Origin of the sequence: Rhizobium sp. IBUN (genome assembly GCF_000510625.1) — a bacterium.
Taxonomy (GTDB): Bacteria; Pseudomonadota; Alphaproteobacteria; order Rhizobiales; family Rhizobiaceae; genus Rhizobium; species Rhizobium altiplani.
In genome coordinates, this window is record NZ_AZNV01000001.1 from 230,687 (window position 1) to 441,042 (window position 210,356).

General features: G+C 60.7%; 202 protein-coding genes, 1 tRNA gene, 4 pseudogenes and 3 riboswitches. Of the genes and pseudogenes, 124 read left to right on the forward strand and 83 right to left on the reverse strand.

Annotated features, from left to right (window positions below):
- Positions 1-14 precede the first annotated feature (14 nt).
- The gene (locus RHIBUN_RS0101015) at positions 15-755 is read left to right on the forward strand and encodes a LuxR family transcriptional regulator (RefSeq protein ID WP_025658053.1); all 741 of its coding nucleotides are present in this window, start codon (positions 15-17) and stop codon (positions 753-755) included.
- A 115-nt stretch (positions 756-870) separates the two neighbouring features.
- The gene (gene pyc, locus RHIBUN_RS0101020; RefSeq protein ID WP_025658054.1) at positions 871-4,335 is read left to right on the forward strand and encodes a pyruvate carboxylase; all 3,465 of its coding nucleotides are present in this window, start codon (positions 871-873) and stop codon (positions 4,333-4,335) included.
- Between the two features lie 166 nt (positions 4,336-4,501).
- On the opposite strand, the gene RHIBUN_RS0101025 is transcribed toward pyc, so the two are convergent.
- The 3 genes from RHIBUN_RS0101025 to RHIBUN_RS0101035 form a co-directional block, all read right to left on the reverse strand.
- Positions 4,502-5,263, reverse strand: a complete 762-nt coding sequence (locus tag RHIBUN_RS0101025) for an amino acid ABC transporter ATP-binding protein (protein WP_025658055.1) — start codon at positions 5,261-5,263, stop codon at positions 4,502-4,504.
- Positions 5,260-5,940, reverse strand: a complete 681-nt coding sequence (locus tag RHIBUN_RS0101030; RefSeq protein WP_025658056.1) for an amino acid ABC transporter permease — start codon at positions 5,938-5,940, stop codon at positions 5,260-5,262. The genes RHIBUN_RS0101025 and RHIBUN_RS0101030 overlap by 4 nt, the downstream gene beginning before the upstream one ends.
- Before the next feature lie 103 nt (positions 5,941-6,043).
- Complete coding sequence (locus tag RHIBUN_RS0101035; protein WP_025658057.1) at positions 6,044-6,817, reverse strand: amino acid ABC transporter substrate-binding protein; 774 nt, start codon at positions 6,815-6,817, stop codon at positions 6,044-6,046.
- A gap of 239 nt (positions 6,818-7,056) precedes the next feature.
- Between RHIBUN_RS0101035 and RHIBUN_RS0101040 the strand changes: the two genes are divergently transcribed.
- From RHIBUN_RS0101040 to ispG, 3 genes are all read left to right on the forward strand, one after another.
- On the forward strand, positions 7,057-7,839 hold the full coding sequence (locus RHIBUN_RS0101040) for a DeoR/GlpR family DNA-binding transcription regulator (protein ID WP_025658058.1): 783 nt from the start codon (positions 7,057-7,059) through the stop codon (positions 7,837-7,839).
- 58 nt (positions 7,840-7,897) lie between these two features.
- Positions 7,898-9,091, forward strand: a complete 1,194-nt coding sequence (locus RHIBUN_RS0101045; RefSeq protein ID WP_025658059.1) for an MFS transporter — start codon at positions 7,898-7,900, stop codon at positions 9,089-9,091.
- Positions 9,092-9,187: 96 nt separating this feature from the next.
- Positions 9,188-10,438, forward strand: a complete 1,251-nt coding sequence (gene ispG, locus RHIBUN_RS0101050) for a flavodoxin-dependent (E)-4-hydroxy-3-methylbut-2-enyl-diphosphate synthase (protein ID WP_025658060.1) — start codon at positions 9,188-9,190, stop codon at positions 10,436-10,438.
- 18 nt (positions 10,439-10,456) lie between these two features.
- Here the strand turns inward: ispG and RHIBUN_RS0101055 are convergent, their stop codons facing one another.
- On the reverse strand, positions 10,457-11,095 hold the full coding sequence (locus RHIBUN_RS0101055) for a LysE family translocator (RefSeq protein ID WP_025658061.1): 639 nt from the start codon (positions 11,093-11,095) through the stop codon (positions 10,457-10,459).
- 118 nt (positions 11,096-11,213) lie between these two features.
- A complete protein-coding gene (locus RHIBUN_RS0101060; protein ID WP_025658062.1) occupies positions 11,214-12,128 on the reverse strand; it encodes a polyprenyl synthetase family protein in 915 nt (304 codons plus the stop codon).
- Between the two features lie 134 nt (positions 12,129-12,262).
- On the opposite strand from RHIBUN_RS0101060, the gene mtgA reads away from it, so the two are divergent.
- From mtgA to RHIBUN_RS0101085, 5 genes are all read left to right on the forward strand, one after another.
- Complete coding sequence (mtgA, locus tag RHIBUN_RS0101065) at positions 12,263-13,009, forward strand: monofunctional biosynthetic peptidoglycan transglycosylase (RefSeq protein ID WP_025658063.1); 747 nt, start codon at positions 12,263-12,265, stop codon at positions 13,007-13,009.
- 97 nt (positions 13,010-13,106) lie between these two features.
- On the forward strand, positions 13,107-13,826 hold the full coding sequence (locus RHIBUN_RS0101070) for a DUF1868 domain-containing protein (RefSeq protein WP_025658064.1): 720 nt from the start codon (positions 13,107-13,109) through the stop codon (positions 13,824-13,826).
- A gap of 11 nt (positions 13,827-13,837) precedes the next feature.
- Positions 13,838-14,485, forward strand: a complete 648-nt coding sequence (locus RHIBUN_RS0101075; RefSeq protein WP_025658065.1) for a glutathione S-transferase family protein — start codon at positions 13,838-13,840, stop codon at positions 14,483-14,485.
- A gap of 156 nt (positions 14,486-14,641) precedes the next feature.
- Positions 14,642-14,827: a 50S ribosomal protein L32 gene (gene rpmF, locus RHIBUN_RS0101080; protein WP_016556742.1), complete on the forward strand. Its 186-nt coding sequence runs from the start codon at positions 14,642-14,644 to the stop codon at positions 14,825-14,827.
- A 147-nt stretch (positions 14,828-14,974) separates the two neighbouring features.
- Positions 14,975-15,379 carry a hypothetical protein gene (locus tag RHIBUN_RS0101085; protein WP_025658066.1) on the forward strand — a complete coding sequence of 135 codons (405 nt, stop codon included), beginning with the start codon at positions 14,975-14,977 and terminating at the stop codon, positions 15,377-15,379.
- A 3-nt stretch (positions 15,380-15,382) separates the two neighbouring features.
- On the opposite strand, the gene phaR is transcribed toward RHIBUN_RS0101085, so the two are convergent.
- On the reverse strand, positions 15,383-15,955 hold the full coding sequence (phaR, locus tag RHIBUN_RS0101090; protein ID WP_018855907.1) for a polyhydroxyalkanoate synthesis repressor PhaR: 573 nt from the start codon (positions 15,953-15,955) through the stop codon (positions 15,383-15,385).
- A 235-nt stretch (positions 15,956-16,190) separates the two neighbouring features.
- Here phaR and RHIBUN_RS0101095 point away from each other — a divergent pair, with 235 nt between their 5' ends.
- A complete protein-coding gene (locus tag RHIBUN_RS0101095) occupies positions 16,191-17,372 on the forward strand; it encodes an acetyl-CoA C-acetyltransferase (RefSeq protein WP_025658067.1) in 1,182 nt (393 codons plus the stop codon).
- Positions 17,373-17,440: 68 nt separating this feature from the next.
- A complete protein-coding gene (locus RHIBUN_RS0101100; protein ID WP_025658068.1) occupies positions 17,441-18,166 on the forward strand; it encodes a beta-ketoacyl-ACP reductase in 726 nt (241 codons plus the stop codon).
- Here RHIBUN_RS0101100 and RHIBUN_RS36715 read toward each other — a convergent pair.
- From RHIBUN_RS36715 to metA, 8 genes are all read right to left on the reverse strand, one after another.
- Positions 18,163-18,315, reverse strand: a complete 153-nt coding sequence (locus RHIBUN_RS36715) for a hypothetical protein (protein ID WP_167354919.1) — start codon at positions 18,313-18,315, stop codon at positions 18,163-18,165. The two genes, RHIBUN_RS0101100 and RHIBUN_RS36715, sit on opposite strands and share 4 nt — an antisense overlap.
- Before the next feature lie 88 nt (positions 18,316-18,403).
- Entirely contained in the window at positions 18,404-18,550 is a 147-nt protein-coding gene (locus RHIBUN_RS36720; protein WP_018855903.1) for a hypothetical protein, read from the reverse strand.
- A gap of 141 nt (positions 18,551-18,691) precedes the next feature.
- A complete protein-coding gene (locus RHIBUN_RS0101115) occupies positions 18,692-19,420 on the reverse strand; it encodes an SIS domain-containing protein (protein ID WP_025658069.1) in 729 nt (242 codons plus the stop codon).
- A gap of 14 nt (positions 19,421-19,434) precedes the next feature.
- Positions 19,435-20,586 carry an N-acetylglucosamine-6-phosphate deacetylase gene (gene nagA / locus RHIBUN_RS0101120; RefSeq protein ID WP_025658070.1) on the reverse strand — a complete coding sequence of 384 codons (1,152 nt, stop codon included), beginning with the start codon at positions 20,584-20,586 and terminating at the stop codon, positions 19,435-19,437.
- Positions 20,586-21,617 carry an SIS domain-containing protein gene (locus tag RHIBUN_RS0101125; protein WP_025658071.1) on the reverse strand — a complete coding sequence of 344 codons (1,032 nt, stop codon included), beginning with the start codon at positions 21,615-21,617 and terminating at the stop codon, positions 20,586-20,588. The genes nagA and RHIBUN_RS0101125 overlap by 1 nt, the downstream gene beginning before the upstream one ends.
- Positions 21,614-22,387: a GntR family transcriptional regulator gene (locus RHIBUN_RS0101130; protein WP_025658072.1), complete on the reverse strand. Its 774-nt coding sequence runs from the start codon at positions 22,385-22,387 to the stop codon at positions 21,614-21,616. The genes RHIBUN_RS0101125 and RHIBUN_RS0101130 overlap by 4 nt, the downstream gene beginning before the upstream one ends.
- Positions 22,388-22,503: 116 nt before the next feature.
- Complete coding sequence (locus RHIBUN_RS0101135; RefSeq protein ID WP_025658073.1) at positions 22,504-23,526, reverse strand: aldose epimerase family protein; 1,023 nt, start codon at positions 23,524-23,526, stop codon at positions 22,504-22,506.
- Between the two features lie 125 nt (positions 23,527-23,651).
- Positions 23,652-24,575 carry a homoserine O-succinyltransferase gene (gene metA / locus RHIBUN_RS0101140; RefSeq protein WP_025658074.1) on the reverse strand — a complete coding sequence of 308 codons (924 nt, stop codon included), beginning with the start codon at positions 24,573-24,575 and terminating at the stop codon, positions 23,652-23,654.
- 35 nt (positions 24,576-24,610) lie between these two features.
- Positions 24,611-24,688: riboswitch (SAM riboswitch) on the reverse strand.
- Between the two features lie 150 nt (positions 24,689-24,838).
- Between metA and RHIBUN_RS0101145 the strand changes: the two genes are divergently transcribed.
- Positions 24,839-26,665 (forward strand): ABC transporter ATP-binding protein/permease, encoded by a 1,827-nt coding sequence (locus tag RHIBUN_RS0101145; protein WP_025658075.1) that lies wholly within the window; start codon positions 24,839-24,841, stop codon positions 26,663-26,665.
- 4 nt (positions 26,666-26,669) lie between these two features.
- On the opposite strand, the gene RHIBUN_RS0101150 is transcribed toward RHIBUN_RS0101145, so the two are convergent.
- From RHIBUN_RS0101150 to RHIBUN_RS0101165, 4 genes are all read right to left on the reverse strand, one after another.
- A complete protein-coding gene (locus tag RHIBUN_RS0101150; protein WP_025658076.1) occupies positions 26,670-27,287 on the reverse strand; it encodes a DUF5666 domain-containing protein in 618 nt (205 codons plus the stop codon).
- A 137-nt stretch (positions 27,288-27,424) separates the two neighbouring features.
- Positions 27,425-29,251, reverse strand: coding sequence for an ABC-F family ATP-binding cassette domain-containing protein (locus RHIBUN_RS0101155; protein WP_025658077.1), 1,827 nt, complete (start codon positions 29,249-29,251; stop codon positions 27,425-27,427).
- A 3-nt stretch (positions 29,252-29,254) separates the two neighbouring features.
- On the reverse strand, positions 29,255-29,905 hold the full coding sequence (locus RHIBUN_RS0101160) for a thiamine diphosphokinase (protein ID WP_025658078.1): 651 nt from the start codon (positions 29,903-29,905) through the stop codon (positions 29,255-29,257).
- Between the two features lie 48 nt (positions 29,906-29,953).
- Positions 29,954-30,484, reverse strand: a complete 531-nt coding sequence (locus RHIBUN_RS0101165; protein WP_025658079.1) for a MarR family transcriptional regulator — start codon at positions 30,482-30,484, stop codon at positions 29,954-29,956.
- Between the two features lie 118 nt (positions 30,485-30,602).
- Between RHIBUN_RS0101165 and RHIBUN_RS0101170 the strand changes: the two genes are divergently transcribed.
- The 5 genes from RHIBUN_RS0101170 (at position 30,603) to RHIBUN_RS0101190 (ending at position 37,514) form a co-directional block, all read left to right on the forward strand.
- Positions 30,603-32,135: an MDR family MFS transporter gene (locus tag RHIBUN_RS0101170; protein ID WP_025658080.1), complete on the forward strand. Its 1,533-nt coding sequence runs from the start codon at positions 30,603-30,605 to the stop codon at positions 32,133-32,135.
- A gap of 60 nt (positions 32,136-32,195) precedes the next feature.
- Positions 32,196-32,306: riboswitch (TPP riboswitch) on the forward strand.
- 44 nt (positions 32,307-32,350) lie between these two features.
- Positions 32,351-33,379, forward strand: a complete 1,029-nt coding sequence (gene thiB / locus RHIBUN_RS0101175) for a thiamine ABC transporter substrate binding subunit (protein WP_025658081.1) — start codon at positions 32,351-32,353, stop codon at positions 33,377-33,379.
- Positions 33,379-35,013 carry a thiamine/thiamine pyrophosphate ABC transporter permease ThiP gene (gene thiP / locus RHIBUN_RS0101180; protein ID WP_025658082.1) on the forward strand — a complete coding sequence of 545 codons (1,635 nt, stop codon included), beginning with the start codon at positions 33,379-33,381 and terminating at the stop codon, positions 35,011-35,013. Before thiB ends, thiP begins: the two co-directional genes overlap by 1 nt.
- Positions 35,006-35,722, forward strand: a complete 717-nt coding sequence (locus tag RHIBUN_RS0101185; RefSeq protein ID WP_025658083.1) for an ATP-binding cassette domain-containing protein — start codon at positions 35,006-35,008, stop codon at positions 35,720-35,722. The genes thiP and RHIBUN_RS0101185 overlap by 8 nt, the downstream gene beginning before the upstream one ends.
- 247 nt (positions 35,723-35,969) lie before the next feature.
- Positions 35,970-37,514: a M48 family metalloprotease gene (locus RHIBUN_RS0101190; RefSeq protein WP_025658084.1), complete on the forward strand. Its 1,545-nt coding sequence runs from the start codon at positions 35,970-35,972 to the stop codon at positions 37,512-37,514.
- Positions 37,515-37,567: 53 nt separating this feature from the next.
- Here RHIBUN_RS0101190 and RHIBUN_RS0101195 read toward each other — a convergent pair whose 3' ends face one another.
- The 5 genes from RHIBUN_RS0101195 to RHIBUN_RS0101215 form a co-directional block, all read right to left on the reverse strand.
- A complete protein-coding gene (locus tag RHIBUN_RS0101195) occupies positions 37,568-38,431 on the reverse strand; it encodes an RNA polymerase factor sigma-32 (protein ID WP_018855886.1) in 864 nt (287 codons plus the stop codon).
- A 377-nt stretch (positions 38,432-38,808) separates the two neighbouring features.
- Complete coding sequence (locus RHIBUN_RS0101200) at positions 38,809-39,381, reverse strand: CarD family transcriptional regulator (protein WP_007528356.1); 573 nt, start codon at positions 39,379-39,381, stop codon at positions 38,809-38,811.
- A gap of 394 nt (positions 39,382-39,775) precedes the next feature.
- Positions 39,776-40,114 (reverse strand): ferredoxin FdxA, encoded by a 339-nt coding sequence (gene fdxA / locus RHIBUN_RS0101205; protein ID WP_025658085.1) that lies wholly within the window; start codon positions 40,112-40,114, stop codon positions 39,776-39,778.
- Between the two features lie 194 nt (positions 40,115-40,308).
- Positions 40,309-40,713 (reverse strand): RNA-binding S4 domain-containing protein, encoded by a 405-nt coding sequence (locus RHIBUN_RS0101210; protein ID WP_025658086.1) that lies wholly within the window; start codon positions 40,711-40,713, stop codon positions 40,309-40,311.
- Between the two features lie 4 nt (positions 40,714-40,717).
- Positions 40,718-43,756, reverse strand: coding sequence for a helicase-related protein (locus RHIBUN_RS0101215; protein ID WP_025658087.1), 3,039 nt, complete (start codon positions 43,754-43,756; stop codon positions 40,718-40,720).
- A gap of 514 nt (positions 43,757-44,270) precedes the next feature.
- Between RHIBUN_RS0101215 and RHIBUN_RS35030 the strand changes: the two genes are divergently transcribed.
- A complete protein-coding gene (locus tag RHIBUN_RS35030; protein ID WP_018855882.1) occupies positions 44,271-44,426 on the forward strand; it encodes a DUF3309 family protein in 156 nt (51 codons plus the stop codon).
- 26 nt (positions 44,427-44,452) lie between these two features.
- The gene (locus tag RHIBUN_RS0101225) at positions 44,453-44,716 is read left to right on the forward strand and encodes a YMGG-like glycine zipper-containing protein (RefSeq protein WP_018855881.1); all 264 of its coding nucleotides are present in this window, start codon (positions 44,453-44,455) and stop codon (positions 44,714-44,716) included.
- Positions 44,717-44,864: 148 nt separating this feature from the next.
- Here RHIBUN_RS0101225 and efp read toward each other — a convergent pair whose 3' ends face one another.
- Complete coding sequence (gene efp, locus RHIBUN_RS0101230) at positions 44,865-45,434, reverse strand: elongation factor P (protein WP_018855880.1); 570 nt, start codon at positions 45,432-45,434, stop codon at positions 44,865-44,867.
- Positions 45,435-45,584: 150 nt separating this feature from the next.
- Here efp and epmA point away from each other — a divergent pair, with 150 nt between their 5' ends.
- From epmA to RHIBUN_RS0101265, 7 genes are all read left to right on the forward strand, one after another.
- Complete coding sequence (gene epmA / locus RHIBUN_RS0101235) at positions 45,585-46,652, forward strand: EF-P lysine aminoacylase EpmA (protein ID WP_025658088.1); 1,068 nt, start codon at positions 45,585-45,587, stop codon at positions 46,650-46,652.
- Positions 46,649-47,701 (forward strand): lysine-2,3-aminomutase-like protein, encoded by a 1,053-nt coding sequence (locus RHIBUN_RS0101240; protein ID WP_025658089.1) that lies wholly within the window; start codon positions 46,649-46,651, stop codon positions 47,699-47,701. Before epmA ends, RHIBUN_RS0101240 begins: the two co-directional genes overlap by 4 nt.
- 262 nt (positions 47,702-47,963) lie before the next feature.
- Positions 47,964-48,215 carry an acyl carrier protein gene (locus RHIBUN_RS0101245; RefSeq protein ID WP_018855877.1) on the forward strand — a complete coding sequence of 84 codons (252 nt, stop codon included), beginning with the start codon at positions 47,964-47,966 and terminating at the stop codon, positions 48,213-48,215.
- A complete protein-coding gene (locus tag RHIBUN_RS0101250; protein ID WP_025658090.1) occupies positions 48,216-49,397 on the forward strand; it encodes an acyl-CoA dehydrogenase family protein in 1,182 nt (393 codons plus the stop codon). It abuts the gene before it with no gap.
- 4 nt (positions 49,398-49,401) lie between these two features.
- On the forward strand, positions 49,402-50,310 hold the full coding sequence (locus RHIBUN_RS0101255; RefSeq protein WP_025658091.1) for an amino acid--[acyl-carrier-protein] ligase: 909 nt from the start codon (positions 49,402-49,404) through the stop codon (positions 50,308-50,310).
- 8 nt (positions 50,311-50,318) lie between these two features.
- Positions 50,319-51,281 (forward strand): DUF1839 family protein, encoded by a 963-nt coding sequence (locus RHIBUN_RS0101260; RefSeq protein WP_025658092.1) that lies wholly within the window; start codon positions 50,319-50,321, stop codon positions 51,279-51,281.
- A 16-nt stretch (positions 51,282-51,297) separates the two neighbouring features.
- On the forward strand, positions 51,298-53,772 hold the full coding sequence (locus RHIBUN_RS0101265; RefSeq protein WP_025658093.1) for a glycoside hydrolase family 2 protein: 2,475 nt from the start codon (positions 51,298-51,300) through the stop codon (positions 53,770-53,772).
- A gap of 42 nt (positions 53,773-53,814) precedes the next feature.
- Here the strand turns inward: RHIBUN_RS0101265 and RHIBUN_RS0101270 are convergent, their stop codons facing one another.
- Together RHIBUN_RS0101270 and RHIBUN_RS0101275 are read right to left on the reverse strand one after the other, a co-directional pair.
- A complete protein-coding gene (locus RHIBUN_RS0101270; protein WP_007794587.1) occupies positions 53,815-54,051 on the reverse strand; it encodes an Lrp/AsnC ligand binding domain-containing protein in 237 nt (78 codons plus the stop codon).
- Positions 54,052-54,118: 67 nt separating this feature from the next.
- On the reverse strand, positions 54,119-55,009 hold the full coding sequence (locus RHIBUN_RS0101275; protein ID WP_025658094.1) for a LysR family transcriptional regulator: 891 nt from the start codon (positions 55,007-55,009) through the stop codon (positions 54,119-54,121).
- A gap of 219 nt (positions 55,010-55,228) precedes the next feature.
- Here RHIBUN_RS0101275 and RHIBUN_RS0101280 point away from each other — a divergent pair, with 219 nt between their 5' ends.
- The 6 genes and pseudogenes from RHIBUN_RS0101280 (at position 55,229) to RHIBUN_RS0101305 (ending at position 63,060) form a co-directional block, all read left to right on the forward strand.
- Positions 55,229-56,512, forward strand: coding sequence for an FAD-binding oxidoreductase (locus RHIBUN_RS0101280; protein ID WP_025658095.1), 1,284 nt, complete (start codon positions 55,229-55,231; stop codon positions 56,510-56,512).
- 17 nt (positions 56,513-56,529) lie between these two features.
- Positions 56,530-58,068 carry an aldehyde dehydrogenase family protein gene (locus tag RHIBUN_RS0101285; RefSeq protein WP_025658096.1) on the forward strand — a complete coding sequence of 513 codons (1,539 nt, stop codon included), beginning with the start codon at positions 56,530-56,532 and terminating at the stop codon, positions 58,066-58,068.
- A gap of 71 nt (positions 58,069-58,139) precedes the next feature.
- A pseudogene (locus RHIBUN_RS33000) lies at positions 58,140-59,129 on the forward strand (Ldh family oxidoreductase).
- Between the two features lie 132 nt (positions 59,130-59,261).
- On the forward strand, positions 59,262-60,290 hold the full coding sequence (locus RHIBUN_RS0101295; protein ID WP_025658097.1) for an iron ABC transporter substrate-binding protein: 1,029 nt from the start codon (positions 59,262-59,264) through the stop codon (positions 60,288-60,290).
- Positions 60,291-60,405: 115 nt separating this feature from the next.
- Positions 60,406-62,023: pseudogene (locus RHIBUN_RS0101300) on the forward strand (iron ABC transporter permease).
- Positions 62,020-63,060 (forward strand): ABC transporter ATP-binding protein, encoded by a 1,041-nt coding sequence (locus RHIBUN_RS0101305; protein WP_025658098.1) that lies wholly within the window; start codon positions 62,020-62,022, stop codon positions 63,058-63,060. The pseudogene RHIBUN_RS0101300 and the gene RHIBUN_RS0101305 overlap by 4 nt, the downstream one beginning before the upstream one ends.
- Here RHIBUN_RS0101305 and RHIBUN_RS0101310 read toward each other — a convergent pair whose 3' ends face one another.
- From RHIBUN_RS0101310 to RHIBUN_RS0101370, 13 genes are all read right to left on the reverse strand, one after another.
- Positions 63,061-64,386, reverse strand: coding sequence for a glucoamylase family protein (locus RHIBUN_RS0101310; protein WP_025658099.1), 1,326 nt, complete (start codon positions 64,384-64,386; stop codon positions 63,061-63,063).
- A gap of 116 nt (positions 64,387-64,502) precedes the next feature.
- Positions 64,503-65,132 (reverse strand): thiamine phosphate synthase, encoded by a 630-nt coding sequence (locus RHIBUN_RS0101315; RefSeq protein WP_025658100.1) that lies wholly within the window; start codon positions 65,130-65,132, stop codon positions 64,503-64,505.
- A complete protein-coding gene (locus RHIBUN_RS0101320; RefSeq protein WP_025658101.1) occupies positions 65,129-65,902 on the reverse strand; it encodes a thiazole synthase in 774 nt (257 codons plus the stop codon). The genes RHIBUN_RS0101315 and RHIBUN_RS0101320 overlap by 4 nt, the downstream gene beginning before the upstream one ends.
- A gap of 2 nt (positions 65,903-65,904) precedes the next feature.
- The gene (gene thiS / locus RHIBUN_RS0101325; protein ID WP_025658102.1) at positions 65,905-66,102 is read right to left on the reverse strand and encodes a sulfur carrier protein ThiS; all 198 of its coding nucleotides are present in this window, start codon (positions 66,100-66,102) and stop codon (positions 65,905-65,907) included.
- A complete protein-coding gene (gene thiO / locus RHIBUN_RS0101330) occupies positions 66,102-67,073 on the reverse strand; it encodes a glycine oxidase ThiO (RefSeq protein WP_025658103.1) in 972 nt (323 codons plus the stop codon). Before thiO ends, thiS begins: the two co-directional genes overlap by 1 nt.
- Before the next feature lies 1 nt (position 67,074).
- On the reverse strand, positions 67,075-68,901 hold the full coding sequence (thiC, locus tag RHIBUN_RS0101335) for a phosphomethylpyrimidine synthase ThiC (RefSeq protein WP_025658104.1): 1,827 nt from the start codon (positions 68,899-68,901) through the stop codon (positions 67,075-67,077).
- A 93-nt stretch (positions 68,902-68,994) separates the two neighbouring features.
- Positions 68,995-69,106, reverse strand: a riboswitch (TPP riboswitch).
- A gap of 47 nt (positions 69,107-69,153) precedes the next feature.
- Positions 69,154-69,924 (reverse strand): FadR/GntR family transcriptional regulator, encoded by a 771-nt coding sequence (locus RHIBUN_RS0101340; protein ID WP_037214695.1) that lies wholly within the window; start codon positions 69,922-69,924, stop codon positions 69,154-69,156.
- 18 nt (positions 69,925-69,942) lie between these two features.
- Positions 69,943-71,004 (reverse strand): four-carbon acid sugar kinase family protein, encoded by a 1,062-nt coding sequence (locus RHIBUN_RS0101345; protein WP_025658106.1) that lies wholly within the window; start codon positions 71,002-71,004, stop codon positions 69,943-69,945.
- Positions 71,001-71,993 (reverse strand): oligopeptide/dipeptide ABC transporter ATP-binding protein, encoded by a 993-nt coding sequence (locus RHIBUN_RS0101350; protein WP_025658107.1) that lies wholly within the window; start codon positions 71,991-71,993, stop codon positions 71,001-71,003. The genes RHIBUN_RS0101345 and RHIBUN_RS0101350 overlap by 4 nt, the downstream gene beginning before the upstream one ends.
- Positions 71,993-73,000, reverse strand: coding sequence for an ABC transporter ATP-binding protein (locus RHIBUN_RS0101355; RefSeq protein WP_025658108.1), 1,008 nt, complete (start codon positions 72,998-73,000; stop codon positions 71,993-71,995). The genes RHIBUN_RS0101350 and RHIBUN_RS0101355 overlap by 1 nt, the downstream gene beginning before the upstream one ends.
- Positions 73,000-73,959, reverse strand: coding sequence for an ABC transporter permease (locus RHIBUN_RS0101360; RefSeq protein WP_025658109.1), 960 nt, complete (start codon positions 73,957-73,959; stop codon positions 73,000-73,002). The genes RHIBUN_RS0101355 and RHIBUN_RS0101360 overlap by 1 nt, the downstream gene beginning before the upstream one ends.
- Before the next feature lie 2 nt (positions 73,960-73,961).
- A complete protein-coding gene (locus RHIBUN_RS0101365; protein WP_025658110.1) occupies positions 73,962-74,918 on the reverse strand; it encodes an ABC transporter permease in 957 nt (318 codons plus the stop codon).
- Between the two features lie 142 nt (positions 74,919-75,060).
- Complete coding sequence (locus tag RHIBUN_RS0101370) at positions 75,061-76,710, reverse strand: ABC transporter substrate-binding protein (protein WP_025658111.1); 1,650 nt, start codon at positions 76,708-76,710, stop codon at positions 75,061-75,063.
- Positions 76,711-77,016: 306 nt separating this feature from the next.
- On the opposite strand from RHIBUN_RS0101370, the gene RHIBUN_RS0101375 reads away from it, so the two are divergent.
- From RHIBUN_RS0101375 to RHIBUN_RS36245, 7 genes are all read left to right on the forward strand, one after another.
- A complete protein-coding gene (locus tag RHIBUN_RS0101375) occupies positions 77,017-77,922 on the forward strand; it encodes a dihydrodipicolinate synthase family protein (RefSeq protein WP_025658112.1) in 906 nt (301 codons plus the stop codon).
- An 11-nt stretch (positions 77,923-77,933) separates the two neighbouring features.
- The gene (locus RHIBUN_RS0101380; protein ID WP_025658113.1) at positions 77,934-79,121 is read left to right on the forward strand and encodes an exo-alpha-sialidase; all 1,188 of its coding nucleotides are present in this window, start codon (positions 77,934-77,936) and stop codon (positions 79,119-79,121) included.
- A gap of 350 nt (positions 79,122-79,471) precedes the next feature.
- Positions 79,472-80,605, forward strand: coding sequence for an iron-containing alcohol dehydrogenase (locus RHIBUN_RS0101385; RefSeq protein ID WP_025658114.1), 1,134 nt, complete (start codon positions 79,472-79,474; stop codon positions 80,603-80,605).
- Positions 80,606-80,637: 32 nt separating this feature from the next.
- A complete protein-coding gene (gene pdxA / locus RHIBUN_RS0101390) occupies positions 80,638-81,627 on the forward strand; it encodes a 4-hydroxythreonine-4-phosphate dehydrogenase PdxA (RefSeq protein ID WP_025658115.1) in 990 nt (329 codons plus the stop codon).
- A 78-nt stretch (positions 81,628-81,705) separates the two neighbouring features.
- Positions 81,706-82,671, forward strand: coding sequence for a hydroxyacid dehydrogenase (locus RHIBUN_RS0101395; RefSeq protein ID WP_025658116.1), 966 nt, complete (start codon positions 81,706-81,708; stop codon positions 82,669-82,671).
- Between the two features lie 37 nt (positions 82,672-82,708).
- A complete protein-coding gene (locus RHIBUN_RS0101400; protein WP_025658117.1) occupies positions 82,709-83,758 on the forward strand; it encodes an Ldh family oxidoreductase in 1,050 nt (349 codons plus the stop codon).
- Positions 83,759-83,872: 114 nt separating this feature from the next.
- Positions 83,873-84,046, forward strand: a complete 174-nt coding sequence (locus RHIBUN_RS36245) for a hypothetical protein (protein WP_156932661.1) — start codon at positions 83,873-83,875, stop codon at positions 84,044-84,046.
- 172 nt (positions 84,047-84,218) lie between these two features.
- On the opposite strand, the gene RHIBUN_RS0101410 is transcribed toward RHIBUN_RS36245, so the two are convergent.
- Positions 84,219-84,293, reverse strand: a tRNA-Gly gene (locus tag RHIBUN_RS0101410).
- Between the two features lie 253 nt (positions 84,294-84,546).
- Here RHIBUN_RS0101410 and RHIBUN_RS0101415 point away from each other — a divergent pair.
- The 4 genes from RHIBUN_RS0101415 to RHIBUN_RS0101430 all read left to right on the forward strand — a co-directional run bounded on the left by RHIBUN_RS0101415 (position 84,547) and on the right by RHIBUN_RS0101430 (position 87,050).
- The gene (locus RHIBUN_RS0101415) at positions 84,547-85,056 is read left to right on the forward strand and encodes a prolyl-tRNA synthetase associated domain-containing protein (protein ID WP_025658118.1); all 510 of its coding nucleotides are present in this window, start codon (positions 84,547-84,549) and stop codon (positions 85,054-85,056) included.
- Between the two features lie 53 nt (positions 85,057-85,109).
- Entirely contained in the window at positions 85,110-86,075 is a 966-nt protein-coding gene (gene trxA / locus RHIBUN_RS0101420; RefSeq protein WP_025658119.1) for a thioredoxin, read from the forward strand.
- 112 nt (positions 86,076-86,187) lie between these two features.
- Positions 86,188-86,853 carry an LON peptidase substrate-binding domain-containing protein gene (locus RHIBUN_RS0101425; protein WP_018855843.1) on the forward strand — a complete coding sequence of 222 codons (666 nt, stop codon included), beginning with the start codon at positions 86,188-86,190 and terminating at the stop codon, positions 86,851-86,853.
- A gap of 8 nt (positions 86,854-86,861) precedes the next feature.
- Positions 86,862-87,050: a Trm112 family protein gene (locus tag RHIBUN_RS0101430; RefSeq protein WP_007794429.1), complete on the forward strand. Its 189-nt coding sequence runs from the start codon at positions 86,862-86,864 to the stop codon at positions 87,048-87,050.
- Here the strand turns inward: RHIBUN_RS0101430 and RHIBUN_RS0101435 are convergent, their stop codons facing one another.
- Complete coding sequence (locus tag RHIBUN_RS0101435) at positions 87,051-88,298, reverse strand: ubiquinone biosynthesis hydroxylase (protein WP_280949560.1); 1,248 nt, start codon at positions 88,296-88,298, stop codon at positions 87,051-87,053.
- A 53-nt stretch (positions 88,299-88,351) separates the two neighbouring features.
- Between RHIBUN_RS0101435 and tesB the strand changes: the two genes are divergently transcribed.
- The 6 genes from tesB (at position 88,352) to RHIBUN_RS0101465 (ending at position 95,900) form a co-directional block, all read left to right on the forward strand.
- Positions 88,352-89,236, forward strand: a complete 885-nt coding sequence (tesB, locus tag RHIBUN_RS0101440) for an acyl-CoA thioesterase II (RefSeq protein ID WP_018855841.1) — start codon at positions 88,352-88,354, stop codon at positions 89,234-89,236.
- Between the two features lie 211 nt (positions 89,237-89,447).
- Positions 89,448-89,798, forward strand: a complete 351-nt coding sequence (locus RHIBUN_RS0101445; protein WP_018855840.1) for a P-II family nitrogen regulator — start codon at positions 89,448-89,450, stop codon at positions 89,796-89,798.
- Between the two features lie 28 nt (positions 89,799-89,826).
- On the forward strand, positions 89,827-91,260 hold the full coding sequence (locus tag RHIBUN_RS0101450; protein WP_025658121.1) for an ammonium transporter: 1,434 nt from the start codon (positions 89,827-89,829) through the stop codon (positions 91,258-91,260).
- A gap of 241 nt (positions 91,261-91,501) precedes the next feature.
- Entirely contained in the window at positions 91,502-94,162 is a 2,661-nt protein-coding gene (locus RHIBUN_RS0101455; RefSeq protein WP_025658122.1) for a DNA translocase FtsK, read from the forward strand.
- A gap of 136 nt (positions 94,163-94,298) precedes the next feature.
- Positions 94,299-94,970 (forward strand): outer membrane lipoprotein carrier protein LolA, encoded by a 672-nt coding sequence (locus RHIBUN_RS0101460; protein ID WP_025658123.1) that lies wholly within the window; start codon positions 94,299-94,301, stop codon positions 94,968-94,970.
- Between the two features lie 126 nt (positions 94,971-95,096).
- Positions 95,097-95,900, forward strand: coding sequence for an exodeoxyribonuclease III (locus RHIBUN_RS0101465; RefSeq protein ID WP_025658124.1), 804 nt, complete (start codon positions 95,097-95,099; stop codon positions 95,898-95,900).
- Between the two features lie 4 nt (positions 95,901-95,904).
- Here the strand turns inward: RHIBUN_RS0101465 and RHIBUN_RS0101470 are convergent, their stop codons facing one another.
- Together RHIBUN_RS0101470 and RHIBUN_RS0101475 are read right to left on the reverse strand one after the other, a co-directional pair.
- On the reverse strand, positions 95,905-96,360 hold the full coding sequence (locus tag RHIBUN_RS0101470) for a cyclic nucleotide-binding domain-containing protein (RefSeq protein ID WP_018855835.1): 456 nt from the start codon (positions 96,358-96,360) through the stop codon (positions 95,905-95,907).
- Position 96,361: 1 nt separating this feature from the next.
- Positions 96,362-97,045: a response regulator transcription factor gene (locus RHIBUN_RS0101475; RefSeq protein ID WP_018855834.1), complete on the reverse strand. Its 684-nt coding sequence runs from the start codon at positions 97,043-97,045 to the stop codon at positions 96,362-96,364.
- A gap of 170 nt (positions 97,046-97,215) precedes the next feature.
- Here RHIBUN_RS0101475 and RHIBUN_RS33005 point away from each other — a divergent pair.
- Together RHIBUN_RS33005 and RHIBUN_RS0101485 are read left to right on the forward strand one after the other, a co-directional pair.
- A pseudogene (locus tag RHIBUN_RS33005) lies at positions 97,216-97,736 on the forward strand (L,D-transpeptidase family protein).
- A gap of 138 nt (positions 97,737-97,874) precedes the next feature.
- Positions 97,875-98,705 carry an aldo/keto reductase gene (locus tag RHIBUN_RS0101485; RefSeq protein ID WP_025658125.1) on the forward strand — a complete coding sequence of 277 codons (831 nt, stop codon included), beginning with the start codon at positions 97,875-97,877 and terminating at the stop codon, positions 98,703-98,705.
- A 56-nt stretch (positions 98,706-98,761) separates the two neighbouring features.
- Here RHIBUN_RS0101485 and RHIBUN_RS0101490 read toward each other — a convergent pair whose 3' ends face one another.
- The 6 genes from RHIBUN_RS0101490 to rplS all read right to left on the reverse strand — a co-directional run bounded on the left by RHIBUN_RS0101490 (position 98,762) and on the right by rplS (position 104,471).
- Complete coding sequence (locus tag RHIBUN_RS0101490) at positions 98,762-99,298, reverse strand: histidine phosphatase family protein (RefSeq protein ID WP_025658126.1); 537 nt, start codon at positions 99,296-99,298, stop codon at positions 98,762-98,764.
- Between the two features lie 112 nt (positions 99,299-99,410).
- The gene (gene leuC / locus RHIBUN_RS0101495) at positions 99,411-100,820 is read right to left on the reverse strand and encodes a 3-isopropylmalate dehydratase large subunit (RefSeq protein WP_025658127.1); all 1,410 of its coding nucleotides are present in this window, start codon (positions 100,818-100,820) and stop codon (positions 99,411-99,413) included.
- 245 nt (positions 100,821-101,065) lie between these two features.
- Positions 101,066-101,887: an amino acid ABC transporter permease gene (locus tag RHIBUN_RS0101505; protein WP_025658128.1), complete on the reverse strand. Its 822-nt coding sequence runs from the start codon at positions 101,885-101,887 to the stop codon at positions 101,066-101,068.
- 22 nt (positions 101,888-101,909) lie between these two features.
- The gene (locus RHIBUN_RS0101510; RefSeq protein ID WP_025658129.1) at positions 101,910-102,707 is read right to left on the reverse strand and encodes a transporter substrate-binding domain-containing protein; all 798 of its coding nucleotides are present in this window, start codon (positions 102,705-102,707) and stop codon (positions 101,910-101,912) included.
- A gap of 154 nt (positions 102,708-102,861) precedes the next feature.
- The gene (locus tag RHIBUN_RS0101515; protein WP_025658130.1) at positions 102,862-103,731 is read right to left on the reverse strand and encodes an aldo/keto reductase family oxidoreductase; all 870 of its coding nucleotides are present in this window, start codon (positions 103,729-103,731) and stop codon (positions 102,862-102,864) included.
- Between the two features lie 203 nt (positions 103,732-103,934).
- Positions 103,935-104,471, reverse strand: a complete 537-nt coding sequence (gene rplS / locus RHIBUN_RS0101520; protein ID WP_018855826.1) for a 50S ribosomal protein L19 — start codon at positions 104,469-104,471, stop codon at positions 103,935-103,937.
- A gap of 345 nt (positions 104,472-104,816) precedes the next feature.
- Here rplS and RHIBUN_RS0101525 point away from each other — a divergent pair, with 345 nt between their 5' ends.
- Positions 104,817-106,271 (forward strand): NCS1 family nucleobase:cation symporter-1, encoded by a 1,455-nt coding sequence (locus RHIBUN_RS0101525; RefSeq protein ID WP_025658131.1) that lies wholly within the window; start codon positions 104,817-104,819, stop codon positions 106,269-106,271.
- Positions 106,272-106,310: 39 nt separating this feature from the next.
- Here the strand turns inward: RHIBUN_RS0101525 and trmD are convergent, their stop codons facing one another.
- From trmD to ffh, 5 genes are all read right to left on the reverse strand, one after another.
- Positions 106,311-106,991, reverse strand: a complete 681-nt coding sequence (trmD, locus tag RHIBUN_RS0101530) for a tRNA (guanosine(37)-N1)-methyltransferase TrmD (RefSeq protein WP_025658132.1) — start codon at positions 106,989-106,991, stop codon at positions 106,311-106,313.
- Between the two features lie 8 nt (positions 106,992-106,999).
- On the reverse strand, positions 107,000-107,569 hold the full coding sequence (gene rimM, locus RHIBUN_RS0101535) for a ribosome maturation factor RimM (protein WP_025658133.1): 570 nt from the start codon (positions 107,567-107,569) through the stop codon (positions 107,000-107,002).
- A gap of 117 nt (positions 107,570-107,686) precedes the next feature.
- Entirely contained in the window at positions 107,687-108,055 is a 369-nt protein-coding gene (gene rpsP, locus RHIBUN_RS0101540) for a 30S ribosomal protein S16 (protein ID WP_016556657.1), read from the reverse strand.
- A 49-nt stretch (positions 108,056-108,104) separates the two neighbouring features.
- Positions 108,105-108,425, reverse strand: a complete 321-nt coding sequence (locus RHIBUN_RS0101545; protein ID WP_016556656.1) for a chorismate mutase — start codon at positions 108,423-108,425, stop codon at positions 108,105-108,107.
- A 16-nt stretch (positions 108,426-108,441) separates the two neighbouring features.
- On the reverse strand, positions 108,442-110,010 hold the full coding sequence (ffh, locus tag RHIBUN_RS0101550) for a signal recognition particle protein (RefSeq protein WP_025658134.1): 1,569 nt from the start codon (positions 110,008-110,010) through the stop codon (positions 108,442-108,444).
- 303 nt (positions 110,011-110,313) lie between these two features.
- Between ffh and RHIBUN_RS0101555 the strand changes: the two genes are divergently transcribed.
- Entirely contained in the window at positions 110,314-111,318 is a 1,005-nt protein-coding gene (locus RHIBUN_RS0101555) for an MBL fold metallo-hydrolase (RefSeq protein WP_025658135.1), read from the forward strand.
- On the opposite strand, the gene RHIBUN_RS0101560 is transcribed toward RHIBUN_RS0101555, so the two are convergent.
- Positions 111,319-113,271: an elongation factor G gene (locus RHIBUN_RS0101560; protein WP_025658136.1), complete on the reverse strand. Its 1,953-nt coding sequence runs from the start codon at positions 113,269-113,271 to the stop codon at positions 111,319-111,321.
- Positions 113,272-113,477: 206 nt separating this feature from the next.
- Between RHIBUN_RS0101560 and dapF the strand changes: the two genes are divergently transcribed.
- The 5 genes from dapF to RHIBUN_RS0101585 all read left to right on the forward strand — a co-directional run bounded on the left by dapF (position 113,478) and on the right by RHIBUN_RS0101585 (position 118,555).
- Positions 113,478-114,383, forward strand: a complete 906-nt coding sequence (gene dapF, locus RHIBUN_RS0101565; protein WP_025658137.1) for a diaminopimelate epimerase — start codon at positions 113,478-113,480, stop codon at positions 114,381-114,383.
- On the forward strand, positions 114,380-115,654 hold the full coding sequence (mtaB, locus tag RHIBUN_RS0101570; RefSeq protein ID WP_025658138.1) for a tRNA (N(6)-L-threonylcarbamoyladenosine(37)-C(2))-methylthiotransferase MtaB: 1,275 nt from the start codon (positions 114,380-114,382) through the stop codon (positions 115,652-115,654). Before dapF ends, mtaB begins: the two co-directional genes overlap by 4 nt.
- 15 nt (positions 115,655-115,669) lie before the next feature.
- Complete coding sequence (gene ftsY, locus RHIBUN_RS0101575) at positions 115,670-117,262, forward strand: signal recognition particle-docking protein FtsY (protein ID WP_025658139.1); 1,593 nt, start codon at positions 115,670-115,672, stop codon at positions 117,260-117,262.
- Between the two features lie 64 nt (positions 117,263-117,326).
- Entirely contained in the window at positions 117,327-117,971 is a 645-nt protein-coding gene (locus tag RHIBUN_RS0101580; RefSeq protein ID WP_018855815.1) for a septation protein A, read from the forward strand.
- The gene (locus RHIBUN_RS0101585) at positions 117,968-118,555 is read left to right on the forward strand and encodes a DUF2585 domain-containing protein (protein WP_025658140.1); all 588 of its coding nucleotides are present in this window, start codon (positions 117,968-117,970) and stop codon (positions 118,553-118,555) included. Before RHIBUN_RS0101580 ends, RHIBUN_RS0101585 begins: the two co-directional genes overlap by 4 nt.
- Here the strand turns inward: RHIBUN_RS0101585 and RHIBUN_RS0101590 are convergent, their stop codons facing one another.
- The 5 genes from RHIBUN_RS0101590 to ccmA are packed head-to-tail and all read right to left on the reverse strand — an operon-like array spanning position 118,556 to position 121,441.
- On the reverse strand, positions 118,556-119,161 hold the full coding sequence (locus tag RHIBUN_RS0101590; RefSeq protein WP_025658141.1) for a DsbE family thiol:disulfide interchange protein: 606 nt from the start codon (positions 119,159-119,161) through the stop codon (positions 118,556-118,558).
- Positions 119,158-119,325, reverse strand: a complete 168-nt coding sequence (gene ccmD / locus RHIBUN_RS0101595; RefSeq protein WP_025658142.1) for a heme exporter protein CcmD — start codon at positions 119,323-119,325, stop codon at positions 119,158-119,160. Before ccmD ends, RHIBUN_RS0101590 begins: the two co-directional genes overlap by 4 nt.
- A 2-nt stretch (positions 119,326-119,327) precedes the next feature.
- Entirely contained in the window at positions 119,328-120,089 is a 762-nt protein-coding gene (locus tag RHIBUN_RS0101600; RefSeq protein ID WP_018855811.1) for a heme ABC transporter permease, read from the reverse strand.
- 48 nt (positions 120,090-120,137) lie between these two features.
- A complete protein-coding gene (gene ccmB, locus RHIBUN_RS0101605; protein ID WP_025658143.1) occupies positions 120,138-120,797 on the reverse strand; it encodes a heme exporter protein CcmB in 660 nt (219 codons plus the stop codon).
- On the reverse strand, positions 120,794-121,441 hold the full coding sequence (ccmA, locus tag RHIBUN_RS0101610; protein WP_025658144.1) for a heme ABC exporter ATP-binding protein CcmA: 648 nt from the start codon (positions 121,439-121,441) through the stop codon (positions 120,794-120,796). The genes ccmB and ccmA overlap by 4 nt, the downstream gene beginning before the upstream one ends.
- 258 nt (positions 121,442-121,699) lie before the next feature.
- Between ccmA and acnA the strand changes: the two genes are divergently transcribed.
- From acnA to RHIBUN_RS0101625, 3 genes are all read left to right on the forward strand, one after another.
- Positions 121,700-124,390, forward strand: a complete 2,691-nt coding sequence (acnA, locus tag RHIBUN_RS0101615; protein WP_025658145.1) for an aconitate hydratase AcnA — start codon at positions 121,700-121,702, stop codon at positions 124,388-124,390.
- Positions 124,391-124,625: 235 nt separating this feature from the next.
- Positions 124,626-125,363 carry a thioredoxin family protein gene (locus RHIBUN_RS0101620; protein WP_018855807.1) on the forward strand — a complete coding sequence of 246 codons (738 nt, stop codon included), beginning with the start codon at positions 124,626-124,628 and terminating at the stop codon, positions 125,361-125,363.
- A gap of 365 nt (positions 125,364-125,728) precedes the next feature.
- Entirely contained in the window at positions 125,729-126,130 is a 402-nt protein-coding gene (locus tag RHIBUN_RS0101625) for a DUF2794 domain-containing protein (RefSeq protein WP_018855806.1), read from the forward strand.
- 7 nt (positions 126,131-126,137) lie between these two features.
- Here the strand turns inward: RHIBUN_RS0101625 and RHIBUN_RS0101630 are convergent, their stop codons facing one another.
- The 4 genes from RHIBUN_RS0101630 to RHIBUN_RS0101645 all read right to left on the reverse strand — a co-directional run bounded on the left by RHIBUN_RS0101630 (position 126,138) and on the right by RHIBUN_RS0101645 (position 130,959).
- Positions 126,138-126,695, reverse strand: coding sequence for a GNAT family N-acetyltransferase (locus tag RHIBUN_RS0101630; RefSeq protein WP_025658146.1), 558 nt, complete (start codon positions 126,693-126,695; stop codon positions 126,138-126,140).
- A gap of 109 nt (positions 126,696-126,804) precedes the next feature.
- The gene (locus RHIBUN_RS0101635; protein ID WP_025658147.1) at positions 126,805-127,533 is read right to left on the reverse strand and encodes a Bax inhibitor-1/YccA family protein; all 729 of its coding nucleotides are present in this window, start codon (positions 127,531-127,533) and stop codon (positions 126,805-126,807) included.
- Between the two features lie 178 nt (positions 127,534-127,711).
- Entirely contained in the window at positions 127,712-130,255 is a 2,544-nt protein-coding gene (locus RHIBUN_RS0101640; RefSeq protein WP_025658148.1) for an ABC transporter permease, read from the reverse strand.
- Positions 130,252-130,959 (reverse strand): ABC transporter ATP-binding protein, encoded by a 708-nt coding sequence (locus RHIBUN_RS0101645; protein WP_025658149.1) that lies wholly within the window; start codon positions 130,957-130,959, stop codon positions 130,252-130,254. The genes RHIBUN_RS0101640 and RHIBUN_RS0101645 overlap by 4 nt, the downstream gene beginning before the upstream one ends.
- A 53-nt stretch (positions 130,960-131,012) precedes the next feature.
- On the opposite strand from RHIBUN_RS0101645, the gene RHIBUN_RS0101650 reads away from it, so the two are divergent.
- Together RHIBUN_RS0101650 and thpR are read left to right on the forward strand one after the other, a co-directional pair.
- Entirely contained in the window at positions 131,013-131,657 is a 645-nt protein-coding gene (locus RHIBUN_RS0101650; protein ID WP_025658150.1) for an arylesterase, read from the forward strand.
- A 68-nt stretch (positions 131,658-131,725) separates the two neighbouring features.
- Positions 131,726-132,319, forward strand: coding sequence for an RNA 2',3'-cyclic phosphodiesterase (thpR, locus tag RHIBUN_RS0101655; protein WP_025658151.1), 594 nt, complete (start codon positions 131,726-131,728; stop codon positions 132,317-132,319).
- On the opposite strand, the gene RHIBUN_RS0101660 is transcribed toward thpR, so the two are convergent.
- The gene (locus RHIBUN_RS0101660) at positions 132,226-132,726 is read right to left on the reverse strand and encodes a low molecular weight protein-tyrosine-phosphatase (protein ID WP_025658152.1); all 501 of its coding nucleotides are present in this window, start codon (positions 132,724-132,726) and stop codon (positions 132,226-132,228) included. The genes thpR and RHIBUN_RS0101660 overlap by 94 nt on opposite strands.
- A gap of 34 nt (positions 132,727-132,760) precedes the next feature.
- On the opposite strand from RHIBUN_RS0101660, the gene RHIBUN_RS0101665 reads away from it, so the two are divergent.
- Positions 132,761-133,066, forward strand: coding sequence for a 4a-hydroxytetrahydrobiopterin dehydratase (locus tag RHIBUN_RS0101665; protein WP_018855798.1), 306 nt, complete (start codon positions 132,761-132,763; stop codon positions 133,064-133,066).
- Positions 133,067-133,117: 51 nt separating this feature from the next.
- A complete protein-coding gene (locus RHIBUN_RS0101670; protein WP_018855797.1) occupies positions 133,118-133,507 on the forward strand; it encodes a YkvA family protein in 390 nt (129 codons plus the stop codon).
- A gap of 7 nt (positions 133,508-133,514) precedes the next feature.
- Here RHIBUN_RS0101670 and RHIBUN_RS0101675 read toward each other — a convergent pair whose 3' ends face one another.
- Complete coding sequence (locus tag RHIBUN_RS0101675) at positions 133,515-134,075, reverse strand: sigma-70 family RNA polymerase sigma factor (protein ID WP_025658153.1); 561 nt, start codon at positions 134,073-134,075, stop codon at positions 133,515-133,517.
- Between the two features lie 333 nt (positions 134,076-134,408).
- Between RHIBUN_RS0101675 and RHIBUN_RS0101680 the strand changes: the two genes are divergently transcribed.
- The 5 genes from RHIBUN_RS0101680 (at position 134,409) to RHIBUN_RS0101700 (ending at position 139,281) form a co-directional block, all read left to right on the forward strand.
- Positions 134,409-134,978: an invasion associated locus B family protein gene (locus RHIBUN_RS0101680; RefSeq protein ID WP_025658154.1), complete on the forward strand. Its 570-nt coding sequence runs from the start codon at positions 134,409-134,411 to the stop codon at positions 134,976-134,978.
- A 227-nt stretch (positions 134,979-135,205) separates the two neighbouring features.
- Positions 135,206-136,438, forward strand: a complete 1,233-nt coding sequence (gene rlmN, locus RHIBUN_RS0101685; protein WP_025658155.1) for a 23S rRNA (adenine(2503)-C(2))-methyltransferase RlmN — start codon at positions 135,206-135,208, stop codon at positions 136,436-136,438.
- Between the two features lie 94 nt (positions 136,439-136,532).
- The gene (locus tag RHIBUN_RS0101690; RefSeq protein WP_025658156.1) at positions 136,533-137,486 is read left to right on the forward strand and encodes an ABC transporter substrate-binding protein; all 954 of its coding nucleotides are present in this window, start codon (positions 136,533-136,535) and stop codon (positions 137,484-137,486) included.
- Positions 137,487-137,608: 122 nt separating this feature from the next.
- Positions 137,609-138,490, forward strand: coding sequence for an ABC transporter permease (locus RHIBUN_RS0101695; protein ID WP_016556625.1), 882 nt, complete (start codon positions 137,609-137,611; stop codon positions 138,488-138,490).
- Entirely contained in the window at positions 138,487-139,281 is a 795-nt protein-coding gene (locus RHIBUN_RS0101700; protein ID WP_025658157.1) for an ABC transporter ATP-binding protein, read from the forward strand. Before RHIBUN_RS0101695 ends, RHIBUN_RS0101700 begins: the two co-directional genes overlap by 4 nt.
- Positions 139,282-139,323: 42 nt before the next feature.
- Here the strand turns inward: RHIBUN_RS0101700 and RHIBUN_RS0101705 are convergent, their stop codons facing one another.
- Positions 139,324-139,965: a LysE family translocator gene (locus tag RHIBUN_RS0101705; RefSeq protein WP_025658158.1), complete on the reverse strand. Its 642-nt coding sequence runs from the start codon at positions 139,963-139,965 to the stop codon at positions 139,324-139,326.
- Between the two features lie 81 nt (positions 139,966-140,046).
- On the reverse strand, positions 140,047-140,901 hold the full coding sequence (locus RHIBUN_RS0101710) for an SDR family NAD(P)-dependent oxidoreductase (protein WP_025658159.1): 855 nt from the start codon (positions 140,899-140,901) through the stop codon (positions 140,047-140,049).
- Positions 140,902-141,087: 186 nt separating this feature from the next.
- Here RHIBUN_RS0101710 and RHIBUN_RS0101715 point away from each other — a divergent pair, with 186 nt between their 5' ends.
- The gene (locus tag RHIBUN_RS0101715) at positions 141,088-142,311 is read left to right on the forward strand and encodes an argininosuccinate synthase (RefSeq protein WP_025658160.1); all 1,224 of its coding nucleotides are present in this window, start codon (positions 141,088-141,090) and stop codon (positions 142,309-142,311) included.
- Between the two features lie 261 nt (positions 142,312-142,572).
- On the opposite strand, the gene RHIBUN_RS0101720 is transcribed toward RHIBUN_RS0101715, so the two are convergent.
- Positions 142,573-143,757: a multidrug effflux MFS transporter gene (locus tag RHIBUN_RS0101720; RefSeq protein ID WP_025658161.1), complete on the reverse strand. Its 1,185-nt coding sequence runs from the start codon at positions 143,755-143,757 to the stop codon at positions 142,573-142,575.
- A 195-nt stretch (positions 143,758-143,952) separates the two neighbouring features.
- On the opposite strand from RHIBUN_RS0101720, the gene RHIBUN_RS0101725 reads away from it, so the two are divergent.
- From RHIBUN_RS0101725 to RHIBUN_RS33015, 10 genes and pseudogenes are all read left to right on the forward strand, one after another.
- The gene (locus tag RHIBUN_RS0101725) at positions 143,953-144,594 is read left to right on the forward strand and encodes a LysE family translocator (protein ID WP_025658162.1); all 642 of its coding nucleotides are present in this window, start codon (positions 143,953-143,955) and stop codon (positions 144,592-144,594) included.
- 158 nt (positions 144,595-144,752) lie between these two features.
- A complete protein-coding gene (locus tag RHIBUN_RS0101730) occupies positions 144,753-146,840 on the forward strand; it encodes a M3 family metallopeptidase (protein WP_025658163.1) in 2,088 nt (695 codons plus the stop codon).
- A 138-nt stretch (positions 146,841-146,978) separates the two neighbouring features.
- Entirely contained in the window at positions 146,979-148,094 is a 1,116-nt protein-coding gene (locus RHIBUN_RS0101735; RefSeq protein ID WP_025658164.1) for an ABC transporter ATP-binding protein, read from the forward strand.
- Positions 148,087-149,046 carry an ABC transporter substrate-binding protein gene (locus tag RHIBUN_RS0101740; RefSeq protein ID WP_025658165.1) on the forward strand — a complete coding sequence of 320 codons (960 nt, stop codon included), beginning with the start codon at positions 148,087-148,089 and terminating at the stop codon, positions 149,044-149,046. Before RHIBUN_RS0101735 ends, RHIBUN_RS0101740 begins: the two co-directional genes overlap by 8 nt.
- Before the next feature lie 10 nt (positions 149,047-149,056).
- Positions 149,057-150,736, forward strand: a complete 1,680-nt coding sequence (locus tag RHIBUN_RS0101745; RefSeq protein WP_025658166.1) for an iron ABC transporter permease — start codon at positions 149,057-149,059, stop codon at positions 150,734-150,736.
- A gap of 129 nt (positions 150,737-150,865) precedes the next feature.
- Positions 150,866-152,443, forward strand: a complete 1,578-nt coding sequence (locus RHIBUN_RS0101750) for an alkaline phosphatase D family protein (RefSeq protein WP_025658167.1) — start codon at positions 150,866-150,868, stop codon at positions 152,441-152,443.
- 125 nt (positions 152,444-152,568) lie between these two features.
- Positions 152,569-154,386 carry a translational GTPase TypA gene (gene typA / locus RHIBUN_RS0101755; protein WP_018855781.1) on the forward strand — a complete coding sequence of 606 codons (1,818 nt, stop codon included), beginning with the start codon at positions 152,569-152,571 and terminating at the stop codon, positions 154,384-154,386.
- 201 nt (positions 154,387-154,587) lie between these two features.
- Complete coding sequence (locus tag RHIBUN_RS0101760; protein ID WP_018855780.1) at positions 154,588-155,094, forward strand: GNAT family N-acetyltransferase; 507 nt, start codon at positions 154,588-154,590, stop codon at positions 155,092-155,094.
- Between the two features lie 69 nt (positions 155,095-155,163).
- Positions 155,164-155,307, forward strand: a complete 144-nt coding sequence (locus tag RHIBUN_RS33010) for a hypothetical protein (protein ID WP_198021122.1) — start codon at positions 155,164-155,166, stop codon at positions 155,305-155,307.
- Positions 155,304-155,719, forward strand: a pseudogene (locus tag RHIBUN_RS33015) (hypothetical protein). Before RHIBUN_RS33010 ends, RHIBUN_RS33015 begins: the two are co-directional and overlap by 4 nt.
- A 328-nt stretch (positions 155,720-156,047) precedes the next feature.
- Here RHIBUN_RS33015 and RHIBUN_RS0101775 read toward each other — a convergent pair.
- Complete coding sequence (locus RHIBUN_RS0101775) at positions 156,048-156,935, reverse strand: LysR family transcriptional regulator (RefSeq protein WP_025658168.1); 888 nt, start codon at positions 156,933-156,935, stop codon at positions 156,048-156,050.
- Between the two features lie 1,104 nt (positions 156,936-158,039).
- On the opposite strand from RHIBUN_RS0101775, the gene ppa reads away from it, so the two are divergent.
- Positions 158,040-158,576 carry an inorganic diphosphatase gene (gene ppa, locus RHIBUN_RS0101785; RefSeq protein WP_018855774.1) on the forward strand — a complete coding sequence of 179 codons (537 nt, stop codon included), beginning with the start codon at positions 158,040-158,042 and terminating at the stop codon, positions 158,574-158,576.
- Here the strand turns inward: ppa and RHIBUN_RS0101790 are convergent, their stop codons facing one another.
- Both RHIBUN_RS0101790 and RHIBUN_RS0101795 read right to left on the reverse strand, forming a co-directional pair.
- Positions 158,577-158,891 (reverse strand): DUF167 domain-containing protein, encoded by a 315-nt coding sequence (locus RHIBUN_RS0101790; protein WP_025658170.1) that lies wholly within the window; start codon positions 158,889-158,891, stop codon positions 158,577-158,579.
- Positions 158,888-159,178 carry a YggT family protein gene (locus RHIBUN_RS0101795; protein ID WP_025658171.1) on the reverse strand — a complete coding sequence of 97 codons (291 nt, stop codon included), beginning with the start codon at positions 159,176-159,178 and terminating at the stop codon, positions 158,888-158,890. The genes RHIBUN_RS0101790 and RHIBUN_RS0101795 overlap by 4 nt, the downstream gene beginning before the upstream one ends.
- Positions 159,179-159,316: 138 nt before the next feature.
- Between RHIBUN_RS0101795 and RHIBUN_RS0101800 the strand changes: the two genes are divergently transcribed.
- Positions 159,317-160,564: an MFS transporter gene (locus RHIBUN_RS0101800; RefSeq protein ID WP_025658172.1), complete on the forward strand. Its 1,248-nt coding sequence runs from the start codon at positions 159,317-159,319 to the stop codon at positions 160,562-160,564.
- A gap of 6 nt (positions 160,565-160,570) precedes the next feature.
- Here the strand turns inward: RHIBUN_RS0101800 and RHIBUN_RS0101805 are convergent, their stop codons facing one another.
- From RHIBUN_RS0101805 to hemC, 7 genes are all read right to left on the reverse strand, one after another.
- A complete protein-coding gene (locus tag RHIBUN_RS0101805; protein ID WP_018855770.1) occupies positions 160,571-161,056 on the reverse strand; it encodes a RidA family protein in 486 nt (161 codons plus the stop codon).
- Positions 161,057-161,208: 152 nt separating this feature from the next.
- Positions 161,209-161,970: a glutamine amidotransferase gene (locus RHIBUN_RS0101810; RefSeq protein WP_025658173.1), complete on the reverse strand. Its 762-nt coding sequence runs from the start codon at positions 161,968-161,970 to the stop codon at positions 161,209-161,211.
- Positions 161,960-162,445, reverse strand: a complete 486-nt coding sequence (locus RHIBUN_RS0101815) for a TerB family tellurite resistance protein (RefSeq protein ID WP_025658174.1) — start codon at positions 162,443-162,445, stop codon at positions 161,960-161,962. Before RHIBUN_RS0101815 ends, RHIBUN_RS0101810 begins: the two co-directional genes overlap by 11 nt.
- Positions 162,446-162,460: 15 nt before the next feature.
- Positions 162,461-164,053 (reverse strand): heme biosynthesis protein HemY, encoded by a 1,593-nt coding sequence (locus RHIBUN_RS0101820; RefSeq protein WP_025658175.1) that lies wholly within the window; start codon positions 164,051-164,053, stop codon positions 162,461-162,463.
- Between the two features lie 3 nt (positions 164,054-164,056).
- Positions 164,057-165,283 carry a COG4223 family protein gene (locus RHIBUN_RS0101825; RefSeq protein WP_025658176.1) on the reverse strand — a complete coding sequence of 409 codons (1,227 nt, stop codon included), beginning with the start codon at positions 165,281-165,283 and terminating at the stop codon, positions 164,057-164,059.
- An 89-nt stretch (positions 165,284-165,372) separates the two neighbouring features.
- Positions 165,373-166,080: a uroporphyrinogen-III synthase gene (locus RHIBUN_RS0101830; protein WP_025658177.1), complete on the reverse strand. Its 708-nt coding sequence runs from the start codon at positions 166,078-166,080 to the stop codon at positions 165,373-165,375.
- 7 nt (positions 166,081-166,087) lie between these two features.
- On the reverse strand, positions 166,088-167,017 hold the full coding sequence (hemC, locus tag RHIBUN_RS0101835) for a hydroxymethylbilane synthase (protein WP_025658178.1): 930 nt from the start codon (positions 167,015-167,017) through the stop codon (positions 166,088-166,090).
- Between the two features lie 73 nt (positions 167,018-167,090).
- Here hemC and tsaD point away from each other — a divergent pair, with 73 nt between their 5' ends.
- Genes tsaD through RHIBUN_RS0101860 form a run of 5 tightly spaced genes read left to right on the forward strand, consistent with a single transcriptional unit; the run spans position 167,091 to position 170,561 of the window.
- A complete protein-coding gene (tsaD, locus tag RHIBUN_RS0101840; RefSeq protein ID WP_025658179.1) occupies positions 167,091-168,188 on the forward strand; it encodes a tRNA (adenosine(37)-N6)-threonylcarbamoyltransferase complex transferase subunit TsaD in 1,098 nt (365 codons plus the stop codon).
- Positions 168,185-169,168, forward strand: a complete 984-nt coding sequence (locus RHIBUN_RS0101845) for an NAD(P)H-dependent glycerol-3-phosphate dehydrogenase (protein ID WP_025658180.1) — start codon at positions 168,185-168,187, stop codon at positions 169,166-169,168. Before tsaD ends, RHIBUN_RS0101845 begins: the two co-directional genes overlap by 4 nt.
- Positions 169,169-169,178: 10 nt before the next feature.
- Positions 169,179-169,472 (forward strand): YciI-like protein, encoded by a 294-nt coding sequence (locus RHIBUN_RS0101850; protein WP_018855761.1) that lies wholly within the window; start codon positions 169,179-169,181, stop codon positions 169,470-169,472.
- Between the two features lie 2 nt (positions 169,473-169,474).
- Entirely contained in the window at positions 169,475-169,906 is a 432-nt protein-coding gene (locus RHIBUN_RS0101855; RefSeq protein ID WP_025658181.1) for an EVE domain-containing protein, read from the forward strand.
- Positions 169,907-169,913: 7 nt separating this feature from the next.
- Positions 169,914-170,561, forward strand: coding sequence for a methyltransferase (locus RHIBUN_RS0101860; protein WP_025658182.1), 648 nt, complete (start codon positions 169,914-169,916; stop codon positions 170,559-170,561).
- Here the strand turns inward: RHIBUN_RS0101860 and RHIBUN_RS0101865 are convergent.
- Positions 170,551-171,075 (reverse strand): hypothetical protein, encoded by a 525-nt coding sequence (locus RHIBUN_RS0101865; RefSeq protein ID WP_025658183.1) that lies wholly within the window; start codon positions 171,073-171,075, stop codon positions 170,551-170,553. The two genes, RHIBUN_RS0101860 and RHIBUN_RS0101865, sit on opposite strands and share 11 nt — an antisense overlap.
- 312 nt (positions 171,076-171,387) lie before the next feature.
- Here RHIBUN_RS0101865 and sdhC point away from each other — a divergent pair, with 312 nt between their 5' ends.
- From sdhC to RHIBUN_RS0101950, 17 genes are all read left to right on the forward strand, one after another.
- Complete coding sequence (sdhC, locus tag RHIBUN_RS0101870; protein ID WP_025658184.1) at positions 171,388-171,783, forward strand: succinate dehydrogenase, cytochrome b556 subunit; 396 nt, start codon at positions 171,388-171,390, stop codon at positions 171,781-171,783.
- 11 nt (positions 171,784-171,794) lie between these two features.
- Positions 171,795-172,175 (forward strand): succinate dehydrogenase, hydrophobic membrane anchor protein, encoded by a 381-nt coding sequence (gene sdhD / locus RHIBUN_RS0101875; protein ID WP_025658185.1) that lies wholly within the window; start codon positions 171,795-171,797, stop codon positions 172,173-172,175.
- Between the two features lie 7 nt (positions 172,176-172,182).
- Positions 172,183-174,024 (forward strand): succinate dehydrogenase flavoprotein subunit, encoded by a 1,842-nt coding sequence (gene sdhA / locus RHIBUN_RS0101880; protein ID WP_025658186.1) that lies wholly within the window; start codon positions 172,183-172,185, stop codon positions 174,022-174,024.
- A 12-nt stretch (positions 174,025-174,036) separates the two neighbouring features.
- Positions 174,037-174,816 (forward strand): succinate dehydrogenase iron-sulfur subunit, encoded by a 780-nt coding sequence (locus RHIBUN_RS0101885; protein WP_025658187.1) that lies wholly within the window; start codon positions 174,037-174,039, stop codon positions 174,814-174,816.
- A 223-nt stretch (positions 174,817-175,039) separates the two neighbouring features.
- Positions 175,040-175,549 (forward strand): protease inhibitor Inh/omp19 family protein, encoded by a 510-nt coding sequence (locus RHIBUN_RS0101890; RefSeq protein WP_025658188.1) that lies wholly within the window; start codon positions 175,040-175,042, stop codon positions 175,547-175,549.
- 48 nt (positions 175,550-175,597) lie between these two features.
- Positions 175,598-176,761 (forward strand): cell division protein ZapE, encoded by a 1,164-nt coding sequence (gene zapE, locus RHIBUN_RS0101895; RefSeq protein WP_025658189.1) that lies wholly within the window; start codon positions 175,598-175,600, stop codon positions 176,759-176,761.
- Between the two features lie 179 nt (positions 176,762-176,940).
- Positions 176,941-177,903 (forward strand): malate dehydrogenase, encoded by a 963-nt coding sequence (gene mdh / locus RHIBUN_RS0101900; protein WP_025658190.1) that lies wholly within the window; start codon positions 176,941-176,943, stop codon positions 177,901-177,903.
- 40 nt (positions 177,904-177,943) lie between these two features.
- The gene (gene sucC / locus RHIBUN_RS0101905) at positions 177,944-179,137 is read left to right on the forward strand and encodes an ADP-forming succinate--CoA ligase subunit beta (RefSeq protein ID WP_025658191.1); all 1,194 of its coding nucleotides are present in this window, start codon (positions 177,944-177,946) and stop codon (positions 179,135-179,137) included.
- 18 nt (positions 179,138-179,155) lie between these two features.
- The gene (sucD, locus tag RHIBUN_RS0101910; protein ID WP_025658192.1) at positions 179,156-180,061 is read left to right on the forward strand and encodes a succinate--CoA ligase subunit alpha; all 906 of its coding nucleotides are present in this window, start codon (positions 179,156-179,158) and stop codon (positions 180,059-180,061) included.
- Positions 180,062-180,222: 161 nt separating this feature from the next.
- The gene (locus RHIBUN_RS0101915; RefSeq protein WP_025658193.1) at positions 180,223-183,207 is read left to right on the forward strand and encodes a 2-oxoglutarate dehydrogenase E1 component; all 2,985 of its coding nucleotides are present in this window, start codon (positions 180,223-180,225) and stop codon (positions 183,205-183,207) included.
- 12 nt (positions 183,208-183,219) lie between these two features.
- Positions 183,220-183,537, forward strand: a complete 318-nt coding sequence (locus RHIBUN_RS0101920) for a YciI family protein (protein ID WP_025658194.1) — start codon at positions 183,220-183,222, stop codon at positions 183,535-183,537.
- Positions 183,538-183,566: 29 nt separating this feature from the next.
- Positions 183,567-184,811, forward strand: coding sequence for a 2-oxoglutarate dehydrogenase complex dihydrolipoyllysine-residue succinyltransferase (gene odhB, locus RHIBUN_RS0101925; RefSeq protein WP_025658195.1), 1,245 nt, complete (start codon positions 183,567-183,569; stop codon positions 184,809-184,811).
- Between the two features lie 78 nt (positions 184,812-184,889).
- The gene (locus tag RHIBUN_RS0101930; protein ID WP_167354923.1) at positions 184,890-185,414 is read left to right on the forward strand and encodes a hypothetical protein; all 525 of its coding nucleotides are present in this window, start codon (positions 184,890-184,892) and stop codon (positions 185,412-185,414) included.
- The gene (locus tag RHIBUN_RS0101935; RefSeq protein WP_025658197.1) at positions 185,411-186,163 is read left to right on the forward strand and encodes an SDR family oxidoreductase; all 753 of its coding nucleotides are present in this window, start codon (positions 185,411-185,413) and stop codon (positions 186,161-186,163) included. Before RHIBUN_RS0101930 ends, RHIBUN_RS0101935 begins: the two co-directional genes overlap by 4 nt.
- A 20-nt stretch (positions 186,164-186,183) precedes the next feature.
- Positions 186,184-186,822 (forward strand): LysE family transporter, encoded by a 639-nt coding sequence (locus tag RHIBUN_RS0101940; RefSeq protein WP_025658198.1) that lies wholly within the window; start codon positions 186,184-186,186, stop codon positions 186,820-186,822.
- Between the two features lie 26 nt (positions 186,823-186,848).
- On the forward strand, positions 186,849-188,255 hold the full coding sequence (lpdA, locus tag RHIBUN_RS0101945) for a dihydrolipoyl dehydrogenase (RefSeq protein WP_025658199.1): 1,407 nt from the start codon (positions 186,849-186,851) through the stop codon (positions 188,253-188,255).
- A gap of 96 nt (positions 188,256-188,351) precedes the next feature.
- Positions 188,352-188,855: a cytochrome b/b6 domain-containing protein gene (locus RHIBUN_RS0101950; RefSeq protein ID WP_025658200.1), complete on the forward strand. Its 504-nt coding sequence runs from the start codon at positions 188,352-188,354 to the stop codon at positions 188,853-188,855.
- On the opposite strand, the gene RHIBUN_RS0101955 is transcribed toward RHIBUN_RS0101950, so the two are convergent.
- Both RHIBUN_RS0101955 and RHIBUN_RS0101960 read right to left on the reverse strand, forming a co-directional pair.
- Positions 188,852-189,931 (reverse strand): TraB/GumN family protein, encoded by a 1,080-nt coding sequence (locus RHIBUN_RS0101955; protein ID WP_025658201.1) that lies wholly within the window; start codon positions 189,929-189,931, stop codon positions 188,852-188,854. The genes RHIBUN_RS0101950 and RHIBUN_RS0101955 overlap by 4 nt on opposite strands.
- A gap of 80 nt (positions 189,932-190,011) precedes the next feature.
- A complete protein-coding gene (locus RHIBUN_RS0101960; protein WP_018855739.1) occupies positions 190,012-190,947 on the reverse strand; it encodes a tyrosine recombinase XerC in 936 nt (311 codons plus the stop codon).
- Between the two features lie 140 nt (positions 190,948-191,087).
- Between RHIBUN_RS0101960 and RHIBUN_RS0101965 the strand changes: the two genes are divergently transcribed.
- The 18 genes from RHIBUN_RS0101965 to RHIBUN_RS0102050 all read left to right on the forward strand — a co-directional run bounded on the left by RHIBUN_RS0101965 (position 191,088) and on the right by RHIBUN_RS0102050 (position 209,961).
- On the forward strand, positions 191,088-192,035 hold the full coding sequence (locus RHIBUN_RS0101965) for a GNAT family N-acetyltransferase (protein ID WP_025658202.1): 948 nt from the start codon (positions 191,088-191,090) through the stop codon (positions 192,033-192,035).
- 21 nt (positions 192,036-192,056) lie between these two features.
- Positions 192,057-193,193: an AAA family ATPase gene (locus RHIBUN_RS0101970; RefSeq protein WP_025658203.1), complete on the forward strand. Its 1,137-nt coding sequence runs from the start codon at positions 192,057-192,059 to the stop codon at positions 193,191-193,193.
- 60 nt (positions 193,194-193,253) lie between these two features.
- Complete coding sequence (locus tag RHIBUN_RS0101975; RefSeq protein ID WP_025658204.1) at positions 193,254-195,470, forward strand: primosomal protein N'; 2,217 nt, start codon at positions 193,254-193,256, stop codon at positions 195,468-195,470.
- A gap of 77 nt (positions 195,471-195,547) precedes the next feature.
- Complete coding sequence (locus tag RHIBUN_RS0101980; RefSeq protein WP_025658205.1) at positions 195,548-195,937, forward strand: hypothetical protein; 390 nt, start codon at positions 195,548-195,550, stop codon at positions 195,935-195,937.
- Positions 195,938-196,195: 258 nt separating this feature from the next.
- Positions 196,196-196,756, forward strand: a complete 561-nt coding sequence (locus RHIBUN_RS0101985) for a F0F1 ATP synthase subunit delta (protein WP_025658206.1) — start codon at positions 196,196-196,198, stop codon at positions 196,754-196,756.
- Complete coding sequence (atpA, locus tag RHIBUN_RS0101990; RefSeq protein WP_007796947.1) at positions 196,756-198,285, forward strand: F0F1 ATP synthase subunit alpha; 1,530 nt, start codon at positions 196,756-196,758, stop codon at positions 198,283-198,285. Before RHIBUN_RS0101985 ends, atpA begins: the two co-directional genes overlap by 1 nt.
- 24 nt (positions 198,286-198,309) lie before the next feature.
- Entirely contained in the window at positions 198,310-199,194 is an 885-nt protein-coding gene (locus RHIBUN_RS0101995) for a F0F1 ATP synthase subunit gamma (protein ID WP_018855733.1), read from the forward strand.
- 24 nt (positions 199,195-199,218) lie between these two features.
- Positions 199,219-200,664, forward strand: coding sequence for a F0F1 ATP synthase subunit beta (gene atpD, locus RHIBUN_RS0102000; RefSeq protein ID WP_018855732.1), 1,446 nt, complete (start codon positions 199,219-199,221; stop codon positions 200,662-200,664).
- Complete coding sequence (locus RHIBUN_RS0102005) at positions 200,664-200,900, forward strand: hypothetical protein (RefSeq protein ID WP_018855731.1); 237 nt, start codon at positions 200,664-200,666, stop codon at positions 200,898-200,900. Before atpD ends, RHIBUN_RS0102005 begins: the two co-directional genes overlap by 1 nt.
- Positions 200,900-201,307: a F0F1 ATP synthase subunit epsilon gene (locus RHIBUN_RS0102010; RefSeq protein WP_018855730.1), complete on the forward strand. Its 408-nt coding sequence runs from the start codon at positions 200,900-200,902 to the stop codon at positions 201,305-201,307. The genes RHIBUN_RS0102005 and RHIBUN_RS0102010 overlap by 1 nt, the downstream gene beginning before the upstream one ends.
- Before the next feature lie 137 nt (positions 201,308-201,444).
- Complete coding sequence (gene soxR / locus RHIBUN_RS0102015) at positions 201,445-201,909, forward strand: redox-sensitive transcriptional activator SoxR (RefSeq protein WP_025658207.1); 465 nt, start codon at positions 201,445-201,447, stop codon at positions 201,907-201,909.
- Positions 201,910-201,980: 71 nt separating this feature from the next.
- Positions 201,981-202,751 (forward strand): SDR family oxidoreductase, encoded by a 771-nt coding sequence (locus RHIBUN_RS0102020; RefSeq protein WP_025658208.1) that lies wholly within the window; start codon positions 201,981-201,983, stop codon positions 202,749-202,751.
- Between the two features lie 170 nt (positions 202,752-202,921).
- The gene (locus RHIBUN_RS0102025) at positions 202,922-203,815 is read left to right on the forward strand and encodes a LysR family transcriptional regulator (protein ID WP_025658209.1); all 894 of its coding nucleotides are present in this window, start codon (positions 202,922-202,924) and stop codon (positions 203,813-203,815) included.
- 170 nt (positions 203,816-203,985) lie between these two features.
- Positions 203,986-204,465: a formate dehydrogenase subunit gamma gene (locus tag RHIBUN_RS0102030; protein WP_025658210.1), complete on the forward strand. Its 480-nt coding sequence runs from the start codon at positions 203,986-203,988 to the stop codon at positions 204,463-204,465.
- The gene (locus RHIBUN_RS0102035) at positions 204,462-206,018 is read left to right on the forward strand and encodes an NADH-quinone oxidoreductase subunit NuoF (RefSeq protein ID WP_025658211.1); all 1,557 of its coding nucleotides are present in this window, start codon (positions 204,462-204,464) and stop codon (positions 206,016-206,018) included. Before RHIBUN_RS0102030 ends, RHIBUN_RS0102035 begins: the two co-directional genes overlap by 4 nt.
- A 4-nt stretch (positions 206,019-206,022) precedes the next feature.
- Positions 206,023-208,902, forward strand: a complete 2,880-nt coding sequence (gene fdhF / locus RHIBUN_RS0102040; protein ID WP_025658212.1) for a formate dehydrogenase subunit alpha — start codon at positions 206,023-206,025, stop codon at positions 208,900-208,902.
- On the forward strand, positions 208,902-209,729 hold the full coding sequence (fdhD, locus tag RHIBUN_RS0102045) for a formate dehydrogenase accessory sulfurtransferase FdhD (protein WP_025658213.1): 828 nt from the start codon (positions 208,902-208,904) through the stop codon (positions 209,727-209,729). Before fdhF ends, fdhD begins: the two co-directional genes overlap by 1 nt.
- Complete coding sequence (locus tag RHIBUN_RS0102050) at positions 209,719-209,961, forward strand: formate dehydrogenase subunit delta (RefSeq protein WP_025658214.1); 243 nt, start codon at positions 209,719-209,721, stop codon at positions 209,959-209,961. Before fdhD ends, RHIBUN_RS0102050 begins: the two co-directional genes overlap by 11 nt.
- 223 nt (positions 209,962-210,184) lie before the next feature.
- Here the strand turns inward: RHIBUN_RS0102050 and RHIBUN_RS0102055 are convergent.
- The coding region (locus RHIBUN_RS0102055; protein ID WP_025658215.1) for a transposase at positions 210,185-210,356 on the reverse strand (172 nt) is incomplete at its 5' end.

The window sequence follows — 210,356 nt, forward strand, 5'->3', positions numbered from 1 at the left end:
TAGGGGCATTTATTTTGAGTATTCATTCATTAATTCAATTGCTTGTCGTTCTGGAAGAGTGTCGAAGACCCGAAGGAGTTGTTGGCGAACTGGAGCATGTCATCCACGCCTACGGCTTCCAGTATTATGGCCTTTTGCGACACCTGAAGGCGACTGAAGATCCAATCAGTCTTATGTTTGCCGGTCATTGGCCAGAGAAATGGCCGCAGATCTATATTTCGAAGAAGTATGTTCTGAGCGACCCGACGGTACGTTATCTCGCATATGCGCAAAGGCCGTTTCGCTGGAGGGACAGCCTGGCGGCCTTCCGGAAGGATCCGCACCATCGCCGGATGGAGCAAATGATGGCCGACGCACATAGCCATGGCCTGAAGGACGGCTACATTTTCCCAATCCAGGGCAGAAACGGCATCCTCGGCAACATGAGCGTAGGCGGGACACCCGTAGACCTCTCTCCTGTCGAGATTTCGCTCTTTGATGCCATTGCCCGAAAGGCTTTCTGGCGTCTCCTTGAGCTGAAGGGGGAGGCGGATGCGCTCGAAGAAGTTTCCGGCATCGACACGCGTTTGACGCGCCGGGAGATGGAAATACTTCAATATCTCGCGGAAGGCATGACCTCGGTTGAGATTGGCAAACGCCTCAAGATTTCGAACCACACCGTCGACTGGTACATGAACGGCCTACAAGACAAGCTGAAGGCAAAGAATAGACAGCACGCGGTCGCTGTCGCCTTCCGGCATGGGCTGATCACCTAGTCTTAGAGAAATTCTATTTCGGACGGTTCCGGAAATTGAACTTTCCGTGACAGCGCGTTAAGACTTCTCTTCGCGGGTGCAGCATTGCCCGTTTCGATGCCGTGAGGAGACTGCATTGCCCATATCCAAGATACTTGTTGCCAACCGTTCGGAAATTGCCATCCGCGTGTTTCGCGCGGCCAACGAGCTCGGGATAAAAACGGTCGCGATATGGGCGGAAGAAGACAAACTCGCACTGCACAGGTTCAAGGCAGACGAAAGCTATCAGGTCGGCCGCGGCCCGCATCTTGCCCGCGACCTCGGTCCGATCGAGAGCTATCTGTCGATCGATGAGGTGATCCGCGTCGCCAAGCTTTCCGGCGCCGATGCGATCCATCCCGGCTACGGCCTGCTGTCGGAAAGCCCGGAATTCGTCGATGCCTGCAACAAGGCAGGCATCATCTTCATCGGTCCGACGGCCGATACAATGCGCCAGCTCGGCAACAAAGTCGCCGCGCGCAATCTGGCAATCTCCGTCGGCGTGCCTGTCGTGCCGGCAACGGAACCGTTGCCGGATGATATGGCTGAGGTCGCCAAGATGGCGGCGGCGATCGGCTACCCCGTGATGCTGAAGGCCTCCTGGGGTGGCGGCGGACGCGGCATGCGCGTCATCCGCTCGGAAGCCGACCTTGCACGCGAGGTGACGGAGGCCAAGCGCGAAGCGATGGCGGCCTTTGGTAAGGACGAGGTTTATCTCGAAAAGCTCGTCGAGCGTGCGCGCCATGTCGAAAGCCAGATCCTTGGCGACACGCATGGCAATGTCGTTCATCTCTTCGAGCGCGACTGCTCGATCCAGCGCCGCAACCAGAAGGTCGTCGAGCGTGCGCCGGCGCCTTACCTGTCGGAAGCCCAGCGCCAGGAACTGGCGGCATACTCGCTGAAGATCGCGGGTGCCACCAACTACATCGGTGCGGGCACCGTCGAATATCTGATGGATGCCGACACCGGCAAATTCTACTTCATCGAAGTCAATCCGCGCATCCAAGTCGAGCACACGGTCACCGAAGTCGTTACAGGCATCGATATCGTCAAGGCGCAGATCCACATCCTTGATGGCTTTGCGATCGGTACACCGGAATCGGGCGTTCCCGAGCAGAAGGACATTCGCCTCAACGGCCATGCCCTGCAGTGCCGCATCACGACAGAGGATCCGGAGCACAACTTCATTCCGGATTACGGCCGCATCACCGCCTATCGTTCAGCATCCGGCTTCGGCATCCGTCTCGATGGCGGCACCTCCTATTCCGGCGCGATCATCACCCGGTACTACGATCCGCTGCTGGTCAAGGTCACTGCCTGGGCCCCTAACCCGCTGGAAGCGATCTCCCGCATGGACCGTGCATTGCGTGAGTTCCGTATCCGCGGCGTTGCGACGAACCTCACCTTCCTGGAAGCGATCATCACGCATCCGAATTTCAAGGATAACAGCTACACCACGCGCTTCATCGACTCGACGCCGGAGCTCTTCCAGCAGGTCAAGCGACAGGATCGCGCGACGAAGCTTCTGACTTACCTCGCTGATGTGACGGTCAACGGCCATCCGGAAGCCAAGGATCGACCGAAGCCGTCCGCCGATATCGCCGAGCCGATCGTCCCTTATACCAACGGTAGCGGCATCGCCGACGGCACCAAGCAGCTTCTCGACAAGCTCGGTCCGAAGAAGTTCGGCGAGTGGATGCGCAACGAAAAGCGCATCCTGATGACCGATACGACGATGCGCGACGGCCACCAGTCGCTGCTTGCGACCCGCATGCGCACCTATGACATCGCGCGGATCGCCGGCACCTATGCGCACGCTTTGCCGAACCTCCTTTCGCTCGAATGCTGGGGCGGCGCGACGTTTGACGTTTCGATGCGCTTCCTGACGGAAGATCCGTGGGAGCGTCTGTCGCTCGTGCGCGAATCCGCGCCTAACCTGCTTTTGCAGATGCTGCTGCGCGGAGCAAACGGCGTCGGCTACAAGAATTACCCTGACAACGTCGTCAAATACTTCGTCCGGCAGGCTGCTGCCGGCGGCATCGATCTCTTCCGCGTCTTCGACTGCCTGAACTGGGTCGAGAACATGCGCGTATCGATGGATGCGGTGGCCGAGGAGAACAAGCTCTGCGAAGCGGCAATCTGCTACACCGGCGATATCCTGAATTCGGCGCGCCCGAAGTACGATCTCAGGTACTATACGGACCTTGCCGTTGAGCTCGAAAGAGCCGGCGCGCATATCATCGCGCTGAAGGATATGGCGGGCCTGCTGAAGCCGGCTGCCGCCAAGGTGCTGTTCAAGGCGCTGCGCGACGCCACCAGCCTGCCGATCCACTTCCACACGCACGACACCTCGGGCATTGCAGCGGCGACGGTTCTCGCGGCGGTCGATGCCGGCGTCGACGCGGTCGATGCGGCGATGGACGCGTTGTCCGGCAATACCTCGCAACCCTGCCTTGGCTCGATCGTTGAAGCGCTGCGCGGCTCCGAACGCGATCCCGGTCTCGATCCGGAATGGATCCGCCGTATCTCCTTCTATTGGGAAGCGGTGCGCCATCAGTACGCGGCCTTCGAAAGCGACCTCAAGGGACCGGCCTCCGAAGTCTATCTGCACGAAATGCCGGGCGGCCAGTTCACCAACCTCAAGGAACAGGCCCGTTCGCTCGGTCTCGAGACGCGCTGGCACGAAGTGGCGCAGGCCTATGCCGACGCCAACCAGATGTTCGGCGATATCGTCAAGGTGACGCCGTCCTCGAAGGTCGTCGGCGACATGGCGCTGATGATGGTCAGCCAAGACCTGACGGTTGCCGATGTCGTCAGCGCCGACAAGGAAGTCTCCTTCCCGGAATCTGTTGTCTCGATGCTGAAGGGCGATCTCGGTCAGCCTCCATCAGGCTGGCCGGAGGCGCTGCAGAAGAAGGCACTGAAGGGCGATGCGCCCTATACGGTGCGTCCGGGTTCGCTGCTTGCCGACGCTGACCTCGATGCCGAGCGCAAAGCGATCGAGACCAAGCTGGAGCGCGAGGTCAATGACTTCGAATTCGCCTCCTACCTGATGTATCCGAAAGTCTTCACCGACTTTGCGCTGGCCTCCGACACCTACGGCCCGGTCTCCGTCCTGCCGACGCCGGCCTATTTCTACGGCCTTGCCGACGGCGAGGAACTGTTTGCCGATATCGAAAAGGGCAAGACGCTCGTCGTCGTCAACCAGGCGATGAGCCAGACCGACGAGCAAGGCATGGTGACTGTCTTCTTCGAACTCAACGGCCAGCCGCGCCGCATCAAGGTGCCGGATCGCGCGCATGGTGCGACCGGTGCCGCCGCCCGCCGCAAGGCGGAACCGGGCAATGCCGCGCATGTCGGTGCGCCGATGCCAGGCGTCATCTCGCGCGTCTTTGTCTCGCCCGGCCAGGCGGTCAATGCCGGTGACGTGCTTGTTTCTATCGAGGCTATGAAGATGGAAACGGCGATCCACGCCGAAAAGGACGGTGCGATCGCGGAAGTGCTTGTCAAAGCCGGCGACCAGATCGACGCCAAGGATCTGTTGGTCAGCTACGCGGGCTGACGAAGATGCGAAGGACAAAAAGAGGGTGGCCTTCGGGCCGCCCTTCTGCTTTTTATGCGCGAATTGATATGAGCAAGCTCAAGATTGTCGTCGAAAGACGTGAGGAACCAGCTCGACCGGCTTGCTTGTGGGGGAACGCGCTGCGCGCTGTCGCTCCACGCGCCCCTTAAATATCGTAGGTATGGGCGGCGTTGATCGTCGAGATGAAGCGTTTGGTGCGCTCTCGCTCCGGCGCCGTGAAGATGTTCCTTGCGCTTCCCGTCTCGACCACACTGCCGGCCTCGAGGAAGACAACGTCGTTGGCGATCTTCGAGGCAAGGCGCAGGTCATGCGTCGCCATTACCATCGTCGTGCCCTCGCGGGCGAGACGGCCGAGAACATCGACGACTTCGGCGGAAAGCTCGGGGTCGAGCGCCGATGTCGGTTCATCGCAGAGAAGAACTCGCGGAGAGGGAGCGAGCGCGCGGGCGATTGCGACGCGCTGCTGCTGTCCACCCGAGAGCGTCGAAGGCCAGGCGTCGGCCTTGTGCGCCATGTTGACCTTTGTCAGCAATTCCATCGCCCGTTCACGCGCCTTTTCCTTCGGCCACTTGAGCACGGTGATGAGGCCCTCCATTACATTCTCGATGGCCGTCTGATGCGGAAAGAGCTGGAAGTTCTGGAATACCATTCCGGTCTGCCGGCGGATCTTCTGGATCGCCTGCCAGCCGGTCTTCTGGCCTGGCGTAAAGCTTATTTTCTCGTCGCCGAGGCGGATCGTACCTGCTGTCGGGATCTCCAGCAGGTTGATGCATCGCAGCAGCGTGCTCTTGCCTCCGCCCGAGGGGCCGACGAGTGCGGTGACGCTGCCTTCCGGAATCCGGATGCTGATGTCTTTCAGGATGACGGCGTCGCCGAAGCGCTTTTCGATATGGGAAAGCTCGATCATGCGTTTGCCTCCAGCATGCCGCCATAGCGCGCGAAGCGACGCTCGAGGCGAACCTGCAACGCTGATAGGACGGAGCTCAAAGCAAGGTATATCAATGCGGCCTGGATGTAGAGGATGAGCGGCTCGTAAGTGGTCGCGACGATGCGCTGCGCAGCCTGGAACAGCTCCGGGACCGTAATGGCGGCCGCCAGCGACGTGTCCTTCACCAGCGAGATGAACGTATTGGAGAGCGGCGGTACAGCAACGCGCCCGGCCTGGGGCAGGATCGTGCGGCTCATCGCCTGGCGCCAGCTCATGCCGATCGAATAGGCCGCTTCCCACTGCCCCTTCGGCACGGAGGAGATAACGGCGCGGATGATTTCGGAGCTATAGGCGCCGATGTTGAGGGTGAAGCCGATCAGTGCTGCCGGAAAGGCGTCGAGCAGGATGCCGATGCTCGGCAGGCCGTAAAAGATAACGAAGAGTTGCACCAGCAGCGGTGTGCCCCTGATGGCCCAGACATAGAAGCGCGCGATGGCGGCGATCGGCGCCGGCGCGAAAAGCCGTGCGATTGCCGTCAGCAGTCCAAGGATGAGACCGAGTGTGAATGACAGGAGCGTCAGCGGGATCGTGAAGATCAGGCCGGCCCAGAGGAGCGGACCAAGCGACTCCGCCATCAGTTGAAGCCAGTGCGGCAAGGTTCAATCCTCAAAGAAGATGCGTCCAGCGAGGTTTCGCTGAACGCTTTCTCGGGAACATATAAAGGATGTGGCGGCGGCAGCAAGCCGCCTGCGTTACGAGTTACTTCGAAACGTCCTGACCGAAGTACTTGTCGGAGATCTTCTTGTAGGTGCCGTCGGCCTTGATGTCGGCCAGTGCCTTGTTGATGGCTTCCAGTAGCTCCGGCTCACCCTTGCGGATGATGATGCCGGAAAAATCGGCATTTTCCTGCTGGGCGACGATCCTCACCGGAGCGTCAGGCTTGTGCTTCTTGAAGTCGAGGAAGGAGAGGCTGTCGTTGATCGTCGCGTCTGCACGCTTGGTCAATACGAGCTGGATCGACTGGTCGAAACCATCGGTACCGACGAGTTCTGCGCCGGACTGTTCGGCAAGCTTGCCGAAGTTACTGGTCAGCGACTGAGCCGACTTCTTGCCCTTCAGGTCCGCAAAGCCCTTGATGCTGTCGTCGCCGTCGCGAATGATGAGAACGGCCTTGGATGCGATGTAGGGCTCGGAGAAATCGTACTTCTGCTTGCGGGCTTCGGTGATACCGACCTGGTTGATGACCGTGTCGTAGCGCTTGGCATCAAGACCGGCGATCAGGCCGTCCCATTTGCCTTCGACGAATTCGGCCTTGACGCCGAGCTTGGCAGCAACCGCCTCGCCGATCTCCACGTCGAAGCCGACCAGCTTGCCGCTATCGTCATGATAGGTGAACGGGGCGTAAGTACCCTCCGTGCCGATCTTGAAGACACCCGCAGACTTGATGGCAGCGAGGTTTTCGCCGGCAACGGCGGGAAGAAGGGCGGCGGCCTGGATCAGTGCTGCAGCGGCGATAGTCTTCAGGAGGTTCATCTTTTTATCCAATTCACAGGGTGTTTGATGCACGAAAAATCGCAGAAAAGCTGATCGCTGCGAAGCGTAGAAAACTGCGAAGAAAATCGGCATCTGCGAATATTTTTCTCATTTATCACAGATTTGGCGCGCCCCGTTTCAGTTTGTGAAGATCGAGATAGCGCACCACACTTGCGTGCACGTTTGTATCCGTTTATGCATGTTTTTATCAGTTTTTGATCAACCAGGCTGAAGTCGGCATGAATGCGAACGAACTTCTCCTGCAGGAGCGCCAAAGCGTCATCCTGCGGAAGCTGCACAGTGATGGTCGGGTGCTAGCAGCAGACCTTGCAGTTGAATTCCGTGTATCCGAAGACACGGTCCGCAGGGACCTGCGCGAGATGGCAGCTGCCGGCCTGTGCGAGCGCGTCTATGGTGGCGCGTTGCCGGTTGCGCCCGCCGGCGGGAGCCTTGGCCACCGGGCAGGGATCGCGCGGGATCGCAAGCAGGCGCTCGCCGTCGCCGCTGTGTCGCAGATCGTTCCCGGCTCGACCGTGTTTTTCGATGCGGGCAGCACCAACCTCGCAATTGCGACGGCCCTGCCAATGGATTTGACCCTGACGGCAGCGACCAACGCGCCAGCGATCGCCGCCGCCCTGATCGAGAAGCCGGCGGTTAACGTGATCCTGATCGGCGGGCTTATCGACCGGCAGGTCAGCGGTGCGCTCGGCGCAAAGGCCATGCGCGACATGGAATCCCTGTCACCCGATCTTTGCATCCTCGGTGCTTGCGGGATAGATCTGACTGCTGGCGTGACGGCCTTCGGCTTCGAAGATGCTGAATTCAAGCGTTTTGCAGCATCGCGAAGCAAGAAGGTTCTGGTCGCCGCGACGTCCGACAAGTTCGGCACTGCCGCGCCACATAGCGTGCTTCCTGTGGCGCAGTGCGAGTGCCTGGTGGTCGAGCAGGACGCCGACCCAGCCATGCTGGCGCGCTATCGCGACAGCGGCTGCAGGACGATCGTGGCTGGCGGAACGACGTAACTATCATTCAAGAAACGCGTCGGGCGAGTGCCGACGTCGAGACACTGTGGGAAGAGACATGGATAACCACGTTAACACAGCGCCGATGGTCAGAAGCGGCTACGTAACGAAGAACAGGATAGCGGTTTCGCTGCTGTTTCTCGTCAATGGCTTCATCGTTGGCTGCTGGGCGCCGAAAATTCCCGAATTCGCAGAGCGCCTGCAGCTGAGCAAGTTTCAGTTGGGTCTGATGATCCTGGTTCTTGGTGTCGGTTCGCTTACCCTGATGCCAATCGCGGGGGCGCAAATCGCGCGCTATGGCTCGAAACTTGTCGCGCAGATCGCTGCGGTGTGCCTTCTGCCTGCGCTGCTTGCACTGACGCTTGCGCCGAACGTTGCGACCGGGGCGATCTCGATCTTTCTGTTTGGCGGCTTCATGGGAGCCATGGACGTTGCCATGAATGCGAATGCGGTTGCGGTCGAGCAATCGATGCGGCGGTCGATCATGTCCTCGTGCCACGCCTTCTGGAGTTTGGGCGGTTTGATCGGCGCCGGCCTCGGTGGCCTGCTGATCGCCAAGGTCGGTGTGCTCTGGCATGCGCAGATTGCGACTGCGCTTGCGGCGATCGTTCTGGGCGTCGCCTGGAGGATGATCCTCGCGGACCCTCCGCATCCCGACGAGAAGAAGGAAAAGCTTCGGCTGCCACTGGTGCCGCTGCCGTGGCTGATCGGCTTGATGGCGCTGTTCTCCATGGTTCCCGAGGGCGCGGTGCTGGATTGGGGCGCGCTCTACCTGCGTGAGGAACTGGGAGCATCGGTGGCGCTTTCCGGCTTCGGCTTTGCGGCGTTTTCGCTGACGATGTCGGTCATGCGGTTTGGCGGCGATCTTGTTCGCGACCGGCTTGGCGGCGTGTTGACGCTTCGGATCTGCACGCTGTTTGCGATATCAGGCATGCTGCTCGCCGCCTTTGCGCCCAATGCGGAAATTGCGATCCTGGGCTTTGCGCTTTGCGGCATCGGGATCTCGAACATGGTTCCGATTGCGTTTTCGGCTGCCGGCAATATTCCGGGCCTGCGAGCCGGCATTGGCCTCTCTGTGGTAACCACCATGGGCTATTCCGGAATGTTGGTGGCTCCCTCCGCGATCGGCTTTGTGGCGGAGCATATCGGATTCAGTGTCGTCTTCATGGCGTTGCCGGTGTTGCTGGTCGTCGTACTGCTGTTCTCGAACCTTGCACGCTATGCCGACGGCATCTCGGGTGGCGGTCACTGAGACGGCTCCAAGCAAAAGTGATGTGCGGGGCGGTTGACAACAAAGCGGGCATGATCCACCTGAAAGACACGAATTTCAGGGGTTCAAGAACTCTATATGTCTTCTGCTGCAGATTTTGATCCGAAGCCGCGCCGCGCATCCGTTGCGGTCGATGTTGGTGGCGTCATCGTGGGTGGGGGCGCGCCTGTTGTCGTCCAGTCGATGACGAATACCGACACTGCGGATATCGACTCCACCGTTGCGCAGGTGGCGGCTCTTTTCAAAGCGGGGTCCGAGATTGTCCGCATCACCGTCGACCGCGACGAGAGCGCGGCCGCGGTTCCGAAAATTCACGAACGGCTGCTGCGCCTTGGCATGGACGTCCCGCTCGTCGGTGATTTCCACTACATCGGCCACAAGCTTCTTGCCGACCATCCGGCTTGCGCCGAGGCGCTGGCGAAATACCGTATCAATCCGGGCAACGTCGGCTTCAAGGACAAGAAGGACAAGCAGTTCGGCGACATCATCGAGATGGCGATCCGCTACGACAAGCCGGTGCGCATCGGTGTGAATTGGGGCTCGCTGGATCAGGAATTGCTGACGGCGCTGATGGACCAGAACGCCGAGGCTGGGTCACCGCTCTCGGCGCGCCAAGTGACGCGTGAGGCGATCGTGCAGTCCGCCTTGATCTCGGCCAATCTGGCCGAAGAGATCGGTCTGCCGCGCAACCGGATCATTCTGTCGGCCAAGGTCAGCCAGGTCCAGGATCTGATCGCCGTCTATTCGATGCTCTCCGAACGCTCCGACCATGCCTTGCATCTCGGCCTTACCGAAGCCGGCATGGGCAGCAAGGGGATCGTCGCTTCATCGGCTGCCATGGGCTATGTGCTGCAGCAGGGGATCGGCGATACGATCCGCGTGTCGCTGACGCCGGAGCCGAATGGCGACCGGACGCGCGAAGTGCAGGTTGCCCAGGAGCTGCTGCAGGTGATGGGCTTCCGCCAGTTCGTGCCTGTCGTTGCGGCTTGTCCCGGCTGCGGGCGCACGACCTCGACCGTATTCCAGGAACTGGCGCAGAACATCCAGAACGACCTTCGCAAGAACATGCCGGTCTGGCGCGAGAAATATCCGGGTGTCGAAGCGCTGAACGTTGCGGTCATGGGCTGCATCGTCAACGGACCAGGTGAAAGCAAGCACGCCGACATCGGCATCTCCCTGCCCGGCACCGGCGAAACGCCGGCGGCGCCCGTGTTCATCGACGGCAAGAAGGCGTTGACCCTGCGCGGACCGAACATCGCTTCTGACTTTGAGGCGCTCGTTGTCGACTACATCGAAAAGCGCTTCGGGCAGAAGACGGCCGCCGAATAAAGCGGCAATCGAAAACGCTCAGATTCGGCTGGTCAGCAGCTTCAGCCCCGCAACACAGTAGAAGGCGGCCATAGCGCCTTCGATCCAGCGGCGTATGTTGCGGTAAATCTTCAACGCATGTGGTGTCGAGAACAACACTGCGTATCCCATGAAGACGGTAAAGCCTGTCACCATGCACACTCCGATGATCAGGCCGGCGACGGGTGCCGGCGCGCCCTGCGGCATGCCGAGCGCGATGATCGCCAGCCATGCGAAGATGGCCTTCGGATTGGTGATGTGGATACCATAGCCGCGCAGCAACAGGGCCCGCGTCGAAAGGTTCTTCTGCACGACAGCTGTCGGCAGGTCATTGTTGGCGCGTACGGCCTTGAAGGCCTTGTAGGCGAGATAAAGCAGATAGAGGCCGCCGAAGACCTTCAGGATCTCAAGCGCGATGGCGTAGGTCTGGAGGATGGTCGCAAGACCGAGAGCGGCGGCGCATGCCCAGGTGAACGAACCCGCGAAGATGCCAAGCGCGATGGTCATGCCTGCCTTCCGGCCATGCGTCATCGACGTCGACACGATGGCCATGATTGCCGGGCCAGGGCTGATGACGGCGATCAGATAGGCGACGTAGGCCGGCAGGATCTGCGGCAGGTAGGTCAGGATCTCATGCATCTTGCGTCTCTTGTTCGGCCACTCGGCTATTGCCGGTTTTTTTTTGGCCCGGCTCCAAGCGAACGACAAGGGACTGCATCTCGTCAGGTGGCGGAAATATTGTCTCGGTGACGCTTTTTCAGCTCTTGCGTCCGGCAATGAAGCGAGCTGCGTCAGTCAGAACTGTGCCGCGCCCGGCATAGGGAGACAGCAGTGCTTCGGCCTCGCGCACATGCTCGGCAAGCTTGGCTTCCGCCCATGCCATGCCGTGCAGTGCCACCAATGTGCCCTTGCTGCGACCGGCGTCCTTACCCGTCGCCTTGCCCATTGTGGCTGCATCGGAGGTGAGATCGAGAATGTCGTCCGCGAGCTGGAAGGCGAGGCCGATCCTCTCGCCGAACTGACGCAGTCGTTTACGATCCTCTGGCGAAGCGCCGGCAATGATGGCGCCGGCTTCGCAGGCAAAGCGGATGAGCGCGCCTGTTTTCATGGCCTGCAGCGTCACGATGCCTTGTTCGTCCGGCGCTTGCTTCTCGGCGGCAAGGTCGAGTGCCTGACCGCCTGCCATGCCTCCGATGCCTGCGGCTCGCGCCAGCGCGAGCGTCAACACCACTTTGGCGGCATCAGGCAATTTCGTTTCGGGCGCAGCGATGATGTCAAAGGCATAGGTGAGCAGACTATCGCCAGTGAGGATGGCGGTCGCCTCATCGTAGGCGATGTGCACGGTCGGTTTGCCTCGACGCAGGTCGTCGTCGTCCATTGCCGGCAGATCGTCGTGAACCAGCGAATAACAGTGCACGCATTCGAGTGCCGCGCCCACACGCAGCGCCGCGTCTCTGTCCCCGCCGAGCAGCGATGCCGCCTCGATGACCAGGAAAGGGCGGAGCCGCTTGCCGCCGTTCAGGCTGGCATAGTGCATGGCTGAACGCAGCCGTTCCGGACGGACGATCTCGCCGTTCAATACGGATGATGACAGCAGAGTGTCGAGCACAGCTTCGACCTCGCGCGCGGTGGCCGTCAATCTGGCTTCGAATGTTTCAGAGCTTGCGTCCATGGCGCGCTGTTTGGCATGAGCTGCCTTCCCTCTGCAACGGAATTGTCGATCATCCGGCGAAGATTTCCTTTGTCTCTGGCAATGCCAGTTCGCAAACGGTATGGAGGAAAAGGGCAAGAGACTGGGTCGGGGAATTGGACATCACGCCGGAGAGAGAGGAAAGCATGACCGTGCCGTTTCACAGGCACGCGTTGTTTTGGCTCAAGGGCCGGCCCGTGATCATGCGCATCGCTCTCGCACTGGCGGCGCTCGTCATTCTTCCCTATGTCCTGATTGTCCTCTATCTGCTGCCTTTCGTTCACCCCGTTTCCACGCTCATGCTTCGCGATCTGGTGCTGCTGCGCGGCTACGACCGGCAATGGGTATCGCTCGACGATATCTCGCCGGTTCTCGTCCAGTCGGTGATGATGTCCGAGGATGGACAATATTGCTTCCACGGCGGTGTCGATTGGGGCGAGATGCGGATGTTGTTGGAGGATACGCTGAGCGGCCAGGCGACCCGTGGCGGCAGTACGATCCCGATGCAGACGGTGAAGAACCTGTTCCTGTGGAATAGCCGGTCCTTCGTTCGCAAGGCGATGGAGCTGCCGTTGGCTGTGACCGCAGATTTCGTCTGGTCGAAGCGGCGCCTGATGGAGATCTATCTCAACATTGCCGAATGGGGGCCGGGGATATACGGCATCGAGGCCGCGGCACGTCACCATTTCAACGTGCCGGCATCGAAATTGACCAGTCGGCAGGCCGCTCTTCTTGCCGTGTCGCTTCCCAACCCCTTCGATCGCAACGCCGGCAAGCCCGGGCGTGGCTTGCGACGGCTCGCCGGCCTGATCGAGCGGCGCGCGCGAGGGTCGGGCGATTACATCAGATGCATTTATGATTGATATCGCAATAAGTCGTTGGTGCTCATGAGTGTCATCTGGCATTCGTGCTTTAAAATTATGGACGGAAATCCCGCCATCAACGACCGGATTACCAGCGATGATTTCTGCCCTTTCGCCCAGCCTTCTGACCTATTCCGCCATTCATAATCCTGTCCCGCCGAGGCATCTCGGGACCCGCTACGACGCAACTGGGACGTTTCTGCGCGAGCCCGGCAATACGGTCGTCTGTCATCTGGTCGAGGGATCGCGCTCGCAGCAGGCGATCGTTGAAGCGCGTGAGACGTTTCTGGCGATGCCGGAAGCTTCGCAGTTCGCCTTCACGCCGATCTCCAGCCTGCACATGACCCTGTTTCAGGGTATTATCGAGTATCGCCGCACGCCGCCTTATTGGCCGGCGGATGTGGCGTTTGACACTGGGATCGAGCGCATGAATGAGATCTTTCTGGATCGGTTGCAATTCTTCGAGCCACTGGGCCCGTTTGAGGTTGAGGTCACGGAGGTCACGCCGGTCGGACTTGCGGTGGACGGCATTACCGCAGCGGACCGGCGGATCATGAAGGAATGGCGTGATGCGTTCGCCCCTGTGTTCGGTTACCGGCACCCGGATCATGACACCTATGCATTCCACGTCACATTCTGCTATCCGATCGTGAGGCTGCCGGAAGCGGCGCTCCCGGCATGGCAGCCTATGCTCGATAGCGTGCTTGCCACACTGCGCGAAACCGCTCCGGTGATAGAATTGAAGCCTCCGGCCTTCTGCTCTTTCGACGATATGAACCATTTCGAGGAGCGGCTTGTGTTCGCGCCTGCAGCGTAAAGGGAGATTTCATGGACAAGCTCACGCTCTACATCGGCAACAAGAACTATTCGTCCTGGTCGCTTCGGCCATGGATCGCCATGACGGCCGCCGGCATTCCCTTCGAGGAGGTGCTGGTTCCCTTCGATTTTCCCGCCGGCAATCCGCGCTTCAGGGAGTTCTCGCCAACGGGGCAGGTCCCTGTGCTTCAGCACGGCGATGTTCGTGTCTGGCAGTCACTGGCGATCATCGAATATGTTGCCGAACTCTTCCCGGAAGCCGGGATATGGCCAAAGGAGCGTGGGAAGCGAGCGGTCGCGCGCGCTGTTTCCATGGAAATGCTTGCGGGTTTCAGAGCCCTGCGGAGCGCTTGCCCGATGAATATCCGGCGGCCGAAGGGTAAGATCGCGCTTGCTGACGGGGTCATGGCCGATGTCGCCCGCATCGAGACGATCTGGCGCGACCTGCGCGCCCACTCCGGCGGGCCGTTCCTTTCAGGCGGTTTTTCAGGCGCCGACGCGATGTTCGCGCCGGTTGTCAGTCGTTTCGAGGTATACGACCTGGTATCTGCCGGCGACACGCTCAGTTATATTGCAGCCGTCAAGGCGCATCCCGCCTGGAAAAAGTGGGAAGAGGCGGCGCGAGCCGAGCCCTGGATTGTCGAGGAAGACGAGGTCTGACCCTTAAATCGCAGGAATCTCAAAAAATAAGCTTGGGGACTGGTCAAGCCCCCTCAAGGCATGTATAAGCGCGCAAAATTTCCGAAATCGCGACACGTCGTTTCGGCCGCCGGTCTGGCCGTAGGATGTGTTTGCCCGTGAAGTGGAGTAAGAGAAATGGCTGTACCGAAGAGAAAAACGAGCCCGTCCAAGCGCGGTATGCGGCGCTCTGCCGACGCGCTGAAGGCTGCGACCTACGTTGAAGACAAGAACTCCGGCGAACTGCGCCGTCCGCACCATATCGATCTGAAGACCGGTATGTATCGCGGCCGTCAGGTTCTGACGCCGAAGGAAAGCGCATAATACACTTGCGCTCCGTCTGGGTAAGACTTGCGAGGTCGGCCATGTGCCGGCCTTTTGCTTTTTCCGACGACAGATACATTCTTTGGATGGCTTGAAGTCACGCGGCGATTTACGGCACTATTCTCTCGGTGGGGGAGATATTGCCACATGTTCAATGCTATACCGCTGATGATTATTCCGTTCATTCTCTACAATATGTCGATGCTGGGCTTGATGGGCGGCGGCGGGCTTCCATCGCTCGAAAACGATGTCATCGTTTTGTCGATGATTTCGGGGGCCATGTGGAGCATGTCGCTCGGCGACCTCTTCATCGTCATCGCGCTTGCAGTCCTGTTCTTCGAAATACTGAAGGCGACCCGCTATTACGGCAGCCTTACCAATCACATGTTGTCGATGCTCGTCTTTATTGCCTTCCTGGTCGAGTTTCTCCTCGTCCAGGATGCGGCCACCCAGGTTTTCTTCATCCTGATGACGATTGTGTTGATCGATGTGATTGGCGGCTTTGCCGTATCTATTCGCACCGCCAGGCGCGATGTTTCGATCGGGCTCTGACGCTTAGAGACTATCGAGCTTGTTCTGAAGGGCGCGCAGTTGTTCCTTCAGCTCGTCGATGTCCTTTGCTTCCGCTTTGCGGCTCTCCTTGGCCGGTGGCGTCATGAACGGCGAGAACATCTGCATGGCCTGCTGGAACATTTCGGTATTGCGACGGACCTGGTCTTCGACCAATTGCATCGGCAGTTGCAGGTTCTTGCCGATCGGCGTTTCGCCGAAAGCGCGCGTGACCTGCTCGCGCATCTGCGCCTGCTGTTCTGTAAAGGCGCGCATGGAGTGTTCCAGGAAGCTCGGTACGACCATCTGCATCTGGTCGCCGTAATAGGTAATCAGCTGGCGGAGGAACGAGATCGGCAGGAGCGTGTTGCCCGTCTTGGATTCCTGTTCGAAAATGATTTGTGTCAGTACCGAGTGGGTAATGTCGTCCCCGCTCTTTGCATCCTGGACCGTAAAATCCTCCCCCTTCTTTACCATCTCCGCCAGGTCTTCCAACGTTACGTAAGTGCTGGTACCTGTATTGTAGAGGCGGCGATTGGCGTATTTCTTGATTACGATCTGCCCGTCATTCTTCGCCATATCAGTCTCCCGAAGCCCGTCTGATTGTTATGGAAATTCCTCCACGGAGGAATGTAGACGCAAACGAAGCCCAGTGACAATCTCTTTGTGCGATGCGGCAACCCCTTTTGCAGCAGAGATAATTTGCCCTAGCCTAAGCAGTGCCTAAAATTGAATGTTAGCGTCTTGTCGTTTGACTTGGCGCTGAAGCTTTGTCAGTTTCCTCTGTATCTGATGGAGCTAACAGGAGATCGTCATGTCGAGTTCATCCATCGTCATCGCTAGTGCAGGCCGCACAGCCGTTGGCTCATTTAATGGCGCGTTCGCCACCGTTCCGGCCCATGAACTGGGTGCGGCCGCGGTCAAAGGTGCGCTGGAGCGCGCAGGCGTCGATGCCAGCGAAGTCGATGAAGTCATTCTCGGCCAAGTTCTTCCAGCTGGCGAAGGCCAGAACCCGGCCCGCCAGGCGGCGATGAAGGCGGGTGTTCCCAAGGAGGCGACGGCATGGGGAGTCAACCAGCTCTGTGGCTCCGGCCTTCGGGCCGTCGCGCTCGGCATGCAGCAGATCGCGCTCGGTGACGCAAAGATCATCGTCGCCGGCGGTCAGGAGTCGATGTCGATGGCGCCGCATGCTGCGCATCTGCGCGCCGGCGTCAAAATGGGCGACATGAAGATGGTCGACACCATGATCAAGGATGGCCTGACAGACGCCTTCTACGGCTATCACATGGGCATCACCGCCGAGAACATTGCCCGCCAGTGGCAGCTCTCGCGCGAGGAGCAGGACCGCTTTGCCGTCGCGTCACAAAACAAGGCGGAAGCTGCACAAAAGGCCGGTCGCTTCGCCGATGAAATTATTCCGTTCGTCATTCAGACACGAAAAGGCGACGTGACTGTCGACGCCGACGAGTACATCCGTCATGGCGCCACGTTCGATTCGATGGCCAAACTGCGGCCTGCCTTCGACAAGGAAGGCACGGTGACCGCGGCGAATGCCTCCGGCCTGAATGATGGCGCTGCTGCAGCCGTGCTTATGACTGAAGCTGAGGCCTCCCGTCGTGGTATCCAGCCGCTGGTCCGCATTGTTTCCTGGGCTACGGCAGGCGTTGATCCGCAGGTCATGGGAACCGGACCGATCCCAGCGTCGCGCAAGGCGCTGGAAAAAGCGGGTTGGTCTGTCGGCGATCTCGATCTGGTCGAAGCAAACGAAGCCTTTGCCGCGCAAGCATGCGCGGTCAACAAGGACCTTGGCTGGGATCCTTCGATCGTCAACGTCAACGGTGGCGCGATCGCGATCGGTCACCCAATCGGCGCGTCCGGCGCGCGGGTGCTCAACACGCTCCTCTTCGAGATGAAGCGCCGTGGCGCCAAGAAGGGATTGGCGACGTTGTGCATCGGTGGCGGCATGGGCGTCGCGATGTGCTTTGAAGCTCTTTGAACAGCAGGCAATCCAACCATAACCTGAGCCCCGCAGGATAGCGGGGCCTTCAAATGAGGGAGCGGAACATGAGCAGGGTGGCTGTTGTCACTGGTGGTACCCGCGGCATTGGCGCCGCGATTTCCGTCGCACTGAAGAATGCAGGCTATGCAGTTGCCGCCAACTACGCGGGCAACGACGAGAAGGCGAACGCCTTTCACAGCACGACAGGCATTCCCGTCTTCAAATGGGATGTTTCCGACTATGCATCATGCGGTGAGGGCATCGCGAAGGTAGAGGCTGAACTGGGTCCGGTCGACGTCCTTGTCAACAACGCCGGCATCACCCGGGACGCAATGTTCCACAAGATGACGCCGCAACAGTGGCACGAGGTCGTCAACACCAACCTCACCGGACTCTTCAACATGACGCACCAGGTCTGGGGCGGCATGCGCGACCGAAGCTACGGGCGCATTGTCAACATCTCTTCGATCAACGGCCAGAAGGGGCAGATGGGGCAGGCGAACTATTCGGCTGCCAAGGCTGGTGACCTCGGCTTCACCAAGGCACTCGCGCAGGAGGGTGCTGCCAAGAACATCACCGTGAATGCGATCTGCCCAGGTTATATCGGGACGGAAATGGTTCTCGCAGTCCCGGAGAAAGTCCTCAATGAACGGATTATTCCGCAGATTCCGGTAGGCCGCTTGGGCGAGCCTGAAGAGGTTGCCCGCTGCGTCGTCTTCCTGGTTTCCGATGATGCGGGTTTCATTACCGGATCGACGCTTAGCGTCAATGGCGGCCAGTTGTTCGTTTAGCGGATGGAGGCTGTAAGGCCGTTATCGTGGCTCTCGATCTGCTGCGAATAGCGGCCTTGTTGGCTACGCGTATCGTACGGATTCAAGTATGCCGCATAGGTCGCCATGGCGATCGTCAATATTGCGGCTGCGCCGATAATTCTGGTCATGCCCTGCACTCCGAATTCCCCACGGCCCATTGGTCGTTCAAACCGGTGTCGATATTGGGGCGGATTTGAGGAATTATTAGGCTGTCTTTCAGCCCTTTGGGTGACGCCTTGCCTTAGCCCTGACCGGCACCTTTTGCATTGCGCGATCTTCGCCGCGAAGGGCGGCAGCGGCCGTTGTCACGAATGCAGCCGCAATCAGGATGGCGACCGCGGAATTCAAGATAATCTGGGTCATGGGACCGTTCCTTTCCAAGTCGGCGGGACGTGGCTCGCCGCTGTTCTTGAAAGAAATATGCGCCTCACTCGCACGGTCCGGTAGATTGAACTTTGGCGACCGACTGTCGGCGTGGCGTTGACAATCGGGCGCCGAGCTCTCCTAAAGGTGCGGATTGCGGGGTCGGTATTTTGATACCAGCCGCTGGTTCACCGCTGCAGCGCCCGGCATGTTGGCGCTCAGATAGATCGGTGCGTCGCCGCTCTTCGCAAGCTCCAAAGCAACCTCTGCGAAGATCGCGTTGAGGACCGTTGCACCGATCGCCGTGGAAACCGGGCCGACCTTTAGCTCCGTGCCCGGGAGCGCAATCACCGCATCGCCAGGGGGAAGACCGTTGTCCAGCACGATATCGGCGATGTCGGCCAGCCGCCGTCGGCCGTTTGCAATCGCACTCGAATAGGAGACCGACGTGATCGCGATCACCTTGGCGCCGATTTCGTGGCCATAATCGGCAGCTTCGATCGGCGCTGCATTCACGCCGGAGTTCGATGCGATGATGATGACGTCGCCGGGCTGCATGCCATAGCGTTCGAGTACCGGTCGCACCAATCCTTGCGTGCGCTCGTAAACTGAACTGATTACGGCACCCTCGTGCAGCATTGCGGAACCGACGAGGACCGGGATCGTCAAAGCGAGGCCGCCTGCTCGATAGTGGACCTCTTCCGCCAGCATATGCGAGTGCCCGGTGCCGAACACATAGACCCGCTTGTCGTTGCGGGCGGCTTCCAGGATCGCTTTGGCCGCCAAAGCCATGGGCTCGGCGAGTTCCGTCTTCAAAGCCTCGAGCCGGCTAATCAGATTGGAAAAATAAGCATCGGTGATCGCGGTCATCACATCCTCGCTTTCTAGGCGGCTTCACCGCTGATGAAGGTCCGTGTGACCTCGAGGGCGTCGGTGAGATGCACCAGATCGGCCCGGGCGCCCGGTGACAGGTGTCCGCGGTCGTCAAGGCGCAGGAAGCGCGCCGGGTAGGACGTCGCCATGCGGAGGGTCTCCGCGAGGGTCAGTTCGAGATAGTTAACCCCGTAGCGGATGGTGGACGCCATATCGACATCGGAGCCGGCAAGCGTGCCATCCGAAAGAACCAGCTTCGAGCAGAATCCGCCCCTTTCGCGCCGAACCGTACGACCGTTCAGCGTGAAAGTGTCTTGCTCCGACCCAACCAGCGACATCGCATCAGTGACGAAAAAGAGCTTGGCCTCACCCCGCTTGGCACGAAGCGCGGTTCGAAGCGCCTTCGGATCGACATGATGGCCGTCGGCGATGATGCCGCACCAGACCGAGGGGTGATCGATGGCCGCACCGACCAGACCGGGGGCCCGGTGGCCAAGCTGGCTCATGGCGTTGAAAAGATGGGTGACGCCACGTGCGCCGGCATCGAACCGTGCCTCTGCCGTCTCGCTGGAGCAATCGGAATGGCCGATGCTGACGGTGACACCGGCTTCGCTGAGTTCGCGCACCTGTTTCGCCGTGACCTGTTCGGCCGCCATCGTTACCAGCAGGGTGCCGATCGCCTCCTTGGCCGCGATGAACGCCTTCACGTCCTTGTCCTCGACCGGGCGCATGAGCTCGGCAAGATGTGCTCCCTTGCGGGCAGGCGCCAGATGCGGGCCCTCGAGGTGCAGACCCGCCACGCCGCGGTTCGACTTGACGGCTTCCTTGGCTGCCTCGATTGCCGCTACTGTCGCGTCCGCGGTATCGGTGATCAGCGTCGGTAGCAGCGCAGTCGTTCCGTAAGGGCGATGACCTTCGGCAATCATGTACATGGAGGCCGGCGACGGCTCGTCGTTGAGCATCCGGCCGCCACCGCCGTTCACTTGCGCATCGATGAAACCCGCGGAAAGCACGCCGCCTTCAAAGCGCGTGTGCTCACCGTCAGGCAGTTCGCCTGCCGCCGCAATTGCCTCGACGCGGCCGTTCGAGACAATGAGCGCCTTGTCGTCATGGAAGCGCTGACCATCGAAGATCCGCGCGCCGGAGAAGATCTTGCGAACCATCACATCGTCTCCGTGACCTTGAGCAGGTTGGCCGGCTTGTCGGGGTCGAATCCTTTCCGACGGGTGACCGACTCGATCAGGCGGTAGTAGACGAGCAGCGAAACGAGTGGGTCGAGCAACCCGCTGCCGGTCGTCGGCACCTGGACATTGATCCCGGAAACCGGCTTGGCCGAGAACGGCACGGTGGTGGCGCCCAGCTTTTGCAGTCGCTCCAGCGCCTGGACGTTGTTGCTGAAGGCCGGATCATCGGGCGTGAAAGCGACGATCGGAAAGCCAGGCTGAACAAGGCGCATCGGACCATGCATCAGCTCGGCAAGGGAGAAGGCTTCTGCATGCAGGCCTGCCGTCTCCTTGGCTTTCAAGGCTGCCTCAAGGGCAATGGCGAAGGCAGGGCCGCGACCGGCGGTGTAGAGCGAGCTGGCGTTGAATAGGACATCCTCTGCCGCCTTCGTATCGATGCCGCTGGTTGCCTGGAGGGCATCGGGCAGCTTTTCCAGGGAGGCGTGCAGATCGCGCTTGCCGCTGATGGCGGCCGTCACACCGGAAAGCGCGGCGACTGAGGCGATGAAGGACTTGGTCGCAGCTACGCTCTTTTCGGCGCCCGCGTTGAGCCCGAGAACGATGTCGGCCTGCTTGGCAAGCGGACTATCGGTGACGTTGACGACAGCGATCGTCGTTGCGCCGCCGCGTTTTGCCGCATCCTGCAAGGCAACGATGTCGGGGCTCGCGCCGGATTGCGACACCGTGAAGTGGATGCCACCCTTCAGATGCAGCGATGCGCCGTAGACCGAGGCGATCGAAGGGCCAACCGATGCGACGGGCACGCCACAGGTGATCTCGAACAGGTATTTGAAGAAGGTCGCGGCGTGGTCCGAAGAGCCGCGCGCCGCGGTCGTCACGACGCTCGGAGCCCCCGATGCAAACAGCTTTGCAATTTCGTCGAGGACGGGTCTTTCTTTCTGCAGCAGCGTTGCGACGACTTCCGGTGACTGGCCGGCTTCCTGCAACATTAGCGATGGGCTTTCACTCATAGGTCATCTCCGATTCTCAATTCCGCAACAAAATCATATGCATCACCACGATAGTGGGAGCGGGTGTATTCAACGACACGCTGGTCTTCCAGACGCGACACACGTTCGATCAGCAGTGCGGGCGCGCCGGCATTCACGTTCAGCGCAGCGGCCGACGACGGATCAAGCGTGACGGCCGTCAATCTCTGCAGCGCTCGGACCGGACGGTGGCCGTTCGCCGCGAGCGCTTCATAAAGAGATCCCTCGCCGCCACCACCTTCTCCCAGAAACTTTATCGGCACGACAGCACGTTCGATGGCAAGCGGGAGCCCGTCGGCAAGGCGCAGACGATCGAGGCGAAGAACAGGTTCATCAAGCCCAAGGCCAAGCAGGAACGCCTCTTCCGGAGATGGCGTATTGACCGTCCGAGACAAGATCCTTGCGGCTGGAGCGCGACCGCGCGAGCGCATGTCGGCAGAAAACGACGAGAGCCGCCACAGCGACTGTTCCATGCGCTCGACCTTGCTGGAAACGAAGGTGCCGCTTCCATGCCGCGACTCGAGCGTGCCGGAATTCATCAGGTCGCGATAGGCGGTCCGAACGGTGACACGCCCGACCTTCAAGGCTTCGGCCAGATCGCGCTCGCCGGGGAGCGCCGTTCCGGGCTTCAGCAACCCTTCCTGGATCAAACCGGTCAGCGCCTGTGCCAGCCGCTTGTAAAGCGGCCCGGTCAACGCCTCGTCGCGCAGGCCACGGCTGTTCAGCTCCGCTATCAGAGTGGTTCTATCCATATCGCAATAATAGAACCTATTTAGAACCAATCGCAAGCAGGAAATGAATCACAAAAGAAAAACCCCCGCAGGGAAAGCCTGCGAGGGTTGGCTCATTCGAGAACAAGGCGAGAGCATTAGCTCTTCGAGAAAATGTAATCCGTTTCCTGGCGCAGAACTTCACCCGGGCGCAAAACCGCATCGGGGAAGTCCTCGTGGTTGATCGCATCCGGCCAGATCTGTGTTTCGAGGCAGAAGCCGGCGAAGGGGCCATACTTGCGTCCATCGAGGCCTGGCACAGGCACGTCGAGCTTGAAGCCGGCGTAGAACTGCACGCCGGGCTCCGTCGTGCGAACTTCCAGCGAAACGCCTGAGTTCAGGCTGCGGGCAAGCGCGACGGAGCGCTTTGCGGTGCGTTCCGTGGAGAGGCAGAAATTGTGATCGTAGAGTGCCTGTTCGCTGCCGTCGAACCGCTTCATGGGCGACATCTCGCGGAAGTCAAACACCGTTCCGGCGACGGGCCGTACCTCTCCGGTCGGGATCTGCAACTCGTTCGTCACGAGGTAGCCGTCGGCTGCAATCATGATGTCGTGGCCGAGCGCATCGTCGCGGCCGTCGAGGTTGAAATAGGCATGCTGGCAGACGTTTGCGATCGTCGGCTGATCACTGGTCGATTCGTAGGTCACAGAAAATTCGCCGTTGCCGTGTACCCAGTAGGTTGCCTGGATGGTGCAGTTGCCCGGATAGCCGCCCCGACCGTCGGGATCGACGATCTTCAACACGACGCGGTCGACATCGTGCTCGACGATTGTCCAATTCCGCTTGGCGATGTTGTCCTTGCCACCGTGAAGATGGGTCACGCCCTTCTCGTTGAGATCGAGTTGATAGTTCTTGCCATCCAATGTGAACTTGCCGCCGCCGATGCGGTTTGCGCAGCGCCCAGGCGTAGCGCCAAAGTAAGAAGAGTGGGCGGGGTAGCTGTCAAAATCGTCGAAGCCAAGCAGCAGCGGCGCATCGTGACCGTCAAGGCGGAGATCCTGAATGACGGCGCCCCAGGTGATGATCTTGGCGGTCAGCCCGCCACCCTTGATCTCGACACGATAGACGGTCTCGCCCGACTGGGTTTGCCCAAAAACTTCCCGTTTCAACATTTCCGCCATAGCGACCATCCAGATATATCTTTAATTGAGGCAGGGAACCTGCCCCCATTTGCCGCAAACCGCAACGGGTGTCGTAAAAAAGAAGCACCGTCAGACTAGGCGCGGCCGCTTAGCATCGGCTTCTGTCAGTTGCCCTTGCCGATGTCGTTGAGATCGTAAGGTGTCGTCTGGTAGATCTCGTTGATCCAGTTGCCGAACAACAGGTGCGCGTGGCTGCGCCAGCGATTTTGCGGCGCCAGCGACGGATCGTTGTGCGGGAAATAGTTGTGCGGCATCTTGATCGGCACGCCGGCATTCACGTCGCGGAAGTACTCGTCCGAGAGCGACGTTGAATCGTACTCCACATGATTGAACATATAGAGCCGCTTGCCCTTGCGTTCATGCACCAGGCAGACGCCCATTTCGCTGGATTCCATCAGGATCTCCAGGTCTGGTGACTTTTCGATGTCGCTGCGGCGAACCTCGGTCCAGCGCGACACGGGCACTTCGAAATTGTCGGAGAAACCGTTCAGGTAGACCGACGACGGCTTCAGATTCCGGTGTCGGTAGACACCGAAGGCCTTCTCCTTGAGTTCGTACTTCGGAACGCCGTGGAAATGATAGATCGCGGCCATCGCGCCCCAGCAGACGTTCATCGACGAATGGACGTTGGTTTCCGTCCAGTCGAAAATCTGCTGCATTTCACCCCAATAGTTCACGTCCTCATAGGGTAGCGTCTCGATCGGCGCGCCTGTTGTGATGAAGCCGTCGAACTTGCGGTCCTTCACTTCCTCCCACGTCTGGTAGAAGGAGAGAAGATGGTCTTCCGAGGTGTTCTTTGCTTTATGGTTGCCCACGCGGATGAGCGAAAGCTCCACCTGCAGCGGCGAAGCGCCGACCAGGCGGGCCATCTGCAATTCCGTCTTGATCTTGTTGGGCATGAGGTTGAGAAGCCCGATCTGCAGCGGCCGGATGTCCTGACGGATTGCCGCCGTCTCGGTCATCACGCGTACGCCTTCCTGAACCAGGGTTTCAAACGCAGGCAAGGTATCGGGGATCTTGATGGGCATTGCGGTCACTCGATCAAAGAAACGAATATATCGCTATCGGTCCGCACGCGGCCCTTTAGCAACTTCTTTAACGTGGCTGCAAGCCGGCCGGCCAAATCACCACGGAGTGCCTTAAATAGCGCCAGTCGGGCTGCGAATCAATTGCTCATACGAAGAGTGAGGTCGATGCGAAGTCACTCACACGTTAAAGGTTGCTAGAATCTGTTGGTGGACACAGCGAATCACCACGTTTATTGAAGTAGAATGACGACTAGGGACGCGTAATGGCAGATGACCTCAAAGGCAGGCCAAGCATTCAAGGGCAGGACAGAGTAGGATACGACCTGAGCCTGGGCTATCGCTTGAGGGTCATGTTCTCGGCTTTCTGGCATTCGCCCGTGCGGGGAAGGGTCTTGGTGATCGCTACTGCGCTGATCGCCATCATTCTTGCGACCGCCTATGCCACCGTCATTCTCAACCAGTGGAACGCGCCATTTTACGACAGCATCGCGCGGCGTGATCTGCCCGGCTTCTTCCATCAGTTGAAGGTCTTCGCGTTGATCGCCGGCATGCTGCTGCTGCTCAACGTCGTGCAGGCCTGGCTCAATCAGATGACCGCGGTCTACATGCGCGAAGGCCTGACGCGTGATCTTGTCAACCAGTGGCTTCAGCGCAAGCGTGCGCTTCGGCTTTCGGCCAGCGGCCTCATCGGCGTCAATCCCGATCAGCGCTTGCACGAAGACGCCCGCAACCTCGCGGAAAGCACCACGAGCCTGATGATCGGGCTGGTGCAGGCGACGATCCTGCTGATCAGTTTCATCGGCGTTCTGTGGGATCTCTCAAGCGGCTTTATCTTCCGTTTCGGCACGCATTCCTTTTCCATTCCGGGCTATATGGTTTGGGCTGCGATCTTTTATGCGGCGTCCGCATCGATTCTCAGCCAACTGGTGGGCCGCAAGCTTGTAAAGCTCAATGCGGATCGTTTCTCGAAGGAAGCAGAGCTTCGCTTCGCGCTGATGCATGCCAACGAGAACATGCCGGCGATTACCGTGGCACGCGGCGAGGAGAATGAGCAGAAACGTATCGACACCGACATCAGTGCGGTGCTTGCCGTCATCAAGCGGGTGGCGATGGCCAACGTCAACCTCACCTGGGTATCGGCCGGCTACGGTTGGCTCGTCGTTGTCATCCCGATCATTGTTGCCGCGCCCGCCTACTTCTCCGGCGGCCTGACGTTTGGCCAGCTGATGGTGTCCGTGGGCGCCTTCAACCAGGTCAACACCGCCCTTCGCTGGTATGTCGCGAATTTCGGTCCCATCGCCGAATGGCGCGCCACGCTGATGCGCGTCACCGATTTCCGGCAGGCGCTCACCAGCATGAATGACGAAATCAATATGAAGGGAACGATCAAGTACGAACGGAACCCTTCCGGAAACCTGACGCTGGAGCATGTCCGGATCGCCGCCAAGATCGGTGAGGACATCGACCAGTGCGGTGGTTTCCGCATGCACGAAGGCGCGGTGACGATCAAGGCCGGCGAAAAGGTCATGATCAACGGCGACCACAACGTGAATCGTAAATTGCTCTTCCTTGCGCTTTCCGAGCTTTGGCCGTGCGGCGGCGGCAAGATCGGCTTGCCGCCCACGGACGACATTCTTTTCGTCCCGCAGTCGGCCTACATTCCGGGTGGTACGCTTCGCGAAGCATTGGCGTTTCCGGAACCTGTTGACGCCTATCAGAATGACGATGTCATTGCGGCGCTGGAAAAGGCAGGCCTCCAAAATCTGGTTTCCCGGCTTGATACCCGCGCCCGCTGGGACAAGCTGCTTGACTCTGACGAGCAGCGGGCGATCGGCTTCGCTCGCCTGCTTCTGGTGCGGCCGAAATGGATTGTATTCGACGAAGTGCTGGAGGGCATGGAGCCGGAATGGCAATCGACGATGATGCAGGTCCTCGCCTCCATGCCTGAGGCAACGATGATCTACATCGGTCGGTCAGACACTTACGTCGAGACTTTCAAGCCGCGCGTGCTGCATCTTGAAGCGCTGCATGCGAAGCCCGAAATGAAGGTCGTGGCAAAGGCACCGAACGCGCCGGCGCCAGCACTCTGAGCACTTACATCGGTGGTACGGCGCCGTTTGTGCCGACCGTGACATTCGCCGAGGACACAGTGCCATCGGCAGCTCTTTCACCCATTACGATCACGCGCGCTCCTGCGACAAGATCCTTCTTTCCCGCAGGGGCGATGGTAACGATGGGTGTATCGTCGGCAATGGATATCGTCTTTTCCTTGCCCTGATAGGTGAGCGTGATGGTGTGGCCGTCGACTGCCTTGACGGCCTTAGCGACGGTCGCGTTGGTCATTGTGCTGTTCGGTTTCAGGTCCCAGGGGCGACTGCCTTCTCCGGTGCCCTTCATGGCTGCCGGAAAGATCAGCACTTCGAGAGCACCATCGCCGCCATCGGCTTTCGGCAACGAGGCGACGCCAACGAAATCCCCTGGCTTGATGTCTTCCACGGAGGCCTTCCTGATGCCGCGGACCTTCCAATCCGGCTTCAATTTTACCGTCTGCTCGGTGCCCTCTCGCGTTTTCACCACCAGCGTGTTGCCGTTCAGGCTTTCGATCGCACCGCGCACACGTTGCGCCTCCTGGGCGAGCGCATTGTGTGACGCGATAGTGAGGAAACCCGCGGCCCAGACGAGCCCGGTCAATGCTTTGAGAATGTGTGGCATGATCTGCTTCCTTGCCGTCGTACGAACTGCGGCTACGGGGCGCAGCTTAGTCCCGCCGGTCGAAGGCTGACGAATCAATGAAAAGTGAAGCCAGATTGCCCAACAACAGATGGGGCGGAATGGGAGGGTGTGCTGTCTCAGCCCTCCAACTCCTCCCGCAGCATCTCAAGCTCCAGCCATTCCTCCTCCATCTTCGTCAGGCTGTCGCGGAATTTCTCCATCTCGGCCGCCAGGCGATTGAACGTGGTGGGGTCTTTGCTGAACAGGCTGGGATCTGCCATCCGCTCTTCGCGCCTGGCGATTTCGGCTTCCGCCTTGGCCATTTCCTTCGGAAGATTTTCGAGCGCGAACTTCTGCTTGTAGGAAAGCTTGCCCTTTCCTTTTGCCGTTTCGGCGGAAGCGGCTGCCTCCCGCGGCTTCGCTCGTTCCGCCGCCTTCTCGGCCTTCCGTCGCTCGTCGATAGCGCCCTTTCGTTGTGCCAGCATGTCCGAATAGCCGCCGGCATACTCGATCCAGCGACCGTCAGGTGCATCCGGCACAGCCGGCGCAATTGTCGACGTCACCGTGCGGTCGAGGAAATCGCGGTCGTGGCTGACGAGAATCACGGTGCCGGGGAAGCCGGCGACGATTTCCTGCAGCAGATCCAGCGTCTCGATATCAAGGTCGTTGGTCGGCTCGTCGAGGATCAACAGATTCGCCGGGCGCGACATGATGCGGGCCAGCATCAGCCGTGCGCGCTCGCCGCCTGAAAGGTTCCTGATCGGTGTGCGTGCCTGCTCGGGCTGGAACAGGAACTCCTTCATATAGCCGGTCACGTGCCGCTGCTCGCCGTTGACGAGGAGGTTCTCGCCGCGGCCATCGGTCAGGTAATGGGCGAGCGTCTCTTCCGGATTGAGGTCTTCGCGCTTCTGATCCAGCGTCGCGATTTCCAGATTGGTCCCGAGCTTGACCGTGCCGCTGTCCGGCAAGAGCTGCCCGGTCAGCATCTTCAACAGCGTGGTCTTGCCGGCGCCGTTCGGGCCGACGAGACCGATGCAATCACCGCGATGCACGCGGATGGAAAAGGGAGCGACGATCGGCCGGTCGCCGAAGGTCTTCGTGATCTTCTCGGCTTCGATGACGAGCTTGCCGGACTCCTGCGCATCGGAAACCGTTGCCTGCACGGTGCCCTGCGGACCTTTGTGGCCGCGATACTGAGTACGCATGGTCTGCAGTTCGCCAAGCCGGCGCATGTTGCGCTTGCGCCGGGCCGTGACGCCATAGCGCAGCCAATGCTCTTCGCGCTCGATCGCCTTGCCGAGCTTGTGCTGCTCGAGCTCTTCCGCCTCCAGAACCTGGTCACGCCAGGCTTCGAAATGGGCAAAACCCCTGTCGAGCCGCCGCGATGCGCCGCGGTCGAGCCAGACTGTTGCCGTTGAAACCTTCTCCAGGAAACGGCGGTCGTGGGAGATCAGGACGAGCGCACTGCGGCTCTTCTGCAGTTCGCCTTCCAGCCATTCGATGGTCGGCAGGTCGAGATGGTTGGTCGGCTCATCGAGCAGGAGGATGTCGGGTTCTGGCGCGAGTACGCGGGCGAGGGCAGCGCGGCGGGCTTCTCCGCCCGAGAGGTTTTGTGGATCTTCCTCACCGGTGAGGCCGAGATGCGAGAGGAGATAGGTGACGCGATAATGATCGTCACCCGGGCCGAGGCCGGCTTCGGCATAGGCCTGCACCGTCTTGAATCCGGTGAAATCGGGAGCCTGTTCGAGATAACGCACGGTCGAGGAGGGGTGGCGGAAGACCTCTCCCGACTGTGCTTCGACGAGACCGGCAGCAATCTTCAGCAACGTCGACTTCCCGGAGCCGTTGCGGCCGACGAGACAGATCTTGTCTCCGGGCTCCACCTGCAGGGCGGCGCCGGCAAGCAATGGCGTGCCGCCGAAGCTGAGAAAGACGTCGTCGAGTTTCAGAATGGGAGGCGCCAAAGATCAGACTCCGGAAAGATCATAGGGGCGGGCGAGCACAATGGCGCGGCCGCTCTCGAGCGAAAAGCGCACTTTGCCTTTCGCGACATTGGAAATGGTGCGTGACGAGCCGAAGGGCAAATGGAAGTCGGCAAGCGGGTAGCGCGCGTTTTCGATTGTCAGGCCGCGAAGTTCGCTGAAGCCAGGCACCGAAAAGAGACTGTCTGGTGGCAGGTCCAGTTCGATTGCGCCTGAAATCAGCGGCACAGCCTCTTCGCTGCCAGACGTGAGCAGTACGTCATAACCCTGCTCCGCCAGGCTGACGGCATAGAGCAGGTGCTGGATGGCATGGTCGGAACGTTCGCCTGCAAGGGCGCCGGCCAAGACGAGGTGTTTCGCGCCGCGGGCGACCGCTTCCGCAACCGCAATCTCGCCGTCGGTTGAGGCCTTGGCAGCGGGATAAGGTTGCCTGGGGACGTCAGGAAAAGCGGCTTCGAGATCCGCCGGCGTGGAATCGAAATCGCCGACCCACAATTCCGGAACGACGCCGAGCGCTGCCGCATGACGCATGCCACCATCGGCGGCTATGAAACGGCTGCCCGAGATGGCATGTCGCAGGCGGTCGGTCATCTGCAACTCGCCGCCAAGCAGAATGGTGAAGGTGGATTGGCTCATGGGCACTGCCCATAGCGCAAACCAGGGGGGAAGGGAAAGGGCCGCGGCTCAGGCTTCGTCAGCGATATCCTTGACGCGAGCGTCAAAAACACTTTCGAAGCCGGAAATGAACTTCTCGAATAGCTCTCCGAACGCCTCGATCTCCTCCGGCTTCCAGTCTTTGACCACTTCGGAAACGAATGCGAGCTTCTGCGCGCGTATTTCCGACAGCAGCCTCTGCCCGAGCGGCGTCATCACGACGATGATCCGCCGCGCATCCGCCTGAGATGCCTTTCGCCGCAGAATATTCCGCCCCACCATTTCAGCGACGATGCGGCTTGCGCGCGAGGGGTCGATCCGCATCATCTCGGCAATCGTCCCAACCGTTACGTCGCCAGCCTCATGTGCACGCCGCACAGCGTCCAGCACGTCGAGGTGTGACAGCTCGAGGCCCGGTGCGACACTTTGGATCGCGAGCCGACCGATCAGTCTCCGCCCGGTCATGAGACGCATACGGGTCATGCTTTGCCCAATGCGCAGGATGTCAGGCTCGTGCGTCTCGGCGTCAGTATCGGTCAGATTCGTCAAGCTCTCGTTCATTGCGGAAACATAGCATCTCAGGCGTCAATTGAAAATATGCCATTGTCAATCAAGTGACATTGACAAATATATGCTAATAGCACATAAATAAGCACTCCCCAATATGGAACGACACTTCATGGATACTCAAATTGCCGCGGCGCCGCTTGTGACGGATCACCGCCGGCGGTTCATCCTCTTCCTTTTCCTGATGGCGGCCATGTTCATGGCGACACTCGACAACCAGATCGTCGCAACGGCTTTGCCGACGATCGTCGGCGAGTTCGGCCACCTCGAGCGGTTCAGCTGGGTCGGCTCCGCCTATCTTCTCGCCGTGAGCGCGGTGATGCCGCTCTATGGCAAGCTCGGTGATCTCTTCGGCCGCAAGTATGTAATGATGGCCGCGATCATGATCTTCACGGTCGGTTCCGCCGTCTGCGGACTGGCGGTATCCATGAACACGCTGATTGCGGCCCGCGTGCTGCAGGGACTTGGCGGAGGCGGGATCATGGTCTCGATCTTCGCCGTCAACGCGGACCTCTTCGAGCCGCGCGAACGGGCGCGGTACCAGAGCTATTCCAGCCTCGTTCTGATGGCCTCGGGCGCTATCGGACCCGTCCTTGGCGGGGCAATGAGCGATCTTTTCGGCTGGCGCTCGATCTTCCTCGTCAATGTTCCGATCGGTTTCGTCGTCCTTGTCGGTCTGGCTTTGATGCTGCCCTACCGGAAGCCCAACCGCCGTCCGAAGATCGATTACGCCGGCGCCCTGCTGCTCGCCTTGACGACGGCAAGCATCGTTCTCGCCGCCGATGGCTCTCAGGTTTTCGGCTCGCTTGTCGCTCCTCAAAGCCTGGCGATCATGGCGCTCGGTGTAGCGGCGGCGATCGGTTGGATCTTCGTCGAGCGTCGCGCCGCGGAGCCGATCGTTCCCCTGTCGCTGTTTCGCAATTCGACATTCAGCCTGCTGCTCATCATGTCAATCATGAGTGGCGCGATCGGCATCGGCATGGTCAATTATTTCGCATTGTTCCTGCAGACGACGACCGGCCTTTCGCCGTCCGCGGCCGGGGCCTTCTTCATTCTTCTGACCGGCGGCATCGTCTGCGGGTCGCTCTCTGCGGGCCGCATCATCTCCATCACCGGGCGCTACAAGCCGTTCGCGATCGCAAGCCTGACCTGCAGTGCCATCGCGTTTGTGCTGCTCACTCAGGTTCATGTCGGAACACCGGTCATGGTGATCGGGGCGGTGATGGCTCTCCACGGCTTCGGCGTCGGCCTAGCACAGCAGGTCCCGGTCATCGGCGTCCAGAATGCCGCTCCGGCGCGCGACGTCGGCGCCGCAACGGGATCAGTGACGCTGTCACGCATGGGCGGTGCATCGATTGCCATCTCCATTTATGGTGCGATCATCGGCTCGCAGCTCGGCAAGACCGGACTCTCCATTCCCGGCGTGACCGATATCGAGCAGCTGACGCCAAAGATGCTCGCGGCGTTGCCGGAGCAGGTGCGGCAGGCCGTCGCCGACGTCTATGCCAATGCGTTCACGCCGCTTTTCATCGCTTCGTGCGCGATCGCTCTCATCGGCCTTTGTGCTGCCTTGATGCTGAAACCCACGCAGTTGCCACGCGTGGTAGAGGTGCGACCGGCGGCAAGTGCCGAAGCCGCCGAGTAAATGCCAATGGCGGCCCAAGGGCCGCCCCTTGCAAGACGCCTAGCGTGGCGATACATCTCAAGCGCTCTAACGGGGTGCCCGTGCCATCAGGCACGCGGCTGAGAGGCTGAAAGCCAACCCGCGGAACCTGATCCGGCTAACACCGGCGGAGGGATTAGACGCGTGACATCTGGCACCGCCCTTTTCCCCTTCAAGCAAACCAGAGGAGAGGTGCCATGTTCAAATTCAAATTCCCGAGCCGTTCGTTGCTTGCCACGATCTTCATCGCGACTGCAACCCTGACCGGCGCCGGCGCGCAGGCGGCAGACAAGACGCTTACCGTCTACACTTATGAAAGCTTCATATCCGAATGGGGTCCGGGGCCGAAGGTCAAGGAAGCGTTCGAGAAGACCTGCGGCTGCAATGTCAATTTCGTCAGCGTGGCGGATGGCGTGGCACTGTTGTCGCGTCTTAAGCTCGAAGGCGCCGGCACGAAGGCAGATATCGTGCTTGGCTTGGATACGAACCTGACCACGGAAGCGAAGGCGACCGGCCTGTTCGATGCGAGCGGTATCGATGTCGGCGGGCTCAAGGTGCCGGGCGACTACAAGGACGATGTATTCGTGCCGTACGACTATGGCCACTTCGCCGTCATCTACGATACCCAGACGATCAAGAACCCGCCGCAAAGCATGAAGGACCTAGTCGAAGGCGACCCTTCGCAGAAGATCGTCATCGAGGACCCGCGCACCTCGACGCCCGGGCTCGGTCTCCTGTTGTGGGTAAAATCCGTCTACGGCGACAAGGCGCCGGAGGCCTGGGCGAAACTCAAGAAGCGGGTTTTGACGGTAACGCCCGGTTGGTCAGAGGCCTATGGGCTGTTCACCAAGGGGGAAGTACCGATGGTGCTTTCCTACACGACATCGCCTGCCTATCACATGGTCGCGGAGAATACGGACCGCTACCAGGCCGCTGCATTTTCAGAGGGCCATTACATACAGATCGAAGTGGCCGGACTGCTGAAGAATGCGCCTGACAAGGAACTTGCGCGCGATTTCCTGAAATTCATGGTGACGCCGGGCTTCCAGGACACCATTCCGACCAACAACTGGATGATGCCGGTTTCCGCGACATCGCAACCGCTGCCGGATGCGTTCGGCAAGCTCGTGAAGCCATCAAAGACCTTTCTGATGAGCTCTGACGAAGTTGCCGAGAATCGCAAAGCCTGGATCGACGAGTGGCTGGCTGCCATGAGCATGAACTGATGCTTTTGACCAAGGCAGAGATGCGACGGGCGATGCTGGGCGGGGCCGCGAGCCTCGCCGGCATTATCGCTTTCGTCGGCCTTGCGATCCTTGCTTTGCTTCTCTCGAGCGGCGGTTCGTCGATTCTTGCGACCGTGTTTGAACCGTACATCCTGCGGATATTGCGTTTCACGCTGTTGCAGGCCGTGCTCTCCACCGCGCTCTCCATCGTTTTTGCCATTCCGGTCGCGCAAGCCCTGGCGCGTCAACGGCATTTCCCCGGCCGTATCTGGATTATCAGGCTGATGGCCGTGCCGATGGGGCTTCCTGTTCTGATTGGGGCGCTCGGATTGATCGGTATCTGGGGGCGGCAGGGCATCATGAACTCGGCGCTGCTTAAGTTCGGCCTGGCGGAACCGGTCAGCATATATGGGCTCTCGGGGATCCTGCTGGCGCATGTCTTCTTCAACATGCCACTGGCGGCCCGCCTGATGCTGGCCGCACTGGACCGTGTGCCATCGGAATATTGGCTGATGGCGAGTGGCTTGGGCATGCGCTCCGGCTCGACTTTTCGCTTCATCGAATGGCCGGTCCTGCGCTCGGTCGTCCCCGGTATCGCCGGCCTGATTTTCATGCTGTGCGCCACGAGCTTCACGCTTGTGCTGATGTTGGGTGGTGGCCCTGCGGCAACGACGGTCGAGGTTGCCATCTATCAGTCCCTGCGCTTCGATTTCGACCCTGGCCGTGCCGTTACGCTTTCCCTGCTTCAGATCGTACTTACATCAATGATCCTCGGAGCCCTGTCGCTTCTCCCCGCTCCCGAGGACGAAGGGATGACAGTTGGCAAGCCTGTCAGGCGTCCGGATGGGCGACTACCGGGCGCGCGGCTTGCGGATAGTGGCGTCCTGCTGCTTGCCACGCTGTTTCTAGCGTTCCCTCTAATGTCTGTGGTCCTGGCCGGCCTGCGGTCCGATCTGATGAAGCTCTTGCGCGAGCCCATCTTCTGGCAATCGGCTGCGACCAGCCTGGCTATCTCGATCTCCGCGGCGGCTCTCGCTTTGCTGATTTCGATGACGTTGGTGAGCGCGCGCCGTGCGGCGCTTCTCCGGGGTTCAGGGACCTTCGGCAGGAGGCTTCTTTTTGCCGCCATGGGCGGCGCGTCGTCGCTGGTGTTGCTCGTGCCGCCAATCGTCCTTGCGACCGGTTGGTTCCTTGCCTTGAGAAATGTCAGTGACGTGAGTGCTGTCGCTCCGCTGCTGATTGTCGCCATCAACGCGTTGATGTCGCTGCCCTTTGTGATGCGTGTCCTTGAGCCGGCTTTCATCGTCCACGAGCATCGGACGCAGAAGCTTGCGGCGAGTCTCGGTGTCACAGGTTGGGCGCGGCTGCGCCTCATCGACACGCCAGCCCTGTTCAAGCCGATGCTTACGGCATTTTCGTTCGCGATGGCGCTGTCGCTCGGCGATCTGGGCGCGGTTGCGCTGTTCGGTTCGGACGGCTTCGTCACCCTGCCATGGCTCGTCTATAGCCGTATGGGCAGCTATCGGACGAACGATGCGGATGGGCTGGCGCTGATCCTTGGCGTCGCCTGCCTGCTGCTCACGATTGCCGGTACGATGGGCCCCGTGCGCCGAGAGGTTGCCGTCCATGGTTGATCCTAAGTTCGCGATCGAGATGCAGCGGGTCGGTCTTCAGCTCGGCAATCAGAATTTTCAGTTTGATTGCCGGCTTCCCACCGGTGCCGTAATTGCCGTGACGGGGGCGTCCGGGGCCGGCAAGTCAACCTTCCTCAATCTGCTTGCCGGCTTCGACACGGCTCTCAAGGGGCGGATCCTGATCGCCGGAAAAGATGTGACCGAGGTTTACCCGGCGCAGCGGCCGGTCTCCCTGGTCTTCCAGGATAACAATCTGTTCGCGCACCTCGATATCTTTACCAACATCGGCCTTGGCATTAACCCGTCGTTGAAACTCACGACCGCAAATTGCCGAACCATCTCGTCTTCGCTTGAAAAGGTGGGACTCGCCGGTTTCGAGCGGCGGATGCCAGGGACGCTCTCCGGCGGGGAACGGCAGCGGGTAGCCTTTGCACGCGCGCTTGTTCGCAACCGGCCGGTGCTGCTGCTGGACGAGCCCTTCGCGGCGCTTGACCCCGGTTTGCGAAACGGAATGGCGGCGCTGCTGCTCGACATGCATCGTGAAACCGGCAATACCGTCGTCGTCGTCTCGCACGATCCGGACGAGGTGAAACGGATCGCAGACTTCGGTCTTTTCCTTGAAGACGGCAGGATTGTCGTGGCGGCTCCAATTGACGAATTTCTGGGCCGCGCGGACCATCCAGGATTGACGCAATTTCTCCGCAGTTGACGAATCTGGCAGTCGCAACGGCACTTTCGCCATAATTTGAGGCGACCGAGGAAACTCAAAAGCACGTTAGGCTTGCTAAAATACAACGGCGCCACATTTACTCAGAGTCTCGCTATGCAACCGATGCGGAAATCAGTTACAGCAAAGACTTGTGTCCCCGATTGTGCAGTGCAAGAGCGGGGACGGACGCCTGTTGAATCACGATGAGACCGGCCGGGTCGCGGAAGTGGACCGGTTGACACGCAAGATGACTTGGAGAGCCAGACTGGACAGTATGCCGACGTGGAAATTCCCCGCGCCTTCCAGTGATGTGCTCTCGTCTGCGTGCCGTCTGGTGCGACGAGCCTCGGTCGTCTGTGCGACAAGCATGGCGCTGTATGGTTGTCAGTCCATTCTCGAGCAGTCCTATCAGCCAAGCGTTGCGCCGTCCTCCAATCCGCAGATCGTCGATGAAGTCCAGAAGAACGATCCGCGCGCTGCCATGGGTGCGCGCGAACATCCGCGCATTGTTGCGAGCTATGGAGGCGAGTACAAGGATGCAAAGACCGAGCGCCTGGTCGCCCGGATCACGGGCGCGCTGACGGCCGTCTCCGAGAACCCGAGCCAGTCCTATCGCATCACCATCCTGAACTCGCCGGCTATCAACGCATTCGCTCTGCCGGGCGGTTATCTCTATGTGACACGCGGTCTGCTGGCGCTCGCCAACGACGCATCCGAGGTCGCTGCCGTTCTCTCGCATGAGATGGGCCACGTTACCGCAAACCACGGCATCGAACGGCAGAAGCGCGAGGAGGCGGAAGTCATTGCCAGCCGCGTCGTTGCCGAGGTGCTGTCGAGCGATATTGCCGGCAAGCAGGCTCTGGCGCGCGGCAAGCTCCGATTGGCTGCTTTCTCGCGGCAGCAGGAATTGCAGGCCGACGTGATCGGCGTCCGTATGCTTGGTGAAGCAGGCTATGATCCCTATGCCGCTGCGCGGTTCCTGGACTCCATGGCCGCCTATAGCCGTTTCATGTCGGTCGATCCTGAGGCGGATCAGAGCCTCGACTTCCTCTCCAGCCACCCGAACTCTGCGCAGCGCATCGAACTCGCGCGCGATCATGCACGTGCTTTCGGCCAGGAAGGCAAGGTTGGCGATACGGGCAGGGACTATTATCTCGATGGGATCGATGGCCTGCTCTACGGCGACAGTCCGGAGGAAGGCTATGTCCGCGGCCAGACCTTCCTGCATGGCGGGCTTGGCATTCGCTTCGACGTACCTCCCGATTTCAAGATCGACAACAAAGTCGAGGCGGTTATGGCGACCGGTCCGGGCGACATCGCAATCCGCTTCGATGGTGTTGCCGATAACCAGAACCAAAGCCTAACCAACTATATCTCGAGCGGCTGGGTTACCGGTCTCGATCCGTCGACCATTCAGCAGATCACAGTCAACGGTATGGAGGCCGCAACGGCACGCGCGAGTGCAGATCGTTGGGATTTCGACGTCACGGTGATCCGCAACAATGCGCAGATTTTCCGGTTCCTGACGGCCGTCCCGAAGGGAAGCCCGGTCTTGCAGCAGACGGCCGACGTCTTGCGGGCAAGCTTCCGTCGCATGACCCCGGAAGAAACGGCTTCCCTGAAGCCTCTGCGGGTCCGGGTCGTCAAGGTACGGCCAGGCGAGAACATCACGACGCTTGCTTCGCGGATGATGGGCACGGATCGAAAGCTCGATCTCTTCAAGCTTATCAATGCCCTGCCGACCGGCGCCGCTGTCTCTCCCGGCGACCGCGTCAAGATTATTGCGGAATAGAAAGAGGCCCGGTTTTCACCGGGCCAGTTGCATCACTGGGGGAGTAAGCTCTTTCAGGCCGATGCGGCCATATACGGGTCAGCACTCACGAGAGCGCTGCGGAGTTTTTCCATCGCCCGGCTTTCGATCTGCCGGACGCGCTCCTTGGAAATGCCGAGATCTGCACCGAGTTCCTCAAGCGTAGCGCCATCTTCGGCGAGCCTGCGGGCGCTGATGATCTTCATTTCCCGCTCATTGAGGTGCTTCAGGGCCGAAGCGAGCCAATTGCGCCGGCGCTCGCCGTCGATCATGTTCGATACCTGCTCGTCTGGGAGAGGATCGTCGCTGACGAGGAAATCCATCTTCTCGGCGCTGTCGGCATCACCCGAGACTGAGGGCGCCTGGAGCGAGGCGTCATTGCTCGAGAGCCTGGCGTCCATCGTCTGGACGTCTGAAAGGCTGACGCCGAGGGCTGCGGCGATTTCCTGGTGGATGGACTGGAGCGTGAGCTGCGTGTCGCCCCTGGCAAGCTTGGCGCGCAGACGGCGAAGATTGAAGAACAGGGCCTTCTGGGCAGAACTCGTACCGCCGCGAACAATCGACCAATTGCGAAGGATGTAGTCCTGGATAGAGGCGCGGATCCACCAGCTTGCATAGGTGGAGAAGCGGACATCACGCTCGGGCTCAAAGCGGGCCGCAGCCTCCAGCAGACCGACGTAGCCTTCCTGGACAAGGTCGCTCATGGGGAGGCCGAAGTTGCGAAACTTTCCGGCCATCGAGATAACGAGACGCATATGGGCCATGGCGATCTGGTTACGGGCGCCACGATCATCATTGTTCTTCCAGCGGATTGCGAGATCGTGTTCCTCTTCGCGAGCAAGGTAGGGAGCCGCCATGGCGATTTTGATCATGCGCCGGTCTGCTGACATGTTCTTCATATCGGTCTCCTGAGGCGTGACGCCAAAAAAGGGCAAAGAAATCTTGCTTCCGGACATTGGCTGCCCAGATCAAATTCATGTCTTGAACGTATAAAGGCCCCGAACTCTGGACGTTTCCAGATGGGGCCCTAGCTTAGGGTTATGCGCCGGTAATACGGCCGGGTAGGACCAGTTTCTTCAAGTTGCCGGATAGGCAGAACGTGGAAGGCATGATCCGCTCCTCATCGATCGTTTCCAGGATGCGAGCGTTCGAGGAGGGTAATGTCAGTTCCCGACGCGGTCCGCAGCTACATCTTTAAAACGCGCCACCTCGGGAAAAGTTCCAATAAAAAACCCGGCACAAGGCCGGGTTTTTTTTCAGGAAAAACAAGGAAAGCTTATGCAGCTTCATCCTGAGATTCGTCTTCTTCGATTGCCTTGCCGCGCTTCGGACCCTTGTTGAGGTTGGTCTCGACGAGGCGAACGGCTTCGGTTTCCGACATCTTGTTCACGGCAGCGATTTCGCGTGCCATGCGATCAAGTGCAGCTTCATACAGCTGACGTTCGGAATAGGACTGTTCCGGCTGGTTCTCGGCGCGATAGAGATCGCGGACAACTTCAGCAATGGAAATGAGGTCGCCGGAATTGATCTTCGCATCATATTCCTGGGCGCGACGGGACCACATGGTACGCTTGACGCGCGCCTTGCCCTGCACAACCTTCAATGCACGCTCGACGAAATCGGTTTCGGAGAGCTTACGCATGCCGATGCTCATGGCCTTGGCGACCGGCACTTTCAGACGCATCTTGTCCTTCTCGAAATCGATAACGAAAAGTTCAAGCTTCATGCCTGCTACTTCTTGCTCTTCGATGGCGCTGATGGTACCGACGCCATGTGCGGGGTACACGATCGATTCACCGGTCTTGAAGCCGTGACGTGCGGAAGAAGGTTTTTTCTGCTGGGTCGTCATTCTATTCAAACACTCCCTGTTACGCTCCCGGCTGCAGCCGGAGCCGGGTCAGTCAAGCCCGGATGAGACGGTCGGATCCGTCGGGTGACTTACTTCTGGTCCCACCGGACAAAAACAAACATATCCATGCGCACAAGCTTAGAGCCTCACAGCTCAAGGCGTTGATATGTCACGGAAACCGCGTTTTTGGATTTGTTTTGCTTTCGTGGTGGTTTGGGCATACTTCATGCCGCAAATGGATCAGTGTCGGGAACCTATCACAAAAATATGACGAAATCAATAATTTGCTGCACCTGAGTCATGCGCGCAACACATGACACCCATATGCTGCAGGCACGCTTCAGGCATTTTCTACGTCACTGAACCCGGTTTCAGGCCGAGGTTTGGGGGAAGATCAGTCGCCCGCTCCAGGCTTCTCCGAGAAGTACTTCTCGAACTTGCCGGTTTCGCCGTCCATTTCCTTGGCTTCCGGCATGGCATCCTTCTTGATCGTGATGTTCGGCCAAATGCTCGCATATTCGGCGTTGACCTTGAGCCACTTGTCGAGGCCCGGCTCCGTATCCGGCTTGATGGCTTCGGCAGGACATTCCGGCTCGCAAACGCCGCAGTCGATGCATTCGTCAGGATGAATGACGAGGAAGTTCTCGCCTTCATAGAAACAGTCGACGGGGCAGACTTCCACGCAATCGGTATATTTGCAGCGAATGCAATTGTCGGTCACGACATAGGTCATGAAGAACTCCAGGACTTCCACACAATGGGGCCGGGCAACCTGGAACGTCGCGCCTTTCCCCTAACCGGAAAGGAAGCAGTGAAATGCGGGGGAGGCATTTACGCTATCCGGCAAGTTGATTGTGACGTATCGGCTTTGTCTGCGGATTTCAAGAATAAAGACGTCGCAAAACCCGGCTGTTCGGACAGAGTTTTCTAATCCTCGTCCGACATCAGCTTGTCGATTGCACGGCGGTCCTTTTTCGTGGGTCTGCCCGTGCCCGTAGCGCGCATCGCCTGTTCGTAAGGTGTCAGGCGCTTTGCCTCGTCGGGTGGCGGAGTCAGGTCCTCATAGAGCAGCCGGGCTTCCTCGTAGGGACCACGTCGCTCGCCGCCCGATTTGACGATGAGGACAACATCGCGGCGCTCCAGCGCCAGCTCGACCCTGTCGCCCGTCTTGACCATTTGGCTCGGTTGAAGGGCGCGCTCGCCGTTGATCCGCACATGCCCGGATTGAATGTGGCTTTGTGCCAGCGAGCGCGATTTCACCATGCGCGTGAAGAACAGCCACTTGTCGATGCGCTGTCGCGAACCGCCTCCTGGCTGTGTCTCACTGCTCATCCGCTTACTTCTTCATCTGCTCCTTCAAGGCAGCGAGCTTGGCGAAAGGAGAATCCGGATCGATCGGCTTTTCCTTGCGCGGTGGCTTTGCCTCGAAGCGCAACGGCTGTGGTCCGCCACGGTTGTTGTTGCGATCCTTGCGGTCGCCACGGTCCTGACGGTCGCCACGCTGTTCGTTGCGGTCACCGCGTCCCTGCTGTGGCTTGCCGCCATCCTTGCCGCGATGCTGGCGGTTGCCGTCGCGGCCCTCGCCATTCGCAGCACCCTGGCGGCGATGTTCGGACCCCCGGTCCTGGCCGCGATTGTTGCCGCCACGGCGTTCGCCCGGGCTGCGAGCCTGACGCTGGTTGTCCGTACGGCCACCAAGGCGCCAGAGAAGGACCGGCTTCGGCTCCTCGGCTTCTTCGGGATTTGCGATGACCGGCTGTTCGGCTGCCACTGCTTCAACAGCAGCTGGGGCTTCGGAAGGGGCTTCCTCCGATGCGCTGTCGGCATCGTCGTGATCTGCCTTCTCCGCATTATCCTCAACCGCCGTCTCGGTCGCCGGCGCTGCGGCAGCGTCCTGAGCCGACAGATGGGCAGCTGCCTCTTCCGCCTTGACGGCATCGGCGCGATAACCGAGCCCCTTCAGGATCTCTTCCATGTCCTCCAGCGTTGCGCCGAGGATCGAAAGCATGGCGGTTGTCGTCGTGAAACGGCGACCGTCATAAGCGCCTTCGGGACGATTGGCCTGGCCCGGCTTCCACTGAAGGAGCGGGCGAATAATGTCGGCCAGGCGCTCCAGAATGTCGATACGGACCGCGCGTTTGCCAAGGAACCGGAAGCCGGCCAGCTTGTAGAAGGTGCGCTCGAAGCCCGGATCGGTAACGACCGAGGTACGGCCTGCCGCCAGCACGGGAATGAGATCGCCATAACCTGGCTTGTCGAGGCCATCATTCTTCAACGCCCAGAGGAGCGTGATGAGCTCTGCCGGGGCGGGCTTGAGAAGTGCCGGAACGAAGATGTGGTAGGCGCCGAAGCGGACACCGTAGCGGCGCATTGAGGCCCGCGCATCCTGATCCAGCGACTTCACTTCTTCGGTCACGTCGCGCCGGAACAGTACGCCGAGGTTCTCGACAAGCTGGAATGCCAGGCCCTTTGCAAGGCCCTGCAGGTCCTCTGCGCGGGACAGATCGTCAAGCGGCTTCAGGACGGTGCTGATGTGGTGATTTACGAAGCGCTCGATACGAGCGGCCACATGGTCGCGGGCATTGCCGGTCAACTGCTCGTCGGCGAGAATGATGACACGCGGGCGCATGACATGATCGCTGCCTGCCAGGCGTGCCACCGGGTCGCCCAGCCAACGGATCGAACCGTCGGAGCTGATCGCGAGGTCGCCATTGCCGGCCGCATGGAGGCGAGCCGCACGTGCCTCGAATTCCAGAGCGAGCGCCTTCTGCGAAGCAGACTGGACAGCCTTAGCGTCCGGTCCCTCCGCTCCCGAAATGGGCGTGAACCGGAATCCCGACAGTTGCCCCACATGATGTCCTTCTACGAAGACATCGCCATTTACACTGATTTCAGCTTCCAGCATCGCATTCTCTCTCAGGCGCTTCATGAGCACAGATGTCCTGCGATCAACAAAGCGTTTCGTCAACCTTTCATGTAACGCATCGGACAATCGATCTTCGATTTCCCGCGTCTTTTCCTGCCAGTGTGTCGGATCGGCAAGCCAATTGGGCCGATTCGATACATAGGTCCAAGTTCTTATCTGCGCGATTCGCGCCGAAAGCGTGTCAATCTCACCGTCTGTTCGATCCGCGCGGTATACCTGCTCGGCAAGGAAGTCCTCGTTTACCGTGCCATAGCGGACGAGATCGGAAAAGAGGGTGGAAATCAGATCGGCGTGTTGGGCCGGTGCAATGCGGCGATAGTCCGGAAGCGCGCAGGCTTCCCATAGTTTCTCGACGCGCGCCGGATTGTTCGCAAGGTCGATGATCTCGGGGTAGCGCGACAGCTGTTCCAGCGCTTGCTGGTCGACGGCGGGGAGCGCGCGTGTCAGGCCAGAAACCGTAGGGCCGGTCTCAAGGCTCACGCGGAGCGCATGCAGGGAGCTGAAGTCGAGGTTCTTCGTGCGCCACTGCAGCACTTTCACATTGTCGAACTCGTGGCCTTCGATGCGTTCAACCAATTCCTCATCAAAGGGATCGACCTGACCGGTGACGCCAAACGTCCCGTCGCGAACATGTCGACCGGCACGGCCGGCAATCTGCCCAAGTTCGGCGGGGTTGAGGTTACGAAACTGATAGCCGTCGAATTTGCGATCCTGCGCGAAGGCGACGTGGTCGACGTCGAGATTGAGGCCCATGCCGATCGCATCCGTGGCGACCAGATATTCCACATCGCCGGCTTGGTAGAGTGCCACCTGCGCATTGCGGGTGCGCGGACTGAGGGCTCCGAGAACGACGGCGGCCCCGCCGCGCTGCCTGCGGATCAACTCGGCAATCGCATAGACTTCGTCGGCAGAGAAGGCGACGATCGCCGAACGCTGCGGGAGGCGGGTAATCTTCTTCTGTCCGGCATAGAACAGGTGGGAAAGCCGGGGACGCTCGACGATGGTAATTCCAGGGAGCAGTTGCTGCAGGATCGGACGCATTGTACCGGCGCCGAGCAACAGCGTCTCGTCGCGGCCGCGCAGATGAAGGATCCGGTCCGTAAAGATGTGCCCTCGCTCGAGGTCGCCGGCGAGTTGAACCTCGTCAATGGCGACGAACGCCGCCTTCGTCTCGCGTGGCATTGCCTCGACGGTGCAGACCGAAAAGCGGGCGTTGGGAGGCGATATTTTCTCTTCGCCCGTTACCAGGGCAACGTTTTGAATTCCGACCTTTTCGGCGACGCGTGTATAGACCTCGCGCGCCAGCAGCCGCAGCGGCAGCCCGATCACGCCGGTGCCATGGGCAACCATGCGCTCAATGGCATAATGCGTCTTGCCGGTATTGGTTGGTCCGAGCACCGCGGTTACTCCGCGCCCACTCAGTATCATCGGCTGCGATGTCAGTGTCATGGTCCTGCAGATGAGGCGAGGGTGCCCCAGGTCAAGTCAGCTCCTCTCCGAGCAGCACACACATGGACAGCCGTTGTCTCAAACGCAAGGGCCGATTTGAATTTACTCCGCAGTTTTCTGTTGCGCGAATAGCTTGCAGATTGCTCGTTTTGCGATTCGGAACAGCTTGAGAACGAATCGGAGACGAATCGCAGACTCCGCATGATTCAGTGTTTGTTCACGGCTAAGTATTGATTTTGAATCACTTTTTCCCACAAGATGCTGAATCTCGAAATTCGCGGCATACGTGCAACGCAATCTTGTCCAGGCTGTCAACGTCGTTTTGTCCGAAATCGACGAGCGACATCTGCCCGTGTCTTGTTGTCATGGGGGCAATATTACGCGGCGGGACGGAAAACGGCGTACGATTAGGTCATTTTGCCGCTAAAACCAAACATTTGATACATATGGAACAAAAATCGGAGATGTGTGTTTCTCGTCCATTCCAGGTGTAATGACGTCGAGGACTTGAACCATGCTTGGCACCATACTGCTCATTATCCTTATTCTGCTTTTGATCGGCGCCTTACCAAATTGGGGCTATAGCCGCGGATGGGGCTATGGACCTTCCGGCGGTTTAGGGCTAGTTCTCCTCATTATTGTTATTCTTGTGCTAATGGGTCGCATCTAAGCGACGAAAAAACTGGGAGTTATGTCATGATGAAGAAGATTGTGCTCATTGGCGCCCTCGTCGGCGCACTTGCTTCCTGCACGGCGACGGAACAGGGAACCGCAATCGGCGCGGGTTCCGGCGCTATTATCGGCGGTGCCGTCAGCCATAGCTGGGGCGGTGCTGCAATCGGTGCCGTTGCCGGCGGTCTCGCTGGCGCACTGATCGGCCAGTCCGTTGAACGTCGCGGTTACTGCGTCTACAGAGACCGCTACGGGCGCCGTTACGAGGCACGTTGCCCGCGCTACTAAGGCGCTAGGATTACTATTTTTGAGATCGAAAGCGCCGGCCTGACTGGCGCTTTTTGTTTGAGCAACCGCCGGATCAGCTAACTGCCGACAGCAAAAAAGCCCCTCGTTTCCAAAGCGGCTTAGTTTACTCGGCGCATGCGGCAGACAGTCAGTCTTTTGCGCGCTCGACGTAGGAATTGTCTTCCGTGGCGATAACGACGCGCGTGCCGGCGTTGATGTGCGGCGGCACCATGGTGCGCACGCCGTTCGACAGCATTGCCGGCTTGTAGGAGGACGAGGCCGTCTGGCCCTTAACGACCGGTTCGGTTTCCGTGATTTCGAGGGTCACGTGGCGCGGCAGTTCGAGAGCCAGCGGAACGCCTTCATGGATCGACAGGATGCAGGTCATGCCTTCCTGCAGATAGGCCTTCTGATCGCCCATCGTTTCATCGTTCACGACCACCTGGTCGTAGGTCGCCGGGTTCATGAAGTGGAACCCTTCGCCATCTTCGTAGAGATACTGGAAGTTCACGTCTTCGACGAAGGCGCGCTCGACCTGTTCGGTTGTACGCCAGCGCTCGGAGACCTTGACGCCGTCAACGATACGACGCATGTCGACCTGCGTGACCGGCGTGCCCTTGCCCGGATGAAAGTTCTGGGCAGTCAGAACGACGTAGAGCTTGCCATCCACGTCGAGAACGTTGCCCTTGCGGACGGAAGAGGCGATGACCTTGACCATTAAGACTTCCTTGTAACTCGGCTTTTGGCGTCGTAGAGGACTGTCGATACAGCCCCGAAGACGCGATTGATTGTTCTTTGGGGGCGCAACTAACCTAAAATCCGGCAAATAGCCAGCCCTAGCGTTGGAAGGCCGGCCAGGACGACGCCAATGAATCCCTCGAACGCCAAAGTATCGCCGTGGTGGACGCCGAGCGTGCATTTGGACCGCCGTCCGTTCCTGATTGGGCGCAATGCCATCCAGTCCGCGCTGCGCCGCTATTTCCTGAGCGAGGATTTTCTGGAGGTCGACACCGCGACGCTGCAGGTTTCGCCGGGCAACGAGGCGCATCTTCATGCGTTTGCCACCGAAGCCTTGACGACGGACGGCCAGACTGCAGCGCCGCTTTATCTGCATACCTCGCCTGAATTCGCCTGCAAGAAGCTGCTTTCGGCTGGCGAACAGCGCATCGCCTGTTTCGCCCACGTCTATCGCAACCGCGAGCGCGGCCCCCTGCACCACCCGGAGTTCACCATGCTCGAGTGGTATCGCGTGGGCGAAAGTTACGAGAGCCTGATGATGGATTGCGTTCGAATCCTGGCGCTTGCTGCGGAAACCATGAAGACGGCGCGGCTCACCTATAAAAGCCGGGACTGCGATCCGTTTGCCGGGCCGGACAGGATCAGTGTTGCCGCGGCTTTCGAACGCTATGCCAGTATTGATCTGCTGGGCTCCGTTGCAGCCGACGGTGCGACGGATCGGGCGCATCTAGCTGACCAGGTCAGGAGGGTCGGCATGCGTGTTGCCGATGACGATGGTTGGGCGGACTTGTTCAGCCGCGTGCTTGTCGAAAAGGTCGAGCCTCATCTGGGTTTCGACCGTGTGACCATTCTTGACGAATATCCGGTGTCGGAAGCGGCACTAGCGCGCCCCTCGGCGCGAGATCCCCGTGTTGCCGAACGTTTCGAGGTCTATGCCTGCGGCGTCGAGCTTGCAAACGGCTTCGGCGAGCTTACCAATGCGGCGGAACAGCGCCGCCGCTTCGAGATCGAGATGTCTGAAAAAGCTCGCATCTACGGCGAAAGCTATCCTCTCGATGAGGACTTTCTGGACGCGCTTGCCATCATGCCCGAGGCAAGCGGCATCGCTCTTGGCTTCGATCGGCTGGTGATGCTGGCAACCGGGGCCTCGCGGATCGATCAGGTGATGTGGGCTCCGGTCGCGGAGTACGGCAGATGAACAGTAACGGGCCCATCAAGACGGTCGAAGGGCTGGCACGCGCAAGGCTGCTGGCTCGGAGAGACCGGGACGCGCTGGCTGATGTCGCCGCACGCTATGCCATTGCATTGACTCCGACCGTTGCAGGATTGATCGACCGAGCCGATGATTCAGATCCAATCGCCCGGCAATTCGTTCCTGAGCCGGCTGAGCTGATCACGACGCCCGAAGAGCGCGCCGACCCGATCGGCGACGAAGCCCATAGTCCCGTACAGGGGATCGTTCATCGCTATCCCGACCGGGTGCTGTTGAAGGCGGTGCATGTCTGCCCCGTCTACTGTCGCTTCTGCTTTCGCCGCGAGATGGTCGGTCCGGAAGGCTTGGGCACCCTTGACCCCAATGCAATGTCTGCGGCCTTCGCCTATATCCGCGACCATGAGGAAATCTGGGAAGTGATCCTGACGGGCGGCGATCCGCTCGTATTGTCACCGCGACGGCTGGAAGAAATTCTTCGCGAACTGGCATCGATCGACCACGTCAAGATCGTGCGGTTCCATACCCGGGTTCCCGTGGTTGATCCATCGAGAGTGGATGCGGCCCTGATTGCGGCCCTGAGAGCGAGCGGCAAGACCGTCTACGTGGCGCTGCACGCCAATCATCCCCGCGAACTGACCGCCGAGGCGCGCGCAGCATGCGCTCGCCTGATCGATGCCGGCATGGTCATGGTCAGCCAATCGGTGCTTCTGAAGGGCGTCAATGATGATCCGGCGGTGCTGACGGAGTTGATGAAGGCCTTCGTCGAGACGCGTGTGAAGCCGTACTATTTGCATCATCCCGATCTGGCGCCAGGCACGAGCCATTTTCGGCTGACGATCGAAGAGGGGCAGAAGATCGTCGCCGCATTGCGTGGCCGGATTTCAGGTCTTTGCCAGCCCACCTACATACTCGACATACCCGGTGGCCATGGCAAAGCAGTGATCGCTCCTCAGTCGATCAGTGAGATGGGCGAAGGCTGCTATTCGGTTTCGGATTATCGCGGCGGCGAGCACCTGTATCCGCCGGTCGCCTAGTCAAAAATGGGCGAAAGAAGTGTTGTTATTGGACAATGTGTCACAAGATCCGTTGGTCACCCAAAAATACAGCTCGCGAGCAAGATGTTGAAATCTAACACAAGCTCCCCCCCTTCCCCGTTTCTTTCGTAGGAATTTAGCTGAGAAGCTTAGCTGACTTTAACTACGTCATTTAGGACAATTTTGTCTTTTCCAGACTACGCGTACTCCGAGAACAAGGCGGTTTCGCCACTCGAGATATGATCATCTTGGAGAAGTCATAATGAATACTACGATCCGTGAGCTCCTGGTCAAATTTGGAAAGCTCCCTGTCTCTGTCGATCAGGTCGCCGATGATGCCGACCTCTATGCGGTCGGCCTAACGTCTTTCGCTTCCGTGCAGCTTATGCTTGGCATCGAAGAAGCCTTTGATATCGAGTTTCCCGACAATCTCTTGAATCGCAAGTCTTTCGCCAGCATCGCGGCGATCGCAAGGACCGTTGACCAGATCAAAGATAGCCGGAAGGTCGCCTGAATGAACTTTCCGGTCAAAATCGCGCAAGAGGATCTTGCCGCCAGAGCCGCGCGCGTGTCAGCGATTGCGGCAAAGCATGCAGACTCCGTCGATTTTGAAGGGAGGTTCCCGCACGAAGCCGTGGAGGCAATGAGGGCCGAGCGCTTGCTAGGCGTTCAGATCCCACGCCATTTCGGTGGCGAAGGCGCGACGATCGCACAGATCGCCGAGTTATGCTCGATGCTTGGTCAGGCTTGTGCTTCGGCTGCCATGGTCTTCGCCATGCATCACATCAAGCTTTGCAGCCTTGTTGAGCACGGCGGCGAGAGCGAGTGGCATCGGGCCTTCATGCTACGTGTTGCTGCCGAGCAATTGCTGGTCGCGTCGGCAACGACGGAAGGCGGGATCGGCGGCAATCTCAGGAATAGCATCTGCGCGATCGAGGTGGATCGTGACATTTGCCGTCTGGAGAAAGATGCCACTGTCATATCCTACGGCTCCCACGCCGATGCGATCATGGTTACCTCGCGTGCCCACGCAACTGCCGCCTCTTCCGATCAGGTGCTGACCGTCTTTCTGAAGGAGCAGTACACGTTGGAAAAAACGCATACGTGGGACACGCTCGGCATGCGCGGTACCTGCTCAGATGGTTTCCTCTTCAAGGGCGAGGCTGCGGCCGAACAGATCCTGCCGAAGCCTTTCGCAGAGATCGCGGCGCAATCGATGCTGGCATCGTCGCACCTTCTTTGGAGCAGCGTGTGGTATGGCATCGCGGTAGACGCGGTTGGCCGTGCACAGGCGTTCGTGCGCGCCGCAGCGCGCAAGTCGCCGGGTACGCCACCGCCCGGAGCCTTGAGGCTCGCCGAGGTGTCAAACTTGCAGCAGATGGTTCGATCGAACGTTGTCGCCGGTCTGAAGGCCTACGAGGACGCCAGGAGCGACGCCGACAAGCTCTCTTCCATGGGCTTCGCCGTCACGATGAACAACGTAAAGATTGCCTCATCTGAGACGATCCTCGAGATCGTCAATCACGTGATGCTGATTTGCGGGATCATGGGCTACAAGAACGGCACGCCATTCAGCGTCGGCCGCCATCTGCGCGATGCCCACTCGGCGCAACTCATGATCTCGAATGACCGCATTCTCGGCAATACGTCGAGCATGCTTCTTGTTCATAAGCAGGACACTAGCTTACTGGGGTGACGACATGGACGTGCAGACAACGTTTCTGGACAGGCTATTTGAATCGGGTCTCTTGATCGATACGGGCGTTGACGGTCTCTACGGGCGCAGCGGACAATTCGAAGACGTGATCGCCGCCTTCGAGCGCCTGATCGACAGGTTCGGCGGCGCCGACGGCGCGGAAGCGATGCGCTTTCCGCCCGGGATGAACCGCGCCTTCTTCGAGAAGAGCGGCTACATGAAGAGCTTCCCGCAGCTTGCCGGCACCGTCCACAGTTTCTGCGGCAGCGAGCTCGACCACATCAGCCTACTCCAGTGCATGGAGGTGGGCGACGATTGGACCAAGGATCAACAGGCAACCGACATCGTATTGACGCCTGCAGCTTGCTATCCGCTTTATCCGACTGTCGCTCGGCGCGGCAAACTGCCGATGAGCGGCGGCCTCTTCGATCTGCAATCCTATTGCTTCCGCCACGAGCCTTCGCAGGATCCCGCCCGCCAGCAGCTCTTCCGCATGCGTGAATATATTTGCATGGGGACCGAGCAGCACGTCACGGATTTCCGTCAACGCTGGATGGATCGCGGCGTCGAGATGATGAAGGCGGTCGGTCTGGATGTGACCATTGATGTCGCGAACGACCCGTTCTTCGGCCGTGCCGGCAAGATGCTGGCCAATAATCAGCGCGATCAGAACCTGAAGTTCGAGCTGCTTATCCCGATCACCTCGGTTGCCAAGCCGACGGCCTGCATGAGCTTCAACTACCACCAGGACGCATTTGGTGCGAAATGGGGCCTGTACCTCGAAGACGAGAGCGTTGCGCACACCGCTTGCGTCGGCTTCGGGCTTGAGCGTATCGCGCTCGCGCTGTTTCATCACCACGGGCTCGAGGTCAAGCATTGGCCTTCCAAGGTGCGTCAAGCGCTGTGGGGCTGAATGAAACGATGAGAGCCGTCTTTCCGCGGGTCCGCCCGGACGGCTATCAACCGCATTCGCTCCATTCCGGCGAGCGCATGTGGCCTGAAACCAATTGCTATGTCGACCTCTGGATCGAAGTGCTGAGCGGCTGCGGCGCGGTACCGGAGGCGATGCTTGGCTTTACGCTCACGCAGGACTTCGAGGGCGATCAGTTCACCTTCTTCAAGGTGCCGCTCGAGGATCTCGAGTCACTCTATGACATCCGTGTCACTGAGCTTGCCATTTTCGACCGCGTCGAACGGCATATCGAGGTGCAGATCGCACGCGGGCGCCTTTGCCTGATCGAGATGGACTCGTTCTATATGCCCGATACGCAGGGTACCGCTTATCGGACCGAGCATGGCAAGACCACCGTGGCGATCAACAGGCTCGATCTCACCGGCAAGCGCGTGGAGTATTTCCACAATGGCGGCTATTTCCAGCTTGAGGGTGAAGACTTCGAGGGGCTGTTCCAGCTGCAACTGACGGCGGACGATCCGTCGTTCCTTCCCTACACCGAGTTCGCGAAATTTCCGGTTCGCATGCCGGATACGGCGCATGTCAGCACTATGGCACGCAGGCTTCTAGGAACTCACTTCGGTCGCCGCCCAGTCTCGAATCCGATTCGCGCCTTTGTCGAAGTGTTTCCGCAGCAGGTGGAAGCAGTCGCAGAGCGGCCGTTTGGCTTCTTTCACAAGTACGCATTCAATACGCTGCGCCAGTTCGGTGCCAATTTCGAGCTTGCCGGAGATCACCTGGCTTGGCTTTCTGCGAGCGAATTCGCGTCCGCAATTGAAGACGCGCGCCGAATTTCCGAAGTCGCGAAGTCCGTGCAGTTTCAGCTCGCCCGGGCGGTCACCCGGAAGAAATACGAGCCATTACGCACGGCGCTTGATCCGGCAGCCGATGCGTGGGATTCCATGATGGCTTCTCTCAAGGAGCGCTTGTGAAGCCGGGAGTCTAAGCATGCGGGGACGGTTGGCGAGTGTCGGTGCGGAGGAAACTCTGCTCGCCGAAGGTTGGAATCTGGTTCTGACGGAACCGGGCGCTTGTGCGACGCCGCATGACATTCCGTTGTCGGCGCAGTTTATCGCCGCCGAGGTGCCGGGGACCGTTGCCGCGGCATTGGAGAAGGCCGGGCACTTCGATCGTGAAAACCCGGAGCCGCTCGACACGCGCGATGCGTGGTATCTTTGCCGACTTTTTGACGTACAACCCGGCGATGCGCTTCTTCGCTTCGAGGGCTTGGCGACGCTGTGTCATGTCTTCCTCAATGGGCAGGAGATCCTGTCATCGGGAAGCATGTTCACCATGCACGAGATACCGGTGACGCTTTCCGGCGGCGACGAACTGGCGCTTTGCTTCCGGGCGCTGGCACCGCGGCTTGCCGAGCCCGGCCCGCGCGCTCGTTGGCGGCCGCAGATGATCACGCCGCAAGGCTTGAAGAATATTCGAACAACGCTGCTCGGGCGCATGCCGGGCTGGTGTCCGGAAGTTCATGCTGTCGGTCCGTGGCGCCCCATCACGCTTGTCCGGCGCGATGTCGTTTCGATTGACAACGTCACTGTCCGCGCCGTGCTCGAGGCGGATAACACCGGGCGACTGAGCGTTTCGCTTCATGCAAATGTCAACAATCCGGATCTAGTGCTCCGGTGCGGAGGCGTTCAGCAGACATTCGAGAAGATCGGCGAGAATCACTATTCGGCAATCGTCAGGCTGGAGAACGTCGATCTCTGGTGGCCCCATACTCACGGCGCACAGTGCCTCTATGATTTCTCGATCCTCGTCGACGGCGTTGAGCATCACGCCAGCCGAATCGGCTTTCGGCGCATCGACGTCGACCGCGGAAAAGACGGAGAGGGTTTTGCGTTGTTGATCAACGGCGAGCGCATCTTTTGCCGCGGTGCGGTCTGGACCACGGCGGATATCGTCCGGCTGCCGGGTGGCAAGGCCGACTATGAGCCGTTCCTGCGCCTTGCCGCGCAGGCAGGCATGAACATGCTCCGCATTGGCGGCACGATGGCCTACGAAACGCGGGAGTTCTTTGAGCTCTGCGACGAGCTTGGTCTGCTCGTCTGGCAGGACTTCATGTTTGCCAATTTCGACTATCCGAAGAACGACAAGGCTCTCACTGCGCAAGTCCACGCGGAAGTCGAGGAATTGCTGCATGCCGTTCAGGGGTGCCCGTCGTTGGCGGTGGTTTGCGGCGGCAGCGAGATCTATCAGCAGGCCGCGATGCTGGGATTGCCGCAGGACTATTGGTCGGGTCCGATCACGGAGGAGATTATTCCGGCGATCGCCGGGCGTATGCGCCCCGACGTCCCCTATGTGCCAAATTCGCCTTCGGGCGGCGCGATGCCGTTTTCTCCGAATGCGGGAGTCACCCACTATTACGGGGTCGGCGCTTATATGCGCCCGCTTGACGACGCGCGCCGTGCCAACGTTCGCTTCGCGACCGAGAGCCTGGCTTTCGCCCATGTTCCACAGCAGCGAACGCTGCAACGCCATCTGGATGTACCGCCTGTCCATAGTCCGCTATGGAAATCACGTGTCCCCCGCGATCGCGGCGCATCGTGGGATTTCGAGGACGTCAGGGATTTCTATCTGGCGGAACTCTATGGCGAGGATCCGGCGCGTCTCCGTCGTGAGGATCGTGATCGATACCTCGATCTCTCCCGCGTCGTCACCGGTGAAGTTGCGGAAGCGACGTTTGCCGAATGGCGCCGGAAGGGGTCGAGCTGCAACGGCGCGCTGGTCTGGACCCTGCAGGATCTGATGCCCGGAGCTGGTTGGGGTGTGATCGATTCAACCGGCGAGCCCAAGCCGGTGTGGTATGCCCTGCGCCGCGCTTTCCGGCCTGTGCAGGTCGTCGTGACCGACGAGGGCACAAATGGCCTCGACGTTCACGTCCTGAATGAGACCGAGCATGCTCTCCAGCTTGATCTCGAGCTGGTTTGCTTGCGGCATGGCAGGCAGCACGCCGTCAGCGGCGGCCGCATTCTGACCTTGGCGCCGAGAAGCTGCGAGACCTTTGCCGCCACTGATCTCTTTGGCGCCTTTTTTGACACGACTTACGCCTTCCGCTTCGGCCCGCCCTCTCACGACGTCACCGTCGCGCGCTTGCGTCTGCCGGACGGAGGTCCTGTGGTCGCCGATGCCTTTCATTTTCCGTTGGGGCGCTCCAAGGCCCTCCACGACGCCGAAATCCAAGTGTCGGTGGCGCCACAGGACGAAGGGTGGGTCGTCGATCTCGCAGCCGACAGGTTCGCCCAGTCGGTCCACCTCAACGTCGATGGCTATCGGCCGGAGGATGATTGGTTTCATCTTGCGCCTGGCGCTAGCAAACGCGTCAGTCTGCTTCCGACGGCTGGAAGGACAGACGGAGAGGCACCCTCGGGTGAGGTCACAAGCCTTGGCGGTACGCGGGCGCTTTCCTTTTGACACCTCCAGCCTGCTCCTTGTTGAGCGGAATGGAACGGCAGTTCAGAAGGCCTTGAAGGTCAGTGTCGTCAGGGAACGCACGATGCCCGGGATGTTGGCGATGTTATCGTTGATGAACTTGCCAATGTCCTGCCCCTCTTCGATGTAGACCTTGAGCAGGAGATCATAGTCGCCGCTCGTCGAATAGAGCTCCGAAGCGCGCTCGGTCTGGTAGATGGCATCGGCGACTTCGTAGGTCTTGCCTGGCGCGCACTGGAGCTGAACGAAAATTGGCTTCATCGGAGTTTCCTGCATCATATTCTGGTTCGGCGCATAATGATCGAAAGCGCCATGTCAGCGCAAGGCTTCAGATCGCGGCTTCTCGAACGATCCAGTCGCGAAATGCATCCAGCGGCGCGTAGTCGGCCCGTTCTGGCGGATAGGCAAGATAGTAGTGCTCGCTGCTTTCCGTTTCGCGATCAACGGCTGCAACAAGATCGCCGCGTTTCAATTCATCTTGAATCAGGAACGTCGGCAGCAGCGCAACGCCGAGACCGGCCATCGCTGCTTGGGCTGCCGTCGCGAACTGATCGAAGAGCATGCCGTGCACGGTTTGAAAGCTCACGCCGTTGTCCGCAAACCAGCGCTCCCATGCATCCGGGCGCGTCGTCAGGTGCAGCAGCGGGGCATCGAGTAGATCCTGTGCCGCGTTGATCGCATGTCGGCTGCGGAATTCGGGGCTGCAGGCCGGAATGGTCTTCTCCGACATTAGAAATGTCAGCTCCGCGCCCGGCCAATGAGCGTGGCCGAAGTGAATGGCCGCGTCGATCGAATCGAGCCGGAAGTCGAAGGGTGACAGCCGGGTGACAAGATTGATCGTCACTCCCGGATTGGCGGCAAGGAAACCTCCCAGCCGGGGTGCCAGCCAGCGCGTCCCGAAGGTGGGAAGAATCGCCAGGTTGAGCGTACCACCATGCGGATTGGCACGAAGATTGAGTGATGCGCTCGAAATGCGCCGCAGCGCCTCGCGTATCTCGCGGGCATAGCCGTCGCCGGCCAGCGTCAACCGCACGGTTTGGCGCTCGCGCACGAAGAGTTCGACGCCGAGCTGCTCTTCCAGTGCCTTGATCTGGCGGCTGACAGCGCTCTGAGTAAGGTCGAGTTCGCGCGCGGCGGCCGTCACGCTGCCGGTGCGTGATACAGCCTCGAAGGCGATAAGCAGGGATGTCGACGGAAGAAAGCGTCGCGATGCCAGCATCCATCATTCCATTTTAGAATAAGCTATTTCCTAAATGTCGATATTTACGGCTTATCCGGCTTTGTAAAGTCATCCATCTGACAGAATCGGAATGAACTGAAAAATGCGATCGAACTGCCTGGTGCGTACTCCTGGCTGCGATCGGCAACCTGATCAGCGGTTTAACAAGCAATCGCACGGCGCTAGAATGCCGCCTGCCTAATGGATGGATTTTGATCGATGCTGAACGATCCCCGCTCCCACGGCCTCTGGGAAAAAACCGCTCCTCAGCCGCCCGTGACACCGGCGCTCGCAGGCGCTGTGAACGCCGACGTCGTGGTCGTGGGCGGAGGCTATACCGGCCTTTCCTCAAGTCTCCATCTGGCGGAAGCGGGCTCGAAGGTCGTGTTGCTGGAAGCCAAGGAAATCGGCTTCGGCGGTGCGGGCCGCAACGTCGGCCTCATCAACGCCGGCATGTGGGTCATGCCGGATGACCTTCCCGGTGTTCTCGGCCCGGTCTATGGCGAGCGGTTGCTGGACCTGTTGGGCAACGCGCCGCGGCTTGTAATGGAGTTGATCGACAAGCACGGCATCGCCTGCGAGCTTGAACGAAATGGCACGCTTCACGTCGCCGTTGGCGAAAGTGGCTTGAAGGAAATCGAGGATCGCGCGCGGCAATGGGCGGCACGCGGCGCTCCGGTGACGCTGCTGGACGCGGCGGAGACGGCCAAGCGTGTCGGCAGCAGCGCCTATACCGGGTCGTTGCTCGACATGCGCGCAGGCACACTTCAGCCGCTCGCCTACGCCCGCGGGCTTGCGCATGCGGCCGTCAAGGCTGGCGTTTCAATCCACACGTCGAGCCCGGTCATCGGAACTGAGCGGAAGGGCAATCGCTGGACCGTCAGCACTGCAAAGGGAGAGGTTACGGCCGACTGGATCATCGTGGCGACGGACGCCTACAGCACAGGCCCTTGGGAAGCGGTACGCAACGAGCAGGTCCATCTGCCCTATTTCAATCTTGCAACCCGGCCGCTCAGCGACAATTTGCGCCGCTCGATCCTTGCCGGGCGCGAAGGCGTTTGGGATACGAAGGAAATCCTCTCCTCCTATCGCATGGACCAGGCGGGACGCTTGGTCTTCGGCAGCGTCGGTGCGCTGCGCAACACCGGGCTTCAAATCCACACGGCCTGGGCCAAACGGTCCTTGAAAAAGCTCTTTCCGCAGCTTGGCGATGTCGAGTTCGAATGCGAGTGGTACGGCAAGATCGGGATGACCGACAATGCGCTGCCCCGCTTCCACAGGTTTGCGCCGAATGTTGTGGGCTTCTCCGGCTACAACGGTCGCGGGATCGCGCCCGGCACAGTGTTTGGCCGCACGCTCGCCCAGCTCATCCTGGGGCAGACGACGGAAGCGGACTTGCCACTGCCCCTTACAGCACCGTCCGAACCTAGCTTCCGCGCGGTGAAGGAAATGTGGTACGAAGCCGGCGCCCAAGTGGCCCATTTCGCAGACGCCCGATTTTGAGAACCGAGGTTGACCCCATGACCATCTCTGCACTTGATCTCGCCACCGAGACGAAAAAACTGCTCACGGAACTGGGCGTCGGCGCTGATCGCTATATCGGCGGCACGCTTCGCGTTACCTCTCCGGTCACCGGCAAGGAGATCGGTGCGCTGAAGGAGCATTCTGCTTCAGAAGCAAAGGACGCCATCGAGGCTGCACACAAGGCATTCCTCGAATGGCGGGCCGTCCCGGCACCGAAGCGCGGCGAACTCGTGCGCCTGCTCGGCGAAGAGCTCCGCTCGGCAAAAGCCGCTCTCGGCCGCCTCGTCTCGATCGAGGTTGGCAAGATCACATCCGAGGGGCTCGGCGAAGTCCAGGAAATGATCGACATCTGCGACTTTGCCGTCGGCCTGTCCCGCCAGCTCTACGGTCTGACCATTGCCACCGAGCGCTCCGAACACCGGATGATGGAAAGCTGGCACCCCTTGGGCGTGGTCGGCATCATCTCGGCCTTCAATTTCCCGGTCGCCGTCTGGTCGTGGAATGCTGCCCTGGCGTTGGTTTGCGGTAATTCGACAGTCTGGAAGCCGTCTGAGAAGACGCCGCTGACAGCGCTTGCCGTTCAGGCGCTGTTTGAGAAGGCATTGAAGCGGTTCGTTGCCGAAGGGGGCGCGGCACCTTCGAACCTGTCGACGTTGCTCATTGGTGGACGCGATGTCGGGGAAGTGCTTGTCGACCATCCCAAGGTGCCGCTCGTCTCGGCGACCGGTTCGACGGCCATGGGCCGCGTTGTTGGTCCCCGCCTGTCACAGCGCTTTGCGCGATCCATCCTCGAGCTCGGCGGCAACAATGCAGCGATCATCTGCCCGACGGCCGATCTTGACCTGACGCTGCGTGGCGTTGCCTTTTCGGCCATGGGCACGGCCGGTCAACGCTGCACAACGCTGCGTCGCCTGTTCGTGCACGAGAGCGTCTATGACAAGCTCGTTCCACGCCTGCAGAAGGCCTATGGCTCGGTGTCGATCGGCAACCCACTGGAAACGGGGACGCTTGTCGGGCCTCTAATCGACAGGCAGGCCTTTACGAACATGCAGTCGGCTCTTGAGCAAGCGAAGGCTGCCGGTGGCAAGGTTACCGGTGGCGAGCGCGTCGAGAACGGTGCGGGAGACGCCTTCTACGTCCGGCCGGCGCTCGTTGAGATGCCTGTTCAGGCCGGCCCCGTCGAGCATGAGACATTTGCGCCGATCCTCTACGTTATGAAGTACACGGATTTCGATGAGGCTCTGGAACTGCACAACGCGGTGCCGCAGGGACTGTCTTCTTCGATCTTCACGAACGATATGCGGGAGGCCGAGACCTTCGTTTCTGCTCGCGGTTCGGACTGCGGTATTGCCAACGTCAACCTCGGTCCGTCCGGGGCCGAAATCGGTGGTGCCTTCGGCGGTGAAAAGGAAACTGGCGGCGGTCGCGAATCCGGTTCGGACGCCTGGAAAGCCTACATGCGCAGGGCGACGAACACGGTCAACTACGGCAAGACGCTGCCACTTGCCCAGGGCGTCAAGTTCGACGTCGAATGATCGTTGCTGCATTGCAGCCGAACGGGTGATGACATAACACGTCATCACCCTTTTTCGTTTTGCAGGTTGCCATGCATTTCACCCTAGCTGCGGCGGAAACGCTCGTTGTCGATGCCTTGACGCGCAATCGTGTGGACGAGGCCAATGCGCGCTCGGTCGCCAGGGCACTCGTTGCCGCCGAAGCTGCTGGACAAGGCGGTCATGGCCTGCGCCGGGTCGAGGCCTATACAAAACAGGCGAAGGCAGGCAAGGTCGACGGATTCGCCAGGCCGCAGCTCGAACGGCAGTTTCCCGCCGTCGTGCGCATCGACGCCTGCCATGGCTACGCCTATCCAGCCTTTGATCTTGCCGCTGCAGCGCTTCCGGAGATCGTCAGGGAGCAGGGTATCGCCTTGGCAGCGGTTCATCGTTCGCACCACGCCGGCGTGCTTGCCTTGACCGTCGAGCGCTTTGCGGACATGGGGTTTGTCGCTCTGATGGTCGCCAACGCCACGGCGTCCATGGCCGCCTGAGGCGGGCGCAAACCCGTCTTTGGAACGAATCCGATCGCGTTTGCCGCGCCGATCCCGGAGGCCGACCCGCTCGTTATTGACCTGGCCCTTTCGCGCGTCGCCCGCGGCAAGGTGATGGCTGCGCGCCAGAAAGGCGTCGCTATCCCTGCGGATTGGGCCTTTGACCGCAATGGCCAGCCGACGACGGATGCGGTTGCGGCACTCGAGGGGACGATGGCCCCATCCGGCGAAGCCAAGGGGGCAGCGCTGGCGATGAACGTCGAATTCCTCGCCGGCGCACTGACCGGGGCCAATTTCTCGTTCGAGTCCTCCTCGCTTTTTGACGACAAGGGTTCGGCGCCCGGCCTCGGGCAGATGCTTGTCGTGATCAACCCTGTCGCCAGCGGTGGAAAGGGCGTGGCGGAACGGCTGGCCAGGCTGGTGGACGAGATTTCATCCGACCCCGGAGTGCGGCTTCCGGGGCGTCGCGGCCAAACTGCCCGACGCCAGGCGCTGGAGCATGGCATCGATGTCGAGGACGAAGTGATTGCGACGATCTGCGAGCTCTAGAACGATTCTAAAGTTGATCAATGGTTTCAAGTATTTGTGATATTTGTGCCATCACTAAAACTTGAAATTCCAAATCAACAAAAATATACGGCTCATCATCCCGGGATCCCCGGTGAAACAATGGAGGGCTTCATGACAACTTCCCTTAATCGCCTTTCCGGCGCGCTGGCGCTTGCCGCCTCGCTCGTTGCCGCAACTTCGCTGGCCACCGGCGCCGCTGTCGCGCAGGAATCCGAAGGTATCGTCGTCTACAATGCGCAACACGAGAGCCTCGGGCGCGAGTGGATCGATGCGTTCACCAAGGCAACCGGCATCAAGGTTACGGTGCGCCAGGGCAGCGACATGCAGCTCGCCAACCAGATCGTCCAGGAAGGCGACGCGTCGCCGGCAGACGTATTCCTGACCGAGAACTCTCCGGCCATGACGCTGGTCGACGCCGCCGGCCTGTTTACACCGGTCGACAAGGAAACCCTCGAGCAGGTCCCAGAGCAATATCGTCCGTCTGACGGCATGTGGACCGGCATTGCCGCCCGTTCGACGGTTTTTGCATACGACAAGACGAAGCTGACCGAAGACAAGTTGCCGAAGTCGCTGCTCGACCTCGCGGATCCGGCCTGGAAGGGTCGTTGGGGCGCTGCGCCTGCTGGTGCCGACTTCCAGGCGATCGTCAGCGCCTTGCTCGAGCTCAAGGGCGAGGAAGCGACCGCAGCCTGGCTCAAGGCGCTCAAGGAAAACTCCACGCCATATAAGGGCAACAGCGTCGCCATGAAGGCGGTCAATGCCGGCGAAGTCGAGGGTGCGGTGATCTATCACTACTACTGGTTCGGCGATCAGGCGAAGACCGGTGAGAACAGCAAGAACGTTGCCCTGCACTACTTCAAGAACCAGGATCCCGGCGCCTTCGTCAGCATTTCCGGCGGCGGCGTTCTGAAGTCGAGCCAGCATGCCAAGGAGGCTCAGGCCTTCCTCAAATTCGTCACCGGCAAGCCGGGCCAGGACATCCTCAAGAACGGCACGTCCTACGAATATGCGGTCGGCAAGGATGCAGCATCGAATGAGAAGCTCGTTCCGCTGGCTGATCTCGATGCACCGAAGGTCGATGCAGCCAACTTGAACAGCAAGAAGGTGACGGAACTGATGACGGCCGCCGGCATCATCTAAGTCTTTCTGTCACGGGCCCGGGGGCTAAAACTGTTGCTTTTGGCTCAAGAAAAACGTAGGGCATGACGAAATCGGCAACCGCCTTTCATAGGCGGTTGCCTTCCTTTTTCAGCGTATAAAGGCGGCAGGCCTTGCTGCAGGACAACAGATTGCTTGTTCCCGGTCATGAAAGGCCGATGGTGCGGCCGGTGGCGGGAATAGATCGGCTGCGGGCGCGTTTGCCCCACGCTTCCGTCATCCTCTTTGCTTCCGTCGTGGCGCTGTTCAGCCTGGTTCCGCTTGGTTTCATCGGCTGGATAACCTTTGATGTCGGCTGGCAGACCGTCAAGGAATTGGTGTTTCGTGCGCGCGTTGGCGAACTGCTTGTCAATACGGTGCTGCTGGAAGCCTTTACCATTCCGCTGTCGATCGCCCTTGCCGTAACGCTGGCCTGGCTGGTCGAACGGACGGACATCCCCTTCGCCCGGCTTTGGTCGTGGTTGGCGGTTGCGCCGCTGGCGGTGCCGGCCTTTGTCCATAGCTACGCCTGGATCAGCGTCGTTCCCGGCATGCGTGGGCTGCAGAGCGGTGTCTTCGTTTCCGTACTGGCGTACTTTCCGTTTCTCTATCTGCCGGTTGCCGCTGCCTTGCGCCGGCTGGATCCAGCCATCGAGGACGCGGCCTCTTCCCTTGGCCTCGGACCGTGGCGCTTGTTCTTCCGCACCATCCTGCCGCAGTTGCGCTTCGCCATCTGCGGCGGTTCGCTGCTGATCGGGCTGCACCTGCTGTCGGAGTACGGCCTCTTCGTGATGATCCGTTTCGACACTTTCGCAACAGCGATCGTCGACCAGTTCCAATCCGCCTATAACAGCCCCGCCGCCAACATGCTGGGTGGCGTTCTTGTCGCTTGCTGCCTGCTTCTGCTAGGTCTTGAAATCCTGTTGCGCGGCAATGAGCGGTATGCCCGCGTTGGATCCGGTTCTGCGCGGCCCGCGGATCGCCGCCGGCTCGGCGGGTTCATAGTGCCTGCGATCATACTGCAGGTGGGTCTGGCGGCTTTGACGCTCGGTGTTCCCTTGGTGACGCTGGTGCGGTGGCTCTATCTCGGCGGCCTCGAGGTCTGGCGCGTCGACACGGTCGGCAATGCGTTTGTGCAAACCATTATTCTTGCCATCGCCGGCGGCGTGCTTGCCACGATTGCCGCCGCGCCGATGGCCTGGCTTTCGGTCCGAGCGCCAGGGCGTCTGCAGCGCCTGCTCGAGGCCTGCCACTACTATGTCGGCTCGCTGCCGGGCGTTGTCGTCGCGCTCGCGCTGGTGACGATTACCGTCCGGCTTGTTCTGCCCCTGTACCAGACCTTCGCGACCCTCGTTGCTGCCTACATCCTGCTGTTCCTGCCGCGCGCCATGGTGGGCCTGCGCGCCAGCATCGCCCAAGCGCCCGTGGAGCTCGAGCGTGCTGCAATGGGTCTTGGCCGGACACCTGCCCAGGCCGTGCGACAGATCACCATGCGGCTGGCCGCGCCGGGCGCGGCCGCCAGCGTTGCGCTCGTCGGTCTCGGCATTACCAACGAGCTCACCGCGACATTGATGCTGGCGCCAAACGGGGTGGAGACTCTTGCGACGAAGTTCTGGTCGCTGACCAGCGAGATCGACTACGTGGCGGCGGCGCCTTACGCATTCATGATGGTCGTGCTATCGCTGCCCCTCACCCTTCTTCTCTATGCCCAATCGAAACGGACTGCCGGACAATGACGCTGCTTACGATCGATCGCATCAGCAAGCGCTATGGGCATGTCCAGGCATTGCAGGACATTTCACTCGATGTCGCCGCCGGAAGCCGCACCGCCGTTGTCGGGCCGTCAGGGTCGGGCAAGACGACGCTGCTGCGCATCATCGCCGGCTTCGAGCAGCCCGACGAAGGCCGTGTGACGCTTGACGGCGAGCTTCTGGCCGATGGTCCGGTAGCGGTGCCTGCGCACAAGCGAGGCATCGGGATCGTGTCGCAGGACGGGGCGCTGTTTCCGCATCTGAGCGTTGCCGACAATATCGGTTTTGGCTTCGAGCGCGGCGCGCCCGATCGCGAACGACGCATTATCGACCTGCTCGATATGGTCGAGCTTGACCGCAACATGCTCACCCGCCGGCCGCACCAGCTTTCCGGCGGCCAACAGCAGCGTGTGGCACTTGCCCGCGCGCTCGGCCGCAAGCCGCGTCTGATGTTGCTCGATGAACCGTTTTCGGCGCTCGATACCGGTCTGCGCGAGAATATGCGTAAGGCGGTGGCCCGCGTTCTTCAGTCCGCAGGCATCACCGCGATCCTCGTTACGCATGATCAGGCGGAGGCTCTCTCCTTTGCGGATCAGGTTGCCGTCCTGCGGGAAGGCAAGTTGATCCAGGCCGGGTCGCCGCAATCGGTTTACCTGCAGCCCCTCGATCGGGAGACAGCTCTGTTTCTCGGAGACGCGGTGATGCTTCCAGCCATCGTTCGCGACGGCTTTGCCGATTGTGCGCTCGGCCGTGTCGCCGTCGACGGCGGCCATAAAGGCAAGGTCGAGATCATGCTGCGGCCCGAACAGATCAGGGTCGTTCCCGATGAAAGCGCGCAGACCTATCGTGGACGGGTCGTCGAAGTGGAATTCGGCGGGGCGACCTGCACCGTCGCCGTGTCGCTTGAAGGCGTTGCCCTTCCGCCGATCATGATCAAGACGTCAAGCGTGGCGCTTCCCGAGCGCGGAGATCATGTCCGCCTCGACATCGCCGGCAAGGCGCATGTTCTCGGAAGTCGCTGATCAGGCGATCTTCCGTTCGGAACTCTCGCCTTCCGACAACCAGCCACCGCTAAATCCCGCCAGTTCGAGACCGCGTCGGATGACCGGTGAGCGCCGCATCAGACCCCAGATGAGGTCGGAGCGGTCATTCTCGATCGTCATGACCAGTAGGCCCTGGTCGATGCCGACGCAGCGATCGTCGACCCAACCTTCAGGTCGCTTGGTCTTGACGGTCGGGTTGAATCCACCGGGGAAGCGATCCTCGTAGAGCAGGTTCGGATAGGTGGACATCAGGGCGCGAAGGCCATCGAGCGAGGCCTGGCGGTCATATGGGAGCGATGCAAGCGCTGCCCACGGTGCGATTGTGCCATCATCCGGCCCGAGCGGTGCGCCACGCGCGGCATAGCCGAGCACGCGCGGGTGGCGACCGCCGCGCATGTTGCGGGTCGGAGGCGGGCCATCCGAGGCGGACAGTCCCCAGATGTCCTTGTTGTAGCCGACGAAGTGGCCGGGATTGCGCTCGGCGTAGTCCCGCTGTACGGCGATCGATATCTGCGTGTTGCGGAAATAATCCCAGTTGCGGTCGGCCATCGCCTTGTCCTGGATTCCACGGAAATCGATCCAGGCATGCGAAAAGAAGTGAATGAAGAGCGGGCCGGCATAGACGTAAGGTTGGTCGCCGAACAGCATCCACGAATAGCTCGCGGTAAAGGCATCGTAGCTCGACGCCGGGATCGGATGTGTCGGGGAAGCGAGGGCCAGCGTATAAAGCAGGATCGCTTCGTCGTAGCCCTGCCAGCGCCAACGCTGGAAGCCGCTGCCCGGCTTCCAGCCCATGCAGATGGTCTGGCCCTTGTTCAGCGCCCAGTGCCAGTCGATTCTCTCGTAGACCAAACTCGCGAGCCTGCGGATCTCCGTCTCGTCTTCGGTGTTGCGGTCGAAATAGGCCGCGGCGGTCAACATGCCTGCGACGAGAAGCGTGGTGTCGATCGTCGACAACTCGCTGTTCCAGGCGCGGTGGCCGGTGTCCATGTGCAGGAAGTGATAGAAGAAGCCGCGATAGCCGATCGCGTGCCGCTCACGACCTTGGTGGCCGTTGGCAAAGAAGCAGAGCGTCTTCAGCGTGTATTCGATCGCGTCGGAACGCTGCATCCAGCCGCGCTCGACTGCGACGGGATAGGACGACAGGGAAAAGCCGACGGCGGCGATGCTGCAGGGAACGCCCGCTATCGACGTGTCCGCGACCAGCCCGTTTTCCGGATTGTAGTGTTTCGGAAAATAATTGAATGCGCCTTGCTGAAGCCTGTCGATCAGCGCGGCATCCGTTTCCTCGGTCCGTTGTAACATACGTGCCAAGCCCAACTTGTTGTCCAGTCCCCGGTTCAACATGGTGAAGCACGATCCGCAAATCAATCATTTTTGAAGGTGTTGCGACCGAACGACCCATCGACCGTTCTATTCTGCTACCGACCCAATGGCATTTCCACACTGCGCCAATGTGCGGTGGCAGCAAGCCACTGCCGCGTTCGTGTCTCCGGATCGGGGTTCAGGGTAATATCGGTCACGACGGCAGCGCTGTCGGCGCCCTGAGAAAAAACGCCCTCGATCCGATCGACGTTCAACCCGCCGATGGCGACGAGCGGCAGGTCACCGACGCGCGACTTCCATAGGCGCAGGCGTTCCGGTCCTTGCGGCGACCATTTCATCTGCTTGAGAATGGTCGGATAGATCGGACCGAGCGCGATATAGTCCGGCTTTGCCGCCAGCGCCGTCTCAAGTTCCGCATCGTCGTGGGTGGACAGCCCGAGCTTCAGGCCGGCGGCACGAATGGCGCCGAGATCGGCCGCTTCCAGATCTTCCTGACCGAGGTGGACGAAATCACATCCTTCTTCGATGGCAAGCTGCCAGTAGTCGTTGACGATGAGCTGACAGCCATGCTTAGCGCAAATTGCTTTCGCGGTTCGGATTTCGGTGTGCAGCTCGGCCGTCTCTTTATCCTTGATCCTGAGCTGCACGAGCTTGACGCCGAGCGGCACCAGCCGTGCGATCCATTCGGTGCTATCGACGATGAGATAGAAGGGATCGAGCTTCATGCAAATACGGCCTTTCCGATGATGGGTGTCGAGGGAACCGCGACATCACGCGGTTCGAGCATGCCCGCACCGAAAGCCTCGCGGCCGGACTCTATCGCCCTGGCAAACGCGCCCGCCATGGCCACGGGGTCGCCGGCGCCGGCAACAGCGGTGTTCAGGAGGACGGCATCGAAGCCGAGCTCCATGACGGTCGCCGCATGTGATGGCCGCCCGATCCCGGCATCGATAATGAGCGGAATGTCTGGGAAATGTGCGCGCATCGAACGCAACGCCGAGAGGTTGAGCGGTCCCGCGGCACTCCCGATCGGGGCGCACCATGGCATCAATACCCGGCAACCCGCTTCCTGCAGCTTCTCGGCCACCACGAGGTCGTCGGTCGTGTAGGGAAAGACCTCAAAGCCGTCGGCGGAAAGAATGCGGGCGGCTTCCACCAAGCCGAAAACATCAGGCTGAAGCGTATCGTGATTGCCGATCACCTCCAGCTTGATCCAATTGGTGCCGAAAAGCTCGCGCGCCATCTTGGCTGTCAGCACGGCCTCGGAGACGCCATGGCAGCCAGCCGTGTTCGGCAGAACCCGAACGCCGAGTGCCCGTATCATCTCGAAGAAGGCACCGCCGCTCCGTCCGCCGGCGGTCTCGCGGCGGAGCGAGACGGTGACGATCTCGGTTCCCGATCGCTTGACGGCCGCCGCGAGGATCGCGGGTGAAGGATACCGTGCGGTGCCGAGAAGCAGGCGGGAGGAGACTACGGTGTCGTAGAGCGTCAGCATGGTCAGCCTCCCTGCATCGGCGACAGGATTTCGATCCGGTCGTTGTCGTTGAGCGCGTGGTCGGCGCGGTCCTCACGGTGGACGATTTCGCCGTTGACGGCGGTCGCCAGCCAGTCGCCTTCGTATTCCATCAGCGTCAGCAGTTCGGACAAGGTTGGCGCAGCGAGGTCGTGATGCTCGCCGTTGACGATCAGTTTCATCAGCAATTTCCTCCTGGTTCGGTTCTGGAGAAGACAAGGTCCACAGCTTCCTGCGCCATGGTAGGCGCCAGCAGGAAGCCGTGGCGATAGAGGCCGTTGAGCACGACCGCCTCGGCCTCGCGGGTTACGCGTGGAAAATTGTCGGCGAATGCCGGCCGGATGCCCGCGCCGGTTTCGATAACGGTAGCGTCCGCAAAGGCGGGATGCACAGCGTAGGCGGCGTTCAGCAGTTCCATCATCGAACGCGCCGAGATGGGACCGGCGAACTCGGTCTCGATCATGGTGGCACCCACCATGAACAGGCCATTTCCACGCGGAACGATATAAACGGGGAAGCGCGGATGCAGCAGGCGAACGGGTCTGGCGAGGCAGACCTCGGGCGTGTGTAGATAGAGCATTTCGCCGCGCACGCCGCGAAGCCCGCTCGTTTGCCCGATGCGTGCTGCGCCCGTGCAATCGACGATGTCGTCGTAGCCGGTGGTCTCGGCCACTTGGCCGATGAATGCTACGCCCCGGGCGGCGAGCTTTTCTCGCAGCAGACCCAGCACTCGTCTCGGATCGAGATGTCCTTCCAGCGGGAAGAACAGGGCCCGCCTGAAGCGGCCTGCGAGAGCCGGCTCCAATGGGCCGATCTGCTCCTCGCCCAGCCATTCATGGCCGCTGGTGCGGCTGGCAAAGCGATCGAGTTCACCCTGGTCGCGCGCGGGGGCAACGACCAGCGTGCCGTTTCGGTGTACCTCGCCGGGCAGCATCATGTCCCACCGATCGATGGCACCGCGGCCACGCAGCAAGACGGCTTCGTCCGCGCCTTCACGCTCACACCACGGTGCCAGCATGCCGCCCGCGAGCCATGAGGCTGCCTGGCCGAAATCTGGATTCGGATCCATAACGGTGACGTCAGCACTGCGAAGAGTGAGTTCGTGCGCGACCGTGAGGCCGGCAACGCCGGCCCCTTTGACGAGGACATGCATCTCAGTCACGCGACTCTTGGATGATATCGATCGGCATATAGAGATCGCCACCCTCGCGGTATTTCGCCGCCATGGCGTCGAGCCCTTCTTTCTGCGCTTCAGCGCGGATGTCGTGCGAAATCCGCATCGAGCAGAACTTCGGGCCACACATGGAGCAGAAGTGCGCCACCTTGTGCGCTTCCTTCGGCAGCGTCTCGTCGTGGAAGCTGCGGGCCGTCTCCGGATCGAGCGACAGGTTGAATTGATCCTCCCATCGGAATTCGAAGCGGGCGCGCGACAGCGCATCATCGCGAGATTGAGCTGCCGGGTGACCCTTGGCGAGATCGGCAGCGTGGGCGGCGATCTTGTAGGTGATGACGCCGGTCTTCACGTCGTTGCGGTCGGGGAGACCCAGATGCTCCTTCGGGGTGACGTAGCAAAGCATCGCCGTACCGAACCAGCCAATCATCGCAGCACCGATGCCCGAAGTGATGTGGTCATAGCCCGGGGCGATATCTGTCGTCAGTGGTCCCAGCGTGTAGAAAGGCGCCTCGCCGCAGACGGCGAGCTGCTTGTCCATGTTTTCCTTGATCTTGTGCATCGGGACATGGCCTGGGCCCTCGATCATGACTTGGCAGTCCTTGGCCCAGGCGATCTTCGTCAGTTCGCCGAGGGTCTCCAGCTCGGCGAATTGTGCGGCGTCGTTGGCGTCGGCAATCGAACCCGGACGCAGGCCGTCGCCGAGCGAGAAGGAGACGTCATAGGCGCGGCAGATGTCGCAGATCTCCTCGAAATGCTCGTAAAGGAAGCTTTCGCGATGGTGATGAAGACACCACTTGGCCATGATAGAGCCGCCGCGTGAAACGATGCCGGTGACGCGGTTGACCGTAAGTGGGATGTAGTGAAGCCGCACGCCGGCATGGATCGTGAAATAGTCGACGCCCTGCTCCGCCTGCTCGATGAGTGTATCGCGATAGACCTCCCAGGTCAGGTTCTCGGCGATACCTTCGACCTTCTCCAGCGCCTGATAGAGCGGCACGGTGCCGATCGGCAGCGGCGAGTTGCGGATGATCCATTCGCGGATGTTGTGGATGTTGCGGCCGGTGGAGAGATCCATCACGGTGTCGGCGCCCCAGCGCGCGGCCCAGACCATTTTCTCGACCTCTTCGGCCATCGAGGAGGTGACGGCGGAGTTGCCGATATTGGCGTTGATCTTCACCAGGAAGTTCCGGCCGATGATCATCGGCTCGGCTTCCGGGTGGTTGATGTTGGCGGGGATGATGGCGCGGCCGGCGGCGACTTCCTGTCGGACGAATTCCGGGGTGACGTGATCGGGAATATGGGCGCCGAAGCTCTCACCGTCGCGCACAATTGCCTCGGCCTTAGCCTTGCGGCCGAGATTTTCGCGGATGGCGATGAACTCCATCTCGGGCGTGATGATACCGGCGCGCGCATAGGCGAGCTGGGTCACGGCCTTGCCGTCCCTGGCGCGGAGCGGTTGGCGCTTGGCGGGAAATTCCGGCGTCAGCCGCTCGCCGCTGGCAAAGCCGTTATCCTCGGGGCGCATCTGGCGACCCCGATAGGCTTCGACGTCGCCGCGCGCGAGTACCCAGCTGCGGCGCAGTTCCGGAAGCCCCTGCTCGATGCTGATGTCAGCGCCTTCGACCGTATAGATGCCGGAGGAATCATAGACCGTGACCGGTGGCTCGCCCGATGTCGGGTGGACGCTGATTTCGCGCATCGGCACGCGGACATCGGGGTGAATGTCCCCAGGGATGTAGATTTTCCGAGAGGCCGGTAGGGGCCCTGTTGTGACGGTCGGGGTGATGGTCTTTGCGGCAATATTCATGGTTTGAGGCTCCAAGTTTCAAGTTTGGAGACCCAGTCCTCAGCCGGAATGATGAAAAGACGCCGGCACGGATTCCGCGCGTGAATCCAATGCCTTCGAGCGCTTGCACCGTCCCTACGCCAGTATGAACTGGATCAGGTTCAACGGGTCACTGCGCACGATAGCAGTATCTCAGCCCCTTGCCGGGACCCCCCTGGTGAATGCGAAAAGGTTAGAGCCAGAGCAGCAAAGCTGTCAAGCCGACTGCCGTAACTACATGGAAAGGTCCAGAACGCGGCCCTCGAAGAGGCGGCTCTGCGAACCCTCAAGATGCGCCTTCATCAAAGCCCGCGCGTCTTCCGCACGTCCTTCGACGATGGCGAGGTAGATCTTGTTGTGCTCCTCGTAGACCTGCTCGAGGCCCTGACGCGGACCAAGGAGCGATAGGCCGTGAAGGTGCATGCCGACAGCGATGTGAGCCTTCAGGGCGTCGATCGAGGCCGTGTAGTAGTGGTTGTTGGCGGCTTCGGTGACGGCCCGATGGAAGGTGAAGTCGGCGTCGGTGCGATGAAGCTGGTGACTGGTCGCCTCGCGCAGATCGGCGAGTGCTGCCGCGATCTTCTGGATCGCCGCCTCGTCACGGCGCTTGGCAGCAAAGTAGGCGGCGGCAGGCTCGATCGTCAGGCGAAACTCGTAGCAGCGCTGGATGTCGGCGATCGTCTTCACCGGAGAATAGGAGAGCTGCGTCGTCGGCGAACCGTGGGCGCTGACGAAGGTGCCGGCTCCCTGACGGGCATAGACGATACCTTGATCGCGCAACCGCGCCAAGGCGTCGCGCACGATCGGACGCGAGACGCCGAGCATCGATGCAAGCTCATGCTCACCGGGAAGCCGCGAATCCGGCGGATAGTTTCCCGAGCGGATACGCTCCTGCAATTGGTCGAAGACGCGATCGACCAGCTTGACAGCCTTGCCGCGCTCCGGCTTGGCCGCCGAGGCCGTCTGGGCTTTCGCCGATACACCGCTACCTTCGTCCACCTTCACTCTCCCCGTCGGCATGTCCTATGCCGCCTGATTCTGTGCAATCAGTCTTACCAAACTATCAGAATTACCGAAGCCCCCGGACTTCACCGCGCAACGGAAAAGCAGGCCGTCTGCCGTTACGACGTCGAACCACGGAATACCCGCCTCGATTTCGCCCTGCGGCCTCAGGACCCGAATGCCGAGCGCGCGGAAAACCGCGAGCGCCGTATCGCCCCCGCCGACCATCAGCATGTCCGGGCGCGTCATCTCTATGGCCGATTTTACGCCTTTCGCGAAGCGGTCGGCAACTGTCGCAGCCTCGCTGGTGATTTCGCCGGTGCAGCGAAGGAGAATCGGCAAGCCAAATCGCGCTTCGGGAGGCACTGCTCCCATGGGGGCATCAATGGTTGCGGCGAGGCATTCGGTGCCTTCCAGCCTGGCCATTTGTGCTGTTGTGATCGGGTCGCGGGAGCCGAAGGCGAAGACGGTCCGGCTCGATGCGGCAAACGCTTTGCTTGTCCTGTTCGGCTGCCCGATCTTGCGGGCAAGTGCGGCTCCGATACCGCGGGCGCCGACGGCAAGGGCGTTCGTCCAGTCGTGTGCCTCAACCACTTGGTCGAGATCGCCGTCCGTTTCGGCATCGCGGACCAGCACCTCGGTGTCACTTGCGTCAAAAAGCTCGGCAATCGGCAGCGGCCGATCGACACCACGACCGACGACGTGACCGTTGCGGGTCAAACGCTCTTGATCGGGAATGGCTGGTGCCACCACGATTGCCTCGTGACCGAAGGAGGCAGCCAAAGCTGCGCTTTCCGCTGCAACGTTCCCCTTAAGCCGGGAGTCGATCTTTTTCAGAACGATTTGAGGCGAGGCGGCAAGAAGGGCCTTCGCCGCAGCGCTGACCCTTCCTGCCGCTTCCTCCTCCGGGAGAGCTCTCGAAGCCGTGTTGACCACCACGACCTCGCTACCGGTCGCAAGCGTTTCCGATATGGCCCCGACGTCGATCGCGACAGCGACGGAAAGTCCGGCGTCGACAAAGGGGGTTCCCGTGTCGAGCGCGCCGGTCAAATCGTCAGCGATGATCGCGACCTTCAGCGTCATTCAGTCTGTCCTGAGTTGACAGCGTGGCAGGCGACGAGATGGCCAGGCTTGGCTTCTTTCCATTCCGGCACGACCTTGCTGCACACGTCCATGGCGATCGGGCAGCGCGAGTGGAAGCGGCAGCCGCTCGGTGGGTTGAGCGGGCTCGGCACGTCGCCCTGCAGGATCTGGCGCTTGCGCGTGCGCTCCAGCTCCGGATCGGTTTCCGGAACGGCTGACAGCAGTGCCTTGGTGTAAGGGTGCAGCGGGTTCTCGAACAGCTCCTCGCGCGTCGCAAGTTCCGCCAGGCGGCCGAGATACATGACGCCGACGCGGGTACTGATATGTCGGACAACAGCCAGGTCGTGGGCGATGAAGAGGTAAGTCAGGCCATACTTCTCCTGCAGATCGAGCAGGAGATTAATAATCTGCGCCTGTATCGAGACGTCGAGCGCCGAGATCGCTTCGTCGCAGACGATGAATTTAGGCTGGCAGGCAAGTGCGCGAGCGATGACGACGCGCTGTCGCTGGCCGCCGGACAGCTCATGCGGATAGCGCTGCGCAAAGCGCGTCGGCAGGCCGACGTCGGTCAGCAGGGTGGCGATCTTGTCCTTGAGCTCCGCTTTGGTGCAGAGCTTGTGGAAGAGGATCGGTTCGCCGACTGCCTCACCGATCGTCATGCGCGGGTTGAGCGTCGAATAAGGATCCTGAAAGACGATCTGCAGGTCGCGGCGGAAGGGCCGCATCTGTTTTTCATCAAGGGTCGCGAGATCCTGGCCCTTGTAGACGACCTTGCCTGATGTCGCCTTGTAGAGGTTGAGGATAGTGAAGCCGGTCGTCGACTTGCCGCAGCCGGATTCGCCGACAAGCGAGAGGGTTTCGCCTTCCATGATGTCGAGGTTGACGTTGTCGAGCGCATAGACGGTCGCCGAGCGCTCGCCGAAGGCGCCGAGCTTGACGTGGAAATGCTTGACGAGGTTTTCGACCTTGAGCAGCGGCTGTGCACCCATCACGCAGCCTCCTGCATTTTCTGGACGACGAAGCAGGCTGTGCGGTGGTTTCCGGCGCCTGATAGCGGTTCGAGTTTCGGCACGCGCTCGTGGCAGACGGCTTCCGCCAGCGGACAGCGTGGGGCAAAGGGGCAGCCCTTGGGGCGGCGGCCCGGCTCCGGTGGCGTCCCGCCGATGGACGAAAGCCGGCTTGCCGGCGCATCCGAGAGCTTCGGGATCGAGGCGAGCAGACCGCGCGTATAGGGGTGGCTGGGGCGGGCATAAAGCTCGTCAACCGGTGCATCCTCGACGACGGTTCCGGCATAAAGCACGGCGACACGATCGACGAGACCGGCAATCAGCGCCAGGTCGTGGGTAATCCAGACAACCGACATGCCGAGCTTGGCGCGCAGATCCTTCACCAGATCGACGATCTGAGCCTGAATGGTGACGTCGAGTGCCGTCGTCGGCTCGTCGGCGATCAGCAGTTTCGGATTGCAGGCAAGGCCGATCGCGATCATCACACGTTGGCGCATGCCGCCGGAGAGTTCATGCGGATAAGCCTGCAGGCGCTCTTCCGGCCCGGGAATGCCGACGAGGCGTAGCAGTTCGACAGCACGTACGCGCGCATCGGCCTTCCTCATCCCGCGATGATAGATCAAGGGCTCGCAGATCTGGTCGCCGATGCGCATCACCGGGTTAAGCGAGGTCATCGGATCTTGGAAGACGAAGCCGATATCGCCGCCGCGCACCTTGCGCAGTTCCTTGTTCGACATCTTCTGCAGGTCGTGGCCGTCGAAGCTCGCGGATCCCTTGGTGACTCTGATCTTGTTCGGCAGAAGCCGCATCAGGCTCAGCATGGTCAGGCTCTTGCCACAGCCGGATTCGCCGACCACGCCAAGCGTCTCGCCCTTGTTGACGTGCAGATCGATGCCATCGACCACGACCGCTGGGCCGTTTCTGCCATCGATTTCGACCGTCAGGCCGCGGACATCGAGGAGTTTTTCGTTGGATCGGGTGGTGTTCATCACTTCGAACCCCGCGGATTGAGTGCGTCGTTGAGGCCATCGCCGAGGAAGCTGAAGGCGACCGAGGCAAGACCGAGAACGGCTGCCGGGGCGGCCAGCAGATGCGGATAGTGCTGCCAGACGCGCAGACCGTCCGAGATCATGTTGCCCCAGCTTGGGGTCGGCGGGTTGACGCCGATGCCGAGGAAGCTGAAGGCGCTTTCCAGAACCATCGCAGTGCCAAGGCCGGCGCTGACGGAGACGATCAACGGGCCAAGCGCATTCGGAATGACGTAGCGTTTCATGATGATCCAGTTCGAAAGGCCGAGCGCCTGCGCGGCCGTGATGTAGGGCCGGCTCCGGATCGACAGGACCTGGGCGCGAACGAGGCGCGCATAGGGCGGCCAGGAGATCAAGGCCATCGAGCCGAAGACCAGAATGAAGTCGACCCAGATGGTCTGGCGATAGAAGGGATTGAGCGTCGCCAGATACTGCGCCTCCATCCATTTGGTGATGGGGGACTTCAGCGATGCATTGATGACGACGACGAGGAGCAGGTTCGGCACCGACATGGTCATGTCCGTCAGCCACATGATGACGCGGTCGAACGGATTGCCGAAGAAGCCAGCGATCGCGCCAAGGATCGTGCCGATAAACACGGCGATGACGGTGACAATGACTGCGACCAGGAAGGCCGTGCGGGTGCCGAAGACGACTCGGCTGAACACGTCGCGGCCGAGATCGTCGGTGCCGAAGAGATGTTGCAGCGATGGAACGGCGTTGCGGGCCTGTAGATCCTGGCTCAGGTAGTCGTAGGGCGTCAGATACGGGCCAAAGATCGCGGTGAAGGCGAGGATTGCCACGACGATCAGGCCGAAGACGGCAAGCTTGTTGCGCTTCAGGCGATACCAGGCGTCGCGCCACAGGCTGACGGGTGCTTCTTCCTGAGCTGCGACGGGAGAGAGAGGGATGGCGGACATGGTCAGCGGCTCCTTCTTGCATCGTTGGCACGCGGATCAAGCAGCGGATAGAGAACGTCGACCAGAAGGTTCGAGATCATCACCAGGAAGGATCCGATGAGCGTGATCGCCAGAATGACGGGGTAGTCGGAATTGGTCAGCGCCTGCACGGTCAGGCGACCGAGGCCGGGAAGACCGAAGACGAGCTCCACGAAGATCGCGCCGTTGACAATGGTGATCATGATCAGGCCGAGCTGTGTCACGACGGGCGTCAGCACCGGGCGCAGGATATGGCGCAGCGCTACGACCATCTCGGGCACGCCCTTGGCGCGGGCGGTGCGGACGAAATCTTCAGACAGTACCTCGATGACGGCGGCGCGTGTTTGGCGGACGATCAGCGCGATCGGCTGAAATGAGAGCACGATGAGCGGCAACAGGATGCGCACATCGAAAACACCACCCCAGCCATACGGCACCTTGACCATCGGCAGCAGCACGATAAGGCCGACCATCAGCAGCGGGCCGGCGACATAGGCCGGTATCGCCCACAGAAAGAGCGCGCTGCCGAGGATCGTATAGTCGAGGCGGCTGTTCTGGTTCATCGCGGCGATCATGCCAAGCGGAATGGCGATAACAGTCGTCAGGATGATGGAACAGAGCGCAAGCTTGAAAGAAACGGGGGCTGCAGCCGACACCATTGCCCAGACCGAGCGGCCGGATGTTAGCGAGTTGCCGAACTGGCCATGCAGCAGGTTCCAGATGTAAAGGGCGAACTGCTCGATGAAGGGCCTGTTCAGGCCGGCACTTTCGCGGATGGCTTCGATGCGCTGCGGATTGTAGGCGACATCGCCGGGTGCGCGCAGAAAGATCAACTTGATCGGATCGCCGGCGCCGTAGAAGGCCAGCGCGTAGACGGCCAGCATCACGATCAGCACGGACGGAATCCAGATGGCAAACCGGGTCAGCACGTAGCGTAACAAGGTCATCTCCCACCGGTTGGCAGACACCTTCCGCATCAACGCGGACATGTGATGTCTTCTTGAAACTTGCGCGAAGGCCTTGCGGTCTTCGCGCGGTTGCTAATATGCCCGAGGGCTATCTGTTTCAGAGTTTCGTGCCGGCTCAGCCGATCGAAATGTCCCAGGGCGCCACGACCTGCCAGTCGAGGTTCTTCTCCATTCCCTTGACCTCTTTGGTGGCCCAGCGGGACATCGCCTGAGAATACCACGGAATGAATGCCCAATCGTCGCGGAATGCCTTCTGAGCATCCTGGGCGAGCTTGACGCGCTGCGGATCATCGACGGCTTTCGTCGCCGCTTCGGCAAGTGCCGCATCGACCTTGTCGTTCTTGTAGCCGCCAAGCTTGTTCTGTGCGTTCGACGAGGTCGAGGCGATGCAGCCGGCGAGATAGGAAACGGCATCGGGAACACGAGTGCCGACGTCGTCGCGGAAGATCTGGACGGCGTTCTGGTCCGGACCGGCATAGGAGTCCTGCTGCGGCTTCATGTCGACGGCCGTGATGCCAAGGTTCTGGCGCCACTGCTCGGCAATGAACTGGGCGGCAGCCTCGATAGCTGGGGCGGAAATGCCGACGAAGAGGATCTTCGGCAGGCGCTCGGGACCACCATAGGTCGATTCGGCAAGCAGCTTCTTTGCTGCGGCTGGATCGTACGGATAGGGCTCGAAGCCGGAGTTTTCGGCGCCGGGAACGGAATTCAGGATCTGGTCGGCCTTCTTGTGCGGACCGTCAGGATAGGAAGCCTTGAAGAGGCCGTCACGATCGATTGCCATGATCAATGCCTGGCGAACCTTCGGATCGTCCATCGGTGCGCGGGTGACGTTGAACCAGAAGTGCTGGCTGGTCGGGATCAGCGGACCGGCGGAGAATTCGGGGCCGAGGTCCTGGATAATCGTCGAGGTGACCAGTTCCGTGTGTGCGTTGAACTCGCCGGACTTGATGAGCGACGTCGCGGTGACGTTGTCTTCGATCGAGGTGATTTCGATGCGCGCGAGCTTCGGCTTCGGGCCAAAGAAGTTCTCGTTCGGCTCGAATACCAGCTTGCCGGCGTCGATGTCGATGCTCGTCAGCTTGAACGGGCCGGAATAGACGGCGCTGCTGTCGGGCTTGTACCAGTCCGCCACTTCCTCGCCGTCACTACCACGAGACTGCGCGGCCTTGGTGATCGGTGCGATATGGTTGGCAAGGCGCATGAAGAAGATCGGGTCGGCTTCCGCCAGCGTCACGACGACGGTGCCTTCGTCAGGCGTGGCGACGCCCGTCAGCTCGTTGCCGGAACCGGCGCCGATTTCCTTGTAACCCTGAACCTTGCTCAGTACCTGGTCGGCACGCTGGCTCTTGGTGTTGGGCATGGAGGCCACTTCCCAGGATCCCTTGACATCAGCCGAGGTGATCTTGCTGCCATCCGAGAAGACAGCCTTGGGATCGATCTTGAAGGTCCAGACCTTGTTGTCGGTCGACTCCCAACTGGTGAAGACGTATGGCTTGATCTTGCCTTCGCTGTCGAAATACATCGGCGAGGCCCACCAGATCGAATTCCAGCGGAACGGAACGCCGCCGCCGCGCAGCGGCGACCAATCCTGGTTGAAGGCCGGATTGGCAACCTTCAACACCTGACCGTCATCGGCCAGCACGATGCGAGCATTCATGCCGAAGATTGTGAGGCCGACGCCGGCGGCGAGGCCAAGCTTCAACGCGTCGCGACGCGACACCTGCGCTTTCTGCGCAATATTCCCTTCATTCCGATCAGTCATCGTGTCCTCCCATGACAAAATCAGTGACGGCACCACTTTCACTCTGTTCCCGAAAGTGCGTCACGACATGGCGCAGACACTCGCGCGATAATGTAAATATGTCAATACAAATTAATCGATGGCGCTTGCGTCAAAAAGATCGAAATATTTTCTGTAATTTTTTCAATATGTTAAAAAATCGCAATCGAAGCTCTCCGTATTGTCATATTGACAACAAAGGTTCAGGGGATGAAGAAAACGCCATCTTGCGGGCCGGATTTCCGGTCGCTGCCGCCTTTTTCGCGGCGTTCATCCGAGGAGGACGATATGAGCAATCACAAGATTACAGGCGTATTTAGCGCGGCCGCGACGCCACTCAATGCGGATGGCAGCCCGGATCTCAGCCTTTTCACCGAGCACTGCCAGCGACTGTTGCAGGAAGGTTGCCACGGCATCGCCCTGCTGGGCACGACGGGGGAAGCAAACTCCTTCTCCTCCAGCGAGCGCCGTGCAATTCTCGAGGCAGCGCTCAAGGCGGGCGTGCCGGCCGACAGGCTGCTCCCGGGGACGGGCGTCGTCGCCATTCCTGAAACCGTCGAATTGACCAAGCACGCCCTTTCGCTCGGCGTGACGAAGGTCGTGATGCTGCCGCCCTTCTACTACAAGGGAGTTTCCGACGACGGATTGTTCGCTGCCTACTCGCAGGTCCTGGAAAAGATCGCCGACGCCCGGTTGCAGGTCATTCTCTATCACATCCCGCAGGTCTCGGGCGTTCCGCTTTCGATTCCGCTGATCGGCCGACTGATAAAAGCCTTCCCCGACACGGTCGTCGGTATCAAGGAATCGGCCGGCGATTTCAATAACATGCAGGCGATCATCGCGGCTTATCCGGGCTTCTCCGTGCTGGCGGGCGCCGATCCGCTGCTCTTGCCACTGCTGAAGGCCGGAGGTGCGGGCTGCATCACGGCAACCTCCAATCTCGTCGCGAATTCGCTGCGAACCGTTTACGACAAGGTGCATGACGAGACGCAGGCCGGCGCCGTCGAGGCCGCCCAGGCTCGCATCAACGCCTATAGAACGCTTTCCAATTCCTACGTGCAGATCCCGACCATCAAGGCCATGGTCGGGCTGAAGACCGGCAACGCTGCCTGGAAGCGCACGCGTGCGCCGCTGATGCCGATCAGCGATGCCGACTACGTCGCGCTTTCCGAAGCCTATGCCAAGCTGCCGTAGGGAGCGCGACCATGAGTTCCACAGCTTTGCCAGCCGAGGCCGTTCCGGCACTGATGACCGGAGAGATCGTCGCGAACGCGAACGAAATGGGGCGCGCAGATGCCTATCTGCCCTCCCCTTGCATCCAGAACCATGCCGCCAACCTCGCCTTTCTGCCTGACGGGACACTCACCTGCGTTTGGTTTGGCGGCACGATGGAGGGTATGGGCGACATTTCCATTTACATGTCGCGGCTTGCCTCGCATGCCGATGTTTGGTCGCAGCCGGAGAAAATGTCCGACGATCCCACCAAATCCGAGCAGAATCCACTGATTTTCACGGCTCCTGATCAAAGGGTCTGGCTGCTTTACACCTCGCAGACCTCGGGCAATCAGGATGGTTCTGTTGTCAAATGTCGGACGTCCGAGGACGGTGGCAAAACCTTCGGAGAGGTCCGCCTTCTCTGCGATATCCCAGGCACCTTCGTTCGCCAACCAATCGTCGTCAACGAGGGCGGCGCCTGGCTCCTGCCGGTCTTTCGCTGCATCGGATTGCCCGGCGAGCGCTGGACTGGCGACGTGGATACGGCAGGCGTGCTGATCTCCCGCGACCAAGGCGAGAGCTGGGCTATGACCGAGGTCCCTGACAGCATTGGGGCGGTCCATATGAACATCGTTCCGACCGACGATGGCAACCTTGTCGCCTTCTATCGAAATAGGTTCGCCGAATCCGTCTTGTGCAGTCGCTCGAGTGATGGTGGTGAGCATTGGAGTGCGCCGCAGCCGATCGATCTGCCGAACAACAACTCGTCAATTCAGGCGACAAAGCTCAAAAACGGCGTGATAGCAATGGTTTATAACCATTCCAATGCGTCGATGTCGGACGCTCGGCGACAGTCGCTTTACGATGAGATCGAAGGTGACGATGAGATCAAGGCGGTGTCGGCGCCGGCGATCGAGCGCCGCAAGGCCGTCTGGGGCGTTCCCCGTGCGCCGCTCAGCCTCGCCTTCTCCAACGACGGCGGCGCAAGCTTCCCACGTCGTATCGACCTCGATACCGGCGATGGATATTGCCTGAGCAACAACTCGAAGGACTCGGTGAATCGCGAGTTTTCCTACCCTTCGATTGTCCAGGGGCCTGATGGCACTGTGCACATCGCCTATACCTACTATCGCCGAGCCATCAAATACGTCCGGCTTTCGGCAGACTCGATTGCCTGACGCCTTCACAGGTTGTCAGTTGTGAACCTCATCGATCCGACGCGGCTCATCGGAGCACTAAACGCGTCGAATTGGATGCTTGTTTTGACAACTTTTGCGCCCTTCTTCCGACGATCCAGTGCGGGCGCTCTCGGCGCCTGCCAAGCAACGCATCGCTTCAGTATTGTAATCAATTTCAATATGTTGGCTTGTATAATGTGTTTTCTTCCCTGCGATGATCTCGAGGAGAAACGCATTTTATTTCGACACTATCGAATGTGTCGCTTGCCAAGTACGGGATCATTGTATAACAAATTTACATCTTGTGCGACCTGATGTGTCGCTAGCACTTGCAGGGGAGGACTGGTCCAGTGGTTAGCTTGGATTCGCCTATCACAATCGTTCGGCCGCATCTGATCGAGTTCGGTGTCGGTACGGCGGGGCGGCTCGGCAAGTGGGCGAGCGAGAAGTGCTATCGCCGGACTCTCGTCATTTCCGACGCCTTCAATGCGACGCGCGTCGATGTGCTTGCGCTCAAGGGTGAAGTCACGGTGTTTGCCGATGTGACGCCCGAGCCTGACATTACCAATCTCGACAAGGTGCTGGCGGCGGCGAACGCGGCGGATGCGCAGCTTGTCGTCGGCTTCGGCGGCGGGAGCGCCATGGATCTTGCCAAGCTCGCAGCTGTTCTCGCCGGCTCATCGCAAACGCTTCATGAAGTCGTCGGACCGAACAAGGTCAACGGACCGCGCCGCGTTGCTCTGGCGCAGGTGCCGACCACATCAGGCACGGGAAGCGAGGCCGGCATCAGAGCTCTGGTCACCGACCCGAAGACGATGGCGAAGCTCGCCGTCGAAAGCATGCACATGTTGGCCGATATCGCGGTTGTCGACCCGGCGCTTACCTTCAGCGTGCCTGCGCGCACGACCGCGGCGACGGGTGTCGACGCCATGGCACACTGTGTCGAGGCATTCACCAATCGCAAGGCGCATCCGATGATTGATCTCTACGCCATCGAGGGTACGCGGTTGGTCGGAAAGTATCTCGCGCGGGCGGTCAAGGACGGATCCGACGCCGAGGCGCGTGCGGGCCTGTCGCTTGCCTCGCTGTATGGCGGCTTCTGTCTTGGCCCGGTCAATACGGCTGGCGGCCATGCACTCGCCTATCCGCTCGGTACACGCTGGCATGTCGCGCATGGCGCGGCAAACGCCCTGATCTTTCCGCATGTTCTCGCATTCAACACTCCCGCCGTGCCCGAAAAGACCCGTGCTGTCATGGACGCCCTTGGCCGCAGGACCTCCGACGAGATCGCGTCGGTGTTCCATGCCGCCTACTCGTTCTGCGCCGAACTCGGCATTGAGATGAAACTCTCCGGCCTCGGCGTTCCGGAAAGCGATCTGGATGCGATGGCCGAGGATGCCTTTGCCATCCGCCGCCTGCTCGACAATAATCCGCGCGACCTGTCGCGCGCCGATATCCGCTCGATCTACGAAGCCGCCTTCTAAGGCGCGTTTCAATTCAAAGAGGACCGTGAGTGATGGACAGAAATGCGAAAGTCGCCGTGACGCTCGGCGATCCGGCGGGCGTCGGCCCCGAGGTGATCGTCAAGGCGCTCGCCACGATGCCGGAACAGGAGCGGCGTGATTTCGTCATTGTCGGCAACACGGAAGCGCTCGAGCGCGCCAATCGCGCGGCAGCAACCGGACTTTCCTTTGCACCGGCGGATGCAGCGGGCGCCGGCAAGATTGCCGTCGATGAGGTGGATCTCGGCGCACCGTTACCGGAGATCGGCAAGGTCAGCCCTGTAGCGGGCGATGCCTCGGTTCGCTACATCAGCCGCGCGGTCGATCTTGCGATGTCGGGCGATGCCGATGTCATCGTCACCGCGCCGATCAATAAGGAAGCAATGAACCTTGCTGGCCACCATTATGATGGTCACACCGGCTTGCTGGCGCATCTCACAGGTTCGAAGAGCTCGTTCATGCTGCTCGCCTCGGAGCGGCTGAACACCATCCATGTCTCTACCCATATCTCGCTGAAGGGCGCGATCGAGCGCGCGAAGACCGAGCGCGTGCTGGCGACGATCGAGGCAGGCCACAACCACTTCATGCGCCTTGGCAAGAAGGCGCGCATTGCGGTCGCCGGCCTCAATCCGCACTGCGGCGAAAACGGTCTGTTTGGCACAGAGGATACCGAGTTCCTGGCCCCGGCCGTCGAGCTGGCGCAGGCGAAGGGGATCGATGTCGTTGGTCCGATCTCGGCGGATACGGTCTTTGCCCGTGCCTATAACGGCGCCTTCGATCTCGTCATCGCGCAGTATCACGATCAAGGCCATATCCCGATCAAGCTCATTGCGTTCGACACGGCGGTCAACGTGTCGCTCGGCTTGCCGATCGATCGCGTGTCGGTCGACCATGGGACGGCCTTCGATATTGCCGGCACGGGCAAGGCCAACCACGTGAATATGCTCTCGGCCATTGCCTATGCACGGCTGATGGCGCGGTCTCCACGCCGACGGGAGGCTTAACGCTTCGCGTGCTTGTTGCATTGTCAGCGGCGCAGCGTTGCGCCGCCTGCCGCTTTGCTCGTTGGAGGAAATGAGCGAATGGAAAAGACTGTTGTCATTCTCGGCGGTGAATTGGCGCCGGAAGGTCGCTCGCTTCTGGAAGAGGCCGGAGCAAGCGTCATTGCCACAGCGCCCTATATCGACCGGCGCGCTGTTATCGAAACAATGAAGGCCCACCGACCGGATGCCGTCATCGTGCGATTGTTGGCTGATCTTCTTGGTTCGGAGGAAATGCAGGCAGGCGGAAGGCTCCGGCACATTGCCAAGCACGGGGTCGGGACGAACGACATCGATGTGAAGGCAGCCACAGCGCTCGGCATTCCGGTGTCGATGACTACGGGCAGCAACGGGCACTCCGTTGCCGAGCATGCGCTCGCGCTGATCATGGCGCTGGTCAAGGATCTGCCGCGCCAGGACGCGCTGATCCGGGACGGTATCTGGGACAAGAACCAGTACAAGGGACGCGAGCTGCGCGGCCAGCGGCTTGGCCTCGTCGGTTTCGGCTTCATCGGCCAGACGCTGGCGAAAATGGCCGGCGCGGTCGGCATGACCGTCTCGGCCTTTGATCCACACGCGCCAGACAGCGCCTTTGGCGATGAGGTGAGCCGCGAAACAGATCTCGAGACGCTTCTTGCGAATTCCGATATCGTCAGTCTGCACTGTCCGCTGACACCTGGGACGCAAAACCTGATCGACGCCCGCCGCATCGGCCTGATGAAACAAGGTGCGTTCTTAATCAACACGGCGCGGGGCGAAGTCGTCGATGAGAAGGCATTGGTTGCTGCCCTCGAAGATGGGCACCTCGCCGGAGCCGGTCTCGACAGTTTCGCCGTCGAACCGCCGGGCATCGACAATCCCCTGTTCCAGCTTTCGAACATACTCGTCACGCCACATGTCGCGGGCGTGACCCTCGACGCGAAACGCGCCGTTTCCATTATGTCGGCCGAGAACGTGCTTGCCGCGCTCGACGGTGTGACGCTTCACCCGCGCTTTCTGGCGCGCTGACCCGACGGCCCGGTGCCGGCAAATAATGGAGTAAGCCATGGGCGAGACATCCGACATCCGCTACGCGCCGGATAGGCTGCGCCAATTTGCACGGGCGCTGTTTGCCGCTGCCGGGCTCGAGGAGGAGAAAGCGGCCGCCGTCGCCCACTATCTCCTCGAAGCCGATCTGATGGGACACACGACGCATGGTTTGGCATTGGCCGGCTGGTATCTCCAAAGTATCGCCGATGGCGTGATGAAGCGCGAAGGTCTGCCGGAGGTGGTCTCCGACCGCGGGCCGGCCATTGCGTGGCAGGGGCAGCGCCTGCCCGGTGCCTGGCTGACATCGGAGGCGGTGAAGCTTGCCTGCGAGCGTGCGGCGACCTATGGCACGGCGACGATCGCGATTGCCGACAGCCATCACATCGGTTGCCTTGCCGCATATCTCACCATCGCGACCGATCGCGGCTATATGGTCAGCATCGCGAGTTCCAGTCCATCGGGGGCGCAGGTCGCGCCCTTCGGCGGGCGAAAGGGCATCTACACGCCGAATCCCGTCGCCCATGGCATTCCGACGCCCGGCGATCCGATCCTGATCGATATCAGCGCCTCGATCACGACGGTCAACATGGCGCAGCGTCTGGTCCGCGAGGGCCGACAATATGATCATGAGTGGCTGATGGACGAGAACGGCGAGCCCAGCCGTGATCCGCGAGTGATCGAACGCGGTGGCACGCTTATGCCGGTCGGAGGGCTCGATCATGGCCAGAAGGGCTATGGCATGGCGCTTCATGTCGAAGCCTTTACCCAAGGTCTTTCAGGGCTCGGCCGCGTCGACGGGCTGAAGGGTACCAATGCTGCTGTCACCGTCCAGGTTTTCGATCCTGACGCCTTTGGCGGCCGCCATGCCTTTCTGCGGCAGACCGGCTGGCTCGCCGATGAGTGTCGCAGCAATCCGCCGCGACCCGGTGTTGCCCGCGTTCGGCTGCCCGGGGAAAACGGCCTGGCGCGCAAACGCTCTGCCCTGGCGGATGGGGTTGCCCTGCACTCCAACATCATGGCATCGCTCGCGTCCCATGCCGAGCGGCTCGGCGTCGCAATGCCCTAGCTTCGGGCCACCACTCATCTGGAACAAAAGCACGTGGAGAGTTCGATCGAGCCGTTTCGATCACCGCTCACAGCGGCTAAGTGTTTACAAAGCGTAAACAGTTGGAGGGATGAGATGAGACGTTTCGCAGCAGGTCTGACCGCGGCTCATTTGGAGCAAATGCTCGCACCCTACATCGCCGACCGGCAGGGTGAAGCGGATCGCGGCAATGCCGAGCGTGGTGACGAGCGCGAAACCGCCCCGACCAAGAAGGCCGCGGAGATTGCCTGGACATCGCCTCGCAACTAAATTCCGCTGACCATATTCGAGATCCGAGAACCGACGATTTTGGCGCGGCCGAACGTCGGTTTTTTGCTGCCCGGCGATCTTGCCAAGCCCCAGCACGCATTTCTAATGTCTTGAAAACACAAGCGATCGTCAGGCCAAAGCCTGAAAAAAGATCACCTGTTAGGAGGAAATTTGGAGCGGGCGAAGGGATTTGAACCCTCGACCCCAACCTTGGCAAGGTTGTGCTCTACCCCTGAGCTACACCCGCTCAATCCGCATCGGTCCGGGGTAGTTGTGAGGACCGTGGGCGCCACCTTGCGGCGACGGGCGCTATATCGCCCAAACGATTTTCAAATGCAACAGGGAAATGACGGAAACTCGAAGAAAAATTTGCGGGCCTCGTTCGGAGACATCGGAAGTGCCGCAAATGCAGGGCAAAGCGTCGACCGCGAGCGTTGCAAAAGATGATGGCGGGACGTAATCAGGCATGCATCCACTTTCCCGACCGCATGGATTTTCCGATGACCGACGCGACGCCGAAGACGAGAGACGACCTTTTTGCCTTTCTTGATGGCTTGGATATCAAGCACAGCACCAAAAACCATGCGCCTGTCTTTACGGTTGCCGAATCGGTCGCACTGCGTGACGAGATCCCCGGCGGCCACACGAAAAATCTCTTCGTCAAAGACAAAAAGGATCAGTTCTTCCTGCTGACGGTTGAAGAAAATGCGACTGTAGATCTGAAGACAGTGCACACGCTGATCGGCGCCGCCAGCAAGGTCTCATTCGGAAAGCCGGAAAGGCTGATGGAGTATCTTGGGGTTGCGCCCGGTTCGGTCACGGCCTTTGGGGCCATCAATGACACCGGTGGAAATGTGACGTTCGTTCTCGATGCCGATCTGATGAAGGACGAGATCATCAATTGCCACCCACTGTCCAATGATGCAACGACTTCGATTGCAAGCGGAGATCTTATTCGCTTCATGGAAGCGGCGGGACACAAGCCGCTTGTCTTGAAAGTGACGTCCTGACATACGATTTTAGCGCTAGAAAAGCCGGCTGACCGGCACGGCGGGAGATATCCATGAGCGGCAACGACAATCCTTACAGCAATTCCTTTGGCCAGATGACGGCAACGGCGAATTATGGGGCGGCCCCGGCTGCGGGCGCGGGCGGTTACATCAAGGATACGACGACCGCGAACTTCGCGAAGGATGTCATCGAGGAATCTCGCAACCAGCCGGTTCTGGTCGATTTCTGGGCACCGTGGTGTGGTCCCTGCAAACAGCTGACCCCAGTGCTGGAAAAGGTCGTCAATGAAGCGCAAGGGCGCGTCAAGCTGGTCAAGATGAACATCGATGACCATCCGTCGATCGCAGGCCAGCTTGGTATCCAGTCGATTCCGGCCGTAATCGCCTTCGTCGGCGGTCGTCCCGCCGATGGTTTCATGGGCGCTGTGCCGGAGAGCCAGATCAACCAGTTCATCGATCGGATCGCCGGTCCGGCCGGCGCCGACCAGGCGGCCGAAATCGAAGGCGTCCTCAAGGAAGCGAACGAGTTGTTGGCATTGGGCGATATCAATGGTGCCGCACAGCTTTACGGCGCCGTCATGCAGGCCGATCCCGAGAATGCGAAGGCTTTGGCGGGAATGGCCGAATGCATGATTGCCGCAAACCAGCACGAGCGTGCGCGCGAGGCGCTGACTGACCTGCCTGAGGAGATGGCGAAGGACCCGGCGATCCAGGCGGTATCGAAGAAGCTCGATCAGATCGAGGAGGCGCGCAAGCTTGGTGATCCCGTCGCTTTGGAGCAGGACCTAGCGCGAAATCCCGACGATCATGAGGCCCGCCTGAAGCTTGCCAAAATCCGCAACGTCGAGGGTCGGCGCGAAGAATCGGCAGAGCATCTGCTTTATATCATGCGCAAGGACCGCGTTTTCGACGACGATGGCGCTCGCCGGCAACTGCTGCAGTTCTTCGACGTCTGGGGCTTCAAGGATCCTGCGACGGTTTCGGCGCGGCGCAAGCTCTCGGCCATGCTATTTTCGTAATTCGGGCTTCAAGTTTCGATCGCCCGCCCTTGCGTTTTCGGGGGCGGGCCCCACATTCCCGATTGTGCGGGCGCATCCTGTCGCGCCCGCGGGTGACGCAGGACCAGTCTCTATGCAAGTGGGGAATGCACGATACTTAAAGCCCGGTGATCTGCCCGATACGATCGCTGTCTTTCCGCTTGGCGGTGCGCTTCTGTTGCCCACAGGCCAGTTACCTCTCAACATCTTCGAGCCGCGTTATCTCGCGATGTTCGACGCCGCTTTGTCGGGAAATCGACTGATCGGCATGGTCCAGCCCGCTTTGGGGGACCAGGAAGGGCAGGGCGAGGTTCTGGCCCCGGTTGGCTGCCTTGGACGCATTACATCCTTCGCCGAAACAGGGGATGGTCGCTACATTGTTTCTCTCACCGGCATCTGCCGCTTTCGCCTTCTAGAGGAGCGCGAGACCCACAATCCATTCCGGACCTTCCGCATTGCGCCGTTCATTGCCGATCTTTCGGCACGCGATGAGGAGGACGCCGTCGATCGCGCCGCGCTTCTGGCTGCTTTCAAGGCCTATCTCGATGCAAACAAGCTCGAGGCCGATTGGGAAAGCGTCGAGCGCGCCAGCAACCTGACGCTCGTCAATTCGCTGGCGATGATGTCGCCCTTCGGGCCTGCCGAGAAGCAGGCGCTTCTGGAGGCGCCCGACCTCAAGACACGAGCGGAAACGCTGATCGCGATCACCGAGATCGTGCTGGCGCGCGTGTTCGGTGACTCGGACACCGTTCTGCAGTAAAACGGTTCATGGACGAAAAACTCAGCCGCGTTGATCCGAAGCTTCTCGAACTGTTGGTATGCCCTCTGACCAAGGGCAGGCTAACTTACGACCGCGAACACAATGAACTCGTGTCGGAGAAGGCGCGCCTCGCCTATCCGATCCGTGATGGCATTCCGATCATGCTGGTCTCGGAGGCCCGTGGACTGGACGACTGACTAGATCGTCTGTCCTGCGAGCAGGCGAGGATTGTCCTTGGCTGTGGTGCCTGCCGCCTGGCCGATGAAGAACGACTTCAGGCCGGGAAGCCGATCGACGACGCCGAGGCCAAAATCGCGGGCGATGCGCAGCGGCGCCAGGTCATTCGAAAAGAGCCGATTGAGTACGTCGGTCGTGACGCCCATACGGAAGGTGTCAAAGCGACGCCATACCTGATACCGCTCGAGAATGTTGATCGAGCCGATATCAAGGCCAAGCCGATCGGCCTCGACAACGGTTTCGGCAAGGGCTGCGACATCCTTGAAGCCGAGGTTCAGGCCCTGGCCGGAAATCGGATGGATGCCATGGGCCGCATCGCCGGCGAGCGCTACACGCGGAGCGACGAATGCCCGCGCCAGCGTCAATCCGAGCGGGAAGGCGCGCTTGTCACCGACAGTCCTCAACGTGCCAAGCTTGTGACCGAAGCGGCGCTCCAGTTCCTCTTCAAAGATGAGATCGTCGGACGTGACGAGACGGTTTGCTTCCGACGTTGGCTCCGTCCAGACGAGCGAAGAGCGATTTCCTTTCAGCGGCAGGATCGCAAACGGGCCAGACGGAAGGAAATGCTCTTCCGCGCAGCCGTGATGCGGACGCTCATGCTCGACCGTTGTGACAATTCCCGACTGACCATAATCCCAGGACACGGTCTTGATGCCTGCCAGATCCCTTAAGTGTGAGCGGACGCCGTCGCAGGCGACAACAAGTCGGGCTTCCAACACGCTGCCATCCGAGGCGGTGACGGTTGCGTGCGTATCTTCCACGGAGAGACCGGTTGCGCTGAAGCCGTGGCGAATTTCGATGCCAAGACGCTCGCATGCGCCCCGCAGCGCCCGCACGAGCGTGACATTCGAAATCATGTGCGCGAAGGGCCGTCCATCCTCCACTTCGCCATCGAAGGTCAGGAAAACCGGCCGTACGGGATCTGCGGTTTTCGAATCGGTAACGATCATCTTGGTGATCGGCTGCGCCTCGGGCTCGATCTCATCCCAGATGCCGAAAACCTCGAGCATCCGGGTGGCGGCGGCGATAATCGCCGAGGCACGCATGTCCTTCTGCCAGACGCCCGCAGGTGCTGCCTCGACGACCGCGATATCGAGATGAGGTGCTGCCTGCTTGACCGCTACGGCCGCGGAAAGACCGACATAACCTGCGCCTACAACCAGCATGTCCCGCATGGAGTTTCGTTCCGTTTCTTGTGAATATCGTATTGATCTATATAGATCATCGCTGCCGCACTTCCTACCGTCCGGAGCTATACAAAATGACGCGTGACACCGAAAAACCAACTGCGATGGAGACGCTGCTTTCCACGCTGGACCTTGAACCGATCGAGGTCGACATCTTTCGTGGACGCAGCCCGCAGGTTGGTTGGCAGCGTGTTTTTGGCGGTCAGGTGATCGCACAGGCCCTGATGGCAGCACAGCGCACGGTGGCGCGCGACCGCATTGTACATTCGCTGCACGCCTATTTTATGCGCCCTGGCGATCCTTCGGTGCCGATCGTCTATCAGGTCGAGCGGATCCGCGATGGGTCGAGTTTCAATACACGCCGCGCCGTCGCCATCCAGCATGGAGAGGCGATATTCGCTCTCTCTGCCTCATTCCAGATCGAGGAGCCCGGCTTCGGCCACCAGATCCTCATGCCGGATGTTCCCGCTCCTGAGAAGCTGCTCGATGAACGGCAGATCGCAGCACAGTTTCTTGCCAACGCGCCGGCACCGATTCGCAAGTATTGGGAGCGTGAACGGCCGATCGAGATCCGGCCGATATCGCTGACTCATTATTTCTCGGATGAGAAGCTCGATCCGGTTCAGCATGTCTGGGTGCGGGCGACGGGGCCGGTTCCCGACGATCGCTATTATCAGGCGGCGATCCTGGCTTATCTTTCCGACATGACCCTGCTCGATACATCGCTTTATCCGCATGGAACGTCGATCTTCGATCAGACGATCCAGGTTGCGAGCCTCGATCACTCGATGTGGTTCCATCGGCCAACCAAACTCGACGATTGGCTTCTTTATACGCAGGACAGTCCTTCGGCTTCCGGCGCGAGGGGCCTCACTCGCGGTAGCTTGTTTACGAGGGACGGTACCCTGATTGCGTCGGTGGCGCAGGAGGGGCTGATTCGTAAAAGGGCAAATGAATAAATTGTAGGCACATTTGTTCATTTGGGTATTTTTTGAGCGATTATTGGGCAGTCATTTGCCTGTTTATTAGTGCCGCTTTATATAACCATTATATTTCAATAGGTTAGCTTCCTCGTGGGAATCTGGCACGCTCCTTGAATGTATATCCCCGGTCGCTGTTCGTGAACGTCAGCGGCAAGGAGAGTCGGCTCCGCGCCGAGGATAACGAAGGATGGGAAACCAGATGAAAATTGTGATGGCCATTATCAAGCCGTTCAAGCTGGACGAGGTGCGCGAAGCCCTCACGGCGATCGGCATCCAGGGCCTGACCGTGACCGAAGTGAAGGGCTACGGGCGCCAGAAGGGGCATACTGAGATTTATCGCGGCACCGAATATGCGGTGAGCTTCCTGCCGAAGCTCAAGATCGAAATCGCGGTTGCTTCCGAACTCGTCGACAAGGCCGTTGAGGCCATCGTGTCATCCGCCAAGACCGGCCAGATCGGCGATGGCAAGATCTTCGTTTATTCGATCGACCATGCCGTGCGCATCCGCACCGGCGAAACCGACACAGAAGCGCTGTAAGAGCGGCAGAGCAAGGGAGCCTCTTTCAATGTCAATCTCGAAATTTTCCTCCACATATGCGCGGCTTGCTGCTGCGCCTGCCGCGCTGCTCGCGCCGGTTGCCGCCTTCGCGCAGGATGCCGCCACGACCGCTGCGCCTGCTGCCGCCGCTGCTGCTCCTGCGATGACGGTCGACAAGGGTGACAACACGTGGATGCTCATCTCCACCGTGCTTGTCCTGCTGATGACAATTCCGGGCCTCGCCCTGTTCTACGGTGGCCTCGTCCGCGCCAAGAACATGCTTTCCGTTCTCATGCAGGTCTTCATGATCACGGCCGTGGTCATGATCATCTGGGTTACCTACGGCTATTCGCTGGCCTTTACGGACGGCGGTTCGCTCAACAGCTTCGTCGGCGGCTTCTCGAAGGCATTCCTTGCAGGCGTCGACACGACCACCCTGTCAGAGACCTTTACGAAGGGCGTTGCAATTCCCGAGCTGACCTTCGTTTGCTTCCAGATGACCTTCGCCTGCATCACGCCAGCCCTGATCGTCGGCGCCTTTGCCGAGCGCATCAAGTTCTCGGCCGTCATGCTGTTCGTGGTTCTGTGGGTCACTTTCGTCTACTTCCCGATGGCACACATGGTCTGGTTCTGGGGTGGCCCAAGCTCCTACACCTCGCCGTCTGGCCTGATCTTCTCCTACGGAGCGCTCGACTTCGCCGGCGGCACGGTCGTCCACATCAATGCCGGTATTGCCGGTCTGATCGGCGCCATCATGCTCGGCAAGCGCACGGGCTATAAGAAGGAAATCATGGCACCGCACTCCATGACCCTCACGATGGTCGGTGCTTCGCTTCTGTGGGTCGGCTGGTTCGGCTTCAATGCCGGATCGAACCTCGAAGCAAATGCCTACGCCTCGCTCGCGATGATCAACACCTTTGTCGCAACGGCTGCTGCCGCTGTGTCCTGGTGCCTCGTTGAAAACTTCACCCGCGGCAAGGCTTCAATGCTCGGTGCAGCTTCGGGCGCTGTCGCTGGTCTCGTTGCCGTTACCCCGGCAGCTGGCTTCGCCGGCCCAATGGGTTCGATCGTTCTCGGCCTCATCGTCTCGCCGGTCTGCTACTTCTTCGTTGACGTCGTGAAGAACAAGTTCAACTACGACGACTCGCTTGATGTCTTCGGCGTCCACTGCATCGGTGGTATCCTTGGCGCCATCGGCACCGGTATCCTGGTCAACCCGGCACTCGGCGGGGCAGGCATTGTCGACTACTCGACGGCCGATTTCGCCGCCGGCTATCCGGGCACGGCGACGCAGGTCTTCGCTCAGCTGAAGGGCGTCCTGACAACGATCGCATGGTCGGGTATCGGTTCCCTGATCCTCTACAAGATTGTTGATGTCGTCATCGGTCTGCGCGTCTCTGTTGAAGCCGAGCGCGAAGGTCTCGACCTTTCGACTCACGGCGAGGCCGCTTACCACGCGTAATCAAGGCATTGCGGCGCTCGCGCAAGCCGGCGCCGCTGAACAGCCCGTCGCGGCCTATTCATCCGAGTAGACCGCTCTTGGCCCGGACCTCCATAGGTTCGGGCTTTTTTATTTTCCGCTGCAAGATGTGGGGGCGGCATGGTTAATACCGCTTTAACTGTCCTCTGATTAGGTGGGGCGAAGGTACTGAGCGCAGACGCTTGGCGATTCGAACGCTCTCACGCATTGGACGGGTACACACATGGCAAGAAGCACATCGCCAGCAATGGATGGCCGGCCGGACCGTTTTTCCCTCTCGGGTTTCATGTTCCGGCAGGCGCAGACCCTTTTTGGCTTCGCCATCTTCCTGCTGCTCGCATTGGCGGTCGCAGCGCTCGCGACCTGGAACGTCGCGGACCCGAGCTATTCCTATGCGACCGGAAACCAACCGACGAACATCCTGGGTTATGGCGGCGCCGCGTTCGCCGACATCGCCATGCAATTCTTTGGCCTGGCCAGCGTCGTGGCGCTTCTGCCGGTTGTCGCTTGGGCTCTCGCTCTGATCTCAGGCAGGCGTTTCAGCCGCATTCCCGCGCGCGCCGCAGCCTGGGCCTTGGGTTCCGTGCTCTCCTCCGCCGTTATTGGCTGCTTCCCGCCACCGCTCACCTGGCCGATCCCGAATGGCATCGGCGGCGTTATCGGCGACATGATCCTGCGGTTTCCTGCCTTGTTCGTCGGTGCCTATCCGACGGGCGCTTTTGCGACTGCCGTCGGTTGCGTATTCGCTGTCCCGACCGTCTGGATGATGCTGTTTGCTGCCGGCATCGTCGGTCGCAGCGAGGACGATGAAGAGGAAGCCGAGGAAGCCTACGCAAGCACTCGCTCCAAGCTGCGCTCGGTCGGCGACGAAGATGAAGATGACGATGAAGGCGGCTGGCTTGCCTTCGGTGCGCTGACGCACGCCTGGTACATGAGCCAGGCCCGAATACGCCGGCTGCTCGGCATGGGTCCGCGCAAGCGCCGGCAGGATGATTTCGAGTCGCCGTACGACTTCAACGACGACGAGTTTGGCAAGCTGCACGAGCCGGTTCGCGCCAAGGCGCCGGCCGGGCGTGGCGATCGCATGGAGCCATCAATGGAGCCGCGCGCTGCCTCGCAGCGCCGCGTTGTTTCTACTCCGTCCGTTTCGCTTGATGATGATGACGATGACGACGATCTGCCTTTCGACGACATGCCGCCGCGGCCGGCCGATATCCTGCCCGATGACGATGACTGGATGATGCGCGCGCCGGCCAAGGCGACCGGGCGCGCGGAACCGCGCGTCGTGCAGCCTCCGGCGCGGCCGAAACCTGGTGCGCGTCTCGAACGGGAGCAGCAGGGGTCGTTCATTCGTCCTGAAGGCTTCCAGCTTCCGTCGATGCACCTGCTCGCGGAACCGAAGAATGTCGTGCGAGATTCGACACTATCTGCCGACGCGCTGGAACAGAATGCGCGCATGCTCGAGGGCGTGCTCGAGGATTTCGGCGTCAAGGGCGAGATCATCCACGTTCGCCCCGGTCCGGTCGTCACGCTTTACGAACTGGAACCTGCGCCGGGCATCAAGTCGTCCCGCGTTATCGGCCTTGCCGACGATATTGCCCGTTCGATGAGCGCGATCGCTGCCCGCGTCGCCGTCGTGCCGGGTCGCAACGCGATCGGCATCGAACTGCCGAACTCCACGCGGGAAACCGTCTATCTGCGTGAACTCATCGCTTCCCGCGACTTCGAGGGCTCCAAGGCCAAGCTTGCCATGGCACTCGGCAAGACGATCGGCGGCGAGGCCGTGATTGCTGATCTGGCGAAGATGCCGCACTTGCTGGTTGCCGGTACGACCGGTTCCGGTAAGTCGGTCGCCATCAACACCATGATCCTGTCACTGCTCTACCGCATGACGCCGGAGCAGTGCCGCCTGATCATGATCGATCCGAAGATGCTCGAATTGTCCGTCTACGACGGCATTCCGCACCTTCTCTCGCCTGTGGTGACGGATCCGAAGAAGGCAGTCGTTGCGCTCAAGTGGACCGTCCGCGAGATGGAAGAGCGGTACAAGAAGATGTCGAAGATCGGCGTCCGCAATATCGACGGCTTCAACAGCCGCGTCGAGCAGGCGCTTGCCAAGGGCGAGGTGATCTCGCGCACTGTCCAGACCGGTTTCGACCGCCATACCGGCGAAGCGATGTACGAGACGGAAGAATTCGACCTGCAGCCCATGCCTTACATCGTCGTCATTATCGACGAGATGGCCGACCTGATGATGGTCGCCGGCAAGGATATCGAAGGTGCGGTGCAGCGCCTGGCGCAGATGGCACGCGCGGCCGGCATCCACGTCATCATGGCGACCCAGCGTCCGTCCGTCGATGTCATCACGGGCACGATCAAGGCAAACTTCCCGACGCGCATCTCCTTCCAGGTGACGTCGAAGATCGACAGCCGCACCATCCTCGGAGAGCAGGGCGCCGAGCAGCTGCTCGGCATGGGTGACATGCTCTATATGGCCGGCGGCGGGCGCATTCAGCGCGTCCATGGTCCGTTCGTTGCCGACATGGAAGTGGAGGAGATTGTCTCCTATCTGAAGACTCAGGGCTCGCCGCAATATCTCGACGCCATCACCGCCGATGACGACGAAGATGGCGACTACGGCGGCGGTCCGGCAGGGACGTCCAATCTCTCCGATTCCGACGATCCGTACGACCAGGCTGTCGCCATCGTTCTGCGTGACGGAAAGGCGTCAACGTCGTATATTCAGCGTAGACTTGGCATTGGATACAATCGCGCCGCATCACTGATCGAGCGGATGGAGCAGGAAGGCATCATCGGTCCCGCCAACCATGCTGGAAAACGCGAGATCCTGGTTCCGACCGAAGACGATATTCTGGACCGTTGAGGTCGACAGCGATCGAAATGACGCCGGGATCACGGAAACCTGATCGCGCTGAAACCGTTAGTTTATGCAGGTCTGCGAACTACGCCATGAAGGCGCCGCGTTTCCGCAGCATTCGAATTGCATAAAGGAGACATAGATGAACAACTCCGATTCCATCTTGGATCGCATCTCGCTGAGCCGGCGCCATCTTCTCGGCTCGCTGGCCGCCGCTGCGGCGTCTGCGATTCCGATTGCTGCCTATGCGCAAGCGGCATCCGCTGCTTCAGGTGCCAGCACCGCGCAGGCGATCGCGGATCACTTTTCGAGCGTCGCTACGATGCAGGGCGAATTCGTTCAATTCGGCCCGCGTGGCGAGCAGACCGGCGGAAAGTTCTACATTCAGCGCCCCGGCAAACTGCGCTTCAACTATGACAATCCGTCACCGATCCGTGTCATCGCGGACGGCAAGAACGTCGCTGTTGGAAATATGAAGCTCAAGACGTGGGATCTCTACCCATTGTCGAAGACGCCGCTCAGCCTGCTGCTGGCGCAACGGATCGATCTCTCGGCCGGCTCGGTGAAGAGCGTGAAGCAGGAATCCGACCTGACGACGATCGCCCTTGGCAACAACACGATCTTCGGTAACTCGACAATTACGATGATGTTCGACCCGAAGACCTACGATCTCCGCCAGTGGACGATTACCGACAATCAGGGCAAAGACACTTCGGTGATGGTGTTCAACGTCAAGACTGGCGTCCAGTTCGACGACAAGGTGTTCAGGGTACCGTACGAGGTAATCCCGGGAACGGCCGCTTACCGAGATTGATTTCAGCTGTTTTATGAGAAGAACGCCTCGCGATCTCGCGGGGCGTTTTTCTTTGCGCGCATCCGTTCCATCGGCAAAGCCTTTGCTCTAAAGCCAGTTCGTCCGGTTTTGAAAGGCAACGATGGAATGAGCTTCTCGGTTACGACGTGGAATATCAACTCTCTGCGGCTGCGCATGCCGATCGTCGAGCAATTCGTCCTCAAACATAAGCCAGACATCCTTTGCTTCCAGGAAACGAAGGTTCCGAACGACTTGTTTCCTGCCTCGCCATTGCGCGCGATGGGCTACGAACACATCATCATCCATGGTCAGAAGGGCTATCATGGTGTTGCCATCGCATCGCGCGTTCCGTTGGTCGAGTACCACCGGCAGGACTATTGCAACGTCGGCGACGCGCGGCACATCTCGGCCATCTTCGAGCGCGGTAGCCGGCGTATTCGGCTGCATAACTTCTACGTGCCGGCCGGAGGCGACGAACCGGATCGGGAGATCAATCCGAAGTTCGGCCACAAGCTCGACTTCATCGAGGAAATGAAGCAGCTCAAGGCAAATGGTGAGGCGAATACATCATCAATCCTTGTCGGCGACCTCAACATCGCTCCGCTTGAGCATGACGTCTGGTCCCACAAGCAGTTGCTGAAGATCGTCAGCCACACGCCGGTGGAGACAGAGGGCCTTCTCGAGGTGATGCAGCGCGGCGCCTGGCTCGACCTTATGCGGCAGCACGTGCCTGAGAACGAAAAGCTCTATACCTGGTGGAGCTATCGCGCCAAGGACTGGGAAGCGGCCGATCGCGGCCGTCGCCTTGACCACATCTGGAGCTCAAAGGATCTTGGGCCACACCTGCAGCGCATCGACATCCTGAAGGAAGCGCGCGGCTGGGAGCGGCCGTCCGACCACGTGCCTGTCACGGCGCACTTCAATCTCTGATCTGTCAGATAAAGCGGTGAAGCTGGGCCGCGGCTCGGGCCGCAAGCTCGGCAATATTGTCGCGGATGCGGCTTTCGATCAGCCGGGCTGCATCCGGATACTCCTCGATCAACCGATGGAAGAGCGAGCGTGTGATGCGGATGATGCTCGTGTCTTCCGTTGCAACGGCCGTAAACTTGCGTTCGACCAAGGTGATCAGGGCAAGTTCGGATAGAAGCGTGCCGGGTCCGACGGTGTTCTGGATCTCGGGCTGACCGTCGCGACCGGTGCGGCTGAGTTCGACATTGCCGCTGAGGATCACATAAGCGCTTTCTGCCGGCGAGCCCTCGCGGAAGAGCATCTGGCCGGCCGACATGACGCGGCGATCCGCACCAAAGGCGATCAGACGCAGCTGATCCTCGGACATGCCGTGGAACAGCGGCAGCTGCGACAGTAGCCTGATGTCGTCGTTTAGGGCCATGCTACGGTATGATCTTGTAGCCGCCGTTTTCCGTTACCAGAATCTCGGCGTTGGAGGGATCGCGTTCGATCTTCTGGCGGAGACGGTAAACGTGGGTTTCCAGGGTGTGTGTCGTCACCCCCGAATTGTAACCCCACACCTCTTCCAGCAGCACGTCACGGGTGACGACCTTTTGCTCCGCGCGATAGAGGTAGCGAATGATCGCGGCTTCCTTTTCGGTCAGACGGATCTTCTGCCCGCTGTCCATCGTCAGGAGCTTCTGGCTCGGCTTGAAGACGTAGGGGCCGACATTGAAGGTGGCGTCCTCGCTCTGCTCGTGCTGCCGCAGCTGCACGCGGATGCGGGCAAGCAGGACGGCAAAGCGGAAGGGCTTCGCGATGTAGTCGTTGGCGCCAGCCTCCAAGCCCAGGATCGTATCCGAGTCCGTGTCATGGCCGGTCAGCATGATGATCGGGGCTTTCAAGCCGCCCTTGCGCAGCAGCTTCACGGCTTCGCGGCCGTCCATGTCAGGCAGGCCCACATCCATGATCAACAGGTCGATCGGCGTTGATCGCGCGCGCTCGACACCCTTGGCCGCTGTCGTTTCCTGGAGGACCGTGAATTCGTCATAGAGCGAAAGCTGCTCCGTGAGTGTCTCGCGGAGGTCGTCATCATCATCCACCAAGAGAATGGTGCGTGCGGTCATGCGGCTCTTTCCCTCGCCTACGGTCCCTCACTCCTACGCCAATTTTCCGGCATTGGCAAAGATCGGGTGACCGAGCTGTTGTCGTATACGATGCTATGTGATTTCAATCACAAACCTAGCAATCGCAAACACATGTGAGAAAAATGGAGAAAACAAGGCGTCCGACGCGGATAAAGTCGACGACCCTCCTCGTTCGTCCTGCGCCCGGCAAAAAAGCAGGGCTTTGATCCAGTTCGGCGCCCTCAGGGTGCCTGCAGCGATCGGTCGTTCAGGCCGAACGGTTCTCAAGCGCGAGGGAGATGGCGCCACCCCTATCGCCTCGATGAAGCTGCTTTCCGGCTTCCGCCGCGGCGACCGGCCCACACATCTGGAGACGCCGCTTGCAATTCGCCGCATCCGTGAGGATATGCTCTGGTGCGACCAGCCGGACGACGCCAATTACAATCGCCTGGTCCGGGCGCCCTTCGGCCGCAGCCATGAGGAGATGAAGCGCAAGGACGGCCTCTACGACATCTGCCTCGTGCTCGACTGGAACGTCACGGCTCGGGCGCGCAATCGGGGCTCCGCGATTTTCTTCCATCTGATCAGGCCGGGTTACGAGCCGACCGCCGGCTGCGTCGCCGTTCATCCGCGCGATATGCAGCGTCTTCTGCCCTTCATGCGCAGAGACACTGTCGTTCGTGTTCTTTGACGCTCGGGGGTGATAAACCAGTCCCGCTTACCTATATGCCCTTTCGACCGGCGCACGGCTGAAATGCGCGCAGGGAAATCCGCAAGAAGCGGATTCAATCATGCCTCGTCCAATTCTTCAAAATTACGGAGACATATTGTGGCACAGCAACCCATCATCACTTTCCATGACGGACATTCCATTCCCCAGGTCGGTCTCGGCGTGTGGCAGACGCCCCAGGAGATTGCGGCACCGACGGTGCGCACGGCCATTGCCGCCGGCTATCGCCACATCGACACGGCGTCCGGCTACGACAACGAGGAAGGCGTCGGCGAGGGCATCCGCTCGTCCGGCCTCGATCGCAAGGACATTTTCGTCACCACCAAGCTCCGCAACACCGACCAGGGCTACGACGCGACCATGCGCGCCTTCGAAGGCAGCCTGAGGAAGCTCGGTACTGATTATGTCGATCTCTACCTCATCCACTGGCCGTCGCCGCAGCGTGCGCTCTATCGCGAAACCTGGAAGGCCTTCGTGAAGATCCGGGAAGAGGGCCGCGCTCGTTCGATCGGCGTTTCCAACTTCTATCCCGACCATCTCGAACAGATCATCGGCGATACAGGTGTCGTCCCTGTCATCAACCAGATCGAGCTGCATCCGGATTTCCAGCAGCGGGCGGCGCAGGAAGCGCACAAGAAGCTGAACATTGCCACCGAATCCTGGAGCCCGCTCGGTCAGGGCAAGTTGATCGCCGATGCGACGATTGGCGAGATCGCCAGGAAGCACGGAAAGACACCCGCGCAGGTCATCATCCGTTGGCACATCGACGGCGGTCTCGTCGTCATTCCGAAGTCGGTGACGCCGTCGCGCATTGAGGAGAATTTCAAGGTCTTCGATTTCAAGCTGGATGCAGCCGACATGGCGGCGATTGCCAAGCTTGACGACAAGAGCGCCCGCATGGGGCCGGATCCGTACACGGCCAATTTCTGATCTGAACTTTGCGCTCCCTCCTCTCTATGCGGGGAGGAGGGAGACGCAGTTTTCGCTCAGGCGAGCGAACGCGGCGTGACGAACCGCTCCAGTGTGCCGCTCTTTGGCTTTAGCCCTTTCCAGCGATCCACATCGAACTCGATGACGGCAAGTGCGGCTGTCGGGAATTTCTCCCTGATGCCAACACATGCCTCCGGGTCGCCTGCACCGATCAGGCCATCCGCAAGATCCTGAAAACCGGGATTGTGTCCGATCAGCATGAGGGTCCGGACCGATGGATCGATCGACTGTACGACGGCAGCGATCTTCGCCGCAGAGGCTTCGTACAAGTCCTCCGAATCCTGCTTTGCGATCGAGGGCGGCAGCTTTTTGGCGACGAGTTTCCAGGTCTGCTGCGTGCGGCGCGCGGACGATACAAGCACGAGATCGGGAATAAGCTTTTCACGCGCGAGGTAGCGGCCCATCAATGGCGCTGTCTTTTCTCCACGGCCGGCCAGCGGGCGGTCGTGGTCGGCCACGTCCTCCGGCCATGCGGATTTGGCGTGACGAAGAAGAAGCAGGCGTCGTTTGGTGGAGGGTTTTGCGGCGCTCATATGCTCACCTGAAAGGAGCCAAGGGGTCGAACGCGGCTATTGTCGCACCGAATACGTCCGGTGTCTGCCGAGATAGCCTCCCCCTCGTTTCCGAAAGGGGAGGCCCTTATGCTTAGTTCCACTCGCGGATATCGACGAAGTGGCCGGCGATCGCCGCTGCGGCGGCCATCGCTGGAGACACCAGGTGCGTACGACCCTTGAAGCCCTGGCGGCCTTCGAAGTTGCGGTTCGAGGTCGAGGCGCAACGTTCGCCGGGCTTCAGGCGGTCGTCGTTCATGGCGAGGCACATGGAGCAGCCGGGCTCGCGCCAGTCAAAACCGGCTGCCTTGAAGATCTTGTCGAGGCCTTCCTTCTCCGCTTGCTCCTTCACGAGGCCGGAGCCCGGAACGATCATGGCGTTGACGGTCGAGGCAACGGTCTTGCCCTCGACGACCTTGGCAACAGCGCGCAGGTCTTCGATGCGGCCGTTCGTGCAGGAGCCGATGAAGACGCGGTCGATGTTGATCTCGGTGATCGGGGTGCCGGGCTTCAGGCCCATGTAATCAAGCGCACGCCACTTGGAAGCGCGCTTCGTCTCTTCCGGGATTTCATCAGGGTTCGGAACGACGCCCTGAACGGAAATGACGTCCTCCGGCGAAGAGCCCCAGGATACGATCGGCGGCAGTTCGGCGGCGTTGAGCTTCACGACGCGGTCGAAATGCGCGCCTTCGTCCGACTTCAGGGTCTTCCAGTAAGCGATTGCCTGTTCCAGCGCCTCGCCCTTCGGCGCGCGCGGCTTGCCCTTGATGTAGTCGAAGGTGGTTTCATCGGGTGCGATCAGGCCGGCGCGGGCGCCGCCTTCGATCGACATGTTGCAGATGGTCATGCGGCCTTCCATCGACAGCGCGCGAATGGCTTCGCCGGCGTATTCGATGACGTAGCCGGTGCCGCCTGCGGTGCCGATTTCACCGATGATGGCGAGAACGATATCCTTGGCGGTGACGCCAGCCGGCAGGACGCCGTCGACCTGCACCAGCATGTTCTTCGCCTTCTTCTGGATCAGCGTCTGGGTGGCGAGCACGTGCTCGACCTCAGACGTGCCGATGCCATGGGCGAGCGAGCCGAAGGCGCCATGCGTCGAGGTGTGGCTGTCGCCGCAGACAATCGTCATGCCGGGCAGGGTGAAGCCCTGTTCCGGTCCGATGATGTGGACGATGCCCTGGCGCTTGTCGTTTTCCGAGTAGTACTCGACATTGAATTCGGCGGCGTTGATGGCGAGTTGCTCGACCTGGATACGGCTCTCTTCGTTCTTGATGCCGAGATGGCGATCAGGCGACGTCGGGACGTTGTGGTCGACCACAGCCAGCGTCTTTTCCGGCGCGCGAACCTTGCGGCCAGTCATGCGCAGGCCTTCGAAGGCCTGCGGCGAGGTGACTTCGTGGACCAGGTGGCGGTCGATGTAGAGAAGACAGGTGCCGTCGTCCTGCTGATCGACCAGGTGGTCGTCCCAGATCTTGTCGTAAAGGGTACGCGGTGCGCTCATGGCGGTAGGTCCGTTCTTGGATGCGTATGGAAAAATGGAGTTGGTGGCGGTGAGGCCCGCCGGGCCGTCATTCGATCAACGAAGTCGGCTGTTGAGGGCACCGGAAACGGCCGCAAAGAAACGTGCCGGCAGGCGGTAGTGATCCTGCAGCACGAAAATATGCGCCCCAATGCAACTGAACTTGGATTCCATGCGCTGTCACATACCAATTTTTCGCGACGGCGGCAATTCGAATCATTCGGCCGCTAACGCCGGTCTTTCCCGCGCATCCGTTTCTCGACCTGCCTCAGTGCAAGCGACAAACCGATTGTCAGGATGAGGTAGATATAGGTGACGATCGAATAGGTTTCAAAGAAGCGAAACGAGCCGGAGGCATAGATCTTGCCCATCTGGGTGATGTCGGACACGCCGAGCACCGACACCAGCGACGAGTCCTTGACCATCGCCACGAAATCGTTCGACAGCGGCGGGAAGATCACCCTGATCGCCTGCGGGAAGACCACAAAGCGGAAGCGGTGATAGCGCGACAGGCCGAGCGCCTTGGCGGCTTCGATCTGGCCGTGATCGACCGACTGGATCCCGGCACGGAAGACTTCCGCGATGAAGGAGGAGTAGCCGATCATCAGCGCGATGATGGCCCGCCACATCAGCGAGAAGTCGCGCACCATCACAGGCTCGCTGAGGCCGGCCTGGATCAGCGGACTGGTCAGGAAATTGAAGGCGGCGACGATGCCGGGCGCGCCGACGAAGGCGACATAGAACAGCAGCACCAGCATCGGCACGCCGCGGATGACTTCGACATAGAAGCGTGAGATCTGGCGGAGCGCGACACTGTCGGACAATCCGAGCAACGCGACGCCGAGGCCGAGAAGGGTCGCCAGCGCAAAGCCCACCAGCGTCACGAAGATGGTAACGCCGACGCCATTGAAGACGGTGCGGAAGACCTGCGCATAGATGTCGTTGGCGATGATGACGACGGCAAGGACGATGCCGATCGCGACAAGGGCGACCAGCCACCAGGGGTAGTCGCCCTTAACATGCCCGCCAGGGGCTGGTTGCGGAGCCATCACGCGTTAACCGAAGACGGGATCATTCGCCCATCTTGTAGTCGAGGAACCACTTCTTGTTCAGCGCGTCGAAGGTGCCGTCGGCCTTCAGGCTTGCGATTGCGGCATTGACCGGGGCGACGAGATCGGAGCCCTTCGGAAAGATGAAACCAAAATCCTCGGTGCCGAGCGGACCGCCGATGACCTTCAGGCCGCCGTTCGAGGCGTCGACATAACCCTTGGCAGCGACGCTGTCGGTCAGCACCACGTCGACGTCGCCGGCCTTGAGCGCCTGGACGGTGGCGCCGAAGGTTTCGAAGAGCTTGACGCGCGGGTTTTGCTCGTTGCCATCAAGGATTTCGTAGACGGCGGTGTAGAAAGGCGAGGTGCCCGGCTGCGCGCCGACGAGGCCGTCATTGAAGGCGCCGAAGGTCTTGGCGTCGGTGAAGCGGCTTTCGTCGCCGCGCACCAGCATGAACTGCTGCGAGCGCATGTAGGGATCGGAGAAGTCGACCTTGGCCTTCCGGTCATCCTTGATGGTGATGCCGGTCATGCCGATGTTGTACTGGTTGTCGGAGACAGCCTGGATCATCGCGTCCCAGCTGGTGTTCTGATACTCGACCTTGAAGTTCAGCCGCTTGGCGATCTCGTTCATCGCATCATATTCCCAGCCGATCGCCTTGCCCGACTTCGGATCGACGAACTGTAGCGGCGGATAGGCGTTCTCGGTGACGACGACGACCGTCTTGCCCTTGAGATCGGGAAGGTCGGCGGCCAACGTCGCCAGCGGCGACAGGATGAGAGCAGTCAGTCCTGCAAGGACGGTGCGGCGGAACGGCATTAAATATCTCCCCGAAATATAGTCCGCGAAACCTGTCATAGTTGCGAAGCGGATGGCAAGAGAATTGCCGTATGTCGCCATTCAAAAACAGAAAAGGCGGTCCAAAGACCGCCCTTCCATGCAAAGATTTTTGCGGGACAGATTGCAAATGTCGTCAGCGAGACGCGATACCATCCAGTTTCTCAATGGCTTCGGTGGGCAAGGTGATATCGGCGACCGCGAGGTTCTCCTTGAGGTGGAGGCGTGACGAGGTGCCGGGTATGAGCAAGATATTCGGCGCGCGCTGCAGAAGCCACGCAAGAGCAACCTGCATCGGTGTTGCGTCAAGCTCCGCAGCGACATCCGACAGCGTGGACGATTGCAATGGTGAGAAGCCCCCGAGCGGAAAGAAAGGCACATAGGCTGTCTCTTCCGCAGCGAGCTGTTCGATCAGGGTATCGTCCCCGCGATACGCAAGATTGTACTGGTTTTGAATGCAAACGATCTCGGTGATCTTTCTGCCATCCGCGATTTGCTTGGCAGTGACATTGGAGAGGCCAACGTGTCTGATGAGGCCCTGCCGCTGAAGATCGGCGAGGACGGTGAGGGGCTCTTCCAGAGATCCTTCCGCTGGGCCATGAACGTCAAACATGGCCCGCAGATTGACCACATCGATCACCTCGAGGCTGAGATTCGTGAGGTTGTCGTGAATCGCCTGCGTCAGCGCTTCTTTCGAGAAGGCCGGATTCCAAGACGCGTCTGGCCCACGCGTTGCTCCGATCTTCGTGACGATCACAAGATCATCCCGATAAGGATACAGCGCCTCCCTGATGATCTGGTTGGTGATGTGCGGGCCATAAAAGTCGCTGGTGTCGATGTGGTTGACTCCGCTTTCGACCGCTTCGCGCAACACAGCGATCGCCTCGGCGCGATCCTTCGGTGGTCCGAAGACGCCCTTGCCAGCAAGTTGCATGGCCCCGTAGCCAAGCCGCGCCACCGTGTGGTCGCCGAGTGCGAATGTGCCCGATTCTTCGAGATTGGACATGATCTGCTCCGTTTAAAGACAGGGCAGAAATAGGTCAGACCGGCTTCTGCAATAACAGCATGCATTCCGCACGGGCTGTTCGGAATTTCGGACAATGGCGCTGGGCGCGGCTATTCGATCCGACCTGCCAGCGGCGCGCTATTGCGAGCAACAAAAAAGGCGACCCGAAGGCCGCCTTTCCCACAACCCCTGAGGATTGAAACTTATTCTGCTGCCGGCTCAGCCGCTGCGGCAGCTTCTGCTGCTGCCTTGGCTTCTGCAGCTTCCTGTGCTGCCTTTTCGGCTGCGAGCGCCTGAGCTGCTGCAACCTTTTCGGCTTCCAGGCGTGCCTTTTCCTCGGCAACGGCCTGACGCTCGGCGTCGTTGAGCTTGCGAGCGCGGGTGCCGGTGTTCTCGACGATACGAGCCGACTTGCCGCGACGATCACGCAGGTAGTAGAGCTTCGCGCGACGGACCTTACCGCGGCGAACGACTTCTACGCTTTCGATAGCAGGGGAGCAGACCGGGAATACGCGCTCGACGCCTTCGCCGTAGGAGATCTTGCGAACCGTGAAGTTCTCCTGCAGACCGCCGCCAGAGCGAGCGATGCAAACGCCTTCGTAGGCCTGTACGCGGGTACGGTTGCCTTCCTTGACGCGGACGTTGACGCGAACGGTGTCGCCCGGGGAGAATTCCGGAAGCGTGCGCTGGGCTTCGATCTTGGCGACCTGTTCGGCCTCAAGCTGCTGAATGATATTCATGACTCAACCTCTTTGTTGGTTCAACAGCCAGAGCGCTCTGAACGATCTATCCTTGGTCGAGCCGCAGATATTTGCCGGTGAGGGCAGGAGCGAATTCGTCTGTTTTTCTTTACGTGGTTGATGGGAGTTTTCCCATTCCGGGCGTGCGCATACCGCATTGCGCAGGCTTTGTCACCCCTTTGGCCCGGAAATTTCGCCGTGCCGACCGCCAAACTGGGCTTTTGCCAGTGCTGCACGATATCAAGCCTGTGACTCATTTGATTAAATATTTGTCAAATGCACAACAGGAGAGCAGATTCTCATTTGGGTCAAATTGTTGATCCGAGGAGTTTTGGAGGGGAATGAATGACAATAAGTAATCCGTCGTCCTCGCTCTATAATGAGGACTTGGCGCCCGCTCAGGAGAGGAAGTGGGGCGCCTTCAGTATTTTCAATGTGTGGACCTCGGACGTTCACAGCCTCTGGGGTTATTATCTCGCAGCGAGTCTTTTCCTGCTGTGCGGCAGCTTTATCAACTTCGTGATTGCGATCGGCTTCGGCTCGCTCGTCATCTTCTTCCTCATGAGTCTCGTCGGCAACGCCGGCGTCAAGACGGGTGTGCCGTTCCCGGTTCTTGCCCGCGCCTCGTTCGGTACGTTCGGGGCCAATGCGCCGGCGCTCGTGCGCGCCGTCGTCGCCTGCTTTTGGTACGGCGCGCAAACGGCGGCGGCATCCGGCGCGATCGTGGCTCTTCTCATCCGCAACGAGAACATGCTTGCCTTCCATCAGAATAGCCACATGCTTGGTCATTCCACGCTTGAGGTCATCTGCTACGTCGTCGTTTGGTCCCTGCAGCTCCTGATCATCCAGCGTGGCATGGAGACCGTGCGCAGGTTTCAGGACATGGCCGGGCCCGCTGTCTGGATCATGATGCTTGTCCTGGCGGTTTACCTTGTCGTCAAGGCCGGCACCTTCTCCTTCGGCAGCGAGATCCCACGCGACGTTCTGCTCGAGAGGACGAAGGAAGTCGGCATCGCCGGCGAGCCTGGCTCGTTCGCGGCTCTTGCCGCGGTTGCCGCGACATGGATCACCTACTTTGCGGCTCTCTACCTAAATTTCTGCGATTTCTCGCGCTACACCAAGGACACCAAGACCTTGCGCAAGGGCAATCTCTGGGGTCTGCCGATCAACCTGCTCGCCTTCTGCCTCGTCGCGGGCGTGACAACCACGGCTGCATTCACCGTCTACGGCGAAGTACTGCTGCATCCGGAGGCGATCTCCGCGAAGTTCGACAACTGGTTCCTGGCACTGCTTGCGGCACTGACTTTCGCCGTTGCAACGCTCGGCATCAACGTGGTCGCCAACTTCGTCTCGCCGGCCTTCGATTTCTCGAATGTCTTCCCGCGCCAGATCAGCTTCAAGCGGGGCGGTTGGATTGCGGCCCTGATTGCGCTGGTGCTCTATCCGTTCGCGCCGTGGGAAACGGGTGCCGCGCACTTCGTCAACTTCATCGGTTCGACGATGGGCCCGATCTTCGGGATCATGATGGTCGACTACTATCTGATCCGGAAGGGTGAGCTGAACGTCGCGGATCTTTATCAGGAGAATGGCGAGTTCCGCTTCCAGAATGGCTGGCACACGAATGCCTTCATCGCCTTCGTGGTCGGCTCGCTGTTCTCATCGATCCTGCCGACGTTCACGTCGATCTTGCCGGAATGGTGGGGGACCTATGGCTGGTTCTTCGGCGTCGGCATCGGCGGCGTTGTCTACTACGCATTGCGCGCGAGCGCACGCGGCTCTGCGGTGGGCGCTACCAACTGACACCCGAAATTCGAATGCCCGGCTTTGGCCGGGCATTTTTCATTCTTCCAGCAGATCCGGGCGTCGTTCCCGGGTCAGCTGCAACGCCTGCTCGCGGCGCCATTTCTCGATCGCGCCGTGATTGCCCGATGTGAGGATCGCCGGAATCTCGCGGCCCTCCCATACTTGTGGGCGCGTGTAGTGCGGATGCTCGAGCAGACCGCCTTCGAAGCTCTCGTGCAGTCCGGAAAGATCATTGCCCATGACGCCAGGCAGGATGCGGACGATCGCATCCAGTATGGTGAGTGCAGCCGGTTCGCCGCCCGACAGCACGTAGTCGCCGATCGAGACCTCTTCCAGCTCGCGCGCATCGATGACGCGCTGATCGACGCCCTCAAAGCGACCGCAAACGATGATGACGCCATCGCCGGAAGCAAGCTCGCGTACGCGTTCCTGCGTCAGCGGTTTTCCGCGCGGGCTCATCAGCAGCCGGGGGCGGCTGTCGTTCTCGGAAGTGCTGTCGATGGCGCGGGCGAGAACATCGGGCTTGAGCACCATGCCCGCGCCGCCGCCAGCGGGCGTATCATCGACAGTGCGGTGTTTGTCGGTGGCAAAGTCGCGGATCTGCAGGGTATCGAGCGACCATTGGCCACGCTCCATCGCCTTCCCGGCGAGGGAGTAGCCGAGATGGCCCGGAAACATTTCCGGATAGAGGGTCAGCACGGTCGCGCGAAACGCCATCGACGGCCTCACTTCTTCTTTTTCGGCTTGTCGGGCGTGAAGTTCGGTGCGTCATCCTCACTATCGACGAGGCCAGCGGCGAGCGGATCGATGGTGATCCTGCCGCTTTCAAGGTCGATGTCGAGAACCGAGGCTTCAGAGAAGGGGATCAATACCGGGCGCTTGCCGGGACCCTTGAGCTCCAGCAGATCGCCGGCGCCGAAGTCGAAAACGCCGGTCACGGTGCCATAGCTGACGCCCTGGTCGTCGAGCGCTTCCAGACCCTCGAGATCGGCGTAGAAGAATTCGTCTTCTTCCAGCTCCTCGTCCGGCAGGTTGTCGCGCTCGATGTAGAGCTCCAGTCCGTTCAGCGCCTCGGCGGCATTGCGGTCGTTGATGCCGCGGAATCGGACGACGACGACGTTCTTCATTTCCCGGATATCGAGAATCTCGAAGGTGCGGCCATCAAGGCTGTGCAGGTTGCCGTAGTCGCCGAGCGCGGTCGGATCGGTGGTATAGGCCTTAGCGCGTACTTCGCCGCGCAGGCCTTGGGCGCCACCGATCGTTGCCATCAGAACCGGATTTTCAAGCTTTGGCATGACGTCCTTCACATGAAGCCGCAAATCTGGGCTTCTCTTAAACGAAGTGCAGCGGAATGGAAACGAAAACGGGCGGCATGTCGCCATGCCGCCCGTTCGATAAGGGAAGGTTCCCGATTATTCTGCGGAAGCAGCAGCTTCAGCAGCGTCGGCGGCCTTCTGAGCCTTTTCAGCAGCGCGCTCCTGAGCCTTCTTGCCCGGCTTTGCCTTTTCCGGGTTGCTCTTGGCATCGCGCTTTGCGAGGCCGGCTTCGTTGAGGAAGCGCAGAACGCGATCGGTCGGCTGTGCGCCCTGATCGAGCCAGTGCTTGATGCGGTCGTTGTTCAGCGTGATGCGAGCGCCGTTGTCCTTGGCGAGCATCGGGTTCCAGGAACCGAGGTTCTCGAGGAAGCGGCCATCGCGCGGCGAACGGGCGTCGGCGAGAACGATGTGGTAGTACGGGCGCTTCTTGGAACCACCGCGTGCGAGACGAATTTTCAGTGCCATTTTCTTTACTCCTTGGACTTTTCTGGACCGCCTGATCCGGCGGTATGGTTCATTTTGCTGCGGCGCCGTTTTCGGCGTGGTCTGCAGCGATCTGCTCATGATGCCGGATGACTTCCTTGATGATGAAGTTCAGGAACTTCTCGGCGAAATCCGGATCCAGATTGGCATCCTTCGCCAGATGGCGGAGACGTTCGATCTGGTATTCTTCGCGCGCCGGATCGGCCGGCGGCAACTTGTACTTGGCCTTGAGAACGCCGACCTCTTTGGTGCAGCGGAAGCGTTCGGCCAGGATATGGACCAGCGCGGCGTCGATGTTGTCGATCGACTGGCGATAGTTCGAAAGTTGGGCTTTGATTTCAGGATCAATCATTGTCTACGCGACCCCTTCACTTCTTCTTGGGCAGGCCGGGAAGGCCTGGGAAACCACCGCCGAGACCCGGCAGCTTGGCGCCGCCCAGACCCGGCAAACCACCACCGCCGAGGCCGGGCAGCCCGCCGCCCGGCTTTCCTAGACCGGCAGCTTCAGCTTGCTTCTGGAGCGCTTCGAGCTGCTTGGGGTCGATATTCGAAAGATCGGGCATGCCACCGCCAAGGCCACCAAGGCCCATCTTGCCGGCAAGGCCACCCATCATCTGCTTCATCAGGCCGCCCTTACCCTTGCCGCCCATCATCTTCATCATGTCCGCCATCTGGCGATGCATCTTCAGAAGCTTGTTGATGTCGGCGGCATCGGTGCCAGAGCCGGCGGCGATGCGCTTCTTGCGGGAATGCTTGAGAATATCGGGGTTGGCGCGCTCGGCCTTGGTCATCGAGCCGATGATGGCGAGCTGACGGCCGAACAGGCTGTCGTTCAGACCGGCCGAGGCCATCTTGTCCTTCATCCCAGCCATGCCGGGCATCATGCTCATGATGCCGCCCATGCCACCCATCTTCTGCATCTGGCGCAGCTGGTCGGCGAGGTCGTTGAGATCGAACTTGCCCTTGGCCATCTTGGCGGCCATGGCAGCCGCCTTCTCGGCGTCGATGTTTTCAGCGGCGCGCTCGACGAGCGAAACGATATCGCCCATGCCGAGGATGCGGTCAGCAATACGGCGGGGATGGAACTCTTCGAGTTCGCCCATACGCTCGCCGACACCGATGAGCTTGATCGGCTTGCCTGTCACCGCGCGCATCGAAAGTGCTGCACCGCCACGGCCATCGCCGTCCATGCGGGTGAGCACGAGGCCGGTGATGCCGACGCGCTCGTCGAAGTTGCGCGCCAGGTTGACGGCGTCCTGACCGGTCAGCGAGTCCGCGACCAGCAGGATTTCATGCGGATTCGACTTCTTCTTGATGTCGGCCATTTCGACCATCAAGGGCTCGTCGATATGCGTGCGGCCGGCGGTGTCGAGGATGACGACGTCATGGCCACCGAGTTTCGCTGCCTGTACGGCGCGGGCGGCAATGTCGGTCGGCGACTGGCCAGCGATAACAGGAAGCGTGTCGACACCAGTCTGGACACCAAGCTGGCGCAGCTGCTCCTGGGCGGCCGGACGTCGCGTATCAAGCGACGCCATCAGCACCTTCTTCTTCTCGCGGTCGGTGAGCCGTTTGGCGATCTTCGCGGTCGTCGTCGTCTTACCGGAGCCCTGCAGACCGACCATCATGATGACGACGGGGGCGGCCGCATGCAGGTCGACGCCGACGCCTTCGCCGCCGAGCATCTCGATCAGCTCGTCATGGACGATCTTGACGACCATCTGGCCGGGCTTGATCGACTTCAGGATCTCGGCGCCGACGGCCTTTTCGCGGACGCGATCGGTAAAGGAGCGCACGACATCGAGCGCCACGTCAGCCTCCAGAAGCGCGCGGCGAACCTCGCGCAGCGCTGCGGAAACATCGCTTTCCGAAAGCGCGCCACGGCCTGTCAGTCCATTCAGAATGGATCCAAGACGGTCCTGGAGGTTCTCAAACATCGGCTCTTCCTTGTGATTTCCTGAAGACGGAAACCTTGTGCTTTTCCTTGACGAAAACAAGACGCATAGCCAAAAAGCACCCGAGGGCGCATCGCGCTGTCGGGTGTGGACCTCCGGGATCTCTTTATACCTCTACGGGTCCCGGTCGGTGGCTCGAGTCTTGAAGCTCGTCGCAGATTGAGCGGCGGTAAACAGGAAAACGGGCCGCGAGTCAAGGGAAGGCCGAGAAAAGACGGCGTTTCGACCTTTCAAAAGCGCGCGCCCGATCCCAGATCTGCTTTCCCTGCAACGGAATCGCTTTGTATGCCTACGGCCAAAAGACGCAATCCCTACTATCAAGGGCCTGTCTCCGATCACTTCGACGGCACGCATTTCTTCAATCCGGATGGTATCGAGCCTCTCGGTTTTCGAGATCTGATGCGATGGCAGTTTGGCGGCAACCGCGATCGCTGGCCGAAGTCGGTTCCGAGCCCCTTCGTACCGGCCAAGCCGGATGCGCGCGTTGATGGCGACGATCTGCGGGTAACCATGGTCGGCCACGCGACGATGCTGGTGCAGGTCGCGGGGCTCAATATCCTGACAGATCCCGTATGGTCCGATCGGGCCAGCCCCTTCGCCTTCGCCGGACCGAAGCGCGTCGTGGCACCCGGTATCGCGTTCGACGACCTGCCGCCGATCGACCTCGTTCTCGTTTCGCATAACCACTACGATCATCTCGATGTCGCGACGCTCAGGCGGCTGCAGGCGAGGCATCGGCCGCATGTCGTAACGCCGCTTGGCAACGATACGATCATTCGTCGCGCCGTTCCCACCATGCAGGTGACGGCGATGGATTGGGGCGAGCGCATCCCGCTTGCCGGCATCCGCATCGATGCCGAGCCGGTGCATCATTGGTCGGCACGCGGCACCGGGGATCGTCGCATGGCGCTCTGGGCCGCCTTCGTCCTGTCAACGACCGCCGGGAAGATCTACCATGTCGGGGATACGGGCTTTCATGGGGGCGTCAACTACAGGGCTGCCCAGCAGAAGCATGGTGCCTTTCGCCTCGCCGTCCTGCCTTTCGGAACCTATGAACCGCGCTGGTTCATGAAGGGCCAACATCAGAATCCTGATGAAGCGGTGATGGGAATGGAGCTTGCCAATGCTGCCTATGTGGCCGGCCATCACTTTGCGACGTTCCAGCTGACCGACGAGGCAATCGAGACGCCGGTCAAGGCGCTAAAGACAGCCTTGGCCGAGCGCGAAATACCGCAGGAGCGGTTCAGGCCGCTTAGAGCCGGCGAGGTATTCGACGTGCCAGCGGCATGATCAATGCGCGTGGGCTCCGGCACCATGCGCATTGATGATGGTGTCGGCCTCCTTGCCGTAGAGTTCTTCGAAATGATCGAAGGTCTTGGAGAAGTGGCCGATGCCCTGCGTTGCCGATCTGAGCGACCGGGCCAATTCATCAAGCACGCCGCCAGGCACGAGCGCTCGAAATATATCCCAGCCCTTCGCGTTCTCGTCCCGGTCGAAGCCGAGCACCTGTCCCTTGAGCGAGGAGACGAGCGTCACCATTCCGCCGGAATAGACCGAGGGGATATGGATCTCCACCCGCACCACAGGCTGCATGAGAACGGCGGAAGCTTGTGAAAGCGCTTGCTTGACGCCCATTTTCCCAGCGGTCCGGAAGGCGAAATCGGAGCTGTCAACCGAGTGATACTGGCCGTCGGTCAGCACGACGTCGACATCGACGACCTGGAAGCCGAGCGGACCTTTCTCCATGGCTTCGCGGGCGCCGGCTTCAACAGCTGGGATGTAGTTTCGGGGCACGGTCCCGCCCTTGACGCTTTCGCCGAAGGTGAAGCCCTGGCCGCGCTCGTTCGGCCTGACGCTGAGTTGCACGTCTGCGAACTGTCCGGCGCCGCCCGTTTGCTTGCGGTGCCGGTAGCGCACATCCGAAGGTTTGGAAATGGTTTCTCGGTAGACGGGGTTTGGTGCGCGTTCGGAAACTTCGACGCGGAAGACCTCCGACAGTGTTTTGCGGAGATCACGCAGATGGACCGGCCCCTGGGCGCAGATCAGCGCCGCGCCTGTGCCTTCCTCCTGCATCACCTTCAAGCCGCGATCGGTTTCCGCCAGTTTCGCCAGCGTCGCGGAAAGCTTGGTTTCGTCCCGTTCGCTGCCGGGAACGAGAATTCTTTCCAGCATCGGTGTCGGCGGTGTCGTCCAATCGGGTGGCTCGACGCTGGCTGTCTGCGTCAGCAGGGCAGTCGCTGGCAGATGGTCGGATTTTAGTGCGGCAAAGACGCTGCCAGCCTCCACGCTGCCGCTGATTGGCTTTCCGTTGCCGGCCTCCTGCAGCGGACCCAGCGTGGCGCCGCCCAAGGGAGCGCCCTGCTTCAAGCCGTCGGCGAGCGCCCGCACCAGCACCGTCTTGCCGACATTAGCCTTGTGGTAAGCGTGGAAACTCACGGCAGAAAGGGCCGCTTCTTCCACACTTCCTGCGAGCCTCGACCGCAGTGCCGCTGCCGGCGGCGCTTCGTGGCGAAGGGCCTTCATCAGGCGCATGATGCCGTTGCTGTGCGAGGCTGAGCCGAACAGCACGGGGATAACCCGGTTCTCCTTGAGAATGCGCGAAGAGATCGTAAACAGCGTATCGCTTGCCGGCTCCCGGTCTTCGATGAGCTCCTCGAGAAGCCAATCATCGAACTCCGAGAGCTGTTCCAGCATTTCGGCCCGCGCCTCGTGCTCCCGCTCGACGGCATCCTGCGGCAGCTCGATCAGCGCGGACGGCTGACCTTCCCGATAGCGCCAGGCGCGTTCGGAAATCAGGTCACAGCTGCCGACGATCCGGTCGCCTTCGCGGATGGGTACTTGCCGCAGGACAAGCGGATGGTTGGAATAGGTCTGAAGTGCGGCAATGACATCGCGCAACCGGCCGCGCGGCTCGTCCATCCTGTTGATGAAAATCAGGCAGGGCGTGCCGGAGGCCTCGATGGCGCGCAGATAGGGTGCTGCCAGCACGGCTTCATCAGGCGTCGGCGATATGCAGAGGATACAGGCGTCGCTGACGAGCAGGGCATCCTGCGCCAGGGCCAGTGCCTCATTTGCCCCGGGAGTGTCGATCGCACACCACGCTTCGTCCTTGAAGTCAAATTCCGTCAGGCTTGATCCATATGGAGAGGCTGACTTTCTGGGCGTTCCCTCGAGCGAGGCCAGCTTTGCGACGAGTGTCGTTTTTCCCGTCTGCGAGGGCCCAAGTACGGTGACGCAGCGCATCGGCGATCCTCCCTGCCAAAAGCACCATCCCAGAGCAAGAATGCCCCGAAGCGGCGAAAAGCGCTAGATATCTGCGCTCATTCTTAAATATGAGGTCACGGCATTTCCTCTCTGGCAATGTGTGGCTCATCCACCGCCAGTCAAGCCACTGGTAATTCCCCCGCATTTCCGCCATATACAGCCCAAACAGAGACGGACATGACACTATGAGCGCAACGGTCGAATTCGCGAAGATGAACGGGCTTGGCAACAAGATCCTGGTCGTCGACATGCGCGGCCGCACAGACAAGGTAGCGCCTGCGGCGGCAATCGCGCTGAATGCCGCTGACGACACACAGTTCGACCAGATCATGGCGATCCATGATCCAAAGGCAGCTGGCACAGATGCCTGGATCGATATTCTGAACTCCGACGGCTCGAAGGCGCAGGCCTGTGGCAACGGCACGCGCTGCGTTGTGCAGGCGCTTGCTTCGGAAACCGGCAAGAAGGTTTTCACATTCCAGACGGTGGCCGGCATCCTCAATGCCACCGAGCATGAAGACGGGACGATCTCAGTCGATATGGGCAAGCCGGTCTTCGACTGGGACAAGATCCCGCTCGCCGAAGAATTCCACGATACCAGCCGCATCGAGCTGCAAATCGGGCCGATCGACAATCCCGTGCTGCATTCGCCCTCCGTCGCTTCGATGGGCAATCCGCATGCGATCTTCTGGATCGACCGTGATCCGATGTCGTTCGATCTCGGCCGCTTCGGGCCGCTGCTCGAAAACCATCCGATGTTCCCCGAGCGCGCCAATATCACGCTGGCGCAGGTGACCTCTCCGAACTCGATCACGACGCGCACCTGGGAGCGGGGCGCGGGACTGACGCTCGCCTGCGGTTCTGCCGCTTGTGCGACGGCGGTATCCGCCGCTCGCACCGGACGGACCGGGCGCGAAGTCGCGGTGAAGGTTGCAAGCAGCCCCAATCAGGGCGTGCTGACGATCGAATGGCGCGAACGCGATGCTCACGTCATCATGACCGGCCCGGCTGAATGGGAATGGTCGGGCACGCTCGATCCGTCGACGGGTGCGTGGTCGCGCGATGCGGCGCCGGGAGCCGAAGCGCGGTGAGCGGCGTCGAGGTCATCACCTTCGGCTGTCGTCTCAATACCTACGAATCCGAAGTGATGCGGGCGCAGGCCGAGAAGGCCGGGCTCAATAATGCCATCCTCGTCAATACCTGTGCGGTTACCGGCGAAGCTGTGCGTCAGGCACGCCAGGCGATCCGACGTGCGCGGCGCGACAATCCTCATGCCCGCATCATCGTCACTGGCTGCGCGGCCCAGACGGAAAAAGAAACCTTCGCCGATATGGCCGAGGTCGATGCTGTCCTCGGCAACGAGGAGAAACTGAAGCGCGCTTCCTATCGCTCCCTGCCGGATTTCGGCGTTTCGGCGGAAGAGAAGCTGCGCGTCAACGACATCATGAGCGTGCGCCAGACGGCGCCGCAGATGGTCAAGCATATCGATGGTCATGTGCGGGCTTTCATTCAGGTCCAGAACGGCTGCGACCACCGCTGCACCTTCTGCATCATTCCCTATGGCCGAGGAAATTCGCGGTCGGTGCCGATGGGGGCGGTTGTCGATCAGGCGCGGAAACTCGTCGAAAGTGGCTACCGGGAGATCGTGCTGACCGGGGTCGACGCGACCAGCTATGGTGCCGGTCTTCCCGGAGAGCCGACGCTCGGGCTGCTTGCCAAGACGCTGTTGAAGCAGGTGCCGGATATTCGCCGCCTGCGGCTTTCGTCGATCGACAGCATCGAAGCGGACAAGCATCTGTTGGACCTCATTGCCGACGAAGCGCGGTTCATGCCGCATCTCCACCTTTCGCTGCAGCATGGCGACGACATGATCCTGAAGCGGATGAAGCGTCGCCATTCGAGCGCGGATGCCTTAGCTTTCGTCAACGACGTGCGCCGTCTGCGGCCGCAGATGAGCTTCGGCGCGGACATGATCGCCGGCTTTCCAACCGAGAGCGAAGAAATGTTCGCCAATGCGGTGCGGCTGGCGGAAGAGGCCAATATCGCTCATCTCCACGTGTTCCCTTACAGCCCGCGGCCGGGGACACCTGCCGCGCGCATGCCGCAGCTCGATCGCGCGCTGGTCAAGGAGCGGGCAGCGCGACTGCGCGCCACTGGACATCGCCTGCATCAGTCCCATCTCGACGGAATGGTCGGAACGCAGCAATGGCTGCTGGTGGAAAACAACGGTTTGGCGCATACCGAGAACTTCACGCTTGTCGCAGCGGCGGGACTTGCGCCCCGAAGCTTCGTGCAGGCTGTCATCACCGGACACAACGGCAAACACCTCGACATGCAATTGACGGCCGCCGACGCGGCCTGAGTTTACGGAATCCTCATGGCGTTCAATTTCATCAAAAAGGTCTTCACCTTCGGCCCCAAGCCGGAGGAAGAGCATGCGCCGGGGGCGGTCGAGACGAAAGCGCTCGAAACCGAGCTGGAGCCGCATTCGCGCGAGGAGAACCTTCCGGTTGCCGCAGACCTGGTTCTGGCGGAAGAGGTGGATACGGCCGGCGGGCCTGCCGATGACGTAGCTGAGGACGCCTCGATCGAGGAGCTTGCCGAGCAGGCCGAAGCGTTCACACCCGTTGAGGACGACGTTTCCGAGGTCTTGCCGCCTGAGATGTACGTAGGCGATGTGGGTCTTGTGCCGCTCTCGTTGCTTGTAGACGAAGCGGAGCTCGATACTCCTGCTGGAAGCACGCTCGGAGAGACGGTTCCTGTTGCGCCTTCCCTGCAGCCGGAAATCGGCGATGGGGCAGAGGATGATAGTGTCGCGGAACTAGCATCTCTCGGCGAAACCGAAGAGACGTCGGCTGCAGAGCTTACAGCTGAAGCCGATGTGGAACAGCAGCCTATCGCTGATCGGGCCTCTCCCGCCGAGCATGAGGTATCCACGCCGGCGGAGGATGATAGCGTTTCCGGAGATATCTCCGTGACTCCCGTTCTTCCAAAGGGATTTGCCACCGGTCCCGCGACTTCCGAGTCCGCGCCTCCGGTGCCTGCCTCAAGACTTTCCTGGTTCCAGCGCCTGCGCGCCGGCCTTGCCCGCACCTCGTCGCAACTTACCGGCCAGATCGCGGCCCTTTTTACCAAACGCAAGCTCGATGACGACACGCTGCAGGATCTCGAGGATCTGCTGATCCAGGCCGATCTTGGCGTCGAGACGGCCATGCGCGTCACCGATACGCTGGCCTCCGAGCGCTACGGCAAGGACGTCACCGGCGAGGACGTGAGCCGCATCATGGCAAGCGAGATCGCCAAGGTGCTGAAGCCGGTCGCCAAACCATTGCAGCTCGATCTCAGCCACAAGCCGCACGTCATCCTCGTCGTCGGCGTCAACGGAACAGGCAAGACCACGACGATCGGCAAGCTAGCGGCCAAGCTCTCGGGCGCTGGCCTCAAGGTGATGGTTGCCGCCGGCGATACCTTCCGCGCCGCTGCCATCGAGCAGCTGAAGATCTGGGCCGACCGCACCAAGTCTGAATTCATCGGCACCAAGCTCGGTGCCGATGCGGCGGGTCTCGCCTACGATGCCTTCGAGCAGGCCAAGGCAAAGAAGTGCGATGTGTTGATCATCGATACCGCCGGCCGCCTGCAGAACAAGGCGGAGCTGATGGCAGAGCTCGAGAAGATCGTTCGGGTTCTCGGCAAGCTCGATCCGGATGCGCCGCATACGGTGCTGCAGACGCTCGATGCGACGACGGGGCAGAACGCCCTGTCGCAGGTGGAAATCTTCAGGAACGTTGCCGGCGTGAACGGACTGATCATGACGAAGCTCGACGGCACGGCGCGTGGCGGCATTCTCGTGGCGATCTCTGCCAAGCACAAGCTGCCGGTCTATTTCATCGGCGTCGGCGAAGGCGTCGATGATCTCGAGCCTTTCGAGGCCGAGGATTTCGCCCATGCCATTGCCGGGCTCGGCCAATAATGCCACAGATATGCCGACAAACACGGGCAAGCGTCTCGTGTGGCACAAACGGATTTGAGATAGAATGACGACAGAGAGCGATATCACCCCAAGCGCGGCCGACCGGCATCACCCGATGCTGAAGCTGGCGCTGGAGCTTGGCCCGCTGCTGATCTTCTTCTTCGCCAACCTGCGCGGCGCCTGGCTGGTCGAAAGGTTTCCGGCTCTGTCGGAGCTTGGCGGACCACTGTTCGTGGCGACGGCCCTCTTCATGGCGGCGACGGTGACCTCGCTGGTGGTCTCGAAGATCATTCTCGGGCATCTGCCGATCATGCCTTTCGTGTCGGGCATCGTGGTCGTCATCTTCGGATCGCTGTCGATCTACTTGCAGAACGAGACCTTCATCAAGATGAAGCCGACCATCGTCAACGCGCTCTTCGGCGTTGCGCTGCTGGGCGGCCTGGCTTTCGGCAAGTCGCTGCTCGGCTACGTCTTCAATGCGGCCTTTCAGCTCGATGCCGAGGGATGGCGCAAGCTGACGATCCGCTGGGGGATCTTCTTCCTCTTCCTGGCGGTGCTGAACGAGGTCGTCTGGCGCAACTTCTCCGATGACTTCTGGATCGCCTTCAAGGTCTGGGGCACGATGCCGATCACCATCATCTTCACCATGGCGCAGATGCCGCTCATCATGAAGCACACTGTGACCTCGGCGGGAGAGACCGAGAAGTGACGACACTGGATACGGCAGAGAGAGCCAAGCACCAGACCTTCTGGTTCGCCGCATGCGGTGCGGTCCTGCTGATCCAGATCATCGCCGAATATATGATGGGCCGCACCCCCATCTGCACCTGCGGATACATCAAGCTTTGGGAAGGTAGCGTCAATTCCAGCGGTAACTCTCAGCATATTTCCGACTGGTACACGCCGTCTCACATCATTCACGGCTTCATATTCTACGGCGTTACGTACCTTCTTTTGCGCGACAAGCCGATTGCCATGCGGCTGCTTCTGGCGCTCGTCATCGAATCCGGCTGGGAACTGCTGGAAAATTCGCCTGTCATCATCGACCGCTATCGAACGGCGACGATCTCGCTCGACTATTACGGCGACAGCATCCTGAATTCTGCAATGGACACGATCTTCATGGTGATCGGGTTCTTCTTCGCCTCGCGGGCGCCGGTCGCACTGACGATCGCAATCGCGATCTTCTTCGAGCTTCTGACCGGCTACCTGATCCGCGACAACCTGACGCTCAACGTGCTGATGCTGATCTGGCCCGTCGAGGCGATCAAGACCTGGCAGAGTGCGCTCTGATCAGGAGGCCGGCTTGCCGAGCGCCGTCTCCACGGCGGGGAAGAGGCCTTCCCTGAGACTGACATCGTCGAACGGGCCGACCCGCTTGTAGAGGATCGTGCCATCAGGGGCGACGAGATAGCTTTCGGGGATGCCGTAGACACCCCAATCGATGGCCGCCTGCCCTTTGGGATCGACGCCGATGGCGGTAAAGGGATTGCCGAGTTCGCCGAGGAAGCGAAGCGCGTTGTCGTTCTTGTCCTTGTAGTTGATGGCAACCACATTGAGCCGGCTGTCCTTTGCTAGTTGCATCAGGATCGGATGCTCGTCGCGACAGGGAATGCACCAGGAGGCAAAGACGTTGACAAGCGTCAGTTTTCCCTTGATGGCACTGTCGGTCAGCGCCGGCAGGTTGGCACCTTCGAGCGGCGGAAGGTTCAGCGCCGGCGCCTTCGTGCCGATCAGTGCGGAGGGGATTTCCGAGATATTCTTGCCGTGGACGTCCTGATCATAGAGCATCTTTGCTGCGGTGGCTGCGATGCCGGCGAAGACAACCAACGGGATCAAGGCGACGGCATAGCGTCCAAATCCGCGCTTGGCGGAGTTAGTTTCAGGGGTGGTGCTCATTGGCCATCCGTTGTTCGCGCCGAGCGGCGGCGGATGCCGGAGGCTTCAAGGGCTGCCAGTTCCTTCCGGCGAGCGCGGCCATCGGCCCAGGTCCAAAGGGTAACCGCGGCCGCGACAAGGGCGGCAAAGCCGTAGGCGCCATAGACATAGAAAGCGTGTGTCATGACTATCCCTCGCGGCTTGCCAGGCGGGCGGCCAGTCGACGCTGAGCGGCGACGCGGCGACGCCAGATCTCGTTGCGGATCGCCATGATATGCAGCGTGAGGAAGAGCGCGGTGAATGCAACGGCCATCACCAGCAGCGGCCGCAGGAACTCGGGATCGATGGCCGGACCATCGAGGCGCAGCACACTCGCGGATTGATGCAGCGTATTCCACCATTCGACCGAAAACTTGATGATCGGGATGTTGACGAAGCCAACCAGAATGAGGACGGCGCTGACGCGGGCGGCCTTTGAAGGGTCGTCGATCGCGCGATTAAGGGCGATGAGCCCGAGATACATCAGGAACAGAACGAAGACGGAGGTGAGCCGGGCGTCCCAGACCCACCAGGTGCCCCACATCGGCTTGCCCCAGAGGGACCCAGTCACCAGGGCAATCAGCGTGAAGGCGGCGCCGAGCGGGGCTGCGGCCTTCGCCGACACATCCGCCAGCGGATGGCGCCAGACCAGCGTGCCGACGGCCGAGAGGCTCATGATCGTGTAGCCCATCATCGCCAGCCACGCGGCCGGCACGTGGACATACATGATGCGAACCGTTTCACCCTGCTGGTAGTCGCCTTCTGTCGTGAAGCTGAGATACAGCCCCACGATAAAACAGAGGGCCGTGAAACCGGCCATCCACGGGAGGATGCGTGCGGCCAGCGCCAGAAACCGTGTCGGATTGGCGAGGTCGCTGAATTTCGTGATGGCAAGGCTCGTTTCGCTCATGCCGTTTTCCTTACCGCGATATGCCTGACGCCGCAATCGAGTGCCCGATCAATCCGACGTGTGACGCAGCGCAAGCGCGGCAGCCACCGGTCCGATCACCGCGAAGAAGAGGGTCAGCGCCATCAGGATGAGGAAGGGCGGCAGAAAGGGCGATGGCCCCTCGACCGCCGCGTAAGTGGCACTGACGCCGAAGATCAGCACGGGGATCGTCAGCGGCAGCACCAGAATCGACACCAGCAGACCGCCACGCGGCAAGGCGACAGCAACGGCCGCGCCGACGGCACCGATGAAGGTAATCGCGGGAGAACCGACGAGCAGCGTCAGCATGGTCGCGCCGATGGCGGTCTCGCTCATATTCATGAAGAGGCCAAGCAACGGCGAGGCGATAACCAGCGGCAGGCTGGTGGAGACCCAGTGCGCCAGGCATTTGACGAGCACCGTCAGCACCAGCGGCGTTTCCTGCATCAGCATCAGATCGAGTGAGCCATCATCGCGCTCGGCTTGAAACAGGCGGTCAAGACCGAGCAGCGCCGCAAGCAGCGCACCGATCCAGACGATTGCCGGGCCGATGCGGGACAACAGTGCGAGATCGGGCCCGACACCGAAGGGGATGACCGCGACAATGGTCAAGAAAAAGAGAACGCCGATCAGCGCGCCGCCGCCGGCGCGTATCGAAAGCTTGAGGTCTCGCAGAAGCAGGGCAGTCATTCCCACACTCCCGGTCCGGCGTGGGCAAATCCCGCCATCTGCAATTCCTGCGCGCCTTCCAGTCCTAGCGGCTGGTGGGTTGCCGCGAGCACGATGCCGCCGTTGCAGCGATGCGCTTCAACAAGCTCGGCAAACAGACGGTCGCCGCTTTTATCGAGCGCAGCAGTCGGCTCATCAAGGATCCAGACCGGCCGGTGGGCGATAAGCAGCTTGGCGAACGCGAAGCGGCGCTGCTGCCCGGCGGAGAGGTAGCCGAACGGGAGGTGCGTGATGCCCTCGAGACCGACCGCCTCGGCTGCCTCGTCGATCGAGACGGTGGAAGCGCCATGGCTATCGCCAAGAAAGCACCGCCAGAAATCGAGGTTTTCGGCGACCGTCAACTCGCTCTTCATTGCATTGCGGTGACCGAGATAATGGCTGATTTCCCCGACGCGCCCGTGTGTGTTGCCGAGCGAATCGGTGAAGCTGACCGAGCCCTTTTCCTGATGCAGCAAACCGGCGACGACGCGCAGCAAAGTTGACTTTCCCGATCCATTTTTGCCTGTCAAAACCAGTGCTTCGCCCGATTCCAGGCGAAAGGACAGGCCTTCAAAAATCAGGTCTTCGCCCCGGCGCGCAGCCAGATTGGCAGCCTCAAGATGCATGACTTTTCCGTGGTTTAATTTTTCAGTCATCGCAATGCAAAAAAATCCGAAATGGGTCACGCACTCTCTGGCACCTTTCATAGAAATTATCTATAAGACCCGCAACCACGCCAGCGGTCGGCGTGAATTTCATCCTTGCGCCGAACATGGGCTTCGCTCCACGTGCGGACAGCGGAAATGGCCGTACCCGCATCCTGATGTGCATTACGTGCATAGGCGTCCGCACGATTGTGTTCGCTATCAGAAACGGGGTCTCTCGTGTCTAAATCTCTTGACAGCTTTAATTGTCGTTCCACGCTCACCGTGAACGGTAAGGACTACGTCTACTACAGCCTGCCGAAGGCTGAGGCGAATGGCCTTCCGGGCGTTTCGAAGCTTCCCTATTCGATGAAGGTTCTGCTCGAGAACCTGCTTCGCTTCGAAGACGGTCAGTCGGTGACGAAGGACCACATCATTGCTGTTGCCGAATGGCTGAACAACAAGGGCGCTGTCGAAAACGAAATCGCCTATCGCCCAGCGCGCGTGCTGATGCAGGACTTCACGGGCGTTCCTGCCGTCGTCGACCTCGCCGCGATGCGCGACGCGATGGTGTCGCTCGGTGGCGACCCAGAGAAGATCAACCCGCTGGTACCCGTCGACCTCGTCATCGACCACTCGGTTATCGTCGACGAATTCGGTACGCCGCAGGCATTTGCCAAGAACGTCGAGCTGGAATACCAGCGCAACGGCGAGCGCTACCGCTTCCTGAAGTGGGGCCAGCAGGCATTCAAGAACTTCCGCGTCGTTCCTCCGGGCACCGGCATCTGTCACCAGGTCAACCTCGAATATCTCGGCCAGACCGTCTGGACGAAGGAAGAGGACGGCGAGACGATCGCTTATCCGGACACCTGCGTCGGCACCGACTCGCACACGACGATGATCAACGGCCTTGGCGTACTCGGTTGGGGCGTCGGCGGTATCGAAGCGGAAGCGGCCATGCTCGGCCAGCCGGTCTCGATGCTTCTGCCGGAAGTCATCGGCTTCAAACTCACCGGCAAGCTCAAGGAAGGCGTCACCGCGACCGATCTCGTGCTGATGGTCGTGCAGATGCTGCGCAAGAAGGGCGTTGTCTCGAAGTTTGTTGAATTCTTCGGCCCTGGCATGGACAACATGCCGCTCGCCGACCGCGCGACCATCGGCAACATGGGTCCGGAATACGGCGCGACCTGCGGCTTCTTCCCGGTTGACGGCGAAACCATCAACTACCTCAACATGTCCGGCCGCAGTAAGGACCGTATCGCTCTCGTCGAAGCCTACTCAAAGGCACAGGGCATGTGGCGCGAAGGCGATGGTTCGGACCTCGTCTTCACAGATACGCTGGAACTCGACCTCGGCGACGTTGTGCCTGCCATGGCCGGCCCGAAGCGTCCTGAAGGCCGTATCCCGCTCGAAAACATCGCTTCTGGTTTCGCCGGCTCGATGGACACCGATTACAAGAAGCCCGGTCAGCTCTCCAACCGCTACGCGGTCGAAGGCACCGACTTCGATCTCGGCCATGGCGACGTGGCGATTGCCGCCATCACCTCCTGCACCAACACCTCCAACCCGTCGGTTCTGATCGCTGCCGGTCTTCTTGCCCGCAACGCCGTTGCCAAGGGCCTGAAGTCCAAGCCGTGGGTCAAGACCTCGCTGGCACCGGGATCGCAGGTCGTTGGTGAGTATCTGGCGAAGTCCGGCCTGCAGGCCGACCTCGACAAGCTCGGCTTCAACCTCGTCGGCTTCGGTTGCACGACCTGCATCGGTAACTCCGGTCCGCTGCCGGCGCCGATCTCGAAGACGATCAACGACAAGGGCTTGATCGTTTCAGGCGTGCTCTCGGGCAACCGCAACTTCGAAGGCCGTATTTCTCCGGATGTTCAGGCGAACTACCTGGCTTCGCCGCCGCTCGTCGTTGCCTACGCGCTGGCCGGCACGGTCCAGAAGGATCTGACCAAGGAGCCGATCGGTGAAGACCAGAACGGCAACCCTGTTTATCTCAAGGACATTTGGCCGACCTCGCACGAAGTGCAGGACTTCATCCAGAAGTACGTCACCCGCGAACTTTACGAAACGAAGTACGCCGACGTCTTCAAGGGTGATGAAAACTGGCAGGCCGTCAACGTTCCGGCCGGACAGACCTACGCCTGGGATGACAAGTCGACCTACGTGCAGAACCCGCCCTACTTTGTGGGCATGGGCAAGACCGGCACCGGCATCTCCGATATCAAGGGTGCGCGCGTTCTCGGCCTATTCGGCGACAAGATCACCACCGACCACATTTCGCCTGCCGGTTCGATCAAGGCTGCGTCTCCGGCTGGTGCTTACCTGCTTGAGAACCACGTCGCTGTCGCCGACTTCAACCAGTACGGCACGCGCCGCGGTAACCATGAAGTCATGATGCGCGGCACCTTTGCCAACATCCGCATCCGCAACCACATGCTCGGCCCGAACGGCAAGGAAGGTGGCTACACCATCCATTACCCGTCGAAGGAAGAGGAATCGATCTACGACGCGGCTATGCAGTACAAGACCGAGGGCGTTCCGCTCGTCATCTTCGCCGGTGTCGAATACGGCAACGGCTCGTCCCGCGACTGGGCCGCGAAGGGCACCAACCTGCTCGGCGTCAAGGCGGTCATCGCACAGTCCTTCGAGCGTATCCACCGCTCGAACCTCGTCGGCATGGGCGTCATCCCCTTCGTCTTCGAAGAGGGCACGACGTGGCAGAGCCTCGGCCTGAAGGGTGACGAGATGGTCACCATCGAAGGTCTCGAGAACATCAAGCCGCGCGAAAAGAAGATTGCAAAGATCACCTACGGGGACGGCACCGTGAAGGAAGTTCCGCTGCTGTCGCGCGTCGATACGCTCGACGAAGTGGTCTACCTCAACAACGGTGGCATCCTGCAGACGGTTCTGCGCGATCTCGCTGCCTGATTGTTAACAGACTTGCATGACAATGACCGCCGGAAAGAGATTTCCGGCGGTCTTTTTGTTTGAGCACGAGGTATTAGATGGCCAGTCACGCTGATGTGTTTCAGCTTGGCTTCTCCGAAGCTTGGTCTCACCCCTTCGTGACTTTCCGTTTAGATCGAGAACCATTATCTCTACGTTCAGACATCGGAACCTGCGGCGAAGGGTGGCGGTGGTTGCTGAAGAAAAGGTGCAGTGAATGTCCCCGCGGTTTCTGATTTCTCTGGTTGCAGGTGTGGCGCTTGCCGGCCCACTGTTTGCCCAGGACGCGCCAAAAGGCGTGGTCGAACTCTTCACCTCGCAGGGATGTTCTTCTTGTCCTCCAGCCGATGCGGCTTTCCGCAAGATTGTCGAGGCTGGCGGCGTTATCGCCCTCGCTTATCACGTCGACTACTGGAACTACATGGGCTGGGCCGATACGCTGAGTTCGAAGGAAAACACCGAGCGCCAGTATGGCTACGCGCAGACCATGGGCCGCGCCAATGTCTATACGCCGCAGGTTATCGTCAATGGTCGTGACCATGTGGCAGGGGCCGATCTGGGCGCGATCAATAAGAAGATCGATAGCTATGCAGCCGAAGGCAAGGGATTGTCGGTGCCGGTCACCGCACAGATGCGCGACGACCAACTCGAGATCAAGATTGGCGCGGGCCAGGGCAAAGCCAATGTCGTCATGGTCTATTTCAACCGGGAGAAGACCATCGAGGTCGAGAAGGGCGAAAACAGCGGTCAGAAGATTGCTTATCTGAACAGCGTTGCCGATGTCGAAACCGTCGGCATGTGGGAGGGCAAGGAAACGAGCTTGACGCTGCCGGCCAGCGTGATGCAGAAGCCGGATCTTGAGGGCTGCGCGATTCTACTTCAATCCTCCACCGCCGACGGCAATCCATCGGCGATTCTCGGAGCGACGGTCGTCATGGCTGGGAAGAATATCTGACCGTTTCATCTGCCTTGCGGATGGAAAACGGGGCGGCCCGGCTGATCGTATTCGGGGCTGGGGTTAAGGTCGATACGGTCAGCCGGGCCCTTTGGCGCGCTGGCGCCAAACTCGCACAAAACCTTTTCAGCAGACCAAATCCGGCAAAAAGATCATGCGCAAATCAGGTGCGACGCGGGTCCGAACGGCCCCGCGGCGCAGTCGTGAGGGAATTTCTCCTCCAAATGAGGCGCTGTTTTGACTGAATTGCGGCGCTCGGGAGATTGCACAGACTATGATTAATGTGACTGATCGCCCGCTTGCAATTTGTAAACGCTAAGGCAAACTGTCATGTACCCGTCACAAGCGGAGGCACAGGGAGACTGATGACAGATCAGCCGGATTTGCGGCGCGGCGAGAGCCGGTCAGCCGACAACAGTTCCTCAGTCGTCGTAGATCTCAAGGAATACAAGCAGAGCAAGGATCCAGCGCCGGTCACATTCCACCGACGCGAGCTCGACGCGATTTTATGGATTTATGGCCGCATGGTCGGCGAGGGCGAGTGGCGGGACTATGCGATCGATCATCTGAAGGATCGTGCCGTCTTCTCCGTTTTCAAGCGATCAGGTGAAATGCCACTCTTTCGCATCGAGAAGAATCCGAAGCTCACTGCCAAGCAGGGTGCTTATTCCGTTATCAATACGCACGGCGTTATCCTGAAGCGTGGGCACGAACTCCCCCAGGTTCTGAAGGTCTTCAACAAGGCGTTGAAGCTGGTCGAGAAGTAGCTCGAGCTCAGGCCTTGAACAGCGTGCCTGGATAGGTCGAGGCATCGGGGTCGGTCGCCGCCCCATCACCCAGGGCACGCTGCATGATCATCGTGTCGAGCCAGCGACCGTGCTTGTAGCCTGTTGCCTTGAGTCGGCCGGTTTCTGCAAAGCCCAATGTCTGATGCAGGGCAATGGATGCCGGATGCGCGCCGCCGATCACGGCCACCATCTGGCGAAAGCCGAGATCGGTGCAGCGTTGGATCAGTTCGGCGAGCAGCAGCCTTCCAATTCCTTTGCCGCGCGCTTCCGGCGCCAGGTAGATCGAATCCTCGACCATCCAGCGATAGGCCGGCCGCGTGCGGAAGGCCGAGGCGTAGGCGTAACCAAGCAGCCCGCCATTCTCATCGATCGCGGCGATGTAGGGGTAGCTCTGGCCCGTGATTGCGGAAAATCGTGCCGCCATCTCGCTCTCGTCCGGTGGGACGATCTCGTAGCTTGCGACACCGTTCAGTACGGATTCGCGATAGATGGCCGTGATGGCAGGGAGATCGGATGAGGAAGCGTCGCGGAGGAAGATGGGCATTCGGTCGGCCGGCAGATATGACGATGGACTCTTCCAGAAATCATCCTCGGCATGATCGAGCAACAAAAAAGGCGGCCGAAGCCGCCTTTTTCGATAACGTTCCTGTTCCTTATTTGCGGTCGCCCATGAACTGCAGGAGGAACATGAAGAGGTTGATGAAGTCCAGATACAGGGTCAGTGCGCCCATGATTGCCTTGCGGCCGGCAACATCCGCGCCGTCTGCTGCGTAGTACATTTCCTTGATGCGCTGCGTGTCGTAGGCGGTAAGGCCTGCGAAGATCAGCACGCCGATCACGGAGACCGCGAACTGCAGGGCAGACGATGCCAGGAAGATGTTCACGATCGACGCGATGATCAGGCCGAAGAGACCCATGATCAGGAACGAGCCCATCGCGGAGAGATCACGCTTGGTCGTGTAGCCGTAAAGCGACAGCGCACCAAAGGAGGCGGCCGTCACGAAGAACGTCTGCGTGATGCTCGACTGCGTGTAGACCAGGAAGATCGACGAAAGCGACAGGCCCACCAGCGCGGCGTAGACCCAGAAGGTCGTCTGCGCGGCGGCAACGCTCATCCGGTTAATCCTGAAGCTCAGGAAGAACACGGCAGCCAGCGGTGCAAGGATGATCACCCAACGGAGCGGCGACTGGAAAAGCAATACGCCAAACTGCGTCAGCTGGCCGTCCTGGACGGCGAAATTGAAGCCCAGATAGGCGGCTACACCCGTGATCGCCAAACCCAGCGCCATCAGGTTGTAGACCTTGAGCATATAGCTGCGCAGGCCCTGGTCGATCATCTCGCCAGTCTGTACGCGGCCTTGGTAATTACGAAGGTCAGCCATAGTTTCCTCTTATAAGCTCCGGTGTGGACACGGTGGCGGGTCAACGACCCGGGCGCCGCTGCGGAGCCCAGCATGCCTGCACACAATATGAGCCTTTCGGCTTTCGCAAACAAGGCCCTTGCAACCCGCGATCGGGTTAAATCGCCGTAAGGTGAAGGAAATTTCTCCGTTTGATCAATCAGAGTTCGCGCAAAACGGGTGCCGCTTTCTGGCCGAGGATGCGCCAGGTGCCGATGAGTCCGATACCAACGGTCAGAACCAGAGCCGTCACAAGTGTCAGGCCGGCAACATCGGGCAGGAAGTGCGAGGGGATGCGCATGATCCGGGCGGTGATGAACCAGGCCGCAACGCCGCCGGCAAAAAGGGCGAAGACTGCGGTCGCCGCCCCAAGGATCAAATATTCGTAGCAGAAGGCACGGATCAGCATTCGCCTCGTCGCGCCGAGTGTCTTGAGGACGACCGCGTCATGGGTACGGGCGCGGTTACCGGCGGCCAGCGCGCCGGCCAGAACCAGGACCGAGGCGATCAGCGCAACGGAGGCAGCGGCGCGGATCGCAGTCGCCAACTGCGCCACCAGCGTGTTGACGATGTCGATCGCGTCCTTGACCCGCACGCTTGTGATGGTCGGATACGTGTTTGTAACGGACTTCAAGATCGCGGCCTCCTGGCCAGAGGTCGCCGTCGGGTCGGTGAGCGTCGCGAGCCAGGCGTGCGGGGCGCCGCGAAATGTATTCGGCGAGAAGATCATCACGAAGTTGATGGAAAGCGACTCCCACTCGACCTTGCGCAGGCTCGCAATCCTCGCGGTGATGTTGCGGCCGAGCACGTTGACGGTGACGGTGTCACCGATCTTCAGGCCGAGTTCATTTGCCTCCTCGGCAGAGAAGGAGACGAGCGGTTCGCCGCTATAGTCCTTCGGCCACCATGATCCCTCGGTCAGCGATGCATTTTCCGGCAGCGCTTCCGAATAAGTGATGCCGCGGTCGCCACGCAGCACCCACTGGCCGCCGGGCGGAACCTTGCGCTTGGTAACGTCCTCGCCGTTAAAGGCGAGGATCCGGCCGCGCAGCATCGGCACTTCGACCAGTTTGCCATCCGGCGAACCGGCTTTGACGACGCTGCGAAATGTCTCGAGTTCCGACCCCTGAATGTCCACGAAGAAAAAATTCGGCGCGCCGGCGGACATGCGCCCGGTCAGTTGCTGGCGCATGTTGCCGTCGATGAGGGTGAGCGTCACGAGTAGTGCGAGGCCAAGACCGAGAGACAGGACGACGGAGGGCGTCAGTGCGCCAGGCCGGTGGATGTTGCCGATTGCGAGCCGCAAGGCTGGCGAATTCACCCGCGGGCTGCGGCGCGCCAGCCAAGCAATGCCGGCTGCGACAAGCCGCAGGATCACGAAAGCGAAGGCGATCGCGCCGACAAAGACCATCGCGATGAAACGATCATACGCGGTTACGACGGCAAGGCCGGCAAGGGCAACAAGAAAGGTCGCAGCGAGAAGGATGTAGGGCCAGGAAGGCAAGCCCCGCGCCTCGAAGCCCTGCTCACGGAACAGGGCCGTTGCCGGAACCTCTCGTGAATGCCCGAGCGGCATGATGGCAAAGGCCAGCGTTGTCAAAATACCGAAAAGGACTGCGAGGGCCAGAGCCCCGGGGTAGAACGTCAGAGCCGTGGAGACCGGCAGGAACTGCGCCAGAAATTGCGACGCTACGATTGGCGCCAGCGCCCCGATGACGAGGCCGATCACCATCCCGCCCAAGGCAATGATGGCGATCTGGAAAAGATAGATCAACACGACGGTCGCGGCGGGCGCCCCAAGGCATTTGAATGTCGCAATGGTCGTGCGCTTGGAATCGAGGAAGGCACGCACGGCATTCGCGACGCCGACACCACCGACGATCAGGGCCGTCAGTCCGACCAGCGTCAGGAACTGCGAGAAACGCTCAATGTTCTCCGTCAGCGCAGGGGCTGCCCGGTCGCTGGTGCGGATCGACCAGCCGGCGGATGGAAATTCCTTGCCGGCCCGATCGCGCAGCGTGGATCTCTCGGCCTGGTCGTCCATGCGAATCTTGTAGGCATGTTCGACCAGGCTGCCGGTCTGGATGAGGCCGGACGCCTTCAGTGCTTCCCTGCTCACAAGCAGCCGGGGCGCGAAACCAAAACCTTCCGAAACCGCGTCCGGCTCCGTCTTGACAGTACCGGTGATATTCAGAATGACATTGCCCAGGAGGATCTCATCTCCGATGGAGAGGCCGAGCCGATCCAGCAGAAGCGGAGCGGCCACCGCGCCATAGGTGCCGCTCTGCCCCGACAGAAGCGCGTGCAGCGGATAATTCGGTTCGGCCGCGAAGGTGCCGTAGAGCGGATAGGCGCCATCGACTGCCTTGACCTCGACCAGCGCCTGATCCGAGCCGTCGGGCTTGCGCGCCATCGAGCGCAGGCCTGTCGACACCGATACTTTGCCGAAGCCGCGCAGGAAGTCCATTTCGGCTTCCGTCGCCTCGCGATTGTTGAGCTCGAAGCGTGCGTCGCCAGCCAGAATCTCCTGACCTTGCGTGGCGATCGTGTTGGTGATGGACTGCGAAACCGAGTTGACGGCTGCAATCGCGCCGGTGCCGAGAGCGATGCAGGCCAGAAAGATGTAGAAGCCGCGAAGCCCGCCGCGCAGCTCGCGGAGCGCGAGACGAAAGGCGAGGGAGACGCGCGGGGTCAGCAATGTCATGCAATCGCCGCCTCAGGCTGGACAGGCGCACTATCGCTCTCGATCTGGCCCGAACGAACCCGAATCTGCCTGGAGCAGCGTTTGGCGAGCGCGGTGTCGTGGGTGACGAGCAGCAGCGTCATCCCCCGCTCGGCCTGTTTGGAAAACAGGAGATCCGCAATCTGCCGGCCGGTGTCGGTGTCGAGATTGCCGGTGGGTTCGTCGGCGATCAGCAGCGCCGGTGACGGTGCGAGCGCGCGTGCAATCGCCACCCGTTGCTGTTCGCCGCCGGAAAGCTGGCCGGGATAGTGGTTCAACCGATCGCCAAGCCCGACGGATTTCAATTCACGGCGGGCGATTTCGAACGGATTGGGAAGGTTGGCAAGCTCCAGCGGCACAGCGACGTTTTCCAGGGCCGTCATGTTGGCGATCAGGTGGAAGGATTGGAAGACGATACCGATATTGCGGCCGCGGAAGTCGGCCATCTGGTCTTCACTCAGGGCATGTAGCGGTGTGCCGCTGACATTGATTTCGCCACTATCGAGTCTTTCCAGCCCTGCGAGCACCATCAGCAACGTCGATTTTCCGGAACCCGATGGTCCGACGATGCCAACCGACTCTCCGGTGCCGATCGTGAGGTCGATGCCCTTCAAAACATGGACGGAGGCGGCGGCGCTGCCAAGCGTCAAATCGGCGCGCTTCAACTCGATGATGGTTTTTGCCAACAGTATTCGCCCTATATAGATGCCGATTGTCTTGCCAATCTAGGGAAAGCGGAATGAGTTTTAAAGTTGCCGGCCTTCACATCGCCGTCATTGTTGCGACGATGGCCTTTGCGGTCGTAGCCAATGCAAAGACAATCAGCCTGGTCGGTTTTGGCGACAGCCTTATGGCGGGCTACCAACTCCCTCCCGGAGATGGCTTTCCAGAAAAGTTGCAAGCAGCCCTGACAGCCAAGGGTGTCGACGTATCGATCGCGAACGCGGGCGTGTCCGGCGACACGACGGCCGGTGGTCTTGCGCGAATCGATTGGTCGGTCCCCGACGGCACCGATGGCGTGATTCTCGAACTGGGCGGCAATGATGCCCTGCGCGGCATCCCTCCGGAGGAAAGTGAAAAGAACCTCGATCAGATAATTGCTCGGCTAAAGGAACGTGGTGTTGCGGTCCTTCTCGTCGGTATGCTGGCGCCGCCGAACATGGGCGGCGACTATGCGGGGCGCTTCAACTCGATCTACGCGAAACTCGCGCAAAAACATGGCGTTGCGCTATATCCCTTCTTTCTCGACGGTGTCGCGCTCGATGCCGGTCTGAAGCTTGAGGATGGGATGCACCCGAACAGCAAAGGGATCGATGTGATGGTCGAAAAGATGGAGCCGGCTATCACGCAATTCTTAGGAACGATTTCTACTGTGAAGAATTAGGGACTTGCGCAGGTGTTCAATGCGTGATTCCGTGTGAGCACCTGCAAAAGATTCGGGGAGTGCTCGTTATGCCGAGACTGTTTACCGCCCTCGAAATTCCGCGCAATGCCGCGATGAGCCTCTCATTGCTGCGCGGTGGTCTCCCTGGTGCAAGATGGATCGATGTGGAAAACTACCACATCACTTTGCGCTTCATCGGCGATGTCGATGGACGCACGGCAGACGAAATTGTCGATCGGCTCGACCGCATCGACCGGCCCGAATTCCAGATACGTCTCGATGGTATCGGCGCATTCGGGTCCAAAAAACCGCATTCGGTGTGGGCCGGCGTCTCGTCTTCACCCGAGATGTACGCCCTCCAGGCCGAAATCGAGCGGATCTGCCAGCGCATCGGATTGCCGCCTGATCCCCGCAAGTTCACGCCGCATGTCACGCTGGCGCGGTTGAAGTCGTCGCGGGTCGACGATGTCGTGCACTATCTCGCCGGGCGTGGAAACTTCCAGACTTCGGCCTTCACCGTTCCGCGCTTCGTTCTGCTGTCGTCAAGGGAATCGGTCGGCGGTGGGCCTTATTTGACGGAGGAGATCTTCCCTCTCCACGAGGCATTGTCGGTGCCCAGCGTCTCGAGCAGCTTCCTGCAGCCGGCAAAGAGCCTGGCGTAGACGCGTTCGAAGCCGTCGCTGTCGCCGAAATAGGGGTCGGGTATATCCTCGCCGCTTGCCAAAGCGAAATCGCCGAACAGGCGGATATTTGCGGCTCCCGGGCTCATGCGATGCAGTTCGGCGACATTTGCGCGATCCATCGCGAGGATCAGGTCGAAGCCGCTGAAATCCTTCGTCCTGATCTGACGCGCGCGTTGCCGGGAAATGTCGATCCCGTGGCCTCTCGCGGTGGCGATCGAGCGCCGATCCGGATGCTCGCCCTCGTGCCAGCCGCCGGTGCCGGCCGAGTCGATCTCAAAACGCTCGGCAAATCCGGCCGCATCGACGAGGTGCGAGAAGATCCCCTCGGCAAGAGGCGAGCGGCAGATATTGCCCATGCAAACAAACAGGATGCTAATGCGTTTCATCTGTGGTCCATGACGGAAGAGAAGGGACAATCGCATGAAACGGGAAAAACTGGAACGTCAAGCAATCGCTGCCGAGCTCGCCAAGCTTGACGGCTGGTCGCTCGACGCTGCCGGCACGGCGATATCGCGAAGCTTCAAGTTTCGCAATTTCGTTGAGGCGTTCGGCTTTATGACCGAAGCGGCACTTGCTGCGGAACGGCTCAATCACCATCCCGAATGGTTCAACGTCTATTCGCGCGTCGACGTAAAGCTTAACACCCATGACGCCGGCGGCTTGACGGAGCTCGATTTCAAGCTGGCGGCAGCGATGGAGAAGGCGGCGGCGCGCCGACTTGATTGAATCCGGTGCCGCCGTCACCATATGTGCGCGTGAAAGAGAGGACCAATCGGAATGGACGACGTCAAATTCGGTGAGATCCTGCTGCCGGGCGACGATGATACGCAAAGCCGGCGCGAAGAGACGGTGCGCAAGAAATTCTGGCCGACCTTCAAGAAGGCCGTACGGCAGATCCCGTTCGCGCGTGATGTCGTCGCTGCATTCTACTGCGCGATGGATCCCCAGACGCCGACAAGGGTGCGCGGCGTTCTGCTGGCGGCACTCGCCTATTTCGTCATGCCTGTTGACATGATCCCTGATGTTTTTGCCGTGATCGGGTTTTCGGATGACGTAGCGGTCCTTTCCGCGGCCTTCGCCATGGTCAGCAGGCATCTGAAACCGAAGCACTATGAAGCAGCGGACCGTGCGCTCGCCGATAAGCCTGAAGGCATGAAGACGATCTAGCGTTACCTCAGGCGCCCTCGGCCTCCAGAACCTTTCGGAGCTTTCCGAAGGCAAGCCGGATGCGGGATTTTACCGTCCCGAGCGGCAAGCCGGTCGCCTCGGCGATTTGCGAATGGGATTGGCCGAGAAAGAAGGCGGCGCGGAGCATCTCCCGCTGTTCTTCCGGGAGTCGGCTGACAGCGGCCCGAATATGGGCATCGCGATCGTCGTTTACGAGGATCTCGTCTGCGCCGCTTTCCGCGACCGGCTGCAATGCCGGGTCTGCCTGGTCCAGTGTGCGCGCTTTGGCCCGGCGCTGGAGATCGATCCGACGGTTGCGGGCGATGCGAAAAAGCCAGGTCGACAGAGAGGATCGCGCTGGATCGTAAAGCTCGGCTTTGTGCCAGAGCACGATCATCACTTCCTGAACAAGCTCCTCGGCCTCGCCGCTCGACATTCTTTGGCGCAGTAACCACGATTTGAGGCGCGGTGCGAAGTAATCGAACAGCACGGTGAATGCCTCCTGGTCGCGGCGTTCCGCAACGGCCCTTGCGAGGGCGGCGAAGCGCTGTTTCTCTTCGGCATCCATGTCTGGCCTAAAGCCCCCTGGCTCAGCGAATTCTCCAGCGGATTTCTAATACTTATTGACGTACAACGGTTTCTGAAAAGGTCAAACTCTTGCCTGAATCTTTATGTCTTAGATTCATCCGTGACATTGATCCGTGTGCGCACGCGGCATCACTTCATTACGGGCGAGGCGCCGCGTCCGATGTTGACACTTGGGTGAGAATGGAACAGGCAGGGACTTCTAGCAGTCCCCGTTGACGCTTTGGTAACCTGAATTAAGTCAAAATAAAGCAGATCGTGATTATGCGCCGCCCGTTCGCTTCGGGCTCGAATCGCAAGAACCGGCAGGATATCCATGTTTCTTAGAAGTACCGCAATCGCCATTTCCCTCGTTCTCGCCGGCGCCGGCATTGCATCCGCTCAGACCAAGAAGTCGCAGCCCGCGGCGCAGCCACAGGCAGCGCAGCCGCAGGCTACTCCGGCTTCGACAGCGCCGACACGGATCCAGCAGTTCCAGGCTTGGGGCGCCTATTCCTACAAGTCCGGCGCGAACACTGTCTGCTACGTTCTGTCCGTACCCACGGAAAAGAAGCCGGCCGGCATCGATCACGGCGACAACTTCTTCATCGTCTCTCAGCGCCCCGGCCAGAACATTTCCTACGAGCCGCAGGCAATGATGGGCTACACCGTCAAGGAGAACTCGAAGATCGATGTCGTGATCGACAACAAGACCTTCGTGATGTTCACCAAGGACAAGGCCGGCTGGGTCGAGAACGCAGCTCAGGAGCCGGCGCTCGTCGCGGCGATGAAGGGGGGCCACTCGATGACGGTCAACGCGACATCGCGCAAGGGCACGTCGACCTCCTACAGCTACTCGCTGTCCGGCATTTCTGCTGCACTAAAGCAGGTTGAAGGCTGCAAGTAAGCCTCCTGTTACGGTGACGAAATTTCAGGAGGCCGGCCTTGTGTCGGCCTTCGTCGTTTCCATCTATAGTGACGCGCGGCGAAAATGATGCTAAAGGCCCGCGCAACAGCGGATAGATTGCGGCTTTGCCGCCCGGTCCGCATTCAATTTCTGCCATCATGCCTGTCGTGCCCGCAAGTCATCCGGCTTACCGGGGCGATTGCATGTTGAATTCGGGATAAGAGACTATGTCCGTCATGGATGCGATGACTGTTACGAAGCCTGCCGGCGTGTTGCCGCAGCTCGACGCCGGCCAGAAACCCTCGCTGATCGGCTTGAGCCGCGAAGAGATGGGTGCTGCGCTGCGCGAAAAGGGCGTGCCGGACAAGCAGATCAAGATGCGCGTTGCCCAGCTCTGGAACTGGATCTACGTGCGCGGCGTCTCCGATTTTGATCACATGACGAATGTCGCCAAGGACATGCGCGAGATGCTGAAGCAGCATTTCACCATCGCGCGTCCTGATATCGTCGAGGAGCAGGTGTCCAACGATGGCACCCGCAAGTGGCTGCTGCGTTTCCCGCCGCGCGGGGCGGGGCGACCGGTCGAGATCGAGGCCGTCTACATCCCGGAAGAGGGTCGCGGTACGCTTTGCATCTCCAGCCAGGTGGGCTGCACGTTGACCTGCTCCTTCTGTCATACCGGAACGCAGCGTCTGGTGCGCAATTTGACGGCTGAGGAAATACTCTCGCAGCTTCTGCTGGCTCGCGATCGGCTGGGCGACTTCCCGGACCGTGAAGCGCCGCAGGGCACCATCATGCCGGCGGAAGGCCGCAAGGTCAGCAACATTGTGATGATGGGCATGGGCGAGCCGCTCTATAATTTCGACGCCGTGAAGCAGGCGTTGCTGATCGCCACAGATGGCGACGGGCTTTCGCTCTCCAAGCGTCGCGTGACGCTTTCCACCTCGGGCGTCGTGCCTGAAATCTTCCGCACCGGCGATGAGATCGGCGTGATGCTGGCGATCTCTCTGCATGCCGTCCGCGACGACCTGCGCGACATCCTGGTGCCGATCAACAAGAAATATCCGCTGAAGGAGCTGATCGACGCGTGCCGGAAGTATCCCGGCCTGTCGAACGCCCGCCGCATCACCTTCGAATATGTGATGCTGAAGGACGTCAACGACAGCCTCGAGGACGCTAAGGGCCTCGTCCAGCTGCTAAAGGGCGTGCCGGCGAAGATCAACCTCATTCCGTTCAATCCGTGGCCGGGCACCAACTACCAGTGTTCCGACTGGGCGCAGATCGAGAAGTTCGCCGATTTCATCAATTCGGCCGGCTATGCCTCGCCGATCCGCACGCCACGCGGCCGCGACATTCTCGCGGCCTGCGGTCAGCTGAAGTCGGAGTCGGAGCGCATGCGCAAGACCGAGCGGCTGGCCTTCGAGGCGATGATGATCGCCAACCATGGCGCCGACGACTGATCAGCAAGTTTGATCCGTTCAGTGTTTTCTTATGATTGATTTCATGGCCTGCTTTTCCTAGAAGCGGGCCAAAATCATGTCTGGAGGATACCCAATGCGTTCAATTCTGCTTGCTGTCGCGGCCACGCTGGCCCTGACCCTTCCTGCCAAGGCCGAAGACGTGACCGTCGCGGTCACGGCGATCGTCGAGCATCCGGCTCTCGATGCCGCACGCAAGGGTGTCCTCGATGTGCTGACGGCCGCCGGCTACAAGGAAGGCGAGAACCTGAAGTTCATGTTCGAGTCGGCCCAGGGCAACCCGGCGACGGCTGCGCAGATCGCCCGCCAGTTCGCCGGCGAGGGCCCGAACGTTATCGTTCCGATCTCCACGCCATCAGCGCAAGCTGTCGTTTCCGCAACGCGCGACATTCCGGTTGTCTTCACGGCCGTTTCCGATCCGCTCGGCGCGCAGCTCGTGAAGGATATGGACAAGCCGGGTGGCAACGTCACCGGCCTTTCCGACATGTCCCCGGTTGCCGAGCATCTTGCGCTCATCAAGGAAATCCTGCCGAACGTCAAAACGATCGGCTACCTCTACAACTCCGGTGAGGCCAACTCCGTATCGTTGCTTGCCGTCCTGAAGGCGGAGGCTGACAAGGCTGGCCTGAAGGTTGTCGAATCCGCCGCCACCAAGTCCGCTGAAGTGCAGGGGGCTGCTCGCGCGCTCGTCGGACGTGCCGATGCGATCTACGTTCCGACCGACAACACCATCATCTCGGCACTCGAAGGCGCCGTTGCCGTTGCCGAGGAAGCCAAGCTGCCGCTCTTCACGGCGGATACCGACTCCGTTTCGCGCGGCTCGGTCGCGGCGCTCGGCTTCAACTACTACGATGTCGGCAAGCAGACGGGCGAAATCGTCGTTCGCATCCTCAAGGGTGAAAACCCGGGCGACATTCCGGTGAAGGTTGCTGCCGGCAGCGACCTGGTCGTCAACAAGGGTGCAGCCGCCAAGATGGGCGTCACGCTTCCGGAAAGCGTCTTGAAGCGCGCGACGAAGACGATCGACTGATCGCAGCATATTTGGGAAAAACCAGCCATCCAGCCGCTCCCGTTTAACGCGGGGGCGGCTGATGGTATTAAAAACTTGGGTCCGGTAACAGGCGGACGGAGTCAGAAGAAAGGGCATGAGCCTTGAGTCAGATCGCATTCTGGGGAGCCGTGGAGCTGGGGCTGGTTTATGCCTTCGTGGCGCTCGGCGTTTACCTCGCATTTCGTGTGCTGGATTTTCCGGATCTGACGGTTGACGGCTCCTTTCCTCTCGGTGCTGCCGTAACGGCGGTGTTGATCATCGCTGGCGTCAATGCCTGGCTTGCTGCGCTTATCGCCATGGTCGCGGGTGCTGCGGCAGGTCTCGTTACCGCGATGCTCAATGTGCGGTTCAAGATCCTCAACCTGCTTGCGTCGATCCTGACGATGATCGCGCTGTTCTCGGTCAACCTACGCGTCATGGGCAAGCCCAACGTCGCGCTGATCAATGCGGATACGATGATCAGCCCGTTCTTCGGCCATGGCCTGCGGGATTTCTATGTTCGACCGCTCTTCGTCGGCGTTCTTGTGGTGGTTGCCGTGATCGTCGTTTGGCGCTTCCTTGAAAGCGACTCGGGTCTGGCGATGCGCGCGACGGGTGCGAATGCTCGCATGGCGCGCGCGCAGGGCGTCGACACAAGCCGCCAGATCTATCTCGGCATGGCGATCTCGAATGCGCTGGTTGCCTTCGGTGGCGCGCTCTTCGCGCAAACCAACGGTTTTGCGGACGTTACTTCGGGCGTTGGAACGATCGTCGTCGGTCTTGCGGCTGTCATCATCGGCGAAACGCTGCTCGGTCGTCGTGGCCTGCTGATCGCGCTGGTCGGTTGCGTGCTCGGCTCCATCCTCTACCGTATCGCCATCCAGCTGGCACTCTCGACCGATGTCATCGGGCTGCAGGCGTCGGACCTTAATTTCGTGACGGCCGTTCTGGTTACAATAGCGCTTATTCTTCCCCGTCTTCGCCGCGGAGGTGCCGCATCGTGATCACGCTCAAGGACATCAAGGTCGTCTTCGGCAAGGGCACGCCGCTGCAGAAACAGGCGCTGAACGGCGTCAGCCTGACCATCGAGGAAGGTTCGTTCGTCACCGTTATCGGTTCGAACGGCGCCGGCAAATCGACGCTGCTTGGCGTTCTTGCCGGTGATGTTCTCGCGAGCGAAGGCCAGGTTCTCATTGGCCATAACGATGTCACGCGCAAATCGACGGCCGCTCGCGCGGGCCTCGTTGCCCGTGTCTTCCAGGATCCGTTGACGGGAAGCTGCGGCTCGCTGTCGATCGAGGAAAATCTTGCGCTTGCGGCGCGTCGTGGTGAAAGGCGCGGGCTCGTATCAGCGCTCGGTCCGAAGCGGCGCGAACATTTCCGCGATCGGATTGCCGAGCTCAATCTCGGTCTCGAGAATCGGATGCGGGACCGCATGGACCTGCTATCGGGTGGTCAGCGTCAGGCGGTGTCGCTTGTGATGGCGACGCTTGCCGGCTCCGAAGTGCTGCTGCTCGACGAGCATACGGCAGCGCTCGACCCTGGCATGGCAGAGTTCGTCATGGGCCTCACGCAGAAGATCGTCTCGGAGCGCAAGCTGACGACGCTGATGGTCACGCACTCCATGCGGCAGGCGCTCGATTATGGTCACCGGACGATCATGCTGCATGGTGGCGAGATCGTTCTCGACGTCAGCGGCGACAGCCGCAAGACGCTGCAGGTCGAAGACCTGATCGCGATGTTCCGCAAGATGCGCGGCCAGACCCTGGACGATGACGCGCTGCTGATCGGCTGAAGATAGACAGCTTCCGGGAAGCCAGAGCTTCCCGGCGATCGCTTACCGCGCCTGCGTCAGCAGGATTTTTGCCGCGAAGACGGAAAAGACACCGGCGAAGGTAAAGTCCATGCCGCGCAATACTTTCTTGTTGGTCTGCAGCCAGCCGGCGAGCCAGTCGGCCGCGAAGACCACGGCCGCGTTGACAGGCATGCCGATCAGGATGAAGCAGAAGCCGAGAAACAGCAGCTTCTGCGTCACCGTCGGATCGCCGGCGCTGACGAACTGCGGCAGGAACGTCATGAAGAAGATAATGACCTTCGGGTTCAGGAGGTTGACCCAGAAGCCCGAGGAAACGTTGGCGAGCGGCGTGCCCTTTGCCGTTTCGACCTTGTTGACCGAAAACTTCGAGCCGAAGCGGATCGCCTGGACGGCGAGCCACAGGAGATAGGCAGCACCGCCGGTCTTCAGGATCAGGAAGGCTGTCGGCGACGCGGTGATCAGTGCCGAAACGCCAAAGGCGACCAGCATGGTGTGAACGACGATACCGAGGCTCGTACCGAGAACGACGAACAGCGCAGCCTTCTTGCCCTGCGCCAGTGCGCGGCTGATGGACAGCGTCATGTCAGGGCCGGGCGTCGCAGCGAGCAGCAGGGTCGCGGCTGCAAAGGCGAGAAGGGTCGGAAAGCTGGGCAGGAAGCTCATGGTACACTCTGAAAGCCGGATGAAAGCTTAGCCGTCATATCCGGCTTTCAGAAAATGTCTAATCAAACCTTCTAATACGACCTATTCCTTGCGTTCGAGATAGGCCTTGAACTTGTCGGCATAATCCTTGTGCCAGCGCGACAGCGGTGGGCGGTTCTCGATGATGTCGCCCATCGCCCAGGCCATGCGGCGTTCGTCCACGGGACGGGCGACGTCGTTGTCGGGGCAGAGGATGTAGAAGTCGCCGCGTTCCAGGCTTTTGATCATGAAATCGACAGTCTGTTCCGGCGTCCATGCGGCAGCCGGCTTTTCGGCGCGATCGCCCTTGGTGAGGCCGGTATAGACGAAGCCGGGGATCAATAGATGAGCGGAGATCTTCGAGCCCTCGGTATTGCGCAATTCATGCTCGAGCGCTTCGGTGAATACCTTCACGCCGGCTTTCGAGACGTTATACGCCGGGTTGCCAGGTGGCGTGGTGATGCCCTGCTTGGAGCCGGTATTGATGATCAGGCCCGGTTCGCCATGCGAGAGCATGTGCTGGCCGAAGGTCCGCGTGCCGTTGATGACGCCGAGCAGGTTGACGCCGAGAATCCCGTCCCAATTAGCCTGGGCGCTGAAGATTGACGTCTCGGGGCCGACGCCGGCGTTGTTCATGAGAATGTGCACTCGGCCGAAGCGCTGGATCACAGTCCGTTCGAGCGCTTCGAGGGACTCCTTCTGTGCGACGTCGGTTCCGACGGCGAGCACATGCTCCTCTCCCGAGATCGTCTTCAGTTCCTCTGCGGCGGCTGCCAGCCGATCGCCGCCGAGATCGGCAATGGCGACGCTCATGCCCGATCGGGCAAAGTGTTTCGCGGCGGCAAGTCCGATGCCCGAGGCGCCACCGGTGATGACAGCGACGTTTGATTTCTTGATGATGTCTTGGATTCTCGTCACGGCCAGCTCTCCTCCGCATTGTCAGGACGCTGGCAGATATGGGCTGCGCTTTCGGCCTGTCAAACATTATCTGGGTCGCCGATAGCCGCCGTTGCCCTTGCGTCGTCCGCCAATCTCGCTAAAAGTGCCCAGCCATACCGGGCGTGGCGAGTTTGCCGCTGCCCTCTTGCAACGGACCTCATCATCATGGCATCGCACAAAGACGTAAAGAAAGTCGTCCTCGCCTATTCCGGCGGCCTCGACACCTCGATCATCCTGAAGTGGCTGCAGACCGAACTCGGCGCAGAAGTCGTGACCTTCACCGCCGACCTCGGCCAGGGCGAAGAGCTGGAGCCAGCCCGCAAGAAGGCCGAGTTGCTCGGCATCAAGGAAATCTACATCGAGGACGTGCGCGAAGAGTTCGTCAAGGACTTCGTGTTCCCGATGTTCCGCGCCAACGCCGTCTACGAGGGCGTCTACCTGCTCGGCACCTCGATCGCCCGTCCGCTGATCTCCAAGCACCTGATCGACATCGCCCGCAAGACCGGCGCCGATGCGATCGCGCATGGCGCCACCGGCAAGGGCAACGACCAGGTTCGTTTCGAACTTTCCGCATATGCCCTGAACCCCGATATCAAGATCATTGCGCCGTGGCGCGACTGGTCGTTCAAGAGCCGGACCGACCTGCTGGCCTTTGCCGAAGCGCACCAGATCCCGGTTGCCAAGGACAAGAAGGGCGAGGCGCCGTTCTCCGTCGACGCCAACCTGCTGCACTCCTCGTCCGAGGGCAAGGTTCTCGAAGATCCGGCACAGGAAGCGCCTGAGTACGTGCACATGCGCACGATTTCTCCGGAAGCGGCTCCCGACAAGGCGACCACCATCAAGGTCGGCTTCGAAAAGGGTGATGCCGTTTCGATCAACGGCGTACGCATGAGCCCGGCAACGCTGCTCGCAGCGCTCAACAATTACGGTCGCGACAACGGCATCGGTCGCCTCGACCTCGTGGAAAACCGCTTCGTCGGCATGAAGTCGCGCGGCGTTTACGAGACGCCCGGCGGCACGATCCTGCTTGCCGCGCATCGCGCCATCGAATCCATCACGCTCGACCGCGGCGCCGCGCATCTCAAGGACGAGATCATGCCGCGTTACGCCGAGCTGATCTACTACGGCTTCTGGTTCTCGCCGGAGCGCGAAATGCTGCAGGCGCTGATCGACAAGAGCCAGGAGCATGTCGAAGGCGAAGTGACGCTGAAGCTCTACAAGGGCAATGTCATGGTTACCGGCCGCGAGAGCCCGAAGTCGCTCTATTCCGACAAGCTGGTTACTTTCGAGGACGACCAGGGCGCCTACGACCAGAAGGATGCAGCCGGCTTCATCAAGCTCAACGCGCTGCGCCTGCGCACGCTCGCCAAGCGCAATCTCTCGAAGTAATCGCGAGCAGCTTGCAAGAGATCGAAGGCCCGCCTCGTGCGGGCCTTCCGCTTGTTGACAAAGCCTTATGCCCCACCCGTCGTCACCCCGGCCGACGAGCCGGGGTCCAGCACGCGCAAGTCTTTGCGCGCAACAGGCCTTTCGCACCGCAGACGCGGTGCCGCTGGATGCCGGCTCAAGGCCGGCATGACGGATAAAACGATCGTTCCGCAAAAAAGAACACGTCCTCATCAGTCTGAAGGCCCGTCGTGCGGACACTTTTCATTCGCACGACGTGGCGTGAGGGAGCTTTGCTGCGTGCCGCGACGCGCGCACGAACCAGACGTAGCTCATGATCGAAATCAGCGACATGATCGGGATCACCGTTCCGAAAGCGAGCAGCGGCATGCCGATCAGCGAACCGGCGACGCCGCCGGCAAAGCCACCACCCATCTGAATAAAGCCCATCATCGCGGATGCCGAGCCGGCGATATGCGGGAAGGGGTAGAGGCCCGAGGTCGTCATATGCGGCGTCAGGAACGCCAGTCCGAAGGCCAGGAACGCGATCGGCCCCATGATCGAGAGATAGGAGGGCGTGACGAAATGGACTGACAGAGCGATCATGATGCCGGCGAGCCCGAGCAGGCCAAGCCCGACGCGCACGGAGCCGTCGCCGCCCAAGCGTGGCGCCGCGTAGCGCAGGCAGACGGATCCGAGGAAGTAGGAACCCGACTGCATCAGCATTCCCAAGCCGAAGGCTGTCGGTGACAGGCCGACGACCTTGATCAAGATGAAGGGGAGCAGTGTCGCCTGCGCATAGAGTGCGCCGATCGAGCCGCCGAGGACGAGCGAGGCGGAGACGAAGCGACTTTCGCGCGCAAGCTCCAGGTAGGCGCGAAGCAGCGGAACCGGGAGCGCGCGGCGCGGATCCGGCACGCTCGTCTCGAACATGAAGACGATCACGCCAAAACAGATCAGCAGTCCGAAGCCGATCAGCAGGAAGAAGACCGACTGCCAGCCGAAGGCAGCGAGTGCCAATCCGCCGATCGTCGGCGCCGCCGCCGGTCCGATGGCGATCATGATGCCGATCAGGTTCATGATGCGGGAGGCTTCGGTCCCGGTGAACTGGTCGCGGACGATGGCGCGCGCCACCGTAATCCCGACAGACGCACCAATGCCCTGGATCAGCCGGCCGGCAAGCAGCCATTCGATGCCGGGCGCAAAGGCGGCAAGCAGGCTGCCGATCACATAGATACCGATGAACAGCAGCGTCGCCGCGCGTCGGCCGAAAGCATCCGAGAGCGGACCGGCAAGCAGCTGCGCAACCGAGAAGCCGGCGAAATAGACTGACAGCGTCAGCTTGATCGCCGAGTCGGATGTCTGGAACGCATGGACGAGCTCCGGCATTGCCGGCGTATAGATCGACATCGAGATCGGGCCGATGGTTGCGAGAAGCGCGCCGAGCATGCTCGTTCGCCGTTCGCTCATCCTGAATGGGGGCATAGGGGTACTCGGTTCTTGCGCGGTCAGCGCGAAGGCTGCGGCTTTTCTTCTGTCGGAAGCTGCGTGATCCGGCAATTCAAAAATCTCATGGGTTGCCATCATGGCTTGACGCCCTTCGATTGGCGCATAAGCTGCGGCTGTCCTTTCCGGAGTTTCTCGATGACGCAATCCTTGCTCGCGGGCGCCTTTCTGGCAGCCCTTCTCTACGTGCTCATTCCAGGGCCTGCCTTCCTGGCGCTGCTCGGCATCGGCGCGGGGCAGGGGCGCCGGGCAGGCGCCTTGTTCGTTAGCGGTCACCTGGTCGGCGACCTACTGTGGGCATCGCTGGCGTTGATCGCGATCATCGGGGCGAAGACGATTGGCACCTTTGTCTTCGACGCGCTCGGTCTTCTCTGCGGTTTCTACCTTGCCTGGATCGGCTGGAATGCCGTGCGGGCAAAGCCGAAGGGTGACGGGCGGGCCTTGATGGTGGTGGAGCGGCCGTTCCGTCGCGGCCTGATCTTCGGGGTGACCAATCCCAAGGGATATCCTGTGGCACTGGCGACGTTTACTGCCCTTGTTGCTGGCTCGGCGAGCGCATTGCAGTTTCATACGTTGCCGCTCCTGCTCGCCGTTTCGTTCCTGGGCTTCATCGTTGCCGACATGATCCTGGTCACGATTATCGGTGCCGGCACGGTGCGGCGTTTCTATCGCTCGCACGAGCGGCTGATCGTCCGTTGCTCCGGCGTGCTGTTCATGGGTTTTGCCGTGCAGGCACTCTGGCATGCGACGCCGGGCCTACTCGGTTGGCGGAAGGCCTGAGATCGCGCGTGGATTGCTTCAATCCCTAGCGATTGGTTGATTCTCTTGCCGTGAACTTTTCGCAGTCGGGCTCGGGACGTGCGTCCGATCGGCAATACCAATTGCGAACGTGCCTCCCTATATTGCCTGTTCAGTTGCCTGCCACAGAGGATCTCCGCATGCCTTCCACATCAGAATTCAACCCGGCGCTTGTCGAATGGAACGGTCTCCACGGCCTGCCGCGCTTCGATGCTCTCAATGACGGCGACTTCGCGCCGGCATTCGACGCAGCACTTGCCGCGCATGAGAAAGAGATCGACGCGATCGCTGATAACCCCGAGGCGCCGACATTCGAGAATACCGTCGTTGCTCTCGAGATCGCCGGCGATGCGCTGTCGCGGGTGTCGGCTCTGTTCTGGAACCGGGCGGGTGCTCACACCAACGATACGATCCAGACGCTCGAACGGGACATCTCGCCGAAGATGTCACGTCACTATTCCAAGATCGGCATGAATGCGGCGCTGTTTGCGCGTATCGATACCTTGTGGGAAGCCCGCGAAAGCCTCGGCCTGACGCTGGAGCAGACGCGCGTGCTGGAGCGGCACTGGAAGGGCTTCGTCAAATCGGGCGCGAAGCTGCCGAAGCCCGAGCAGGAGAAGCTCGCGGGCATGAATGAAAAGCTTGCCGGCCTTGGCACCCAGTTCGGCCAGAACGTGCTGGCCGACGAGAAGAGCTGGGCGCTGATCCTTTCCGACGGCGCGGACCTCGACGGTATTCCGGACTTTCTGAAGGATGCGATGGCGGCGGCTGCGCGCGAGCGTGGCGAAGAGGGCAAGTTTGCCGTGACCCTGTCACGCTCGATCATCGAACCTTTTCTCACCTTCTCCGAGCGGCGGGACTTGCGGGAGCAGGCTTTCAAGGCCTGGGTTGCGCGCGGCGAAAACGATGGCGCGACTGACAATCGCGGCATTATCCGTGACACGCTTGCGCTTCGCGACGAGGTGGCAAAACTCCTCGGTTATGGCAACTTCGCCGAACTGAAGCTCGACAATACGATGGCGAAGACGCCTGACGCCGTGAACCATCTGCTTCGGGAGGTTTGGGCAAAGGCCGTCAAGCGTGCCGGCGAGGAAGAAGCCGACATCGCCAAGCTGATCGCTGATGAAGGCAAGAACCACGACGTCATGCCCTGGGACTGGCGGCACTATGCCGAGAAGATCCGGGCGCAGCGGTTCAATTTCTCAGAGGCTGAGCTGAAGCCCTACCTGCAGCTGGAGAAGATCATCGACGCCTGCTTCGATGTCGCTGGCCGGTTGTTCGGCATTCGCGCCGTCGAGAAGAAGGGTGTCCCTGCCTACCATCCCGATGCGCGCGTGTTCGAGATCCGCGATCGCGAAGACAGGCTGGTCGCACTCTTCCTCGGCGACTACTTCGCCCGCAGTTCCAAGCGTTCGGGTGCCTGGATGAGCTCGTTCCAATCGCAGCACAAGCTGCCGCTGAAGAATGGCCGTAGCGGCGAACTGCCAATCATCTACAATGTCTGCAATTTCGCCAAGCCCGCCGAAGGCAAGCCGGCGCTGCTGTCGCTCGACGATGCGCGCACGCTGTTCCACGAGTTCGGCCATGCGCTGCATGGAATGCTGTCAAACGTCACCTACCCCTCGGTTTCGGGCACGGGCGTTTCGCGCGACTTCGTCGAGCTGCCGTCGCAGCTCTACGAGCATTGGCTGACGGTGCCGGGGATCCTGAAGCAATATGCCGTGCATTTCGAAACCGGTGAGCCTATGCCGCAGGCTCTGCTCGACAAGGTTCTGGCAGCACGCACCTTCAATTCCGGCTTCAATACGGTCGAATTCACCTCGTCCGCGCTTGTCGATATGGCGTTCCATACCCGCGACAAGGTCGAGGATCCGATGGCTGTGCAGAAAGAGGTGCTGTCTGAGCTCGGCATGCCGAAGTCGATCGTCATGCGGCATGCCTCACCGCACTTCCAGCACATCTTCTCCGGCGGTTATTCAGCCGGCTACTATTCGTACATGTGGTCCGAAGTTCTCGATGCGGATGCCTTTGCTGCCTTCGAGGAAACGGGCGACGCTTTCAATCGCGAGATGGCGGCCAAGCTCAAGGACAACATCTATTCCGTCGGCGGCGCGATCGACCCTGAAGATGCCTACAAGGCCTTCCGCGGCAAGCTGCCGAGCCCGGATGCCATGCTGGTCAAGAAGGGCCTCGCGACCTTTGAAGAACTGTCCGGAAGCGATGCTTGAGACGCGATGTATTGGATATCGTCAATGCGGAAATTCTAAAGTATTGGCGATAACGAACATCTGATTTCGTCGTCACATGACTGTCACTGAACCTCAATAAGCAACCGGCATCAGTTTTCAACCGATGCCGGTTTTTTCATGACCCCTCAACCTTCAGAGACCAATGCGACCGTTTCGACGGCCGGCGTGGAATTGCACTATGGGGCGACGCCCGTTCTGAAGGGCATTGATATCTCGCTTTCCGAGGGCAAGACGCTGGCGCTGCTTGGGCCGTCCGGCTGCGGAAAGACCACTCTTCTGCGGCTCGTCGCCGGATTGCTCGCGCCGACGAAGGGCTCTATCGCGATTGCCGGATGCACCGTTGCCGATGCCGCAACTGGCGCCTTCTCGCCGCCGGAAAAACGCAATCTCGGCATGGTCTTTCAGGACTATGCGCTCTGGCCGCACATGACTGTTGGCGGCAACGTCTCCTTTCCGCTCGAAATGCGCGGTATTGCCAGATCCGAGCGGGAATCCCGAACTATGCGGGCGCTAGAACGCGTCAGCCTCGGCGCCTATGCTGACCGCAGGCCGAGCGATCTCTCGGGTGGCCAGCAGCAGCGTGTTGCGATCGCGCGAGCGATCGTTGCCGAACCGCAGCTCATTCTCTTCGACGAGCCTCTGTCCAATCTCGATCGCGAACTGCGCGAGAACATGGTGGGCGAACTGGCCGAGCTGATCACGACGCTCGGCCTGACGGCAATCTATGTCACCCACGATCATAGCGAAGCGCTGACGCTGGCCGACGACGTCGCCGTCATGCGTGGCGGGCTGATCGAGCAGCTGGCATCGCCCGACGAGCTGATCGAGAAGCCGGCAACGCCCGAGGTTGCCGACTTCCTTCGCCTCGGCGGCGTCGCAGAGCTCGAATATCGCGATGAGCATTGGTTCTTCAAAGGCAGCGGCCTTGCGCTGTTGCGCAGCGTTGATGGGGTCGATTGCGCCATTCGTGTCCTCATTCCCACAGCATCGATCACAGCGGGAGAGATCTTGCCCGGCACGCTTGCCGCAACGGTGCTGCGCTCGCAGTTCCGCGGCGATGGCCATCTGGCGACTGTCTCTCTGGTCGGCGCCGAGACAATAGAATTGCAGGTTTTGAGCCGCGCCAAGCTGCGGCCCGGCGAGGGCTTCGGTCTGTCGATCGATCCCGGCCAGATCCGCTGGTTCGGCAAAGAAATTCATTTGTCCAAAGAGGAGAATTTGGAGCATGCTTAAGTCGTTGAAGAGCATCACTTTCGGCGTTCTCGCCGCAACATTGATGGCCGGCGTCGCCCATGCCGACATCACGGTCTACACGGCTGGTCCGCAGGGGTTGATCGACAAGCTGTCGGCCGGTTTCACCAAACAGACCGGTGTCAAGGTCAATGTTTTCCAGGCAACGACCGGCAAGGTCATGGCCCGTATCGAAGCCGAAGCCTCGAATCCGGTCGTTGACGTTCTCATTTCGGCTTCCTGGGATACGGCAACCGACTTCGCCAAGCGCGGCTGGCTCGTGTCCTACACCAGCCCGAACGCCGCCAGGGTTCCTGATTTCCTGAAAACCGACACGGCCGTTGCCCAGGGCATCTCGGCGCTCGGTATTGCCTGGAACACCAAGAGCGGCACGCCGAAGCCCGCCGAGTGGGCCGACCTGACGAAGCCCGAATACAAGGACCTCGTCAATATTCCGGATCCGGCGCAATCCGGCTCGTCCTTCGAGCTGACGGCGGCTCTGGCGGGCCAGGACGACTTCAAGCTCTTCAAGGATCTGAAGGATAATGGCGCGATCATCGCCGGCGCCAATGCCGAAGCGCTGAACCCGGTTCTGCAGGGCGCGAAGGCTGCCGTCTTCGGTGCCGTCGATTACATAACGCTCAACGCCAAGGAAAAGGGCGAGGCCATCGATGTGATCTTCCCGGAATCGGGCACCGTCATCGCGCCGCGTCCGGCGATGATCCTCAACTGGTCGAAAAACCAGGACGAGGCGAAGAAGTTCATCGACTACATGCTATCCGACGAAGGCCAGACGCTCGTTGCCGACCAGATGCTGATGCCGGCTCGTACCGACATTCCGGCAAACCGTCCGCTGATCAGCGATCTGAAGCTGCTGAAGTACGACACCGCTGCCGTTTACGGCAAGCGGAAGGAAACGCTGAAGCAGGTCACCGACACCTTCGGCGGTAAGTAAGGGCAGGGCGATGAGGACGCACGATAGTAGCGGCGCTGCGCCGGCCGCCTGGCTGGCGATCGCGGGATTGACCGTTATCGTCGCCGTTCCCTTCATCGCCGTTGTGCTTCAGGGCATCTTCCCCAACATCGGACAGGGCTCGTTCGCGGGCCCTTTTTCTTCGCTTGTTGCGACGCTCTTCGATAGCGCGCTGATCGGCATGGCCGGCAACACCATTCTGCTTGGCAGCTGCGTGGTGCTGGCCTCGGCGCTGGTGGCGGTGCCGCTCGGCGTGTTTCGGGCACTCTACCGCATCCCGCTTGCACCGCTGTGGGATGTGCTGCTGCTCGTCCCCTTCATGATCCCGCCTTACATCGCGACGCTCGGCTGGATCATGACGCTGCAGCCGCGCGGCTATATTCAGCAGATCGCGGGCTTCAACCTCGCGCCCTTCCTGTTTTCGCTCTTCGGCATGACCATGGTCATGGCCTTCAACACTTTTCCGGTGGTCTATTTCGCCGTATCGCGCACGGTCGAGGCTGTTGGTGCGCGTTATGCGGACGTCGGTCGCGTGTTTGGCGCGTCGCCGGCGCGTGCCTTCTTTCGGATCACGCTGCCGCTGTCGGCACCCGGACTCGTTGCCAGCCTGATGCTGGTCTTTGCCGCGGCGATGGAGGAATACGGTACGCCCGCTGCCCTTGGTCGTCGAGCCGGCTTCCAGGTCCTGGTTACCGGCATCGACCTGCGGATCTCGGATTGGCCGATCGATCTGCCGGGCGCTGCGATCCTGTCGATCCTGCTCGTCATCATGTCTCTGCTGACATTCCTGCTGCAGCGATGGATCCTGGCCCGCCGGTCCTATCAGACCGTGGGCGGCAAACCGGCTGCCAAGGACAAGCGGCCGCTTGGGGCGATGAAGGTTCCCGTGATGATCGCCTTTGCCGTGGTTGCCTTCCTGGCAACGGGCGTGCCACTGCTATCGATCCTGCTCACGGCGCTGTCGCGGACGATTTCCGGTGGTTTGGCGCTCGACAACATCAGCGCCGAGAATTTCCTGTCCGTCTTCAACAACAGTGCCGGTGCTCTCGTAGCACTCGCCAACAGCTTCTCGCTCGGCATCGGGACAGCCTTGATTACCGGTCTCATCGGTGTTCTGGCCGCCTATACGGTCGTCAAGACGAAAATCCGCGGGCGCGTGGCGATCGACACGATGACGATCCTGCCGAATGCGCTGCCGGGCATCGTCGTTGCCGTCGGGCTGATCCTTGCCTGGAACATGCCATGGCTGCCGGCGACCCCATACAACACGGCATTCATCCTGCTGCTTGCCTATTGCTGTATCCTGCTGCCGCAACCGGTGCGCTACACGACGGCGGCCTTCCAGCAGATAGGGGACAGCCTGGAAGCGGCTGCCCGGGTGTTTGGTGCAAGCGGAGTGACCGCCTTTCACCGCATCCTCCTGCCGCTTGTCTTCCCGAGCCTTGCTTCGGCGATGCTGCTGGTCTTTGCGCTTGCCTCGCGCGAACTGGTGGCCTCGGTTGTCGTGGCACCTGTCGGTATGCAGACCATCGCCACGTTCATCTGGCGCCAGTTCGAGCAGGGGTCGATCGGCCTCGGCATGGCGATGGCCTTCATCGCAATTCTCATCACCACGCTTTTGCCGCTTCTGCTGCTCACGCTGCTTCGCCGCAGCGGATTGGTGGCGGAATAGCGCCTCACCAGCGGCGCTCTCGTAACAAAACTGTCGTTGAAGTTTCGAAAAACCTTCATGCCGCCTTCAAGCGGATGACATGACAGCCGCCATAGGTTCGGCCCTCCCGTTAGCCGGATAGACCTTGGCATGACATTGACTGAAACAACCCGCCGACGCTTCCTCTCATCCATGGGCGCCGTTGGCGGATTTGCACTGGCGGGGCTGGCGATGCCCTACTACGCGCGCGGCTCGTCAAGTCGCCCGGTCTTTACAGCAGGCGTGCAATCCGGCGATGTCGATGCGAATTCGGGTATGGTCTGGGCGCAGGTGAACCGGCCGGCACGACTGCATGTCGAGTATTCGACGAGCGACCGGTTCGCCAACGCGGTGCGCGTCGCGCCCATAGACGTGACACCGGGCACCAATCTTGCGGGAAAGCTGCTGCTCCAGAATCTCCCTGATAATCAAGAGATCTTCTATCGCTTTCGTGCGGCCGACCTGCAGGACCTCAACGACCTGTCGGAACCCATCCATGGACAGTTTCGCACGGCGCCGGCGGGCAAGCGCAGCATCCGCTTCGCGTGGTCTGGGGATACGGCCGGCCAGGGCTGGGGCATCGACGAGGAGGGGATGCGCACCTATTCGACGATCGCCTACCATCGCCCGGATTTCATGATCCATTCGGGCGACACAATTTACGCCGACAATCCGATCACGGACGAGGTCAGGCTGCGAGATGGCGGCGTTTGGAAAAACCGCGTCGTCACCGAGGCAAAGCGCGACATCGCGCAGACGCTCGACCAGTTTCGCGGCCAGTGGACCTATAATCTGCTCGACGAGCATGTGAAGGCGTTCAATGCGGTCTGCCCTGTCTTCTACCAATGGGACGATCACGAGGTGCTGAACAACTGGTCGCCCTCGACCGACCTCGGTGATGATGATCGCTACAAGGAAAAATCGATCGCCACGCTTGCTGCCCGCGCAAGCCGTGCCTTCCACGAGATGACGCCGATCCGTTACGTGGCCGATGACCCCGGCCGCATCTACCGCAAGGTGTCTTACGGTCCGCTGCTCGATGTCTTCTTCATCGACCTGCGCTCCTATCGCGGCCCGAATAGCCGTGGGCTCGATGCCGAGCCGACGGCGGAGTCGCGGCTTTTGGGCGAGCGCCAGATGGCGTGGCTGAAGCGGGAACTGGTGCGCTCGACCGCGACCTGGAAGGTGATCGCCTGCGATCTGCCGATCGGGCTGGTGATCTGGGACGATTACGGCCACCGGACGGGCAGCGAGTCGATCTCCAACGGCGAGAATGGCGCCCTGCTTGGCCGCGAGCTGGAGTTCGCCGATCTGCTGCGCTTCATCCGCGATGCCGGCATAGCGAACATGATCTGGCTGACAGCCGACGTGCACTACACGGCTGTACACTATTACGATCCCGGTAAGGCCAAGTTCCGCGAGTTCCTGCCATTCTGGGAGTTCGTTGCGGGTCCGCTGCATTCCGGAACCTATGGGCCGCAGGAACTCGACATGACTTTCGGACCGGAGGTGAAGTTCATGAAAGCCGCACCCGGCGGTGCGGAGCAGAACCTGCCGCCGTCGGCAGGCATGCAGTTCTTCGGGCTTGTCGACATCGACGGGCAGACCGAGCAACTGACCGTGAGGCTGATGGATCGGAACGATACCGAGCTGTGGCGGACGACGCTCGATCCGCAGATATCGAGTTGACGTCCATGCATGGCAGGCAATCCGGCCTCCCCCCTTTCGCAAACGCGAAAAACACTGTATGAGCCGCCCAAATGAAATTGGCGCCTTCTCCCAGCGCGGCGCCCCAGCTTCAGAGATATAGACATATGGCACTTCGCAACATCGCGATTATCGCGCACGTTGACCATGGCAAGACGACACTGGTTGACGAACTCCTGAAACAGTCCGGCTCGTTCCGCGAGAACCAGCGCGTTGCAGAACGCGTCATGGACTCGAACGACCTGGAAAAGGAACGCGGCATCACGATCCTTGCCAAGGCGACATCGGTCGAGTGGAAGGGCGTTCGTATCAACATCGTCGACACACCCGGCCACGCCGACTTCGGTGGTGAAGTCGAGCGTATTCTCTCGATGGTGGACGGCGCGATCGTTCTGGTCGACTCCTCCGAAGGCCCGATGCCGCAGACCAAGTTCGTCGTCTCCAAGGCGCTGAAGGTCGGCCTCCGTCCGATCGTTGCGATCAACAAGATCGACCGTCCCGATGGCCGCCATGAAGAAGTCATCAACGAAGTATTCGACCTCTTCGCTAGCCTCGACGCGACCGACGAACAGCTCGACTTCCCGATCCTCTACGGTTCGGGTCGCGATGGCTGGATGAACGTCAATCCTGAAGGCCCGAAGGACCAGGGTCTGGCACCGCTGCTCGACCTCGTGCTCAACCACGTTCCGGAGCCGACGGTTGCCGAAGGCCCGTTCACGATGATCGGCACGATCCTCGAAGCCAACCCCTTCCTCGGCCGCATCATCACCGGCCGCATCAATTCCGGCTCGATCAAGCCGAACCAGGCTGTCAAGGTTCTCGGCCAGGATGGCAAGCTGATCGAATCCGGCCGTATCTCGAAGATCCTCGCTTTCCGCGGCATCGAGCGCACCTCGATCGACGAAGCGCATGCAGGCGACATCGTCGCGATCGCCGGCCTCTCCAAGGGCACGGTTGCCGACACCTTCTGTGATCCCGCGATCACCGAGGCGCTGACCGCGCAGCCGATCGATCCGCCGACCGTCACCATGTCCTTCATCGTCAACGACAGCCCGCTCGCCGGCACCGAAGGTGACAAGGTCACCTCGCGCGTCATCCGCGACCGCCTGTTCAAGGAAGCAGAAGGCAACGTCGCGCTGAAGATCGAAGAAGCCGAAGGCAAGGATTCGTTCTACGTTTCCGGCCGCGGCGAATTGCAGCTCGCCGTTCTGATCGAAACCATGCGTCGTGAAGGCTTCGAGCTCGCCGTGTCGCGTCCGCGCGTCGTCATGCACCGCGACGAAAACGACCAGCTGATGGAGCCGATCGAAGAAGTCGTCATCGACGTCGATGAAGAGCATTCCGGCGTCGTCGTGCAGAAGATGTCCGAGCGCAAGGCCGAGATGACCGAGCTGCGTCCTTCGGGCGGCAATCGCGTTCGCCTGGTCTTCAACGCGCCGACCCGCGGCCTGATCGGCTACCAGTCGGAACTCTTGACGGACACGCGCGGCACTGCCGTGATGAACCGCCTGTTCAAGGACTACCAGCCCTACAAGGGTGAAATCGGCGGCCGCACGAACGGCGTTCTCCTGGCCAACGCTCCGGGCGAAGCCGTTGCATACGCCATGTTCAACCTGGAAGATCGCGGCCCGATGATGATCGAGCCCGGCGAAAAGGTCTACATGGGCATGATCATCGGTATCCACTCGCGCGATAACGACCTCGAGGTCAACGTCCTCAAGGGCAAGCAGCTGACCAACATCCGCGCCGCCGGCAAGGACGAAGCCGTCAAGCTGACGCCGCCGATCCGAATGACGCTCGACCGCGCTCTCTCCTGGATCCAGGACGACGAGCTGATGGAAGTGACGCCGAAGTCGATCCGCCTGCGCAAGATGTATCTCGACGCCAACGATCGCAAGCGCTTCGCCAAGGCGAAGTCCGCCTAAGCGACTGAAGTCTTTCAGCCTTCAACCCCGGCCATTGCGCCGGGGTTTTTTATTTGTGCAGTCTGCCGAATCTCGCTTGTCGCAATAGTTAAAAAAGCGTTAAATTTCAGCTGTCGTCCACATGTTTAGCCTGTGGGCAAACAACCTGAATGCGCCGGGCGCATATGGTTAATTGCCGACAATGGGACCAGAGTACGCATTATGAAGACGTTGTCGATCGATGTTCGGCGGGCCGAACCGCACGATTCCCGAGCCATATCGGAAGTGCATCGGCTTGCGTGGCAGCACACCTATGCGGGGATCATTCCGCATCGTGCGTTGCGGCAGATGATCGAGCGTCGCGGCGAGAACTGGTGGCGCAAGGCCACCCGCGGGCCGGCAACGCTTCTCGTTCTCGACGTGGCCGGCACTGTCGCAGGCTACGCAACGCTCGGCCTCAATCGCGCCCGCGCACTGCCCCAAGAGGGCGAGATCTACGAACTCTATCTTCGGCCGGAGTACCAGGGCATTGGCCTTGGCCACATGCTGTTCGGCGAAGCACGGCGGCTCCTGAAGTCGCTTGGCTGCAACGGGTTGGTCGTCTGGTGCCTCGAGGAGAATGAGACCGGCGCGCAGTTCTATCGCAGCCATGGCGGCGTCGACTATTGCGAGGGCATGGAAACGTTCGACCAGAAGCGGCTAAAGAAAATTGGCTTCATTTGGGGTTGAGGCTCTTCCTTGCCTATCGCTTTTTCCAGCGAAATTGACAGTTTCTGTCGTCACGAAAACTTGCAAATCTTGAACATAAACGACTACGAGCGGCTCATGAAGGGTGCCGATGCCCGAGCGATCGGGTCGATCGACACCATGTCCGACGCCTTGTTCGCCGACATGGAGCGCGCGGTCGAACAATATGCTGAGGACGACGAGGTCGGGCGATGAGTGTTTACGACGACATCCAGACCGCAGCCGTCTTCGCTATTCTTATCTCCGGCATCGAGAAGCAGGAAAAGGCGAGAGGGAGGGACGCAAGGAGCGCCCCGTCGCGGTCGGCGTGCGGACAGCGCGTGCCGATGGTGATCTGGTGTTATTTTTCCCGATCACCACGAAACAGCCCGAGCGGGATCGGTTCGCCTTCGAGATCCCGGCAATCGAAAAACGTCGCGCCGGCCTCGATGCAGATCGCCATCTCTGGATCATCATGGACGAATTCAACAGCGACGTCATCGGTCACTCGTTCTATCTCGAACCGGAGCCGCCAATTGGCCGGTTCAGCAAGGACTTCTTCCTGCCGATACTGCGCGAATTCGTCGCCCGCCGTAAATCGCTCTCCGAAGTCAGGCGCCATCGCTAAGACGGCAATTCTCCATTTGAGCCCCCTGAAACGGCATCAATCCTTCCGACAGGCAATGTGTTGATTGCGGCAGATGCGGCCATGCACAGTTGGCGGACGCGAAGCGCGCCCATTCTTCGTTACCGATATGGACGACGAACGTCGAATTCCACAGAGCACCGCAAAAATATCGGCCTTAGCAAAAACCGAAGACGTTGCGTTCGTTGTTTATGGCCACGACGCTGCCCGGTAGGCATCCCTGTGTCGATCTCCAGCCGCAGCGGCTCGGCCGACGCTAACCCAGTGTCCCCTGCGCCGACCGTCGCTGGCATCAGGCTAGGCTATGTTGTCAGCCGCGCCGTGCCAGCGACCGCGCGATGTCGACAATATCATCGCGCCCAGCGGTTGGGTCTTCCTTGTTCCAGGCAATGCCAAGCCCGATCCTAAAGTCGATCCCGCTTACCTTCTTCAGTTCAAAGCCGCGATTGGGAAGATCAAGCGTCCATTCCGGCGCAAAGCCGATGCCAAGCCCGGCAGAGACCAGCGACACCAGCGCATAGGTGTCATCGCAGCTGAAGGCAATGTTGGCGGTGAGGTCGTATTCGGCGAACTTCTCATTGAAGTATCGTTCGGTGAATGACAGGTTCTGCCGGTTGAAGGCGATGATCTTCTGAGTGCGCAGATCATCGATGCTGATCTCCTCCCTGGCTGCCAGCGGATTGGCATGGCCGACCGCCAGGTAGTAGCGCTCATGCGCAAGCGAGACGAAGCGCAAGGAGCCGATGTTTTCCACCGGCCGGATGAAGCCNANATTGAGNTGGCCGGTCTCCAGGCCGCGGATGATCTCGCCGGTATTGCCAGANGCGATATGGATGCGGACATCGGGATACTTGCGGGCGATCTTGGCAAGGAAGGTNGGCAGCATGCCCATGGTGGCCGGGTAGATGCTGCCGATCCTGATCTGGCGGATGCGGCTGCCGCCGGCTGCCCGGGTCAGTTCGGTGGTCAGGTCGATGTCGCTCAGGATCCGCACACAGCGATCGTAGAAGGTCTCCCCCGCCCTGGTCAGTTCCACCCTTCTCGTCGAGCGAATGAACAGCGGACAGCCAAGCTCCCTTTCCAGCGACATCACATGATTGCTGAGCGCCGGTTGGGCAATGTGCATCCTGGCTGCCGCCCGGCCGAAGTGCAGTTCCTCGGCCACCGCTTTGAAGTAGGAGAGTTGGCGTAGTTCCATATCAGATAACCGATCTAGAAACTGTTGACTGGCGAGCAAAATTCAGCGGCCAAATCGGATTGGCGGCTGGTCACTTGGAAAAAGTCGCGCAATTATAGGCACGCGCTTCTCGAAGAATCAGCGCATTTTGCCTACGGGTGTAGTGATACTTTGCGCAAAGAGGCACGTCAAGCGTTTTCGCTACGTGCGTATTTATTTTTAGGGCTGATATGACGAATTTGACTCCAGAGGCGAACAGAGCAGCTCGGGCGATCTTGAAATGGTCGGTTCGTGAGCTTGCAGATAAGGCCGGGATTGCCTTTTCGACGGTGCATCGCTTCGAGTCGACTGGTAATGCAACCGAGACTACTAAAGAAAAAATCAAGGCTGCATATGCCGCGCATGGTGTGGAGATCACAAATGGGGATTACACTGGAGCTCGACTCCGACTTCAACGGCCCAACGGTTCGTAGCTAATTTTGCCGCGACATCGTCATCGCTACACATCCCCTACCCACCTTGTGGCTTTCGGATGGTGCGCCGCCTTTGCAAATTCGAGACGACGACGACTTGCGGTAATCGCCGCCGGATGCGCGGTCATGCCGCCTGTGGCCTATACCGGCGGAAACTGGGCAGGGTCATGGGTCCTCTATGGTATGCAGTTGCCGGTACTTGCCGTTCTTCTTTACGTGTCTCGGGTCAAGCTGCCCGCAACGCTTGCCGCCGTGCTGGTCTCGATCGCTGCGGCGAGCTGCACCGGATTCTGCCGGAGGCCCTGTTTGATCGCGCCAATCCCGCGACTTTTACGGCGCCGCTACCGGTCGCAGTATCGGTCGTGTCCGGTCTATTGAGCGGCATACTTGCCTATCAGCTCCAGCGTCGCATCATGCTTGGCCAACGATTATGGGCAGGGTTGAGCCGACTCGGTGATTACCTGCGCCATCTACTGTCAGGCCGACAGGGGGTGTCGTTCGGATCCGCTCCGCCTCTTGCAAGCGAACAGCAGAGAAGTCGCGTGTCACCTTGACGGCCCTCTTAGACGGGCCAATCCACATTGGCGTGTTGCGTTGCGGGATGATTCCCAGTATCTGGCAACCATCGACTTAACCGTTAAAGGGAAGCTCTATGCGCATTGACGCGATTTCCATCGGCAAGAACCCGCCGGAAGATGTCAACGTAATCGTTGAGGTGCCCGTCGGCGGCCATCCGATCAAGTACGAGATGGACAAGGAAGCTGGTACGCTGGTTGTTGATCGCTTCCTCTATACGCCGATGACCTACCCGGGCAACTACGGCTTCGTGCCGCACACGCTTTCGGAAGACGGCGATCCGATCGACGTCCTCATCGCCAGCACGCGTCCGCTTGTTCCGGGCTGCGTCATCAACGTGCGCCCGATCGGCGTTCTCAAGATGGAAGACAATTCCGGTAAGGACGAGAAGATCATCGCCGTGCCGTCGCCGAAGCTGACGCTGCGCTACGAGAAGGTGAACGACTACACCGACCTTCCCGAGATCACGCTGAAGCAGATCGAGCACTTCTTCGAGCACTACAAGGATCTCGAACCCGGCAAGTGGGTGAAGATCTTCGGTTGGGGTGATTCCAAGGAAGCCGGCGCACTGATCCTCGAGGCGATCGAACGCGCCAAGAAGGCAAAGGCCTGATCAGCTTTCGAGAAGAGTTTGTAATTTCCTGATCAAATCCTCCGGGTCGCCGTCGATCCGGAGGATTTTTTTGCGCGACATTTCGCCTGAGGCGAGGCTGACCGATGACTTTGCGATGCGAAGCGATTTCGCCAAGAACTCGATCAACGCCTTGTTCGCCTTGCCCTTCTCGGGGACGGCAGTCACTCTGGCTTTGAGATGGGCTTTGCCCTCGGCGTCTGTCTCCACGCAGTCGATTGCATCGCGTCCGCCACTCGGCGTCAGACGAACGGTCAGAGCAATGTGGTCGTTGAACGCCGCCCAGGGCTGGCTCATGCCACCAGCGGGAAGATTGAATTCCACATCAGAGAGCGCACGAAGAAGATGATCAGCAGCAAAATGATCGGTGAGACGTCGATGCCGCCGAGATTTGGCAGCACGCGGCGGATCGGACGCAGCAGCGGTTCCGTCACATTGTAGAGGAACATGCCAACCGAATTGACGAACTGATTGCTGGAGTTGATTACGTTGAACGCATACAGCCAGGAAAAAATAGCGCTGGCGATCAGCACCCAAGTGTAGAGATTCAAAGCCAAATCAATGGTTTGAAAAAGCGCAAGCATTGCAATCTCCAGTTCGTTGTTGACAGACATGTAGACATTGGCGACTAAACCGGCAAGTGCTGTCTCGAAACGCATTGTAAATCATGTTTAACAGCGGCGTCGTGCATTGGCGTCTGGCCTGTTTTCTGGAAAGTCTCCATGTCTTTTTCGCCAACCGGAGATCGTTTTGCCGCGTTCCGGTATCCGTCTTACACCCGGTTCTTTTTCGCGCGGTTTCTGCTGTCTTTTTCGCAGCAGATCGTCAGTGTGGCCGTCGGCTGGCAGATGTACGACCAGACCGGCAGTGCCATCTATCTCGGACTGATAGGCCTAGTGCAATTTCTGCCTTCGCTGGTCCTGATCCTTGTCACCGGATCCGTAGCCGACCGGCACAATCGACGTGCGATCGCCGCCATCTGCTCGCTCATCAGCGCCTTGTGCACGCTGGCGCTGCTATTGATGACGATCACAGGGACGTTCTCGCCGTTGCCGGTATTTGCCGTCCTGCTGGTTTTCGGCATCGAGCGCGCCTTCATGTCGCCGGCTGTGCAATCGCTGGCGCCGAACCTTGTACCGCCGGAGGATCTGTCAAACGCCATCGCCTGGAATTCGTCTTCATGGCAGCTGGCGGCGATCACGGGCCCCGTTCTCGGTGGTCTATTGTATGGCATCAACCCTCATACAGCCTATACGGTCGCGGTCATCTTCGCCGCTCTTGGCGCAGCGCTGCTCTACATGATCCCCAAGCCGCCGCAGAAGACGATGGGTGAAGCCAAGAGCTGGGATATGATCCTCGGCGGCTTCCGCTACATTCGTGCCGAGAAAGTCGTGCTGGGTGCCATATCGCTCGATCTCTTCGCGGTGCTCCTCGGCGGTGCGACGGCGCTGATGCCGATCTTTGCGCGCGATATCCTGACACTCGGGCCCTGGGGGCTCGGTCTCCTGCGCGCGGCACCCGGGGTCGGCGCGATCGCCATGGCGGTTTTTCTCGCCGCCTATCCGCTCAAGCACAGTGCCGGCATTGCCATGTTCATCGGCGTTGCCCTGTTCGGCATCGGTACGATCGTTTTCGGATTTTCGACCAGCACGGAGCTGTCGATCGCGGCGCTCGCCATCATGGGTGCGGCCGACATGATTTCCGTCTATGTGCGGGAGAGCCTGATCGCGCTCTGGACGCCGGACGAACTGCGCGGCCGTGTCAATGCCGTCAACATGGTCTTCGTCGGTGCCTCCAACGAACTCGGCGAATTCCGCGCGGGTACGATGGCTTCCATTTTCGGCGCCGTCCCCGCGGTCATCATCGGCGGCATCGGAACGCTTGCCGTCGCGGCAATTTGGGCCACGAGCTTTCCGAAGCTGCGCAAAATCGACACGCTTGATGCGCCGGAGCGGCTGGAGCCGGTGTGACGGCCTTCAGGTCGAGACGATGACTTCCGCTTCGATTTCGACCGGAAAGTTCAGTGGCAGGCCGGCAACGCCAATCGCCGAGCGGGAGTGACTGCCCACCTCCGGTCCGAATACTTCGATGATCAGCTCGGTGAAGCCGTTGATTACGGCTGGCGGATTGGCAAAGCGGGGCGCGCAATTGACCATGCCGAACACACGACACCAGCCGGTAATGCGGTCGAGGCTACCCAGCTCTCGCTTCAGGCTGCCCAACATGGAAAGAGCGACTTTCCGCGCGGATGCCTTGGCCTCCTCGATGGAGATGTTTTCACCGACGGCTCCGAACGGGCCGGCAGGTGTTCCATCCGTATTCTGCGGGCCATGGCCTGAGACGAATGCGCGATTGCCGCGCACATTCACCCACGGAAAAGGAAGGACCATGTTGGAAGGCAGTTTCAGCGGCTGCGGTAGAACCAATCCCATCGCGGCAAGTCTCTGCTCATAGTTGGCCATGGTATTCCTCCGGACATAGCTTTGGTCCGTCATTGCGCGAGCGCGGCAATTCCAAGACCGGGTCGTGGATCGGAACGCATTCCTACTGGTGAATATAGCCAGAGTGGTGGTACGCGCCGACCTTAGCACGACGCGGTGCCTGGCGCACCCGTCTAGGCGGGAAGCGTGGCGGCCCTGGCTGCTGCGACGGATTTGGACGTCTTGCCCTCGAAGACGATGTCGAGGAACTCGTTCAGCCATGCCTTCAGCGGCGCGTCAAAGAGCATGCGCCCTTCCAGATGCTCACGACCCTGCTGCGCGTTCGGAAGAATGAAGCGGTGGGCACCGTGAACCACCCAGCGGTGCATCATCGCGCGCGTCAGCTCGGCATGGAACTGCAGGCCCCAAGCATGGCCACCGTAGCGAAAAGCCTGATTGGGGTAGGTATCGCCCTCAGCCAGCAGTTCGGCACCATGCGGCAGGTCAAACCCTTCGCGATGAAAGTGGTAAACCATCCTCGGCCAGTGCATCAGCAGCCGGCCTTTCTCCGTCGGGCGCAGCGGATACCAACCGATCTCCGTGGAGCCATCGGCGTTCGCCTGAACCTTGCCGCCGAGCTGCCTCACCAGCATCTGTGCGCCGAGGCAGATCCCGAGTAGCGGGCGCTTCTCCCTGAGCGGCACGTCCAGCCAGTCGATCTCCGACTTGACGAAGTCTTCGGTATCGTTGGCACTCATCGGCCCGCCGAATACAACGGCGCCCGCGTGTTCGGCAAGCGTCGAGGGCAATTTGTCGCCGAGAACCGGGCGCCGGATATCGAGCTGATACCCCTTCTCGGCCAGCAACTGACCGACCCGGCCAGCGCTCGAGCGTTCCTGATGCAGAACAATCAGGACTGGGCGCTTCTCGTGCTCCGGTAAGCGGTCAGTCGGCATCGTCCCCCACTACCTCGGTATCCGTGACCCGTCGTGCTGCTTCCTGCCGCTTCTGGATCCGCTCGCGCGCGGAAACACCGAGGAGTTCGGCAATGCGCCAGATTGCATCATCTTCCATTTCGCTGCGCTCGCCATCGGCATAGACAATGTCCCAGAGGACCCCAATCAGCTCGAGCCGCTGTTCCGTGTTGAGGTGGCGCTTGAGATCCGAGGTGAAGCGGTAGTAGTCGACAGCATCGCTTTCCGCCTCGCGGCCGGCGGCCATCAGCGCGTCAAGCTGCCTGCGGTCAAGCCCATACTGGTCCTTTAGCAGCTTGCGAAGCCGCTTCGTCTCACTGTCCTTGACCTGCCCATCCGCCTCCATGACCTGCATACAGAGCGCGGCCACTGCGATGCGCGGGTCGTCTGGCGCGAAGCCTTTCTTTGTGTTGTCGGAAGTCAGATTCTGAAAGAATTCCTGGAAGCGTTCGAACATTTAGATCCTGTTTGTCTAGAAAAGGCGAAGCCGTGTCTTGGGTTCTGGCTCCGCCGCTGGATTGCGAACGCCGGGATCGTCCGGCAGGCCGCCAAAGAAGGGGCGCGGTTCGGGTGAAGTTGCAGGTTCCGCCGCGTGCTTGCTCGAAGCCGGCGGCTTCGGCGATGGACGCGCCGCCTCGGCTATCGTGGCAGCCCGCTCGAGTTCGATGATGCGATGATCGGTGGCCGGGCCTTCGGAGCGAGCTTCGCGCACGGGCGGCAACGTTTTTAGGGCGCTGTCTATGGAGATCGTCTTGCTTTCATCGGCGGCATTATCCACATGGTCGAACGGCGCCTTCCAGACGAAGGCATCCAGCCGACCGGTAACGGGCGAAAGCGGCAACCATTTGTCGGAAACGTAACCATCGGCCACCCATGCCGGGTCGCGCGGCGCCTTGAGGGCCTGCGCAAGCCAGTGGCGAACACGGCCCTGATCGCCCGTTTCGGCTTCCTCGATGTCGGCGAGCAGCAAAAAGGTGGCTTCGCGCGGCTCAATCCGGGCAGCGGCTTCTGCCTTGGTGCGGGCCTTGGCGAAATCCTGCGTGTCGAGGGCGGCCTGCGCCACGAGAAGCAGGGATTCGACGTTGTTCGGCCGTATCCCCTCCAGTCGCTCCGCGCGCTTCAGGCGATCAGTGGCAGAATCGCCGCTGCGGGCGCGAACATAGGTGCGGCCGATGTCCGGGTGCGGGGCCGATTTCCACGCCTGTTCGAGGATGGATGCCGCCTTGCGCAGCTTGTCTTCCCGGAACAGCGCCTTCGCGGCGACGATTGCCGCGGGCTCGAAGTCGGCGGCAAGCTTGAGGGCATGCGTGGCGTCGTCGCGCGCTCCCGCCGGATCGTTCTCGAGCTTCTCTGTGGCGCGGGCGGTGAGCAGAACTGCGCGAAGCCGATCCGCCTCAGCCTTTTCGATGACGCGGCCAGCCCTTTGTTGTTCCAGCAGTCGCATCGCATCATCCCAGCGACCGGCCTGGCTGCGATACTCGAGCGTTGCCTGCGCTGCCCACGGCAGATAGGGCGCGTTGTCCGCGGCCTTTTCCGCATATTGACGCGCCGCCTCATTGGCGCCGAGCCGCTTGGCTTCCAGATACAGTCCGCGCAGCCCGAGCTCACGGGTCTCGGGATCATTGGTCATGGCCTCGAACTTAGCGCGTGCTTCGTCGTGGCGACCTTCGATCAGTGCTGCCTGCGCCTCAAGGAGAGCGATCAGCGGCTCCTGATCGGCGCGGAGCAATCCTCGCGAACGGGCGGCCATCTTGCGTGCCATCAGCGCATTGCCGGCACCAGCCGCGATCAGGCCAGTCGACAGTGCCTGATAACCGCGGTCGCGCTTGCGAGCACGAAAATAGCGAGTGACGGAGTAGGGCGACATCCAGAGTGTTCGCAGCAGCCACCACACGACCATTACGGCCGCGATGAGCGCGATCAGGGCGCTTGCCGCGACGACCAGCCGAGTCTGGTAAAGCTGCCCTTCCCAGACCAGCGAAAGATCGCCGGGGCGATCTGCCAGCCAGGAAAATCCGTAGCCGAGTGCGAGGACGACGAGGGCAAATATGACGAGCCTGACCATGCCTCAGCCCTCCTTGCCGGCGCTGGAGACCGCGTTGGACAGGGCACTGCCCACAAGATCCTCGACGCGGATGCGGGCTTCCAGCGATTGCTTGAAGGCGGCGGAGGCCTGTTTTGCCTGAGCAGGCAGATCGGCCCATTCGGACGCGGCGCCCTGCAGGTCGCCGTTCTTCACCTTGTCTTCCATGCGCGCGGCAATCGCCTCGACGCTCTCACCCTCAATATTGCCGACGGGGCGGATCGTTACCAGCGACCTGGCGCTTGCCATCAACCGGTCGGACCAACTCTGGTTAGGATTGGCCTGATTGACGGAACCGACGATCGCGGTTGCAACATCTGGGACCTGGCGGATCAGTTCGGCGCGCGAGGGAACGCCGGTTTCGGCGAAGTTTCGCAGATCTGCAACAGCCGGATCGTCAGGAGAGACGCCGGCAAAAGTGTCGAGCTCGGCAACAAACGGTCCGCCGCGATCGATCGCTGCCTTCAAAGCGGCGGCTGCGATCGCCTTGGCGACGGCAACGTCGCGCCGTGGTTCGTTCAGCTTCTTCTCGATCTCGGCCAGGCGTTGCGCGATATCGGCGCCATCGGCGGCTTTTTGTTCCGTTGTCTGGGAGACGGCGGCCCGCAGCTGGTCGATCTGGCCGGTCAGGTCGGCGATCTTCTGATTGAAAGCATCGACCTTTGCCGTGTCGGTGGCAGCCGGCGGGGTCTTGGCCGTCGCTTCCAGCGCAGCAATACGCTGTTCCAGCGCGCCGTTATCGGACGTGGCGGGGGCAGCGGCAAGATTGGCGACCGATTGCTTGAGCCCGTCGATTTCAGCCGAAAGATTGGCGACATCGGCAGCGGGTGAAGCAGGCGCGGACGAGCCGGGCAGATAACCGGCATATTGAATGGCGCCGGCGCCGACAAGCGCGATCAGGCCACCGAAAATGCCGGCGGCGATTAGGCCCGATGTACTGTTGCGCGGGAAGGTGGGTGGTGCTGGCGGTGCCGGCTCGTTCGTCTGGGGTGCGGGTTCGGCTGCAGCCCTTGGCGCTTCGTCAGGCAATGGCTCGTCGGTCAATTCAGGCTGTGCTGGAGGCTCATCCGCGGCGCCGGGTTTCGGCACATCGACCGGTTCCTCGGCTTTCGTTTCGGCATCCTTGGCAGAAGCAAATTCCTGCTTATCCAGATCGATAGTGACCGGCTTCTCGGTGCTCTTCGAGTGGCGAGGCGGATTTCCTGGTGCCATGAGACCCTCTTAATTATGCAATGCAACGAAACTAGTCAGTGATGCCAGACAAGGAAAGAGGTTAGACGAAATTTGGGCACGCAGGGCGTTCAAAGGAGCGACAAAAGGCTGCGCTCCTCCGGCATCGCCGCAATGCTCACAGCGCCCCGCAACGACGCTGGGACCGCCTCTCCAACGGATTTGCTGAGGCACAGAAGACGTATTCCATCTGCCTGATCGGGTCGCATCTGCGGCTCAGCCGCACGGAAGAAGTCCTCTGCTGTCTGGCGCGAGAAAAACAGGATCGCCTCCGGCCGTTGATGCGCGAAGATCGAGTGCAGGGTTGACGGCGCGATCGGCGTCGGCTCCATCCGGTAGCACTCCGCGACGGTAATCCGCAGGCCGATTTCGCTTGCACGCTTCTCGAAGGTCTCCGCTCTCGGCGATCCCGCCAGATAGAGAACGGGGCCACTTGCCTTCTTCGCAATCGTCTCAGCAAGCTCGGCGCCGCTGCCGCCCGATGCCGTGACAGAGCTAAAGCCGATCGCCCGCGCTTCCTCAGCCGTCGCCTCTCCGACCGCAAAGACGGGGCGTGCGAGATGAACGGCCAGCTCGGCGTCATGGGCTGCGAGCGCCCGGATCGTTTCGGCACTGGTGATCGCGATGCTGCCCTTGGTCGTGCTCAAGCCACGCAACGCCTCATTGGCGTCGTGAACCGGATGCGACAGCGGCAGCAATATCGGTTCGTGTCCCAACTCGCGAAGACGCTTGGCGGTGCGCTCGCCCGAATGCTGAGGACGGGTCACGAGCACGCGCATCGCGACCTCAGCTCCAGTCGCCGAAGAAACTGCTGCCGGCGCGGGCGCGGATCTCCTGCCCTGCGCGGGTGCCCAAGGCGGCCGCATCGCGCCTGTGACCATCGACGCTGATGGCATGCTGGTTGCGGCCATCAGGCGTGATGATCAAGCCGGAGAAGCGGACCTGGTCGCCTTCGCAAACGGCGTAACCGCCGATCGGCGTGCGGCAGGAGCCGTCCAAGGCGGCAAGGAAGGCCCTTTCACAAGAAACCGCGTCGAAGGTCGCGGCATCGTTGATGGGCGCAAGCAGGTCATCGATGCGGGTGTCGCCGATGCGGCTTTCAATGCAGATGGCGCCCTGTGCCGGCGCGGGCGGAAAGGTTTCCGCAGCGAGGATATCGGTTATCACCTCGACCTTGCCGAGCCGCTTCAAGCCGGCAAGCGCAAGCAGCGTGGCGTCGACCTGGCCTTCTTGCAGCTTTCTAAGCCGCGTATCGACGAGGCCACGAAAGGTGATGACGTTGATGTCTGGCCGCATGCGGCGGATAAGCGCCTGACGGCGAAGCGACGAGGAGCCGACCGTCGCGCCGTGGGGCAGGTCCATCAGTTTTGGCGCAGTGCGTCCGATCACCGCGTCCCGGACGTCCTCGCGCGGCAGGTAGGCCGAAAGACAGAGCCCCTCTGGAAGCTGTGTCGGCATGTCCTTGGCAGAATGTACGGCAATGTCGAGGTCGCCGCTCGCAAGTTGCTGCTCAAGCTCCTCGGTGAAAAGTCCCTTGCCGCCGATCTGGGCCAGCGAGCGGTCGGTGATGCGATCGCCCTTGGTGCTCAGCACGACGATTTCGAACATGTCTTCCGGCACTCGATGCGCCGCCATCAGCCTGTCACGTGCTTCGTGAGCCTGGGCGAGCGCCAGCGGGCTGCCTCGAGTACCGATCCGGAAAGGTTTTGTTTGCATCCGCATTGATCCGTTGTTACCGGAGTTCCTCGTAAACAGGTTTAAGACCCATCGCAATCAACGATCAGGTTTCATGGCGCCCTTTCTACGCATTCTCGGCATCGAAACAAGCTGCGACGAAACCGCCGCGGCTGTGGTCGAGCGAGCCGTCGACGGGCAGCCGACGGTGCGTTCGGACGTCGTCTTGAGCCAGCTCGAGGAGCACAGCGCCTATGGTGGCGTTGTGCCGGAGATTGCAGCCCGCGCCCATGTCGAGGCACTCGATACGCTGATCGACGAAGCCTTGAAACGCGCCAATGTGTCGCTCTCCGATATCGATGCCATCGCGGCAACCTCTGGGCCTGGCCTCATCGGCGGTCTGCTCGTCGGCCTCATGACCGGGAAGGCGATCGCCAAGGCGTCCGGAAAGCCGCTCTACGCCGTCAATCATCTCGAAGGGCACGCATTGACGGCGCGGCTGACGGATGGGCTGTCATTTCCCTATCTGATGCTGCTCGTTTCCGGCGGCCATACGCAGCTTATTCTTGTCCGGGGTGTCGGGCAATACGAGCGCTGGGGCACGACGATCGACGATGCCCTCGGCGAAGCCTTCGACAAGACGGCGAAGTTGCTGAGCCTGCCGTATCCCGGCGGACCGGCGGTCGAGCGCGCGGCCAAGACCGGTAACCCGGACCGCTTCAATTTTCCGCGACCTCTGGTCGGCGAGGCGAAGTTGAATTTCTCGTTTTCCGGCCTGAAGACGGCCGTACGCCAGGCGGCAACCGACATCGCGCCATTGACGGAGCAGGATGTCGCGGACATCTGCGCCTCGTTCCAGAAGGCGATCTCGCGAACGCTGAAGGATCGTATTGGCCGCGGGCTGGAGCGCTTCAAGGCTGAGTTTCCGCAGGTCGACGGCGGACCGGCGCTCGTGGTTGCCGGAGGGGTCGCTGCCAATCTTGAGGTTCGCAGCACCCTGCAGTCGCTTTGCGACAAGCATGGCTTTCGCTTTGTCGCGCCGCCGCTCAGATTGTGCACCGATAACGCCGTGATGATCGCGTGGGCGGGCCTGGAGCGCATGGCGACAGGCGTCGAGCCGGATGATCTCGATGTGCAGCCGCGTTCGCGCTGGCCGCTGGATTCCAACGCCGAAACTCTGCTTGGCTTTGGCAAACGGGGAGCGAAAGCATGAGCGAGAAGATCGCTGTTATCGGAGCTGGCGCTTTTGGAACCGCGCTTGCCGCAGTGATCGCGCTGACCGAGCGCAACGCGGTGACGCTCGTCGGCCGAGATCCTGAGCTGATCGCGGACTTGAAGGCTGAGCATTTGCATGACGCTGTCTTGCCCGGCATCGCCTTGCCGGAGTCGCTCGCCTTCTCTGCCGAGCCGGACGCGATCAGCGACGCCGACATTGTCCTCTTCGCGATGCCCTCACAGGCGCAGGCGGATGCGGCAAGTCAATACCGCCCCTATCTCCAGAACAATGCGATCGTCGTGACCTGTGCAAAGGGCATTGAGCGGACAACCGGCAATCTGTTGACCGACATGCTGGAGCGCGAGATACCGGGCCACCCTATCGCCGTGCTATCGGGGCCGGGATTTGCCGCCGATATCGCCAAGGGCTTGCCGACTGCCATGGCGATCGCCGCTGCGGATATCGATGTTGCCGAAAGGCTGGCGCATGCGATCTCTGGCCGAACATTCCGGCTTTATGCCTCGTCAGACCGGATTGGTGTCCAGCTCGGCGGAGCGCTGAAGAACGTTCTGGCGATCGCTTGCGGCATTGTCGAGGGCGCCGGCATCGGAGACTCTGCGCGAGCGGCACTGATTGCGCGCGGGCTTGCCGAGATGTCGCGCTTTGTGGTCGCCAAAGGCGGGCAGGCAGACACGGTACGCGGGTTGTCCGGCCTTGGCGACCTGGTGCTGACGGCAACCAGCCATCAATCTCGTAACCTGCGCTTCGGCATTGCCCTGGGTCGCGGCGAGACCGTCGATCCCACTCATGGCGAACTCGTGGAGGGCGCTTTTGCGGCGGCTGTTGCATCGCGCCTTGCGCAGTCGCTCAATGTCAGCATGCCGATTACCGATGCCGTATCCGCTATCATCGAAGGCAAGCTCGGAATTGCCGAGGCCATCGATCAGCTCATGACGCGTCCGATTACGACTGAATAGGAGTTCCGATATGCTTTTTGCCCTCCTCTGCAAGGATAAGCCCGATCACCTCAACGTCCGCATGGAGGCGCGGCCCGCCCATGTGGAACATCTCAACAAGCTCAATGCCGAGGGCGTGTTGAAGATGGCTGGCCCGTTTCTCGACGCTGATGGCAAGCCCTGCGGCAGCCTGGTCATCATTCATGCCGATACGATCGAAGCGGCGAAGGCGCTGTCGGACAGCGACCCCTACGCCAAGGCCGGCCTTTTTGAGAGCGTCGACATCAAGCCCTTCAATTGGGTCTTCAACAATCCGGAGGCTTGAGCGTGGCGCATTGGCTCTACAAATCAGAACCCGCTTCCTGGTCGTGGGAGCAGCAGAAGGCGGCCGGCGAGAAGGGCACCGAATGGACCGGTGTCCGCAACTATCTTGCCCGCAACAACATGCGGGCGATGCAGCTTGGCGATAAGGGTTTCTTCTACCACTCCAACGAAGGTCTCGAGATCGTCGGTATCGTCGAGGTCTGCGCTCTGTCTCACCCGGACTCGACAGCAGCCGGCGATGACCGCTGGGACTGCGTCGACATTCGCGCCGTCTGCGATATCCCCAAGCCGGTTTCGCTGAAGGACATCAAGGCCAACGAGAAGTTTGCCAAGATGTCGCTCGTCACTTCCATGCGGCTTTCGGTCCAGCCGGTAACAGACGAAGAGTATCTCGAGATTTGCCGGCTGGGTGGCCTCGACAATCCGCCGCGGTGAGCCGCCGTTGAAAACCGAACCCGAGGTCTTCATCCGCGCGAATACCAGTCCAATGGCGCCGCCGCATGTGCCCGAAATTCGGCTGCATCTGGCGGACGAAGCCCACGAGCTATGGCTGAAGACGGAAGAGGAGCTTGCGGAAATCGGCCTGCCGCCGCCTTTCTGGGCATTCGCCTGGGCGGGCGGCCAAGGGCTGGCACGCTACGTACTCGACCATCCTGATATCGTTGCTGGCAAATGCGTCCTCGACTTTGCCACGGGTTCCGGCCTTGTTGCGATTGCGGCAAAGCTCGCGGGAGCGGCGAAGGTCGTTGCCGCCGACATCGACCCCTGGACCGAAACCGCTGTGTGGCTGAACGCCGAACTGAACAAGGTGGATATCGATTTTATTGGTGCCGATCTGATCGGCCGCAACGTCGAGGCTGACATTCTGCTCGCCGGCGACGTCTTCTACGACGCCGGCTTTGCGGCCGCGATCGTTCCATGGTTCAAGATGCTCAGTCGCCAAGGCATCGCCATCGTCGTCGGGGATCCGGGACGCAGCTATCTTCCCAAGGGGAACCTGGAATTCTGCGCAGTCTACGAGGTTCCGGTTACCCGGGCGCTTGAAGACAGCGAGGTGAAGAAAACGACCGTTTGGCGCTTCACGGCCTGATAACGCAGACGCCGGCCTCGTAGGAGCAGCTGCTGCTCTTTGTGGTCACGTTGATCACCTTGGCCATTGGCGCAAGGGTAATGGTTCTCTGCTGGGCACCGACGCTATAGCCGCTCGCTGTGACGTAAGTCCCGCCGTCGGCGTCATACACGTAGGACGATCCCGAATAGGTGCCGCTTACGCCTGTGCCTGTCGGCGACTGAACGAGGACGATGATGTTGCGTCCGCCATAACCGCGATAACCACTATTGCCGCGATACGGGAATGACGCACGCTTGATTAGGGGCGTCCGACCGAAGCGATGGCCGAACCGTTTGGAACCATCCGAGAATCGGATGCGTCCGTCGTTCCATCCAAAAAAGGGCCGACCGACGATCGTGGGCGCGTGATGCCTGAAGATTCCCTTACCACCGTGGCGAGAGAATGAACCCCTCCCAAAATCGTCCGCCGACATCGGCAGTGCGATCAAAACAGCGGCGACAAGTGAAACGAGCGCGGACATAGTCTTCAGCATCGCGCGGATCTCCGAAAATGAAATGCTTAACAAAGCGTTAACTGCAAAATGCGCCAAAAGCCGCCGAATGTCCAGAAGACGTCTGGCCATGCCGTTCGCGCCAAGCGCGGGCCGGGCCGTCAAGCGCAGTTCGCGCCACCCAGAGACGCAAATCGATTAAATTAAATTGGGGGTGCAATTATACTTGTCGTTAGGGGCTTACGTGATTAAACGTCGCCATTGATGCGACGCACACAAAGAAATTTGTCATTCGTGTGATCGCCTTGAATGCTCCCTGATGGAGGAGCGCAGAGAAGACGCCGCGAGGTTCTGATGGCGAATGTGACAAATAACCGGCCCCTGTCGCCGCATTTGCAAATTTACAAACCAATCCCCACCATGGTCATGTCGATCGTTCACCGTATTACCGGTGGCGCGCTTTACGTCGGGACGCTACTGGTCGCCTGGTGGCTGATTGCCGCTGCGACTGGCCAAGCCTACTATGACTGGGTCAACTGGATCCTCGGAAGTGTCGTCGGCAAGCTCGTGCTGCTTGGTTACACCTGGGCGCTTCTGCACCACATGGTTGGCGGTTTCCGTCACTTCGTCTGGGATCTCGGTTACGGCTTCGACAAGGAAGTCTCGACCAAGATGGCTCAAGCTTCGATCGTCATATCGCTCTGTCTGACCGTGCTGGTCTGGGTGATCGGCTTCCTCATTCGCTTCTGAAGGTTGTTCTCATGGATATGCGCACCCCCCTGGGTAAGGTTCGCGGCCTTGGCTCGGCCAAGGAAGGAACCGATCATTTCTGGCGCCAGCGCGTCACGGCGGTTGCCAACGTGCCGCTTTTTCTCTTCTTCATCATCTTCATGATCATGCACGCGGGCCAGCCTTATGCCGACGTGGTTCACGCCCTGTCGAACCCGCTTGTTGCGGTCGTCATGGGCCTGATGGTCGTTTCCGGCGTCATTCACATGCGGCTCGGCATGCAGGTCATCATCGAGGACTACGTTCATGGCGAATTCACCAAGATCGCCCTGCTGATGCTGAACACCTTCTTTTCGATCCTGATGGCGGGGCTCTGTCTCTTCGCCATTCTGAAAATTGCATTTGTAGGATAACCGTATCATGGCACCGACTTCACCCGCTCAGAATGGGAAGGCCTACAAATACGTCGATCACTCATACGATGTGATCGTCGTCGGCGCCGGCGGCGCCGGTCTTCGCGCCACGCTTGGCATGGCCGAACAGGGTTTCCGCACCGCCTGCATCACCAAGGTATTCCCGACCCGCTCGCACACGGTCGCTGCCCAGGGCGGCATCGCCGCCTCGCTGCAGAATATGACGCCCGACAGCTGGCAGTGGCACCTCTACGACACTGTCAAGGGCTCCGACTGGCTCGGCGACGTCGACGCCATGCAGTATCTCACCATGGAGGCGCCGAAGGCGGTCTATGAGCTTGAGCATTACGGCGTACCCTTCTCACGCAACGAGGAAGGCAAGATCTACCAGCGGCCGTTCGGCGGCCACATGCAGAACTTCGGCGAGGGCCCGCCGGTGCAGCGCACCTGCGCCGTTGCCGACCGTACCGGCCACGCGATCCTGCACACGCTCTATGGTCAGTCGCTGCGCAACAACGCCGAGTTCTTCATCGAGTATTTCGCGCTCGACCTGATCATGTCGGATGACGGCAGCCGCTGCACCGGCGTCGTCGCCTGGTGCCTCGATGACGGCACGATCCATCGCTTCGCCGCCAAGATGGTGGTGCTGGCGACCGGCGGCTACGGCCGCGCCTATTTCTCGGCGACCTCTGCCCACACCTGCACCGGCGACGGCGGCGGCATGGTGGCCCGCGCCGGTCTGCCGCTGCAGGACATGGAATTCGTACAGTTCCACCCGACCGGCATTTACGGTTCGGGCTGTCTCATCACCGAAGGCGCGCGCGGCGAAGGCGGTTACCTCGTCAACTCCGAGGGCGAGCGTTTCATGGAACGCTATGCCCCTTCGGCGAAGGATCTCGCCTCGCGCGACGTCGTTTCGCGCTGCATGACGCTGGAGATCCGCGAAGGCCGCGGCGTCGGCAAGAACAAGGACCACATCTTCCTGCATCTCGACCATCTCGATCCGGCCGTGCTGCACGAGCGCCTGCCGGGCATTTCCGAGAGCGCCAAAATCTTCGCCGGCGTCGACGTGACGCGCGAGCCGATCCCGGTTCTGCCGACCGTTCACTACAACATGGGGGGCATTCCGACGAACTACTGGGGCGAAGTGCTGAATGCCGACAGCTCCAATCCGGAGCGCATCATCCCCGGCCTGATGGCCGTGGGCGAAGCCGGTTGCGCGTCGGTGCACGGCGCCAATCGTCTCGGCTCCAACTCGCTGATCGACCTCGTGGTCTTCGGCCGCGCCGCTGCGATCCGCGCGGGCGAGGTCATCGATCGCGCCGCGCCGATCCCGCATCTCAACGTCGCTGCCTGCGATAAGATCATGGATCGCTTCGACAGCCTGCGCAATGCCAGCGGCGGCACGCCGACGGCGGTGTTGCGCGAGAAGATGCAGCGCGCCATGCAGGAAGACGCCGCCGTATTCCGCACGCAGGAATCGCTGGAGTCGGGCTGCAAGCGCATCTCGGCCATCTGGCAGGAAATGCGCGACATCAAGGTCACCGACCGTTCAATGATCTGGAACTCCGACCTCGTGGAAACCCTCGAGCTGCAGAACCTGATGGCCAACGCCATCACGACGATCTACGGCGCCGAGGCTCGCAAGGAGAGCCGTGGTTCGCACGCACGCGAAGACTACACGGAAGGCGCTTTTGCCGGCCGTGACGACGTCAACTGGCGCAAGCACACACTTGCCTGGGTCAACGAGTCAGGCGACGTCAAGCTCGACTACCGCCCGGTTCACACCGAGCTCATCGCAGAGGGCATCGATCCCAAGAAGATCGCGCCCAAGGCTCGCGTGTACTAAAAGGAACCGGACATGGTTGAACTCGCTCTTCCCAAGAACTCCCAGATCCGCGAAGGCAAGGTATGGCCGAAGCCAGCGGGCGCGAAGAACACTCGCGAATTCCGCGTCTACCGCTGGAGCCCGGATGACGGACAGAACCCGTCGATCGACACCTTCTATATCGATGTCGACGATTGCGGTCCGATGGTGCTCGACGGTCTGCTCTACATCAAGAACAAGGTCGACCCGACGCTGACGCTGCGCCGTTCCTGTCGTGAGGGCATCTGTGGCTCCTGCGCGATGAACATCGACGGCACGAATACACTCGCCTGCACCAAGGGTCTCGACGACATCAAGGGCGCGGTGAAGATCTATCCGCTGCCGCATCTGCCTGTCGTCAAGGACCTGGTCCCGGATCTCACCAACTTCTATGCCCAGCACCGCTCGATCGAGCCATGGCTGAAGACGGTTTCGCCGACGCCGGCCAAGGAATGGAAGCAGAGCCATGAGGACCGCCAGAAGCTCGACGGCCTCTACGAGTGCATTCTCTGCGCTTGCTGCTCGACTTCCTGTCCGAGCTACTGGTGGAACGGCGACCGCTACCTCGGTCCGGCCGTTCTCCTGCAGGCTTACCGCTGGCTGATCGATAGCCGCGACGAAGCGACCGGCGAACGCCTCGATAATCTCGAGGATCCGTTCCGACTCTATCGCTGCCACACGATCATGAACTGCGCGCAGACCTGCCCGAAGGGCCTGAACCCCGCCAAGGCGATCGCCGAAATCAAGAAGATGATGGTCGAGCGTCGTGTTTGATCAATCCAGCAAAAGGGCCGCGGATGCGGCCCTTTTCTTTATCCGCTCGCGAAGCCTTAATCTGTCCGGGATTGCGCCAAATTTGTCTCGGCGTTACGGCGTTGCTCCCACATCGACACAATTTCTCCTCGCGCTGGCTTGATTCAGTACAGCCTTTCAAGATAATTCCGCCGTGATTGCGCGGCAACTTCAGGGCAATACTGGAAAAATCAGGAGTATGATGATGCAGTTCAGACATATGGCGACAGGTCTCGTGGTTATTCTGTCGTTAGCTGGCTGCCAGCGCACCGCCTATGACAATGCAAGCTATAGCCAGCCGGCGCCGCTGACGGCCCAGCCGGTTCCCTCGGTTCAGGGCGGACAGCTTCCGCCGCCTTCCGGTGCTTCCCAATTCCCCGCCGCTCCAACGGCCACGGCGCCAGTCGCCGGCGGCCAGCCCGGCGCGATGGCTGCGAATGCGATGGATGTCACGAAGGAATCGATGGTCGGTAGCTGGCGCGTCAACGGCTCCTGCGACATGTTCCTGACGCTCACCAATCTCGGCAGCGGCTCGCGCGGGGGTACGCGCGGCTGCGTCGGCGAACTGACGGCGATGGGCTCCTGGGAAGTTTCAGGCAAGCAGGTTATCCTGAAGGACCGCAGCGGCAACCAGATCGGCAGCGTCTACAAGACCGCCGACAACGCTTTCAGCGGCCAGACCAATACCGGTCAGCCGATCAGCCTCAGCCGTTAAAAGATCCGGCGGCGAAGGCCGCCGGTCCTGCATAGGCGGACCTCCTTTATGCAACCCATGCCAGACTACACCCTGAGCGTCAGCGAACAATTGAAGTCGCTGACGGCTTCGGGCGCGCTTCAAATCGATTCAGCCCAGATGCACGTGGCGATATGCCTGGATCGGGTACTGTCGGGGTTGAAGCAGCGGCGGCCGGCGGCAAAGGCAAGCGCTCTCGGCTGGTTGTTCGCCAACAAGAAGAAGCCGTCGGAAGCAGTCAAAGGACTCTACATTCATGGCAGCGTCGGACGCGGCAAGACGATGCTGATGGATATGTTCTTCGGAATGGCGCCCTGCGCGAAGAAGCGGCGCGCGCACTTCCACGAATTCATGGCCGACGTGCACAACCGCATTGCGGCGCACCGGCTGAAGCTCAAGCAGGGCGAGACCAAGCAGGCCGATCCCATTCCGGTCGTCGCTGCTGCCCTCTATGACGAAGCCGAACTGCTTTGCTTCGATGAGTTTACCGTGACTGACATCGCCGACGCGATGATCCTGTCACGCCTTTTCTCAGAGCTTTTCCGTCGCGGGTGCCTGCTGGTCGCGACCTCCAATGTCGAGCCAAACAATCTCTACAAGGACGGCCTCAATCGAAGCCTGTTCCTGCCCTTCGTCGATCTGCTGAAGCAGAACGTCGAGATCGTGACACTGGACTCGCCGACTGACTATCGGATGGAGAAGCTCGACAGCCAGCCGGTCTATCTGACGCCGATCGATAACCGGACCGACATGGCCATGGATGCATCCTGGACGCAGGCGCTTCACGGCCGAAAGGCGCAGCCGCTGGACATTCCGATGAAAGGGCGGTCGATCCATGTGCCGCTGGCAGTCGATCGGCTGGCGCGGTTTTCGTTCGCTGATCTCTGTGAAAAGCCGCTGGGTGCCGCGGACTTTCTGGCCATTGCCGAACGCTTCGACGCCATCTTCGTCGATCATGTGCCGCTGCTGGGGCCAGACAAGCGAAACCAGATCAAGCGCTTCATCATCCTGATCGATACACTTTACGATCATGCGGCACGGCTCTATGTCTCCGCTGCGGCGATGCCTGAAAATTTGCTGACACAGGCGCGTGGTACCGAAGGCTTTGAATTCGATCGTACTGTCTCGCGACTTTTCGAAATGCGCAGTTTGGAATATCTTGCATTGCACCACGAGCGGCGGGCCGCAGAGTAACGTTTTGGTGAAAAATAATCTTACGTTTACGTAAGAAATTTATGATCTAAACGATTGAAATTCCTTGCTCAAAAATAATCGTTTGCCATTTTTTGGCTTTGGAGCTATGCGATTGCGGCATTGGGCGATGCCCCTCCGCGCGTCGCCTGACGAATTTTGATCGCAAAGGAAACAGCGAAATGGCGCGTAACAAGATCGCACTCATTGGTTCTGGCATGATTGGGGGCACGCTGGCGCATCTCGCCGGTCTGAAGGAGTTGGGTGACATCGTTCTCTTCGATATCGCCGACGGCATTCCTCAGGGTAAGGGCCTCGACATCGCTCAGTCCTCTCCGGTCGAGGGCTTCGATGCCAACCTGACGGGCGCCAGCGACTATTCGGCGATCGAGGGTGCTGATGTCTGCATCGTCACCGCCGGCGTGCCGCGCAAGCCGGGCATGAGCCGCGACGACCTTCTCGGCATCAACCTCAAGGTCATGGAACAGGTCGGCGCCGGCATCAAGAAGTATGCCCCGAACGCTTTCGTCATCTGCATCACCAACCCGCTCGACGCGATGGTCTGGGCGTTGCAGAAGTTCTCCGGTCTTCCGGCCAACAGGGTCGTCGGCATGGCGGGCGTTCTCGACTCGTCGCGCTTCCGCCTGTTCCTGTCACAGGAATTCAACGTTTCCGTACAGGACGTCACGGCATTCGTTCTCGGCGGCCATGGCGACACGATGGTGCCGCTCGCCCGCTATTCGACGGTTGGCGGTATTCCGCTGACGGATCTCGTCACGATGGGTTGGGTCACCAAGGAACGCCTCGAAGAAATCATCCAGCGTACCCGTGATGGCGGTGCGGAAATCGTCGGCCTCTTGAAGACCGGCTCGGCCTACTATGCGCCGGCTGCTTCCGCGATCGAAATGGCCGAGTCCTACCTCAAGGACAAGAAGCGCGTCCTGCCTTGCGCAGCGCAGCTGACTGGCCAGTACGGCGTCAAGGACATGTATGTCGGCGTGCCGACTGTTATCGGTGCCGGTGGCGTCGAGCGCGTCATCGAGATCGACCTCAACAAGGCCGAGAAGGAAGCCTTCGACAGGTCGGTCGCTGCTGTCGCCGGTCTTTGCGAAGCCTGCATCAACATTGCGCCTGCGCTGAAGTAATCAGACCGCGCGCTGACGCAATCCAAACAGGAATAGATCCATGAATATTCATGAATATCAGGCCAAGGCTCTGCTGAAGGGCTATGGCGCGCCGGTCGCAAAAGGTGTGGCGATCCTCAAGGTCGAGGAAGCCGAAGCTGCTGCCAAGTCGCTTCCAGGCCCGCTTTACGTGGTCAAGAGCCAGATCCATGCCGGCGGCCGCGGCAAGGGCAAGTTCAAGGAACTCGGCCCCGACGCCAAGGGCGGCGTTCGTCTCGCCAAGTCGATTGACGAAGTCGTTGGTCACGCCAAGGAAATGCTCGGCAACACGCTGGTAACGGCGCAGACGGGCGAAGCTGGCAAGCAGGTCAACCGCCTCTACATCGAAGACGGCGCCGATATTGCACGCGAACTCTATTGCTCGCTGCTGGTCGACCGTTCGGTCGGTCGCGTTGCCTTCGTCGTCTCGACCGAAGGCGGCATGGACATCGAGGCTGTCGCTCACGATACGCCCGAGAAGATCCACACGATCGCTATCGACCCGGAAGCCGGCGTCACCGCTGCTGACGTTGCTGCGATCTCCAAGGCTCTCGAACTGAGCGGCGCTGCCGCCGAAGACGCCAAGTCGCTGTTCCCGGCCCTCTACAAGGCATTCGGCGAAAAGGACATGGCTCTCCTCGAGGTCAATCCGCTGATCGTCATGAAGGACGGCCACCTGCGCGTTCTCGACGCCAAGATGTCATTCGACGGCAATGCGCTGTTCCGCCACGACGACGTGAAGGCGCTGCGCGACGAGACCGAAGAGGATGCCAAGGAAATCGAGGCCTCGAAGTGGGATCTCGCCTACGTAGCCCTCGACGGCAACATCGGCTGCATGGTCAACGGCGCTGGCCTTGCCATGGCGACGATGGACATCATCAAGCTCTACGGCAAGGAGCCGGCAAACTTCTGCGACGTCGGCGGTGGCGCCGGCAAGGAGAAGGTCGCTGCAGCCTTCAAGATCATCACGGCTGACCCGAAGGTCGAGGGCATCCTCGTCAACATCTTCGGCGGCATCATGCGTTGCGACGTCATCGCCGAAGGCGTTGTCGCAGCTGTGCAGGAAGTCGGTCTGAAGGTTCCGCTCGTCGTTCGCCTCGAAGGCACCAACGTCGAACTCGGCAAGAAAATCCTCAACGAGTCGGGTCTGGCGATTACGGCTGCCGACGATCTCGACGACGCGGCGAAGAAGATCGTCGCGGCGATCAAGGCCTAATCCGGAAGGACCGAAAGAATGTCTATTCTCGTCAACAAAGACACCAAGGTTCTCGTTCAGGGCCTGACCGGCAAGACCGGCACCTTCCACACCGAACAGGCGCTTGCCTATTACGGCACCAAGATGGTCGGCGGTATTCACCCGAAGAAGGGTGGCGAAACCTGGTCGTCGGGCGTCGACGGCACGGTGCTGCCGATCTTCGCAAGCGTTGCCGAAGCCAAGGAACGGACGGGCGCCGATGCGACCGTGATCTACGTTCCGCCGGCAGGCGCCGCTGACGCGATCATTGAGGCGATCGAGGCCGAAATCCCGTTCATCACCTGCATCACCGAGGGCATCCCGGTCATGGACATGGTGCGCGTCAAGGCTAAGCTCGACAAGTCGAAGTCGCGCCTGCTCGGACCGAACTGCCCGGGCATCCTGACGCCGGAAGAATGCAAGATCGGCATCATGCCGGGCTCGATCTTCCGCAAGGGTTCGGTCGGTATCGTTTCGCGCTCCGGCACGCTGACCTACGAAGCCGTGTTCCAGACATCGAACGAAGGCCTCGGCCAGACGACGGCTGTTGGTATCGGCGGCGACCCGGTCAAGGGCACCGAGTTCATCGACGTGCTGGAAATGTTCCTGGCCGATGAAGCCACGACCTCGATCATCATGATCGGCGAAATCGGCGGCTCGGCTGAAGAAGATGCAGCACAGTTCTTGATCGACGAAGCCAAGAAGGGCCGCAAGAAGCCGATGGCCGGCTTCATCGCGGGCCGTACGGCTCCGAAGGGCCGCACCATGGGTCATGCCGGTGCTGTCGTTTCCGGCGGCAAGGGCGACGCGGAATCGAAGATATCAGCCATGGAATCGGCCGGCATCCGCGTCTCGCCGTCGCCGGCGCGCCTTGGCAAGACGCTGGTTGAAGTCCTCAAGGGCTAATCCAATCTATGACCCGGGCAACGGTTTTCGCCGCTTGCCCGGGTCTGGACTTTGAAATGGAATGAGCCGCGGACAGGCGGCTATCGACAGATGCGGCAAGCCGGTCGAGTATCCGGCGGAATCACAAGTCAGGAGGCGGACGAAAGCGTCCGCGTGTAACCATGGCACGGCAAGAAGCCAACGAGCAGTTTCAGATTACCTCGTTCCTGGATGGCGCCAATGCTGCCTATATCGAGCAGCTCTATGCGCGCTATGAAGAAGACCCGAGCTCGGTCAACGAGGAATGGCGGTCCTTCTTCAAGGCTCTGGAAGACAATCCGGAAGATGTGAAAAAGGCGGCCAAGGGTGCATCCTGGCGCAAGACGAACTGGCCCCTGCAGCCGAAGAGCGATCTCGTTTCGGCGCTCGACGGTGATTGGGGCACTGTTGAAAAGATCATTGAGACCAAGGTCAAGGGCAAGGCTGAGGCCGCCGGCAAGCCGACCGAAGGTGCCGACATCCTGCAGGCGACCCGCGACTCCGTCCGCGCCATCATGATGATCCGCGCCTATCGCATGCGCGGCCACCTGCATGCCAAGCTCGATCCGCTCGGGATCGCGGCACCCGTCGAAGACTACAAGGAACTGTCGCCCGAAGCTTACGGTTTCACGCAGGCCGACTATTCCCGCAAGATCTTCATCGACAACGTTCTAGGCCTCGAATACGCCACCCTTCCCGAGATGATCGAGATCCTCGAGCGCACCTACTGCTCGACTCTCGGCGTCGAATTCATGCATATTTCCAATCCGGAAGAAAAAGCCTGGATCCAGGAGCGCATCGAAGGTCCGGACAAGGGCGTTGCCTTCACCCCGGAAGGCAAGAAGGCGATCCTTGCCAAGCTGGTCGAGGCCGAAGGCTACGAGCAGTTCCTCGACGTGAAGTTCAAGGGCACCAAGCGCTTTGGTCTCGATGGTGGCGAATCGCTCATCCCGGCACTGGAGCAGATCCTGAAGCGCGGCGGCCACCTCGGCCTTCGTGAAGCCGTGTTCGGTATGGCCCATCGCGGTCGTCTGAATGTGCTTTCGCAAGTCATGGGCAAGCCGCATCGCGCGATTTTCCACGAATTCAAGGGCGGTTCCTACGCGCCTGACGAAGTCGAAGGCTCGGGCGACGTCAAGTACCACCTCGGCGCCTCCTCCGACCGCGAGTTCGACGGCAACAAGGTCCACGTCTCGCTGACGGCCAATCCGTCGCACCTTGAAATCGTTGACCCCGTCGTCATGGGCAAGGCTCGCGCCAAGCAGGACATGGGCGCCACCGTCTGGGACGGCGATACCATTCCGCTGTCGGAGCGCGCCAAGGTTCTGCCGCTGCTGATCCACGGCGACGCGGCGTTTGCCGGCCAGGGCGTGATTGCCGAAATCCTCGGCCTGTCGGGCCTGCGCGGTCACCGCGTTGCCGGCACGATGCACGTCATCATCAACAACCAGATCGGCTTCACCACCAACCCGGCCTTCTCGCGTTCGTCGCCCTATCCGTCCGACGTCGCCAAGATGATCGAGGCGCCGATCTTCCACGTCAACGGCGACGATCCGGAAGCAGTTGTCTATGCTGCCAAGATCGCCATGGAATTCCGCATGAAGTTCCACAAGCCCGTTGTGGTCGACATGTTCTGCTATCGTCGCTACGGCCACAATGAAGGCGATGAGCCGTCCTTCACGCAGCCGAAGATGTACAAGGTCATCCGCGCCCACAAGACGGTGCTGCAGATCTATGCGGATCGCCTCGTTGCCGAAGGCCTGCTGACCGATGGCGACGTCGAGAAGATGAAGGCTGACTGGCGCGCGCATCTCGAGCAGGAGTTCGACGCCGGGCAGAGCTACAAGCCGAACAAAGCCGATTGGCTGGATGGCGAGTGGTCGGGCCTGCGCACGGCTGACAACGCCGACGAACAGCGCCGCGGCAAGACCGCCGTTCCGATGAAGACGCTTAAGGATATAGGCCGCAAGCTTTCGGAAATTCCGCAAGGCTTCCATGCACACCGCACGATCCAGCGCTTCATGGAAAACCGCGCCAACATGATCCAGACGGGCGAGAATCTCGACTGGGCGATGGCCGAGGCGCTTGCCTTCGGTTCGCTTGTTGTCGAAGGCCACAAGATCCGCCTTTCCGGTCAGGATTGCGAGCGCGGTACCTTCTCGCAGCGTCATTCGGTTCTCTACGATCAGGAGACGGAAGAGCGCTACATCCCGCTGGCGAACCTGTCGTCCAACCAGGCCCGTTACGAAGTCATCAATTCGATGCTTTCGGAAGAAGCGGTCCTCGGCTTCGAATACGGCTATTCGTTGGCCCGCCCGAACGCGCTGACCCTTTGGGAAGCCCAGTTCGGTGACTTCGCCAACGGCGCGCAGGTCGTCTTCGACCAGTTCGTCTCCTCGGGCGAGCGCAAGTGGCTGCGTATGTCAGGTCTCGTCTGCCTGTTGCCGCATGGTTACGAAGGCCAGGGGCCGGAGCACTCTTCAGCCCGCCTCGAGCGCTTCCTGCAGCTTTGCGCGGAAGACAACATGCAGGTCGCCAACGTCACGACGCCGGCAAACTACTTCCACATCCTGCGTCGTCAGCTGAAGCGTGACTTCCGCAAGCCGCTCGTGCTGATGACACCGAAGTCCCTGCTGCGTCACAAGCGGGCTGTTTCCAGCCTTGCCGAGCTCGCTGGCGAGTCTTCCTTCCATCGTCTCCTCTGGGACGATGCGGAGGTCATCAAGGACGGCCCGATCAAGCTGCAGAAGGATGCGAAGATCCGCCGCGTGGTCATGTGCACCGGCAAGGTCTACTACGACCTTCTGGAAGAGCGCGAAAAGCGCGGGATCGACGACATCTACCTGCTGCGCGTCGAACAGCTCTATCCGTTCCCGGCAAAGGCGCTCATCAATGAGCTTTCCCGCTTCCGGAACGCCGAGATGGTCTGGTGCCAGGAAGAGCCGAAGAACATGGGCGCATGGTCGTTCATCGACCCGTATCTGGAGTGGGTGCTCGCCCACATCGATGCGAAGTACCAGCGCGTCCGCTACACCGGACGTCCGGCTGCCGCTTCGCCGGCAACGGGTCTGATGTCCAAGCATCTGTCGCAGCTCGCCGCATTCCTCGAGGATGCGCTGGGCGGTTAAGGGATTGGGGCGATGGCATATTTCTTCTTCAGACTTGTGCCGCCTCGCCCCCGTTTCCCCTACGACGCGACCGGGGAGGAAATGGCCGCGATGAAGCGCCATGCAGCCTACTGGCACCAGAACGCGGAAGAGGGATCGGCGATCACCGTTGGCCCCGTCTTCGAAGGTGAAGGAGGCTGGGGCATGGCAGTCGTCTCGGTGGAGGATCAGCAGGCAGCGCAAGCGCTTGCCGATGCCGATCCGATCATCCAGTCCGGTTACGGTTTTCGCTTCGACATATTGCCAATGCCCTCGATCATTCTCCGGCCGTCAGGAGCCGGAAACGAATAAACGAACACAAGCAAATCAGGATTTGAACAATGGCCACAGAAATCCGCGTTCCAACTCTCGGTGAATCCGTCAGCGAGGCAACCGTCGGTACCTGGTTCAAGAAGGTCGGCGATGCCATCAAGGCTGACGAGCCGATTCTCGAGCTTGAAACCGACAAGGTGACCATCGAAGTGCCGGCTCCGGCTTCGGGCACGCTGTCTGAAATCGTTGCCCAGGCCGGCGAAACCGTCGGCCTCGGCGCGCTGCTCGGCCAGATCGCTGCAGGCGCTGGCGCAGCCGCCGCCCCGGCTGCTGCTGCTCCCGCCGCAGCTCCGGCAAAGGTGGCCGAACCGGCTGTTGCCGCCGCCGCTGCTCCGGTAGCCGCCGCTTCGGCGATGCCACCGGCACCGGCTGCTGCCAAGATGCTCGCCGAGAATAACCTTTCGGCCGATCAGGTTGATGGTAGCGGCAAGCGCGGCCAGGTTCTGAAGGGCGACGTGATCGCTGCTGTCGCCAAGGGCATCGCCGCTCCGGCAGCCACTGCTGCTCCTGCCGTTGCGGCTGCTGCCCGCGGCCCGTCGACGGTCGAGGATGCCGCTCGCGAAGAGCGCGTGAAGATGACGCGCCTGCGCCAGACGATCGCCAAGCGCCTGAAGGACGCCCAGAACACGGCTGCCATGCTGACCACCTACAACGAGGTGGACATGAAGGCTGTCATGGACCTGCGCGCCAAGTATAAGGACGTCTTCGAAAAGAAGCATGGCGTGAAGCTCGGCTTCATGGGCTTCTTCACCAAGGCTATCACCCACGCGCTGAAGGAGCTGCCGGCCGTTAACGCCGAGATCGACGGCACGGACATCATCTACAAGAACTTCTGCCACATCGGCATGGCCGTCGGCACGGACAAGGGCCTCGTCGTTCCGGTTATCCGCGACGCCGACCAGATGTCGATCGCTGAAGTCGAAAAGGAACTGGCGCGTCTCGCAAAGGCTGCGCGCGATGGCTCGCTCTCGATGGCCGACATGCAGGGCGGCACCTTCACGATCACCAACGGCGGCGTTTACGGCTCGCTGATGTCCTCGCCGATCCTGAACGCGCCGCAGTCCGGTATCCTCGGCATGCACAAGATCCAGGACCGTCCGGTCGTCGTTGGCGGCCAGATCGTCATCCGTCCGATGATGTATCTGGCTCTCTCCTACGACCACCGTATCGTCGACGGCAAGGAAGCCGTGACCTTCCTCGTCCGCGTCAAGGAAAGCCTGGAAGATCCGGAGCGCCTGGTTCTCGATCTCTAAGCATTCGACTGGGCCGCGTGAGCGGCCCTTTCCACCTCAGCGGGGCGCGTAATGTCGCTGGCAATCTCCACAGGGCGTATGACCGGGATGCTTCCCTTTGCCAAGGGTAGGGTCTGGGCGTCGCTCGCGTTTTTGCTGGCACTGCCTGCGACCGCTTTCGGTGCTCCCGATTGCACGCAGGCGAGTGCCGCCTACGTCGACAGGGATGGCGCCTACGAGCTTCGCTTCACGCCGATCAATTCGGAAGCGGCTGCTGCCAGCAACCGCTTCACGCTCAAGCTTCTCAAAACGTCGATCGAGCTCGACGGCTATGTGATGCCATCCGAGGATCCAGAACGCGCCGTCGGTGTTCTGATGTTCAAATGCCCCGGTGGTGACGTGACGGGCGCCGATCTGGATGCCTGCACGATCTGGCGGGGCACGATCTATAGCGCGAATACCAAGGGCGAGATCGAAAATTTGCAGCCCGAAGCGGCAGCTGCGGCTGAGAACGTCTTTCTGCCGGGTCTCGGCCCGGCGATCCGCCAATCGCAGATATGGGGCAATGGCAAGGCGACGGTTGCGCCATGGGATGTCCTGGCATTCAAGGAGTGCGCGAAATGACACAACGACCCGTCCTTCTCGTTACCGGCGGCAGTCGAGGCATCGGTGCGGCGGTCTGCCGCCTCGCTGCCCGCCTGGGCTGGGACGTCGCCGTGAACTACGCCGCGAACCGCGCTGCCGCCGACGCTATCGTCTCTGATGTCAAGGCAGAGGGTGGCAATGCCATCGCGATCAAGGGCGATGTCGGCAGCGCGCAGGATATCATTTCGATGTTCCAGACTGTCGACGAGCATTTCGGGCGGCTGGATGGACTGGTCAACAATGCCGGCATCGTCGACGCCCAGCAGCGCGTTGACGAGATGAGCGTTGAGCGGCTTGAGCGGATGATGCGCGTAAACGTCACCGGCTCGATTCTCTGTGCGGCCGAGGCCGTTCGCCGCATGTCGTCGAGGCATGGCGGCAAGGGTGGGGCGATCGTCAACATCTCGTCGATGGCAGCAGTTCTGGGCTCGGCCTCGCAGTATGTCGACTACGCCGCATCGAAGGCCGCGATCGATACGTTCACCATCGGTCTGTCGCGAGAAGTCGCAAACGAGGGCGTGCGCGTGAACGCGATCCGCCCCGGCGTCATCGATACCGACATTCATGCATCCGGCGGCCTGCCGAACCGCGCACGTGACCTGGCGCCGAGCATTCCGATGCAGAGGCCCGGCACGGCAGAGGAGATAGCCGATGCGGTCCTCTACCTTCTCTCGCCGACGGCTTCCTATATAACGGGCGCCATACTCAACGTCAGCGGCGGCCGTTAGGGCACGGAGACCATATCGCCATGCAATACTTCTTCGAATTTCTCGGCCTCATGGCCGTCTTTTCGATCTTCATCGTCGTACCCGGCGCCGACTTTGCGGTCATCCTGCGCCAGAGCATCGTGCACGGGCGCCGTGCTGCCATGATGACCGGCCTTGGCATGGGCTTCTCGCTGCTCTTTCACATCAGCTACACGATCCTCGGCCTTGGCCTGATCGTCTCCAAATCGCTGATGCTGTTTGCCATGATCAAGTGGGCCGGCGTCGCCTATCTCGTCTATCTCGGCATCAAGTCCTTCCGCGAGCCGGGCTTCAAGGTGAATGAGATCGAGGTGACGGAGGACGACCGCAGGCCGATCTCGGCGCTCAAGTGCCTCGGCATGGGCTTCATCACCAACGCACTCAATCCGAAGCCGGTCCTGTTTTTCCTGTCGCTGTTCTCGACGCTGGTGCATCACGATACCCCGGCACTGATCCAGTTCAGCTACGGCATCGGAATGGCCGCCGCGCTCGTCGCCTGGTTCGCCGGCGTCTCCACCTTCTTCACCGTAAAGCCCATTCGCGACCGCTTCATCGCAAGCGGCAGATGGTTCAACCGCATCACCGGCGCCGCTCTGGTCGGCTTCGGTTTCCGCCTCGCGCTCGCCCGCGCGGCTGATTAAGCAAATAACGAAAAGGAAAAGAAACAATGTCCTACGATGTGATCGTTATCGGAACCGGCCCCGGCGGCTATGTCGCTGCCATCAAGGCAGCCCAGCTCGGCCTCAAGGTCGCTGTCGTTGAAAAGCGCGCAACGTTCGGCGGCACGTGCCTGAACGTCGGCTGCATCCCGTCCAAGGCGCTGCTGCATGCCTCCGAAATGTTCCATCAGGCTGGCCACGGCATGGACGCGCTCGGCATCGAGGTCGCTGCTCCGAAGCTGAACCTCGGAAAGATGCTGGCGCACAAGGATGCGACGGTAAAGGCCAACGTCGATGGCGTTGCCTTCCTCTTCAAGAAGAACAAGATCGATGCATTCCAGGGGACCGGCAAGATCGTATCGGCTGGCAAGGTTTCCGTGACTGCCGAAGACGGCAAGGTCCAGGAAATCGAAGGCAAGAACATTGTCATCGCGACCGGCTCCGACGTGGCAGGCATTCCGGGCGTGAAGGTCGATCTCGACGAGAAGGTGATCATTTCCTCAACGGGCGCGATCGCGCTTGAGAAGGTGCCGGAAACGATGATCGTCGTCGGTGGTGGCGTCATCGGTCTCGAGCTCGGTTCCGTCTGGTCGCGCCTCGGCGCCAAGGTCACCGTCGTCGAATATCTCGACACGATTCTCGGCGGCATGGATGGCGAAGTCTCCAAACAGTTCCAGCGCATGCTCGCCAAGCAGGGTGTCACCATCAACCTGAGCTCCAAGGTGACGGGCGTTGAGAAGGGCGGCAAGGGTGCCAAGGTTACCTTCGAGCCGGTCAAGGGTGGCGATGCACAGACGCTCGACGCCGAAGTCGTTCTGATCGCGACTGGCCGCACGCCATACACAGCCGGCCTCGGTCTGGAAGAAGCAGGCGTTAAGCTCGACAATCGTGGCCGCGTCGAGATCGACGGACACTTCCGTACCAACGTGCCTGGTATCTACGCGATCGGCGACGTGGTGAAGGGTCCGATGCTGGCTCACAAGGCTGAAGACGAAGGCGTGGCGCTCGCCGAAATCCTCGCCGGTCAACATGGCCATGTGAATTATGACGTCATCCCGAGCGTCGTCTACACGCAGCCGGAAGTCGCCTCCGTTGGCAAGACCGAGGAAGAGCTGAAAGCGGCAGGCATCGCCTACAAGGTCGGCAAGTTCCCCTTCACCGCGAACGGCCGAGCCCGCGCGATGCTGGCGACCGACGGTTTCGTGAAGATCCTCTCCGACAAGGAAACGGACCGCGTCCTCGGCGGCCATATTGTCGGCTTCGGCGCCGGCGAGATGATCCACGAGATTGCCGTTCTGATGGAGTTTGGTGGTTCCGCGGAAGATCTCGGCCGCACCTGCCACGCGCACCCGACCATGTCGGAAGCGGTCAAGGAAGCGGCTCTCGCCGCCTTGTTCAAGCCGATCCATATGTAATATTAAATTTTCGCAATATGGGATGGGCCGCTTGCTTCACAGCAGACGGCCCATTTACCTTAGAACGGTTCTAATTGCCGTTTTGAGGATAGATACATGCCTACTGATTCTCGTGATGCATATAGCCTCCCACAGCGATTGCTGCATTGGGTCATGGCGCTCATGATCTTTTTCAACCTGCTCTTTCCGGATGGTATGAACGCTTGGAACCGGACGGTTCGTCATGGTGGCATCCCCTCGGCAGATCAGATCGCGTCTGCCAATGTGCATGCCTATGTCGGCATCGGCATTCTCGTTCTGGCAATCCTTCGCGTTTGCCTGCGCCTTATTCAGGGCGCGCCCGCTGAACCGGCGGCGGAGCCGAAGATATTCCGGATTGGCGCCAAGGTCGCGCATGCAGCGCTGTATCTGCTCATCTTCCTCCTGCCGCTGACCGGCATGATGGCTTACTATCTAGGAATAGATTTTTCCGGCGAGCTTCATGGCGGTATCCTCAAGGCAATCCTCTGGGCTTTGATCGCGGCGCATGTTGCCGGCGCGCTGGCCCACCAGTTCTACTGGAAGACCAATGTTCTCAGGCGCATGACCGTCGGGAGCTAGTTGACGGCCGTCACCGTGAAGCCCTGCTTGCGCAGCAGTTCGATGACGCCGCCTTCGCCGGGAAGATGGAGCGCGCCGACGGCCATGAAGACGTTGCCATTGGCAAGGATCGGGGCTGCTCGCTCGGCCATCACCTTGTTGCGGTCGAGAATGATGCGCTGTTCGAAGGCGGCATAGTCGCCGTCCTCATCCTCGCCGTCGGGCGAGACTGTCTTCAGCATCGGAATGGTCATGCCGATATCGCCGGAGAGGTAGAGATCGGTCATGGTTTCCACCACGTCATTCATCTTGGAACCCAAGGCCAGCGTCTCGATCAGCGACTTCATGTGGAATTCGGTCGGCAGCTCGGCCATTGCCTGCAGCTGCTCGGCAAGCGTTTCCAGGCCCTTGACCTGCTTGCCCCCAGCAACGGCGTCTGCGGCAATCTTCTGATCGAGGAACTGTACGCCCTTCGCCTTGCGGGCCATTTCGCAGCTGGGCAGGGCAACAACGCTTGATATCATCCAGGGGCGCATGCGCGAGACCGCGGCAAGTGGGATGCCGCGCTGCTTCAGGCCTTCCTCCAGACGAACGTAGTCGTCGTGAGACAGAAGCTTTTCAATCGTCGTCCCGTCCGTAAACATCATCAGTTCAGGCTTCATCAGCAGAGCGGCGGAAGCCTTCTTCTCGTCGAGGATCTCGTCGGATTCAATGACGATCGTGTCGGCAGCGTCATGGGCTGCCTGCGTGCGTGGTGGGAGTGTCAGCACGCGCGGATCGGTCACATGCATGCTGCCGAGCAGCCAGGACGGGGCTATCCCCGCCTTCTCGATCTTCCAGAAAATGCCCTTGCCGTTCGGCACGGCATCGGCCTCCTTCACCACTTCGGCGTAGCGGGCGGCATCGCTCTGCTTGAGATCGGTCAGGATATTGTGGCCGGTACAGGCATCCTCGTCGGCCGCTGCGGCGGGGGACACCGAGAACAGCACAGCGATCAGGGTTGCCGCAAGCAGCATGTGAAAGGCGGCAATCAGCCAGAGCAGGAGATTGCTCGGCGATGCGATGTGCAGGCTGCGGTGGCCGATGGAGATCGTCATGATGGTGTTCCGGTCACTATGATCGCTAAGCCTACGCCCAGCGTGCGGATATTCCCTTAAGAGAAGCCGTTAACAAAAGATTACGCCCGGGGATGGGCACGGTCGTAAACTTCAAGCAACCGTGAGGAATCCACACCTGTATAGACCTGGGTGGTGGAAAGGCTGGCGTGGCCGAGCAATTCCTGGATGGTTCTCAAATCGCCGCCACCTGCCAACAGGTGGGTGGCAAACGAATGGCGCAGCGCATGCGGTGTCGCTGTTTCCGGAAGGCCGAAGGCGCTGCGCATCTTTTGCATGGTGCGCTGAATGATCGCAGCTTGCAGTTTGCCGCCGCGCGCGCCGCGAAAGAGGGGTTCTTCGCCTTCGAGATGATAGGGGCACAAAGACCGGTATTTCTCGACGGCGTCGAAGACGACGGTGAGCATCGGCACAAGGCGGGTCTTGTTGCCCTTGCCGGTTATGCGCAGCGTGGCCGCGCCGCGGTTGAAGTTGCCAGGCGTCAGATCGAGCGCTTCGGAGATGCGCAGACCGCAGCCGTAGAGCAGCGTGAAAACGGCGGCATCGCGTGCGGCAATCCAAGGCTCTTCGTGCAACTGAGCCTCGTCGCTGACGACAGTGATGGCCTGCCGGTCGGATAAGGGTTTCGGCAGTGATTTCGGCTGCTTCGGCGAGCGGACGGCGCTGACGCCAGCGGCATTCACCAGTCCCTTCTTTTCGAGGTAACGCAGGAGGGAACGCAGCCCGGCGAGACTGCGACCGAGCGAACGAGCGCCGGAGCCCTCTTTGCGTCGCGCCGCCAGAAAAGCACGGAAGTCCGCGGGCCTTAACGCCTGGATATCTTTCAGCGTTGCGGGGCCGCCGAGGTGACCGGTCAGAAACGTCAGGAACTGACGCGTATCACGCTCGTAAGCATCGAGCGTGTGCTCCGACAGACGTCGCTCGCGAGCCAGGCTATCGAGCCATGCCGAGCGCTCGGCCATCAGGCCGGGGTCGGCGATGATCAGGAGTTCGTTCACGTATCCGGCCTTAAATTTGCCAATCCTGCCGCCAATTCTGAAGAGCGATAGTTATGGAATTCCTAATGCCGGCCAAGTGCTTGTCATGCTTCTATCATATCATTCCACGTGACCGGTTTCCCAACGACGCAGGATCTTGAATGTCACGGCGCCATCCAACGACCGCAATTGGGCAGTTCGCGGAGACGATCGCGCTCGTCTCCCATGGCAAGCCGGGCCACATCGTCGATACCTTGATCGCCGAGCGTGGGCAGAAGATCGTGAAACATCCGCTCTGGCCCGTCATGCGGCCGTTCCTCCACACACTGCTGCGTTACAACAGGGCGATCAGCTTCGCCAATGACGTTGCGAATATGCCGGGGCTCCAGTGCTTCGAGTACATGAGCAACCTGCTGAAGCTCGAGATCAATATTCGGCACGGTGAACGCATTCCGGATAGCGGCGGCTTCATGCTCGTCAGCAACCATCCGACCGGGATCGCCGACGGCGTTGCCGTGTTCGACCTCCTGAAAACCAAGCGGCCGGACATCATGGTGTTTGCCAACCGCGATGCCATTCGCGTCAATCCACGTTTTGCCGAGGTCATCATTCCGGTGGAATGGCGCGAGGAATACAAGAGCAAGCTGAAGACCCGTGAGACATTGCAGATCACCAACCGTGCCGTCAAAGAAGGCAAGGCGACGGTTCTTTTTCCGTCTGGGCGCATCGCTTATTGGGCGAACGGCCGGCTGAACGAACGTCCCTGGAAAACCTCCGCCGTCGGCCTTGCGCGGAAATACAATCTGCCGATCCTGCCGGTACACATGACGGCGCGGAACTCCGGACTATTCTACTGGTTCGCGAAATGGTCGACCGAGCTCAGGGACATGACGGTCTTTCACGAGCTTCTGAATAAGCGCGGCGACCGATTCGATTTCGTGGTCGGCAATCTGATCCCGGTGGAGCATCTCGACGGCGACATCAACGAAGTCACCAAGGCATTGGAAGACCACACTGTACATGCGCTCGCCGCGGATGGTGACACGCAATTCCTGCCGTTGGTTCCGCCTGCGGAACCGGAACTAGTCGGTGCCCATTCAATTCCCTAATCGGATAGGCTAAAGCGAGGCATGCTGCTCCGCTCGATGTTCGCCCAGAACTACCGGTCCCTGCGATCGATCCGCATGGATCTTTCGGGAATCAACCTTTTCATCGGCGAAAACGGGGTCGGAAAATCCAATCTCTACCGGGCTCTCCAGCTCATCCAGGCGGCAACGCGCGGACGTCTGGCGCATGAGATCGCCGCCGAGGGCGGGATGTTCTCGGCGTTGTGGTCCGGCCCGCGCCGGGATGTCGACGGGCCGTTCCGGATTCGCCTCGAGGCGGAGCTTCTGGACGAGGAAAGGGCGATCACCTTCCGGTATCGGGTCGAGGCCGGTCTACGACCGCCGGCGGCTGCGGCGGGATTTTCCTTTGAACCGCAAATCAAGACCGAAGAGCTTTCGATCGAGACCGGAACGCGACCTGTCACGATGATGAAGCGTGCCGGCCCGGCGATTTCCGTTCGCGGGCCGAATGGGCGGATGCAGGATTATCCCGAGCAGGCGCTGACCTCGGAAACCGCGATCGCACTGCTTGGCGACGCTGGGCACTATCCCGAGATTGGGACATTCCGCCGTGCGATCGACGGCTGGCGCTTCTTCCACGGCTTCCGGACGGATCGTTTCTCACCGCTGCGCGCACCCTGCCTTGCGGTCACGGCGCCACTGCTCGATGAGGACGGCAGCAACATTGCAGCGGTCTTCGCAACGCTGGTGCATACGCGGGAGGATACGGTCGATCTCGATCGTGCCGTCGCCGCTGCCCTCGGTGGTGCGCGACTCGCGGTGCCGCTGCCCGAGGAGACTGCGTCGTTCGGCCTTTCCTTTCCCGAATTTCCGAATCGCGTGTTCCAGCCGCGCGAACTGTCGGACGGGCAGATACGGTTCCTCGGCCTGGCCGCGGCGCTGATGTCCTATCGGCTGCCGCCGCTGATTGCGCTCAACGAACCGGAAGCAAGCCTGTATCCCGATATGTTGTTGCCTCTGGCGGACATGATCGCGGAGGCGGCCCGCAGCAGTCAGATCTGGATCGTTACGCATTCGGAAGCGCTGGCGGCCGCCGTGCGCGAGAAATGCGGCGCCCGTGCCCGCCACGTGGTGCGGCGGGACGGCGCAACATGGATCGAGGGCATGCGGCTTACGGGCGTTATCGATGACGACGAGTAAACCGGTGGCACCAGTCTTGCAGGTTTTCTTTTCGCGCCGATCCGGGCATGGTCTCGCCCGATGAGCACAGATTCGTCCGATCTCTTTGGAGCGTTGTTTGAGACGCCGCCGGCAAACCGTACGGTTCCGGTCCTCGTCCCCATGCCGGCGCCAAAGCCTTATTCCTACGCGGTGCCCGAGGGGATGGCCGTTGAGCCGGGATCGGTCGTGCAGGTGCCACTCGGTCCGAGGCAGGTGATCGGCGTCGTCTGGGACGGCGGCGAAGACAATGTCGATCCGAAGAAGCTGAGGCCGATCAGCCACGTTTTCGATTGCCCGCCACTCACCAAGGAGATGCGCGATTTCATCGACTGGGTGGCGAGCTACACGCTGTCGCCGCCAGGGCTCGTGGCGCGGATGGCGCTGCGTGCGCCGAATGCCTTTGAACCGGAACCGATGGTGGAGGGCCTGCGCTTCGTTGGCGGACAGCCGGAGCGGATGACGCCAGCCCGCGCCCGGGTGCTCGACATTGCCGGCGACGGTCTGTCCTGGACGCGAAGTGGACTTGCCCATGCCGCGGGCGTCTCGACGAGCGTCGTCGACGGTCTGGTAAGCCAGGGTATTTTCGAAACCGTCTTCCTGCCGCCACCGCCGGTGGTCGCCAAACCCGATCCCGAATTCGTGGGCGCGCGGCTGGAAGGCCCGCAAAGGGAGGCGGCCGACGAGATTCTCGTCGAAGTTCGAAAGGGTGAGTTCGCCGTCTCGCTGATCGACGGCGTCACCGGTTCGGGAAAGACGGAAGTCTATTTCGAGGCGATTGCGGAAACGCTGAGACGCGGCAAGCAGGTTCTGATTCTCCTGCCGGAGATCGCGCTGACGGCAAGCTTTCTCGAGCGCTTTCAGGACCGCTTCGGCGCCAAGCCCGCCGAATGGCATTCTGATCTGGCGCCACGCACCCGCGAGAAGGTCTGGCGTCAGGCGGTCACCGGCGAGGTTCGCGTCGTTGCCGGCGCGCGTTCGGCTCTGTTCCTGCCGTTCGAGGATCTAGGCCTTATCATCGTCGATGAAGAGCACGATCCGGCCTACAAGCAGGAGGACCGTGTCTATTACAATGCGCGCGACATGGCGGTCGTGCGTGCGCGCATTGGTGATTTCCCGGTGGTTCTCGTCTCCGCCACCCCCTCGGTCGAAAGCCAGGTCAATGGGCAGAGCGGTCGTTACAGCACCATTCACATGCCGACCCGATTCGGCGACGCAGCATTGCCGGATCTGCACTTGATCGACATGCGCCGCCATGCCCCCGAGCGCGGCGGTTTCCTGTCGCCGGTCCTGATCCGCGCGATCGGCAAGACCGTCGAAAAGCAACAGCAGGCGCTGCTCTTCCTGAACCGGCGGGGCTATGCGCCGCTGACGCTCTGCCGCGTCTGTGGACATCGCTTCCAGTGCCCGCAATGCTCCAGCTGGCTCGTCGAGCACCGGTTCAAGAGGCAGCTGCAATGCCATCAGTGCGGCCATGCCGAGCACACCCCCGAGGCTTGTCCCGAATGCGGAACGCTTGATCACCTCGTTGCTTGCGGACCGGGGGTCGAACGCATCGCCGAGGAGGTGGAACGCCATTTCCCCGAGGCGCGAACCATCGTGCTCTCGTCCGACATGATGGGCGGCGTCAAACGGTTGCGCCTTGAGCTCGAGGCCATTGCCAAGGGCGAGGCCGATATCGTCATCGGCACGCAGCTTGTCGCCAAGGGTCACAATTTCCCGCTGATGACGCTGGTCGGCATCGTCGATGCCGATCTCGGCCTCGCCAATGGCGACCCGCGTGCCGCCGAGCGTACCTTTCAGCTGCTGTCGCAGGTGACGGGCCGCGCCGGCCGCACCGGCCTGAAAAGCCACGGCCTGTTGCAGACCTACCAGCCTCAGCATCCCGTCATGCAGGCGATCGTGTCGGGCGATGCAAGCGCCTTCTACGAACGCGAGATCGCCGAGCGGGAGCGCGCCATCCTGCCGCCGTTCGGACGGCTGGCGTCGATCATCGTTTCGGCGGAAACGCGCCATGATGCGGAAAACCATGCCCGCGGCATCCGAAACGCCGCGCCTCATGTCTCCGGCATCTCGGTGCTCGGGCCTGCGGAAGCGCCGCTTGCGCTGGTGCGCGGCCGCTATCGCTTCCGGCTTCTCGTGCATGGACGGAGGAACTCGGACATGCAGGCATTTCTCAGGGCCATGCTTGCGCAGGCGCCGAAGGAGCGCGGATCGGTGCATGTGCAGCTCGACGTGGATCCCCAAAGCTTCCTGTAGATCGCTCCCGAACGGGCTTTTGCCGGGCAAGCCAATCATGGCATAAGGACGGCGAAACAAGGGATTCGGGGTCGATGATGGATTTTTACTTTCCAACGGAGCTTGGGGAACAGCTCGCTTTCGCAGCCGCCGCGTTCGCGGCGCTGGCGGGCTTTGTCATCATGTTCGCGCCAGGCTATGCGATGCGGTTGTTCGGCCTCATGCCGCGCGAGGGTCGCCGTGACGGCTACGCCGAGCAACGATCGGTCGGCGGTTTCTATCTCGGCTTCGGTCTCTCGGCCATCATGTTGGCGCAGAACTGGATCTACATGGCGCTTGGCGCCTCCTTCGCCATGGCCGCATTTGCGCGCATCATTTCGCTCCTTTCAGATAAGGGGAGCACGATTCTCAACTATTTACTTCTGGTTGTGCAAATCGTTCTGGCTGCGCTTCCGCTCGCCTATGTTTTTGGTTTCTTTTCCGCTTGAGTTGAGCTGATATTTCTCGCGCTGAGCACTTCGCTGCCGGGCTTTGAGCATTTTTGCGTTAGAAATCGATGGGAAAGCCGTATTCGGGCGTTACGCGTGTTGCGAGTCCGAACATCCTATGTTAGACGGACCCCGAATTTCGGAAGAAGCAAGAGGCTCTCTTGCGATTTCTGGGGGAAATCATAACGAATTCAAGATCCTAGGTCAGGCGCCCGCCGGGGACCGGATTTTGAGTTGAAATCAGGGAAATTTGGGCCAGTGGCAGACACATCCCAGCTTACTTCTGGTGTTGCAGAGCGCTATGCCTCGTCGCTGTTCGAGTTGGCGCTTGAGCAGGGCGCAGTCGAAAGCGTCACCAGGGACCTCGACCGGTTCCAGGCGATGCTCGACGAGAGCGGCGACCTGAAGCGTTTTGTTTCGAGCCCTGTTTTTTCGGCCGACGATCAGCTCAAGGCGATTGTCGCCATCAGCGAGAAGGCTGGTATCAGCGGCTTCTTCGCGAACTTTCTGAAGGTCGTGGCGCGTAACCGCCGCCTCTTTGCTCTCCCGGGCATGATCAGGGCCTTCCGCATCATCGCTGCAAACCATCGCGGCGAAATTACTGCCGAGGTTACCTCGGCCCATGCGCTGACTGCGGCGCAGGAAACTGAATTGAAGGCGGCGCTCAAGGGCGTCACCGGCAAAGACGTGGCGATTGCTGTCACGATCGATCCGTCAATTCTTGGTGGTCTGATCGTGAAGGTCGGGTCCCGTCAGATTGATACGTCTCTTCGTACGAAACTCTCTACCCTTAAGCTTGCATTGAAAGAGGTCGGCTGATGGATATCCGCGCGGCGGAAATTTCCGCAATTCTCAAAGACCAGATCAAAAACTTCGGCAAAGAGGCAGAAGTCTCGGAAGTCGGTCAGGTTCTCTCCGTCGGTGACGGTATCGCTCGCGTTTACGGTCTGGACAATGTTCAGGCAGGCGAAATGGTCGAGTTCCCCGGCGGCATCCGTGGCATGGCGCTGAACCTGGAATCGGACAACGTCGGTGTTGTTATTTTCGGTTCGGACCGCGACATCAAGGAAGGCGACACCGTCAAGCGGACCGGCGCCATCGTTGACGTTCCGGTTGGTCCGGAACTGCTCGGTCGCGTTGTCGACGCTCTCGGCAACCCGATCGACGGCAAGGGCCCGATCAACTCGACCCGCCGTGCGCGCGTCGACGTCAAGGCTCCGGGCATCATTCCGCGCAAGTCGGTTCATGAACCGATGTCGACCGGCCTCAAGGCCATCGACGCGCTCATTCCGGTCGGTCGTGGCCAGCGCGAACTCGTCATTGGCGACCGTCAGACTGGCAAGACCGCGATCATTCTCGACACGATCCTGAACCAGAAGGCCATCCACGACAACGGCCCGGACAGCGAGAAGCTGTTCTGCGTCTACGTCGCTATCGGCCAGAAGCGTTCGACCGTTGCCCAGTTCGTCAAGGTTCTCGAAGAACGCGGCGCAATGAAGTACTCGATCGTCGTTGCCGCGACCGCTTCCGATCCGGCTCCGATGCAGTACCTGGCGCCGTTCGCTGGTTGCACGATGGGCGAATACTTCCGTGACAACGGTCAGCACGCGCTGATCGGTTACGACGACCTGTCCAAGCAGGCTGTTGCTTACCGCCAGATGTCGCTGCTGCTGCGCCGCCCGCCGGGCCGCGAAGCTTACCCGGGCGACGTTTTCTATCTGCATTCGCGTCTCCTCGAGCGCGCTGCAAAGCTCTCCGACGAAAAGGGCGCTGGCTCTCTGACGGCTCTGCCTGTCATCGAAACCCAGGGCAACGACGTTTCGGCGTTCATTCCGACCAACGTGATCTCGATCACCGACGGCCAGATCTTCCTCGAAACCGACCTGTTCTATCAGGGTATCCGTCCGGCCGTTAACGTCGGTCTGTCGGTTTCGCGCGTCGGCTCCGCCGCGCAGGTCAAGGCGATGAAGCAGGTTGCCGGCTCGATCAAGGGCGAACTCGCCCAGTATCGCGAAATGGCCGCTTTCGCTCAGTTCGGCTCCGACCTCGACGCCTCGACGCAGCGCCTGCTGAACCGCGGTGCACGCCTGACCGAACTCCTGAAGCAGCCGCAGTTCTCGCCGCTGAAGACGGAAGAGCAGGTCGCGGTGATCTTCGCTGGCGTCAACGGCTACCTCGACAAGATCCCGGTCGCACAGGTCGGCAAGTTCGAACAGGGCCTGCTGTCGTACCTTCGCTCGGAAGGCTCGGCTATCCTCGACACGATCCGTACGGACAAGGCAATCAGCGACGATACGAAGGGCAAGCTCACGGCTGCCATCGATAGCTTCGCGAAGTCCTTCGCCTAATCGGACCCAAAGGACGGATAACGGATGCCTTCACTTAAGGATCTGAAAAACCGGATCGCCTCGGTCAAGGCGACGCAGAAGATCACCAAGGCGATGAAAATGGTCGCCGCGGCGAAGCTTCGGCGTGCCCAGGAGGCGGCCGAGGCCGCCCGTCCGTACTCGCAGCGCATGGGTGCCGTTCTGGCAAACATTGCTGGTGCGATGACGGAGGCCGACGGTGCGCCGGCGCTGATGACCGGCAACGGCAAGGACCAGGTTCACTTGCTGGTCGTCTGCACTGCCGAACGCGGCTTGTGCGGCGGCTTCAACTCGCAGATCTCGCGTTTTGCGCGCGATCACGCTCGCAGGCTTCTCGCTGAAGGCAAGACCGTCAAGATCTTTACCGTCGGCAAGAAGGGCTACGACGTTCTACGCCGCGAATTTGCTTCGCTCATCGTCGAGCGCAAGGAATTGCGCGATGTGAAGAAGGTTGGTTTTGAGAATGCCGACCAGATCGGCAAGCGCATCATCGACATGTTCGAAGCCGACGAGTTCGACGTCTGCACGTTGTTCTATTCCGAATTCAAGTCGGTCATCTCGCAGGTTCCGACGGCACAGCAGCTCATTCCCGCATCGGCCCCCACGGCTGTCGCAGAGGATGCGGAGCACGCCGGCGCAGTTTACGAGTATGAGCCGGATCCGGCATCGATCCTCGAGGATCTGATCCCGCGCAACATTTCCGTCCAGATCTTCCGCGCGCTCCTTGAGAACGTCGCCGGTGAAATGGGCGCCAAGATGAGCGCGATGGACAATGCAACGCGCAACGCTGGTGAAATGATCAACAAGCTGACGCTCAACTACAACCGTCAGCGTCAGGCTCAGATCACCAAGGAACTCATTGAAATCATTTCGGGCGCGGAAGCGCTCTGAGGTTAGGGAAAAGAGGGTAAGAAGATGGCTAAGGCAGCTACCCCCAAGACTGCGGCAGGCTCTGCCGGCAAGGTCACGCAGGTTATCGGCGCCGTCGTGGACGTTGCTTTCGAAGGCGAACTGCCGGCGATTTTGAACGCGCTTGAAACGAGCAACGGCGGCAACCGCCTGGTTCTCGAAGTAGCGCAGCACCTCGGCGAGAACGAAGTTCGCACGATCGCCATGGACTCGACCGAAGGTCTGGTTCGCGGTCAGGCGGTTTCTGACACCGGTGCTCCGATTGCCGTTCCGGTTGGTCCGGAAACGCTCGGCCGTATCATGAACGTCATCGGCGAGCCGGTCGACGAAGCAGGCCCGCTGGTCACCGCTTCCAAGCGCGCTATCCACCAGGACGCTCCGGCTTACGTCGATCAGTCCACGGAAGCACAGATCCTCGTCACCGGCATCAAGGTCGTCGACCTTCTCGCTCCGTACGCAAAGGGCGGCAAGATCGGCCTCTTCGGCGGTGCAGGCGTCGGCAAGACCGTTCTCATCATGGAACTGATCAACAACGTCGCCAAGGCGCACGGTGGTTACTCGGTATTCGCCGGCGTGGGTGAGCGTACCCGCGAAGGTAACGACCTCTACCACGAAATGATCGAATCCGGCGTTAACAAGCACGGCGGCGGCGAAGGCTCCAAGGCCGCTCTCGTTTACGGCCAGATGAACGAACCGCCGGGCGCCCGCGCTCGCGTTGCTCTCACCGGTCTGACGGTTGCTGAAAACTTCCGCGACCAGGGCCAGGACGTTCTGTTCTTCGTCGACAACATCTTCCGCTTCACGCAGGCGGGTTCCGAAGTGTCGGCTCTGCTCGGCCGCATTCCTTCGGCCGTTGGCTACCAGCCGACGCTCGCAACGGACATGGGCCAGATGCAGGAGCGCATCACGACCACGACGACCGGCTCGATCACCTCGGTTCAGGCCATTTACGTTCCGGCCGACGACTTGACCGACCCTGCTCCGGCAACCTCGTTCGCTCACCTGGATGCAACGACCGTTCTGTCGCGCTCGATCGCTGAAAAGGGTATCTACCCGGCCGTCGACCCGCTCGACTCCACGTCGCGTATGCTCGACCCGATCGTTGTCGGCGAAGAGCACTACGAAGTGGCTCGTAAGGTTCAGTCGACGCTGCAGCGCTACAAGGCCCTGCAGGACATCATCGCCATCCTGGGCATGGACGAACTGTCCGAAGAGGACAAGCTGGCCGTTGCCCGCGCCCGTAAGATCGAGCGCTTCCTGTCGCAGCCGTTCTTCGTTGCCGAAGTCTTCACCGGTTCGCCGGGCAAGCTGGTCGCCCTCGAAGACACGATCAAGGGCTTCAAGGGCCTCGTCAACGGCGAATACGACCACCTGCCGGAAGCTGCCTTCTACATGGTTGGCTCGATCGACGAAGCCATCGAGAAGGCCAAGAAGCTGTCCGCAGCTGCCTGATGAGCGACGCTCTTAACGAGATCTTCTGCTGCGACGCCCTTCGGGAAGTCGCAGCAGAGCTTCCTGCCCCGGCCGCGCCGACGATCTACAGATCGAACGACGGCAAGATGATGATGGTGGTGGGACTGATCCAGACCGAGGAAGGTCTTGGATATCTCGATCAGGCGATAGCACATTGCCCGTTCTGCGGGACGAACTTGCAAGATACAGAAGCCGCCGAGAAGGTAAGTCACTGATGGCTGACAATTTCAATTTTGAACTCGTGTCTCCCGAGCGCCTGCTCCTTTCGGAGATGGTGACCGAAGTTGTCATTCCGGCAACCGACGGCGAGATGACGGTTATGGCGAACCACGCCCCGACGATGACGACCATCAAGCCCGGCATCGTCAGCGTTCGTTTCGCCAATGGCTCGAAGCAGGACTACGTGGTTTTCGGCGGTTTCGCCGATATTCTGCCGACCGGCTGCACGCTGCTGGCTGAATCCGCGGTCATCGTTCAGGATCTCTCCAAGGACGAGCTGACGCTTCGCATCGAAGCGGCGAAGCGCGAGATCGAAGACGCCGTGCATCATGAGCACAAGTCGCGCCTGGAACACTACATCATGGAACTGACGCACCTGCAGGGTGTGATCGACCAGGATTGATCTACGCCAACGTCCGGCGTTTTGAAGCGGCTTTCGGGCCGCTTTTTTGTTTTCTGCCGTCTGTCCTCGCCACGATGTAGGCTTCCGATCGCGAAGCACTCGGCTATAGTACCTCAAGTAAACTTGAGGCTGAGACTGTGGAAGAAGGCTCCAGCAATCCATTCAGGAAGCTGCTGTCCGTCGGCGAAGTTGCCGAGCGCAGCGGCCTTGCCGTATCTGCACTCCACTTCTACGAAGCAAAGGGCCTCATCTCGAGTATCCGCTCTCGTGGCAATCAACGCCGGTTCGGTCGCGACGTGCTCCGCCGTCTCGGCATTATCAAGGTGGCGCAGCGCGTGGGCATTCCGTTGGCGGAGATCCAGGCCGCTTTCGATACGCTGCCGCAGGGCCGCACGCCGACTGCTACGGATTGGCAGCGCCTGTCGGCCCTCTGGAAGGACGATCTCGATGCCCGCATCCATCGCCTCGTTGCCTTGCGCGACAGGTTGACGGATTGCATTGGCTGTGGTTGCCTCTCGGTTGAAAGCTGCCCGCTGCGCAATCCCTATGATCGGCTAGCAAGAGATGGGCCGGGTCCGCGCCTGCTGGAAACCGACGAGTAGGCAGCGCTCCCCGCGCGGCATCAGAACAATGCAAGAGCTGCAAACAGCTCGCTCACGTCGTGGAGGACTGGATGTTTCACCCCAAGCTGTTCGAAAACCGCAACGTGGTTGTCACCGGTGGCGGTCGCGGCATCGGCCTGGAGGTGGCGCGGCAGTTTCTCAACTGCGGAGCGAGGGTATTGGTGCACCTCGGGCGCAGCGCCGCACGCGATTTGCCGGATTTCCTGCTGACGGCGGAGGAAGACCGGCGAGCTTTTCTCGTTACCGCCGATTTTTCGACACAGGGCGGCACCAGCGCGTTTGCCGAAAAAGCCCTCGCAACGTTCGAGCGGATCCACGTGCTGGTCAACAACGCCGGCACCATGGTCGGTCGCTTTCCGGCCGGTGTGCTGACCGACGAACAGTATGAAGCGATCGTGCGTTTGAACCAGACGTCGGTTGTCGAGGTGACGCGTGGTCTCCTGCCGGCGCTCCGCGCATCGCAGGAAGCGTCGATCGTCAACACGGTCTCGATTTCCGCGCTGACGGGGGGAAGCCCCGGTTCGGCGATCTATTCGGCGTCGAAAGCCTTCGTCGCTACCTATTCGAAGGCGCTGGCAAGGGAACTCGCACCCGACAACATTCGCGTCAACTGCGTGTCGCCGGGAACGATCGAGACCGACTTTCACCAACGGTACTCGTCGCCGGAAAAGCTGGAGCAGACCCGCAAGACCATTCCTTTGCAGCGATTGGGGACCTCGGAAGATTGCGCGCCCGCCTATCTCTTCCTTTCGGCGCCTTCTCTATCCGGTTACATCACCGGGCAGGTGCTGGAGATCAATGGTGGCCAACTTATCTGCTGACGAGGGACCCTTCTTGAGGTGTTCTCCCAGCGTCGCTCATTCGGACACGACCTTGCTGCTGCATTTTCTGTTCGCGACGTTTTCGAGAACACAAGGCAGTTAACCGGCCTTGCGGACCGCTTCCCCGAGCGTGAAGATGACGCTGTGCTGCAATTCGGGGAGGAGGCCGGATGATCGATAAGTTGGAATTTTTTATCGCGCTCGCCAACGAGAAGCACTTCGGCCGCGCCGCGGAAGAGTGTGGCATTTCGCAGCCGACGTTATCAGCCGCCATTCGTCAGCTCGAGGATCAGCTTGGCGTCATGCTGGTGCAGCGCGGCTCTCGCTTCCAGGGGCTCACACCCGAGGGCCAGCGCGTGCTCGAATGGGCGCGGCGCATCGTCGGCGATGCCCGCACGATGCGCCAGGAGATGCGGGCGGCGCGTACGGGCCTTTCGGGACACATAAAGATTGCGGCAATCCCGACGGCGTTGGCCATGCTGCCGCGTATCACGACGCCGTTTCAGGAGCGTCATCCTGACGTGACCTTTTCCATCGTATCGCGCAATTCGCTGCAAGTGCTTAGCATGCTGGAGAATCTCGAGATCGATGCCGGCATCACCTATCTGGAAAACGAGCCGCTCGGACGAGTAACCAGCGTGCCGCTCTATGCCGAGCACTACAATCTCATCACCGCCGCCGGCAGCCCTCTTTCGGAGCGCGACAGCGTCACCTGGAAGGAAGTGGGCGATCTTCGGCTTTGTCTATTGACCGCGGACATGCAAAACCGCCGTATCATCAACCAGCATCTGGCGGAAGTGGGCATCACGGCGCATCCGACGCTCGAATCGAATTCGATGATCGTGCTCTTCTCGCACGTCCGAACCGGGCGATGGGCCAGCATCATGCCCCGCAATGTCGCGAAATCCTTCGGTTTTCCGGCCGAAATACGGATGATCCCGATCACCGAGCCGCGGGCACATCATCTTGTTGGTCTGGTTGCGACGCATCGTGAACCGTTCACGCCATTGGTTTCCGCCCTGCTGCATGAGGCTCGGATTCTCGCTGAAGACCCCGATTTTTGATAGGAATCTCCTATCGACTGACGGAACAGCATTATTGATCGCTTCGTCCATCCCTGAGAAAGTTCTATAATGAACGGACGCGAGCGGTTCTGTCGGTCATAGGGTTCTGAGGAAAGCCCGCCTGCCCCAGGCCCGCGACGCGCAATGTGCAGGCCGTGGGAGGGCTGCTGATGAATATCCATGTCGCCAAAGGCGATATCGCAACGCGCACCATCGCGATCATCGATCAGTTCAAGCATCTCGAAGGTCCGCTTCTGCCGATCTTGCACGGGATCCAGGATGAGTTCGGCCATGTGCCGCAGGAGGCGCTGCCTGTCATTGCGAAGGAACTCAATCTCTCGCGTGCCGAGGTGCACGGCGTTGTTACCTTTTACCACGATTATCGCGACCATCCCGCCGGCCGGCATGTGCTGAGGCTCTGTCGTGCCGAGGCCTGTCAATCGATGGGCGGCGATGCGCTGGCCGAACGCGTTAAGGCGCTCCTCGGCATCGACTGGCACGGTACGACGCCGGATGGAGCAATTACCCTCGAGCCCGTCTTCTGTCTGGGACTCTGTTCCTGCTCGCCGTCCGCGATGATGGATGGCGAGGTTCATGGCCGGGTGGATGTCGCCGATCTCGAGGCGCTGATTTCGGAGGCACGCCGATGACCGTCCGGATCTATGTTCCCTGCGACGCCGCGGCCATGGCATTGGGCGCCGAGCATGTGGCCAAGGCGATCTCCGAGCAGATTGTGGCGCGCGGCCTCGACGCCAAGATCGTGCGCAATGGCTCACGCGGCATGCACTGGCTGGAACCGCTGGTCGAGGTTGAGGTCTCGGGCAAGCGCATCGGCTATGGGCCTGTGAAGACAAAGGACGTCGTTTCGCTGTTTGATGCCGGATTGATTGCCGGCGCCGATCATCCCCTTTGTCTTGGCGAGGTCGAGGAACTTCCGTTCCTCAAGCGTCAGACGCGCCTGACCTTCGCCCGCTGCGGCATCACCGATCCGCTTTCCCTCGATGACTATGAGGCTCACGGCGGCCTCGCCGGCTTGCGTCGCGCGGTTTCGATGTCGCCCGCCGATGTCGTCAAGGAAGTCACCGATTCCGGCCTGCGTGGCCGCGGTGGTGCAGGTTTCCCGACGGGCGTCAAGTGGAAGACGGTGCTCGACGCTCCCGGTGATCGCAAATACATCGTCTGCAATGCCGATGAGGGCGACAGCGGCACCTTTGCCGACCGAATGATCATGGAAGGCGATCCCTTCGTACTGATAGAAGGCATGGCGATCGCGGGCCTTGCAACGGGCGCGACGAAGGGCTTCATCTATACCCGCTCGGAATATCCGCATGCGATCGCGGCGATGAGCCGGGCGATCGATATTGCCCGCAGCGCCGGCATTCTCGGCACGTCGGTTCTCTGCTCTGGCAAGGCTTTCGACATGGAAGTCCGCACCGGCGCGGGCGCGTATGTCTGCGGCGAGGAGACGGCGCTTCTCAACAGCCTCGAAGGCAAGCGTGGTATCGTCCGTGCCAAGCCACCTCTGCCGGCCCACAAGGGCCTCTTCGACTGTCCGACCGTCATCAACAACGTCATTTCGCTCGCTTCCGTGCCCGTGATCATGGACAAGGGGGCGGCCTATTACCGCGACTTCGGCCTCGGCCGGTCGCGCGGAACCATTCCGATCCAGATCGCCGGCAACGTGAAGCATGGCGGTTTGTTCGAGACGGCTTTCGGCATTTCGCTCGGCGACCTGGTCGATGACATTGCCGGCGGCACCGCATCCGGGCGGCCGGTGAAGGCGGTTCAGGTCGGCGGTCCCCTCGGCGCCTATTTCCCGCGCTCCCTGTTCGACACGCCATTCGACTACGAGGCTTTCGCTGCCAAGGACGGACTGATCGGCCATGCGGGTATCGTCGTCTTCGACGAGAGTGCTGACATGCTGAAGCAGGCACGTTTCGCGATGGAGTTCTGCGCCGTCGAAAGCTGCGGCAAGTGCACGCCCTGCCGCATCGGCTCGACGCGCGGCGTCGAAACGACGGACAAGATCGCCCGCGGCATCGAGCCGGAAAAAAACCGCGAGCTGCTTGCCGATCTATGCAACACCATGAAGTTCGGGTCGCTCTGCGCGCTCGGGGGTTTCACGCCTTATCCCGTCATGAGCGCCATGACGCATTTCCCCGAAGATTTCGTTCCCACACCTCTTATCGAAGCGGCGGAGTAAGACCATGCCTCTTGTCCACGAAATAGACTACGGCACGCCGGCCTCGACCTCCGAAACCATGGTGACGCTCACCATCGACGGCAACCAAGTGACGGTGCCCGAGGGAACGTCCGTCATGCGCGCATCGATGGATGCGGGTATCGAAATCCCGAAGCTCTGCGCCACCGACATGATGGATGCCTTCGGCTCCTGCCGGCTCTGTCTGGTCGAGATTGAGGGGCGGGCGGGTCTCCCTGCGTCCTGCACGACGCCAGTTGCACCTGATATGGTGGTCTCGACACAGACGAACCGGCTGAAGGATGTCCGCAAGGGCGTGATGGAGCTCTACATCTCCGACCATCCGCTCGACTGCCTGACCTGTGCGGCCAACGGCGATTGCGAGCTTCAGGACATGGCGGGCGCCGTAGGTCTCCGCGACGTGCGCTACGGCTATGATGGCGACAATCACGTCAAGGCGCGCAACAATGGCGATCTCAATCTCAAATGGGCGCCGAAGGACGAGTCCAATCCTTACTTCACCTTCGATCCGGCAAAGTGCATCGTCTGTTCGCGCTGCGTGCGCGCCTGCGAGGAAGTGCAGGGCACGTTCGCGCTGACCATTGAAGGACGCGGTTTCGATTCGCGTGTTTCGGCCGGCATGCACGAGGACTTCGTCTCGTCCGAATGCGTTTCCTGCGGCGCCTGTGTCCAGGCCTGCCCGACAGCGACGCTGATCGAAAAGTCGGTGATCGAGATCGGCCAGCCGGAGCATTCCGTCGTCACGACCTGCGCCTATTGTGGCGTCGGCTGTTCCTTCAAGGCGGAGATGCGCGGCGAAGAACTGGTGCGCATGGTGCCCTGGAAGGACGGACAGGCGAACCGCGGCCATTCCTGCGTCAAGGGCCGCTTCGCCTACGGCTATTCCAGCCACAAGGACCGCATCCTCAATCCGATGATCCGCGAGAAGATCACCGACCCCTGGCGCGAAGTGACCTGGGACGAGGCCTTCGCGCATGTCGCCTCGGAATTCCGCCGCATCCAGTATCAGTATGGCCGCGACTCGGTCGGCGGCATCACGTCGTCTCGCTGCACAAATGAGGAAACCTATCTGGTGCAGAAGCTGGTGCGCGCCGGCTTCCGCAACAACAACGTCGATACCTGCGCCCGCGTCTGCCATTCTCCAACAGGCTACGGCCTCGGCCAGGCCTTCGGCACGTCGGCCGGCACACAGGACTTCGACAGTGTGGAGAAGAGCGATGTCGTCGTCATCATCGGCGCCAACCCGACCGATGGACACCCGGTCTTTGCCTCGCGCCTGAAAAAGCGGCTGCGGCAGGGCGCCAAGCTCATCGTCATCGACCCGCGCCGCACCGACATCGTGCGTTCGCCACATGTCGAAGCCTCCTATCACCTGCCGCTGAAGCCCGGCACCAATGTCGCGATCCTGACGTCGCTCGCGCATGTCATCGTGACCGAGGGGCTGTTTGACGAAGCCTTCATTCGCGAACGCTGCGACTGGTCAGAGTTCGAGGATTGGGCAAGCTTTGTCGCCGAGCCGCATCATAGCCCCGAAGCATCGGAGAGGTTCACCGGCGTTCCAGCCGATTTCGTGCGCGGCGCGGCGCGTCTCTACGCCACCGGCGGCAACGGCGCGATTTACTATGGCCTCGGCGTTACCGAGCATAGCCAGGGTTCGACCACTGTCATGGCGATCGCCAACCTCGCCATGGTCACCGGCAATATCGGTCGCCCCGGCGTTGGCGTGAACCCGCTGCGCGGCCAGAACAACGTGCAGGGCTCCTGCGATATGGGCTCCTTCCCGCACGAACTGCCTGGCTATCGCCACATCTCCGACGACGCGACGCGCGACATCTTCGAGAAGCTCTGGGGCGTCAAGATCAGTAACGAGCCGGGTCTGCGCATTCCGAATATGCTGGATGCAGCGGTCGACGGATCGTTCAAGGGCCTCTACGTCCAGGGTGAAGACATCCTGCAGTCCGACCCCGATACCAAGCACGTCGCGGCCGGCCTCGCCGCCATGGAATGCGTCGTCGTGCACGACCTCTTCCTGAACGAGACGGCGAACTACGCGCATGTCTTCCTGCCGGGGTCCAGCTTCCTTGAGAAGGACGGCACCTTCACCAATGCCGAGCGCCGCATCAACCGCGTTCGCAAGGTCATGAGTCCCCGCAACGGCTATGCCGATTGGGAGGTGACGCAGAAGATGGCGCAGGCCATGGGCCTTCCCTGGAACTACACGCATCCTTCGGAGATCATGGACGAGATCGCCGCAACGACGCCAAGCTTCGCGCTGGTCTCCTACGACTATCTTGACAAGGTGGGCTCCGTGCAGTGGCCCTGCAATGAGGCACATCCACTGGGCTCGCCGATCATGCATGTCGACGGTTTCGTCCGCGGCAAGGGCAAGTTCATCCGCACGGAATATGTCGCGACCGATGAGCGGACGGGACCGCGCTTCCCGCTGCTGCTGACGACGGGCCGCATCCTCAGCCAGTACAATGTCGGCGCCCAGACGCGCCGCACCGAAAATGTCGTCTGGCATTCGGAAGACCGGTTGGAGGTCCATCCGCACGATGCCGAACAGCGCGGCATTCGCGATGGCGATTGGGTGAAGCTGATGAGCCGCTCGGGCGACACGACGTTGCGTGCGCTGATCACCGATCGCGTCGCGCCCGGCGTCGTCTACACGACCTTCCATCATCCGGACACGCAGGCGAATGTCATCACCACCGACTTCTCCGACTGGGCGACGAACTGCCCGGAATACAAGGTGACGGCGGTACAGGTCTCGCCGTCCAACGGCCCGACCGATTGGCAGCGCGACTACGATGAGCAGGCACGCCAAAGCCGCCGCATTGTTGGCAAACTGGAGCCTGCCGAGTGATGAGTGACCGGCCGACCCGCCTTGCCGTGAAGCGCACCGCCCGCAGCGGCGGTGTTCTCATGCCCGGCGAGCGGATCGTTCCGGAGGAGGTGCCGATCGCCTTTTCCTATGGCGGCAGCACGCATGCGGTGATGATGGGAACGCCCAGCGATCTCGATGATTTCGCCATCGGCTTCAGTCTCACGGAAGGGATCATCTCCGACATCGGGCAGATCGCAGCAATTGAGATTGTCAATGGCGAGAAGGGCATTGACGTCCAGATCTCTCTCGTCGACGAGGTCGCCGCCGCATTGACAGCCCGCCGACGCAGCATGGCCGGACCGGTCGGCTGCGGGCTCTGCGGCATCGAGTCGATCGAACAGGCCGTTCGCAAGGTTCCTGACGTCGCCGATGTGTCGCTCCAAGTCACTCATCGCGATATCGTTCAGGCCATTTCGCTGCTGAACGGTGCGCAGCCGCTGCATCGCGAGACGCGCGCCGTGCACGGCGCCGGCTTCTATGTGCCGGGCAAGGGACTGCTGGCGGTGCGCGAGGATGTGGGCCGGCACAATGCGCTCGACAAGCTGTGTGGCGCGATCACTCGGCAACGGCAATCCGGCGCGGAAGGCATTGTCGCCGTTACCAGCCGCCTGTCCGTCGAGATGGTGCAGAAGGCGGCAATCCTCGGCGCCTCCGTCCTCGTTGCCATTTCCGCACCGACTGCTCTTGCAATTCGTACCGCCGAGGAGGCCGGCATGACCCTCGTCGCCCTGGTGCGAGGCGAGGACTTCGAAATTTTCACGCATCCGCACCGCATTCATCCGGGAAGCATATCCGATGTCGCATGATACGCAGTCCAAGCTCGTCTATATGGCCAACCAGATCGCGACCTTCTTCAAGACCCAACCGGAGAGCGAAGCCGCGCAGGGCGTGGCGACGCATATCAACAAGTTCTGGGAACCGCGCATGCGGCGGCAGTTGTTCGAGATCATGGAGCGGGAGGGCAATGGCCTCAGTCCGCTTGTTGTCCAGGCCGCGCCTATGATCAAACGGCCTGAGCCGGCGGCCAGCGCCAACTAAGATCTCGAATGGTGGAGACTGCGCTGGGTATCGACGCCAGCGCCCGAGTCCGGCCGGTGTGCCGCCACAGTTTCCTGCCAGTACACCATCAACAAAAAGGCCGCCCTCCAGGCGGCTCAGACCGCTGACAAACCCGTCGATATTTTCGGCGGGTTTGTTTTTTTGGACGTTGGTTGTTTTAAGTTGGGTTCTGCGGCGCGGCGAAGTTGGCGGTCTCTGGCCCTCATGCCATGGCTGGTCTGGGTGGCTTGGTGAGCGCCATTGCGATCTTCTTGATGTTTTGGGCGGCTGCGGCCAGCAGGCACTGGCATGCGACACGGGTGAGACTTCGGAAGCGGGCATAGCGATGCCCGTGAAGCTGCTTGGCATCGGCAAACGAGCGCTCGACCGTCTCC

Bases quoted from the DNA above. Each gene is read 5' to 3' on its own strand.
- RHIBUN_RS0101025 (WP_025658055.1), bottom strand. From the start codon at position 5,263: ATGATCGAGCTTTCCCATATCGAAAAGCGCTTCGGCGACGCCGTCATC.
- RHIBUN_RS0101035 (WP_025658057.1), bottom strand. From the start codon at position 6,817: ATGAACCTCCTGAAGACTATCGCCGCTGCAGCACTGATCCAGGCCGCC.
- RHIBUN_RS0101040 (WP_025658058.1), top strand. From the start codon at position 7,057: ATGAATGCGAACGAACTTCTCCTGCAGGAGCGCCAAAGCGTCATCCTG.
- RHIBUN_RS0101045 (WP_025658059.1), top strand. From the start codon at position 7,898: ATGGATAACCACGTTAACACAGCGCCGATGGTCAGAAGCGGCTACGTA.
- ispG (WP_025658060.1), top strand. From the start codon at position 9,188: ATGTCTTCTGCTGCAGATTTTGATCCGAAGCCGCGCCGCGCATCCGTT.
- RHIBUN_RS0101055 (WP_025658061.1), bottom strand. From the start codon at position 11,095: ATGCATGAGATCCTGACCTACCTGCCGCAGATCCTGCCGGCCTACGTC.
- RHIBUN_RS0101060 (WP_025658062.1), bottom strand. From the start codon at position 12,128: ATGGACGCAAGCTCTGAAACATTCGAAGCCAGATTGACGGCCACCGCG.
- RHIBUN_RS0101070 (WP_025658064.1), top strand. From the start codon at position 13,107: ATGATTTCTGCCCTTTCGCCCAGCCTTCTGACCTATTCCGCCATTCAT.
- RHIBUN_RS0101075 (WP_025658065.1), top strand. From the start codon at position 13,838: ATGGACAAGCTCACGCTCTACATCGGCAACAAGAACTATTCGTCCTGG.
- rpmF (WP_016556742.1), top strand. From the start codon at position 14,642: ATGGCTGTACCGAAGAGAAAAACGAGCCCGTCCAAGCGCGGTATGCGG.
- RHIBUN_RS0101085 (WP_025658066.1), top strand. From the start codon at position 14,975: ATGTTCAATGCTATACCGCTGATGATTATTCCGTTCATTCTCTACAAT.
- phaR (WP_018855907.1), bottom strand. From the start codon at position 15,955: ATGGCGAAGAATGACGGGCAGATCGTAATCAAGAAATACGCCAATCGC.
- RHIBUN_RS0101095 (WP_025658067.1), top strand. From the start codon at position 16,191: ATGTCGAGTTCATCCATCGTCATCGCTAGTGCAGGCCGCACAGCCGTT.
- RHIBUN_RS0101100 (WP_025658068.1), top strand. From the start codon at position 17,441: ATGAGCAGGGTGGCTGTTGTCACTGGTGGTACCCGCGGCATTGGCGCC.
- RHIBUN_RS36715 (WP_167354919.1), bottom strand. From the start codon at position 18,315: ATGACCAGAATTATCGGCGCAGCCGCAATATTGACGATCGCCATGGCG.
- RHIBUN_RS36720 (WP_018855903.1), bottom strand. From the start codon at position 18,550: ATGACCCAGATTATCTTGAATTCCGCGGTCGCCATCCTGATTGCGGCT.
- RHIBUN_RS0101115 (WP_025658069.1), bottom strand. From the start codon at position 19,420: ATGACCGCGATCACCGATGCTTATTTTTCCAATCTGATTAGCCGGCTC.
- nagA (WP_025658070.1), bottom strand. From the start codon at position 20,586: ATGGTTCGCAAGATCTTCTCCGGCGCGCGGATCTTCGATGGTCAGCGC.
- RHIBUN_RS0101125 (WP_025658071.1), bottom strand. From the start codon at position 21,617: ATGAGTGAAAGCCCATCGCTAATGTTGCAGGAAGCCGGCCAGTCACCG.
- RHIBUN_RS0101130 (WP_025658072.1), bottom strand. From the start codon at position 22,387: ATGGATAGAACCACTCTGATAGCGGAGCTGAACAGCCGTGGCCTGCGC.
- RHIBUN_RS0101135 (WP_025658073.1), bottom strand. From the start codon at position 23,526: ATGGCGGAAATGTTGAAACGGGAAGTTTTTGGGCAAACCCAGTCGGGC.
- metA (WP_025658074.1), bottom strand. From the start codon at position 24,575: ATGCCCATCAAGATCCCCGATACCTTGCCTGCGTTTGAAACCCTGGTT.
- RHIBUN_RS0101145 (WP_025658075.1), top strand. From the start codon at position 24,839: ATGGCAGATGACCTCAAAGGCAGGCCAAGCATTCAAGGGCAGGACAGA.
- RHIBUN_RS0101150 (WP_025658076.1), bottom strand. From the start codon at position 27,287: ATGCCACACATTCTCAAAGCATTGACCGGGCTCGTCTGGGCCGCGGGT.
- RHIBUN_RS0101160 (WP_025658078.1), bottom strand. From the start codon at position 29,905: ATGAGCCAATCCACCTTCACCATTCTGCTTGGCGGCGAGTTGCAGATG.
- RHIBUN_RS0101165 (WP_025658079.1), bottom strand. From the start codon at position 30,484: ATGAACGAGAGCTTGACGAATCTGACCGATACTGACGCCGAGACGCAC.
- RHIBUN_RS0101170 (WP_025658080.1), top strand. From the start codon at position 30,603: ATGGATACTCAAATTGCCGCGGCGCCGCTTGTGACGGATCACCGCCGG.
- thiB (WP_025658081.1), top strand. From the start codon at position 32,351: ATGTTCAAATTCAAATTCCCGAGCCGTTCGTTGCTTGCCACGATCTTC.
- thiP (WP_025658082.1), top strand. From the start codon at position 33,379: ATGCTTTTGACCAAGGCAGAGATGCGACGGGCGATGCTGGGCGGGGCC.
- RHIBUN_RS0101185 (WP_025658083.1), top strand. From the start codon at position 35,006: ATGGTTGATCCTAAGTTCGCGATCGAGATGCAGCGGGTCGGTCTTCAG.
- RHIBUN_RS0101190 (WP_025658084.1), top strand. From the start codon at position 35,970: ATGACTTGGAGAGCCAGACTGGACAGTATGCCGACGTGGAAATTCCCC.
- RHIBUN_RS0101195 (WP_018855886.1), bottom strand. From the start codon at position 38,431: ATGAAGAACATGTCAGCAGACCGGCGCATGATCAAAATCGCCATGGCG.
- RHIBUN_RS0101200 (WP_007528356.1), bottom strand. From the start codon at position 39,381: ATGACGACCCAGCAGAAAAAACCTTCTTCCGCACGTCACGGCTTCAAG.
- fdxA (WP_025658085.1), bottom strand. From the start codon at position 40,114: ATGACCTATGTCGTGACCGACAATTGCATTCGCTGCAAATATACCGAT.
- RHIBUN_RS0101210 (WP_025658086.1), bottom strand. From the start codon at position 40,713: ATGAGCAGTGAGACACAGCCAGGAGGCGGTTCGCGACAGCGCATCGAC.
- RHIBUN_RS0101215 (WP_025658087.1), bottom strand. From the start codon at position 43,756: ATGACACTGACATCGCAGCCGATGATACTGAGTGGGCGCGGAGTAACC.
- RHIBUN_RS35030 (WP_018855882.1), top strand. From the start codon at position 44,271: ATGCTTGGCACCATACTGCTCATTATCCTTATTCTGCTTTTGATCGGC.
- RHIBUN_RS0101225 (WP_018855881.1), top strand. From the start codon at position 44,453: ATGATGAAGAAGATTGTGCTCATTGGCGCCCTCGTCGGCGCACTTGCT.
- efp (WP_018855880.1), bottom strand. From the start codon at position 45,434: ATGGTCAAGGTCATCGCCTCTTCCGTCCGCAAGGGCAACGTTCTCGAC.
- epmA (WP_025658088.1), top strand. From the start codon at position 45,585: ATGAATCCCTCGAACGCCAAAGTATCGCCGTGGTGGACGCCGAGCGTG.
- RHIBUN_RS0101240 (WP_025658089.1), top strand. From the start codon at position 46,649: ATGAACAGTAACGGGCCCATCAAGACGGTCGAAGGGCTGGCACGCGCA.
- RHIBUN_RS0101245 (WP_018855877.1), top strand. From the start codon at position 47,964: ATGAATACTACGATCCGTGAGCTCCTGGTCAAATTTGGAAAGCTCCCT.
- RHIBUN_RS0101250 (WP_025658090.1), top strand. From the start codon at position 48,216: ATGAACTTTCCGGTCAAAATCGCGCAAGAGGATCTTGCCGCCAGAGCC.
- RHIBUN_RS0101255 (WP_025658091.1), top strand. From the start codon at position 49,402: ATGGACGTGCAGACAACGTTTCTGGACAGGCTATTTGAATCGGGTCTC.
- RHIBUN_RS0101260 (WP_025658092.1), top strand. From the start codon at position 50,319: ATGAGAGCCGTCTTTCCGCGGGTCCGCCCGGACGGCTATCAACCGCAT.
- RHIBUN_RS0101265 (WP_025658093.1), top strand. From the start codon at position 51,298: ATGCGGGGACGGTTGGCGAGTGTCGGTGCGGAGGAAACTCTGCTCGCC.
- RHIBUN_RS0101270 (WP_007794587.1), bottom strand. From the start codon at position 54,051: ATGAAGCCAATTTTCGTTCAGCTCCAGTGCGCGCCAGGCAAGACCTAC.
- RHIBUN_RS0101275 (WP_025658094.1), bottom strand. From the start codon at position 55,009: ATGCTGGCATCGCGACGCTTTCTTCCGTCGACATCCCTGCTTATCGCC.
- RHIBUN_RS0101280 (WP_025658095.1), top strand. From the start codon at position 55,229: ATGCTGAACGATCCCCGCTCCCACGGCCTCTGGGAAAAAACCGCTCCT.
- RHIBUN_RS0101285 (WP_025658096.1), top strand. From the start codon at position 56,530: ATGACCATCTCTGCACTTGATCTCGCCACCGAGACGAAAAAACTGCTC.
- RHIBUN_RS0101295 (WP_025658097.1), top strand. From the start codon at position 59,262: ATGACAACTTCCCTTAATCGCCTTTCCGGCGCGCTGGCGCTTGCCGCC.
- RHIBUN_RS0101305 (WP_025658098.1), top strand. From the start codon at position 62,020: ATGACGCTGCTTACGATCGATCGCATCAGCAAGCGCTATGGGCATGTC.
- RHIBUN_RS0101310 (WP_025658099.1), bottom strand. From the start codon at position 64,386: ATGTTACAACGGACCGAGGAAACGGATGCCGCGCTGATCGACAGGCTT.
- RHIBUN_RS0101315 (WP_025658100.1), bottom strand. From the start codon at position 65,132: ATGAAGCTCGATCCCTTCTATCTCATCGTCGATAGCACCGAATGGATC.
- RHIBUN_RS0101320 (WP_025658101.1), bottom strand. From the start codon at position 65,902: ATGCTGACGCTCTACGACACCGTAGTCTCCTCCCGCCTGCTTCTCGGC.
- thiS (WP_025658102.1), bottom strand. From the start codon at position 66,102: ATGAAACTGATCGTCAACGGCGAGCATCACGACCTCGCTGCGCCAACC.
- thiO (WP_025658103.1), bottom strand. From the start codon at position 67,073: ATGCATGTCCTCGTCAAAGGGGCCGGCGTTGCCGGCCTCACGGTCGCG.
- thiC (WP_025658104.1), bottom strand. From the start codon at position 68,901: ATGAATATTGCCGCAAAGACCATCACCCCGACCGTCACAACAGGGCCC.
- RHIBUN_RS0101345 (WP_025658106.1), bottom strand. From the start codon at position 71,004: ATGACGCTGAAGGTCGCGATCATCGCTGACGATTTGACCGGCGCGCTC.
- RHIBUN_RS0101350 (WP_025658107.1), bottom strand. From the start codon at position 71,993: ATGGGTGCACAGCCGCTGCTCAAGGTCGAAAACCTCGTCAAGCATTTC.
- RHIBUN_RS0101355 (WP_025658108.1), bottom strand. From the start codon at position 73,000: ATGAACACCACCCGATCCAACGAAAAACTCCTCGATGTCCGCGGCCTG.
- RHIBUN_RS0101360 (WP_025658109.1), bottom strand. From the start codon at position 73,959: ATGTCCGCCATCCCTCTCTCTCCCGTCGCAGCTCAGGAAGAAGCACCC.
- RHIBUN_RS0101370 (WP_025658111.1), bottom strand. From the start codon at position 76,710: ATGACTGATCGGAATGAAGGGAATATTGCGCAGAAAGCGCAGGTGTCG.
- RHIBUN_RS0101375 (WP_025658112.1), top strand. From the start codon at position 77,017: ATGAGCAATCACAAGATTACAGGCGTATTTAGCGCGGCCGCGACGCCA.
- RHIBUN_RS0101380 (WP_025658113.1), top strand. From the start codon at position 77,934: ATGAGTTCCACAGCTTTGCCAGCCGAGGCCGTTCCGGCACTGATGACC.
- pdxA (WP_025658115.1), top strand. From the start codon at position 80,638: ATGGACAGAAATGCGAAAGTCGCCGTGACGCTCGGCGATCCGGCGGGC.
- RHIBUN_RS0101395 (WP_025658116.1), top strand. From the start codon at position 81,706: ATGGAAAAGACTGTTGTCATTCTCGGCGGTGAATTGGCGCCGGAAGGT.
- RHIBUN_RS0101400 (WP_025658117.1), top strand. From the start codon at position 82,709: ATGGGCGAGACATCCGACATCCGCTACGCGCCGGATAGGCTGCGCCAA.
- RHIBUN_RS36245 (WP_156932661.1), top strand. From the start codon at position 83,873: ATGAGACGTTTCGCAGCAGGTCTGACCGCGGCTCATTTGGAGCAAATG.
- RHIBUN_RS0101415 (WP_025658118.1), top strand. From the start codon at position 84,547: ATGACCGACGCGACGCCGAAGACGAGAGACGACCTTTTTGCCTTTCTT.
- trxA (WP_025658119.1), top strand. From the start codon at position 85,110: ATGAGCGGCAACGACAATCCTTACAGCAATTCCTTTGGCCAGATGACG.
- RHIBUN_RS0101425 (WP_018855843.1), top strand. From the start codon at position 86,188: ATGCAAGTGGGGAATGCACGATACTTAAAGCCCGGTGATCTGCCCGAT.
- RHIBUN_RS0101430 (WP_007794429.1), top strand. From the start codon at position 86,862: ATGGACGAAAAACTCAGCCGCGTTGATCCGAAGCTTCTCGAACTGTTG.
- tesB (WP_018855841.1), top strand. From the start codon at position 88,352: ATGACGCGTGACACCGAAAAACCAACTGCGATGGAGACGCTGCTTTCC.
- RHIBUN_RS0101445 (WP_018855840.1), top strand. From the start codon at position 89,448: ATGGGAAACCAGATGAAAATTGTGATGGCCATTATCAAGCCGTTCAAG.
- RHIBUN_RS0101450 (WP_025658121.1), top strand. From the start codon at position 89,827: ATGTCAATCTCGAAATTTTCCTCCACATATGCGCGGCTTGCTGCTGCG.
- RHIBUN_RS0101455 (WP_025658122.1), top strand. From the start codon at position 91,502: ATGGCAAGAAGCACATCGCCAGCAATGGATGGCCGGCCGGACCGTTTT.
- RHIBUN_RS0101460 (WP_025658123.1), top strand. From the start codon at position 94,299: ATGAACAACTCCGATTCCATCTTGGATCGCATCTCGCTGAGCCGGCGC.
- RHIBUN_RS0101465 (WP_025658124.1), top strand. From the start codon at position 95,097: ATGAGCTTCTCGGTTACGACGTGGAATATCAACTCTCTGCGGCTGCGC.
- RHIBUN_RS0101470 (WP_018855835.1), bottom strand. From the start codon at position 96,360: ATGGCCCTAAACGACGACATCAGGCTACTGTCGCAGCTGCCGCTGTTC.
- RHIBUN_RS0101475 (WP_018855834.1), bottom strand. From the start codon at position 97,045: ATGACCGCACGCACCATTCTCTTGGTGGATGATGATGACGACCTCCGC.
- RHIBUN_RS0101490 (WP_025658126.1), bottom strand. From the start codon at position 99,298: ATGAGCGCCGCAAAACCCTCCACCAAACGACGCCTGCTTCTTCTTCGT.
- leuC (WP_025658127.1), bottom strand. From the start codon at position 100,820: ATGAGCGCACCGCGTACCCTTTACGACAAGATCTGGGACGACCACCTG.
- RHIBUN_RS0101505 (WP_025658128.1), bottom strand. From the start codon at position 101,887: ATGGCTCCGCAACCAGCCCCTGGCGGGCATGTTAAGGGCGACTACCCC.
- RHIBUN_RS0101510 (WP_025658129.1), bottom strand. From the start codon at position 102,707: ATGCCGTTCCGCCGCACCGTCCTTGCAGGACTGACTGCTCTCATCCTG.
- RHIBUN_RS0101515 (WP_025658130.1), bottom strand. From the start codon at position 103,731: ATGTCCAATCTCGAAGAATCGGGCACATTCGCACTCGGCGACCACACG.
- rplS (WP_018855826.1), bottom strand. From the start codon at position 104,471: ATGAATATCATTCAGCAGCTTGAGGCCGAACAGGTCGCCAAGATCGAA.
- RHIBUN_RS0101525 (WP_025658131.1), top strand. From the start codon at position 104,817: ATGACAATAAGTAATCCGTCGTCCTCGCTCTATAATGAGGACTTGGCG.
- trmD (WP_025658132.1), bottom strand. From the start codon at position 106,991: ATGGCGTTTCGCGCGACCGTGCTGACCCTCTATCCGGAAATGTTTCCG.
- rimM (WP_025658133.1), bottom strand. From the start codon at position 107,569: ATGCCAAAGCTTGAAAATCCGGTTCTGATGGCAACGATCGGTGGCGCC.
- rpsP (WP_016556657.1), bottom strand. From the start codon at position 108,055: ATGGCACTGAAAATTCGTCTCGCACGCGGTGGTTCCAAGAAGCGCCCG.
- RHIBUN_RS0101545 (WP_016556656.1), bottom strand. From the start codon at position 108,425: ATGATTGATCCTGAAATCAAAGCCCAACTTTCGAACTATCGCCAGTCG.
- ffh (WP_025658134.1), bottom strand. From the start codon at position 110,010: ATGTTTGAGAACCTCCAGGACCGTCTTGGATCCATTCTGAATGGACTG.
- RHIBUN_RS0101555 (WP_025658135.1), top strand. From the start codon at position 110,314: ATGCCTACGGCCAAAAGACGCAATCCCTACTATCAAGGGCCTGTCTCC.
- RHIBUN_RS0101560 (WP_025658136.1), bottom strand. From the start codon at position 113,271: ATGCGCTGCGTCACCGTACTTGGGCCCTCGCAGACGGGAAAAACGACA.
- dapF (WP_025658137.1), top strand. From the start codon at position 113,478: ATGAGCGCAACGGTCGAATTCGCGAAGATGAACGGGCTTGGCAACAAG.
- ftsY (WP_025658139.1), top strand. From the start codon at position 115,670: ATGGCGTTCAATTTCATCAAAAAGGTCTTCACCTTCGGCCCCAAGCCG.
- RHIBUN_RS0101580 (WP_018855815.1), top strand. From the start codon at position 117,327: ATGACGACAGAGAGCGATATCACCCCAAGCGCGGCCGACCGGCATCAC.
- RHIBUN_RS0101590 (WP_025658141.1), bottom strand. From the start codon at position 119,161: ATGAGCACCACCCCTGAAACTAACTCCGCCAAGCGCGGATTTGGACGC.
- ccmD (WP_025658142.1), bottom strand. From the start codon at position 119,325: ATGACACACGCTTTCTATGTCTATGGCGCCTACGGCTTTGCCGCCCTT.
- RHIBUN_RS0101600 (WP_018855811.1), bottom strand. From the start codon at position 120,089: ATGAGCGAAACGAGCCTTGCCATCACGAAATTCAGCGACCTCGCCAAT.
- ccmB (WP_025658143.1), bottom strand. From the start codon at position 120,797: ATGACTGCCCTGCTTCTGCGAGACCTCAAGCTTTCGATACGCGCCGGC.
- ccmA (WP_025658144.1), bottom strand. From the start codon at position 121,441: ATGCATCTTGAGGCTGCCAATCTGGCTGCGCGCCGGGGCGAAGACCTG.
- RHIBUN_RS0101620 (WP_018855807.1), top strand. From the start codon at position 124,626: ATGTCCCCGCGGTTTCTGATTTCTCTGGTTGCAGGTGTGGCGCTTGCC.
- RHIBUN_RS0101625 (WP_018855806.1), top strand. From the start codon at position 125,729: ATGACAGATCAGCCGGATTTGCGGCGCGGCGAGAGCCGGTCAGCCGAC.
- RHIBUN_RS0101630 (WP_025658146.1), bottom strand. From the start codon at position 126,695: ATGCCCATCTTCCTCCGCGACGCTTCCTCATCCGATCTCCCTGCCATC.
- RHIBUN_RS0101635 (WP_025658147.1), bottom strand. From the start codon at position 127,533: ATGGCTGACCTTCGTAATTACCAAGGCCGCGTACAGACTGGCGAGATG.
- RHIBUN_RS0101640 (WP_025658148.1), bottom strand. From the start codon at position 130,255: ATGACATTGCTGACCCCGCGCGTCTCCCTCGCCTTTCGTCTCGCGCTC.
- RHIBUN_RS0101650 (WP_025658150.1), top strand. From the start codon at position 131,013: ATGAGTTTTAAAGTTGCCGGCCTTCACATCGCCGTCATTGTTGCGACG.
- thpR (WP_025658151.1), top strand. From the start codon at position 131,726: ATGCCGAGACTGTTTACCGCCCTCGAAATTCCGCGCAATGCCGCGATG.
- RHIBUN_RS0101660 (WP_025658152.1), bottom strand. From the start codon at position 132,726: ATGAAACGCATTAGCATCCTGTTTGTTTGCATGGGCAATATCTGCCGC.
- RHIBUN_RS0101665 (WP_018855798.1), top strand. From the start codon at position 132,761: ATGAAACGGGAAAAACTGGAACGTCAAGCAATCGCTGCCGAGCTCGCC.
- RHIBUN_RS0101670 (WP_018855797.1), top strand. From the start codon at position 133,118: ATGGACGACGTCAAATTCGGTGAGATCCTGCTGCCGGGCGACGATGAT.
- RHIBUN_RS0101675 (WP_025658153.1), bottom strand. From the start codon at position 134,075: ATGGATGCCGAAGAGAAACAGCGCTTCGCCGCCCTCGCAAGGGCCGTT.
- RHIBUN_RS0101680 (WP_025658154.1), top strand. From the start codon at position 134,409: ATGTTTCTTAGAAGTACCGCAATCGCCATTTCCCTCGTTCTCGCCGGC.
- rlmN (WP_025658155.1), top strand. From the start codon at position 135,206: ATGTCCGTCATGGATGCGATGACTGTTACGAAGCCTGCCGGCGTGTTG.
- RHIBUN_RS0101690 (WP_025658156.1), top strand. From the start codon at position 136,533: ATGCGTTCAATTCTGCTTGCTGTCGCGGCCACGCTGGCCCTGACCCTT.
- RHIBUN_RS0101705 (WP_025658158.1), bottom strand. From the start codon at position 139,965: ATGAGCTTCCTGCCCAGCTTTCCGACCCTTCTCGCCTTTGCAGCCGCG.
- RHIBUN_RS0101715 (WP_025658160.1), top strand. From the start codon at position 141,088: ATGGCATCGCACAAAGACGTAAAGAAAGTCGTCCTCGCCTATTCCGGC.
- RHIBUN_RS0101720 (WP_025658161.1), bottom strand. From the start codon at position 143,757: ATGCTCGGCGCGCTTCTCGCAACCATCGGCCCGATCTCGATGTCGATC.
- RHIBUN_RS0101725 (WP_025658162.1), top strand. From the start codon at position 143,953: ATGACGCAATCCTTGCTCGCGGGCGCCTTTCTGGCAGCCCTTCTCTAC.
- RHIBUN_RS0101730 (WP_025658163.1), top strand. From the start codon at position 144,753: ATGCCTTCCACATCAGAATTCAACCCGGCGCTTGTCGAATGGAACGGT.
- RHIBUN_RS0101735 (WP_025658164.1), top strand. From the start codon at position 146,979: ATGACCCCTCAACCTTCAGAGACCAATGCGACCGTTTCGACGGCCGGC.
- RHIBUN_RS0101740 (WP_025658165.1), top strand. From the start codon at position 148,087: ATGCTTAAGTCGTTGAAGAGCATCACTTTCGGCGTTCTCGCCGCAACA.
- RHIBUN_RS0101745 (WP_025658166.1), top strand. From the start codon at position 149,057: ATGAGGACGCACGATAGTAGCGGCGCTGCGCCGGCCGCCTGGCTGGCG.
- RHIBUN_RS0101750 (WP_025658167.1), top strand. From the start codon at position 150,866: ATGACATTGACTGAAACAACCCGCCGACGCTTCCTCTCATCCATGGGC.
- typA (WP_018855781.1), top strand. From the start codon at position 152,569: ATGGCACTTCGCAACATCGCGATTATCGCGCACGTTGACCATGGCAAG.
- RHIBUN_RS0101760 (WP_018855780.1), top strand. From the start codon at position 154,588: ATGAAGACGTTGTCGATCGATGTTCGGCGGGCCGAACCGCACGATTCC.
- ppa (WP_018855774.1), top strand. From the start codon at position 158,040: ATGCGCATTGACGCGATTTCCATCGGCAAGAACCCGCCGGAAGATGTC.
- RHIBUN_RS0101790 (WP_025658170.1), bottom strand. From the start codon at position 158,891: ATGAGCCAGCCCTGGGCGGCGTTCAACGACCACATTGCTCTGACCGTT.
- RHIBUN_RS0101795 (WP_025658171.1), bottom strand. From the start codon at position 159,178: ATGCTTGCGCTTTTTCAAACCATTGATTTGGCTTTGAATCTCTACACT.
- RHIBUN_RS0101800 (WP_025658172.1), top strand. From the start codon at position 159,317: ATGTCTTTTTCGCCAACCGGAGATCGTTTTGCCGCGTTCCGGTATCCG.
- RHIBUN_RS0101805 (WP_018855770.1), bottom strand. From the start codon at position 161,056: ATGGCCAACTATGAGCAGAGACTTGCCGCGATGGGATTGGTTCTACCG.
- RHIBUN_RS0101810 (WP_025658173.1), bottom strand. From the start codon at position 161,970: ATGCCGACTGACCGCTTACCGGAGCACGAGAAGCGCCCAGTCCTGATT.
- RHIBUN_RS0101815 (WP_025658174.1), bottom strand. From the start codon at position 162,445: ATGTTCGAACGCTTCCAGGAATTCTTTCAGAATCTGACTTCCGACAAC.
- RHIBUN_RS0101820 (WP_025658175.1), bottom strand. From the start codon at position 164,053: ATGGTCAGGCTCGTCATATTTGCCCTCGTCGTCCTCGCACTCGGCTAC.
- RHIBUN_RS0101825 (WP_025658176.1), bottom strand. From the start codon at position 165,283: ATGGCACCAGGAAATCCGCCTCGCCACTCGAAGAGCACCGAGAAGCCG.
- RHIBUN_RS0101830 (WP_025658177.1), bottom strand. From the start codon at position 166,080: ATGCGCGTGCTCGTGACCCGTCCTCAGCATTCGGGCGAGCGCACCGCC.
- hemC (WP_025658178.1), bottom strand. From the start codon at position 167,017: ATGCAAACAAAACCTTTCCGGATCGGTACTCGAGGCAGCCCGCTGGCG.
- tsaD (WP_025658179.1), top strand. From the start codon at position 167,091: ATGGCGCCCTTTCTACGCATTCTCGGCATCGAAACAAGCTGCGACGAA.
- RHIBUN_RS0101845 (WP_025658180.1), top strand. From the start codon at position 168,185: ATGAGCGAGAAGATCGCTGTTATCGGAGCTGGCGCTTTTGGAACCGCG.
- RHIBUN_RS0101850 (WP_018855761.1), top strand. From the start codon at position 169,179: ATGCTTTTTGCCCTCCTCTGCAAGGATAAGCCCGATCACCTCAACGTC.
- RHIBUN_RS0101865 (WP_025658183.1), bottom strand. From the start codon at position 171,075: ATGCTGAAGACTATGTCCGCGCTCGTTTCACTTGTCGCCGCTGTTTTG.
- sdhC (WP_025658184.1), top strand. From the start codon at position 171,388: ATGGCGAATGTGACAAATAACCGGCCCCTGTCGCCGCATTTGCAAATT.
- sdhD (WP_025658185.1), top strand. From the start codon at position 171,795: ATGGATATGCGCACCCCCCTGGGTAAGGTTCGCGGCCTTGGCTCGGCC.
- sdhA (WP_025658186.1), top strand. From the start codon at position 172,183: ATGGCACCGACTTCACCCGCTCAGAATGGGAAGGCCTACAAATACGTC.
- RHIBUN_RS0101885 (WP_025658187.1), top strand. From the start codon at position 174,037: ATGGTTGAACTCGCTCTTCCCAAGAACTCCCAGATCCGCGAAGGCAAG.
- RHIBUN_RS0101890 (WP_025658188.1), top strand. From the start codon at position 175,040: ATGCAGTTCAGACATATGGCGACAGGTCTCGTGGTTATTCTGTCGTTA.
- zapE (WP_025658189.1), top strand. From the start codon at position 175,598: ATGCAACCCATGCCAGACTACACCCTGAGCGTCAGCGAACAATTGAAG.
- mdh (WP_025658190.1), top strand. From the start codon at position 176,941: ATGGCGCGTAACAAGATCGCACTCATTGGTTCTGGCATGATTGGGGGC.
- sucC (WP_025658191.1), top strand. From the start codon at position 177,944: ATGAATATTCATGAATATCAGGCCAAGGCTCTGCTGAAGGGCTATGGC.
- sucD (WP_025658192.1), top strand. From the start codon at position 179,156: ATGTCTATTCTCGTCAACAAAGACACCAAGGTTCTCGTTCAGGGCCTG.
- RHIBUN_RS0101915 (WP_025658193.1), top strand. From the start codon at position 180,223: ATGGCACGGCAAGAAGCCAACGAGCAGTTTCAGATTACCTCGTTCCTG.
- RHIBUN_RS0101920 (WP_025658194.1), top strand. From the start codon at position 183,220: ATGGCATATTTCTTCTTCAGACTTGTGCCGCCTCGCCCCCGTTTCCCC.
- odhB (WP_025658195.1), top strand. From the start codon at position 183,567: ATGGCCACAGAAATCCGCGTTCCAACTCTCGGTGAATCCGTCAGCGAG.
- RHIBUN_RS0101930 (WP_167354923.1), top strand. From the start codon at position 184,890: ATGACCGGGATGCTTCCCTTTGCCAAGGGTAGGGTCTGGGCGTCGCTC.
- RHIBUN_RS0101935 (WP_025658197.1), top strand. From the start codon at position 185,411: ATGACACAACGACCCGTCCTTCTCGTTACCGGCGGCAGTCGAGGCATC.
- RHIBUN_RS0101940 (WP_025658198.1), top strand. From the start codon at position 186,184: ATGCAATACTTCTTCGAATTTCTCGGCCTCATGGCCGTCTTTTCGATC.
- lpdA (WP_025658199.1), top strand. From the start codon at position 186,849: ATGTCCTACGATGTGATCGTTATCGGAACCGGCCCCGGCGGCTATGTC.
- RHIBUN_RS0101950 (WP_025658200.1), top strand. From the start codon at position 188,352: ATGCCTACTGATTCTCGTGATGCATATAGCCTCCCACAGCGATTGCTG.
- RHIBUN_RS0101955 (WP_025658201.1), bottom strand. From the start codon at position 189,931: ATGACGATCTCCATCGGCCACCGCAGCCTGCACATCGCATCGCCGAGC.
- RHIBUN_RS0101965 (WP_025658202.1), top strand. From the start codon at position 191,088: ATGTCACGGCGCCATCCAACGACCGCAATTGGGCAGTTCGCGGAGACG.
- RHIBUN_RS0101970 (WP_025658203.1), top strand. From the start codon at position 192,057: ATGCTGCTCCGCTCGATGTTCGCCCAGAACTACCGGTCCCTGCGATCG.
- RHIBUN_RS0101975 (WP_025658204.1), top strand. From the start codon at position 193,254: ATGAGCACAGATTCGTCCGATCTCTTTGGAGCGTTGTTTGAGACGCCG.
- RHIBUN_RS0101980 (WP_025658205.1), top strand. From the start codon at position 195,548: ATGGATTTTTACTTTCCAACGGAGCTTGGGGAACAGCTCGCTTTCGCA.
- atpA (WP_007796947.1), top strand. From the start codon at position 196,756: ATGGATATCCGCGCGGCGGAAATTTCCGCAATTCTCAAAGACCAGATC.
- RHIBUN_RS0101995 (WP_018855733.1), top strand. From the start codon at position 198,310: ATGCCTTCACTTAAGGATCTGAAAAACCGGATCGCCTCGGTCAAGGCG.
- atpD (WP_018855732.1), top strand. From the start codon at position 199,219: ATGGCTAAGGCAGCTACCCCCAAGACTGCGGCAGGCTCTGCCGGCAAG.
- RHIBUN_RS0102005 (WP_018855731.1), top strand. From the start codon at position 200,664: ATGAGCGACGCTCTTAACGAGATCTTCTGCTGCGACGCCCTTCGGGAA.
- RHIBUN_RS0102010 (WP_018855730.1), top strand. From the start codon at position 200,900: ATGGCTGACAATTTCAATTTTGAACTCGTGTCTCCCGAGCGCCTGCTC.
- RHIBUN_RS0102020 (WP_025658208.1), top strand. From the start codon at position 201,981: ATGTTTCACCCCAAGCTGTTCGAAAACCGCAACGTGGTTGTCACCGGT.
- RHIBUN_RS0102025 (WP_025658209.1), top strand. From the start codon at position 202,922: ATGATCGATAAGTTGGAATTTTTTATCGCGCTCGCCAACGAGAAGCAC.
- RHIBUN_RS0102030 (WP_025658210.1), top strand. From the start codon at position 203,986: ATGAATATCCATGTCGCCAAAGGCGATATCGCAACGCGCACCATCGCG.
- RHIBUN_RS0102035 (WP_025658211.1), top strand. From the start codon at position 204,462: ATGACCGTCCGGATCTATGTTCCCTGCGACGCCGCGGCCATGGCATTG.
- fdhF (WP_025658212.1), top strand. From the start codon at position 206,023: ATGCCTCTTGTCCACGAAATAGACTACGGCACGCCGGCCTCGACCTCC.
- fdhD (WP_025658213.1), top strand. From the start codon at position 208,902: ATGAGTGACCGGCCGACCCGCCTTGCCGTGAAGCGCACCGCCCGCAGC.
- RHIBUN_RS0102050 (WP_025658214.1), top strand. From the start codon at position 209,719: ATGTCGCATGATACGCAGTCCAAGCTCGTCTATATGGCCAACCAGATC.